Annotated in this window: 199 protein-coding genes, 4 tRNA genes, 1 pseudogene and 1 riboswitch (1 of these 205 running past the window's edge); of the genes and pseudogenes, 126 read left to right on the plus strand and 78 right to left on the minus strand. The window is 56.7% G+C overall.

Annotated features, from left to right (window positions below; genetic code table 11):
- Positions 1-8: 8 nt before the first annotated feature.
- Together CLV83_RS05100 and CLV83_RS05105 are read right to left on the minus strand one after the other, a co-directional pair.
- Complete coding sequence (locus CLV83_RS05100; RefSeq protein ID WP_132288415.1) at positions 9-554, minus strand: hydrolase; 546 nt, start codon at positions 552-554, stop codon at positions 9-11.
- A gap of 18 nt (positions 555-572) precedes the next feature.
- The gene (locus CLV83_RS05105) at positions 573-1,145 is read right to left on the minus strand and encodes a DUF2889 domain-containing protein (RefSeq protein WP_132288418.1); all 573 of its coding nucleotides are present in this window, start codon (positions 1,143-1,145) and stop codon (positions 573-575) included.
- 85 nt (positions 1,146-1,230) lie between these two features.
- On the opposite strand from CLV83_RS05105, the gene CLV83_RS05110 reads away from it, so the two are divergent.
- Positions 1,231-1,692: a GNAT family N-acetyltransferase gene (locus tag CLV83_RS05110; protein WP_132288421.1), complete on the plus strand. Its 462-nt coding sequence runs from the start codon at positions 1,231-1,233 to the stop codon at positions 1,690-1,692.
- Between the two features lie 2 nt (positions 1,693-1,694).
- On the opposite strand, the gene ppsR is transcribed toward CLV83_RS05110, so the two are convergent.
- The gene (ppsR, locus tag CLV83_RS05115) at positions 1,695-2,513 is read right to left on the minus strand and encodes a posphoenolpyruvate synthetase regulatory kinase/phosphorylase PpsR (RefSeq protein ID WP_132288424.1); all 819 of its coding nucleotides are present in this window, start codon (positions 2,511-2,513) and stop codon (positions 1,695-1,697) included.
- 254 nt (positions 2,514-2,767) lie between these two features.
- On the opposite strand from ppsR, the gene ppsA reads away from it, so the two are divergent.
- From ppsA to CLV83_RS05135, 4 genes are all read left to right on the plus strand, one after another.
- Positions 2,768-5,104: a phosphoenolpyruvate synthase gene (gene ppsA / locus CLV83_RS05120; protein ID WP_424399120.1), complete on the plus strand. Its 2,337-nt coding sequence runs from the start codon at positions 2,768-2,770 to the stop codon at positions 5,102-5,104.
- 124 nt (positions 5,105-5,228) lie between these two features.
- A complete protein-coding gene (locus CLV83_RS05125; protein ID WP_132288430.1) occupies positions 5,229-5,552 on the plus strand; it encodes a 2Fe-2S iron-sulfur cluster-binding protein in 324 nt (107 codons plus the stop codon).
- Entirely contained in the window at positions 5,549-6,775 is a 1,227-nt protein-coding gene (locus CLV83_RS05130; protein ID WP_132288433.1) for an NAD(P)/FAD-dependent oxidoreductase, read from the plus strand. The genes CLV83_RS05125 and CLV83_RS05130 overlap by 4 nt, the downstream gene beginning before the upstream one ends.
- Before the next feature lie 81 nt (positions 6,776-6,856).
- A complete protein-coding gene (locus tag CLV83_RS05135; RefSeq protein ID WP_132288436.1) occupies positions 6,857-7,687 on the plus strand; it encodes a CvfB family protein in 831 nt (276 codons plus the stop codon).
- 25 nt (positions 7,688-7,712) lie between these two features.
- Here CLV83_RS05135 and CLV83_RS05140 read toward each other — a convergent pair whose 3' ends face one another.
- The gene (locus CLV83_RS05140; RefSeq protein WP_243642280.1) at positions 7,713-8,762 is read right to left on the minus strand and encodes a serine hydrolase domain-containing protein; all 1,050 of its coding nucleotides are present in this window, start codon (positions 8,760-8,762) and stop codon (positions 7,713-7,715) included.
- Between the two features lie 202 nt (positions 8,763-8,964).
- On the opposite strand from CLV83_RS05140, the gene CLV83_RS05145 reads away from it, so the two are divergent.
- Entirely contained in the window at positions 8,965-9,471 is a 507-nt protein-coding gene (locus CLV83_RS05145; RefSeq protein ID WP_132288439.1) for a GNAT family N-acetyltransferase, read from the plus strand.
- 14 nt (positions 9,472-9,485) lie between these two features.
- Here the strand turns inward: CLV83_RS05145 and CLV83_RS05150 are convergent, their stop codons facing one another.
- Positions 9,486-10,427: a LysR family transcriptional regulator gene (locus CLV83_RS05150; RefSeq protein WP_132288442.1), complete on the minus strand. Its 942-nt coding sequence runs from the start codon at positions 10,425-10,427 to the stop codon at positions 9,486-9,488.
- A 98-nt stretch (positions 10,428-10,525) separates the two neighbouring features.
- On the opposite strand from CLV83_RS05150, the gene ydiJ reads away from it, so the two are divergent.
- The 6 genes from ydiJ to ribB all read left to right on the plus strand — a co-directional run bounded on the left by ydiJ (position 10,526) and on the right by ribB (position 20,797).
- The gene (gene ydiJ / locus CLV83_RS05155; RefSeq protein WP_132288445.1) at positions 10,526-13,579 is read left to right on the plus strand and encodes a D-2-hydroxyglutarate dehydrogenase YdiJ; all 3,054 of its coding nucleotides are present in this window, start codon (positions 10,526-10,528) and stop codon (positions 13,577-13,579) included.
- 138 nt (positions 13,580-13,717) lie between these two features.
- Positions 13,718-14,203 (plus strand): ribonuclease E activity regulator RraA, encoded by a 486-nt coding sequence (rraA, locus tag CLV83_RS05160; protein WP_132288448.1) that lies wholly within the window; start codon positions 13,718-13,720, stop codon positions 14,201-14,203.
- Between the two features lie 373 nt (positions 14,204-14,576).
- Positions 14,577-15,656: a porin gene (locus CLV83_RS05165; RefSeq protein ID WP_132288451.1), complete on the plus strand. Its 1,080-nt coding sequence runs from the start codon at positions 14,577-14,579 to the stop codon at positions 15,654-15,656.
- 270 nt (positions 15,657-15,926) lie between these two features.
- On the plus strand, positions 15,927-17,087 hold the full coding sequence (gene nosP / locus CLV83_RS05170; RefSeq protein WP_132288454.1) for a nitric oxide-sensing protein NosP: 1,161 nt from the start codon (positions 15,927-15,929) through the stop codon (positions 17,085-17,087).
- On the plus strand, positions 17,080-19,719 hold the full coding sequence (locus CLV83_RS05175; protein WP_132288457.1) for a hybrid sensor histidine kinase/response regulator: 2,640 nt from the start codon (positions 17,080-17,082) through the stop codon (positions 19,717-19,719). The genes nosP and CLV83_RS05175 overlap by 8 nt, the downstream gene beginning before the upstream one ends.
- A 120-nt stretch (positions 19,720-19,839) precedes the next feature.
- Positions 19,840-20,014: riboswitch (FMN riboswitch) on the plus strand.
- A 108-nt stretch (positions 20,015-20,122) separates the two neighbouring features.
- Positions 20,123-20,797 carry a 3,4-dihydroxy-2-butanone-4-phosphate synthase gene (ribB, locus tag CLV83_RS05180; RefSeq protein ID WP_132288460.1) on the plus strand — a complete coding sequence of 225 codons (675 nt, stop codon included), beginning with the start codon at positions 20,123-20,125 and terminating at the stop codon, positions 20,795-20,797.
- Between the two features lie 76 nt (positions 20,798-20,873).
- Here the strand turns inward: ribB and CLV83_RS05185 are convergent, their stop codons facing one another.
- Positions 20,874-21,542 carry a response regulator gene (locus CLV83_RS05185; RefSeq protein ID WP_132288462.1) on the minus strand — a complete coding sequence of 223 codons (669 nt, stop codon included), beginning with the start codon at positions 21,540-21,542 and terminating at the stop codon, positions 20,874-20,876.
- Between the two features lie 238 nt (positions 21,543-21,780).
- On the opposite strand from CLV83_RS05185, the gene CLV83_RS05190 reads away from it, so the two are divergent.
- The 3 genes from CLV83_RS05190 (at position 21,781) to CLV83_RS05200 (ending at position 23,564) form a co-directional block, all read left to right on the plus strand.
- Positions 21,781-22,125: a PilZ domain-containing protein gene (locus CLV83_RS05190; RefSeq protein WP_132288465.1), complete on the plus strand. Its 345-nt coding sequence runs from the start codon at positions 21,781-21,783 to the stop codon at positions 22,123-22,125.
- Between the two features lie 166 nt (positions 22,126-22,291).
- Positions 22,292-22,759: an aminoacyl-tRNA deacylase gene (locus CLV83_RS05195; protein ID WP_132288468.1), complete on the plus strand. Its 468-nt coding sequence runs from the start codon at positions 22,292-22,294 to the stop codon at positions 22,757-22,759.
- 280 nt (positions 22,760-23,039) lie between these two features.
- A complete protein-coding gene (locus CLV83_RS05200) occupies positions 23,040-23,564 on the plus strand; it encodes a disulfide bond formation protein B (RefSeq protein ID WP_165900244.1) in 525 nt (174 codons plus the stop codon).
- A gap of 9 nt (positions 23,565-23,573) precedes the next feature.
- Here the strand turns inward: CLV83_RS05200 and CLV83_RS05205 are convergent, their stop codons facing one another.
- A complete protein-coding gene (locus CLV83_RS05205; RefSeq protein ID WP_132288474.1) occupies positions 23,574-24,890 on the minus strand; it encodes a sigma-54-dependent Fis family transcriptional regulator in 1,317 nt (438 codons plus the stop codon).
- Between the two features lie 219 nt (positions 24,891-25,109).
- On the opposite strand from CLV83_RS05205, the gene CLV83_RS05210 reads away from it, so the two are divergent.
- Positions 25,110-26,522: an MFS transporter gene (locus CLV83_RS05210; RefSeq protein WP_132288477.1), complete on the plus strand. Its 1,413-nt coding sequence runs from the start codon at positions 25,110-25,112 to the stop codon at positions 26,520-26,522.
- Positions 26,523-26,544: 22 nt separating this feature from the next.
- Here CLV83_RS05210 and CLV83_RS05215 read toward each other — a convergent pair whose 3' ends face one another.
- From CLV83_RS05215 to CLV83_RS05230, 4 genes are read right to left on the minus strand one after another with little or no spacing between them, the layout of a single operon-like run.
- Positions 26,545-27,348 carry an ABC transporter permease gene (locus CLV83_RS05215; RefSeq protein ID WP_132288480.1) on the minus strand — a complete coding sequence of 268 codons (804 nt, stop codon included), beginning with the start codon at positions 27,346-27,348 and terminating at the stop codon, positions 26,545-26,547.
- Positions 27,345-28,085, minus strand: coding sequence for an ABC transporter ATP-binding protein (locus CLV83_RS05220; protein ID WP_132288483.1), 741 nt, complete (start codon positions 28,083-28,085; stop codon positions 27,345-27,347). Before CLV83_RS05220 ends, CLV83_RS05215 begins: the two co-directional genes overlap by 4 nt.
- Positions 28,086-28,109: 24 nt before the next feature.
- Entirely contained in the window at positions 28,110-29,084 is a 975-nt protein-coding gene (locus tag CLV83_RS05225; protein WP_132288486.1) for a YVTN family beta-propeller repeat protein, read from the minus strand.
- 52 nt (positions 29,085-29,136) lie between these two features.
- Positions 29,137-30,306, minus strand: coding sequence for an ABC transporter substrate-binding protein (locus CLV83_RS05230; RefSeq protein WP_132288488.1), 1,170 nt, complete (start codon positions 30,304-30,306; stop codon positions 29,137-29,139).
- A gap of 174 nt (positions 30,307-30,480) precedes the next feature.
- On the opposite strand from CLV83_RS05230, the gene CLV83_RS05235 reads away from it, so the two are divergent.
- From CLV83_RS05235 to CLV83_RS05245, 3 genes are read left to right on the plus strand one after another with little or no spacing between them, the layout of a single operon-like run.
- Positions 30,481-30,912: a cupredoxin domain-containing protein gene (locus CLV83_RS05235; RefSeq protein ID WP_132288491.1), complete on the plus strand. Its 432-nt coding sequence runs from the start codon at positions 30,481-30,483 to the stop codon at positions 30,910-30,912.
- 4 nt (positions 30,913-30,916) lie between these two features.
- Complete coding sequence (locus CLV83_RS05240; RefSeq protein ID WP_132288494.1) at positions 30,917-32,230, plus strand: sensor histidine kinase; 1,314 nt, start codon at positions 30,917-30,919, stop codon at positions 32,228-32,230.
- The gene (locus CLV83_RS05245; protein WP_132288497.1) at positions 32,227-32,862 is read left to right on the plus strand and encodes a response regulator; all 636 of its coding nucleotides are present in this window, start codon (positions 32,227-32,229) and stop codon (positions 32,860-32,862) included. Before CLV83_RS05240 ends, CLV83_RS05245 begins: the two co-directional genes overlap by 4 nt.
- 38 nt (positions 32,863-32,900) lie before the next feature.
- Here CLV83_RS05245 and CLV83_RS05250 read toward each other — a convergent pair whose 3' ends face one another.
- The 5 genes from CLV83_RS05250 to CLV83_RS05270 all read right to left on the minus strand — a co-directional run bounded on the left by CLV83_RS05250 (position 32,901) and on the right by CLV83_RS05270 (position 42,159).
- Positions 32,901-33,533 carry a pentapeptide repeat-containing protein gene (locus CLV83_RS05250; protein ID WP_132288500.1) on the minus strand — a complete coding sequence of 211 codons (633 nt, stop codon included), beginning with the start codon at positions 33,531-33,533 and terminating at the stop codon, positions 32,901-32,903.
- 93 nt (positions 33,534-33,626) lie between these two features.
- On the minus strand, positions 33,627-35,483 hold the full coding sequence (locus CLV83_RS05255) for a methanol/ethanol family PQQ-dependent dehydrogenase (protein WP_132288503.1): 1,857 nt from the start codon (positions 35,481-35,483) through the stop codon (positions 33,627-33,629).
- Positions 35,484-35,888: 405 nt separating this feature from the next.
- Complete coding sequence (locus CLV83_RS05260; protein ID WP_132288506.1) at positions 35,889-38,324, minus strand: TonB-dependent siderophore receptor; 2,436 nt, start codon at positions 38,322-38,324, stop codon at positions 35,889-35,891.
- A gap of 240 nt (positions 38,325-38,564) precedes the next feature.
- Positions 38,565-41,042: a TonB-dependent siderophore receptor gene (locus tag CLV83_RS05265; protein ID WP_207894734.1), complete on the minus strand. Its 2,478-nt coding sequence runs from the start codon at positions 41,040-41,042 to the stop codon at positions 38,565-38,567.
- A 97-nt stretch (positions 41,043-41,139) separates the two neighbouring features.
- Positions 41,140-42,159, minus strand: a complete 1,020-nt coding sequence (locus CLV83_RS05270; protein WP_132288509.1) for a FecR family protein — start codon at positions 42,157-42,159, stop codon at positions 41,140-41,142.
- Positions 42,160-42,424: 265 nt separating this feature from the next.
- On the opposite strand from CLV83_RS05270, the gene CLV83_RS05275 reads away from it, so the two are divergent.
- From CLV83_RS05275 to CLV83_RS05310, 9 genes are all read left to right on the plus strand, one after another.
- Complete coding sequence (locus CLV83_RS05275) at positions 42,425-42,919, plus strand: sigma-70 family RNA polymerase sigma factor (protein WP_132288512.1); 495 nt, start codon at positions 42,425-42,427, stop codon at positions 42,917-42,919.
- A 436-nt stretch (positions 42,920-43,355) separates the two neighbouring features.
- Positions 43,356-43,568, plus strand: coding sequence for a hypothetical protein (locus CLV83_RS05280; RefSeq protein ID WP_132288515.1), 213 nt, complete (start codon positions 43,356-43,358; stop codon positions 43,566-43,568).
- 126 nt (positions 43,569-43,694) lie between these two features.
- The gene (locus tag CLV83_RS05285) at positions 43,695-45,017 is read left to right on the plus strand and encodes a TolC family protein (protein ID WP_132288518.1); all 1,323 of its coding nucleotides are present in this window, start codon (positions 43,695-43,697) and stop codon (positions 45,015-45,017) included.
- Complete coding sequence (locus CLV83_RS05290; RefSeq protein ID WP_132288521.1) at positions 45,018-46,691, plus strand: efflux RND transporter periplasmic adaptor subunit; 1,674 nt, start codon at positions 45,018-45,020, stop codon at positions 46,689-46,691. It abuts the gene before it with no gap.
- A 9-nt stretch (positions 46,692-46,700) separates the two neighbouring features.
- The gene (locus CLV83_RS05295) at positions 46,701-49,883 is read left to right on the plus strand and encodes an efflux RND transporter permease subunit (RefSeq protein WP_132288524.1); all 3,183 of its coding nucleotides are present in this window, start codon (positions 46,701-46,703) and stop codon (positions 49,881-49,883) included.
- A gap of 43 nt (positions 49,884-49,926) precedes the next feature.
- The gene (locus CLV83_RS05300; RefSeq protein ID WP_132288527.1) at positions 49,927-50,274 is read left to right on the plus strand and encodes a copper resistance CopC family protein; all 348 of its coding nucleotides are present in this window, start codon (positions 49,927-49,929) and stop codon (positions 50,272-50,274) included.
- Positions 50,275-50,499: 225 nt separating this feature from the next.
- Entirely contained in the window at positions 50,500-51,459 is a 960-nt protein-coding gene (locus CLV83_RS05305; RefSeq protein WP_132288530.1) for an alpha/beta hydrolase, read from the plus strand.
- A gap of 150 nt (positions 51,460-51,609) precedes the next feature.
- Entirely contained in the window at positions 51,610-51,756 is a 147-nt protein-coding gene (locus CLV83_RS22570) for a hypothetical protein (protein WP_165900245.1), read from the plus strand.
- A gap of 423 nt (positions 51,757-52,179) precedes the next feature.
- Positions 52,180-53,109: a LysR family transcriptional regulator gene (locus CLV83_RS05310; protein WP_132288533.1), complete on the plus strand. Its 930-nt coding sequence runs from the start codon at positions 52,180-52,182 to the stop codon at positions 53,107-53,109.
- Between the two features lie 65 nt (positions 53,110-53,174).
- On the opposite strand, the gene CLV83_RS05315 is transcribed toward CLV83_RS05310, so the two are convergent.
- The 4 genes from CLV83_RS05315 to CLV83_RS05330 all read right to left on the minus strand — a co-directional run bounded on the left by CLV83_RS05315 (position 53,175) and on the right by CLV83_RS05330 (position 56,583).
- The gene (locus tag CLV83_RS05315) at positions 53,175-53,861 is read right to left on the minus strand and encodes a TorF family putative porin (protein WP_132288536.1); all 687 of its coding nucleotides are present in this window, start codon (positions 53,859-53,861) and stop codon (positions 53,175-53,177) included.
- Positions 53,862-54,119: 258 nt separating this feature from the next.
- Entirely contained in the window at positions 54,120-54,791 is a 672-nt protein-coding gene (locus tag CLV83_RS05320) for a DUF1028 domain-containing protein (protein WP_132288539.1), read from the minus strand.
- Positions 54,792-54,800: 9 nt separating this feature from the next.
- Positions 54,801-55,217 (minus strand): RidA family protein, encoded by a 417-nt coding sequence (locus CLV83_RS05325; protein WP_104001918.1) that lies wholly within the window; start codon positions 55,215-55,217, stop codon positions 54,801-54,803.
- Positions 55,218-55,308: 91 nt separating this feature from the next.
- Complete coding sequence (locus tag CLV83_RS05330; RefSeq protein WP_132288542.1) at positions 55,309-56,583, minus strand: flavin-containing monooxygenase; 1,275 nt, start codon at positions 56,581-56,583, stop codon at positions 55,309-55,311.
- 589 nt (positions 56,584-57,172) lie between these two features.
- Here CLV83_RS05330 and aspA point away from each other — a divergent pair.
- On the plus strand, positions 57,173-59,029 hold the full coding sequence (aspA, locus tag CLV83_RS05335; RefSeq protein WP_132288545.1) for an aspartate ammonia-lyase: 1,857 nt from the start codon (positions 57,173-57,175) through the stop codon (positions 59,027-59,029).
- A gap of 34 nt (positions 59,030-59,063) precedes the next feature.
- Positions 59,064-60,548 carry an aldehyde dehydrogenase gene (locus CLV83_RS05340; protein WP_132288548.1) on the plus strand — a complete coding sequence of 495 codons (1,485 nt, stop codon included), beginning with the start codon at positions 59,064-59,066 and terminating at the stop codon, positions 60,546-60,548.
- A gap of 407 nt (positions 60,549-60,955) precedes the next feature.
- On the opposite strand, the gene CLV83_RS05345 is transcribed toward CLV83_RS05340, so the two are convergent.
- Positions 60,956-61,561, minus strand: coding sequence for a transglycosylase SLT domain-containing protein (locus CLV83_RS05345; RefSeq protein ID WP_132288551.1), 606 nt, complete (start codon positions 61,559-61,561; stop codon positions 60,956-60,958).
- 644 nt (positions 61,562-62,205) lie between these two features.
- Here CLV83_RS05345 and CLV83_RS05350 point away from each other — a divergent pair.
- The 3 genes from CLV83_RS05350 (at position 62,206) to CLV83_RS05360 (ending at position 64,942) form a co-directional block, all read left to right on the plus strand.
- Entirely contained in the window at positions 62,206-63,039 is an 834-nt protein-coding gene (locus tag CLV83_RS05350; RefSeq protein ID WP_132288554.1) for an abortive infection family protein, read from the plus strand.
- Positions 63,040-63,197: 158 nt separating this feature from the next.
- The gene (locus tag CLV83_RS05355; protein WP_132288557.1) at positions 63,198-64,055 is read left to right on the plus strand and encodes a hypothetical protein; all 858 of its coding nucleotides are present in this window, start codon (positions 63,198-63,200) and stop codon (positions 64,053-64,055) included.
- A 98-nt stretch (positions 64,056-64,153) separates the two neighbouring features.
- Positions 64,154-64,942 (plus strand): hypothetical protein, encoded by a 789-nt coding sequence (locus CLV83_RS05360; protein ID WP_132288560.1) that lies wholly within the window; start codon positions 64,154-64,156, stop codon positions 64,940-64,942.
- 7 nt (positions 64,943-64,949) lie between these two features.
- Here CLV83_RS05360 and CLV83_RS05365 read toward each other — a convergent pair whose 3' ends face one another.
- From CLV83_RS05365 to argE, 6 genes and pseudogenes are all read right to left on the minus strand, one after another.
- A complete protein-coding gene (locus tag CLV83_RS05365) occupies positions 64,950-65,369 on the minus strand; it encodes a CcdB family protein (protein WP_243642281.1) in 420 nt (139 codons plus the stop codon).
- A 10-nt stretch (positions 65,370-65,379) separates the two neighbouring features.
- A pseudogene (locus CLV83_RS22750) lies at positions 65,380-65,496 on the minus strand (type II toxin-antitoxin system CcdA family antitoxin); the annotation flags it as partial.
- A gap of 196 nt (positions 65,497-65,692) precedes the next feature.
- On the minus strand, positions 65,693-65,923 hold the full coding sequence (locus tag CLV83_RS05375; RefSeq protein WP_132288563.1) for a hypothetical protein: 231 nt from the start codon (positions 65,921-65,923) through the stop codon (positions 65,693-65,695).
- Positions 65,924-66,210: 287 nt separating this feature from the next.
- Positions 66,211-67,605, minus strand: a complete 1,395-nt coding sequence (locus CLV83_RS05380; RefSeq protein WP_104001906.1) for an aminotransferase — start codon at positions 67,603-67,605, stop codon at positions 66,211-66,213.
- 222 nt (positions 67,606-67,827) lie between these two features.
- Positions 67,828-69,249 (minus strand): APC family permease, encoded by a 1,422-nt coding sequence (locus CLV83_RS05385; protein WP_132288566.1) that lies wholly within the window; start codon positions 69,247-69,249, stop codon positions 67,828-67,830.
- 123 nt (positions 69,250-69,372) lie between these two features.
- The gene (gene argE / locus CLV83_RS05390; protein ID WP_132288569.1) at positions 69,373-70,530 is read right to left on the minus strand and encodes an acetylornithine deacetylase; all 1,158 of its coding nucleotides are present in this window, start codon (positions 70,528-70,530) and stop codon (positions 69,373-69,375) included.
- Positions 70,531-71,029: 499 nt separating this feature from the next.
- On the opposite strand from argE, the gene CLV83_RS05395 reads away from it, so the two are divergent.
- The 3 genes from CLV83_RS05395 to CLV83_RS05405 all read left to right on the plus strand — a co-directional run bounded on the left by CLV83_RS05395 (position 71,030) and on the right by CLV83_RS05405 (position 73,268).
- A complete protein-coding gene (locus CLV83_RS05395) occupies positions 71,030-72,190 on the plus strand; it encodes an NAD(P)-dependent alcohol dehydrogenase (protein ID WP_132288572.1) in 1,161 nt (386 codons plus the stop codon).
- 112 nt (positions 72,191-72,302) lie between these two features.
- The gene (locus tag CLV83_RS05400) at positions 72,303-72,605 is read left to right on the plus strand and encodes a putative quinol monooxygenase (RefSeq protein ID WP_132288575.1); all 303 of its coding nucleotides are present in this window, start codon (positions 72,303-72,305) and stop codon (positions 72,603-72,605) included.
- 318 nt (positions 72,606-72,923) lie between these two features.
- Positions 72,924-73,268, plus strand: coding sequence for a hypothetical protein (locus tag CLV83_RS05405; RefSeq protein ID WP_132288578.1), 345 nt, complete (start codon positions 72,924-72,926; stop codon positions 73,266-73,268).
- A 70-nt stretch (positions 73,269-73,338) separates the two neighbouring features.
- Here CLV83_RS05405 and CLV83_RS05410 read toward each other — a convergent pair whose 3' ends face one another.
- Genes CLV83_RS05410 through CLV83_RS05425 form a run of 4 tightly spaced genes read right to left on the minus strand, consistent with a single transcriptional unit; the run spans position 73,339 to position 77,991 of the window.
- Positions 73,339-74,718: an ABC transporter ATP-binding protein gene (locus CLV83_RS05410; protein ID WP_132288581.1), complete on the minus strand. Its 1,380-nt coding sequence runs from the start codon at positions 74,716-74,718 to the stop codon at positions 73,339-73,341.
- Positions 74,715-75,524, minus strand: coding sequence for an ABC transporter permease (locus tag CLV83_RS05415; RefSeq protein WP_132288584.1), 810 nt, complete (start codon positions 75,522-75,524; stop codon positions 74,715-74,717). Before CLV83_RS05415 ends, CLV83_RS05410 begins: the two co-directional genes overlap by 4 nt.
- Positions 75,521-76,462, minus strand: a complete 942-nt coding sequence (locus CLV83_RS05420) for an ABC transporter permease (RefSeq protein ID WP_132288587.1) — start codon at positions 76,460-76,462, stop codon at positions 75,521-75,523. The genes CLV83_RS05415 and CLV83_RS05420 overlap by 4 nt, the downstream gene beginning before the upstream one ends.
- Complete coding sequence (locus CLV83_RS05425; protein WP_132288590.1) at positions 76,459-77,991, minus strand: ABC transporter substrate-binding protein; 1,533 nt, start codon at positions 77,989-77,991, stop codon at positions 76,459-76,461. Before CLV83_RS05425 ends, CLV83_RS05420 begins: the two co-directional genes overlap by 4 nt.
- A 304-nt stretch (positions 77,992-78,295) precedes the next feature.
- On the opposite strand from CLV83_RS05425, the gene pedF reads away from it, so the two are divergent.
- From pedF to CLV83_RS05460, 7 genes are all read left to right on the plus strand, one after another.
- Positions 78,296-78,736, plus strand: coding sequence for a cytochrome c-550 PedF (gene pedF / locus CLV83_RS05430; protein WP_132288593.1), 441 nt, complete (start codon positions 78,296-78,298; stop codon positions 78,734-78,736).
- Positions 78,726-79,652 (plus strand): substrate-binding periplasmic protein, encoded by a 927-nt coding sequence (locus CLV83_RS05435; protein ID WP_132288596.1) that lies wholly within the window; start codon positions 78,726-78,728, stop codon positions 79,650-79,652. The genes pedF and CLV83_RS05435 overlap by 11 nt, the downstream gene beginning before the upstream one ends.
- Positions 79,653-79,965: 313 nt before the next feature.
- Positions 79,966-80,223 (plus strand): hypothetical protein, encoded by a 258-nt coding sequence (locus CLV83_RS05440; protein ID WP_132288598.1) that lies wholly within the window; start codon positions 79,966-79,968, stop codon positions 80,221-80,223.
- Positions 80,224-80,386: 163 nt separating this feature from the next.
- Positions 80,387-81,340 (plus strand): ABC transporter substrate-binding protein, encoded by a 954-nt coding sequence (locus CLV83_RS05445; protein WP_132288601.1) that lies wholly within the window; start codon positions 80,387-80,389, stop codon positions 81,338-81,340.
- Positions 81,340-82,098 (plus strand): ABC transporter permease, encoded by a 759-nt coding sequence (locus CLV83_RS05450; RefSeq protein ID WP_207894736.1) that lies wholly within the window; start codon positions 81,340-81,342, stop codon positions 82,096-82,098. Before CLV83_RS05445 ends, CLV83_RS05450 begins: the two co-directional genes overlap by 1 nt.
- Positions 82,091-82,729 carry an ATP-binding cassette domain-containing protein gene (locus CLV83_RS05455; protein WP_132288604.1) on the plus strand — a complete coding sequence of 213 codons (639 nt, stop codon included), beginning with the start codon at positions 82,091-82,093 and terminating at the stop codon, positions 82,727-82,729. The genes CLV83_RS05450 and CLV83_RS05455 overlap by 8 nt, the downstream gene beginning before the upstream one ends.
- Before the next feature lie 94 nt (positions 82,730-82,823).
- Positions 82,824-84,602: a PQQ-dependent methanol/ethanol family dehydrogenase gene (locus tag CLV83_RS05460; RefSeq protein WP_132288607.1), complete on the plus strand. Its 1,779-nt coding sequence runs from the start codon at positions 82,824-82,826 to the stop codon at positions 84,600-84,602.
- A gap of 385 nt (positions 84,603-84,987) precedes the next feature.
- On the opposite strand, the gene CLV83_RS05465 is transcribed toward CLV83_RS05460, so the two are convergent.
- Together CLV83_RS05465 and CLV83_RS05470 are read right to left on the minus strand one after the other, a co-directional pair.
- A complete protein-coding gene (locus CLV83_RS05465) occupies positions 84,988-85,704 on the minus strand; it encodes a lytic transglycosylase domain-containing protein (protein WP_132288610.1) in 717 nt (238 codons plus the stop codon).
- A 55-nt stretch (positions 85,705-85,759) separates the two neighbouring features.
- The gene (locus CLV83_RS05470) at positions 85,760-86,077 is read right to left on the minus strand and encodes a DUF3301 domain-containing protein (protein WP_132288613.1); all 318 of its coding nucleotides are present in this window, start codon (positions 86,075-86,077) and stop codon (positions 85,760-85,762) included.
- A gap of 275 nt (positions 86,078-86,352) precedes the next feature.
- Between CLV83_RS05470 and CLV83_RS05475 the strand changes: the two genes are divergently transcribed.
- The 5 genes from CLV83_RS05475 to CLV83_RS05495 are packed head-to-tail and all read left to right on the plus strand — an operon-like array spanning position 86,353 to position 88,715.
- Positions 86,353-86,790 (plus strand): F0F1 ATP synthase subunit gamma, encoded by a 438-nt coding sequence (locus tag CLV83_RS05475; RefSeq protein ID WP_132288616.1) that lies wholly within the window; start codon positions 86,353-86,355, stop codon positions 86,788-86,790.
- Between the two features lie 31 nt (positions 86,791-86,821).
- Entirely contained in the window at positions 86,822-87,115 is a 294-nt protein-coding gene (locus CLV83_RS05480; protein WP_132288619.1) for a rhodanese-like domain-containing protein, read from the plus strand.
- Positions 87,116-87,132: 17 nt separating this feature from the next.
- Complete coding sequence (locus CLV83_RS05485; RefSeq protein ID WP_132288622.1) at positions 87,133-87,564, plus strand: ankyrin repeat domain-containing protein; 432 nt, start codon at positions 87,133-87,135, stop codon at positions 87,562-87,564.
- Between the two features lie 33 nt (positions 87,565-87,597).
- On the plus strand, positions 87,598-88,323 hold the full coding sequence (locus CLV83_RS05490; RefSeq protein WP_132288625.1) for a dinitrogenase iron-molybdenum cofactor biosynthesis protein: 726 nt from the start codon (positions 87,598-87,600) through the stop codon (positions 88,321-88,323).
- A gap of 56 nt (positions 88,324-88,379) precedes the next feature.
- The gene (locus tag CLV83_RS05495; protein ID WP_132288628.1) at positions 88,380-88,715 is read left to right on the plus strand and encodes a 4a-hydroxytetrahydrobiopterin dehydratase; all 336 of its coding nucleotides are present in this window, start codon (positions 88,380-88,382) and stop codon (positions 88,713-88,715) included.
- Between the two features lie 5 nt (positions 88,716-88,720).
- Here the strand turns inward: CLV83_RS05495 and CLV83_RS05500 are convergent, their stop codons facing one another.
- Positions 88,721-89,848: an alpha/beta hydrolase gene (locus tag CLV83_RS05500; protein ID WP_132288632.1), complete on the minus strand. Its 1,128-nt coding sequence runs from the start codon at positions 89,846-89,848 to the stop codon at positions 88,721-88,723.
- 98 nt (positions 89,849-89,946) lie between these two features.
- Positions 89,947-92,142, minus strand: a complete 2,196-nt coding sequence (locus tag CLV83_RS05505) for a TonB-dependent siderophore receptor (RefSeq protein ID WP_132288635.1) — start codon at positions 92,140-92,142, stop codon at positions 89,947-89,949.
- A 215-nt stretch (positions 92,143-92,357) separates the two neighbouring features.
- On the opposite strand from CLV83_RS05505, the gene CLV83_RS05510 reads away from it, so the two are divergent.
- Positions 92,358-93,374: a helix-turn-helix transcriptional regulator gene (locus CLV83_RS05510; protein WP_132288638.1), complete on the plus strand. Its 1,017-nt coding sequence runs from the start codon at positions 92,358-92,360 to the stop codon at positions 93,372-93,374.
- A 95-nt stretch (positions 93,375-93,469) separates the two neighbouring features.
- Here the strand turns inward: CLV83_RS05510 and luxS are convergent, their stop codons facing one another.
- Positions 93,470-93,982, minus strand: a complete 513-nt coding sequence (gene luxS, locus CLV83_RS05515; RefSeq protein WP_132288641.1) for an S-ribosylhomocysteine lyase — start codon at positions 93,980-93,982, stop codon at positions 93,470-93,472.
- A 461-nt stretch (positions 93,983-94,443) separates the two neighbouring features.
- Here luxS and exaC point away from each other — a divergent pair, with 461 nt between their 5' ends.
- The 7 genes from exaC (at position 94,444) to CLV83_RS05550 (ending at position 101,820) form a co-directional block, all read left to right on the plus strand.
- Positions 94,444-95,964 carry an acetaldehyde dehydrogenase ExaC gene (gene exaC / locus CLV83_RS05520; protein ID WP_132288644.1) on the plus strand — a complete coding sequence of 507 codons (1,521 nt, stop codon included), beginning with the start codon at positions 94,444-94,446 and terminating at the stop codon, positions 95,962-95,964.
- A gap of 667 nt (positions 95,965-96,631) precedes the next feature.
- Positions 96,632-96,703 (plus strand): pyrroloquinoline quinone precursor peptide PqqA, encoded by a 72-nt coding sequence (gene pqqA / locus CLV83_RS05525; RefSeq protein ID WP_003243383.1) that lies wholly within the window; start codon positions 96,632-96,634, stop codon positions 96,701-96,703.
- 85 nt (positions 96,704-96,788) lie between these two features.
- Positions 96,789-97,721: a pyrroloquinoline quinone biosynthesis protein PqqB gene (gene pqqB / locus CLV83_RS05530; protein WP_132288647.1), complete on the plus strand. Its 933-nt coding sequence runs from the start codon at positions 96,789-96,791 to the stop codon at positions 97,719-97,721.
- Positions 97,722-97,730: 9 nt separating this feature from the next.
- Positions 97,731-98,501, plus strand: a complete 771-nt coding sequence (pqqC, locus tag CLV83_RS05535; protein WP_207894738.1) for a pyrroloquinoline-quinone synthase PqqC — start codon at positions 97,731-97,733, stop codon at positions 98,499-98,501.
- Positions 98,498-98,794: a pyrroloquinoline quinone biosynthesis peptide chaperone PqqD gene (pqqD, locus tag CLV83_RS05540; RefSeq protein ID WP_104001876.1), complete on the plus strand. Its 297-nt coding sequence runs from the start codon at positions 98,498-98,500 to the stop codon at positions 98,792-98,794. Before pqqC ends, pqqD begins: the two co-directional genes overlap by 4 nt.
- Positions 98,766-99,986 (plus strand): pyrroloquinoline quinone biosynthesis protein PqqE, encoded by a 1,221-nt coding sequence (pqqE, locus tag CLV83_RS05545; RefSeq protein WP_243642282.1) that lies wholly within the window; start codon positions 98,766-98,768, stop codon positions 99,984-99,986. The genes pqqD and pqqE overlap by 29 nt, the downstream gene beginning before the upstream one ends.
- On the plus strand, positions 99,952-101,820 hold the full coding sequence (locus CLV83_RS05550) for a S9 family peptidase (RefSeq protein ID WP_132288653.1): 1,869 nt from the start codon (positions 99,952-99,954) through the stop codon (positions 101,818-101,820). The genes pqqE and CLV83_RS05550 overlap by 35 nt, the downstream gene beginning before the upstream one ends.
- A 76-nt stretch (positions 101,821-101,896) precedes the next feature.
- Here CLV83_RS05550 and CLV83_RS05555 read toward each other — a convergent pair whose 3' ends face one another.
- The gene (locus CLV83_RS05555; RefSeq protein ID WP_132288656.1) at positions 101,897-102,769 is read right to left on the minus strand and encodes a MurR/RpiR family transcriptional regulator; all 873 of its coding nucleotides are present in this window, start codon (positions 102,767-102,769) and stop codon (positions 101,897-101,899) included.
- Between the two features lie 249 nt (positions 102,770-103,018).
- Between CLV83_RS05555 and CLV83_RS05560 the strand changes: the two genes are divergently transcribed.
- From CLV83_RS05560 to sppA, 13 genes are all read left to right on the plus strand, one after another.
- The gene (locus tag CLV83_RS05560) at positions 103,019-104,089 is read left to right on the plus strand and encodes an ABC transporter substrate-binding protein (protein ID WP_132288659.1); all 1,071 of its coding nucleotides are present in this window, start codon (positions 103,019-103,021) and stop codon (positions 104,087-104,089) included.
- 54 nt (positions 104,090-104,143) lie between these two features.
- Positions 104,144-105,268, plus strand: a complete 1,125-nt coding sequence (locus tag CLV83_RS05565; protein ID WP_132288662.1) for an ABC transporter ATP-binding protein — start codon at positions 104,144-104,146, stop codon at positions 105,266-105,268.
- A complete protein-coding gene (locus CLV83_RS05570) occupies positions 105,255-106,142 on the plus strand; it encodes an ABC transporter permease (protein WP_132288665.1) in 888 nt (295 codons plus the stop codon). The genes CLV83_RS05565 and CLV83_RS05570 overlap by 14 nt, the downstream gene beginning before the upstream one ends.
- Positions 106,143-106,155: 13 nt before the next feature.
- Positions 106,156-106,977, plus strand: a complete 822-nt coding sequence (locus tag CLV83_RS05575; protein ID WP_132288668.1) for an ABC transporter permease — start codon at positions 106,156-106,158, stop codon at positions 106,975-106,977.
- Positions 106,978-106,995: 18 nt separating this feature from the next.
- A complete protein-coding gene (locus tag CLV83_RS05580; protein WP_132288671.1) occupies positions 106,996-108,123 on the plus strand; it encodes a DmpA family aminopeptidase in 1,128 nt (375 codons plus the stop codon).
- Between the two features lie 131 nt (positions 108,124-108,254).
- Positions 108,255-108,650 (plus strand): GFA family protein, encoded by a 396-nt coding sequence (locus CLV83_RS05585; protein ID WP_132288674.1) that lies wholly within the window; start codon positions 108,255-108,257, stop codon positions 108,648-108,650.
- 143 nt (positions 108,651-108,793) lie between these two features.
- The gene (gene ercA / locus CLV83_RS05590) at positions 108,794-109,957 is read left to right on the plus strand and encodes an alcohol dehydrogenase-like regulatory protein ErcA (protein ID WP_132288677.1); all 1,164 of its coding nucleotides are present in this window, start codon (positions 108,794-108,796) and stop codon (positions 109,955-109,957) included.
- Complete coding sequence (locus CLV83_RS05595) at positions 109,926-111,716, plus strand: hybrid sensor histidine kinase/response regulator (RefSeq protein ID WP_243642283.1); 1,791 nt, start codon at positions 109,926-109,928, stop codon at positions 111,714-111,716. The genes ercA and CLV83_RS05595 overlap by 32 nt, the downstream gene beginning before the upstream one ends.
- Before the next feature lie 194 nt (positions 111,717-111,910).
- The gene (locus CLV83_RS05600) at positions 111,911-113,221 is read left to right on the plus strand and encodes an NAD(P)/FAD-dependent oxidoreductase (protein WP_132288682.1); all 1,311 of its coding nucleotides are present in this window, start codon (positions 111,911-111,913) and stop codon (positions 113,219-113,221) included.
- A gap of 346 nt (positions 113,222-113,567) precedes the next feature.
- Positions 113,568-114,092 (plus strand): hypothetical protein, encoded by a 525-nt coding sequence (locus tag CLV83_RS05605; RefSeq protein ID WP_132288685.1) that lies wholly within the window; start codon positions 113,568-113,570, stop codon positions 114,090-114,092.
- Entirely contained in the window at positions 114,089-115,378 is a 1,290-nt protein-coding gene (locus CLV83_RS05610) for a (Fe-S)-binding protein (protein ID WP_132288688.1), read from the plus strand. Before CLV83_RS05605 ends, CLV83_RS05610 begins: the two co-directional genes overlap by 4 nt.
- 88 nt (positions 115,379-115,466) lie before the next feature.
- Positions 115,467-116,144, plus strand: a complete 678-nt coding sequence (locus CLV83_RS05615) for an HAD-IA family hydrolase (protein ID WP_132288691.1) — start codon at positions 115,467-115,469, stop codon at positions 116,142-116,144.
- A complete protein-coding gene (gene sppA / locus CLV83_RS05620) occupies positions 116,141-117,181 on the plus strand; it encodes a signal peptide peptidase SppA (protein WP_424399117.1) in 1,041 nt (346 codons plus the stop codon). The genes CLV83_RS05615 and sppA overlap by 4 nt, the downstream gene beginning before the upstream one ends.
- 508 nt (positions 117,182-117,689) lie before the next feature.
- Here sppA and CLV83_RS05625 read toward each other — a convergent pair.
- Positions 117,690-118,277 (minus strand): Maf family protein, encoded by a 588-nt coding sequence (locus CLV83_RS05625; protein ID WP_132288694.1) that lies wholly within the window; start codon positions 118,275-118,277, stop codon positions 117,690-117,692.
- A 119-nt stretch (positions 118,278-118,396) separates the two neighbouring features.
- On the opposite strand from CLV83_RS05625, the gene CLV83_RS05630 reads away from it, so the two are divergent.
- The 14 genes from CLV83_RS05630 (at position 118,397) to CLV83_RS05695 (ending at position 129,742) form a co-directional block, all read left to right on the plus strand.
- A complete protein-coding gene (locus CLV83_RS05630) occupies positions 118,397-118,924 on the plus strand; it encodes a YceD family protein (protein ID WP_132288697.1) in 528 nt (175 codons plus the stop codon).
- 18 nt (positions 118,925-118,942) lie between these two features.
- Positions 118,943-119,125, plus strand: a complete 183-nt coding sequence (gene rpmF, locus CLV83_RS05635; protein WP_132288700.1) for a 50S ribosomal protein L32 — start codon at positions 118,943-118,945, stop codon at positions 119,123-119,125.
- Between the two features lie 2 nt (positions 119,126-119,127).
- Entirely contained in the window at positions 119,128-120,159 is a 1,032-nt protein-coding gene (gene plsX, locus CLV83_RS05640) for a phosphate acyltransferase PlsX (protein ID WP_132288703.1), read from the plus strand.
- A 116-nt stretch (positions 120,160-120,275) separates the two neighbouring features.
- Positions 120,276-121,208, plus strand: a complete 933-nt coding sequence (gene fabD / locus CLV83_RS05645) for an ACP S-malonyltransferase (protein ID WP_132288706.1) — start codon at positions 120,276-120,278, stop codon at positions 121,206-121,208.
- A gap of 36 nt (positions 121,209-121,244) precedes the next feature.
- A complete protein-coding gene (gene fabG / locus CLV83_RS05650; RefSeq protein ID WP_132288709.1) occupies positions 121,245-121,988 on the plus strand; it encodes a 3-oxoacyl-ACP reductase FabG in 744 nt (247 codons plus the stop codon).
- A 202-nt stretch (positions 121,989-122,190) separates the two neighbouring features.
- Entirely contained in the window at positions 122,191-122,424 is a 234-nt protein-coding gene (acpP, locus tag CLV83_RS05655; protein WP_027854376.1) for an acyl carrier protein, read from the plus strand.
- Between the two features lie 94 nt (positions 122,425-122,518).
- Positions 122,519-123,757, plus strand: a complete 1,239-nt coding sequence (fabF, locus tag CLV83_RS05660; RefSeq protein ID WP_132288712.1) for a beta-ketoacyl-ACP synthase II — start codon at positions 122,519-122,521, stop codon at positions 123,755-123,757.
- Positions 123,758-123,824: 67 nt separating this feature from the next.
- Entirely contained in the window at positions 123,825-124,655 is an 831-nt protein-coding gene (pabC, locus tag CLV83_RS05665; protein WP_132288715.1) for an aminodeoxychorismate lyase, read from the plus strand.
- Complete coding sequence (gene mltG / locus CLV83_RS05670; protein ID WP_132288718.1) at positions 124,649-125,686, plus strand: endolytic transglycosylase MltG; 1,038 nt, start codon at positions 124,649-124,651, stop codon at positions 125,684-125,686. Before pabC ends, mltG begins: the two co-directional genes overlap by 7 nt.
- A complete protein-coding gene (gene tmk / locus CLV83_RS05675; protein ID WP_243642284.1) occupies positions 125,683-126,309 on the plus strand; it encodes a dTMP kinase in 627 nt (208 codons plus the stop codon). The genes mltG and tmk overlap by 4 nt, the downstream gene beginning before the upstream one ends.
- A complete protein-coding gene (locus CLV83_RS05680; RefSeq protein ID WP_132288724.1) occupies positions 126,306-127,304 on the plus strand; it encodes a DNA polymerase III subunit delta' in 999 nt (332 codons plus the stop codon). The genes tmk and CLV83_RS05680 overlap by 4 nt, the downstream gene beginning before the upstream one ends.
- A gap of 20 nt (positions 127,305-127,324) precedes the next feature.
- Positions 127,325-127,675 (plus strand): PilZ domain-containing protein, encoded by a 351-nt coding sequence (locus CLV83_RS05685; protein WP_104001850.1) that lies wholly within the window; start codon positions 127,325-127,327, stop codon positions 127,673-127,675.
- Positions 127,676-127,703: 28 nt separating this feature from the next.
- Positions 127,704-128,486 carry a TatD family hydrolase gene (locus CLV83_RS05690; RefSeq protein WP_132288727.1) on the plus strand — a complete coding sequence of 261 codons (783 nt, stop codon included), beginning with the start codon at positions 127,704-127,706 and terminating at the stop codon, positions 128,484-128,486.
- Positions 128,487-128,641: 155 nt separating this feature from the next.
- The gene (locus tag CLV83_RS05695) at positions 128,642-129,742 is read left to right on the plus strand and encodes a malate dehydrogenase (RefSeq protein WP_132288730.1); all 1,101 of its coding nucleotides are present in this window, start codon (positions 128,642-128,644) and stop codon (positions 129,740-129,742) included.
- A 61-nt stretch (positions 129,743-129,803) separates the two neighbouring features.
- Here the strand turns inward: CLV83_RS05695 and CLV83_RS05700 are convergent, their stop codons facing one another.
- From CLV83_RS05700 to CLV83_RS05725, 6 genes are all read right to left on the minus strand, one after another.
- Positions 129,804-130,385 (minus strand): chemotaxis protein CheW, encoded by a 582-nt coding sequence (locus CLV83_RS05700; RefSeq protein ID WP_132288733.1) that lies wholly within the window; start codon positions 130,383-130,385, stop codon positions 129,804-129,806.
- 112 nt (positions 130,386-130,497) lie between these two features.
- The gene (locus CLV83_RS05705; RefSeq protein WP_132288736.1) at positions 130,498-130,833 is read right to left on the minus strand and encodes a TusE/DsrC/DsvC family sulfur relay protein; all 336 of its coding nucleotides are present in this window, start codon (positions 130,831-130,833) and stop codon (positions 130,498-130,500) included.
- The gene (gene tusB, locus CLV83_RS05710) at positions 130,833-131,111 is read right to left on the minus strand and encodes a sulfurtransferase complex subunit TusB (protein WP_132288739.1); all 279 of its coding nucleotides are present in this window, start codon (positions 131,109-131,111) and stop codon (positions 130,833-130,835) included. The genes CLV83_RS05705 and tusB overlap by 1 nt, the downstream gene beginning before the upstream one ends.
- A gap of 2 nt (positions 131,112-131,113) precedes the next feature.
- Positions 131,114-131,476 carry a sulfurtransferase complex subunit TusC gene (gene tusC, locus CLV83_RS05715; protein ID WP_132288742.1) on the minus strand — a complete coding sequence of 121 codons (363 nt, stop codon included), beginning with the start codon at positions 131,474-131,476 and terminating at the stop codon, positions 131,114-131,116.
- The gene (gene tusD / locus CLV83_RS05720) at positions 131,473-131,871 is read right to left on the minus strand and encodes a sulfurtransferase complex subunit TusD (protein ID WP_132288745.1); all 399 of its coding nucleotides are present in this window, start codon (positions 131,869-131,871) and stop codon (positions 131,473-131,475) included. Before tusD ends, tusC begins: the two co-directional genes overlap by 4 nt.
- A 107-nt stretch (positions 131,872-131,978) precedes the next feature.
- Positions 131,979-132,659: a Bax inhibitor-1/YccA family protein gene (locus CLV83_RS05725; RefSeq protein WP_132288748.1), complete on the minus strand. Its 681-nt coding sequence runs from the start codon at positions 132,657-132,659 to the stop codon at positions 131,979-131,981.
- 144 nt (positions 132,660-132,803) lie between these two features.
- On the opposite strand from CLV83_RS05725, the gene CLV83_RS05730 reads away from it, so the two are divergent.
- From CLV83_RS05730 to mtnN, 3 genes are all read left to right on the plus strand, one after another.
- Positions 132,804-132,891 (plus strand) — tRNA-Ser (locus CLV83_RS05730).
- Positions 132,892-133,103: 212 nt separating this feature from the next.
- Positions 133,104-133,865 (plus strand): pseudouridine synthase, encoded by a 762-nt coding sequence (locus tag CLV83_RS05735; protein WP_132288751.1) that lies wholly within the window; start codon positions 133,104-133,106, stop codon positions 133,863-133,865.
- A 174-nt stretch (positions 133,866-134,039) separates the two neighbouring features.
- A complete protein-coding gene (gene mtnN, locus CLV83_RS05740; RefSeq protein ID WP_132288754.1) occupies positions 134,040-134,801 on the plus strand; it encodes a 5'-methylthioadenosine/S-adenosylhomocysteine nucleosidase in 762 nt (253 codons plus the stop codon).
- Between the two features lie 18 nt (positions 134,802-134,819).
- Here mtnN and CLV83_RS05745 read toward each other — a convergent pair whose 3' ends face one another.
- Positions 134,820-135,365: a TlpA family protein disulfide reductase gene (locus CLV83_RS05745; RefSeq protein ID WP_132288757.1), complete on the minus strand. Its 546-nt coding sequence runs from the start codon at positions 135,363-135,365 to the stop codon at positions 134,820-134,822.
- 131 nt (positions 135,366-135,496) lie between these two features.
- Here CLV83_RS05745 and CLV83_RS05750 point away from each other — a divergent pair, with 131 nt between their 5' ends.
- Both CLV83_RS05750 and CLV83_RS22575 read left to right on the plus strand, forming a co-directional pair.
- The gene (locus tag CLV83_RS05750) at positions 135,497-136,372 is read left to right on the plus strand and encodes an NAD(P)-dependent oxidoreductase (RefSeq protein WP_132288760.1); all 876 of its coding nucleotides are present in this window, start codon (positions 135,497-135,499) and stop codon (positions 136,370-136,372) included.
- Positions 136,373-136,505: 133 nt separating this feature from the next.
- A complete protein-coding gene (locus CLV83_RS22575) occupies positions 136,506-136,646 on the plus strand; it encodes a hypothetical protein (RefSeq protein WP_160115442.1) in 141 nt (46 codons plus the stop codon).
- Between the two features lie 98 nt (positions 136,647-136,744).
- Here CLV83_RS22575 and CLV83_RS05755 read toward each other — a convergent pair whose 3' ends face one another.
- Positions 136,745-137,665, minus strand: a complete 921-nt coding sequence (locus CLV83_RS05755) for a DMT family transporter (RefSeq protein ID WP_132288763.1) — start codon at positions 137,663-137,665, stop codon at positions 136,745-136,747.
- A 31-nt stretch (positions 137,666-137,696) separates the two neighbouring features.
- Positions 137,697-138,614: a DUF1853 family protein gene (locus tag CLV83_RS05760; protein ID WP_165900246.1), complete on the minus strand. Its 918-nt coding sequence runs from the start codon at positions 138,612-138,614 to the stop codon at positions 137,697-137,699.
- A 93-nt stretch (positions 138,615-138,707) separates the two neighbouring features.
- On the opposite strand from CLV83_RS05760, the gene CLV83_RS05765 reads away from it, so the two are divergent.
- The 7 genes from CLV83_RS05765 to CLV83_RS05795 all read left to right on the plus strand — a co-directional run bounded on the left by CLV83_RS05765 (position 138,708) and on the right by CLV83_RS05795 (position 142,770).
- Positions 138,708-139,040 carry an excinuclease ABC subunit C gene (locus tag CLV83_RS05765; RefSeq protein WP_243642285.1) on the plus strand — a complete coding sequence of 111 codons (333 nt, stop codon included), beginning with the start codon at positions 138,708-138,710 and terminating at the stop codon, positions 139,038-139,040.
- A 24-nt stretch (positions 139,041-139,064) separates the two neighbouring features.
- Complete coding sequence (uvrC, locus tag CLV83_RS05770; protein WP_132288769.1) at positions 139,065-140,939, plus strand: excinuclease ABC subunit UvrC; 1,875 nt, start codon at positions 139,065-139,067, stop codon at positions 140,937-140,939.
- A 30-nt stretch (positions 140,940-140,969) separates the two neighbouring features.
- Positions 140,970-141,518, plus strand: coding sequence for a CDP-diacylglycerol--glycerol-3-phosphate 3-phosphatidyltransferase (gene pgsA, locus CLV83_RS05775; RefSeq protein WP_132288772.1), 549 nt, complete (start codon positions 140,970-140,972; stop codon positions 141,516-141,518).
- Between the two features lie 122 nt (positions 141,519-141,640).
- Positions 141,641-141,716: transfer RNA gene (locus CLV83_RS05780), tRNA-Gly, on the plus strand.
- Between the two features lie 18 nt (positions 141,717-141,734).
- Positions 141,735-141,808: transfer RNA gene (locus CLV83_RS05785), tRNA-Cys, on the plus strand.
- Between the two features lie 243 nt (positions 141,809-142,051).
- A complete protein-coding gene (locus CLV83_RS05790; protein ID WP_132288775.1) occupies positions 142,052-142,243 on the plus strand; it encodes a hypothetical protein in 192 nt (63 codons plus the stop codon).
- A gap of 32 nt (positions 142,244-142,275) precedes the next feature.
- On the plus strand, positions 142,276-142,770 hold the full coding sequence (locus CLV83_RS05795) for a hypothetical protein (protein WP_132288778.1): 495 nt from the start codon (positions 142,276-142,278) through the stop codon (positions 142,768-142,770).
- 185 nt (positions 142,771-142,955) lie between these two features.
- On the opposite strand, the gene CLV83_RS05800 is transcribed toward CLV83_RS05795, so the two are convergent.
- From CLV83_RS05800 to CLV83_RS05810, 3 genes are all read right to left on the minus strand, one after another.
- Entirely contained in the window at positions 142,956-143,735 is a 780-nt protein-coding gene (locus CLV83_RS05800; RefSeq protein WP_132288781.1) for an SDR family oxidoreductase, read from the minus strand.
- Between the two features lie 84 nt (positions 143,736-143,819).
- On the minus strand, positions 143,820-144,107 hold the full coding sequence (locus CLV83_RS05805) for a DUF1330 domain-containing protein (protein WP_132288784.1): 288 nt from the start codon (positions 144,105-144,107) through the stop codon (positions 143,820-143,822).
- Positions 144,108-144,285: 178 nt separating this feature from the next.
- Complete coding sequence (locus tag CLV83_RS05810) at positions 144,286-145,293, minus strand: AraC family transcriptional regulator (protein WP_132288787.1); 1,008 nt, start codon at positions 145,291-145,293, stop codon at positions 144,286-144,288.
- 224 nt (positions 145,294-145,517) lie between these two features.
- On the opposite strand from CLV83_RS05810, the gene CLV83_RS05815 reads away from it, so the two are divergent.
- The 8 genes from CLV83_RS05815 (at position 145,518) to CLV83_RS05850 (ending at position 158,357) form a co-directional block, all read left to right on the plus strand.
- A complete protein-coding gene (locus CLV83_RS05815) occupies positions 145,518-146,702 on the plus strand; it encodes an acetyl-CoA C-acyltransferase family protein (protein ID WP_132288790.1) in 1,185 nt (394 codons plus the stop codon).
- Positions 146,703-146,913: 211 nt separating this feature from the next.
- Positions 146,914-149,055, plus strand: coding sequence for a fatty acid oxidation complex subunit alpha FadB (fadB, locus tag CLV83_RS05820; RefSeq protein WP_132288793.1), 2,142 nt, complete (start codon positions 146,914-146,916; stop codon positions 149,053-149,055).
- Between the two features lie 52 nt (positions 149,056-149,107).
- Entirely contained in the window at positions 149,108-150,886 is a 1,779-nt protein-coding gene (locus tag CLV83_RS05825; RefSeq protein WP_132288796.1) for an acyl-CoA dehydrogenase, read from the plus strand.
- A 152-nt stretch (positions 150,887-151,038) separates the two neighbouring features.
- A complete protein-coding gene (locus CLV83_RS05830; RefSeq protein WP_132288799.1) occupies positions 151,039-151,788 on the plus strand; it encodes an electron transfer flavoprotein subunit beta/FixA family protein in 750 nt (249 codons plus the stop codon).
- Between the two features lie 12 nt (positions 151,789-151,800).
- Entirely contained in the window at positions 151,801-152,730 is a 930-nt protein-coding gene (locus CLV83_RS05835) for an electron transfer flavoprotein subunit alpha/FixB family protein (RefSeq protein WP_132288802.1), read from the plus strand.
- Between the two features lie 134 nt (positions 152,731-152,864).
- Positions 152,865-154,511: an electron transfer flavoprotein-ubiquinone oxidoreductase gene (locus tag CLV83_RS05840; protein WP_132288805.1), complete on the plus strand. Its 1,647-nt coding sequence runs from the start codon at positions 152,865-152,867 to the stop codon at positions 154,509-154,511.
- A gap of 532 nt (positions 154,512-155,043) precedes the next feature.
- Positions 155,044-156,168 carry an AAA family ATPase gene (locus CLV83_RS05845; protein ID WP_132288808.1) on the plus strand — a complete coding sequence of 375 codons (1,125 nt, stop codon included), beginning with the start codon at positions 155,044-155,046 and terminating at the stop codon, positions 156,166-156,168.
- Positions 156,168-158,357: a S8 family peptidase gene (locus tag CLV83_RS05850; RefSeq protein ID WP_132288811.1), complete on the plus strand. Its 2,190-nt coding sequence runs from the start codon at positions 156,168-156,170 to the stop codon at positions 158,355-158,357. The genes CLV83_RS05845 and CLV83_RS05850 overlap by 1 nt, the downstream gene beginning before the upstream one ends.
- Before the next feature lie 235 nt (positions 158,358-158,592).
- Here the strand turns inward: CLV83_RS05850 and CLV83_RS05855 are convergent, their stop codons facing one another.
- From CLV83_RS05855 to CLV83_RS05870, 4 genes are all read right to left on the minus strand, one after another.
- Positions 158,593-159,750 (minus strand): L-lactate dehydrogenase, encoded by a 1,158-nt coding sequence (locus tag CLV83_RS05855; RefSeq protein ID WP_132288814.1) that lies wholly within the window; start codon positions 159,748-159,750, stop codon positions 158,593-158,595.
- A gap of 43 nt (positions 159,751-159,793) precedes the next feature.
- Positions 159,794-160,726 (minus strand): 2-hydroxyacid dehydrogenase, encoded by a 933-nt coding sequence (locus tag CLV83_RS05860; RefSeq protein WP_132288816.1) that lies wholly within the window; start codon positions 160,724-160,726, stop codon positions 159,794-159,796.
- A 50-nt stretch (positions 160,727-160,776) separates the two neighbouring features.
- Positions 160,777-162,153, minus strand: coding sequence for a GntP family permease (locus tag CLV83_RS05865; RefSeq protein ID WP_132288818.1), 1,377 nt, complete (start codon positions 162,151-162,153; stop codon positions 160,777-160,779).
- Between the two features lie 147 nt (positions 162,154-162,300).
- Positions 162,301-163,935, minus strand: coding sequence for a fatty acid--CoA ligase (locus tag CLV83_RS05870; RefSeq protein WP_132288820.1), 1,635 nt, complete (start codon positions 163,933-163,935; stop codon positions 162,301-162,303).
- 458 nt (positions 163,936-164,393) lie between these two features.
- Between CLV83_RS05870 and CLV83_RS05875 the strand changes: the two genes are divergently transcribed.
- Positions 164,394-165,869: a coniferyl aldehyde dehydrogenase gene (locus tag CLV83_RS05875; protein WP_132288823.1), complete on the plus strand. Its 1,476-nt coding sequence runs from the start codon at positions 164,394-164,396 to the stop codon at positions 165,867-165,869.
- A 153-nt stretch (positions 165,870-166,022) separates the two neighbouring features.
- A complete protein-coding gene (locus tag CLV83_RS05880) occupies positions 166,023-167,189 on the plus strand; it encodes a glycerol dehydrogenase (protein ID WP_243642286.1) in 1,167 nt (388 codons plus the stop codon).
- A gap of 326 nt (positions 167,190-167,515) precedes the next feature.
- Here CLV83_RS05880 and CLV83_RS05885 read toward each other — a convergent pair whose 3' ends face one another.
- The 7 genes from CLV83_RS05885 to CLV83_RS05915 all read right to left on the minus strand — a co-directional run bounded on the left by CLV83_RS05885 (position 167,516) and on the right by CLV83_RS05915 (position 176,506).
- Positions 167,516-168,307 carry an HpcH/HpaI aldolase family protein gene (locus tag CLV83_RS05885; RefSeq protein WP_132288826.1) on the minus strand — a complete coding sequence of 264 codons (792 nt, stop codon included), beginning with the start codon at positions 168,305-168,307 and terminating at the stop codon, positions 167,516-167,518.
- A 99-nt stretch (positions 168,308-168,406) separates the two neighbouring features.
- Entirely contained in the window at positions 168,407-170,269 is a 1,863-nt protein-coding gene (gene ilvD / locus CLV83_RS05890; protein ID WP_132288829.1) for a dihydroxy-acid dehydratase, read from the minus strand.
- 9 nt (positions 170,270-170,278) lie between these two features.
- Positions 170,279-171,070: a 2-keto-4-pentenoate hydratase gene (locus tag CLV83_RS05895; RefSeq protein ID WP_132288832.1), complete on the minus strand. Its 792-nt coding sequence runs from the start codon at positions 171,068-171,070 to the stop codon at positions 170,279-170,281.
- 37 nt (positions 171,071-171,107) lie between these two features.
- Positions 171,108-172,649 (minus strand): GMC family oxidoreductase N-terminal domain-containing protein, encoded by a 1,542-nt coding sequence (locus CLV83_RS05900; RefSeq protein ID WP_132288835.1) that lies wholly within the window; start codon positions 172,647-172,649, stop codon positions 171,108-171,110.
- A gap of 1 nt (position 172,650) precedes the next feature.
- Positions 172,651-173,217, minus strand: coding sequence for a gluconate 2-dehydrogenase subunit 3 family protein (locus CLV83_RS05905; protein WP_132288838.1), 567 nt, complete (start codon positions 173,215-173,217; stop codon positions 172,651-172,653).
- Between the two features lie 627 nt (positions 173,218-173,844).
- Complete coding sequence (locus tag CLV83_RS05910) at positions 173,845-175,221, minus strand: FAD-binding oxidoreductase (protein WP_132288841.1); 1,377 nt, start codon at positions 175,219-175,221, stop codon at positions 173,845-173,847.
- A 256-nt stretch (positions 175,222-175,477) separates the two neighbouring features.
- Positions 175,478-176,506 (minus strand): AraC family transcriptional regulator, encoded by a 1,029-nt coding sequence (locus CLV83_RS05915; protein ID WP_165900247.1) that lies wholly within the window; start codon positions 176,504-176,506, stop codon positions 175,478-175,480.
- Positions 176,507-176,945: 439 nt separating this feature from the next.
- On the opposite strand from CLV83_RS05915, the gene CLV83_RS05920 reads away from it, so the two are divergent.
- Both CLV83_RS05920 and CLV83_RS05925 read left to right on the plus strand, forming a co-directional pair.
- Positions 176,946-177,932 (plus strand): DUF1852 domain-containing protein, encoded by a 987-nt coding sequence (locus CLV83_RS05920; RefSeq protein WP_132288847.1) that lies wholly within the window; start codon positions 176,946-176,948, stop codon positions 177,930-177,932.
- 14 nt (positions 177,933-177,946) lie between these two features.
- Complete coding sequence (locus CLV83_RS05925) at positions 177,947-178,984, plus strand: methionine synthase (protein WP_132288850.1); 1,038 nt, start codon at positions 177,947-177,949, stop codon at positions 178,982-178,984.
- 97 nt (positions 178,985-179,081) lie between these two features.
- Here the strand turns inward: CLV83_RS05925 and qhpR are convergent, their stop codons facing one another.
- The 12 genes from qhpR to CLV83_RS05985 all read right to left on the minus strand — a co-directional run bounded on the left by qhpR (position 179,082) and on the right by CLV83_RS05985 (position 199,760).
- Positions 179,082-180,098 (minus strand): AraC-like transcriptional regulator QhpR, encoded by a 1,017-nt coding sequence (gene qhpR / locus CLV83_RS05930; RefSeq protein WP_132288853.1) that lies wholly within the window; start codon positions 180,096-180,098, stop codon positions 179,082-179,084.
- Positions 180,099-180,143: 45 nt separating this feature from the next.
- Positions 180,144-181,145, minus strand: coding sequence for a HupE/UreJ family protein (locus CLV83_RS05935; RefSeq protein WP_132288856.1), 1,002 nt, complete (start codon positions 181,143-181,145; stop codon positions 180,144-180,146).
- Positions 181,126-181,998, minus strand: coding sequence for a peptidyl-prolyl cis-trans isomerase (locus tag CLV83_RS05940; protein WP_132288859.1), 873 nt, complete (start codon positions 181,996-181,998; stop codon positions 181,126-181,128). Before CLV83_RS05940 ends, CLV83_RS05935 begins: the two co-directional genes overlap by 20 nt.
- Before the next feature lie 3 nt (positions 181,999-182,001).
- Complete coding sequence (locus CLV83_RS05945) at positions 182,002-183,876, minus strand: DUF3604 domain-containing protein (protein ID WP_243642287.1); 1,875 nt, start codon at positions 183,874-183,876, stop codon at positions 182,002-182,004.
- A gap of 88 nt (positions 183,877-183,964) precedes the next feature.
- Positions 183,965-185,776, minus strand: coding sequence for a DUF3604 domain-containing protein (locus CLV83_RS05950; RefSeq protein WP_132288862.1), 1,812 nt, complete (start codon positions 185,774-185,776; stop codon positions 183,965-183,967).
- 183 nt (positions 185,777-185,959) lie between these two features.
- On the minus strand, positions 185,960-189,469 hold the full coding sequence (locus tag CLV83_RS05955) for an indolepyruvate ferredoxin oxidoreductase family protein (RefSeq protein ID WP_132288865.1): 3,510 nt from the start codon (positions 189,467-189,469) through the stop codon (positions 185,960-185,962).
- Positions 189,470-189,530: 61 nt separating this feature from the next.
- Positions 189,531-190,388 (minus strand): universal stress protein, encoded by an 858-nt coding sequence (locus CLV83_RS05960; RefSeq protein ID WP_132288868.1) that lies wholly within the window; start codon positions 190,386-190,388, stop codon positions 189,531-189,533.
- The gene (locus CLV83_RS05965; RefSeq protein WP_132288871.1) at positions 190,381-192,816 is read right to left on the minus strand and encodes an efflux RND transporter permease subunit; all 2,436 of its coding nucleotides are present in this window, start codon (positions 192,814-192,816) and stop codon (positions 190,381-190,383) included. Before CLV83_RS05965 ends, CLV83_RS05960 begins: the two co-directional genes overlap by 8 nt.
- On the minus strand, positions 192,809-193,999 hold the full coding sequence (locus CLV83_RS05970; RefSeq protein WP_132288874.1) for a WD40/YVTN/BNR-like repeat-containing protein: 1,191 nt from the start codon (positions 193,997-193,999) through the stop codon (positions 192,809-192,811). Before CLV83_RS05970 ends, CLV83_RS05965 begins: the two co-directional genes overlap by 8 nt.
- Before the next feature lie 188 nt (positions 194,000-194,187).
- Positions 194,188-195,549 (minus strand): DUF1329 domain-containing protein, encoded by a 1,362-nt coding sequence (locus CLV83_RS05975; protein WP_132288877.1) that lies wholly within the window; start codon positions 195,547-195,549, stop codon positions 194,188-194,190.
- A 47-nt stretch (positions 195,550-195,596) separates the two neighbouring features.
- Complete coding sequence (locus CLV83_RS05980; protein WP_132288880.1) at positions 195,597-197,219, minus strand: DUF1302 domain-containing protein; 1,623 nt, start codon at positions 197,217-197,219, stop codon at positions 195,597-195,599.
- Between the two features lie 531 nt (positions 197,220-197,750).
- Positions 197,751-199,760, minus strand: coding sequence for an NADPH-dependent 2,4-dienoyl-CoA reductase (locus tag CLV83_RS05985; protein ID WP_132288883.1), 2,010 nt, complete (start codon positions 199,758-199,760; stop codon positions 197,751-197,753).
- Positions 199,761-199,923: 163 nt separating this feature from the next.
- Between CLV83_RS05985 and CLV83_RS05990 the strand changes: the two genes are divergently transcribed.
- From CLV83_RS05990 to CLV83_RS06050, 13 genes are all read left to right on the plus strand, one after another.
- Positions 199,924-200,529, plus strand: coding sequence for a TetR/AcrR family transcriptional regulator (locus CLV83_RS05990; RefSeq protein WP_132288886.1), 606 nt, complete (start codon positions 199,924-199,926; stop codon positions 200,527-200,529).
- A 488-nt stretch (positions 200,530-201,017) separates the two neighbouring features.
- Entirely contained in the window at positions 201,018-201,590 is a 573-nt protein-coding gene (locus CLV83_RS05995; RefSeq protein WP_132288889.1) for a DUF2889 domain-containing protein, read from the plus strand.
- The gene (locus CLV83_RS06000) at positions 201,587-202,333 is read left to right on the plus strand and encodes an enoyl-CoA hydratase-related protein (RefSeq protein ID WP_132288892.1); all 747 of its coding nucleotides are present in this window, start codon (positions 201,587-201,589) and stop codon (positions 202,331-202,333) included. Before CLV83_RS05995 ends, CLV83_RS06000 begins: the two co-directional genes overlap by 4 nt.
- A gap of 185 nt (positions 202,334-202,518) precedes the next feature.
- Positions 202,519-202,604, plus strand: a tRNA-Leu gene (locus CLV83_RS06005).
- Between the two features lie 685 nt (positions 202,605-203,289).
- Positions 203,290-204,075 (plus strand): substrate-binding periplasmic protein, encoded by a 786-nt coding sequence (locus CLV83_RS06010; protein WP_132288895.1) that lies wholly within the window; start codon positions 203,290-203,292, stop codon positions 204,073-204,075.
- On the plus strand, positions 204,072-210,533 hold the full coding sequence (locus CLV83_RS06015) for a response regulator (protein ID WP_132288898.1): 6,462 nt from the start codon (positions 204,072-204,074) through the stop codon (positions 210,531-210,533). Before CLV83_RS06010 ends, CLV83_RS06015 begins: the two co-directional genes overlap by 4 nt.
- 3 nt (positions 210,534-210,536) lie before the next feature.
- A complete protein-coding gene (locus CLV83_RS06020; RefSeq protein WP_132288901.1) occupies positions 210,537-210,935 on the plus strand; it encodes a response regulator in 399 nt (132 codons plus the stop codon).
- 27 nt (positions 210,936-210,962) lie between these two features.
- The gene (locus CLV83_RS06025; protein WP_132288904.1) at positions 210,963-212,072 is read left to right on the plus strand and encodes a response regulator; all 1,110 of its coding nucleotides are present in this window, start codon (positions 210,963-210,965) and stop codon (positions 212,070-212,072) included.
- Positions 212,073-212,136: 64 nt separating this feature from the next.
- A complete protein-coding gene (locus CLV83_RS06030) occupies positions 212,137-213,267 on the plus strand; it encodes a response regulator (RefSeq protein ID WP_132288907.1) in 1,131 nt (376 codons plus the stop codon).
- A gap of 269 nt (positions 213,268-213,536) precedes the next feature.
- Positions 213,537-214,205 carry a DNA-binding protein gene (locus tag CLV83_RS06035; RefSeq protein WP_132288910.1) on the plus strand — a complete coding sequence of 223 codons (669 nt, stop codon included), beginning with the start codon at positions 213,537-213,539 and terminating at the stop codon, positions 214,203-214,205.
- A 45-nt stretch (positions 214,206-214,250) separates the two neighbouring features.
- On the plus strand, positions 214,251-214,697 hold the full coding sequence (locus tag CLV83_RS06040) for a response regulator (protein ID WP_243642288.1): 447 nt from the start codon (positions 214,251-214,253) through the stop codon (positions 214,695-214,697).
- A gap of 63 nt (positions 214,698-214,760) precedes the next feature.
- Entirely contained in the window at positions 214,761-215,432 is a 672-nt protein-coding gene (locus CLV83_RS06045) for a response regulator (protein WP_132288915.1), read from the plus strand.
- A 60-nt stretch (positions 215,433-215,492) separates the two neighbouring features.
- Positions 215,493-215,780, plus strand: a complete 288-nt coding sequence (locus CLV83_RS06050; protein ID WP_132288918.1) for a hypothetical protein — start codon at positions 215,493-215,495, stop codon at positions 215,778-215,780.
- A gap of 9 nt (positions 215,781-215,789) precedes the next feature.
- Here the strand turns inward: CLV83_RS06050 and CLV83_RS06055 are convergent, their stop codons facing one another.
- Together CLV83_RS06055 and CLV83_RS06060 are read right to left on the minus strand one after the other, a co-directional pair.
- Positions 215,790-216,233 carry an NUDIX hydrolase gene (locus tag CLV83_RS06055; protein ID WP_132288921.1) on the minus strand — a complete coding sequence of 148 codons (444 nt, stop codon included), beginning with the start codon at positions 216,231-216,233 and terminating at the stop codon, positions 215,790-215,792.
- Positions 216,223-216,696 (minus strand): MerR family transcriptional regulator, encoded by a 474-nt coding sequence (locus CLV83_RS06060; protein WP_132288924.1) that lies wholly within the window; start codon positions 216,694-216,696, stop codon positions 216,223-216,225. The genes CLV83_RS06055 and CLV83_RS06060 overlap by 11 nt, the downstream gene beginning before the upstream one ends.
- A gap of 94 nt (positions 216,697-216,790) precedes the next feature.
- Here CLV83_RS06060 and CLV83_RS06065 point away from each other — a divergent pair, with 94 nt between their 5' ends.
- The 6 genes from CLV83_RS06065 to CLV83_RS06090 all read left to right on the plus strand — a co-directional run bounded on the left by CLV83_RS06065 (position 216,791) and on the right by CLV83_RS06090 (position 225,519).
- The gene (locus CLV83_RS06065) at positions 216,791-219,265 is read left to right on the plus strand and encodes a heavy metal translocating P-type ATPase (protein WP_132288927.1); all 2,475 of its coding nucleotides are present in this window, start codon (positions 216,791-216,793) and stop codon (positions 219,263-219,265) included.
- Between the two features lie 149 nt (positions 219,266-219,414).
- The gene (locus CLV83_RS06070; RefSeq protein ID WP_132288930.1) at positions 219,415-220,164 is read left to right on the plus strand and encodes an NYN domain-containing protein; all 750 of its coding nucleotides are present in this window, start codon (positions 219,415-219,417) and stop codon (positions 220,162-220,164) included.
- Between the two features lie 198 nt (positions 220,165-220,362).
- Positions 220,363-222,474, plus strand: a complete 2,112-nt coding sequence (locus CLV83_RS06075) for a TonB-dependent siderophore receptor (protein WP_165900248.1) — start codon at positions 220,363-220,365, stop codon at positions 222,472-222,474.
- Between the two features lie 376 nt (positions 222,475-222,850).
- The gene (locus tag CLV83_RS06080) at positions 222,851-224,152 is read left to right on the plus strand and encodes a tyrosine-type recombinase/integrase (protein WP_132288936.1); all 1,302 of its coding nucleotides are present in this window, start codon (positions 222,851-222,853) and stop codon (positions 224,150-224,152) included.
- A gap of 805 nt (positions 224,153-224,957) precedes the next feature.
- A complete protein-coding gene (locus CLV83_RS06085) occupies positions 224,958-225,182 on the plus strand; it encodes a type II toxin-antitoxin system prevent-host-death family antitoxin (protein WP_132288939.1) in 225 nt (74 codons plus the stop codon).
- The gene (locus tag CLV83_RS06090) at positions 225,175-225,519 is read left to right on the plus strand and encodes a type II toxin-antitoxin system RelE/ParE family toxin (protein ID WP_132288942.1); all 345 of its coding nucleotides are present in this window, start codon (positions 225,175-225,177) and stop codon (positions 225,517-225,519) included. The genes CLV83_RS06085 and CLV83_RS06090 overlap by 8 nt, the downstream gene beginning before the upstream one ends.
- A 99-nt stretch (positions 225,520-225,618) precedes the next feature.
- On the opposite strand, the gene CLV83_RS06095 is transcribed toward CLV83_RS06090, so the two are convergent.
- From CLV83_RS06095 to CLV83_RS06105, 3 genes are all read right to left on the minus strand, one after another.
- Positions 225,619-228,864 (minus strand): type I restriction endonuclease subunit R, encoded by a 3,246-nt coding sequence (locus tag CLV83_RS06095; RefSeq protein WP_132288945.1) that lies wholly within the window; start codon positions 228,862-228,864, stop codon positions 225,619-225,621.
- Positions 228,865-228,896: 32 nt separating this feature from the next.
- Entirely contained in the window at positions 228,897-229,847 is a 951-nt protein-coding gene (locus CLV83_RS06100) for a DUF5655 domain-containing protein (RefSeq protein WP_132288948.1), read from the minus strand.
- Between the two features lie 126 nt (positions 229,848-229,973).
- Positions 229,974-230,686 carry the 3' portion of a restriction endonuclease subunit S gene (locus CLV83_RS06105; protein WP_132288951.1) on the minus strand. The gene runs 646 nt beyond the window's last position, so only the last 713 of its 1,359 coding nucleotides appear in the window; the start codon falls outside the window, past its right edge; it ends in the stop codon at positions 229,974-229,976.

The following is a 230,686-nucleotide window of genomic DNA, read 5'->3' on the forward strand; positions in this document are numbered from 1 at the left end:
TTTTACTCTTAGCGCAGAAACTCGCGGCTGATCTGCCGAAAACGTTCGGTGCCCGCCTTGCGCAGCCATTCGAACGCAACCATCTCCCGGGTCACGATTTCGATACCATTATCTCTCAGACGCTCGAGCGCGGCGTTCTTGTCCTCGGCTTTGCGTGATCCTATGCAGTCACGTACCACAAACACCTGACGCCCTTCCTGCTCGAGTCGCATTGCGGTCTGCAGTACGCAGACATGCGCCTCCATGCCGATAATCACCACCTGTTCGCTGCGCAGGGACTGGAGTGCGTCTGCGCAGGCACTATCGTCACTGCAGGCGAACGCCAGCTTGGAAAAGGTCTGTTCACGGGGGATGCGGTGACGCAAAGGCTCAAGCGTTTCACCCAGACCCTGGGGATACTGTTCGCTGGCGAGCACCGGAATATGCAGGCGGTTGGCGATATCGGTAAGCCAGCAGGCGTTTTCCAGGATGGTTTCGTGCTCCTGGATCGCCGGTGCTAACTTTTCCTGAATATCCACGACCAGCAGGCAGCTGTTATTGGGTTGAATTAGCATCTCGAACCTCAGGTGATTTTAGTTATTTTTTTCGCCAGGTTGCGGATTGTAATACTGGGGCCAGTGCTCCTTCACTGCCGGGGAATATTCCGCCAGCGCGTGGCATCCGTTCAGTACTGGCGGCGGGGCGCTACCTGTTGATTCTTCCATGGCGGCTTCGCGCTCTTTATGTGTTGACTGAAAAGCCGTGGTCGCTAACGGGCCAAGCAGTTCCAGCAGATGAGTACAGCCTGAGGTGCCGCCGAAGAGCTCTTTGGTTTTGCGGGTAAAGCCAGGCGCAATCTGCAGCCCTTTAAGGAGCTTGTAGCGCTCAGCGATGGATGGGCAGATCCGCAGCGGGTGGTTGTCCATTACCGCTTCCGCGTCCAGGATATTCAGGTCCAGATCCACCGTGATGCGGATCGACATTTCATGCAGTGCCTCGCCTGCGGGCAGGATGCCGTTTTCGTGCTCATAGAGTTCCAAGTCGTGAGTCTTGGTGTCTATCATATGAGCTTCAATGTCCCATAGCCCATCGGCCCGTTTATAGCCGTGGCAGGTCACTCGCCGGGTATGCGACAGAGTCCTTGCGGTAGGCGTTGATAAAGGCATGGCTACTCCTGTTGTGCGGCGCAAAACGAGAATTATGCCAGAGACATGTCATTTTTTCAGATGTGAATAGAGGAAACTGAGACCGATGGCTGCAACTCAACCTGAATGGAAACTGCTGACTTTTTCCCGTTTCGATGCCTCGCTGCTGGTGCAGTGGCTGCAGCTGAGGCAGGCGGTATTCATCGTTGAGCAGAACTGTGCGTATCCCGATATTGACGGACGTGACGCTAAAGCGCTGCATCTACTCGGCTTTTCTGGAGACAGCCTGGTTGCGGGAGCTCGTCTTTTCGCGCCGGAAGGCGAAGAGGTGCGTGCGCAGATCGGGCGGGTGGTGGTTAGCGAAGATTCGCGTGGTAGTGGCTTAGGCAACACACTGATGCAGCAAGCGATCAATGCCTGTCTCGAGCGCTGGCCCGAAAACGGAATTAAAATCGGTGCCCAGGCACATCTCGAGCGGTTTTATACAGCGCTTGGGTTCAATACCATCAGCGCGGTGTATGACGAGGACGGTATTCCGCATATCGATATGGAATACCGCCCGGAGTGATCTCAGTTGACCCGCCGTATCAGATCCTTGGCGGCGATAATACGGGTGGAGATCTCCTCAATAGAAAAGTTGGTGGTGTTGATGAACGGCAGATCCTGCTGCTGGAACAGACGCTCCACCGTGCGTACCTCGAAGTCACACTGGTCCAGTGAGGAGTAGCGGCTGTTGGGTCGGCGTTCATGACGGATCGCGGCCAGCTGGAACGGGTCGATGGTCAGGCCGTAGAGCTTGTGCCGATACTTCTGCAGTACATCCGGCATCTTCGGATTTTCCAGATCTTCCTCTGTCAGCGGATAGTTCGCCGCACGTACACCAAACTGCAATGCCATATAGAGGCAGGTGGGTGTTTTGCCGCAGCGTGATACTCCCACCAGAATAATATCCGCCCGGTCATACTGCTGAGTACGGGCTCCATCATCATTATCCAGCGCAAAGTTCACGGAATCGATACGGTCCTTGTAACGATTCATCTCAATAATCGCGTGTGATTTACCCACTGTATAAGAGGAGTGGGTTTTCAGTTCGCGCTCTAGCGGTTTGAGAAAGGTGGAGAACACATCGATCTTGAAACCGTTGCTTTTGGCCAGCTCCGCGGAGACATCTTCATCGACGATAGTGTCGAGTACGATGGCCGGTTCGCCATCGGCTTCGCAGGCGGCGTTGATCTTTTCAACCGTGAGTCTTGCCTTCTCGACTGTGTCTATATAAGGCAGGGTGATTTTGTGAAAGCGGATCGCTTCAAACTGCGAAAGAAGGCTATGACCCAGAGTTTCGGCGGTGATGCCGGTGCCGTCGGAGATAAAGAAAGCGGTACGTTTCATGCTGGCTTCTTGCTGGTTTTGGGCTAAAAGTGACTCGAATTTATACTACCCGTTTTCGCACATAACGGGGATTTTGGACGCAGAATCGGCGAAGTTTTGTAGTGAAATTACATTTTGCCAAACCGGCGATTTTTGTTTTCAGGTGCAGTATCATCCAATCCTTCAAACACAATAACAAGAATTATTCAGGTTGACGTTCAATTTCAGGAGTAACGGCTTTGCAGCAATATGTACTGCGCCTGGACCAGTCAGGCATGGGAGATGTGGACAAGGTAGGCGGCAAGAATGCTTCCCTTGGTGAGATGATCAGCAACCTTGCTGATGCCGGCGTCAAGGTGCCCGGAGGGTTCGCCACTACCGCCCAGGCCTATCGTGATTTCCTCGATCACGGTGGACTGTCCGAAAAGATCAATGCGGCATTGGACGCACTGGATGCGGACGATACCCGCGCGCTTATCGAAACCGGCAGCCAGATCCGTGGCTGGATCATGGACGCTGAGTTTCAGCCGGAACTTGAAGACGCTATCAACACCGCTTATGCGGAGATGTCCGGTGATAACAGCAATATTTCCGTAGCGGTACGTTCTTCCGCTACCGCAGAAGACCTGCCCGATGCATCTTTCGCAGGTCAGCAGGAAACCTTCCTCAACATCCGCGGGCTGGACAACATCAAGCACGCTATCAAGGAAGTATTTGCCTCTCTTTATAATGACCGCGCTATTTCCTACCGCGTACACAAGGGCTTTGTTCACGCTGATGTCGCCCTGTCTGCAGGTATTCAGCAGATGGTACGCAGTGAAACTGGCGCTTCCGGCGTTATGTTTACGCTGGATACCGAATCCGGCTTTAACCACGTTGTGTTTATCACCGCGGCCTATGGTCTGGGTGAAACCGTGGTTCAGGGTGCCGTGAACCCGGACGAGTTCTACGTGTACAAACCGACCCTGGCTCAGGGAACTCCGGCGATTCTGCGCCGTACCCTGGGTTCCAAGGCGATCAAGATGGTTTACACCGATGACGGCAGTGCCGGCAAAGCGGTAGAGACTGTCGATGTACCGATGGCCGATCGCCAGAAGTTCTGTATCAATGACGCCGACGTCGAGCAGCTGGCACGTATCGCCGTAATCATCGAGAAACACTATGGCCGTCCGATGGATATCGAATGGGCCAAAGATGGCGATGACGGTGAACTTTACGTGGTTCAGGCACGTCCTGAAACCGTCCGCAGCCAGGGTAACGCCACCGTTATCGAACGCTACCTGCTGAAAGAGAAGGGCAAGATCCTGGTCGAAGGCCGTTCCATCGGTCACCGTATCGGCGCAGGCCCTGTTCGTATCGTCAGCGGCCTTGAAGCGATGCACGAAGTGCAGCCGGGTGACGTGCTGGTCACCGATATGACCGACCCGGACTGGGAACCGGTTATGAAGCGCGCTGCCGCTATCGTTACCAACCGTGGCGGTCGTACCTGCCACGCGGCGATTATCGCCCGTGAACTGGGTATCCCGGCGATCGTTGGTTGTGGCGATGCCACCGAACGTCTGCAGAACGGTCAGGTTGTGACTGTCTCTTGTGCCGAGGGTGATACCGGTCGTGCCTACGAAGGTCAGCTGGAGTTTGAACACCAGACCAACTCCGTAGAGCAGATGCCGTCGCTGCCGTTCCACGTCATGATGAACGTGGGTAACCCGGACCGCGCCTTCGATTTCCAGGCGCTGCCGAACGCAGGCGTCGGTCTTGCCCGCCTTGAGTTCATCATCAACCGTATGATCGGCGTGCACCCGAAAGCGCTGCTCAACTTTGATGATCAGCCACGTGACGTCAAGCAGATCATCGAGCGCCGCATCGCCGGTTACGCAAGCCCGGTAGACTTCTACGTCGATAAACTGGTTGAGGGTATTTCCACCCTGGCCGCTGCCTTCTATCCGAAGAAGGTGATCCTGCGTATGTCGGACTTCAAGTCCAACGAGTATGGCCACCTGATCGGCGGCGATCGCTACGAGCCGGGTGAAGAGAACCCAATGCTGGGCTTCCGCGGTGCTGCGCGTTACATCTCTGACGACTTCCGTGACTGCTTCGAACTCGAATGCCGTGCACTGAAACGCGTCCGTGACGAAATGCGCCTGACCAACGTTGAGATCATGGTGCCGTTCGTGCGTACGCCGGGCGAAGCCAAGCAGGTGGTTGATCTGCTGGAGAGCAATGGCCTCAAGCGTGGCGAGAACGGTCTGCGCCTGATCATGATGTGCGAGATTCCGTCCAACGCACTGCTGGCGGATCAGTTCCTGGAACACTTCGATGGTTTCTCCATCGGTTCCAACGACCTGACCCAGCTGACACTGGGCCTCGATCGTGACTCCGGCATCATCGCGCACCTGTTCGATGAGCGTAACGACGCAGTCAAACGACTGCTCGCCATGGCGATCGAAGCCTGCCGCAAGCAGGGCAAGTACGTGGGTATCTGCGGTCAGGGTCCTTCCGATCATCCGGATCTGGCCCGTTGGCTGATGGAACAGGGAATCTCCAGCGTATCGCTGAACCCGGATTCCGTGCTCGACACCTGGTTCTTCCTGGCGAACGAAACACCGGCCTGATCAGCGCAACCTGAAAGGCTGCCAGGGCTCAGGGTCCGAGCTGGACAAGCCCAAGCAGCCAACTATATGTTAAGGCGGTCACTCTAACGGGGGACCGCCTTATTTTTTGAGAATGGAGTCGTCAATGGTCAACCTGATCTTCGTGGAACCCAGTGGAGCAGAGCGGGAAGTCGCTGCGCCGGAAGGCTGGAGTCTGATGGAGGCGGCGTTTCAAAACGGTGTCGATGGGATAGAAGCGGAGTGCGGCGGGTCCTGCACCTGCGCCACCTGTCACGTCTATATCGATGAGAAATTTATTGATCGCCTCGAGCCCATGGGCAGCAATGAGGATGAGATGCTCGATTGCGCGGCGGCCGAGCGTCGTGACAACAGCCGGCTCTCCTGCCAGATAGAGATCAAGGCCGAGTTCGAAGGCATGGTTATTCAGACGCCGGATACCCAGATATGAGCGAAGCCGGCGTTGTTATCCTGGGTAACGGACATGCCGGCGTCAGCGTTGCCGAACAGCTGCGGCGCAAGAAGTATCAGAGTGCCGTTACCCTGATCGGTGCCGAGGCGGGCTTACCCTATCAACGTCCGCCACTGTCAAAGCAGTACCTGAAGGGCGAGTGGGACGAGGCCCGGCTGTTGCAGCGTAACGCCGAGTTTTACCGTAACAACGATATTCGTCTGATCGCTGCTGATCCTGTTATCTCCATCGATCCCTCCGCTCACCGCCTTGAACTCAAATCCGGCGCAACGCTCCCCTGGGACAAACTGGTGCTGGCCACCGGCAGCCGCCTGCAAAAGCTGGAGATTCCTGGCGCCGATGCTGAGGGTGTAGTTTACCTACAAAACCGTGAGCAGGCCGAAGCGTTGAAAAGCGCGATGCGCAGCGCCAGGCGTGCGGTTGTTATCGGCGGTGGGTATATCGGCCTGGAAGGCGCTGCCGCGCTTGCGCTGGCAGGTCTGGATGTCACCCTGGTGAATCGTTCTTCGGAGCTGTTGGCGCGCTCAGCAAGTTTGCCGGTTGCGCACTGGACTCAGCGTCGGCATGAGAATCAGGGAGTCGCTTTCAGGTTGGGCGAGCAGGTGGCTGAAATACGTACTGCCGATAACCGCGTCAGTGGCGTTCGACTGGCAAACGGCGAGGTTCTTGAGACAGATCTGGTACTGGTGGGTATAGGTGTGAAACCTGATACCGATCTTGCCGAAAGCATCGGGCTTGCATGCGCCGATGGCGTGCTGGTCGATCAGCAAGGCGTAACTTCGCACCCAGATATTCTCGCGGCGGGAGATTGCACCCGCTTTAACCATCCGCTGTGCGGCGAAGCGATCCATCTGGAATCGATCCAGAATGCGGTTGAACAGGGCAAACGGGTCGCCGCCACGCTGATGGGCGAAGAGGGTATTTACGACGCGGTGCCCTGGTTCTGGAGTGATCAATACGAGGCGAAACTGCAGATCGCCGGTATTGCCCAGGGCCATGATCTCGAGGTGATTCGTGGCGATGAACACGCGGAGCGTTTCTCGGTATTTTGTTACGCCCAGCGCAGACTGGTTGCGGTAGAGTCGATCAATGCGCCGGCTGACCATATGCTGGCACGCCAGTTATTGAAGGCGGGTGCCTCGCCGCTACCGGATGATGCTACCAATCCCGAATTTAACCTGCGTAGCGCCTTGCCTTCGTGATCCGCTGCCGGTAACGTCCGCGCATCGCTTTTCAACGCTCCCGGCATTTTAGCCGCGGGCCTAAGACCTCAGGACAAGATCGTGATCGAACTCGGACAACTCAACAGGCTCAAGGTTATTCGCGAAGTGGACTTCGGTGTCTATCTCGATGGCGGCGACGCCGGCGGTATCCTGTTGCCGAAAAAAGAGGTGCCGGAAAATACTCGCCTGGGCGACAGCCTGCAGGTGTTTGTTTACCTGGACTCTGACGATTACATGGTCGCATCAACGCGCAAGCCGCGGGCGATGGTAGGGCAGCTTGCCCGCCTGCGCGTCACCGACGTGAACAAGGTTGGTGCCTTTCTCGACTGGGGCATGCCGAAAGAGCTGTTCCTGCCCTTCGCCGAGCAGCTGCGACCTCTGACGGTGGGAGAGTGGTGCACGGTCTTCATCTATATCGATAACAGCGAACGTATTGCCGCCTCGGCCAAGACCGACCGCTTTATCGAAAAGAATCCGACCGATCTCAAGGTGGGTCAGCTGGTTGAGCTGCTGATCGCACGCCGTACCGACCTTGGTTACCCGGTGATTATCGATCACCGTTATGAAGGTCTGCTGCATCACCAGGATCTGTTCCGTGAGGTTAAACCGGGTCAGCGGATGAGCGGCTTTATCAAGCAGCTGCTGCCGGATGGCAAGATCGACGTAATGCTGGATAAACCGGGTTACGCCCGTGTCGACCCGCTGGCGCAGAAGGTCCTGGATTATCTAGAAGCCAATAACGGTCATTGTGCACTGGGTGACAAGAGTGACCCGGATGCTATCCGTGAAACCTTCGGTGTCAGCAAGAAAGCCTACAAGATGGCGATCGGTTCGCTGATGAAGGCGGGCCGTATCAAGCAGGACCCGGAAGGGATTCACCTGGTCGCTTGATAGGGCCAGCGTAAGGCTGGAACGGTCAGCTTTCCTGCTGGGCTTCGATACGGGGAATGATCTCGTCGCTGACGAAGCGATGCAGCGAACGCGCGTAACCCGAGCGGCCTGAAGGGTTGCTGGTGTCTGAGGTGATCACCACGGTCAGTTCGAGCTCAGGCACCACATAGAGCATCTGCCCACCGTAACCCCAGCCGTAATACGCCTGGTAGCCTCCCAGTTCACGCAGGAACCAGGCGTAGCCGTGTTCGTCGTCGGTGTAGATCGACTGCGTCCGCGGTTGCCAGCTTGCCGCGATCCACTCTTCTGGCAAAATCCTTTCCCCAGTTTCAGTCACGCCGCCGCGACGGTAGACCTCGCCAAACTCCAGCAGTGATGCCGGCGTCATGCTGACCTGGTTACCGCCCATGGGAATACCCTGGGGATCGGTGATCCAGCTACTGACGCGTGCGCCAGACCCGGCAAACCAGTCATTGAACTGGCGGTACGTGGAGTGGCCCGATCTATCCATGATGATCGCCGAGAGCATATGGGTATTGCCGGAGGAATAGAGCATCTCGCCGCCGGGTTCATCCACGAAGGGGCGTGACAGCGCATAACGAACCCAGTTAGCGGAGTTCACCCAGCGGCCGTAATTCTGCCCGCTGGTGCGTTCAAGCCCCGCCTGCATCGACAGCAGGTGGCCAACATTCAGTTGCTGCAGTCGAGGGTCGGGTTTGGTTGGCAGCTCGTTGGGTAACAGTTCCGAGACCGGTGTGTGCACCGACTCAATCAATCCCTGCTCGATTGCCACACCAACCATAGCGGACATCAGCAGCTTGGAGGCGGATTTGATATTGGCCGGGGCGTCCGGGTTACCGCCATGAAGACCCGTCGCCAGTATCAGTTCGTCCTTGTGAGCGATATGCAGAGTGCGCATCGCCGGGAACTGTTCGGCCTGTTGCAACAGTTGCTGCTCGTCCGACAGAGCGGCACTGGCGGCGGAAGCCTGCGCACATAGCAACGCGCCTGCCAGTATCACTGCTACACGCTGGCTCAAGGATTTGCTGTTACTGCTCTTTATCTGTCTATCCACTAACAAATGAAGACTCCTGTCAGTTGAGAGGTGGGTCGACTTGCTGTTATCCAAAACGCTTAGTTTTAGTGACAGTACCAATGTTGCGTTAGTTCTTGATCAGTTGATCTACGCAGTGATGGTTGTCACGGATTCTTCGGGATTTACCGCTTTTCCGTGCTGTGACTTAATACCCGTGATGATGTGATTCAGGGGCCAGGGTATGCAGATTTCCGATTGTAGTTTCGAGACTGAAGGCGAGCAGATTCTTGCGATTCTGAACGACGCCATCGTCAATTCAACGGCTCTCTATGATTATGAGCCGCGAACGCTGGATAACATGCGCGACTGGTTTGCGAGTAAAGCGGAAAACGCTTTCCCGGTGATCGGTGCCTTCGATGATGAAAGCGGGCGGTTGATGGGATTCGCCACTTACGGCAGTTTTCGTGGCTACGCCGCCAACCGGTTTACCCTGGAGCATTCGGTTTACATCGATAGCGATTGTCGGGGTCGTGGTGTGGCTTCGAGATTGCTGATGGAGCTGATCAAACATGCCGGACAGCAGGGGTATCACCTGATGGTTGGCGTGATCGATGCTGAGAATCTAAGCAGTATCGCATTGCATGAGAAGTTTGGATTCAGCCACGCGGGTACGCTCAGTCAGGCTGGATTCAAATTTGGCCGTTGGCTGGACCTGGCGTTTTATCAAAAAATCCTCACTCACCCCTGAGATTGATCGGCTGTTCAGCGACACACCTGCACGCCTGCCGGGAGCTTCATCTGCAAAAGCTGCTCACTGATGCTGGCCAGCAGCGCCGCGGCGGCTGGACTCAGCGCTCGACCGCGGCGGGTGATAATACAGATCTCCCGCTCCAGCTGCGGCTGCAGCAGCGGAATAAAGCGTAGCTGTTCAAAGGAATGGGTATCGGCGGCCAGCGCAGGCAGCACCGATACGCCCAGGTTCTGAGCGATTAGTGCAGCGAGCCCGGCGGGGTTGGTTGCCTCGATTTTGGCATCATCCAGTTTGATACTTAGCTGGCCGCTGGCGCTGAAACGCTCCAATTGGGCGCGAATCCCCGTATCACCGCTTAACAGCAGCAGTTCGTCGTTGGGTACCTGGGACCAGTCGAGCTGGATTGCGTTGGCCAAGCGGTGATGCCGGGTGACCACCAGACCATAACGGTCACGCAGTATCGGCTCATATTCCAGGTCCGGTTGCTGGGAATGGTTGCCGGCGATGGCAAAGTCGACTTCGTTGTTGAGCACTCGTTGTTCCAGGCTACCGGCGCTGTCATCACGGATATGCACGCGGATACCGGGATGAGTCTGGCGAAACAGCGGCAGGGCGGTTGGCAGTAGTCGGGTGACCACCGAGGGCGAGCCCGCCAGGCTGACGTGGCCCTCTTTCAACTCGGCGCGGGACTGGAGATCGGTCATCGCCGTATTAAAATCTGACAGCAGGCGTTCGGCCACCGGTAGAAAGCGCTCTCCCTCGGCGGTGAGCAGTACGCGGCGAGTCGTGCGGTCGAACAGCTTGAGTCCCGCCTGGTCCTCGAGCTGCTGAATCTGGGCGGTCAGAGTGGACTGGGTCAGGTGCAACCCCTCGGCGGCGCGGGTGAAGCTACCGTTGAGGGCGACCTCGACGAAAGCCTGCAGCTGGCGAATCGAGATATTATTCGTATTCATCGATTAATTAATAGAAATATATCGTTTGAATGATAAATGCGGATTTTGCATCATTAGCCCCATTCAATCCACGTCTTTAAAAGCTCACAGGATTAGCCATGATCCCACGCATTGCCGAAACCGATACGATTCAGGATTTGTACCTCGCATTTGTCGAGGCGCTGAAGGAGAGCGGCTTTGAGGGGGATCTGAACCCCGACTACGCCAACCGCGTGGTGCTTGCCACCGATAACAGCATCTACCAGATTTTACCCCAGGCGGTGCTCTATCCGCGTAACACGGATGACCTGGTGCGTATCGCCCAGCTGGCGGACAGCCCGCGCTTTAAAGAGGTGGTGCTGAGTGCCCGTGGCGGCGGTACCGGCACCAACGGTCAGTCGCTGACCGATGGCCTGGTGGTTGATGTTTCCAAGCATATGAACCGTATCCTGGAGATCAATCCGGAAGAGCGCTGGGTGCGAGTGCAGGCCGGTGTGGTCAAGGATCAGCTCAATGCGGCGCTGAAGCCCTACGGCCTGTTCTTCGCGCCGGAGCTGTCCACCAGTAACCGCGCCACTGTTGGCGGCATGATCAACACCGACGCCAGCGGTCAGGGCTCGGTGATGTACGGCAAGACCCGTGACCATGTGCTGGAACTGAAGAGCGTGTTCCTCGGCGGCGATCTCTGGACCTCCGGCCCCGTTGAAGAGGCCGAGCTCGACAAGATCAAGGCGCGTGAAGACCGCATCGGCGAGGTGCACCGTACCGTCGATGAGATTTTCGGCCGCTGCAAGGAACAGATCGACGCCACCTTCCCGAAACTGAACCGCTGCCTGACCGGTTACGACCTGGCGCATATCCGTGATGAACAGGGGCGTTTCAACCTGAACTCCGTGCTCTGTGGCGGTGAAGGCTCGCTGGCGTTTATCGCCGAAGCCAAACTAAACGTGCTGGCGATCCCCAAGTACTCCGCGCTGGTTAACCTCAAGTACGACAGCTTTGAATCCTCCCTGCGCGATGCCCAGGCGCTGATGCAGTGGGGCCCAACCTCTATCGAAACGGTCGACTCCAAGGTACTGAACCTGGCGATGGAAGATATCGTCTGGGATGCCGTCAGCAACTATTTCCCCGCCGTAGATGGTGAGCCGGAGATCCGCGGCATCAATCTGGTGGAATACACCGGCGATGACGAAGAAGCGCTGAAAAAAGATGTGGAAGCGCTCTGTGCCCACCTGGATAAGGTAAAGGGGCAGCCTGGCGTCAGCTTTGGCTACACCGTGGCCTATGGCGCTGGCGAGATCGGCAAGATCTGGGCGATGCGCAAGCGCTCAGTGGGTCTGCTGGGTAACGCCAAGGGGCAGAAACGGCCGATTCCGTTCGTCGAAGATACCGCGGTGCCGCCGGAAAACCTTGCCGACTACATCATGGAGTTTCGTGCGCTGCTGGACAGTCACGGCCTCAAGTACGGCATGTTCGGCCATGTGGACTGCGGCGTCCTGCACGTGCGCCCGGCCATCGATATGAAGGATGAGGCCCAGGAGGGGATGATCCGCGTTATCTCCGATGGCGTCGCTGCACTGACCAAAAAGTATAAGGGCCTGCTATGGGGCGAACACGGCAAGGGCGTGCGTTCCGAATACGCGCCGGAGTTCTTTGGCCCGCTCTATGCCGAACTGCAGAAGATTAAGGGCGTCTTTGATGGCCGTAACCAGCTTAACCCCGGCAAGATCGCCACGCCGGCGATCGATGGCGCCGAGCTGCTGAGTATCGATGGCGTTCAGACCCGCGGCCAGCTCGACCGTGAGATTCCGGTGATCGTGCGCGAACAGTATGACTCCGCCATGAACTGCAACGGCAACGGCGCCTGCTATAACTACGACCCGAACGACGCCATGTGTCCGTCATGGAAGGGCACCCGCGAACGTATCCACTCGCCGAAAGGACGCGCTTCGCTGATCCGTGAATGGCTGCGATTGATGTCGAAGCAGGGCGTTAACCCGGTGGCTGAGGCCAAAGAGACGGGCCGCGGCTCCGGGCTGCTCTCACTGCCGGTGAAGCTGCGCAATACGCTGCGCCGTAACAAGGGCGAGTACGACTTCTCCAACGAAGTTCACGAAGCGATGATGGGCTGCCTGGCATGTAAGTCCTGCGTGGGTCAGTGTCCGATCAAGGTGAATGTGCCGGATTTCCGCTCCCGCTTCCTTGAGCTGTACTACAGCCGCTATATGCGTCCGATGAAGGACTACCTGGTCGGTAGCCTGGAATTTATGATGCCGACGCTGTCGCGCTTCCCCGCGCCTTACAACTGGGCGATGACCAACCCGCTGATGCGCAGCGTCATGCGACGCATGGTTGGTATGGTCGACAGCCCGGTGATCTGCACCAACGATCTGCGCAAGGGGATGACCGAGCGTGGTATCGAGTGGGCGACACCGGATCTGATCGAATCCCTGAGCCCGGCGCAGCGTGACCGTGCTGTTGTGATCGTGCAGGACGCCTTCACCAGCTACTTCGAAACCCAGCTGGTGCTGGACCTGATCGACCTGCTGGGTCAGTTCGGTTACTACGTAATGGTCGCGCCGTTCATGCCAAACGGTAAGCCGCTGCACGTGCATGGCTTTATGAAGGCCTTCAACAAGGCGGCCAAGCGCAATGTGGAGATGCTGCGAATTCTCGAAGCCACCGGCGCGCCGCTGATCGGTATCGATCCCTCCATGACCCTGACCTACCGTCAGGAATACGCCGACGCGGTAGGCCGGGATCTGCCGAAAGTCTCGCTGGTACAGGAGTGGCTGGCCGGTGAACTGGGCAATATCCGCATGGAGCGTGATCTGCCGAGCGCAGAGTACAAGCTGATGGCGCACTGCACCGAGAAGACCTCCGCAGCGCCTTCGCTGAAGCAGTGGCAGCAGATCTTTGATGCCTTGGGGCAGAAGCTGACGATCCAGTCTTCCGGCTGCTGCGGCATGTCCGGCACCTTCGGTCATGAGACTGCCAACTATCAGCGTTCCAAGGATATCTACGACCTGAGCTGGCGTAACATCGTCAATAAGCCGGAGAACCGCGGTCAGCTGATGGCTACCGGTTACTCCTGCCGCTCCCAGGTGAAGCGTCTCGATGATCAGAGCCTGCCGCACCCGGTTCAGGTACTGCTTGGCCTGATTCGCCAGTAAGCCTTATGCCGCGCCCGCAAAGCCAAATTGGCAAAACGGCGCGGCAGCTCCCTTAACACTGGCCATGAGTGGTAGTGCAATTGCAAAAAAACTGGTCCAGTATTCAGCCATCTGATGAGCCAAACCAAGGAGTCTGCCGTGGAAGATCTACTACCCGAGCTGTGTGACCAGTTTCCCGACCTGGTCCGTGTTGTTGAACCGATGTTTGCAAACTTCGGCGGACGGGAAAATTTCGGTGGCGAGATCGTCACCATCAAAGCGTTTGAAGATAACTCCCTGGTGCGTGAGCAGGTCGCTCAGCCAGGCGCCGGCAAGGTGTTGGTGGTTGATGGCGGTGCTTCCATGCGTCGCGCCATGCTCGGCGATATGCTTGCCGAAAAGGCGGCCAGCAACGGCTGGGAAGGGATCATCATCTACGGCTGTATTCGTGATGTGAACGCTATCGGCGAAACCGATATCGGCGTGCAGGCGCTGGGTACCATTCCGCTGAAAACCGAGAAGAAGGGCGTCGGCGAGCTGAACATCCCGGTGACCTTCGGCGGTGTTACCTTTACGCCGGGTGAGTATGTTTACGCCGACAACAACGGCGTGCTGGTCTCTGCACAGAAGCTGGAACTGGCCTGATCGGTCCTTAGGCCCAAGCCCAGGCTTTGCTAAAGCGCCTTTCAAGGCGCTTTTTTCGTTCTTAGGTATCAGGTTTTACACCTCTCTCACAAGGCTTAAGTAGGGAGGCGGCCTATATCCCTGGGCCAGTGTCATAAAGAGGTAATACCCTCGGCCGGCCCGTTCAGACGATCCAGTACAACCGTATTAAACCGACGACAGTCATCGGCATTGCGTCGTTTACACCTCTTTCATCGCGGCTGAAAAGTAGCCGCGAAACAGCGCTCAGGTCGAATATTCCCGAGGCTCGCTGCCTTCAATAATCGATCCCCATCAGGCTCCGGCTTCAAACCTGTGACCTGAGTGTCATGACAAAAAATAAAAAGGGGATCACATGAAAAACAAGAATCTGACCCGCTCACTGCTGGCTTTGGCCGTCACCGCGGCCTCCGTATCGGCCCAGGCTGAGATTGTTCTCTACGACAAAGAAGGCACCACGTTCTCCGCAGACGGCCTGCTAAACGCTTTCTATACCCGTCAGGAGCAGGGCGACCAAGACGTTTCCCGTGTACGCATGGGCTTTCTGCCTAACTACATCGGTTTCAACGTCTCGAAAGAGCAGGGCGACCTGACGCTGGGCGCACGCTCCTCGTTCTGGGTAACCATCAACGATGTCAGCAATGACGATCTGAACGGTGACAGTGAAACCGACACCGGCATCGATGTGCGTCAGTTCTATGGCACCGTCGATGGCGACTGGGGTCAGGTGCTGTTCGGTAAGGATTTCGGTCTTTACGCCCGCAGTAACATTTTCAACGATGAGTTGCTGCTGGGTGTCGGTTTTGCGCCGCAGAACTCGGTGCGCACCACCTTCGGTAACATCACCACCGGTTACCCCTACGCCAACCCGAATACGCAGATCACCTATCGCACACCCACCGCCAATGGCTTCCAGCTCGCCGTAGGTATCCTGGATCCCAGCTATTCCAATGATCTGAGCCGCTACAGCGAAGAGCCGCGCTTTGAAGCGGAGCTGACCTACAACGCCGATTACAACGGTCTGAAGATCGGTGCCTGGTTGGGTGGCGCCATGGGTGAGACCACCACCGCTACCGATTCCGTCGATGCGCAGGGTCTGGCTTACGGCGTCCAGCTTGGCTACGGCGGCTTTAAGGTGACCGCTTCAGGCTTTGATCAGGAGGGTATCCCGACCACCTTTACATCCAACGTGCTCGATTCCGAGATCGATTCGGATGGCTATCTTGTACAGACCTCCTACACTTACAAAGCCGTTAGAGGCGTTCTCTCTTACGGCAATGTAGATGCGGGTGGCAGTGAGAGTGAACTTTCTGCCGGCGCTGTTTTCTACAATGTTACCGACAACCTGAAACTTGTCGGCGAATACAGTGTCTACGAACCTGAGGGCGGTGATGATATAGACACTTTAGCGTTAGGTGCCGTCCTCACCTGGTAAATCATCATCCTTCCAGCATGATGCTGGCCGCAAACCGGACCTCCCCCCTTCATCCGGTTTGCGGCTTTTATTTTTTCCTCTCCTGATTCAGCCTCTCTCTTTTCTCAAGCTCTCTCTGCTCAATAGTCGCGTCTATTCACTGAACGGCAATCCAATCGTTGTTATGTCGTTGTCCGCAAGCCATTCGGATCAGTACTCAAGTAGCATTAACCCCTTAAGGGTTGTGTGCCTACAATCAGAGTAAACAGCGACAGGCTTGAGAGTATTGCGATGAATGCCCCCATAATCAGGGAACCGGTGAGAACCGCCGTCTCCGATCTAAAAGATCCGGCAGCAGCTGCGGCTGAGTTATTTCAGCAGCTCAGTCACCCGGAGGTCGGCTTCGTTCTGTTTTTCTGCTCGGCCGAGTACGACCTGGAACTGCTCAGCGAAGCATTGGAATCCCATTTTGGCGATGTCAGTGTGGCTGGCTGCACTACAGCAGGGGAGGTCACTCCAGAAGGCTATGACCGCGGCAGCATTACGGCCATAGGTTTTGACCGCAACCTCTTTGCTATCGATGTGGAGCTGGTCGAATCACTTGAGCGTTTCTCGCTCGCCAACGCACAGGAACTAGTATCACGGCTGGTGAGTTCCTGCCGTGAGGCCAAGGTGGCGCCCATCAAGGGCCACAGCTTCGCGCTGACACTGCTTGATGGGCTCTCCAGTCAGGAAGAGATGGTGCTGATGACGCTGAACTCTGCGCTCGGCAGCATCCCGCTGTTCGGCGGCTCCGCCGGCGACGATATTCATCTGACCAATACCCATGTCTACTACCAGGGGCGTTTTCATACCCAGGCCGCCATCGTTATTTTGGTCAGCACACCACTGGACTTTGAGGTATTTACCACCCATCACCTGCGTCCACTGGCTGACAAGATGGTGGTTACCGCGTCCGATCCCAGTACGCGTACCGTATTTGAGTTGAACGCCTCACCGGCTGCCGAAGAGTATGCGGCGCTGGTCGGTAAGCGGGTAGAGGACCTGGATGTATCCACCTTTGCGCTGCGTCCACTGGCGGTGCGGATCGGGCAGGACTACTACGTGCGCTCTATTCAGCGGGTCAATCCGGACGGCAGCCTGACGTTCTACTGCGCGGTTGAGAACGGCATTGTATTGACCGCCATGAAGCCTGACTCTCTGCTGGAAGATCTCTCGGGCCACTTCGACCGCATCGAGGCGGAGATCGGCCAGCCATTGATTACTATCGGCTGTGACTGCTTTTTGCGCCGTATGGAGCTGGAACTCAACGGCGAAGAACAATCCATGTCCCGCTTTTTACAGGCCCACCGTGTGATCGGGTTTAACACCTACGGGGAACAGTATGACGGCATGCACATCAATCAGACCTTCACCGGCGTCGTTATCGGACAGCGCAACCGCAATGGCTGAAGCGAAGGCTGAGCAGCCGTCTGCAGAGCAGCTCTCTTGCGAAGAGCTCTCTCCCGAACAGCTGCGCGCCCGTGTTGCGGAACTGGAAGCAGAAAATGGCCGGCTGCAGCGTATTCGCGATGCCCTGATCGAAAGGGTGGAAGCCAGCAGTGGGCTGCGAGCAGAACCCTACGCGGCGTTTGAACACTCGGTCACCCTGGCCGAGCAGGTACGCGAACGCACCGAAGCGCTTAACGTCGCCCTGCATGATCTGAAGTATTCCAACCAGGCGTTGAAGCAGGCCAACGAAGAAGCCGCCACTGCACATCAACGACTTATCGACGCAATTGAAAGTATTTCCGACGCTTTTGCGCTGTTCGATGCGGACCGGAAACTGGTCCTGTTCAATAACCGCTTCCGTGAAATCTGGGCGCTGTGCGGCGTCAATATTCAGCGTGGCATTAGCATCGAGCGCTGCCTCGAATTGGGACTGGAGCGTAACCTGATTGTCGAAACCCAGGCCTGGCAGGGCGAAGATGCCAATATCTACCGCCTCTGTGACGGGCGCTGGCTGCAGATGAGCAGCCGTGAAACCGGCGATGGCGGTATGGTTGCGCTCTATACCGATATCACCGATCTGAAGGCGTCCGAGGCGGCCCAGCGCGAACAGGCGCTGGCGGTTAAATCGCGGTTGCTGCAGAGCACCGTCGATAACCTTTCGCAGGGCGTCGCCCTGATCAACGCCGAAGGCCGGGTGGAGATCTGGAACGACCTGTTCCTCGAGCTTACCCACCTTAAGCCTGAGCAGCTCGCGGATAGTCCTCGCTTCGAGCAGCTGATGAGCGCCTCAGATGTCACGCTGTTGACGCCAAGATCCCGGGATGAATCGGATCGGCCGTTAACCGACCTGACCCAGGAGCTCAGTGATGGCAGGGTCATCGAGATTCGCACCCATCCGCTGTCAGCCGGTGGCTACGTTAACACATACACCGATATCACCGATCACTCCCGCTACGCTGAGACCCTGCGGGAGAGCGAGCGCTGGATCCGTGTGATTACCGACCATGTGCCGGCGCTGATCGCTTATATCGGCGAGGGGATGCGTTACCAGTTCACCAACAAGGTGTATGACGAGTGGTACGGTTGGCCGCGCGGCTCGTTGATCGGCGAGACCATGAGCCGGGTTCACGGCGAGGTGCAGTATGAGCGCCTGGAGCCCTACGTAAAACGCGCCATGGAAGGTGAGAGCGTCACCTTCGAGATTGAAGAAGCCAACGCCCTGGGCGAAAACCGCTATCTGCTGAAAGCCTATGTGCCTAATCTGGGTGCCGATGGCAAGCCGGTGGGTTTTTTCGTGATGATCCGCGATATCACCGAGCGCCGCCGCACATCGCTGGCGCTGCAGCAGGCCTATGAGAACCTGGAGCAGCGTGTGCGTGAGCGCACCTCGGAGCTGACCGAGGTAAACCAGCAACTGCGGCTGGAGATCGGTGAGCGTAAAACCATCGAATCACGGTTGCGTGATGCCAAGCAGGAGGCGGAGCGGGCTAACCTGTCCAAGACCAAGTTCCTGGCAGCGGTCAGTCACGATCTACTGCAGCCACTCAATGCGGCGCGACTGTTTACCGGTGCCTTGCTGGAGCAGCCGATGCCGGAGCGTATCGGTGGGCTGATCGGCTCGGTCAGCAATTCGCTGGAGGATGTGGAGCGGCTACTCAGCACCCTGGTGGATATCTCCAAGCTTGACGCCGGTGTGATCAAGCCGGATGTGTCCGCCTTCCATATCAACGAACTGCTGGAGAACATCGCATCGGAATACACCCATATCGCGCAGAGTGAGGGGCTGAGTTTCCACGCGGTGAACTCCAAGGTTGTAGTGCAGAGTGACCCGGCACTGCTCGGCCGGATTCTGCGAAACCTGCTCTCCAACGCGGTGCGTTACACCGGCAGCGGCGGAGATATACTCCTTGGTTGCCGTCGCAGGGCCGAGGGGCTGGAGATCCAGGTCTGCGATACCGGCAGCGGGATACCGGCGGACCAGTTGGCTACCATCTTTCAGGAGTTCAAGCGCGGCAATAACGCCGGCCAGGACAAGGGCCTTGGCCTGGGGCTAGCCATCGTTGAAAAGATCGCCAGCATGCTCGGGCATCGGATCGATGTGCGCTCGAGTCCCGGCCGGGGCTCCGTTTTCTCGGTGCTGATTCCCTATGGCGAACTGGCGCCTCAGCATACGGTGCCGCAACTGAAGGTGAACGACTTCGGTGATCGTTTGCAGGGCGCCAGTATCTGGATGATCGATAACGATCAGTCGATCTGTGACGGTATGTCGACCCTCCTGGAAGGCTGGGGCTGCGAAATTGTCACCGCGCTGAGTCTTGAACAGCTGCGCGAGAAAGTCGCCGTCGGTTCGGCGCGGCTCGATCTGCTGATTGTTGATTACCACCTGGACGATGGTGTGAACGGTGTCGATCTGGTGCGCGAGATTATGCCGCAACGGCCGGATGAACCTCCCGTGCTGATGATCACCGCAAATTACAGCAACGAACTCAAACAGGAGATGCGTACGCTGGGTTATCACCTGATGCACAAACCGATCCGACCGCTGAAGCTGAAGACGATGTTGAGCCATCTGATCGATCCTCAAACTGCCTGAGTACCTCTCTCCGGCAAGGAAACGCTGCAGGGAACACTCAGTTCCTTGCAGCGTTGTGTTGTCAGCTTCCTGTCGCAGACCCTTTAGGGTAGGGTTAGAGCGCTTTTATTACATATCAGCTTAAATTCTCAGGGCGGGGCGAAATTCCCCACCGGCGGTATTTTTGTCTGCGCAGCCACTTTCCTGGCACCTTAAGCGCAACAAAACAGCCCGCGAGCGCCTGCCGAAGGCAGGGTCAGCAGATCCGGTGAGATGCCGGAGCCGACGGTTAAAGTCCGGATGGAAGAGATTTAGGTTCGCTTCGTGCGCCATCCTCGTATGGCGCCCACGCACGCCTGCTTGCCAGTCCCCATGTCTGGCTATTCCTTCACGCCCTGATTCTGGAATCAACACGGAGTTATCCATGAATCAGATCGAACCGATAAACATTCTCGACACCTTTGGTGACAGCACCACCCGCGTAGAACGCGCACTGGAATCTCTGCGTAATGGTCAGGGTGTCCTGCTCGTTGATGACGAAGACCGCGAAAATGAAGGTGACCTGATCTATTCCGCAGAGCATCTCACCAACCAGCAGATGGCGCTGCTGATCCGCGAATGCAGCGGTATCGTCTGCCTCTGTCTTACTGATGAGAAGATCAAACAGCTCGAACTGCCGATGATGGTGCAGGACAACACCAGCCGCCACGGTACCGGCTTTACGGTGACCATCGAAGCGAAGCAGGGAGTGACCACCGGTGTCTCCGCTGCCGACCGGGTTCAGACTATCAAAACCGCCATCGCGGCAGACTGTACACCCGATGATCTGGCCCGCCCCGGGCATGTGTTCCCGCTGCGTGCCCAGTCTGAGGGTGTGCTTGCGCGTCGCGGCCATACCGAAGGCACGGTCGACCTGATGCGCCTGGCAGGGCTGCTGAACCCGGCGGGTGTGCTCTGTGAAGTGACCAACGAGGACGGCACCATGGCTCGTCTCCCGGAGCTTGCTGCTTTTGCGCGCAAGCACCAGATGCCGCTGCTGAGTATCGAGGATATCGTCGCTTATATCACCGAAACGCAGCAGGTCCGCGAAGCAGTTTGATCCGGCGGGAAGAGATCTAAACCTTAAGGGCCGCTTGAAGCGGCCCTTTCTTTTTCGGCTAACTGAGCCCGCTGGGTTAGCGTCTCAGGTAATGGGCGAAGTCGATATCGCTGGCGGAGAGAATCGCCTGTACCCGGTTATGTACGCCGAGTTTACGCAGGATGGCTGACACGTGGGCCTTCACCGTGGTCTCTGCGATGCTGAGGTTATAGGCGATCTGCTTGTTGGATTCTCCCTGGGCCATGCGCTCCAGCACCAGTAGCTGGCGGCGGGTCAGCGAGTTGAGCATTTCCGGCGGGATCTGTGGTTCGCTCATGCGCCGCTGACGGCGGTTATCGCTGGAGGCGGAGCGAATGATATCCGAGGGCAGATAGACGTTGCCGTTGAGAATTTGCTGCAGCGCATCGGTCATTTGCGGCCGCGGTGAGGATTTCGAGATAAAGCCAACAGCGCCACAGGTGATCGCCTGGAGCACGATCTGTTTGTCATCCTCGGCGGAGACAATCACCACCGGAACCGTGGGAGCTTCATTGCGCAGGGAAATAAGGCCGTTGAGCCCGTGCATACCGGGCATATTCAGGTCGAGGAGCACCAGATCAAGATCATCGTCTTCGGTAGCCAGCTGCAGGGCGGTTTCCAGATCTTCGGTTTCGATTGTCTCAGATCCGGGAAAACCACTCTGGATTACATTGATGATGGCTTCACGAAACAGAGGGTGATCGTCGGCAATCAGAATTTTGTACACGTTGTTTCCCTCTTATCGTTTTTGTATAGGGAGTTGGGTGCTACGCAATTGCGCTTTCGCTATTTTAGTTACAACTATTACAGCCGTTAGCCGGCCACTAGGGAATTAAACCATCGTGGAATCGAACCAGTACTAAAGTACTGTTTTATACACCGGCCAGGATGTCGACGTAAACCCATTTACTGAATAAGGTTTCTGTCATAAACTGTTGAAATAACGAGTATATAAGGAGTGGGTGATGGACGCTGACAGACGTCTTTATCCGCGTGTGTTCACCGATCTGAGTGCGCAGGCGAATAAGGGCAGTGACAACTTTCCCGTTCAGGTAGTAAACCTCAGTATGACCGGCTTTCAGGTGGAGGGTGGTGGACAGCTGGCCGCGTTAACGGCAGAGGCCGGTAAACCCAGCGTGGAATTAAGCCTGAATTTCCAGCTGGCGGGCCAGGCGGTGAACAGTCTTTGTCGTGTGGTTTACAAGCGCCGCATGTCGGTGGATCGCGCCGCGTTGGGTCTTAAAATTATCAGTATCGACGACGAGGCGCGTTCGGCAATCGAGAGCTACGTTCACGCCAAGCTTGGATAGATTCGCGTATTCTCGCGTTTCGCTCCCATTCTGGTTTTCTTCACCCTCAAGAGCGGGCACGGAAGGGCACCAGCAACTACCCTTAGGGTGTAAAGAGCCAACTAAGGAGGCAGTATCTACCCCCTCTCGCAGGGAGCGCGGGGCACAAGGCTGCGAGGAGCGAAACATGTCTATCTCTACCACAATGCAAACCTACCTGGATCGGCAGAAGATTCCCTATCATCTGCGCCATCATCCCTATACCGAAACGGCGATGCGTTCTGCATTCGCAGCACGGGTTCCGGCCCATCGCGTGGCCAAGGGCGTGGTGTTGAAAGATGAAGAGGGTTTTGTGATGGCCGTGGTGCCGTCCGATCGTCAGGTGGACCTGAATGCGGTGAATCGTTCGTTGAACCGTCTCCTGGAACCGGCCGCCCAGCGGGATGTGAAAATCCTGTTCAGGGATTGCGAAGCCGGGGCCGTGCCTTCACTGGGACAGGCCTACAACATGAAGATCATCTGGGATGATGCGCTGGCGGAAGAGCAGGCCTGCTTTCTCGAAAGCGGCGATCACACCGAACTTCTTGAACTTGATCACCAAAGTTTCATCCAATTGATGGAACATCAGCCCCACGGGTTGATCAGTCGCCATTAGACAGATTTCCGGCCGGCAGACCGCCGCTGTTGGTCGGGCTCGATCTCAGGATTCTAAATTCTCTGTATTGAAGAGTAGGAGAACGCCACATCGACACTGGCGCTGGGTGGGTCAGTGTGAAATGTTGGGTGACCTTAATCGGCTTTTATTTATACGTAAGCGACGAAATGATATGTCGCATGATATTGGCGTCAGTTTTGACTACAGGGTTGAAGTTTATCCCTGTAGAGTAATAATCATTATCTTTCGGCCCGCAGTCCTTTGAATCTATAGGAAAATGATGCTCGACTTTCTCTCCGCTACATCTCGCAGCCGTGTCTTCTGGTTTTTAGTTTTGATCGCCTGCCTGCTCCTTGAAGGCACGGCGCTTTATTACCAGTATGTGCTGGATTACGGCCCCTGTGTGTTATGTGTTCACATCAGGGCATGGATCATGGGGCTGGGGATCGTTGCGTTGTTGATGCTGATTGTCGGCGGCCCGCTCGCGGTGCTGGGGCAGTTGGCCTCACTTGGCTTATCGGCCGGTCTGCTGTATTCCAGCTGGGTCACCCTGGGTGTGGAGCGCGGCACCGCCGGTGAGAGCTGCACCATGGACCCTAATTTCCCGAGCTGGCTGCCACTGCATGAATGGTCACCCACCATGTTCGAACCCTGGGAACCCTGCGGCTATACACCGATGATGGCGTTCAATATCTCCATGGCTGAAGCGCTGGTGGCGATCGGGGCGGCCTGGGTGTTGGTTTCTCTGGTGCTGTTATTGGCCAGTCTGCGCAAACCCAAGCAGAATAAGTCGCTGTTCCACTGATAGCCGCCCTTAATGGGGCTGAGTTAACACCACCAGTGTGCCGATAATCCGTGTGCCGTCGCGGATATCGAGCAGCTGGTGGGGCAGCAGCCATTCAGGCAGATGGTTCAGGGCAGGGTTGATCGCCAGATCCAGCGCCGCTACCCGTGTTTGCGGTGTGATCGCCAGCGGGGTATCCATTGCTGCCATAAGTTTCTGTGATACCTGGTTGGCGCGGATCAGCCGTCCCCGTCTATCAAAGGCCAGCAGTCCCTCCTTGGACCAGTCGCTAAAGGCCGCCTTGCTGCAGCGGATCACATCTTCGCGCTGTGAAAAATAGTGCTCGGCAAGATTGGCTTCCACCAGCCGTGCGGCGGTGATCACAAACTCCAGCGCTTCATGTTGATAGGTATCAGTTAGACCCGACAGGTCCACTGCGCCCAGAATCTGGCCGTCGTGCGGATCGCGGATGACATCGGCGGAACAGGTCCAGCGCTTGATGCCGGAGCAAAAGTGCTCGGCGCCGTAGAGCTGCACCGGTTCCTGTGCTGCGATGGCAGTGCCAATGGCGTTGGTACCCACGGCATACTCGCTCCATTGGCCGCCCTCAATCAGATTGACCCGGCCAGCCGCACTGTACACATCCTTATCGGCTTCAGCTTCCAGGATCAGCCCCTGGGCATCGCTGAGTACCATAATGCTGTCGGCGCGAAACAGGGCGTCGCGGGCATGTTTTAGGATCGGTTTGGCGGCGTCGAGCAGTTCGGTGTTTGACGCCTGACGATAGGCGAGTTCGTCCTCATCGCTGCCCGGGGCGTCCGCGCGGCTCGGGTCCAGGCCGGAGTCCTTACAGCGGATCCAGGATTGAGCCACCACCGGTCTTACCAGGTTGAGCGGCAACTGATGGTCAGCCATAAAGGCATCCCAGATATCGAGCAGCTGTTCATGCTGCTCGGGGTCGCTCAACAGCAATGAACGTTCTTTCATCTGCTGGGTGGCGGAGGCCGCCTGATCCCGGGTATAGAACTGGCCGTTACGTGAAAAGCCCGCAATGATGCCGGCCCTGGCTGCGCAGGGGCGACCCTTGTCGTCGCGTGATTCGATCAAATCTTCAGGAAGGCCTTCCAGCAGGTGCATCGGTGCCTCGCGGCCATTGGCGAAGCGAGAAGGGAGAATAATGCCGCTATCCATGTCGTAGAAAGCGGGGCGAAATCCGAGGGCACGGTTTTCCTCACTGACGCCACCGCGGCCGCGGAAAAGACGGTTCTGATTCTCTAGATCCGTGAGCGTCAGTATACGCCCTCCCTTGCGCCTGCTTTTTCCCGGCTGCCTGGGTTTGGCGTTCATGTTGTTTGCTCCTGCCCGGACCGAGCATGTTTATATGCTTGCCTGCCGGGGCTTGCTGGTGAGCCTATTCTTGCCTGCTATCTGTACCATTTCAGGCTGTCACTTTCGAGTATAGCTGCTAAGCGCCGTTTTTCGGGCGTTGGCGGCGATCGGGCTGAAAGTTGACGTAATACCCATTACACTTTGTGCCCGCTACCGGTTTTAAGGAAATTGCCATCCATGCGTCACTCGACATCCAATAGTCATCACAGGGATCTATACGACAGAGCATCGGTACGCTGGCTGACACTGCTCAGTGTCTGTGTCGCCACCTTCCTTATGCCGATGAGTCTCTCGTCCGTGAACGTGGCATTGCCGGTGATCGCCAGCGACCTTAAAGCGGACGCGGTGCTGGTCAGCTGGGTACCGACCATGAACCTGTTGGGCGCCGTGGCATTTCAGCTCCCCGCCGGGCGTATCGGCGATATTCTTGGGCGCAAAAAGATCTTTATGGGCGGCGCTCTGCTGTTTGCGGTGAGTTCGCTCAGCGTTGAGCTGATCAACGATATCCGCCCGCTGCTGGCAATTCGCCTGATTCAGGGCATCTCCGGCGCGATGATCTTTGGTACCGGCATGGCGATTGTCAGTAACGTGTTTGCCAACCATAACCGCGGTATGGCGCTGGGGATCACCTCGGCGGCCGTCTACCTGGGGCTCACCTGTGGTCCCTGGATCGGCGGTATCCTGACCGATGTCTGGGGCTGGCGTTCAGTGTTCCTGATTCCTCTGCCGCTGGCGACCTTGGCGCTGATCATGGTGGGCACCTTCGTTCATGAAACCGAGCGTAACCCCCATGAGCGTCTCGACTGGATCGGCAGCCTGATCTTTATGACCGCGACCTCATCGCTGTTTGTCGGTATCTCCTGGCTGCCTTCCTGGACCGGCGCCTTGCTGGCGTTGTTCGGCGCCGCAGCCATGGCGCTGTTCGTTTACCAGCAGGAGCGCTCCTCCTATCCGCTGATCCGCCTGCGGCATATGATCGGCAACAAGGTGTTTTTCCGCTCCATTCAGTCCAGTTTCCTGATGTACTCGGCGAACTACCCGCTGCAGTTCATGATGAGTCTCTACCTGCAATATATTCAGGGCCTGACACCCTCAGAGGCGGGTCAACTTATGTTGCTGCAGGCGGCGGTGATGGCCGTGGTCGCACCACTTTCCGGGCGGCTGTCCGACCGTCTCGAACCCCGTGTACCGGCGACTCTGGGCTGTGTTTTCTTCATGCTCGGGCTGGCAGCCCTGGCCACCGTGGATGAAACCACATCGCAGGGCTTTATTGCGGTGTTACTGCTGCTGATGGGGTTGGGAATGGGGCTGTTCACCTCGCCGAACAACAATGCGGCGCTCTCCGTAGTGAAGCCGGAGCGCCTCGGTGTGGGTTCTTCGATCCTGAATATTTCACGTGCCATGGGGAATATGCTCGGTATGGCGGTGGTCGTGCTGCTGTTTAATGTGATTATCGGCAATGCGCAGATAGAGCCAGACCAGTATCCGCTGCTGATGAGCGTGCTGCGCATCGCCTTTATCATCTGCGCCGGTTACGCCGCGCTGGCGGCGTTTACCTCCTGGCGTCGCGGCGCGGTACGTCCCGCCTGAGGGTTTCCGGCTTCAGCTCGGTTCAGGCTTTGGCCGGGGCGGCCCGAACGGTGCGCTCCGGGTTAAAGCTGATCACCGCCAGCGTGGCGAACACCAGCGTTGTGCCCAGGGTGATCGCCAGTGCCTGCAGGTTAAGCTGCTGATACAGCGCAAAACGCACCAGTTCCACCGCGTGGGTGAACGGGTTGTACTGACAGATCCAGTACAGCCATTCGCTGGACTCGCGCATCTTCCAGAGCGGATAGAGCGCCGATGAGAGGAAAAACATCGGGAAGATGACGAAGTTCATCACCCCGGCGAAGTTCTCCAGCTGCCGGATTCTTGCCGACAGGAACAGCCCGATTGAACCCAGCAGCAGCGCCACCAGCACCAGCGCCGGCAGGGCGGTAATCAACCCCAGCGCCGGAGGCTCGACTCCGGCTAGCCAGGCAATCGCCAGAAAGGCGTAGACCTGCACCAGCGAGATCAGGGCTATGGCGAGCAGCTTGCTGATCAGCAACCAGCTGCGCGGTACCGGGCTCATCAGCAACACTTTCATGCTCCCCATCTCCCGGTCGTACACCATCGACAGCGAACTCTGCATGCCGTTAAACAGCAGAATCATGCAGCAAAGCCCCGGTGCTATGTAGGTCTCATAGGTGATGTAGGTGGCGTAGGGCGGAATAATCGCCACCCCCAGCGCTGCCCGAAAGCCGGCGGCAAACACCACCAGCCAGAGTAACGGTCGCACCAGCGCACTGAGAAAACGGCTGCGCTGCTGGATAAAGCGCCAGAACTCCCGTTTCACCACGCCGGTGAAGGCATGCAGGTACACATTCAGATTCATGCGTGTGCCTCCTTGGCTGAAGTGAGACGATCAAACAGGGCATCCAGGGAGGTTTCATCACTCCGTTCGCAGACGTCGCGACCGATCCCCTCGGCCAGTACACGGCCACGGTGAAGGATGACCACCGGATCATCCAGCGAGATCTCCTCCAGCAGATGGGTTGCCCAAAGCACTGTCAGTCCGCGTTCCTGACACAGCTGGCGTACCGCTTTGTTGATCGCCTGTCGGGAAGCCACATCGAGCCCGGCGCTGGCCTCATCCAGCAGCAGAATATCGGGTCGATGCAGCAGGGCGCGGGCGATCTCAACGCGACGGCGATGACCGCCGTTCAGCGAACGCACCTTGTCTTTAGTTCGATCCGCTAACCCAAGCCATTCCAGCTCTTCAGCGGCGCGTCGACGGATCTCTCTCGTGGAGAGCCCATGCAGCGCGCCGTGATACTCCAGGTTCTGCATCACGGTCAGATCGAGATCGAGGGTGCTCTGCTGAAACACAACGCCGAGGCGGGCGAGCAGCGCGCGGGGATTGCGGTTGATCGAATCATCGCCCAGGCGAATCTCGCCCTGCTGCACCCGGTAGAGCCGTGTCAGCAACGCAAACAGGGTGGATTTGCCTGCCCCGTTAGGGCCGAGCAGGGCATTGAACTGTCCCTCCACCAAACCGATGCTGACGTTATCCAGCGCGACCCGTTGGCCGTACTGGTGGCTGACCCTGTCGATCTGCAGTGCGATAGTCATAAAAGCCTCAGTCAGCCGATGCCGTTAATCCGCAAGCGTCACGACGCCCCAGGGGTAGCGGCCCACCTTGATCGAGCGCTCCACCTTCATATCCGCCACGTTGATCACCGATACGTCGCCGCTGATGCCGTTGGTGGTCAGCAGATAGTCTTTCTCTGGGGTGAACTCCATATGCCAGACACGGCGGCCCACCAGCAGATAATCGAGGACCTCGTAGGTGTTCGCGTCCACTACCGCCACATGGTTGGCCGGGCCCAGCGCCACAAACGCATACTTGCCGTCAGGAGTCAGTTTCACCCCCACCGGCTGGATCTTATCCGGGTGAATGCCCTTGATCTCGAAATTGAGCTTCTGGATGATCTGGCGGCTCTCCACATCGATCACGGAAACGGTGCCGCCGATCTCGGAAGAGGCCCAGAGAAGTTTGCCATCCTCGCGGAATTCAACGTGGCGTGGGCGCTGATCGACCAGGGTGTTGTCCACCAGTTCATGGGTTTCGGTATCGATCCAGTGCAGCATATTGGTGGTTTCACTGGTATTCACCGCCCACTTGCCGTCAGGGCTTACCGCCATCCCTTCAGGTTCTACGCCCACCTCGATCTGGGCCAGCACCTCGTGGGATTCGGTATCCACCACGGTGACGATGGCGTCGTCCTCGTTGGAGATATACAGCTTGCGGTTATCCGGGTGCAGCGCGAACTGCTCCGGGTCGGCGCCGGAGGGCAGGTTTTCGATAATCTTGTGAGTCGCCAGATCCATCACCTGCACGGTGTCGGAGTCGCTGGCGCAGATATACAGCTTGGTATGATCCTTCGACAGCGCGATACCGCGGGGGCGCTCGCCCACATCGATGGTTTCAACCACTTCCCAAGTGTTCAGATCCAGCACCGACAGCGTGTCGTCCTTTTCGTTGGAGATATACGCCTTGGCGGCATGAACGGCAGGGGAAGCCAGCGCGGCGGCGATCATCAATGGGAGCAGTTTTGTTTTAATAGTCATGCTTATCTCCTTGGTTCGGTCCTTTTTTCTGTCCATCTTTGTATCGAAGAGGTTAGCGAGCGACACGACACTGGCTTTCAGGTTCGTCGAAGCCCAGGGTGTCGAGTTCGGTGCGCGGGTGCAGGAATCCCTCCTGAGGTGAGCTGGAAACCAGAGCGCGGGGATGGATCAGGGCGATGGGCTGGCGCAACTGGCCACTCCAGCCGCGGAAGTTGAGTTTGCGGCCCTTGAAGGCGGCCAGCTCGAAGTTGTCGGACAACAGATAGCCACGCACACCCTCGGAGCTGTTATCACCGGTGCGGGTTACCGCCTCGGCGATACTGCGGATTGCGGCCCAGCTGGCGTAATCCTTTTCATTCATCCAGCGCTCGGACTGCTTCTCAAAGCGACTCTGCAGCTGAGCGGCGCCCCAGGCTTCGATCATCTTGTGCCAACCGGTGGGCAGCAGACCCTGGGTGCCCACGACCGGGCGCGGCAGCCCTGTGTTGTAGGGCAGATACTCGCCAAAGTCGCCGCGCTCGTCGGCCACGACAACCACGTCATATTCCGTGCCGGAGGTGAAAGGCGGCAGCTCTTTCTGTGCGGTGCGGCGCAGGTCGGTATCAAAGCTCCAGGCTTTCTCGGCGACGATCTTGCCGCCAAAACGCTGGGCCGAACGCTTAATCGCCGCGGCGAAGGCCTGGTCGTCGTCAGTGGAGCCTTCCACCAGCATCCAGCGGTTCCAACGGCGCATGATCAACCATTGGGCCAGGGCATCGGCGAGCATGGCGCGGGAGGGGATGGTGTGCAGCAGGCCATCGATGCATTGATTGGAGCGCAGGGCATCGTCACGGCTACCGGCGTTGATCAGCAGGCTATCCGCAGGCAGGGAAGCTCGCAGTGATTTCAGGGTGTCACTATCGGTGTTGGCGACGAAAAAGCGGATACCGCGACCGTAAAGATCGAATGCCGAGGCTACCAGCTGTTGCGGGTCATCGCCCGCAATTTCATGCAGGTTGTAGTGCTGCTTAAGGAAGCGTCCGGTGGTATTGCTGTCAGCGATCGCCAGGCGAGCACCCTGCAGACCTGAATCCTTAGGTTCCGGGATTATATTGGACAGTACTGGGCCGAGGTCGATCTGTTGACCCACATAGGCGATCGAGATTTCCATTGGATCTGTGGCGGCCAGCGAGGAGCCAGCAACCAGGGCGCAGAAGGCTCCGGTGAGCAGTTTTTTCAGCATAGCTTTCGTTCTTTTTGTTATTGATGGCCCCAGAATAGGGGTGCGGCCGGGGCTTAGAAATATGCTGAAGGTCGCAATCAAATAGTACTCAAGTAGCATTTTGCGCAGACGCAGCAGCTATAGCATGGGAGCTGATACCGATAACAAGCTAAAAATAATAAACATGGAGTTCATATGTTCTCACTGAAGCGCGCCGTGCTGCCGCTGATGGCTGCCTCTCTTGTATCTGTCGGCGTTCAGGCTGCCGGAGACCTTACCACCCGTCCGCAGGAGCTGCCTGACCTGGTTCTAGGCGATGATGTCAGCGACTATTCGATGTCCCACAAGCGCTACGAGATGGAAACGGGCCAGGCTTACAGCCTGAAAATCATCTCCAGCGGTTACAAGGAATATGCGATCCAGGCCCCGGAGTTCTTTACTTCGATCTTCCTGCGCAAGGTTGAAGCGGGCGATATGGAGATCAAGGCTACCACCCTGACCGAACTTGAGTTTGAGGAGGCCTCGGAAGCGGAGATCTTCTTCGTGCCGATCAAACCGGGCACCTACGAGTTTTACTCCGAAGGGCTGGAAAACAAAGGCATGGTGGGCGAGTTCGTCGTCGAATAATCCTATGCGCTTCCGTCTGGTTCTGATTGTCGTCGCGGTCTATCTGGCCGTGACGCTGCTCTCTGTCGTCACCATCTCTTATCAAGCCCGCACCGATGTGGTCAGAGAGGTGGAATCGGCGCTGTCCCAAACCGCGCTGATGCTGGAGCAGCTGCCACCGGCACAGGCTCGGATCGAAAAATTGCGTGAGCTGGCACCCCGGCATGTGGAGATCCGGCCTGAGGGCGCCATGCCTTTACCGCAAGATGTGACTCATAACACGCCACTCTGGTTTAGCCACCTTATCCGCCTGAATGCCAAACCTGTCCCGGAACGAATCATCCAGACCGCGGAGGGTGGGTTGATTCGATTGATTCCCGATCCGCGCGACGAGATCGACGAGGTGTGGGATTCCATCGTTCAGCTTGCGGCTATCTTCGCGATCGCCTGTGTGCTGACGCTTCTGCTGCTGAATCTGGCACTTAAACATGCCAAGTCCCAGCTCAGAAGTTTGATACGGTCACTCGAATCTGAGGAAAGCCCGGATTTCAGCTTAAAACTCGCCCGTTATGACGAGCCGGAGGTTAAGCGGCTCGCATCTCATCTGACCCGCATCGGCAGCGAGCTTGAGGCGGAGCAGGCGGATAACCAGCGTTTGACCGATGCGTTGATGCAGTTGCAGGAAGAGGAGCGCTCGGCGCTGGCCAGAGAGCTGCACGATAATCTTGGCCAGTACATCACCGGGGTTCAGGCCACCGCTGCGCTGATTGAGGTGTGTTGCAGCGACCCGCAGAAGACGCTGGAAGCTGCGCAAAGAATCCAGCGGGACTGCAGCGAGATCCACGCCGGCTTTCGTCAATTGATCAACTCGCTGCACCCCGTCGTTTTGACCGAGCTGGGTTTGTCAGAGGCGCTTAGGTCATTGGTGCAGCGCTGGCAGGAGAGCACCTCAATCATCTGCAAACTCGCTGTAGATGATGAGCTTCCGTCTCTAAGTATCGATTCTGCAACGCATATTTATCGACTGACTCAGGAGGCGCTGACCAACTGCGCGCGTCATTCAGGCGCCAACAGAGTTAGTGTGCGTCTGAATGCATCGCGCAAACGCCTGAGCCTGGCGATTGTTGATAACGGCTCCGGGCTGGCGCCAGGAACCCGGTTTGGCATCGGTCTGAGATCTATTCATCAAAGGGCGCGTGCCCTCGGAGGAACAGTCAGCCTGGAGTCGACCCTCGACAAAGGCTTGAGTCTGGTAATCGATCTGCCTTGCGATGGTCTGCTTCAGAACCAGCTGAAGAGCCAACTTCAGAGTCAACGACAGGAGAACTTGAGCGCATGAAAATCCTCATCTGTGATGATCACGCGGTAGTGAGGCACGGTTATGTGGCGCTGCTGGAGGCGGTTCTGCCCGGCGTCGATATGATTCAGGCCGAGTCAGGTCGCGAGGCGTTTCGACACTGGCAACAGGAGGAGCCGGATCTCACTATTCTTGACATCCATCTTCCCGATATCAGCGGATTAGAGGTCGCGCGGCTGATCCTGGAGCGACAGCCTTCGGCAAGGATACTGGCATTCTCCATGTACGATGACACCGCCATGGTGAATCAGGTGCTGCAGCTGGGTGTGACCGGTTATATCACCAAAAGCAGTGCGCCTCAGGTATTGATCGATGCGGTCAGAGCAACCCTGAAAGGCAAACCCTATGTGGAGCATGAGTTAGCCACGCGCATCGCGTTCGGTCAGGAGGGGGGTGATCGCCGCCTGCGCGGCATGACCCAGCGCGAGCTCGAGGTGTTTACCATGATGGCACGGGGCCTGAACAGCCGGGAGATTGCCGCTCAGCTGAATATCAGCGCGAAAACCGTGGCTAACCATACGGCGCTGCTGAAGCAGAAACTCGGAATCAAATCCACGGCCGAACTTGTCCATCTGGCGTTTCAATCGGGGCTGGTTCCTCGCGCCCCGATCTAAGGCCTTTCTTTACCCTTAATAGGGGTTGCCCGTCAGCCTTACCAGTCGAACGGGCACCCCTTGCAACCATCCATCACCGTGTTCTGAAAGATCCCAAAGCGGATCCAGGCACCGCGCATATCAGCATCGATTAGCGAGGCGTTGTAGAGCTTCGCTTCCTGCAGATTGGCCTCACGTAGGTCGGAACCGTCGAGGCGCGCCTTGGGCAACCAGGTCATCTCCAGGTTGGCCGCGTAAAGGCTGGCGCCCATCAGGTTAGCGCCGGAGAAGCGGCTAAACTCCAGGTCCGCACCATCCATGCGCGCGTTCCTGAAGGAGCTGCCCTGGGCAAACATCGCCCAACCGCTGATGGCGGTGAGGTTGGCCCCGTCCGCTTTGGCGCCTCTAAGGCTCGCGCTTTCAAGGCTTGCGCGGACCAAAGTGGCGCCACTCAGATCGGCACCGCTCAGGTCTGCATCATTAAGGTTGGCATGGGTAAGGTTGGCATTTTGAAGATTGGCGCCGCTGAGTTTGATACCACGCAGATCCAGGCCTCTAAGGTCCCGGTTGTGCAGATCAGCGCCACGGCAGTCTGCTTGAGGGGCGGGCTCACAGGCCTGGGTTGATGCACTGAAGGCCAGGGCGGGTAGGGTCAGACCGATAGATAGAGTCACAGCAGCAAGTCGTTTCATGACGAGCTCCTCGTATTGATTCAATGGGGAAGGCGGGGACGAAAAGGGAGGCTTTCGGCCTCCCTTTCAGCGCGCTAAATCGTGATCGGGCTTTTAGTCGAAATCCGCCAGTTTAAAGGCCCAGAAGGAGCCCCCCTGAGGTACCGGCTTGGTCAGCACGGCCATATCACCACCCCAAAGCGGTACCGCGCCACCGTAGCCGGAGGCGACGCCGATGTACTGCTCGCCATCCATCTCCCAGGTGATCGGGGATGAGATAATCCCGGAGCCGGTCTGGAAGCTCCAGACCTCTTCGCCGGATTTGGCATCAAAGGCTTTCAGGTAACCATCGCCGGTGCCGGTAAACACCAGCCCGCCTTTGGTGGCGAGTACACCGGCCCAGAGCGGTAGCGGTTCTTTATGTTCCCAGGCCACGTCACCGGTCAGGGGGTCCATGGCGCGCAGTATACCGACGTGGTCGTCGTACATACGGCGGATACGGAAGCCCTGGCCGAGATAGGCGTTGCCCTTGCTGTAGGAGACGTTCTCGGTCCAGTACTCCTCCTTCCAGTGGTTGCCCGGTACGTAGAACAGGCCCGTATCCTGGCTATACGCCATGGGGTTCCAGTTCTTGCCGCCGAGGAAGGGCGGGGATACTTCGATGCTTTCGCCGCGCTCCTCACCGGGAGCCGGCTTGGGCGGGCGCTGGTTCTCATTTTCTACCGGACGGCCGCTATCCGGGTCGATATGGCTGGCCCAGGTGATGTTATCGACGAACGGGAAGGCGCGGATAAAATCGCCGTTTTCGCGGTTAACCACGTAGAAAAAGCCGTTACGGTCAGCGTGGGCGGTGGCTTTGACCGTTTCGCCCTCTTCATCGTATTCAAATAGCACCAGCTCGTTGTTGCCGGAGAAGTCCCAGGCGTCGTTCGGGGTGTGCTGGTAGAACCATTTCACCTCTCCGGTGCTGGGTTCTACCGCCACCTGACCGGAGGTGTAGAGGTTATCCCAGTTGCGCGGATCATCGCCTTCGGCGGTGCGTTCCCAGGTATTCCAGGGCGCGGGGTTACCGGCGCCAACGATAATGGTGTTGGTTTCCGCGTCGTAGCTGGCGCTCTGCCAGGGCGCGCCGCCGCCGTGACTCCAGGCTTCCACCTTGCCGGTTTCGCGGGCCGGATCATCCGGCCAGCTCGGCGCGTCGGGATCGCCGGTCGGGGTGCTCTCTTCGCCATTCAAACGGCCCATATGGCCCTCCACAAACGGGCGCATCCAGATCTCTTCACCGGTATCTGGATCACGGGCGAACAGCTTGCCGACCACACCGAACTCATCGCCGGAGCTGCCATGGATCAGCATCACCCGGCCGGTAGATTGATCCTTAACGATGGTGGGCGCACCGGTCATGGTGTAACCCTCTTCGTAATCGCCGAAGGTTTCGCGCCACACCACCTTGCCGGTGTCCTTGTTCAGGGCGACCATCTTCGCGTCCAGCGTACCGAAGAACACCTTATCGCCGTAAATAGCGGCACCACGGTTCACCACATCGCAGCAGGGGCGGATTCCGTCTGGCAGACGTGCGGTGTAAGACCAGATCTGCTTACCGGTTTTGGCATCGATGGCAAAGATACGGGAGTAAGAACCGGTCACATAGATAACGCCATCATGCACCAGGGCCTGGGATTCCTGACCACGCTGCTTTTCGTCGCCGAAGGAGTAGGTCCATGCCGGCACCAGGCGTTTGACGTTATCGGTATTGATCGCATCCATCGGGCTGTAGCGCTGCGCCTTGGGGCCGATGCCGTAGCCCAGCACATCGTCGGTCGTGGCCTGATCCTGCTGGATATCGTCCCAGGTAACCGGGGTGGAGGCGCTGGCGGGCAGGGCAGTCAGCCCCAGAGCTGCACCGAGTGCGGCGGCGCGCATCATGGCGGTGAGAGGCTTCAGTGTCAGGTTCGCTGTTTTTGTTCTCATTACGATAGCCTTTTCTGGTTGGGTAGGGGGCAGCGGTGAACTGCTCCTGTAGGGATCAACAAGTCCCATACATTCTTGCTATCGCGCGGGTGAACGCCGAGGGAGGTCGCCCCTGTTTTCCCGGGACCTGAGCTCGGGATGCGGGGGAAAAACACCTAATTCCAAAGCCTCCTGTTCCCGGGTCGTAGAGGGCTGGGTCTTAAGTATTAGGACGGCCACTGACTGATAAGTATTCGGTCTGAGGAAAAGGCGAGGCGCCTGGCTTGGTTCGAAGACTTAAGCCCGGTCGGTGGACGCTGAATATTTGTAACTCAAATCTAAGCAGTAATATTTCAGGACAACAAATTTGAAGAGACGAGTATCGGCGTAACTTGCCGATACTCGTTGGGCCGAGAGTGAAGCGCCTCAAAAGTCGTGTTTGAAGGATAGTGTGATGTTGCGAGGCTCACCCATGAACGGCCCATAGTTCGTACCCGAGCCGCCTAATGACGAGTAATACTCTTTATCGAAGATATTGTTGATGTTCAGTTGCAAGCGGGTTTGCGGATTCATCTGATACTTTGTCATCGCATCGAAGACCGCGTAGGACGGCTGCTCTATGCGATAGCCGGTACCGGTTTTGTAGATTTTGCTTTGCGCACGCATGCTGCCGCCAATACTGAAGCGATACAGATCTCCACCCAGTTGGTAAACCGATGAGAGTTTGAAAGAGTGGCGTGGCGTATTGTAGGAATAATAGGTTTCACCTTTGTTAGCTCCCTCGACATATTCCGATTCTGAGTAGGTATAGCCGGCCGATAGATTCCAGCGGTCGGTGATCTCGCCGGAAGCATCAATTTCAAATCCGCGGGTGCGAACACGCTCTGCGGCCTCGTAACAGCTTGAGAACGCCGGGTTACAGTAGTTGACGTTATCCAGACGGGTGGCGAGGTTGTCGCGATTGGTTTCAAACAGCGCAATGGAGCCATTAAACCGGCCATCCAGAGACTCAAACTTGAGGCCAATTTCTTTGTTGTTGCCCTCTTCGGGGGGCAGCAGTGAACCGCTGATATCGTAGTTCTGCTGAGGCTGGAATATCTCGGTATAGCTGGTGTAGGCGGTCAGCGTATCGCTGAGGTCGTAAGTGAGGCCGTAGTAAGGCAAGACATAGCCGTCCTCCTGATAGTCGCTCCAGCTGGCGAATGTGGTTTCCGATCCATAATCAAACCAACTCACCCGGGTACCCAGTACCAGATTGAGATCGTCCATCGGGTTGAGTTGCAGTGCGCTGTAAAGACCGTACTGTTTCTGGTCGTAGGTGGCGAGTATGGAGCCAACGTCGATATGCTGGCGTTCCGTTGAAGATGGGTCCCAGTTTTCCGGATCGATTGGAAGGCGTGTGCCGGAGCCGCCGAGATAGGAGAGTATCTCCTGGTCGTAGTTGGCGCCGATGACCAGTTTGTGTTCACGGCCAAACAGATCGAATGGACCGTTGGCATGAATATCGAGAGAGCGCGCCTTATGATCGTAGTCGTAGGCACGTACATCCTTCACCAGATCGCCACTGTAGCGCCAGGTGTAGGAAGCGAGCATCTCCGATTGCGCCTTGGAGTATCGCCCTGAAACCTTTAATTTCCACTCGTTGGCCAGTGCCTGCTCCAGATCGAGGTAGGCCGCATTCTCTTCCCTGTCGAGATACTCCCAGTCTGCCGCCAGGTTATCTTCGGGGCGTAAATCATAGAAAGAACCGTCGGTTTTGGTGGGAAAGCCACCCCAGGAGTAACCGTCATGGTGGGTTTTCTGATGACTGAGGCCCAGGCTGAGCAGTGTGCTTTCGGTCAGGTCTGCATCAAGTACCGCATAATAAAGATAGTTTTCACGCTCGCTATCCTCTTCAAAGTCATCGCCGCCCTGCACCGAAGAAACAAAGCGCCCACGCAGGGTTTCACTTTCATTTAACGCACCGGAGGTATCAAAGGTCAGGCGTCCATTACCGAAAACGGAAGCGCTGCCACTGATAGAGGTTTGGTTTTCAGCGGTGGGTCTCTTTCGTACCAGGTTTATGGAAGCAGAAGGGTCGCCAGCACCCTGGGTAAGGCCGGTCGCACCACGGACCACCTCGACCCGGTCATACATCGCCATCACATCATCGCCGATGATGTCACGGGCATAGTAATGTACGTGGCTCGAGACCCCGTCGTATTGAATATTATCGATAGTCGCGCCGCGCGAAATATACTCCCAGCGCGTTGCTCCAACCCGCGATACGTTGATACCTGTGGTGTCCTGGAGCGCTTCATCCACTGTCTGGTAATTCTGGTCCTCGATTTTCTGCTGGGTAATCACACTGACCGACTGCGGCGTCTCCCGAATAGACAGGTTCATTTTGGTCGCTGTTGATGTGGCGCCAGTGGTGTAGGAACCGGTGTTCTCGGTAACGCCGCGAGCAAAATCAGAGTCGCCCTCAACCTTGATAGTCGACAGGGATGCGCTGTCGCCGTTACCGGACGACACCGTGATACTTGAACCCTCGATGCTGTAGTTCATAGATGTTCCCTGCAGTAAGCGGGAGAGGGCGGAGTTCACTTCCATCCGTCCTTCAACCGCAGAGCTGGTAAGACCGGCGAGATCATTCGGGCTGTATAGCACTTGATAACCCGACTGCCGGCCAAAGGTGTTCAGCGCCTGGCTGAGGTTCTGTGCTGGAATATTGAATGTGGCCTCGGCGGCCTGCACCTGCATGGCGATTGGAGCGCTAAGCGCGGCAAGGAGTACGGCGCTGGCGGAGTAGCGGGGCAGGTGGAAGGCACGGGTTTTACGAATGGCCTGGTTTAGGCGGTTAAGTGCTGGCTGCGTTGGCATAGGGATTCCCGGATGCAATCGTTAACTGGAAATGGTTATCGTTACCAGTAAGACGATGGTGAGCTGAAATTCGGGAATCGATTTCTGAAAAAATTTCCGACTTGTTGAAGAGGCTTATGAAAATCCGGTCCGATAACTGCAAAACGTGAACGGACCGGTCGAAATCTTAGCAGTGGCAGTCAATCGGTAGGAGGGCCTTTGGTGAGACCCTTTGTCGATGAATATCTCGCAAGGGAGAGGCTAGAACTGATATTTCATCGTCAGCATCAGGTTTCTCGGTTCACCGTAGTAACCGCTCAGGAAAGTGCTTTCAATTGAGCTCATGTACTCTTCATCAAAGAGGTTGTTTACGTTAACGGTAGCAGAGAGATTTGGATTGAACTGGTATTTGCCCATGAGGTCGACGACAGTGTAACCGTCTTGCTCTGCCTCGAATACTACTCCGGGTACCTGCCAGGTCGTGGCTGAAAAGTAGATATCACTCTGCCAGTTTACGCCGCCACCAAGTGTCAGTTTGTTACCGAAATAAGCCGGGGTATAGGTAGTCCAGAGTTTCACCATGTTTTTCGGGGCGACGGAAGAGAGCCGCTCACCGTCCGAGTCTTGTATCAAACTATGGCTGTAGCTGGCTGATATATTCCATCGAGGAGTGATTTGACCATTTATCTCGATATCCAGTCCGCGCGTTGTCGCACCATCAACCGCTCTGTAAGCAGAGGTCGTTGTACCCTCAACAACGCCGCCGGATGCTTCAGCAAGGTTGTCCTGCTTAATTTCATAGAGTGCAATTGCGGTATTCACACGGCCATCAAACAGCTCACTTTTCAGTCCCACCTCATAGTTGTCGCCGGTTTCGGGCTCAAGGAGTTGTCCGCTCTCATCCTGATAGCTTTGTGGCTGGAAGATGCTGGTATAGCTGGCGTAAATCGAGTGCTGAGGAGTCAGGTCATAGACGATGCCCGCATAAGGTGTGACCACTCCGCTTTCGTTGTACTGTGAATATCGGTTTGAGCCTGTCCCCTCAACGTATTCAAGAGAGTAATCGTAGTCGTAATCGGAACTACGGGTCCCCAGGATCAACGCTAAGTTATCGGTAGGGTTCAAGTGTGTCGCCAGATAAACGCCTCGTTGGTGGATGACGGTATCCAGATCATATAACAGGCCAAACCCTGACAGGGGGCGCGGCGGGTTATTGCCCCATGTATAGAAGTTGACGTAGTTCCCCTCCACATCGGTGCCGTAGTCTGGTTCGTGGCTATTAGCGAATTGGGAGTAACTGTAACCGAACACCAGGTCATGCTGCTGGCCAAACGCACCGAAGCTGCCATTTAAGTGAAGGTCTAACCCGGTTTGAGTTTGATAGGTCGCGCCGGAGCCACCGTAGAGACGAATTCCATCGCCAGTCTCCTCGTTGAAGAATCCCCAGCCGGCGTAGGCACCGCTGAACTGCCTATCGAGGTCCATATAGTTTGCCGCCAAGGTAAAGCTCCAGTCCTCGTTCAGCTGTTGTTCAAGGGTTGCGAACGCGGTGTAGGTCTTTTTGTTATCGGATGACCATTTTGCGGCGTGGCTGGTTGAGCGTGAAAAGTCGGTTCGTGAACCGTCATCGTAGAATAGTGGGAAGCCAGAGCCAGTGGAGCCTCGCGGAGCGTCCTCCTGATAATCTACACCCAAAGTCAGGAGCGTTGAGTCGCTGAGATCGGCTTCGAGTACACCGTACAATACGGTTTTCTCTGTTTCATAGTAGTCAATGAAACTATCGCCTTGGCGATAAGCTCCCACCATGCGTCCACGCACCGTTCCTGCTTCATTTAAAGGGCCAGAGAGGTCAAGTTGCGAACCATAAAGATCCCAAGAGCCGGTTGTTCCGGTAATCGAGCCTTGAAATACCGAGGTGGGACGTTTACGCACCATATTAATGGTACCTGAAGGGTCGCCTGCGCCAGACATTAAGCCGTTGGCACCGCGCAAAACTTCGATGTGGTCATAGATTGCCATATCAGACAGCCCTTGAGGCGTCGCCTGAGTCGATGAAATTGAATAGGTGGGTATGCCGTCTATCGAGTAGGTATCTATCACGTAACCACGCGAATAGATGGTGTAGCGCTCTGAGCCAAGCTCTTGTACCGTTATTCCGGGTGTCTGCTCTAGCACATCTCTGATCGTTTCAAGGCCCTGATCCTCCATCCTTGCACGGGTGATAATGCTGACTGACTGCGGCGTTTCTTTCAGCGTCATCGGCAGTTTGGTGGCGGTCGTGGTTGGACCAGCCGTGGTATAGGAACCGGTGTTTTCAGTCAGATTGCTCGCAGCAACGCCTGTCACCGTGATCGCGGACAGGGATGCGCTGTCGCCGTTACCGGACGACACGGTGATACTTGACCCCTTGATGCTGTAGTTCAGCGATGTTCCCTGCAGTAAGCGGGAGAGGGCGGAGTTCACTTCCATCCTTCCTTCAACCGCAGAGCTGGTAAGACCGGCGAGATCATTCGGGCTGTATAGCACTTGATAACCCGACTGCTGACCAAAGGTGTTCAGCGCCTGGCTGAGGTTCTGTGCTGGAATATTGAATGTGGCCTCGGCGGCCTGCACCTGCATAGCGACGGGAGCGCTAAGCGCGGCGAGGAGTGCGGCGCTGGCGGAGTAGCGGGACAGGTGGAAGGCACGGGTTTTAAGAATGGCCTGGTTTAGGCGGTTCAGTGCTGGCTGCGTTGGCATAGGGATTCCCGGATGCAATCGTTAACTGGAAATGGTTATCGTTACCAGTAAGACGATGGCGAGTTGAAATTTGGGAATCGATTTGTGAAAAATATTTTTAGCGCAGGCTGATAACCAGCTGATCGTTGCCACGCTGGCTGATACGCACCGGCAATATCCGTGGCAGTGTGCGGACGAGCTCCTCAATATTGGCGGTGTTATAGATGCCGCCGACACGCAACTCGGCCACTTCCGGGCTCGCGAGGACGACCGGCTCCTCCAGGTAGCGGTTGATCAGTGGCAGGGCTTCGCGCAGAGAGAGGTCGTCCAGCACCAATTTGCCATCGACCCAGGAGAGGGCTTCCTCCACATCCACAGGGCTGACACGGGAGCGCAGATTGTCGTCCGTATAGACCAGTTGCATACCCGGCTCAAGGTTAACGCTGCCTGATTCAGGGTTGGTTTGCGGCTGCACCCTGACTGCGCCTTCCTGCAGGGTAACGCGCACCTCGCCATTATAGCTCCAGACATTGAACCGGGTGCCGGTGACGATGATATCCCGGTCACCGGCGTGGACGATAAACGGGTGCTCGGCGTCATGCTCAACGGTAAAAAACGCTTCACCGCGGCTCAGTGTTACGGAGCGCCGATCACGAAAATTGGCGAATGAGATTACCGAGTTGCGGTTGATCTCGACCTGGGAACCATCAGGCAGATCAGCGACCCGGAGCTCGTTATCGGTGCTATAGCGAGTGTAGGCGTTGGGCACGTAGCCCTGATTCCAACCAAAGATTCCACCAGCCAGCACAAGCAGACCTGCCGCCACCGCTGCCTGGGCAAAGCGAAAAGGTTTGTTGCGCATGAGCGCTCTGGGAAGAGGGCTGACTCTTGAAAGATCGGCTGACGAAGCCGCTGACGGAGCGAAGTCCGGAGGCAGTTGGTCTCCCAGCGCCGAGATCTCAAGCATCGCTTCGTACTCGGCTTTATGCTCTGGCGAGCTGTTGATCCAGCGCTGAAAGCTTGTCTGCTCGTCGCTGGTAAGGTCGCCGTCATCAACACGCATACACCAATACGCGGCCTGTTCAGCCAGCCGTTCCCGGGCTTCTGTATCGAGCGTGTTGGTGTCTGAATGGCTCATCAATAGCTGTCTTATCTGCGTATCTCAAGAAAGGGTAGCTGCGAAGATTGTCATCCCGTTAGTGGGATTTCAACTCTTTGGCAGTCGCCCAACCACGGATTATAACCAGTATCCTGCGAGCTCTTTAACAAAGATGCGAATTATTATAAGTTAGATTTAGAACAAAGTGTGCCCGCTCAGTAACAGCCTTTCTCGCTGACTGGGGAACGGATGGGGCACAGCGGAAGTTCGGCCTTGAGCTTTGGGTTCGGAGTATCAGCGGACGATGGAACACTATTATAACGAACTGGTTGGATACCTGACCTCGCGGCTGCGCGATCGGCAGCGGGCGGCGGATGTGGCGCACGATGCCTACGTGCGTGTACTGGAAAGCGGTAACCTGGCGGTGTTGGATAATCCCCGCGCCTTTCTCTATCGCACCGCCATCAATCTATCGATCGATCTGTATCGACGCGAGAAACGCTTACCGCTGGAGCCACTGGAGATCGTGGACACTGTCGATAGAAGTTCACTTAACGAGCCTGAACATCCTGTATCGCAGCTCTACCAGGAGCAGAAAACCCAGTTGATGCAGCGAGCGCTGAATGAACTCTCGGATAACTGCCGCGAGGCTTTTTTGCTGCGAAAACTGGAGAAACTGTCACACGCCCAGATCGCTGAGCGGATGCAGATCTCCACCAGCATGGTGCAGAAGCATATAGTAAACGCCATGAAACACTGCCGTATCCGCGTACAGGAGCTGGAAGCGGCTCAAAGTTAGGTTCACTGCTTACGCTCTGGCCGGTAGGCGGAACAGGTTTACGCGCGGACCAGCACGGGGCTTTTTCCATGGAAGAACAAAGGCCTACTGGTCAAAAGCGTAAAATCGTATTAGATTTAGTCCTCTCTTCGAGCGAGCGACCTGTTTACAGTCCATGAACCACCCAAAGCGCTTTTCCAAAACAGTCTGGCTTCTGGTTATCACTTTGATAACCCAGATGTTCACTGTTGCCGGCGCTAGCGCACATATGGGGCTGATGTCGTCGAAGGGTATGTCCTCTGGGAATCTGTCATCCGCCAGCATGCCTCACACGGGTTCGGCCCATGAGATGATAAAGCACCTTTCAGCGGGACAAGCTTCGACTGATCAAACCCTTACCGGCAGTGCGCACACAGTGGCCGGCGCCAATAGCGATCATGCAAACGGCTGTACCTCGATGAGCTCCGGTTCAGGTGAGGATTCGAACGCCTGGAATAGCTGTGTCGGGCAGGATGACTGCCAGCTGCAGCATTGCAGCGCCGCCCACGCCATCGCCAAGGTGTTTCCCGCTTCAATCTCCCCGGACCTTAACCAGTCCTGGCCGCGACTCTCACCGCGTCCGCTTCTGCTGCCTCTGCCTCCGCTGGGCCAACCTCCGAAAACCGCCTGATCCTCAGGCTGCAGCTAACTGCAGTCCAACCGATCTCCTTTTCGTTTTTTGAATTGGATTTACGAATTTTCGTAGGGCGGCCATTGCATTATCGATGTCCGGTCGCCCAGGCGTGAGGACAGTATCTTGTATCTCTTTAAATCTTCCGGAGCCTTGCTGTGCCTGATCGGCACCGGTGCTCTGGCTTATCTACCTGCCGTTCAGGCGGCGCCACTGACACTTGAAGACGCGGTAAACCGCGCTCTGGCGTCGGATACCTGGATCAAAACCAGCCAGTTTAACGAGTCATCGCAACGTTCCATGGGCGATGCTGCGGGTCGCTTACCGGACCCCAGGTTCAACCTGGCGCTGGCCAATATGCCCAGCGATACGCTGGACTTTAACCAGGAGCCGATGACGCAACTGGTGTTCGGCGTCTCCCAGATGATCCCCCGCGGCGATACGCTTGAGCTGAACTCCAGCAAGTTTGCCCAGCAGGCCGATATGCAGCCGCTACTGCGTGAAGAGCGCAAGGCGCGGGTGCGCATGGAAGTGAGCCAGCTTTGGCTGGACGCCTGGCAGGCGCAGCGCAGCATCGACCTTATCGATGACAACCGGGCGCTGTTTGAGCAGCTCGTCGATGTAACCACTTCCAGCTACGTCTCGGCTCTGGGACGCACCCGTCAGCAGGATCTGATCCGGGCGCAACTGGAACTGACCCAGCTCGAAAATCGCCTGTCACGTCTGCAGCAGCAGCGCGATATGGCCAGCGCAAAACTCTCTGAGTGGTTGCTCAACGTAGAGACTGACGATGCGGAGATTTCCGCTTCAACAGCCCTCGAATTCCCGACAGCTACGCCGCAGCTCGCCAGCAGCGAAACCGCTCTGGAGCAGATCACCAACGCCAGGCGGTTTATCGGCCACCCGTCCATTCAGCTGTTTGATCGCCAGATCGAACTGTCCCGCACTGATGTGGATCTGGCCGAGCAGAAGTACAAACCGCAGTGGGGCCTCTCCGCCAGCTATGGCTATCGCGGTGACGATGCCATGGGCTCGGATCGTGCCGATCTGATGAGCGTTGGCGTCAGTGTGGAGATGCCGCTGTTTTCGACCCGTAAGCAGGACAGTGAGGTGGACGCCGCCAGCTCCCGCGTCGAAGCGGTGCGTACCGAACGCCTGCTGAAACTGCGGCAACTGGTCTCCGCCTTCGACAACGCCAAGGCGGGCTATCTGAACGCCAGCGATCGCATCGCGCTGTATCAGCAGCAGCTGTTACCGCAGAGCCATGAGGCCGCCGAAGCGGCGCTGAATGCCTACACCTCTGATGATGGCGACTTTGCCGAGGTGGTGCGCGCGCGTATCAGCGAACTGGATAACCACCTGGCTCTGATTGAGCTTTCAGCACAGCAGCAGAAGCAGCTTGCGCAGATCAACTACCTGCTGACCAGCGTCGATAGCGAGGGACGATAAATGAGTAATGGAGCAAATAACGGCAAGGGAGCGATCAAGTCGCTCGCGCTGCTGGTGGCCGGTATCGCGGTGGGTGCGGGTGCTGTTTATCTAACGCAACCGGGCGGTGGTGAAACGGGCGCGTCCGCCAGTGGCGAGCCGGAACCGCTTTACTGGGTGGCACCGATGGATCCTAACTACCGGCGTGACCAGCCCGGCAAATCCCCCATGGGGATGGATCTTATTCCGGTCTATGCCGAAGACCAGAACAGCGGCCCGGACGAGGGTGCCGGCACTATCAGCATCGCGCCGGAAGTGGTCAACAACCTGGGCGTTCGTACCGGCGAAGTCGCCGAATCGAGCCTCAACTTTGAAGTCCGCACCGTCGGATATATTCAGTACAGCGAAGATCGCATCGTCCATATTCACCCCCGTGTCGAGGGCTGGATCGAAAAGCTCTACGTCAAAGCCGCCGGGGAACCTGTTAAGCAGGGTCAGCCACTCTACGATCTCTATTCACCGGAACTGGTCAACGCCCAGGAGGAGCTGCTGTTTGCACTGAGCCGGGGCGATTCCCGTTTGACCAACGCTGCCGAAGCGCGCCTGCGCTCACTGAACGTTTCCGATTCCGTGATCGGAACGCTGAAGCGTAATCGCCGTACGCTGCAGACCGTAACCTTCTACGCCCCCGCCGATGGCGTTATCGACGACTTCGCCGTGCGCGAAGGCTTCTACGTGAAGCCGGGCATGACGCTGATGTCGGTGGGCGCCCTGGATGAAGTCTGGGTTGAGGCGGAAGTGTTCGAGCGTCAGTCGAACCTGATCAAACAGGGGCTGCCGGTGGTGATGCGGCTTGATTACCTGCCCGGCCGTGAATGGGACGGAGAGGTGGATTATGTCTACCCGACCCTGGACCCGAACACCCGCACCCTGAGAGTACGCCTGCGCTTTGCCAACCCGGACCGGGAACTCAAACCCAATATGTTCGCGGAGGTCAGAATCCTCAATCAGAGCAGCGAACCGGTGCTCAGCGTTCCGCGTGAGGCGGTGATCCGCAGCGGCCAGCAGAATCGCGTTGTGCTGGCCCTGGGAGAAGGACGCTTCAAGTCGGTGGCGGTGAATACCGGTCGCAGCGATGGTTCGCGTATCGAGATACTCGATGGCCTCAGCGCCGGTGAGCAGGTGGTGACCTCCGCGCAGTTCCTGCTGGACTCTGAATCTAGCAAAACCTCCGACTTCAAGCGGATGCATCAGCCGGATGAGAGCGATACAGCCGAGCAACCGGCCGAAGTACCCACCAGTGTCTGGGCAGACGCCCAGATCAACAAGCTGATGCCGGACGATCTGAAGATCAACGTCGATCACGCGGCGATCCCGGAGTGGAACTGGCCGGAGATGAAGATGGACTTCAGCGTATCCGAATGGGTCGACCTGAGTACGCTTAATCCCGGTGACAAGGCGCAGATCGAGATCCGTAAGCTCGAAGAGGGCGGTTACCAGGTTAACGATATTTATGTCACCGAACCGGCGGCAGGTGCGCAGGGCGGGGAGATGAGTGGCTCCAGCTCGGATGATATGTCCGGTATGGATCACTCTTCTATGGATCATTCAGCGATGGAATCCGGGGCTGACCAGGGCGCTGATCAAACCATGGATCATAGCAATCACAACGCCAACCCGGCCGGCCAGCAGTAAGGAGGCGATATGATCGAATCGATAATTCGCTGGTCTGTCGGCAACAGGTTCTTTGTGTTGCTGGCTACGCTGGTGATCATAGGTTGGGGCTTGTTCTCGCTGAAGAACACTCCAGTGGATGCGATACCGGACCTCTCCGATGTGCAGGTGATCATCAAGACCAGCTACGCGGGGCAGGCGCCACAGGTGGTTGAGGATCAGGTGACCTATCCGCTGACCACGGCCATGCTGTCGGTGCCCGGTGCGGAAACGGTGCGCGGCTACTCCTTTTTCGGTGATTCCTACGTTTACGTGATCTTCAACGAGGATACCGATATCTATTGGGCGCGCAGCCGGGTGCTGGAATACCTCTCGCAGGTAGCGCCTTCACTGCCGGAAAATGCCCGTCCGCAGCTGGGCCCCGATGCTACCGGCGTTGGCTGGGTATACCTCTACGCCCTGCAGGATAAAACCGGCCAGCACGACATTAGCGAGCTGCGTTCACTGCAGGACTGGTTCCTGAAATACGAGCTGCAGACCGTTCCCGGTGTGTCTGAAGTGGCGCCCATCGGCGGTATGGTGAAGCAGTACCAGGTGCGCGTGAATCCCGAAAAACTGCGCGCGCTGGGTATGCCGCTCTCTAATGTTCAGAACGCCATTCGACGCGGTAACCAGGAGGTGGGCGCGTCGGTTATCGAGATGGCTGAAGCGGAGTACATGGTTCGTGCTACCGGCTATATCCAGGGCGTGGAAGACCTGGAAAATATCCCGCTGGGCGTGAATCAAAACGGTACGCCGCTGCTACTCAAGGATGTGGCCGAGATCGGCACAGGACCGCAGATGCGCCGTGGCGTCGCCGAGCTTAATGGCGAGGGCGAAGTGGTTGGCGGCGTCGTGGTGATGCGCTTTGGTGAAAATGCGCAGAAAACCATCGACGGCGTGAAGGCCAAGCTGGAAACGCTGAAAGCAGGTCTGCCGGAAGGCGTTGAGGTGGTGACCGTCTATGACCGTTCCGGCCTTATCGGCCGCGCGGTGGAAAATCTCTGGCACAAGCTGCTGGAGGAGTTCATTGTCGTTGCCCTTGTATGCGTGCTGTTCCTGTTTCATATCCGCTCTTCGCTGGTAGCGATCGTCAGTCTGCCGGTGGGTATTCTCGCCGCCTTTGGCGTCATGCACCTGCAGGGGATCAACGCCAACATCATGTCGCTGGGCGGTATCGCCATCGCTATCGGCGCGATGATCGATGGCGCCATCGTCATGATCGAGAACATGCACAAGCATATGGAACGCACAGCGCTGACCAAGGAAAATCGCTGGCAGGTGGTGGCGGAGTCCGCCTGTGAAGTGGGGCCGGCGCTGTTCTTCAGCCTGTTGATTATCACCATCAGCTTTGTGCCGGTGTTCACGCTGGAATCCCAGGAGGGACGGATGTTCTCTCCGCTGGCATTCACCAAGACCTACGCCATGGCGGCCGCGGCGGCGCTGGCGATTACCCTGGTGCCGGTGCTGATGGGTTACTTCATCCGAGGCAAGGTGCTGGCGGAGCACAAGAATCCGATCAACAAACTGCTCACCGCCATCTACATGCCGACGCTGAAAGCGGTGCTGCAGTATCCGAAAACCGTTCTGGTTGGCGCGGTGCTGGTGTTGGCGGCGGGCTTCTGGCCGCTGGACAAGATCGGCAGCGAGTTCATCCCCTCACTGGATGAGGGCGATCTGATGTATATGCCGACCACCTATCCCGGTATCTCCGTGGGGCAGGCGCGCCAGGTACTGCAACAGACCGACAAGCTGATCAGCACTATCCCAGAGGTGGAAACGGTATTCGGCAAGGTAGGGCGCGCGGAAACCGCCACCGACCCGGCGCCGATGACCATGATCGAGACCTTTATCCAGCTTAAACCCCGTTACGAATGGCGCGAAGGTGTCACCACCGACAGCCTGCGTCAGGAGCTGGATGCCCTGGTGAAGTATCCCGGCGTGACCAACGCCTGGGTGATGCCGATCAAGACCCGTATCGACATGCTGGCCACCGGTATCAAAACCCCGGTAGGCGTGAAGATCGCGGGTCCCGATCTGAATCAGATCCAGGCGATCGGCCAGCAGCTCGAAACCATTCTCAAGGATGTGCCGGGCACAGCGTCGGTGTACTCCGAGCGAGTGGCCGGAGGGCGTTACATCAAGGTGGATATCAATCGCCTGAATGCGGCGCGTTATGGCCTGAATATCGCCGATATCCAGCAGATCGTCGCCAGCGCCATCGGCGGAATGAACGTGGCCCAGACCATTGAAGGGTTGGAACGCTACCCGATCAACCTGCGCTATCCGCAGGATTACCGCGACTCACCGGAACAGCTCGCACTGCTGCCGATCGTTACTCCGGCGGGGCAGCGTATCGCCCTGGGCGATGTGGCGGATATCTACGTGGAAGAGGGGCCGCCAGGGATCAAGAGCGAGAACGCACGGCTGAACGGCTGGGCCTTTATCGATATCGAGGGTGTAGATCTGGGTTCCTACGTGGAGCAGGCCCGCGCAACGGTGGAAGAGCAGTTGGATCTTCCCGCCGGATATTCGGTGTCCTGGTCCGGCCAGTACGAATACATGCAAAGGGCGAAGGAAAAACTCACCTACGTGATTCCGCTGACCCTGGCGATCATTGTCGTGCTGCTGTTTATCAACTTCCGCAACTTCACCGAGGTGGCGATCATCATGGGCACACTGCCGCTGGCCATGGTGGGTAGCGTCTGGCTGATGTACTGGGAGAACTTCAACTTCTCCATCGCGGTGGGCGTGGGCTTTATCGCCCTGGCCGGTGTGGCGGTGGAGATAGGCGTGATCATGCTGGTGTACCTGAACCAGTCCTGGCGCGAGATGCTTGAGCGCTGCGCCGCCCAGCATGTGCTGCCGCGTGAGGAAACCCTGCGCCATGCGGTGCTACACGGGGCGGGTCTGCGTGTGCGCCCGGTGATGATGACCGCAGCGTCGATCATTATCGGCCTGCTGCCGATCCTTTACGGCACAGGCACCGGATCCGAAGTGATGAGCCGTATCGCCGCCCCGATGGTCGGCGGCATGGTTAGCGCCGTGATCCTGACGCTGCTGGTGCTGCCGGCAGTGTACTACCTGCGCCGCCTGCACTCCCTGAAACAGCTCTCCTTGAAAGAGATCTACGCCGAACCACCCCAGGCACCGGGGAATAACCCCGTTGCTTAATCAGCATTTAAAAATCCGAAAAACTGAAATGAGGAAAGACACCATGAAAACTTTGAAATCGATCATCGCTGCCGGCCTTATTGCCCTGTCTGCTCCGGCCTTCGCCCATACCGATATGATGGAATCCCATCCGATGGATGGCGCCATGATGATGGAGCCGGTCAAGAACGTTGAGATGACCTTCGGCATGGATGTGCGCCTGGTCAACGTGCGTGTGATCGACTCATCCAACAAGCCGGTAAGCATCGGCTTTTCACCGATGACCGAGCCGGCCAAAAACTTCAGCGTACCCATGCCGATGCTGAAGCCGGATACCTACAAGGTGGATTGGACCGCCATGGGTGAAGACGGCCACAAGATGACCGGTTCCTTCCAGTTTATGCAGCATTGATCAAACACCTGCATAAAGTCTGACCGAAAACGGCCGGCGATCTCCTCAGAGCGCCGGCCGTTTTGTTTCTGCCTTTTGCTACTTGAAAAGTCTTATTGATCCCATGGTCTTTCAAAAACTGATCTATGCTTCGAACAGCCTTTGGCTGAAGGACGCGCGGCACTCCTTACCAGACCTGAGCACGAGGAGCATGCGCATCAGAGGATAAAAAGACTGGAGGGAGTCATGCTTTTTGTTACCAACAGGGAGCCGAAGGGCTCGATCCGCACACGGGTTAACCGCAAGTTTGCATTCGATCTAAAGAAAAACGCACCTTCAAACTCGATCTACTGCTGCGAAAGAGTGGGGCCGGACGACTATATCGAGCTGGGTTCCAAGCTCTGGTTGAGTCGCCTGAAACAGAGCCGATCCAAACAGCTGCTTTTCTTTATCCATGGTTTCTCCAATATCCCGGAGCCGGATATCTTCCCGCGTGCGCTGTCGCTGCAGGCCCAGTTCGATGCGGTCGACCCCGAACTGGTGCAGGTGATACCGGTGATCTGGCCCTGCGATGACGACCCCGGCATCGTCAAGGACTACTGGGATGACCAGAAATCCGCCGATATGAGTGCCTTCTCCTTTGCCCGCGCGCTGCAGTTCTTTATGCGCTGGCGCGATGAAGAGCCGGAAGAGTTTCCCTGTATCAAGCGGATTAATGTGCTGGCGCACTCCATGGGTAACCGGGTACTGAGGCAGACGCTGGCGGCCTGGGATAAATATGATCTGGCGGACGGGGTGCCGCTGATCTTCAGAAACACCTTTCTGGTGGCGGCGGATATCGTTAATGAATCGCTGGAGCCGGAGTTTTCGGGCCGTCTGATCAGCCAGTCATCACGCAATGTATCGGTCTATTACGCCTCGGATGATCTCGCACTGCGGGCAAGCAAAGTCTCTAACCTGAAGAACAAGGTGGCATCACGCAGGCTGGGTCACTCCGGCCCCGAGGATATGGATAAAACCCAGTCCAACGTGTACGCCATCGACTGCGACAACTTTAACAACCGCTACGACCGCCCCAAGGGCCACAGCTATTTCATCGATGATGGGGAGGGAAATCCCGGCGTTGTGTTCCAGCATCTCGTTCAGTCACTGCAAACCGGACGTGTCTTTGTCGGTGTGAGCCGGGATCGGCGTCATATTCTCTAAGGCTGTTTTCTTCGGGATAGGCTCTGATGCGTTCTGCCAAAGCGCAGCGTCGTGAACGGTCATAGTCGCAGGCGAGCAGGACTGTTATGCTGACTTTAATGTAATGGATAGCTGCAATAGAGCTTAACCAAGAGAAGGAGCAACGCCACGATGTTTAATGGACTGGATGAGCTCGAAGATTTTGCCGAGCGCCTGGCACCCCCAACCAAGGAGGAGCTGGAAGCGGCCCGCAGCGAGAAGCTGGCTGAGGCCTATGAAGAAAACGAGGCACCCAGCGAGCTGGAAGTTCACGCCTGATTATTGGACTGCCTGTCGTTAAGACCTCACGAATAACACCCGAAAGCCCTGCTCATTGATCCGAGCGGGGCTTTTTTATGAGCATGCGCTTCGGCTCGCTGACTTCCGTTAAAAAGTTGGCCCAGGATTATGCTGGTTTTTGGGGAGTTGCGTGCATTGAAAGGGCGCATCGTCCACGCCTTAAAAGCGGGTTGATGTTGCTGCGCCAGAAGATTATCGCCTTTTACTTGATCGACCCAGACCATTCTCTGCTTTTAATAGGCACAAGGACTGAGTGGCAAAGATGCTGCATAAAAAAATCTGGTGCTAACATAAGATAGAATAGATTTTATTGTTTTATGGCACTGCCCGAGCGACATCAGATTTCACAGGGTACTGCACGGCGCAAGGCCAGAATTCTGCAGCTCCCTCAAAGGTAGCCCAATGAACTTTACGCTAAAGCAATTGAGATATTTTGTACTGGCCGGTGACCATAGCAGCGTCACCAAGGCAGCGGAGGAGATGTACGTCTCTCAGCCCTCCATCTCGTCGGCCATTCATCACCTTGAGACCGTCACCGGGCTGCAGCTGTTTATCCGACACCATGCCCAGGGTCTGACGCTGACGCCCCAGGGCCGTCAGTTTTATCGCAAGTCCAAGAACCTGCTCAAGCAGGCCGATGATCTGGCTCTGTTCGCCACCAGCCTTGGTAAGGATATCACCGGTAACCTGAATCTGGTGGGGTTTCCGACCTTTACCGCACTGATGATGCCGAGCATTCTCAAGCAGTTTATTACCCGTTACCCGGAGGTAAATGTTCATTGCGACGAGATGCACCAGCGCGATCTGATTCAGGGGTTGCTCAACAGCGATTATGAACTGGCGATCACCTACGATATGGAGCTACCCGACTCCGTCGAGTTTCTGCCGCTGTTGTCTCTGCCGCCCTATGCGGTGGTAAGCCAGGACCACCCGCTGGCAAACCGGAAAAAGGTCTCACTCAAGGAGTTGGCGGACCTTCCCATGGTGATGCTCGACTGGCCCATGAGCCGCGAATACTTCAGCTCGCTGTTCCTGAGTCAGAACCTCAAACCGAACTGCGCGCACAAGGCGCATTCACTGGGTATGGTCAGGGGTATGGTGGCCAACGGCTTTGGCTACTCGCTGTTCAATACCCCGGCGGTCAGCAACGTGGCCTTGGATGGTTCTGAATTTGTGTCGCTGGAGTTGGAAGATGAGCTGATGCCGCTGCAGATGGGGATCGCCCGACTTGCCCAGTCGCGTCTGACACCCGCAGGCAATGCGTTTGTAGAGATGTTGCAGAGCTATGCAGACCGGTTGCTCAGCGGCGATATAGAGGAGAAATCCTCCTGATCGGCGCTGCTACCCGATAGCCCGAAGAAAAAAGGGAGCCCGAGTCAGGCTCCCTGGAAGGGGGATTAGAAGGTGCGGGAAACGGTCAGCACGACGGTGTTATCGTTACGGAACAGACCGCTGTTGTATTCGTCCGCCTTGTCGATGCTGTTAAACAGGTAAGCGACCGACAGATCGACACCGGCATAGCTGCCGGACAGGCCGATGGAGTAATCCTCGTAGTCGTTGATATCGGCTTCGCCCCAGTAGTCACCGAAGCTGTGGCCTGCGTGCAGGTCCAGGCTAAGATCCATAGGCAGCGGCTGGCTGTAGCCGATAGCGATGTACTGACCGGATTCGCCGGTGTTGAAATAGTCGTCGGCATAGCCGTAGGTGAGGTAAGCGTTGCCGTAATAGAGGCTGAAGTTGATCTGGCCGTAGTCGCCATCAGCAGCGTCATAACCCGGGTAGGTGTACCAGGCCAGGTTCACATCGTAGCTCAGGTCATCGGTGATGCTGTTGCCGTACCCGACGTAGTAATCGATCTCCAGGTTGGCGTCGTCCCCGAAATCCACATTGCTGCCCCAGATGCCGGCGTAGATACCGTTATCGAAGGCAATATCCAGGCTTCCCTGGATCGCAGCATCACCCGCCGTCTGGGAGATACCGTTGAAGCGGTAGTCGTTGGTGAAACTGATGGTGCCAGAAGTTTCCGCGGCGTATACCTGAGTGACTGCCAGAGTGCTGACCAGACCAAACAGTACTTTTTTCATTTACTACATACTCCTGAAGTGCATTTTCTTTTTTAGGATTGTTGGGTGTTTCGCATGACCAGGGGGCGATTAAAACCGCGTGTCCCGAGGCAGCCAGGGTGCGCCTCGGGTACGCGGGGCCACTGAAGCCAGGTTCAGTGGCCGGGTGCTTCGTTGTTATTGGATGATCCTTGCCTTTGCTGACCTATAGGCGACTGTCCGCTGAGCGCAGGGTGCGGCGCTCGCTAAACCGACGTGTCGGGGCGGACACAAACAGGACTATTCGTCACCAGGTACGCCGTAGCTTTCGGCGTTGTCAGGGTCCTGGGCGCGGGTGATGTAGGCCTGCATCTGGGGCTGGTAGTTGTGCCAGACCATGCGTAGCTCGTTGATCGGGTCGATATGCCAGTCGACGCGCAGATCGACCACCGGCCACTGGGGTTCGGCGCACATCAGAATGCCTGCCGAATGCACCGGGCCCATTTCGCCACCGGCGGCGAGGCCCGCCTCCAGCGCCTGCAGCAGGCGTTCCGCCAGGTGACCGGTGCTGCTTTCAAACGCTTTCACCATGGCCGCTGGCACCTGTTCGTTCTGCAGCAGGTTGCCCATGGCGATACAGTTCTGACCCACCGCCGTTGCGTGCAGGCCCAGCGCTTTCTCGCCGCTGAAGGTGGCGCCTTCGCCTTTGTTATTCAGTACGCCCAGCTGACGCCAGCGCACATCGCTATCGGCTTCGCCGAGTGCCTCAAGCACCTGCTCGGGAGAGAGGCCTTCGCTCAGCAGCTTCAGACCCAGGGGCCCCAGGTCGGGGTTGGTTACGTTCTGGGTCAGCGCAACACCGGTGCCACTGCCGACAAAGGCGCAGCGGCTGGTGACGCAGATGCTGGAGGAGCTGATGGCACAGCCCAGCATGCCGGTCTCGGGACAAAAACCCGCCACGGAAAAAGTCATGCTTGCTCCTTATTCCTGATCGGGTATAACGGCGATGACATCGATCTCCATCAGCCATTCCGCCTGCGCAAGGCCGGCGACAACGAGCCCGGTAGAGATCGGGAACACTCCCTTCAGCCATTTGCCCACTTCACGGTATACCGGCTCACGGAAGCGCGGATCGGTGATGTAGGTAGTGGTCTTAACGATATGGGACATATCGGAACCCGCCTCTTCAAGCAGCTGCTTGACGTTCTTCATCGCCTGCTCGGCCTGAGCACGGGGGTCGCCAAGGCCCACCAGGTTCCCTTCAAAATCGGTACCGACCTGACCACGGACATAGACCGTATTGCCGGCTTTAACCGCCTGGCAGAGATCGTTGTCCAGCGTCTGGTTGGGGTAGGTTTCCTTGGTGTTGAACATGCGGATTCGTGTATGTGTGGGCATCGGCATCAGCTCCTGTAGCAAAGCGAAAAATGAGACAAGATAAAAACGAGAAATGGCGGCGGGTCAGTCCCGCCGCCAACACTTGCCGCGATCAGGCGTTACGCTGGTCCGCGTCCTGGTATTCCAGGTATTTACGCTGGGTCGCGATGTGATCGGCGATGTGCTTCGCATCGTGCCAGACGCCCCATATAAAGGTGGAACCACGGCGCGACAGCCAGGGCAGACCGATAAAGTAAACGCCGGGCTCGGTGGATACGCCGCGCTGATGCTGGGGCTTACCGTTGCTGTCGAAGGCGTTCACATCCAGCCAGCTGTAATCGATGCTGAAGCCGGTGGCCCAGATGATGGTGCTGATGCCGGCTTCCGCCAGGTCCAGTTCCAGAATGGGGTTGGTCATGCACTCAGGGTCCGGTAGCTTGCGGCGCGCTTCCGGCTCTTCCGGCAGGTCCAGGCCGTTACGCTCGATGTAGGCATCGGCCGCGTCCAGCAGGGAGAAGTAGTTGTCGTCACCGCGGGCGATATTCTCGACCAGGTTGGGTGCGAAGGTAGCAACACCCTCGTTGAAGTTCTCGGTCAGGCCGACCAGGTTGATGCCTTGTGCCGCCAGGGCACGGAAATCAACGGTGCCTTTGGAGCCGTGAGCGCCGGTCACGGCGATGGTGACGTGCTCGGTACCCGGCTTCATCGCTTCGGCATCCCACTCGCCCAGTACACCCAGCCACCAGACGAAATCGCGGTTGCGGTAAGAGCGGGGCGGACGGTCGTGAGCACCCACAGAAAGGTAGACCTTCTTGCCGGCGCGGTTCAGTTCATCGGCGATCTGCACGCCGGAAGAACCCGCACCCACTACCAGCACGCCACCTTCAGGCAGATCCTGCGGGTTGCGGTAGTTAGCCGAGTGCATCTGCGTGATCTGCTCGCTCTGCGGCGCGATCGGCGGAATAGCGGGCTTCTGGAACGGGCCGGTGGCCGCGACGATGCGGTTCGCCTGGATCACGCCTTCAGAGGTCTCTACGGTAAAGCCGGGGCGGTCGGTGTTACGGAAAACCTGTTTCACCTCAACACCGGTGCGGATCGGTGCTTCAAACTTCTCGGCGTACTCAACAAAGTAATCCGCTACCTTTTCCTTGGGCACGAAGTCGTCCGGACCGTAACCGCTGAATTCGAGACCCGGAAAACGGTCGTGCCAGGCGGGGCCGTTGGCGACGAGAGAATCCCAGCGGGCGGTGCGCCAACGCTCTGCAATGCGGTTTCTCTCCAGCACCAGGTGAGGTACACCCAGCTTGGTCAGGTGTTCACTCATGGCTACGCCGGCCTGACCAGCGCCTACAACCAGCGTATCGATCTCTGTTTTTGTAGCTGTCATCTCTGCATCCTGTATTGCTATTCGGGCCTTCAAGGAAAGGGCGGTTCAGTGATGCGGGCCCGACGCCAAAGGCTGGTCAAGGCTGCTTACTGAGTAGGGTTCAAGCCTAGGAGATCGCTTTGGATTGTTAAAATATTATTAATTTAACAACAGCATTAAAAAAACGAATTCAGCGGGCGCGGGCAACGAGAGTGCAAACGGCATGGCGATAATCAGCGGGTGGGCCAGGGACAGAATCGGCGTTCTGAGCGTTATCAGGCATAGGGAATGTTCGGTTAGAAGTGTTCAGCCTTGAGCGAAGCTGTTAGATGCTCAACCTGCGTCCTTTTAGGTCGAGTGTCTTATATGCGGTGATGCTTCTTATAAACGCGGCCGGTTATGAGTTGGGCCACCTTTAAGTATGCAGTGAAGCGTTAACATAAGTCCGAGAGTAGCTTTAGTAAAACCTATGCAGTTCGAAGATTTATAGTATTTTACAAATAATTGAGCAGTTTTTAGGCTGGGTCGCATTATCGATCAAGCCGTGTTCCGAGACTGAGTCCGCGGCTTGAAGCGGTCCGATCCGATCCCTCATCGCCCCGGAATAAAAATGAACGCCAATAACAAAAAAGCCATCAAGACCGTTCTGCAATGCGACTCCCTGCCTGATACCGAATTCAGCAACCTGCTGATGTTCTGCCGGCTGACCACGGTGCAACAGGGCGGGCGCTTCGATCTGGCCGCTCATCCCGATCAACTGGTGCTGCTGCTGGATGGCGAATGCCAGTACGACCTTGAGGGGCTGACCGTCGACTTCACGGCACCGGTGGCCTGTAGCGCACTGGAATCGCTGTATGGCTCTGTTGAAGCCAGGGGCACGCTGATCGCCAAGGGACCGGTACAGCTGCTCACCATTGAGCTGGCCCGTCTGCGCGCCTGGCTGGCACAGGCGGAACTGAACGGCACCCTGATGCTGCCGTTGATGAAGCTGGCCACCTCACGCAGTGAGGCGGTGGCCGAAGCCAAGCGGCCCGACAACCTGCGCCGTGAAAAGGATCTGCTGGGTGAGATGGATGTACCCCAGCAGGCGTATTACGGCGTGCAGACGCTGCGTGCGATGCATAACTTTGCCATCACCGATATTCAGCTGCGCCATTTCCCCAAACTGGTGATAGCACTCGCCATGGTGAAAAAGGCCGCGGCACGGGCCAACTGCAAGCTGGGCCTGCTCGATGATCGTCGCGCCAATGCGATCAGCGAAGCCTGCGACGAGATCATCGCCGGCAAATGGCACGATCACTTTATGGTGGACGTGATCCAGGGCGGCGCGGGTACCTCCACCAACATGAACGCCAACGAGGTGATCGCGAACCGGGCGCTGGAGCTGATGGGCTACGCCAAGGGCGACTATCACCAGCTGCACCCCAATAACCACGTGAACCTTTCGCAGTCCACCAACGATGTTTACCCCACGGCGATTCGCCTGGGCATCCTGCTGAGTCACGATGAATACGTGAAGGCGCTGTCCGGGCTCTGCTACGAGCTAAAACAGAAAGCGGTGGAGTTTTCCGATGTGGTGAAAATGGGCCGCACCCAGTTGCAGGACGCCGTGCCGATCACCCTGGGGCAGGAGTTCGACGCCTGGTACGTGACGCAGAAAGAGGATATAGAGGAAGCCAAGGATGTACTGGAGTACTTCCGCGAGATCAACCTGGGTGCCACCGCCATCGGCACCGGTATCAACAGTGACCCGGAATACTCCAGCCTCGCCATTGAGGAACTCTCCCATATCTCCGGCAAGGAGCTGGTGCGCGCCCGCAACCTGATCGAAGCCACCTCTGATATGGGAGCGTTCGTTACCTTCTCCAGCGTGCTGAAGCGCAATGCGGTGAAGCTCTCCAAGATGTGTAATGACCTGCGCCTGCTCTCCAGCGGGCCGCGGGCGGGGCTGCAGGAGATCAACCTGCCGCCGATGCAGCCCGGCAGCTCCATCATGCCCGGCAAGGTCAACCCGGTGATCCCGGAGATGGTGAACCAGGTGGCGTTCCAGATTATAGGCAACGATATCACCGTCACCCTGGCCGCCGAGGCCGGTCAGCTGCAGCTGAACGTGATGGAGCCGGTGCTGGCGTTTAACGTGCTGCAGTCGCTGCGGTTGCAGATTCGCGCCATCAACACGCTGTCCGCCAAATGTATTCGTGGCATCACCGCTAACCGGGAGCGTTGCCTGGACCTGGTAAACAACAGTATCGGCATTATCACCGCACTCAACCCCTATATTGGCTACGATAATGCCAGTCGTATCGCAAAACAGGCGGTGACCAACGGTGAGAGTGTGCGTGACCTGGTACTGGCGGAGGGGCTGCTCAGCGAAGCAGAGTTGAACGAAGTGCTCAGTATCGATGCGATGACGGCACCCCGACGTATGCGCAAACAGGCGCAAACCGAACTACTCACCAATAAGTAACGCCGTCTAACGCGGTAGCCAATGGAGGATAAAGATGACTGTACAGACCAAAGAGTACTGGCTCTCTAAACAACAGCAGATCGAGCTGAAGACTCAGGCTTTCATAGACGGCGCCTTTGTCAACGCCAGCAACTGCGATACCTACGACACCATCAACCCAGCCAGCGGCGAGCTGCTGGCCAAGACCGCCGCCTGCAGCAGTGCTGATGTGGACAGCGCGGTAGAATCTGCCCGCCGTGCGTTCAATTCCGGCGAATGGTCCGAAGCGGCTCCGGCCCACCGCAAGGCGGTGATCAAGAAGCTGGCCGCGCTGATCATGGAAAACCTGGAAGAGCTGGCGCTGCTGGAAAGCCTGAACGTAGGCAAGCCGGTGCAGGATACCCTGAACCTGGATATTCCCGGTTCCGCCGCCTGCTTCGAATGGTACGCCGAAGCGATCGACAAGCTCTACGGCGAAGTGGCTCCCACCGATGGCAACAACATCGCCACCATCACCCGCGAGCCGATCGGCGTTGTCGCCGCGATCATCCCCTGGAACTTCCCGCTGGATATCGCCGCCTGGAAACTGGCGCCGGCCCTGATCGCGGGTAACTCTGTAATCCTCAAGCCCGCCGAACAGTCACCGCTGACCGCGCTGCGTTTGGCTGAGCTGGCTAAAGAGGCGGGTCTGCCGGATGGCGTACTCAACGTGGTTACCGGCTACGGGGAAGTGGTGGGCAAGGCGCTGGGCCTGCATAACGACATCGACTGCCTGACCTTCACCGGCTCTACCGGCGTCGCCAAGCTGCTGATGGGCTACTCCGCTGAATCCAACATGAAGCCGGTATGGCCGGAAACCGGCGGCAAGAGCCCCAACCTGATCTTCGCCGACTGCAACCTGGATGCCGCAGTGGAACACGCCGCCATGGGTATCTTCTTTAACCAGGGCGAAGTCTGCTCCGCCAACTCCCGTATCCTGGTGGAGAGCAGCATCAAGGATCAGTTTATCGACAAGCTGATTACCAAGGCGCGCTCGATGAAGGTCGGCGATCCGCTGGAGCCCGATACCCAGGTGGGCGCGCTGATTGACAGCAACCATGCCCGCCGCGTACGCAGCTTTATCACAAAGGCCGAAGAGCAGGGCGGCAAGGTGCTGACCGGCGGTGTCGGCGATGAGTCCACCAACTACGTGGCGCCCACCATCGTCGACGGCGTTACCCCGGATATGACCATCGCCCGTGATGAGGTGTTCGGCCCGGTGGTCGCGGTGATTACCTTTGAAAGCGATGAAGAAGCGGTGGCGATCGCCAACGACTCGATCTACGGCCTGGCGGCATCGGTTTGGACCGAGAGCCTGAACCGCGCTCACCGCGTAGCGCGTAAACTCAAGGCCGGTACCGTATCGGTGAACACCATGGATGCGTTGGACTTCAGCACACCGTTCGGTGGCTACAAGCAGTCCGGCTTTGGCCGTGACCTGTCGCTGCATGCGCTGGATAAGTTCACCCAGCTGAAGACCACCTGGATCAAACTCGGTTGATGCTCCCTACAAGGGAGCTGAGGTAGACCAGCAACGAATACTGGGATTACCTTCATCCGCTTCCTTTTCGTGGCCGGTTTCGGCTGCTGCCGAGCAAAGGGGCTGTACGCCTTTCGTTACTAAGTAAGCCCCTTTGCAATCCCAAACCGCCCCGATGGCTTGGTCGGCTACGCCGACTACCCTGTGCTTCTTGTCTGAAAGAGCGGGACAGGAAACTCGCGCCTGCGGCGCTCAAACAGCCTGTCCCTTGTCTCTATTTCAGCCTGCGATGCTCGGCTGCGCCAAAGGGGATTGATTGCTGCGCTCAGGCATTCATGAAACATCGAGCCCTGTTATTAATAAGGCACGAGAAAGACATAGCTATTTTCCATTTCCTCTACCCCGTGCCATTTTACTGGCCCTGCCGGTTAAAACGGCCACCACCAGTGTGAGGTGCCCAGGCTATCCCGGCAGCCGCGTAGCTGTTCGCCATACGTGCGGGCGTTGCCATCAACCTTTCTGGCGACCCGGACCAACCATCCCTTGCTGTTGTAGCTTTTACGCTTCCAGCCGCCGTGACCTTCGTGATACGCCAGATACTGGTTGTAGGCGTCCCACTTGGAGATGCCCAGCGTCCGCTGGGATACGTTGGCATACCAGCCCATAAAGTCCACCGCGTCATCGTAGTCATCACGGTCCGCGCCCCAGTTACCGGTCGCATCCTTGTACCAATCCCAGGTGCCATCTTTTACCTGCGCATAGCCATAGGCGCTGGATACACGCCACCACATGGGGATACCGAGGAAGGTATCTCTTGGCGGGGCAGCATCATGCTTAAAGCTGGATTCCTGCCGCATAATCGCCAGCTGCACCTGGATCGGCAATCCCCATTTCTCTTCAACATCCTTGGATGCATCGAACCAGTCGGGCTTTTCACGAAAAATCCTGCAGGCATTTTCCACGTTGGAAGGCGGAGTCGTCGCACAGGACGCGAGCAGAAGGGATGAGGCCAGGAGTAACAAACTTTTACGCATACGCAGATCGGAAGCCAGGTTAAAAGGGTGGTGGGTTGAGCTCGCTTTAGGAAATAAAAACCAATCATCTCATACTTTTAGAGCTTTCGGCGGATTCACCTGGGCTGATCGCCGGATCACATAAGTTTTAACTGCTTCTCGGATACTAACGCGTATGTTGTGACCAGTTTCTGAAGCTGGCCAGTACCTTCCATTAGCGACTTAACATTAAGAAATGACTTGTATAACTTGTGCCTTTGCCCCAACCGTAGCAAACTGACTCCAACGTCAGACAGGCAGTAGACGTATTACCACAGCCGTAAACGATCCAAAGGGACTGATGATGGATACGTACAGCTCTCCCATAGCTAGTTCAGCGACTCGAAAACTTCCCGACAGAGAACAGCTTTGGCCTGTATTGGGCCTATCACTTTTCGCAGAAACGTCAGTATCCCTTAAGTCGGCTCTTAAAGCTCGCGAATACCCTATGGCGTTTCGCCCTAAGGATGTGCTCGAAAATTCCTCTATGAACTCAGTATTTTACAAATATCCGATAGGTTAAGTCAGGGAATTAATAGGCATACCATCTAATAATTATTATGGGGCCAACGGCCCCATTAACAGGCTGTTAGCTCGCAATCATCAATTTTTAGCTAAGAGGCAATATGAGAAAAGACATTCCTGCGCCTATAATCGCGGTTTTATCAGACAACTTATCTGCGCTCGAGACTCATGCAAGTCTCGATAACCTATTCTTATATGCTGATGCTCCAGGGGAGCCGCCTGAAGGTTCTAAGCCTGTTAAAGTTCAAGCGTGGCTAAGACGAATTAACAAAGAATCAGGCGAACCATTAAAAGTCCTTGGTAAGTTGATTGAAACGTATATGGAGTTACCAAAGCAAGAAGAGGAAGAGGTCTTCCTGTGGGGAACTAACGTTACAAATCATAAAAAGGAGTTCAAAGAAAAGCTTGAGTCAATTCTTGCGCAGTGCAATCTAACTTACATTAATGGTGGTATTGTATCTGATGGTAGTTCAGCTCCAAGTCGCTCCTTGTCTGACTTAATTAAAGGTAGAGACATTCCCTCAATTGAAGCTGAATTTACAAGAGCGCTAGCAAATGTAAACTCTGAACCTAGAGAATCAGTGTCAGCAGCTTGCAACATTTTGGAATCCATATTTAAGGTCTATATTGCTGATGAGCAATTAGCACAACCTCAAAAGCAAGATCTACAAAACGTTTGGAAAGTTGTGCGTGGTGATTTAGGTTTCGATCCTAAACTAGTTCAAGATGATGACTTAAAAAGAGTTTTATCAGGCATTCTGTCAATTGTTGACGGTATTGGAGCGTTTCGCACACATGCCAGTTCAGCGCACGGTGAGGGTCGAATTATGTATAAATTAAAACCTCGTCATGCTCGTTTGGCAATTCACTCTGCGCATACAATAGCGATGTTTGTGCTTGAAACTTGGGACGAAAAACGTAAGTCAGCGAGCTAACAAACAATTTAAGAGGGATTCCCAACGCTTGGCATTTTTGCTTCTACTTCAAGTTTAGTGTTTATGGCACAATGCGTTAGGTTTGGGTGGTAGCGTTGCTCACCCCTTAATTGGGCGTTAGAACAATAAAGTATCCAACATAAAATATGCAGGAAAATATGGAAGTAGAGGAAAGAATAGAACGTATTAGAAATGGGGCAGTAATTAAATGGCTGGAGGTCATGATTTGGTTTTGTTTATGCCTGTATCTTGGGGAAGGATTCTGGGGAGATCTGTACGATTTTATTGAACATATCGCCACAGAAAGAAGTGATTCATACAGGTACTTTACGAATATATTTGACAATAATCTTGAGGAAATGTTTTTCGCAATACTTAGCGCAATCTTTCCTATTCTTTACTTAAATATAAATGGCGTATTGCCAATAGCTGAAATTATCGCGAAGTTTGCTTCTATTGGAGAAGCAAAGAAATACGACTTCAACAGTGATTCTCTAAACTCCGAACAGTATCTTCAGTTACTAAGCGCAAAGAGTGAAAATATTGCTCTTGGAATGGAAAAGAAAGCGCGTATATATATGATCGTCGGAGTAACCTTTTCAGCCGCTGGCATTTTGGCTCTGATTCTTTCGTCAAGTTTAGGTGAAACAAAATTAGATATAACAGCCAGTTTGTTAGATACGTTACCAAAACTTGGTGCTTTTGCTTTTGTGCAGGCAATAGCATTTTTCTTTCTGAAACAATATCGTGTTTCTATGGAAGAATTTCGATACTATGAGGCTATTAAAAGGAAGCAAGAGGAGAATATTCTATTTTATAAAACAGCTGCCGAGCACGAATGGCAAGATATATTGAAATTGTCGATTGCAAATGGGTCTATGTTTTCGTCAGGATTCACACTTGATTCAGGAAAAACCACTCAAGTTTTAGAGACAGATAAGCTAGAAACAAGTGACTACAAAATGCTTGAAAAAATCATAGGTGGTATATTCGATAAAAATGCTGCTAACAAGTGATTGTAGTCGCCCGCAAGCGGGCTGGGACCTCCGCTGCTACGCAGCACCAGGCCCTAAATTAGGCGTGAAAGCGTAATAATGGCATAAAGAGTAATAGTATGAAAGATATAATCGATGCTGTTAGTTCTAGAATCAAAACACCATATTTTGGCTATGCTATTCTCGCATTTATTGCACTTAATTGGCGTGGGATATTTCTTTTGGTAGTGACAAATGGCACACCGAATGAACGACTCAACGCGTTTGATAGTATGACTAGCTATAATACGCTCGTAGTCTGTCCTTTACTTGTTGGTGCTTTAGTTGCTGCATCCTCACATTGGGTTCAGTATTTATTCGGTATCATTTCACGTAAACCTTCAGGATTGATCGATAATCTATATCTTGAGGCGGAACATAAGAAAACTATCCGCGAGGCAGAGCTTGAGCAATCTCGCTCAGATCTCTTCGCTGTTAAAGAGAAGGAACTCATCGAAAGGGCAAAGAGAGATGAAGAAGTAGCTGGTATTGAGGATGATGCTGCAAAAGAGCGGTTATCTGAACAAATCGAAAGCCTAAGAAGAGAGCGCGATCAGCTTTCGGCCCAACTCGAAAACCAATCTTCTCGGAAAATTCCAACTATAAATAACCTTTCAAGTGAAGCTATAGAAATAATTAAGTCAGCTTCCCAAGATAAAAGCGGGAAAATCTTGAAGCCGCGAACAATCGGGGAGAGAAGTATTCAGGTCGGCAGACGCGCATTTGGTTCAGAAAATCCAAGAGATTTTGCGAGATATGATGCTGCACTTGAAGAACTTATTAGCGGGGATCTCGTAAAAGGGCTAGGGGGAAAAGGCGAGGTTTTTGAGTTAACGCATAAAGGGTGGCAAGTAGCAGATTCGCTTTAAAAAAAAGTCATGAAATTGACCTCAATAAGCTACGCTTTTTTCGGCAATTTATAACGGCGTTAAATGCCGGTGATAGCCATGTCCAATGCCCCGACAATTTGGTCTCTGAAGTGCGATAGCGAGCCAACCGGTTTTTGAGGTGCTTTTCCGAAACAGAGGAAATTTGGGGCGTTAACAGTAGGAGTTCCTGGTCTGCAAAGCTGATTTCCGGCGTGATTCCTTGCATGGCTTCACTACCAAATGCGGAGCGTTTCCCTAAGGGGATGACGATGCGAGTTGCCAGTTCGCTCAGCAGGCTGCTTTGTATATAGACCAGGTAAGGAAGTGCGCTTTGCTGGTCTTGCTTGGGTTGGGGTATACATCGAACTGCGCCATCGAAACTCCCTGAATTCGTCGCCGAAGCATCCATGTTCTTCGACAAAATCATTGTAACTCTTTATAGCGGCGCGGTTTTCTTCAATCCATTGTTCTGCCTGACGTTTTGACAGTTCTGCCTTCAGCGCTCGTTCGAGGGTAGCAGACAGGTTAATGTTTAGTTCACGAGTTTTACGCAAAAGATCCCTATTGACCTAGAGGTTTGTCGCTTTTTTGGAGCATCTGCGTCGTAGAGTTCGGCCATTCGAGCCTCCAAGTGGCTATTTAATGGATGGCTTTAATCTATGCGCATGCCGATGCGCACTCAAGGATTTAACCAATAGCTGTTGTTGGGCGCACCTACGCTGGCGCTCCGGCACGCCGCAAAGCCAGGCGCTAAATCTTCTCTTCATGAATAAAGCTGTTCAGGCTGTCGTAATCCCAGGGTTCGCCATCCGGTCGTAAATGGCCGTGCTCGTTCAGCTTGTCCACCATCACCTTCACGTTATCGCCTTTCTTGCGCAGCCCCTGGACGAAGTGCAGGGCTTCATCGTGTTTGGCTGTCACTGCCGGGTCTTCGGGGGCGTCGCTCTTATGCTTCACTTGAACCTTGATTGATTTGCTCATGAAATATTCCCTGTGTTGAGCCCGTGTTGAGCCTGAGTTGGATCTTAGATGTTTTTAGCATGGATCATTGGCCGTGAAAGTGCACTGGTGAAAACCGGCGGGTTTGGGCTTGTTGGTTGCTTCCATGCGTTGAATCAACTCGACGAATTGCGGAGCAGGGCGCAGCGGGCGTTCGAACGAGCGGGGGATCGCAGCGGGGGACGACGTTCCCCCGAAAAGTTGATTAGCGGCAGACAAAAAAAGAGGAGCCCGAAGGCTCCTCGATAAGCGTCACTGACAGGGAGTGATTAGATGAAGCCTTCGGCTTTCAGATCTTCCATGGTGGCCTCGATGCTTTCACGCAGGGTGGCAACCAGGAAGTCGATGTGTTCTTTGGTCAGGGTCAGTGGCGGAGACAGTACGTTCATGTGTGCCAGCGGACGTACGATCAGGCCGCGAGCCTGACAGTGGTCGGCGATGCGGTTACCGACCTTGGCATCCGGGTTGATCAGTTCCTTGGTCTCTTTGTTCGCTACGTTCTCGATGCACATCATGAACTTGCGACCGCGCACATCACCAACGATGGGCAGGTCGATCAGGGTTTTCACCTGGTCTTCGAAGTACTGGCCCATATCCTTCACATGGCCGCAGAGGTTCTCGCGTTCCATGATCTCGATGTTCTTCACGCCGGCGGCACAGCTGACCGGGTGGCCGGAGTAGGTGAAGCCGTGGGTGAACAGGGCGCCGTCCGCCTGGGGCTTGCTGATGACGTCGTAGATCTCGTCAGACAGGATGGTCGCACCCAGCGGCAGGTAACCTGAGGTCAGGCCCTTGGCGCAGGTGATGATGTCCGGCACGATGCCGAACTCGGCTTCGGAGGCGAACATGTGGCCCAGACGACCGAAGGCGGTGACCACCTCGTCGGAGACGTAGAGCACGCCGTACTTGCGGCACACTTCCAGGGTCTTCTTGTGGTAGCCCTCGGGCGGCACGATTACGCCACCTGCACCCATGATCGGTTCGGCAAAGAACGCAGCCACGTTATCCGGGCCCAGTTCCAGGATCTTGTCTTCCAGCTCCTGCACTTTCTCGTTGCAGAACTCTTCCAGGCTCTGGCCGGCCGGACGACGGTAGGGGTTCGGGCAGGAGATGTGGGATACCAGCTGCTCTTCGATATCGAAGCCGATGTGATCGAACTTCACGCCGGTGATCGACATCGCCATGTAGGTGCTGCCGTGGTAGCCGTCGATGCGTGAAATGATCTTCTTCTTGCTCTTCTTACCCAGCTGGTTGAAGTAGAAGTGGATGATCCGTACGGCGGTATCGTTCGCCACGGAGCCACCGCAACCGTAGAACACGTGGTTCAGGTTGCCCGGCGCCAGCTCGGCCAGTTTGGCGGCAAGCTGCGCTGCAGGCACGGTGGTGTGGTGACCGAAGCAAGAGTAGTAGGGGATCTGACGGATCTGGTCTGCGATCGCCTGTGCCATCTCTTCACGGGCATAGCCGATGTTAACGCACCAAAGCCCACCGATGCCGTCCAGGTATTCGCGGCCTTCGCCATCTTTGACGTGTACGTTGTCACTGTCGGCAAGGACAAGCGAGCCTTCTTCTTTGAAGGTTGAAAAATCAGTCCAGGGATGGATGTAGTGGTCTCTGTCCTGCTGCCACACCTGCTGCATATCGGTTGTTTGCTTGTTGGGCATTTTCGAGAGTACTCCTGAATTTCGATTCCAGAACTTCTTATCCAGAATTTTTAATATTAGTTATTTGACCCCTACAACCTTATCCAGTGACGGGTTATTGATAAAATATTATTTTTTACTGATATAGATTAATAAAACTGATGCAGGCACGGCGCCCATAAAGAAGCCCCCGCAGTGTTAAGGCTGCGGGGGCTTTATGTTGTGCTGAGCCTGGTTAAAACGTTACTCGGCGTTTAGCGCCTTTTCGATCGGCTCGGCCTTGAACAGCGGCTTTTTCATAACGACTTTCACCCAGAAGATCGCAATCACCGAGACCACTGCCAGCACGATACCGGCGGCGCCAAAGATCTGGCCGCTCAGTTCCGGCGCCGGAGAGGCGTAGTAGATGGCGTAAACCATACCGGCGATACCGAAGATCTGCGGCAGCGGGTAGAACGGGGTTTTGTAAGGGCGCTTCAGGTCCGGGTAGCGCTTGCGCAGCACCATCACGTTGATATGGGTGATGATGTAGGCGATCAGCCAGGCGATAGCGGCAGAGATCAGCAGCAGGCCGATAGCATCCGGGTTGTCGCCCATAAAGATCATCGGCAGGCCGGTGATCGCGGCGACAAAGAGTACCGCTACCCAGGGAGTGTTGGTGCCGGGCAGGCACTTCTTCAGCTGCGGGAACGCCTGGCCATTCTGCGCCATGCCGTAAAGCATACGGGGGATGGCGGCCAGTGAGGTGTTCACGGTGCTGCAGGTGGCGGTGATCGCGGCCACAGCCAGGAAGATCAGCCCGGTATCGCCGAACACCGCTTTGGCAAAGTCATAATGCGGCAGCGGGGAAGAGGCGAGCTCGTCAGCCGGGATATAGAACAGTGCGCCCAGGCAGTAGATCGCAATGGTGACGAAGATAATGCTGACACCGATGATCATGGAGCGCGGAATATTACGCTCGGGGTTCTTGGCGTCTTCAACCAGCGGGCAGACGAACTCGGCGCCCACATAACCCCAGATAGCCAGCGCCACCAGTGAAATCACACCGGCACCCAGCGGGTTCCAGTCGGCGGTCAGTTCGATACCGGCCGGATGTGGGTTAGCAAAACCGCCTACGGCGCTCAGGCCAAGCAGGAGCAGAACCACCACCATGATGAACGCCAGCGCAGACTGCAGCTTGGCGAAGATATCGATGCCCATCAGGTTGAGCACGGTAAATACGCCGAGCAGGCCAAAGCCAAGGGTCATCGGCGGGAATACGCCCGGGTAGATCTTCTCGATGATGAAGTCGACCAGCAGTAGTTCAGCGGAGAGTGCGAACATGGCGACGACAACGTAGCCGGAGAATACCGCGAGGATAGCGGGGAAGTGACCGATGGACACCTCGGTGTAGCTGCTGAGGCTGCCGGCCCGGGGGATCATCAGCGACAGTTCAGAGAACGAGAACACGTAGGTAAGGGCGAGCAGGAAACCTATGGCGAGGGGGATGATAAAGCCGAGCCCGGCGATACCTGCACCCTGCAACATAAGGACCATTACACCCTGAGATACGACCAGGCCGACGGCAACCGCCAGCAATGAGCCTAGCCCGAGTATTTTGCTAAAACCTTTCTTGCTTTCCACCGTACAGGACGCGTCCGCCGTTAGCGTTTGGGATTCAGACATAGTTGTCTCCTGATTAGTTGTTCTAGTTTAACTTTCAGGTGAATGACAAACGCTTTGACCTGCGAGGGGATATAAGACGAGTTATATCCCGGTCGAAGACCGAAGCGTTTACCTTCCGGGTTGCTACGCCTTTAGCTGGCGTATGAGTCGATCCATAAAGAGCTCACAGCTTTGCAGTTGGCTCTTATGGATGAATTCGTCGGGCTTATGGCCCTGGTCCATGCTGCCGGGCCCGCAGACCACGGTGGGCACGCCCAGCACCTGGCTGAACAGGCCGCCTTCGGTGCCGAAGTTGATGCTGCCCCGTGTTTTTTCATCGGTCAGGCTTTGCACGAAGGAGACGACCTCTGCGTCATCGGCGGTGCTCAGGCCCGGATATTCGGTGGTGATATCGATGGCGATGTCGCAGCCGGCGTCGATCTGGCGCATCTCGCTAATAAGGCTGTCGGCATAGGCCTGGAACTCGGCCAGCATGGCGCGTGGATCGTCGCTGGCGATGTTTCTGATCTCGAACAGGAATGAGCACTGGTTGGGGACGATGTTCAGTGCTGTGCCGCCGTGCACGGTGCCGGTATGTACTGTGCTGTAGGGGATGTCGTAGCCGTTTTCGAACGGGCCCTGATCGCCCTTTTTATGGGCCAGTTTTTCCAGCCAGGTGATCAGCCGTGCCGCATAGTTAACGGCGTTAACGCCCCAGGGGGCCATGCCGGAATGGCACTCTTTACCTTTCACGGTTACCCGGGCGGCCAGCTTGCCCTTGTGTGCGGTAACCACCCGCATCAGCGTAGGTTCGCCGATAATGCAGATGCCGGGTTTGAGAGGGTGTTGCTTCAGTGTATCGATCATGCGGCGCACTCCCACGCAGCCGATCTCTTCGTCATAGGAGAACGCAAGGTGGATCGGCGTATGCAGGTCCTGTTTAACTATCTCGGGGACCGCCGCCAGCACCACCGCGATAAAGCCTTTCATATCGCTGGTGCCGCGGCCGTAGTAGCGACCCTCTTCTTCAGTCAGTTCGTAGGGGGCTTTCTGCCAGTTCTGGCCGGTGACCGGAACGGTATCGGTATGGCCGGATAGCATCACGCCCGGTTTATCTTTCGGACCGAGAGTGGCGTACAGGTTGGCTTTTTTCTCCTCTTGATCGTAGATCAGCTGGCTTTCGACGCCGTATTCATTAAGAAACGTCTGGATGTAGCCCATCAACGCAAGGTTGGAGTTCGCGCTGGTGGTATCAAAGCCAATCAGGTTCCGAAGAACCTCAAGAGTTAATGCATTCGCCATGTAACTTCCCGAACTGAGTCTGTTAGGTCGAAACTCAGCATAGGGTTGGGCGTAACATTGTTAAAATATTATTAATCTCTCTCCTGCATTTGAAAAACTTATATTAGACCTTTAGCTAACAGGTCTAGAAAGGCGTCGAAAACCGCCGATTACAACTCGCTGTAAGTGTTTAAGAGACAGGTGTGCAGCCCCTGTTTATGGGGCTTTATAGCCGCTGACGCTGAGCAGAATTTGCACTTCTGAACGCCGGGAAATGCTCTGGTGCTGAGTCGGGTGGTTCCCGGATCAACGTTTCCCTTTTGTCTCACGTTGGTTATTTGCGCCCGATCATTACTCGGCGGACCTTTGCAGGATCGTGCAACAAAGCGGCCGTAACGTGCTATGGCTGCTGGCTGCTCCTGGGGTAGCTTGGTTAAAGCGATAAGCCGAGCGTGTGGATTTTCTGCACATCGGAAGGATTTAACGCTTAACCGACTAATCTGACCAGGGAGGTTAGACCATGAGCGAAGATACCAATCAATCACGCAGAAAGGTGATCAAGGCGGCGGGTGCAGTTGGCGCGGGCATGCTTTTTTCCGGCCCCATGACCGCTTTCGCCAGCCAGACGGCCAGTGGTGGCAAGATCATGTCGCGCGGTTACGCGGCGTTCGATACATCGGGAGTACTGAAGCCCTGGACGTTCGAGCGGCGCCCGGTAGGCGACAACGATGTGCTTATTGATATCAAGTTTGCCAGCATCTGCCATTCCGATATCCACCAGGAGAAGGGCCACTGGGGGCCGCAGAGCTATCCGCAGGTGCCGGGGCACGAGATCGTCGGCATCGTTGCAGCTGTGGGTAGCAAGGTGACCACCTTCAAAGTAGGGGACCGGGCCGGCGTTGGCTGTATGGTCGGCGGCTGCAAAGAGTGCAGCACCGATGAGGAGCAGTACCTGCCGGACACTCTCTTCACCTATGGCAATCCTGACCCGCGCTCGCCCACCGGGATCACCCAGGGCGGCTACTCCAACAATATCGTGGTGGAAGAGCACTTTGCGGTGCATGTCCCGGAGAGTATCAGCTTTGAGCAGGCGGCACCGTTGCTCTGTGCCGGCATCACCACCTATTCGCCACTGATGCGCGCCGACCTTAAACCCGGCACCAAGGTAGGTGTGGCTGGTATCGGTGGTCTCGGCCATATGGCGGTGAAAATTGCGGCTTCCAAGGGGGCCGAGGTTTACGCCTTTACCACTTCAGCTTCCAAGGTGGATGACATCAAAAGCTTTGGCGCCAAAGAGGTGATCGTGGTGGACGATGAGCTGAAGGCGCTGAATAACTACCGCGGTCAGCTCGATTACATGATCGCCACCATTCCGTACCAGTTTAATGTGGGCGCCTACGCCAGCACCGTTAAGCCCTATGGCACCTTCACGCTGGTAGGCATGCCGATCGACTACGAGATCAACCTGAGCGCCATCAGCCTGGCTGCATCGCGGGTCAATTTTAATACCTCACTGATTGGCGGTATGAAGGAGACTCAGGAGGTGGTGGATTACTGCGCAAGCAATGATGTGCTGCCTAAGATCGAGCTGATAACCGCTGAACAGATTAACGAAGCCTGGGAAAACGTCGTGAACAAGCAGGCGCGTTACCGCTATGTGATCGATGCGGCGACCTTCTGATTCCTTTTGCTTTAAGCGCTGAACACTAACCAACCTAAAGGGCGAGTATTCGCCCTTTAGCCTTTATTACTGGCTGCGTCTGGCGGCCAGGAACTTAGACAAGGGTGAATTGATGCTTTCTATTACCGTAAAAGCCGAAGTGAAACCGGGCATGCACGAGACACTGCGAGAAGTGATCGATGTCTTTCAGAACCAGTATGGTGAATCTGAACCCGGTTGTGAGATGTACCGCTGCTATGTGGATGGCGATCAGCTGGTGTTCACGGAGCTCTGGCAGGATCAGGCGGCGCTGGATCAGCATATGCAGACGGAACATGCGATCAAATATGTGCCGGTTCTTAAGTCCTGTGTCGTTAATGGTGAGCTGCATGTACAGGCGATTGTCAGCGATGAGGTTCATCACTCCATCGTTTGATCGTGTCGCTTAGACCTTAGATCTTTGAGCATGGACCGGTCTATGCCACAGGGCACAGGCCGGAATGCTCCCGCGCCAGGCGAGGTTCCACTGCGCAATCCCTCATCTTGGGGATTTGAGGCTATAGTATTTTTAATAACACTGACTTCAAGAAAGTGATTTAACGAAAGCGTTCTCAGGAAAATATGCCAAGCGTTAAACCGCCGCTGCCTGCCTAAGCGCTAACCTGTTAAGCCATTCGGACCGCCGACCGAATCATATACGCCAGTCAGTCATGTCTATTCACATGTCTGCCGGGGTGAATCGAAGGAGGCCGACATGTCGATCCTTGCGCTACCTTATGCACCACAGGGAAATGCTCTGCTTGTGGTCGCTTTATCGGTTTTACTGACCATCTCTGTTTTTGCCAGTGTTGCCAGCGGCGCGCATATCCGTGCGAGCGAGAATGAGCGCGCCGACAGAACTCCGGCCCAGTTTTACCGCGTCATCCACGAAATACAGTCAACTATCGAGGCGAACAACCAGATTGCCGATCTCGAAGAGGCTTACTTTCAGGGTGAGAGTTACCAACCCACCTATTTCTCCGATACTAGTGTCAGAACCCGGGATTTAAGGGGCTTTGAGTTACAGAGAGAAATTTTAAGAATCCGGCTTAGCCTCTGATTGGGTTTGCGCCAACCAAAACGCCACTTCAACCAGCACAGGTGAAGTGGCGTTTTTCGTGGGCCAGGCCTTAGATCCTTACCACCCGGTCACAGCGCTTTTCGATCAGATGCGGGTCATGGCTGACCAGCATCACCGCGCAGTTGGTTTCGCGAGCGACATCCACCAGTAACTGGCTGACCGATTGGGCGGTGATAGGGTCCAGCCGCGATGTGGGTTCATCGGCGAACAGAAAGACCGGATCGAGCAGCAGGGCACGCAGCATGCAGAAGCGCTGCAGCTCACCTCCGGAGACCGAGTCGGCGCGCCGCTCCAGCAGCGCCTCTGCCAATCCGAGTCGCTTCATCAGCGGCGCTACCCGGCTTTTATCGATGCGGTGGCGTTTGATCGTATCGTTAAGCAGGGTACCTAGGCTCACCGCATGGGAGACTGCAGCGGTAGGATCCTGATACAGCTTCTGCCAGCGGTGTGTCGTTTCGCTGCAGTGGCGCTTGATCTTGCCGCCATAGCTCGGCTGAAGGCCCAACAGGGTGTCGCCCAGAGTACTTTTGCCGCAGCCGCTGTCACCGACCACGCCGATTACTTCACCGCGATGGATCTTGAATGAAAGATCCTTTGCCAGCGTCTGCTCGCCGCGGCCGATCGCCAGAGATTCGGTTTCCATTAATACCGAGGTTTCAGGGCGTGGCTGTCGCTCAGGTGTAGGCCAGCTTTGCGGGTCAGCGGCGATCAATTCACGGGTAAACGCCCGTTGCGGATTGTTGAGAATCTGCGAGGCGTCGCCATGTTCGATCAACTCGCCGGATTTGATCACCATCAGCCGGCCGCCGGTCTGCCGGGCCACGGCCACATCATGGGTGATGGTGACCAGCGCGCCGGTTTGCGATTGGGAGATCAGCTGTTCAACCACCTGATCACGGCGGTTTACATCCAGCCCCTTGGTGGGCTCGTCGGCCAGCAGCAGGGGGGCGCCGCCCGCCATGGCACAGGCGATAGCCACGCGCTGCGCCATACCGCCGGAGAGCTGATCGACGCGCTTGTGACGGCTTTCACCCAGCCCCTGAAGCTCCAGGGTGTAATCGGCGTTCTGCTGGGCAGCATCGTATGCGTCGCCGCGGACACGGTGGTAGGTTTCTGCGAGCTGCGCCTTGGCACTCATCAGAGGATTAAGCGCGTTCCAGGGTTCCTGCGGCAGCATACTGAGCCTGCGGCCCCAAAGTTCGCGCCGTGATTTAGCGCTCGCGGGGCTGTTGAACAGGCGAATCTCGCCTTCGGTTCTTAGCCCCTTGGGCAGGTTACCCATGATCGCTTGGGCCAGTAGGCTTTTCCCTGAGCCGGTCTGGCCAAGGATTGTCAGCTTTTCACCGGCGTTAAGCGTAAAACTGATCGGCTCCAGCAGGCAGGTATCGCCCACGAAAACCGCGAGTTTATCGACTGAAATTAGACTCATGACGCCTTTTTACCTCCAAGCAGGTGGCAGCTGAGAACCACCAGCGCCAGTGCGATCAGCGGTTGCGCCAGTAGCCAGGGCGCGTCGCTGTAATAGGGGAAGTGCTCCACGATCATCAGCCCCAGCTCTGCCAGTGGCGGCTGAATGCCGACATAGACAAAACCCAGCGACGCCATCATCAGGATCGCGCTGGCAGCGCCAAAGGAAGCAAGTGTCACCAGTTGCGGTGCGATAGCGGGCCAGTAATGACGACGGAACAGGTAGAGCGCGCCAAATCCCATCAGCCGCGATGACTGTACTTCGGGAGACCTGGCAATACGTTGCGTAATGGCACGGGTGACGCGGAAGTACTCGATCCATTGAATCAGTGAAATCGCCACGTACAGCATCCAGAACGAACCGGGCACAATAGCGGCAAAGATCAGCACCAGCACCAGACCCGGCAGGGCCAGGATCAGCGTGGTCACGCCGTCGAGCGTACGGTCGACCCAGCTAGGACCCGTAGCAGCGAGGATACCGAGGGTGACGCCGATAACAGCGGATGTGAGTACACAGAGTGCCGCCATGGAGAGTGAAAGCCGCAACGCATCCGCAAGGCGCACCCACATATCACGGCCGAAATGATCGGTACCGAACCAGCTATTGCCACCTGGCAGGCTGAGAATCTGGCTCAGATTCTGGCTGGCCGCATCCTGCGCGCTTAGTAGCGGCGTCGCGAAAGCGTAAACGCATAGCAAGAGAAGGAGTACCGCTCCGCATAGACGGGAGGTAGATATTTGCGAGGTGCATAGATAGCTCAGTTTCATGCCAGTTGCCCTCCGCGCGGATCAAGCCAGTAGCAGGCCAGATCGACCAGGGTGTTTAGCAGCACAAACAGGATGCCCATCATCAGCGCCGCGCCCTGAATCAGCGGAATGTCCCGCGCAAAGATGGCGTGTGCCAGTCCGTGGCCGATACCCGGCCAGGAGAACAGGGATTCGATCATGACGACGCCCTCGACAACGGTGATCAGCTGTACGCCGAAGAATGCGACCACCGGTACGGACATATTGCGTACGCCGTGGCGCAGAAACGCCTGCCAGGCCGATAGCCCCTTGGTCTGGGCAAACTCGTAAAACGGTGCGTTGAACACACGCTCAGCTTCGGTATGCACCACACGGTTGGCGATAGCGGCCAGGCTCAGCCCCAGCGTCAGCGCAGGCAGTACCAGATGTGCTGGGGTCCCGAAACCTGCCACCGGCAGCAGGTTGAGTTCCAGCGCGAACACCACGACCGCCAGCAGGCCGATAACGAACACCGGCAGGGCACGCATGCCGGTCGAAAGTGTCAGCAAAATGCGATTCAGCCAGCCGCCGTGATGGGCGCTGGCGAGTCCCAGAGGGATGGCGATCAGCGCGGCGAGCAGGATCCCCGCACCGGCCAGCAGCAGGGAGTGACCCAGCATATGCCAGAGCGATTCACTGACCGGCTGGCCACTGACCAGGGAGTTACCCAGGTTCCATTGCAACAGATCCCCGAGCCAGCTCCAGTAAGTGCTCCAGGCACCTTGATCGAGCCCCAACTCTTCACGCACCAGGGCAGCGGCATCGCTGTCCACCGCGTCCATGCCGTAACGACCGGCGGCGATTCGATACGCCATATCGCCAGGCAGGGCGCGCATCAATATAAAGGTGAGGGTGCCGACACCCCAGGAAACCGCCAGCAGTTGCAGCAGGCGTTTTAACAGTAGATCGCGAAGTCTCATTTCCAGCTCAGCTCGTTAAGAAAGTAACTGCGCTCGTAAGGATCAAAGCGGAAGCCGCTTAAGCGCTTGTTGATGGCGGTCTGCTGAACGTAAGAGGCGACCGGGATCAGCGGGCGTTCGTTATAGAGTGCGGCTGCAATCTTTTGCGCCTGTTCTTGGTAACGCGCGGTGTCGTTCTCACTGACCATTGCGTTGAGCGTTTCCGGTACCCAGGTGTTGGACCAGTTCAGACTGCCCCAGTCACCGCCTTTGTCGGAGCTGGCGAAGTCCTTCAGCAGGATGCCGAGCGGGTCTGCGATAATGCCGTAGTTACGGGCAATGAGGGCGACCTCCAGGGAATCATCGCTGTGACCGGAGGGGATGGCGCTGGAGTTGGTGACGTTAACGTTGAGTTTGACGCCGAGCTGCTTCCACTGGTCCTGAACCGCGGTGGCTACCGTGGTCAGCTCCGGGCGGTCAGCATAGGTGATCAGATCCAGCTCAAAGCGCTCTCCATCACGTTCCAGCCAGCCTTCGCTGTTTTTGTTCCAGCCCAGTTGGCTGAACATCCCGGCGGCTTTTTCCAGGTTGTAAGCTTCGCTTTGGCCGTCCAGGTACCAGTCGCTCATATAGGCGGGCAGCAGCTGATCGGTGGCCGCATCCGGCGCACGCAGAATAGCCGTCGCGATTCCCTGGCGGTTGATCGCCAGGCTCAGCGCCTGACGCGCCTCTTGATCTGCAATAAATCGATGCCCGGCATTGAGCTTGAGCGCCAGGGTACGGGGCAGGTCGGAGCGCACAATCTCCAGTGTCGGCAGACGTTTCAGCATCGGTACTGAAGCAGGATCGAGCCCGAAGACGATATCGGCCTGGCCGCTGCGCGCCTGCAGCACGCGAGCCTCGGCACGGTGGCCAGTAAGGTAACTGGCGTATTCGATCTGCGCTTTTTGGCCCCAGTAATCGTCAAAGCGCTCGACCACCAGTTTGTGCGGTACGGCGATCTCTTCCACCGAGAACGGCCCGGTACCGATCAGGGCGGTGACTTCACCAGCATCGTTATAGGCTGCGTCCGCCAGGATCGCCGTGGAGTAGTGGGCAAGGGCGGCGCCAAGCGGGCGGTAGGGGGCACTGAGTTTTATCTCAACCTGGTTGTCGCCATTGGCTGTGATTGAATTGATCGGTAATCCTCGCAGTGCGCTGGTTTTATTCAGGCCGCGATTGAGTTCATCGGCAACCTGCTGCGCGGTGAGCAGACTGGCGTCATGGAAGTGAACCTGGTCTCGCAGTGTCAGGCGCCACAGTTTGCCCCCATCCTCAATACTCCATTCACTGGCAAGCCCCGGCAGCAGGCCGCCCTGGCTATCCACGTTCAGCAGGGTTTCGAGCACCTGCATACGGGTAAACACAAAGCCTGAGCGGGTCGGATCGAGGCTTGAGAACTCGAACGCAGCCTGGATATTGACGGTATTTTGCTGGTTCGGCTCTGCAGTAACGGCGGCTGGAAGCAGCAGCATGCCGCCCAGCAATGCAGTTATTAGTTTGTTTTTCATGTGGTTGGGCACCTTTGGCGTAATCGTTAAGGCGCGCGATGTTATGGTATAACGTAATGTTAAATCAACCGATAAAAGATCCGTGAAAGCGGCCATCTAACCGCCGAATCTTCTCCCAATCGCTACCCGGAACTACTACTAAAGACCCCACCCAAACCTGCCAAGGTGTAATCCACGGATAGCGCCGCCTCGGCCATTATGTCTCCCAATACAGTGTTCTCGTGTGTACCCAACCTCGATGCACTCCTGGTGAAGACCGCCGACTTATAACAACAGTTTTTATAAAAATAACGGGTGAGAAATTATGGCTAAGCGACGTTCTATTCCTGCACTGACACTGACTGCGCTGTTTGCGCTCGGTGGCACTTCCCTGGCAATGGCTCACGGTGATGTAACGCCGCAGGGCGTGAATACCGAAGGGCTGCCGGCGCTGGGTGAAGAGTGGCCGGACACCAACCCCTACCGTGATACCGACGCGTTCGACCGTGCCGTTGAAATCGGCTCCTCCGCTTACAACCAGAACTGTGCCCGTTGCCACGGTCTGGAAGCGATCTCCGGCGGTATCGCCCCGGACCTGCGTCTGCTGGCACCGGATTTTGATGGTGATGACTGGTACAAGTACCGCGTGATTAATGGCGCCGTGCGTGACGGCAAGGTCTACATGCCCAAGATGGCCGATTACCTGAGCCAGGAGGCGCTCTGGGCAATCAAGAGCTACCTGGATGTTCGGCACAATGAGATGTAATAGGCTCTCTACCTTCCTCGCGTCCTGCCTGCTGCCCGTCGCTCTGACGCTGGGCGGCGGCCAGGCCCAGGCACGGGTTTACGACGATGTGGTCGACTCTGGGTTTGTCCGCATCGGCGTCTATCGCGACTTCCCTCCGTACTCCTTCATGCGCGACGGTGAGCCGGCCGGCATCGATGTGGACCTCGGCGAAAAGATCGCCGAAGAGCTGGGCGTCGAGATGCGTCTGCACTGGATGACTCCCGACGAAACCTTGGACGATGATCTGCGCAACAATGTCTGGAAAGGGCATTATCTCGATAAGGATGAAGACAACCCGCTGGCGATGAAAAATGTCGCCGACGTGATGATGCGGGTGCCTTACGATCGCGATTACTCCTACAAGCGCGATGAACTGGGACTGATCATCAACGATCTGGTCGTGATGATGTCTCCCTACCATCAGGAGCGCTGGCAGCTTGCCTTTGATAGCGAAAAGCTTGATTCGGTGCGCACCCTGGCCAAGTTCCAGTACCACCCGATCGGCGTTGAGGTGGACAGCCTGCCGGCGTTCTATCTCACCTCCGGCCTGCAGGGTCGCATGCGTGAAATGACGCATCATTACACCAACCCCAGGGTTGCTTTTGCGGCGATGAAACAGGGAGAGGTGTCTGCGGTGATGGGGATGCGCAGTGAGATCGACTGGTTGCTCAGCAAGGATGACACTGGCCGCTATCGCCTGGCGGAAAACGGTTTTCCTGACATGGGCAAACAGGCCTGGGACATAGGTATCGCCGTGGGCGAGGCGGACCGCGATCTTGGATATTCGGTCGAGGCGGTGTTCGATCGGATGATTCGGGACGGCAGCATGGCGGAACTGTTCGGCCAATACGGTGTTACCTACGAGAGCCCGAGTCTGTATATGAATACCCCCTGATAGCTCCTGTTGCTCCTGTTGTTCCTGTTATAGATGCCCGTACAACCCTCGTTGTTGTTACTCCTTGGCCCGGCTTGTCCGGGCTTTTTTACGCCCCTCCTTTCGGTCCTGGTTGTTTAACAGCCAGTACAGGCAGCGTTTGCCTGCGCTTTTCATCGGCCCGGTGCCAGCCGCTGTGACGTATTTGGTCAAGGGTTTGTCATTTAAAGTCAACGCAGGTTTGTGAAAGCGGCCTAGACTGCACTGTATCCGCTGTCCTTTGACGAAGATGGCGAATCAACGGCCTTAAAAAAATAATTACGCAGGCTTGGTTATGAAATCAGTTATTAAAAAATCAGCACCGGCTGTACAGGTCTCACTCCGTTCATCCTCTGCGCAAGGTTCACCGCATGAGCCGCCAGCGCACTCCCACTTCCGATGGTTCTTTCCGACACTTCGTTTAATGCTCGCGCTGGTGTTTGTGGCTGCGTTGGCCAAGGCTGAATGGATGAATACGGCCGATCAACAGCAGAGCGCGGCAGCGATTGCGGTTTCCGGTGAGGGTGTCGGCTGGTTCAATCTAGGATACTGATTGCTGGCAGTTGCCGGTCGGTTGTTGTCGATTTAGTCGACTGGGGCAAGTAAGACCAAAAGCCAGCACCTGAGAGACCTAAGCGGGTCGAAAGTAGTATGGGGTAGGCTGACGCATCGAATTAGCGTGGTAGACAACCAAAAAGTCTAACAAGAGTTGCCCCATGGCCACGCTGTTTCGCATCCTGATTCTGGTTGCCCTCTATCTTCCGGCCGCGCTCTACGCGGATGACGATCTACCCCGCGTAAAAGTCGGCATGTTGCAGTTCGGCACCGCCCACTGGGAGCTCGCCCATATCCAGAACGCCGGTCTGGACCGCAAGCATGGCTACCGGCTTGAATTGATGCCACTGGCCAACAGCTCAGCAGGCCGACTGGCGCTGACCGCAGGTAACGTGGACTGGATCGTTGCCGATTGGGTCTGGGCCGCAGAACGCACCCTTCAGGGAGCACCGCTCAGGTTTATCCCGTTCTCTACCCGTATCGGCGAGATCATCGTACCCAGCGACAGCAGTATTGCGTCAATTGCAGACCTGCGCGGCAAACGGATCGGTGTGGCCGGTGGTCCCCAGGGGAAAAGCTGGCAGTTGCTTGAAGCCGCTGCGGCAAAGCAGGGTATCGATCTTGCCGACTCGGCAGACATAAGTTTTGGTGCGCCGCCGCTACTCAGTCGTGAACTGGAAGCGGGCCGTCTCGATGCGTTGCTGACCTTCTGGCATTTCGCGGCACGGCTGGAGTCGAGCGGTCAGTTTAAGCGCGCGCTCAGTGCGGCATCTATTAGCCAGGCCTTAGGTCTCGACAGCCAGCTACCGATGCTGGGATACCTGGCAAGCGAAGAATGGATTACGGAAAATCAAGAACTTGCAGAAGGTTTTGCAAGTTCTATCTATGAGGCGAAGCATGACCTGCGTGCGGACCAGCCCTGGCAGGAGGTGCGCTCGCTGATGCGCGTTGATGATGAGGCAGCCTTCACTGCTCTGCGTCAGGGCTATCGTTCAGGGGAGCCGGAGTCTCACCTCAGCGAGGCGATGCTCGAGTCTGCCGAACGCGCCTGGCCGTTCCTGCGTCATCAGGACAAGCCGCTCCCTATGGTTCTGTTTTCCGGTGTTGCACCCTAATGGATAGCCGTCTGCGCGACTATCTGCTGGTGACCGCCGGGCTGCTGATGGTCTGGCAGGGGCTTGCGGTGTTTGTTGCCGATCCTATGCTGCCAGGGCCGCTGGCGGTGATTCAGGCGATCATTCACGAATGGCGCAGTGGTGCACTGCTGCATCATCTCGAGGTGACCTTCCGGCGTGTCGCCATCGCTTTTGTCTGCGCAATGATCCTGGGCGGTTTGCTCGGTTGGTTTATGGGGCGATCACAGCGCGCCAACCGTTTGCTTGATCCTCTGTTGGTCCTCTTTCTGAACCTGCCTGCGCTGGTGGTGATCATCCTGCTCTATGTATGGATGGGGCTGGTGGAGGCTGCTGCGGTGCTGGCGGTGATCGTCAACAAGGTGCCCAACGTTGCTGCGACGATCCGCGAGGGCGCACGAAGCCTTGACCCCCAGCTTGAGGAGATGGCCGAGGCGTACCGTTTCACCCGCTGGCAGCGCATCCGTGATCTATGGCTGCCTCAGCTGTTTCCCTACCTGATGGCCTCCATGCGCACAGGTCTCGCGCTGATCTGGAAAATTGTCCTGGTGGTTGAACTCCTGGGCCGCTCGGACGGCGTTGGCTTTCAGCTCCACCTGGCGTTTCAGCTGTTCGATGTGACCACCATCCTGGCGTACAGCTTCAGCTTTATCGCCATTGTGCAGCTGATCGAATGGGGGCTGTTACAGCCGTTGGAAAAGAGGGCGCGGCGCTGGCAGGGAGAGGTGCATCATGCTTGAGCTGGATCTCAAAGAGAAAGGCTATGACCAGCGCCTGCTGGGCGACCTGAATCTACAGATAGCTGCAGGGGACAGGCTGGCGCTGGTGGGTCCATCCGGCTGCGGCAAGACCACGCTGCTGAATATTATCGGCGGTCTCGATAGGGCGTTCAAAGGTCAGCGCAGACTTGCCGACCCCGAGCCGAAGATCGCTTATATGTTTCAGGAACCGCGGCTATTGCCCTGGCGCACGGTGGAGCAAAACCTGCGTATGGTGTGCTCAAGCCGGAATCAGGCGCTGGATCTGCTCGATGAGGTGGCGCTGCTGGAGGCGGCGTGCCGTTATCCGCGCGAGCTCTCTTTGGGCATGGCCAGACGGGTGGCACTCGCTCGGGCTCTGGCGCTGGAACCGGATCTGCTGCTACTCGACGAACCCCTGGTCTCCCTTGACCCCTCAACCGCCCTGAGGATGCTTCGGCTGGTCGAAACACTGCTCAAAAAGCGTCCGAAGATGGCGCTGGTACTGGTCTCCCACAACCCGGATGACGCAGTTCGGATCGGCGCTCAACTACTGGAGTTCGATACCGCCACCGGCGAGGTATTACTACCAAATAACGAGAAAAGTGCTTCGGCCGGTCAGTTGTTGGTTTAACGGCCGCCAACAAAAATAGACTCAGAATCGGGATCAGCTCCCGGTTGCGCGGGAAAACCCGAACCTAATAAGAATTATCCGCAAGGAGATCAAAATGAAACGAATCGGGCTCAGTACAGGCTTTGCAGTGACTGCCCTGGTTGCAGCGATGTCTACGGCCAGCGTTGCACAGGCCGGTGTCACCGACGAAGATATTTTGAACGACCAGATGACCACCGAAGACGTGGTTACCAACGGAATGGGGGTTCAGGGGCAGCGTTTCAGCCCTCTGACCAAACTGAATTCCGATAACGTCCAGGAGCTGCGCCCGGTATGGTCCTTCTCTTTCGGCGGTGAAAAACAGCGCGGACAGGAATCTCAGCCTTTGGTTAAGGATGGCGTCATGTACGTCACCGGTTCCTATTCACGCGTGTTCGCTGTTGATGTGAAGACCGGCGAAGAACTCTGGGAATACAACGCCCGTTTGCCGGACGGCATTATGCCGTGCTGTGACGTGATCAACCGTGGTGTTGCGCTGTATGGCGACCTGGTGATCTTCGGTACCCTGGATGCGAAGCTGGTGGCCCTGAACAAGGACACCGGCAAAACCGTCTGGAAAAAGACCGTAGCCGACTATCAGGAAGGTTACTCCCTGACCGCCGCGCCGATGATTGTAGCGGGCAAGGTGATCACCGGCGTTTCCGGCGGTGAGTTCGGTGTGGTCGGTAAGGTTGAAGCTTATGACGCCACCACCGGCGATATCGTCTGGACCCGTCCGACCGTTGAAGGTCACATGGGTTATGTCTACAAAGACGGTGAGAAAGTTGAAAGCGGTATCTCCGGCGTTGCTCCGGGTGAAACCTGGCCGGGCGATCTTTGGAAAACCGGCGGCGCTGCAACCTGGCTCGGCGGATACTACGATCCGGACACCGACAGCATCCTGATCGGTACCGGTAACCCGGCTCCGTGGAACTCCCACATGCGCCCGGGTGACAACCTGTTCTCCTCTTCACGCCTGGCAATCGACCCCGCCGACGGCAGCATCAAGTGGCACTTCCAGTCGACCCCGCATGACGGCTGGGACTTTGACGGTGTTAACGAACTGATCTCCTTCGATTACGAAGAGGGTGGTAAAACCGTAAAAGCAGCGGCCACCGCTGACCGTAACGGCTTCTTCTACGTCCTGAACCGTGAAAACGGCGACTTCATCCGTGGCTTCCCGTTCGTGGACAAGATCACCTGGGCCGAAGGCCTGGATGACAAAGGTCGCCCGATCCTGGTTGACTCCAGCCGTCCGGGTAACCCGGCAGGCGCCGAGAAGGGCGAAGTCGTTAAGAACGCGCCGTCCTTCCTCGGTGGCAAGAACTGGATGCCGATGGCCTACAGCCAGGAAACAGAGCTCTTCTATGTGCCGTCCAACGAATGGCAGATGGATATCTGGAACGAACCGATCAACTACAAGAAAGGCGCGGCTTACCTCGGCGCAGGCTTCACCATTGAGCCGATCAACGAGGACTACATCGGCGTGCTGCGTGCCATCGATCCGAAAACCGGCAAAGAAGCCTGGCGTTACGAGAACTACGCTCCGCTCTGGGGTGGTGTTCTGGCCACAGCGGGTAACCTGGTCTTCACCGGTAACCCGGAAGGCTACCTGATGGCGTTCGACGCCAAAACCGGTGACATGCTGTACAAGTTCAACACCGGCTCCGGCATCGTCGGCTCCCCGATCACCTGGGAGATGGATGGCGAACAGTACGTCTCCGTTGTCTCCGGCTGGGGTGGTGCGGTACCGCTTTGGGGCGGCAAGGTGGCCCAGCGCGTCAAGCACCTGAACCAGGGTGGTTCCGTCTGGACCTTCAAGCTGCCGGCTTCTGCAGAGATGGCCAGCCGTTAATATTCACACACAGTATCTAAAGGGCCTTCGGGCCCTTTTTCTTTTGTGGATTCCTAACAAAACTCCATAGATTTACGGGCACGTATATCCTGCTAAATGCAGCCAGCTTCCCCCTTCAGTGCAGCCGAGCATCGCAGACTGAAAGAGAAATAAGGGAAGGGCTGTTTGAGCCGTAGCCGACTGAATTTTTGAAAGAAAGCCTGTCCCGCTCTTTCAGTCGATAAGCACAGGGTAATCGGCGAAGCCGGTCAAGCCGTCGGGGCGGTTTGGGATCGTTAAGGCACTTGTCCGCAGGCGAAACCTGCGATTAAAAAGAAGGAATACTCATGGATCGTGTGAAGGTCTAGCTAACCCACTCACTATCCATTAGCGGAGGCGCTAGAAATTACTGCACCTGCGCATAGCGCTTCTGCAGAATGCCAACGCGCTCTACATACGCCTTCGTCTCCGCGTAGGGCGGTACGCCACCGTATTTGGCGACGGCGCCGGGGCCCGCGTTATAGGCCGCGGTGGCCAGGGTGGTGTCGCCCTTATAGCGATCAAGCAGCGCCGCCAGATAACGTACGCCGCCACGGATATTCTCCTGCTCGTTCAGAGCATCTTCGACACCCAGGTCTTTGGCCGTGCCGGGCATCAGCTGCATTAGACCCATGGCGCCCTTGTGAGAGAGGGCTTTTGGGTTAAACGCTGATTCCGCGTGAATTACGGCGCGGATGAGGGAAGCGTCTACACCAAAGGTTTCCGAGGCAGTGGCGACGGCGTTGCGGAAGGCTTCGCGGTTGAGCGGTGTGGAGTGCCAGTCGATAGTCGAGCCCGGTGCGCAGGCGTAACAGTCGAAGCGGAGCACGTCGTACTCGCGGATATGCAGTGGCCGTTCGTCGGTGAAGGCGAGGGTGCCATCAGGGCGGCGATACTTATAGATAGTCTCGTTACGATGACCGCCGGAGAGCCGTTTATTGGCTTCCTTGGGACTCAGGTTGGTGTATTCAACCCGACCATCGGGGTGCACGATGCGGCGGATGCCATCGGCGTCTGCCGCAGTTGGTAGCAGACTGAAACCGATCAATGCGGCAAGTGTCAGGGTGGGGAGACTCTTTTTCATACCCGGATATTAGTGGCTCTGAATTTAATTGACCAGATTATCTGAGGCAAACAGGCTACCCGATTCGATGGGGTGAAACATTGAACCCGGTCACCTTATGGCCCAGGGTGACGATCTCACCGGAGTAGCGCTCGTCACCGGTGGAGGTAAATTCGAAATGGTAGCGCCGCCAGACACGGATCTTGCCGTCATCGGCACGCTTGAGCCACAGCGCTCGCAGACCAACGCTCTCATCCAGCAGCTGCAGATCCATCTCCTTGCACTGTTTGCGGACCTCCCGCAGTGCGATCTCCCGGACCTTCTGGCCCTGCCACCAGATCAGGCAGATGCATCCGGTCAAAAACAGCCAGAACAGGTCTTTCAGCTCGAGCATTGCTCTTGTTCCCCAGCGAATAAGTCGTAGCGATTTTTCTACGTAAAGGCGGCGATGATAGACGATTCGAAAGCACCGTGCATTGGGCAGATACACCACAGCCAATACAACTTCGTTTGTAGGCTTTGTAACAGAACCGACTTCTTTGGCATCCCCGTCCCATTGCCCATGTATGGATAAGCTTATGATTTATATCAATTATCTTAAAACATTGATCTGTGGCAAATGTTTTGCTCCCTGCTTAGTGAAGCTACGAACACTCAGGAGGGAATGTTATGGCTCTTTTCATCGGTGCATACCTGCCGGATCGCCGGCTTGACGATACCCCGTTCAGCAAAGCCCTGACCCGCGTGGCGGCCGGCCTTGCCAAACTGCGACAGAACACGGTTCAGAGCAGTGCCCCCAACGTGGATCTGCATTTCCTTATGCCTGGCCAGTCTGAACTGCCAGGGTTTGAAGGGATGCGCTTTCACTCATACGACCCCGCTTCCCGCACGTTGCGTATCGAATCCTCGGTGCCAGGCCGGATGTTGGGTTCGACCCACGCCGAAGCCTTTGTTATCGCCGCAATGCAGGATGCTATCGATAACGCCAAGGAGTTCTTCACCAGTCAGAAAGCGGACTTCACCAGCGAGGAGTACTTCGAACTGGTCGACCGCCTGATCGGCGTGCCGATGGAAACCGTCAGCTACACCTCGGCCACTCTTAACTGATTCCCCAGCCCCGCCACAGAGGAGACCAGCTATGAGCAAGTTCAAGACGATCAGCGTCGGAGAACTCAAGCCGATGCTGCAGCAGAGCACCCCCATGGTGCTCGACTGCCGCGATGTGAAAGATTACCGCGCCGGCCATATCGACGACGCACTGCATCTGCACGAAGGGCTGCGCGAAAGCCTGCTGATGAAGGGCGACAAGGCCCGGCCCATGGTGATCTATTGCTACCACGGCCACGCCAGCGAGCATGTGGCGGAGATGTTCAGCGATTTCGGTTTCACCGATGTTTACAGTCTCAAGGACGGGTACGCTGCCTGGCAGTGAGCCCGGAGGAGTCCGCGATGACAGATGTGCAATGGCTCAAGGAAAACCGGCTCGAGAGCGCGACCGCGCTCAACAGAGACGGTGACAGTGCGCTGATACTGGCCGCCCGCCAGGGGCGCGCCGATATCGTCGGCCAGTTGATCGCCGAGGGGGTCGATATCTACACCCTGGACAGTTACGGCAACAACGCAGTCTGGGCCGCCTGTTACGCCGAATCGGAAGGCTGCGTGCGCGAACTTATCGCGGCTGGATGCGACCCCAACTATCGTAACCCCGCCGGCAATACCGCCATGGCCTACGCCGCTTCCAGCGGTAAGGATGGCCTGGTTCATCTGCTGCTGGAACTTGGCGCGGACCCCAACATCGCAAACGATGACGACATGACACCGCTGGATCTGGCCGCGAGCCTGACCAGCTTCAAACTGCTGCGCGCGGTCTGTGCCGCCTGAGGCCCGCCTGACGCCCACTTGAGGAGATAAGCGATGGAAGCTCTGGATCGTGAACTGGCGCTGCGTATAGCGTTGGCCAGCCGGGTGCTGCCCGGTGTCGAACTTGGCGAACTACTGGATATCCTGCATGAAAGGGTGGGCTCGCCGCTGGATGATGAAGCGTTAAAGAGGGTCACCGTTACCAACCTTAAAACCGGTATCGGCAGCCTTGACGGTGAAGAGGATGGCGAGGATATCGGTATCGGCCTTGAGAACATCAAGTTGGCGGTGCGCTATCTCTGGGGCGAAGAGGCGGATGAGAACCTTCCGGAGATTTTGCCCTATCGTGAGGGTGATCTGCCGGGATCGATCCGGGTGGCTGTCGCGTCCAACGCCGGCAACCTCCTCAACGGACATTTTGGCTCCTGCATTCGCTACCTGGTGTATCAGCTATCTGCTACCGATTATCGACTGGTTGATATCCGCTCGGCGGTGGATGCGGACAATGCCGCCGACAAGAACCAGTTCCGGGTGAACCTGATCCGCGATTGTCAGGTGCTGTTCGTGCAGACCATGGGTGGTCCTGCAGCTGCCAAGGTGATCCGGGCGGATATCTATCCGATCAAGGTGCCGGATGTGGTCGAGGCGCCGCAGAAACTGGTTGAGTTCCAGGGCGTTTTCGCGGCGCCGCCTCCCTGGTTCGCGAAGATTCTTGGGCTCGACGCAGAGGCGCGTAAACGCTTCCGCTCCGAGGAGCAGGTGCTCGAAGAGGAGGTCTGATTCCAGGCTTTCATCTACACTGACCTCCCTGAAAAGCCAAGATTGAGGAGGTCAGTATGTCTCTGGCAGAAAAGCAGTGTGTCCCTTGCCGCGGCGGCGTCGATCCCCTAGGACGTGAAGAAGCGCAGGAGATGCTGGTACAGGTACCTGATTGGACATTATCTGACGACGCGGGTCGCATCAGCCGGGCTTTCAGCTTTAAGAACTTCGCTGAGGCGCTGGCGTTCGTAAACCGTGTCGGAGAGATCTCCGAGAAGCAGGATCATCACCCGGAAATCAGTTTTGGCTGGGGCCATGTGGAGATCGAGATCTGGACCCACAAGATCGGCGGCCTGCATGAAAATGATTTCATACTGGCCGCCCGTATCGATGGCTTGCTAGGCCAGCCCTGAAGGACTTAATGCGCCATCTTACCCCTGGGTTCAATCGGCTGATCCGGATAGTACTGCTCCAGCAGCTCCTTGAATAAGGGTGTCTGATCACTCGCCGGCAGCCGTTGACTCAGGTAGGCCCATTGAAACTGAAGGTCGGCACGTTCCGGTTTTATCTCGGCGCCGAGCCTGTGGCTCAGCACCCTGTAACCGTCGATCACCTCCGGGCTGTTTGGCCCATTTGCAGTCAGGCCAATTCTGTAGCCCGAAAAGAGCCATGCCAGGCTCTGCTCCAGTGCCGGTAATACAACGCTAGAGTGGTCCGTTGCCGGGTAAAAGGTGCTCAGTACCCGGTCTGCATCGCCTGCGCTCAGGCTCTCACCCAGCGCCTGAATCAGGTCTCGGTGCAAAGACGACATTCCAAGGCCCGGAGTGAACGGATTGTCGCTGGCGGCGATAAACAGCGCACCGCGCTTTGTGTCCGCGTTATCACCTGGTGCCAAATCCGCTTCCAACTGGCGATAGTAATCCGGGTAGTCAAACCAGAGGCTGGGGTCGATAGCGACAAAGGCGTTGAAATCACGTTTTTCCCGGTAGGCTTCAAGAGTCATCAGGCCGCCGAAGGAGTGACCCGCCAGAATACTCAAATCAGAGGTTGAGTAATCCTTCTGGATCCGTGGCTTGAGTTCCTTGTCGATAAAATCGAGAAAGGCGGTGCCGCCACCGGTGCGCGCATAAGCGGGGGCGCCTTTCTCTCCGTTGGGCAGCAGCAGAGTGTGGGTTGGGGTGTAGTTGCGCATCCGGTCGCGGTTATCGAGCCCCACCAGAATCAGATCTGGCATGCTTGGCCAGATACCGTCGGTGAGTCCTTCAATCACTCCCAGCGTTTTCAGGTAGTGCTCCTGGCCATCAAACAGGTAGAGCACAGGGTATGCTTTGGCTGGATCATAATGCTTTGGCAGAAATACGCTGTAGGACTGTTCCTGGTCGAGCCGTTGCGAGTGAATAGTCCGCTCAATGCCGAGGGTGGCTGCTAGGGTGCCATCAGGGTTAGCCATTGGCGTAGTTTCAGGTTCGGCATAAGCACCTGTCGTACTAGCCAGGCATAGCAACAACGCGGAGCAACCCTGGCGCAGTATCCTGTTAAATCGCATTTTATTTCCTGGAAACGAGAACAGCGCTCCCGTAAGGAAGCGCTGTTACTGTGCAGAGCCAGCACTGAAGGGGATATGCACCAGCTCTGTTATTAAGTTTAGAAGTCGTAGCGCAAACCTGCGACAACGCTTCGCGATGGACCGTAGAAGTTGAACGTGGTCGGGCTGCCGACACGGGAGTAGTACTCGCGGTCAAACAGGTTGTTCACGTCCAGGGTGGCCTTCAGGTTCGGAGTGATCTGGTAACCCACCTTGGCGTCAAATACCGCGTAGCCCGGTGCTTCCAGTTTCACTCCGCGGCTGAGAGCGGCGAAATCGCTCATGCCGGTAACGCCGGCGCCCAGGGAAAGCCCAGCCAGATCGCCGTTGTAGAAGGTGTACTTGCTCCAGAGCGATGCCTGGTGAGTCGGCATCATGATGAAGCGGGAGTTGACGTCACCTTCCAGGGTATCGGTATCCATGTAGGTGTAACCGGCCATGACGTCCCAGCCCGGCATCAGCGTACCGCTCACTTCGATTTCACCGCCGGTGATGCGGGTCTCGCCTGAAGCTACGTATTCGCCGCTATTGGGAACCTCTTCAAAGGCGCGGTTCTTGTCGTACATCCTGAACAGAGTAAAGCGGGAGTTCACCAGACCACCGTAGTAGCTGCCCTTGATACCGATCTCATACTGTTCGCCTTCACGCGGATCGATCAGGTCACCGTTACTGCCAACTTCGGTCTGCGGCTTGAACACCTCGGAGTAGCTGGCGTAGAGCGAGTGGTTATCGCTGAGATCGTAGACCAGGCCTGCGTACGGAGTGATCTTGGCATCATGATCCTGATCATCTGTGGACTTCGCGCCGGTCGACAGGGTTGTCGTTGTGGACTCGCCCTCATACCAGCTCACGCGAGCGCCACCAATCAGCGCCAGGTCCTGAACCGGTCTCAGCGTCAGCTTGGAGTAGAGACCGGTTTCACTCTCTTCGCTCTCGTTGTTGGTACTGTAGTTTGTCTCCGGTTTCGCCACTGAAGAGGGATCGAAGTCGAATACGTTGATACTGGCGAGGCCGCGGAATCGCGCCTCTTTATAGGCGGTGTCGTAATGTTTGTAATCGCCGCCAACGACGAATTCACTGACATTACCGAAGGTTTCAAAAGGCTGGCTGTAGCTGGCATCAAAGGCAAAGGTGTCCTGCTCAAAATCCCTTGCCAGCCCTACCATGCTGGTGTTTCCGTCATCATCGATGCCACCACCGGTGTAGGCGTAGATAAAGTCAGAATCACGCTGGGATCCGCGCAGAGCGATGTGGCCATAGCCGCCGTTCGCAAAGCTGTGGCTAAGCTCCGCAAACAGGTCGGTCATCTCGCCTTCAAAGTCGTTCCAGTCCGCGCCGACGAAGGTGCTTTGGTCTATATCCAGCAGTGAGCCATCGGCATAAGAAGGCAGGCCATTTGAAGGAGTCAGGTCACGGGTTTGATGCAGCACACCCAGTGAGAGCAGGGTGTCATCGGACAGGTCGATATCCAGCGCCCCGTAAAGCGTCTGGTCTTCGCTGTCGTTGTAATCCACCTCACCGTTGCTCTGCGAGCTGTTGGCGACAAAACGACCGCGCACGCTGCCCGACTCATTCATCGCGCCGGAAAGATCCGCCTCCAGCATGCTGGTGTCCCAGCTGCCATAACGGCCGGTCAGGTGGCCCTGAAACTCTTCGGTGGGGCGCTTGCGCACCAGGTTGATGATGCCGCCCAGTTCGCTGGTGCTGTTAAACAGACCAGAGGGACCGCGCATAATCTCGACGCGGTCAAAAGCCGACAGGGAGGGAACAGTACCAAAGATACTCGACATGGGCGCCGGCAGTCCGTTGATATTGGATTCGTCGTACTCATAGCCACGGGCAAAGATTGAGGAGCGGCCGCTGTCGTTGGTCAGCGTTCTCAAGCCCGGGGTGTATTTCGCCGCATCATCCAGCGTTACAAACTGACGGTCGTCCAGGTAATCGCGGGTCAGTACCGTGATCGATTGCGGAATATCACGCAGGGATGCCGGGGTTTTGGTGCCCACCGTGGCAGCTTCGACGTTGTATCCCTCTGTCTGCTCTGACGCCTCCATGTCGTAGAGCTTGTTTCCCTCTACCGTCAGGGTCTCCAGGCGGATCGACTCGCTGGCGGCGCCAACTTCGGCTGCGAGCGCATTAAGCGGGAAGGGGGCGCAAAGACCTGCCAGCAAAACCAGCTTGGCTGTCTGTGCGCGGCGCGGTCTTAAACAACCGGTAGTACGGCGAAGCGCCGGGCGTTTAGTAACGTAATCCATAATCATCCTCGATGATGAAACGCCTCTGAAACAAGGCTACAACTATAAATACGACATATGGTGCAAATGATAACGAATTGCATTAAATGCGTTTAGGGAGCATTATTTCAGAACCCTGGCTCCTGATCCTTTGCGAAACACTCAGACTTTTTTGCGTTTCGCTCAAAGTGAAGCGGCCCAGGGAACCGGTCAGCGTTTTTTCTACAGGGATCTAAATGCAGTTCACTTCCGTCTCTTCAGAGCTCTCTTCACAAGACAGGTCGGCTTCCTGCCCGGGACTGAAGCACGGGGATCTGCTGAGCAATGCCTCCGCTCATGTGCAGAACTACCAGCTCTCGGCCAGGCGCAGCCATAAGAGCCCGATACTACTGGGTCATCTGGCGACCGAGCAGCTGCAACCCGGACTGCAGCTGCATATGGTGGATGCCACCATTGCTCAGCCTTTTGGCTTTGAGGCTGAGTTGGAACCCTGCTTGAAGGTGTCGATCGTACTCAGAGGGCAGACACGCCTCAGTTACGGCACCCGAAATCTTGATATGGGGCCGGGCTTTGGCCGCAGGGAAGGCCGGGGTGCTTCGGTGGCAAATGTTATTGCGCTGAATGAAAGGGAGGGTTTCTCCCAACAGGCTCGGGAAGGGGATATCCGCCGCTCGCTGACCCTTTCTCTATCGCCGGATTGGTTGGAACAGCAGGGGCTGAATTCTGAAGAGGTTATGCGATTTTCCGCTAGCCATCTTAAAACCCTGGAATGGCAGTTACCCGAGGCGATCCATCTGCTGGCGGATCAGCTGTTCGCTTATACCGCGCGGGATGCCGCCTCGAAACTGGTTAGAGAGGGCTTCGCCCTCAGTCTGGCCGGAGGCCTCGTCAGCCGCATCAATAGCTGTGGCTCAGAGATTACGCGTGGCGGCGCAGATTCTTCGCGCAGGGGGCAGAGACTTGTGGAGCTATTGGAGAGTGGCGAGGCGGATCTGTTATCGATGGCGCAGATTGGGGATCGCCTGGGGATGAGTGCGGCGACACTGCAACGTCATGCCCGTAATACGCTCGGCATGAGCCTTAACCGGTATCTGCGTACCCGGCGTCTGGAAAAAGCCTATCGGGCGCTGGCCTCACAGCAGATGAGCATCGCTGAAGCTGCATTACTGGCTGGGTATGGCCATGCGGCAAACTTTACCACCGCGTTCCGGCGCCAGTTTGGTATCTGTCCGACGGAGTTGAATGGGCATTGAGCGAGAAGCGATCGCTTTCGCGGAAGGAGTAGCGCCCTGGCCGCGATAAATCCGGTAGGGCGCTTAATAACCGATCAAGCCGATTTGGCGTTAACTCAGCTGTGTTCTTTCAGGAACTCTTCATCCAGATCCAGTTCGGCGTTGATATTGATATCGATGCCGCGGTCAAGAATGTTTTTCGCAATGCCCTTGGCTTCATCCAGAGAGTGCATGGTGTAGGTACCACACTGGTACTGGTTAAGTTCAGGGATGTCAGCTTCGGCCTGCACGTTGAGCACGTCTTCCATGGCGGCTTTCCAGGCGTCGGCCACGTCTTTCTCGCCTGGGGTGCCGATCAGGCTCATGTAGAAGCCGGTACGGCAGCCCATGGGGGAAATATCAATAATCTCGATGCTGTCGCTGTTCAGATGCGCGCGCATGAAACCGGCAAACAGGTGCTCCAGGGTGTGAATCCCTTTCTCGGAGAGGATCTCCTGGTTCGGCAGGCAGAAACGCAGATCGAACACGGTGATAGCGTCACCCTTGGGGGTGTTCATGGTCTTGGCGATACGCACAGCCGGTGCGTGCATGCGGGTGTGATCGACGGTAAAGCTGTCTAGGAGAGGCATAAATAATCCTTTCAGAGTCGATAGGGTAGAACTGACTAAACGGAAATTATATCGCTTATCCGAGCGTTTTGCTCGGAAAGCAAAAGCGATCCTGAAACAGGGCCACAGGTGGGGATTTGCCCTTTACGCCAGTATTGCGCTGGATCAAGCACAGAGCCGAAAGCGGACTCGCCAGAAACTACATGATACCTACTTCTAGGCCGCGCATTGCATGGGCTGAGAAGGCTAAGCACCGGTTTCTGGACGTTTTTTACAACTTTAAGGTGCTATTGACTTAATTTCGACTAGCCTTGATTTTGCTCCGGTCGGTCGAAAAAACCTAATACCAAAGTACCTGTTTTTCGACTCAAAGGGACGATACCGACACATAGATGGCAGACCTAAGATGCCAGTGTCGAATCACGGAAAGACTTCGCGTTTACTGCGGAGTCAGGGAAATAAAAACAAAGAGGCTTACGACAATGATCTACGCACAGCCCGGTACAGAAGGTTCAGTAGTAACTTTCCAGCAGCGTTACGGCAACTTTATCGGTGGCGAATGGGTTGCGCCGGTAAAAGGCCAGTACTTCACCAACATCACTCCTTGCACCGGCGAAGCGATCTGTGAAATTCCGCGCTCTACCGCCGAAGATATCGATCTTGCTCTCGATGCCGCTCACAAAGCGAAAGACGCCTGGGGCCGTACCTCCGTTCAAGAGCGTTCCCACGTTCTGCTTAAGATCGCTGACCGCATCGAAGCTAACCTTGAAAAACTGGCAGTCGCCGAAACCTGGGACAACGGTAAAGCCGTTCGTGAAACCCTGGCAGCAGACGTTCCCCTGTCCGCTGACCACTTCCGTTATTTCGCCGGCTGTATCCGTGCGCAGGAAGGCACCATCGGCGAAATCGATGAGCACACTGTTGCTTACCATTTCCACGAGCCGCTCGGCGTCGTTGGTCAGATCATCCCGTGGAACTTCCCGCTGTTGATGGCGGCCTGGAAGATTGCACCGGCTCTGGCTGCAGGTAACTGCATCGTGCTCAAGCCGGCCGAGCAGACTCCGGCGTCTATCCTGGTGCTGATGGAAGTGATCAGCGATCTGCTGCCGGCAGGTGTACTGAACGTGGTTAACGGTTACGGCGCTGAAGCCGGTCAGGCGCTGGCTACCAGCACCCGTATCGCCAAGATCGCCTTCACCGGTTCTACCCCGGTTGGTTCTCACATCCTCAAGTGCGCCGCCGAAAACATCATCCCGTCTACCGTAGAACTGGGCGGCAAGTCGCCAAACATCTACTTCGAAGACGTGATGGATCATGAAGACAGCTTCCTGAGCAAATGTGTTGAAGGTACCGTGCTGGCATTCTTCAACCAGGGCGAGGTCTGCACCTGCCCGTCACGTCTGCTGGTTCAGGAAAGCATCTACGAAAAATTCATCGGTCTCGTCATTGAGCGTATCGGTCAGATCAAGCGTGGCAACCCGCTGGACAGCGACACCATGGTTGGTGCTCAGGCATCTCAGGAACAGTACGAAAAAATCCTGGGTTACCTGGATATCGGCCGCGAAGAGGGCGCAGAGTGCCTGATCGGTGGTGCAGCAGAGCAGCTGGGCGACAAGCTCAACAGCGGCTTCTACATCCAGCCGACCCTGCTGAAAGGCAGCAACGATATGCGCGTCTTCCAGGAAGAGATCTTCGGCCCGGTAGTAGCAGTCACTACCTTCAAAGATGAAGCTGAAGCTCTGGCGATCGCCAACGACACCGAGTTCGGTCTGGGTGCGGGCGTATGGTCACGCGACATGAACCGCTCTTACCGCATGGGTCGTGGCATCCAGGCCGGTCGAGTCTGGACCAACTGCTACCACGCTTACCCGGCACATGCTGCCTTCGGTGGTTACAAGAAGTCTGGTGTCGGCCGTGAAACCCACAAGATGATGCTGGATCACTATCAGCAGACCAAGAACCTGCTGGTCAGCTACAGCACCGATCCGCTGGGCTTCTTCTAAAAGCCGCTAAAAATCTATCTGCGTTGCCGAGGACATCGTTAAAGACAGGCTCCAAATGCTCATTTAGTTCACTAAACTGCGCTTTTTCCCCTGACTTTGCTTTGCCTCGGCTGCCTCGATAACGATTTTAAACGGCTTTAAGAGGAATAACAGAACCTCTCTGTGCCCTGCAGTGCATCCTCAGGGTTCTGAAGGAGGCGAGTGACCGCCTCCTGAGGTTTGGGGCTTTACCCCCACGAAGTCTCCGCCCTGTTTGTTAGTTTGCAGGCACTCTTATCGGCTCCCTCGGGAGCCGATTTTTTATGCAGGGGATGTAGGATGCATGCCGCCGTGCCGATCGAATCCGGCACCGCAGTGAGCCAAAACCACGGAAGTTGATCGTAACGGGGTGGTCGCTCCTACTTTTGAAAAGCATCGTTAGGCGGCACGTACCCAAAGGGCATGACAACCTCGTGCCGATTGAAGCTCGCAGGGTGGTGATCCGTAGGCGGCGACGACGTCCAGTTTACGGTACAGGACGCCGGATGCAGATACGCTTGAACAGGCTTCAGCCTCTACGACCACCTACCTTTTCGGGGCGGAATTAGTTCCAAAGTACCATATTGACCGGTTCTCACTGCTCCTATGATCAGGGGTGTCGTTAAACAATAAAAACGAGGAAAACATTATGTGGACTAAACCTGCTTACACTGACCTGCGCATCGGCTTCGAAGTCACCATGTACTTCGCAAACCGCTAAGCGACTGATCAGAGATAAAGCTGCCGGCGCCCGCCGGTAGCCTTGCTTCAAGCCCCTAGAACCAGACTCAGGGCATACAATAATAATGAAAATACAGATTCTGGGTTCAGCTGCCGGCGGTGGCTTCCCGCAGTGGAACTGCAACTGCGACAACTGCACCGGCGTCAGAAACGGTACGTTGAACGCCAAACCCCGTACTCAATCCTCTATCGCGGTCTCCAGCAACGGCGTTGACTGGGTACTCTTTAATGCCTCCCCCGACATCAGAGCCCAGCTGGCGGACTTTGCACCGATGCAGCCGGCCCGTGCCAAGCGTGATACCGGTATCGGCGCCATCGTGCTGATGGACAGCCAGATCGACCATACTACCGGCCTGCTGATGCTGCGTGAGGGCTGCCCCCATGAAGTCTGGTGTACCGATATGGTGTACCAGGATCTGACCACCGGCTTCCCGGTGTTCAACATGCTGGAGCACTGGAATGGTGGTCTGAACCGCATGCAGATTCCGGTGGACGAAAGCGTCAATCGTTTTACCATCGACTGTGCACCGGGCCTGGAATTTATCGCCGTGCCCCTGCGTTCCAGCGCGCCCCCTTATTCGCCGCATCGCAACGATCCGCACCCCGGTGACAATATCGGCATGTTGATCCGTGATACCGGCAACGGAAAATCCCTGTTCTATGCTCCCGGCCTTGGCCGGATTGAATCGCACCTGCCGAACATCATGTCCGAAGCGGACTGCCTCCTGGTGGACGGCACGCTCTGGCGTGATGACGAAATGATCCACGCCGGTGTTGGTGACAAACTCGGTGTTCATATGGGACACCTGTCGCAGACCGGTGAAGGCTCAGACGAGGAGGGCATGATTGCTTTCCTCGATACCTTAGAAAAGCCGCGCAAGGTGCTGATTCATATAAATAATACCAACCCAATACTGATCGAGGACTCGCCGGAGCGTGCTGAACTGGCGCGCCACGATATCGAGGTTGCCTACGATGGTATGAGCATAGAGTTGTAGGAGACAGGCATGAATATGCAAGCAGCCAAGATCGATGCACCGCTGAGTCGCGAAGCGTTTGAAGAAGCTCTGCGCGCCAAGGGCGATCTGTACCATATCTATCATCCGTTCCATGTCGATATGTATGAGGGGCGTTCAACCCCCGAACAGATCCGCGGCTGGGTCGCCAACCGCTTTTATTACCAGATCAACATCCCGCTGAAGGATGCCGCGATCATGGCCAACTGTCCGGATCGTGAAGTGCGGCGCCATTGGGTGCAGCGTATTCTCGATCATGATGGCTACGATGGCGCGGTTGGTGGTATCGAGGCCTGGCTGCAACTTGGTGAGGCAGTGGGTCTGACCCGCGAAGAGATCCTGTCCCAGGAACACGTGTTGCCGGGTGTGCGTTTTGCCGTGGATGCCTACGTAAACTTTGCCCGCCGTGCAGGCTGGGAAGAGGCGGCGAGCTCATCGCTGACCGAGCTGTTTGCACCAACGATCCACCAGTCCCGCCTCGATACCTGGCCAACTCACTATCCCTGGATCAAGGAGGAGGGCTACAAGTACTTCCGCAATCGCCTGAGTGAAGCGCGCCGCGATGTGCAGCAGGGGATGGAGATCACCCTCGATTTCTACAAAACCCGCGAGCAGCAGGAGCGGATGCTGGAGATCCTTCAGTTCAAGCTCGACGTGCTCTGGAGCATGCTCGATGCGATGACAATGGCCTACGAGCTCGACCGTCCGCCTTATCACACAGTTACTCGTGACAGGGTCTATCACAAGGGGCTGTTCCGATGAGCAATCAACTAAATTCTGCAGTGAACGGATCAGGTCAGATTCCGGCGCTGGAGCGGATGTTCCGCTTCCAGTGGGAGCCCGCTCAGCAGGCTTACGTACTGCTTTACCCTGAAGGCATGGTGAAGCTGAACCAGAGCGCCGGTGAAATTCTCTCACTGGTGGATGGCGAGCGCTCCGTGGTCGATATCTGCGCGGCATTGATGGAGCGCTTCCCCGATGCCGGTGACCTGAGCGGCGATGTCCTGGAGTTTATGGAGGTGGCCCGTGAGCAACGCTGGATCCACTACCGCTAATCATCTGGCAAGAGAAGCACGCCCCCATGGTCAGCCCCTATGGCTGCTGGCCGAGCTGACCTATAAATGCCCTTTGCAGTGTCCGTACTGCAGCAATCCCCTGGATTTCGCTGGCGCGGGTGCGGAACTCAGCACTGAAGAGTGGATCGATGTGTTTCGTCAGGCCCGCGCCATGGGGGCTGCTCAGCTCGGCTTTTCCGGGGGAGAGCCCCTGGTACGCCGTGATCTGGAAACGCTGATTGCCGAAGCGCGTCAGCTTGGCTTTTACACCAACCTGATTACCTCAGGTATAGGTCTTACAGGGGAACGCATAGCGGCGTTTCGTGAGGCGGGGCTGGATCATATCCAGGTCAGCTTTCAGGCCGCCGATGAGGAGGTCAACAACCTGCTGGCGGGCTCCAAAAAGGCGTTCGAGCAGAAGCTGAAAATCGCCCGCGAGGTGAAAGCCCAGGGTTATCCCATGGTGCTGAACTTCGTCACGCATAAACACAATATCGATCGCATCGACCGGATTATCGAGCTCTGCGTTGAGCTGGAAGCGGACTATGTCGAACTGGCCACCTGCCAGTATTACGGCTGGGCCTACGAGAACCGTGAGGACCTGCTGCCGACCCGCGCCCAGCTTGAACGTGCCGAACGGATCACCAATGAGTACCGGGAAAAGCTTCAGGCCGAGGGCAATCCGGTCAAGCTGATCTTTGTTACCCCGGATTACTATGAAGAGCGCCCGAAGAAATGTATGAATGGCTGGGGCGAGATATTCCTCACCGTTACTCCGGACGGCACCGCCTTGCCCTGTCACAGCGCCCGCATGCTGCCGCTGGAATTCCCCAATGTGAAAAACTCGAGCATCGAGCAGATCTGGAACGAATCCACCGGCTTTAACTACTTCCGTGGCGACCACTGGATGAAGGAGCCCTGTCGTTCCTGCAGTGAAAAAGAGCAGGACCACGGCGGCTGCCGTTGTCAGGCATATATGATGACCGGTGATATGCACGCGGCGGATCCGGTGTGCGGCAAGTCGCCGGATCACGGCCTTATTCTGGAGGCGAGACAAGCGGCGGAAGCTGAGTATACTGAAAGTAACATCACCTTCAGGAACGAGCGCAACTCCAGGGAATTTGCGAAAGGCGCTCGAGGTCAGGTAGAGGATTCGCGTGTTTTTGCCCGATCAGGCAGCCCAACCGATTAGTGCGACCGACGCGGTCGCATCCTTTCATCAGTATTCATCACTGCGCATTTTTCGCGGCCGTACCTATGGGGTTCGTTACGACGCGGAAAAGGGGATCAACCAGCTCTGCAGGTTTGAAAACCATCATGCGGTGTCACTGCTGCCGGAACAGTTCAGCGTACGCAGCAAGGTGCATTCTTATGGCGGTGGTGCCTGGTGTCGAGGGCGGGATCAGGCGTTTTTCGTCAATGATTCGGATCAGCAGATTTGGGTGACCAGCCTCTCCGGTGCGATCGCACCGCGAAAACTGACCGCCTATAACCGCACGCGGATGGCGGATCTGCAATACGATGAGGCGCATCAACGCCTGATCTGTGTTTGCGAGACCAGCAGCGACCGGGGTAACGAACCCGTCAACTATCTGAGCGCAATCACGGAAGAGGGGCGGTTAACGGTATTAGCAGAGGGAGCCGACTTTTACAGCTCCCCAGCGCTGAGCCCGGATGGGGCGCAACTGGCGTGGATAGAGTGGAATCATCCCTATCAGCCTTGGGACCGGACCCGGTTGATGCTGGCCGATATTGAACCCAACGGGCGATTGGTACAGATACGGCAGGTATCAGATATCGATGCCGCCTGGGCGCAGCCGAAGTTCTCGCCATACGGCATTTTGCATGCGGTGGTCGATCGTGACGGCTGGTGGAGTATCGAGCAGCTTACCGGCGCAGGCTTTGTACCTTTGCAGGGCGAAACGCCCGCCCAAACCGAATTCACGACCGCCCCCTGGCAGTTTGGCCTGAGCACCTATGGGTGGGCGCCAGGTGGTGAACTGATCGCCATCGGTCAGAGTCGCGGTTATTCCCGGCTGTTTATTCATAAGGCAGGCCAGTGGCAACAGCTCTATATCGACCAGCCCGCCGCGCGACTGCATTCACTGGTATTGGAAGATAACCACTGCAGCTGCGCCGCCGAGTTTACTAATCGAATGCCTGCGGTTCTGCACCTCACCATCGACAGCCAGACCGCGACGGCGGCAAGCGCCACCCTGACCGGAGGCGAGACCCCGGATTACCCGGTGACAGCGCCGGAATCGCGCATCGCCGCCAGCAAGGCAGGGGATCAGATTCCCTATTTTCTCTACCGGCCCGCGCCGCTGGACTCCAAACCGCTGCCATTGATCATCTACAGCCATGGCGGGCCCACCGCGATGAGCGCGCCGAGTTTCCGGCCGGCGATACAGTTCTGGCTGCAGCGCGGCTTTATGATCGCCGATGTGAATTACCGCGGCAGCACGGGCTTCGGCCGTGATTTTCGCATGCAGTTGGCCGGGAGCTGGGGCAAAGCGGATGTGGAAGACGTAGAAACGGTGGCCGGAGCATTAGTCAGCGAGGGCGTTGCTGATTCAGGCGCGCTGTTTATCCGTGGCAACAGCGCCGGTGGCTATACGGTCCTGAGTGCGCTGGCGAACTCCGACCTGTTTAGCGCCGGCGCGAGTCTTTATGGCGTTTCCGATCCCCGTCGTCTTAACGACATCACCCATAAATTCGAGTCGCGTTATCTGCATTGGCTGATCGGTGATCCGGAGCTTGAATCCAGCCCCTATAACGAGCGTTCCCCGCTGCATAACGTCGATAAGATCAACGCACCGGTGATCTTCTTCCAGGGCGAGGAGGATCCGGTGGTGCTGCCGGAACAAACCCGCAGCATGGCGCAATCTCTGCGTAATCGTGCTATCCGCGTAGAGGAGTATTACTTTGCCGGCGAGGGCCACGGTTTTCGCAAAGCGAGTAACCAGGTTGAGGTGCTCGAGCGTGAGCTGTGCTTCTATCGCCGCCTGATCAATCAGGAGCGCTGAACCGGATCAAACAGACGTCCGAGAACACTGGTGGTCAGAGAACTGGCCAGAGCACTTACCAGAAGACAGGCCAGGATTAGAACAGATTCAGATGCTGGGCCAGTTGCAACCACTCCTTGGTTCGCCGCCCGCTGTCCTGGTTACGGTGCGCAACCTGGTCGCAGAGCATATTGGTGGTCAGCACCAGTCCCCAGGTGGACTCTAGAAACAGCCCTGTTTTCGACTTTGCGTGGATAATGTACGGCGTGTAATCCCGCGCCCAGTAGCAGAACTCGTCGGTAAGAATGACCAGTTTGATCCCCTTGGCGGCTGCGATCTCACACAGTTTTCGCCCTTCCTGGGCGTAGGGCACCACATCGATCAGTACCAGTACCTTGGGGTCGTCCTGCGTTTCCCGGTTATCGCTGATCCACTCGCCAAGCATGCTTTCATGGGCCGAAAGGTAACGCACCTCATGCCGCGCCAGTGACAGGCGGCGGCTGAAATCTTCCGCTATACCACGCACGGTTTGAAAGCCGGAAACATAGACCTGGCTCGCCGAGGCAACGCAATCCACCAGCCCCAACCAGGTGTCGGACTGGAACTGCTCAAAGAGATCGACCAGTGTCTGCAGGTCCTTGTTGAAGATCGGCTTGAGAGTTTCATCGCTCAGTGGTTCTTTGCCGGAACGCTCCTCGACCGCCAGCGTATCGTCCTGGAGAACCTCCTGTTTGAGTTCAACAATGCCCTTGTAGCCGGCGCGTTTCAGGAAGCGGCTTACGGTAATCGGGCTGACCAGTGCCTTTTCAGCAATGGAAGCTCCAGTTTCATAGGCGATGCGATCCAGGTTAAGCAGGATGTATTGGGCCACTCGCGCTTCTGACGCAGAGAGGCTCGGCAACAGGCCGTGAATGTTGTTCGCGGTGCGACTGGAGATGTAGTCACCGCTGGTTGAGAAGGTGCTGTCCAACTGTATGCCCTCAAAATGGTCATTATTTTTCTGTCATATAGCGCGGGCGTGAACCAATCCGCCCAGATTATGCACATTAATGGTGCGCAATGAGCAATTTTAACGGTTTATTAACCGCTTAAGTCTACCAGAATAGCCCTTCGATATTGTTACAGATATAACGAATACTGATATTGAATGATAGATACCAGTCGCCCTAGTGTTTATAGGAAATAGGTGGTTCAACACCCAGACCTGGAGGCGAAAAATATGAAGTCGGTTAATACCGCTGCGGCTGGTAACAGATGGATCAAGAAAACCCTGGCCCTGGCTTGCCTGGGCGTGACATGCGCCGGTGCTTCGGTATCTGCGCAGGCAGATGAGACCCTGAATCTTTACAACTGGGGCGACTATATCAACCCCGAGGTGCTTGAGCGTTTTACCGCCGAGACCGGCATCGAGGTGAACCTGGACACTTACTCCTCCAACGAGGAGATGCTCGCCAAGCTCCAGGTTGGCGCCACCGGATACGATATTGTTTTCCCGTCGGTCCATATGCAGGACATCATGGCGCAACTGGGACTGTTGGAAAAAACCGGCATCAACCAGTCGCCCGGTTTTGAGAACATCGATACCAGTCACCTGCTGGCTGAGTCTGATCCGGAAGGTGAGTACTGCCTGCCTTACGGCTGGGGCAGTGTAGGTATCGTCTATAACAAAACGCTGGTACCTGAGCTGAACTCCTGGAAAGAGTTTTTCGCGCTGCCGGACCAGGGCAAAAAGATCGTTATGCTCGACGATATGCGTGAAGATATCGGCCTTGCGCTGTTGCTTGATGGCAACAGCGTGAACTCGGTGGACCCTGATGAGCTCAAGGCAGCCCAGCAGTTCCTGCTCGACACCAAGCCCAAGGTGTCCGCCTTTACCTATGACAGCATCCCCATGGTTCAGTCCGGCGATATCGCCGCGGCGCAGTGGTACGTGGGTGCGATGATCTATGTGAAAGAGATGCCGGACACCCTTGCGTACGTGATCCCGGAAGAGGGCGCCACCATGTACCAGGAAAACATGTGTGTGCTTAAAACTGCACCGAACAAGGAGAACGCCAAGCGCTTCCTCGAGTTCTTCCTGCAGCCGGAGATCTCCGCACTGAACACCGTTCAACAGACCAACGGTTCCATGAACAAGGCGGCGATCGAGCTGCTGCCGGATGAAATTCGTAACGACGAAAATATTAATCCAAGCGAAGAAACCAAGGAAAAACTGCAGATATTCCGTGAGTTGGGCACAGGCACCCGCCTTTACGACCGCGTATGGACCAAGTTTCGTACCGCGTCCTGATCATCTGTAGACCACGCAGGCCGCCGCGCCTGCGTCTTTTTCCCGAGGTTTAGTATGGCTGTTTCAGATCCAACTCCGGATTTTCTAAAAATAAAAAACGCATTTCGCCATTTCGCGACGCCGGAAGGCGGTTCCGTACGCGCGCTGGATGGTATCAACCTGAATGTTGCGTCGAACGAGTTCATCACGCTGCTAGGGCCTTCCGGCTGCGGCAAGACCACCTTGCTGAACATTATCGCCGGGTTTGAGCGGCTCGACAGCGGCAGCATCCTGCTGGGAGGTAGCTCGCTGCTTGAATTGCCTGCGCACCAGCGCCCGGTTAACACCGTGTTCCAGTCCTATGCGCTGTTTCCGCACCTGAATATCGGCGATAACGTGGGCTACGGGCTGGATGTGGCCGGCGTGGCGAAAAAAGAGCGCAACCGCCGGGTGTCGGAATCGCTCGAGATGGTGGGGCTTAGCGGTGTTGAGAAGCGCCGGCCGTCGCAGCTTTCCGGCGGTCAGCAGCAACGAGTCGCCCTGGCGCGCGCGATCATCAACCGCCCCAAAATGCTGCTGCTGGACGAGCCGCTGTCCGCGCTCGACCGCAACCTGCGCTCGAAGATGCAGATCGAGTTGAAGAATCTCCAGTCCGAGCTGGGCATCTGCTTCCTCTTCGTTACCCACGATCAGGAAGAGGCGCTGACCATGTCGGATCGGATTGTTGTGCTTAATGGTGGCAAGATCGAACAGCGGGGTACGCCGGACGAGATCTATCATCGTCCCGCCAGCCGCTTCGTCACCGAGTTTATCGGTGAAAGCAACATCTTCTCAGGACGGGTGCTTGAATCAACGCCCGAGTTTAGTCGCATCGACCTGGGTGGCGCAGAGGTGATCTGTAACAACCCGACCCTGAGCGCAGGTGAACAGGTATCGCTGTTGATCCGGCCCGAGCATTTTCATCTCAAAGCTGCCGACGAGCCAAGCTCAAGCAGGGGTCTTAATGCCGTGCTTGAGCAGTCGGTCTTTATCGGGCGTGACCATCAGTTGCATTGCCGCATGGGTAACGGGCAGGAGGTCTCGGCACTGATTCGCAGCTCCTTTAAAGCGCTGCAGGCCGGACAACCGCTGACGCTGGAGTATGACCCGGCCGCCTGGCACGTGATTCCGGAAAGGGAGCGGGTCAATGAGGTCATTTAATGGTCAGCAGAAACAGCTGCTGGTACTGCTGACTCCGGCGACGCTGTTTCTCAGTGTGTTCTTCCTTGGGCCGCTGCTGATCATGGCGGTTTACAGTTTCCTTGAGCCGGGCCTGTATGGCGGTGTCGAGTGGAGCTTCTACCCCTGGAGTTACGGTCGGGTACTCGGTTGGGCAGATGGCTTCTACGAAGAGTTCGATATCGTTTATCTCGAAATCCTGCTGCGCTCTGCAGGGCTGGCGCTGGCAACCGTGGCGGTCACACTGCTGCTCTGCTATCCGGTAGCGTTCTGGATCAGCCGGATGCCATCGCGCTGGAAATCGTTCTGTATTTTTATGATTGCGCTGCCGTTCTTCTCCAGCATGATCATCCGGCTATACGCCTGGATTCTGATCCTGCGCGATTCCGGCTTCGCTAACCAGATTCTGCTCTCGCTGGGCATTATCGCTGAGCCGCTGGATCTGATGTATTCCGGTACCGCGGTGATTCTCGGCATGGTCTACATCTTTGTGCCGTTTATGTTCCTGCCGGTTTATTCAAGTGTGGAGAATCTCGATCCGAAGTTGATAAAAGCGTCCCAGGATCTTGGGGCGACGCCTTTCACTACCTTCCGCCGAGTGATTTTTCCGATGACGCTGCCCGGCGTTATTGCGGGATCGATTCTGGTCTTCATTCCTGCGCTGGGGAATTTCGTGGTGCCCTCCATGCTCGGCGGCGCCAAGGTCGTGATGATCGGCAACCTGGTCGAGCAGCAGTTCCTGGCTTCAAGGAACTGGCCGTTCGGCGCGACTCTGTCGATGGTTATGATTCTGTTCATGTTGCTGGTGGTTTCTTTTTACCTGCTCAAGGTAATGAAGAAACAGCGCGCTGCCTAAGGACCTAAAGTTGATGCGTAAACTTATAAATCACCTGATGTCAGGTTACGGCGCACTGTTCTTCATCTTTCTGTACGCGCCGGTCATTCTCGTTGTTGCCTACTCGTTCAACTCTAACCCGGTCAACGTGATGATCTGGAAAGAGTTCAGTTTCGACTGGTACATCAATCTCTTTGGCGGTGAAACGAACCTCAGTGACTCCAGCGCCTATGTGGAGTCCACCGACCAGTTGTTTTCGGCGTTGAAGGTCAGCCTCACCGTTGCCGCGTTCGCGACGGTTGTCTCCACCGTGCTGGGCACCAGTGTTGCTGTCGCCATCGCCCGTTATCGCTTCAGGCTGCAGGGCTTTTATCGCCTGCTGCTGATGGTGCCGATGGTGATGCCCGATATCGTCCTCGGCATTGCGCTGCTGATCTTTTTCGTTGGCGTGGGCATGAACCTGGGTGTGACATCGATCGTTATCGGTCACTGCACCTTCCTGACCAGCTACATTTTTATCGTGGTCAGTGCGCGACTTGCCGGTATGAACCCGATGATTGAGTCTGCCTCGGCTGACCTCGGCGCCAATGAATGGCAGACCTTTCGCCGCGTGACGCTGCCGTTGATCCTGCCCGGCGTGATTGGCGGGGCGCTGCTGAGCTTCATTATATCTATGGATGACCTGGTGATTACCTACTTTATCAGCGGTGTCGACTCGACCACGCTGCCGGTATTCATCATGAGCATGATCCGCCGTGGCATTAAGCCGGAGATTAACGCTATCGCCACGATGATGCTGATGGCGTCGGTGCTGATCGCGTCTGCCGGTATCTATTTCAAATCCCGTAAGGCCTGACAGTTAAGGTTAAATCTGATGACAAACAAACGTGCCCGTGACTTTGGTATTCCGTTTACCGGTAAAACCGGTCCGAACAATGCCATTACGGATGTAGCAGGTGTTGAGGTGGGTTACACCACATTGATCAGCGATAACCCAGCGTCTCCTGTCAGAACCGGCGTTACCGCGATTTTGCCCCGAGGTAAAAACAGAGAGCCGCAGCCGGTATGGGCGGGAACCTACGCCCTCAACGGCAACGGGGAGATGACCGGCACCCACTGGATTCAGGATGGCGGCTACTTCGCCGGCCCCGTGATGCTGACCAACAGCCACAGCGTTGGCATAGTGCATCACGCCGCGACCAAGTGGATGATCAACCATTACCGTGATCACTGGCGTGACAACCATCTCTGGGCGATGCCGGTAGTGGCGGAAACCTACGACGGCGTGATCAATGACATCAATGCCCAGCACGTTACCGAGGCGGATGCCCTGGCGGCGCTGGAGAACAGCCAAGGCGGCGCTATCGCCGAAGGTAACGTGGGCGGCGGCACTGGTATGATCGCCTACGAGTACAAGGGCGGCACCGGTACCTCATCGCGACTTATCGACGTAGATGGCAAGGTTTATACCGTCGCGGCGCTGGTGCAGGCCAATCACGGTATTAGACCCTGGTTTACCGTGCGCGGCGTGCCTGTGGGGCGGCTGATGGAAGTGGAGCGGGTTCATAGCAAGGAGCAGGGCTCGATTATCGTGGTGCTGGCCACTGACGCGCCGATGCTGCCGCATCAGCTCAAACGTATGGCCAAACGCGCGGCCATAGGCATAGGGCGCAACGGATCGCCGGGCGGCAATAACTCCGGCGATATCTTCCTTGCCTTCAGCACCGCCAATGAAAAGGCGTTGCCCCAACTTTCGGGGGCTCATTGCAGCATGGAATACCTGAATGACGAGGTATTCGATGACCTTTACATGGCGGCCGTCGATGCGGTCGATGAATCGGTGATCAATGCCATGGTGGCGGCTGAGGATACGCCAACGTTCAAACAGCCTGCCGGTCAGATCTGTAAGGCGGTGGACGCGGAGCAGCTGGCGAAGTTGGTCAGCTCTTTCTACGAGGCGGCCAGTAATGACGCCATCGCGCTGGCAGCGATCCAGGGATAGGAAACAGGGGAGAAGCGGTAACTCCCGTGAGGTTTTCAGGCGTGTGACTGGTCAGCATCGGCGTCACCAGCTTATATTGTGCGACGGGTTGGCTAGCCGGCCCTTCGACATATCTTCACGGGAGTTAAACCATGCAAGGAAGCTGTCTGTGCGGCACTGTTAAATATGAAGTCGCCCGTATCGACATGCCGCTGACGCACTGTAACTGTCAAACCTGCCGCAAAGCCCATGCGGCTGCGTTCAATACCACCGCTGGCGTCATGCGGGAGCACTTCCGCTGGACCGCCGGTGAGTCGGTATTGACCTCCTTTGAATCCTCTCCGGGCAAGCTGCGTCATTTCTGCTCACGCTGCGGGTCGCACCTGATGGCCGAGCGCAGCGGTAATCCCCATGTGGTGCTGCGTGTGGCTACTCTGGATGAAGACCCGGGTATGCGCCCGGTCCAGCATATCTGGACCTCTCATCGTGCCGAATGGCTCAGCTATGAGGGGCTTACGGAATACGAAGAGTGGCCGCCTGGCCGCTAAGGCTCTCCCAAGACAGCTACAGCTTGCCCCGTCTGTAGCTATCGCCAGGTTTTTTAATTGTCGACAAAAGAGGAAGTGCCTAACTTCGTAATTTGTCGCATACTGGCGCTCTGGAATGATAAAAATAAAGAGACCAAATCATCATGGCCCAGGAAATTTCCAGTCTGAGAAAGTTCGTCGCGCCTGAAATTATCTTTGGCAGCGGCGCCCGCAAGATGGTGAGCAACTACGCAAAAACCTTTGGTGCACAAAAGGTTTTGCTCGTCTCCGACCCCGGCGTTGTCAACGCGGGCTGGGTTGTTGAGATCGAACAGCTGTTACTGGAAGAGGGCCTCGACGTGGTCCGCTTCACCCAAGTATCACCCAACCCCCGCACCGAAGAAGTAATGCTTGGGGCTGAGGTTTATCTGGAACACGGCTGCGATGTGATCGTCGCTATCGGTGGCGGCAGCCCCATGGACTGCGCCAAGGCGATAGGCATCGTCAGTACCCATGGTACCGAGATCCGCGCCTTCGAAGGGATCGACCAGACCACCAACCCGATTCCGCCGCTTATATTTATTCCCACAACCGCCGGCACCTCGGCGGATGTATCCCAGTTCGCGATCATCTCCGATCAGCAGGATAGGGTGAAGTTCTCTATCGTCAGCAAATCGGTGGTGCCGGATGTATCCCTGATCGATCCCGATACCACCAGCACCATGTCGCCGTTCCTGACCGCCTGCACCGGGGTGGATGCCCTGGTTCATGCCATTGAGGCGTTTGTCTCCACCGGCAGTGGCGCGCTGACCGACATGAATGCGCTGGATGCGATCCGCCTGATCAACAGCCACCTGGCACTGCTGGTAGAGCAGCCGGAAGACAAGTACCTGCGCGAGCAGATCATGCTGGGCTCGATGAAGGCGGGGCTGGCGTTCTCCAACGCGATTCTTGGTGCGGTGCACGCCATGTCACATAGCCTCGGTGGATTTCTCGATCTACCGCACGGCCTGTGCAATGCCATGCTGGTCGAGCATGTGATCGACTACAACTACGGCTCCGCCGAGGATCGTTTTGCGGTGATCGCTCAGACCATGGGTATAGATACCCGCGGTCTGACCAGCCGTCAGATCCAGACACGATTAAGGAATCACGTTCAGGCGCTGAAGCGCGACGTGGGATTGCCGGATACCCTGGGTAAGTTTGGCGTTAATATGAGCGATATCCCGTATCTCAGCACCAACGCCATCAAGGACCCCTGTATCCTGACCAACCCGCGGCGCTCCAACAAGCGCGATGTCGAACTCGTTTATGAAGAAGCTCTATAACACGAACGCTAGCCAAAACGCCGATCGAGGCTCCGCCGCAAGCTCCGAGGAAAACCTCTCGGTAGACGGTCTGATCGGCCTTGGCGGCCATTCTGCCCGTAAAAGTTACTACCCGGCCTTGCAGCAGAAGGTTGTCGAGCTGGAGGCGGAGCGCAACCGCTACAAATGGCTGTTCGAAAACGCCTTTCACGGTATCTTTCAGGCCGATACCCGCGGCTGGATACAGAGCGCCAATGCCGCAATGGCGCGTATCTGCGCTACCGAGACCAGTGCAAGCCTGGAAGGGGGCGTCTACTTCGCCGCGCTGCTGCAGGGTGGCGAGGAAGAGTTTCAGCAGATCCGCAACCGCCTGCTGAGTGAAGGTCAGCTGTTCCTCTACGAAACCCGCATCAAACGCCTCGACGGCAGTCAGATTGACGTTTCCATGAACCTGCTGCTGCGCCCCCACGAAGAGGGCGAAATCATCGAGGGCTTCGTCGCCGATATCACCCGCCGCATGGAGATGCAAAACCGGGTACTGGCCGACAACGAAGCGCTGGAGCAGCGTGTGCAGGCGCGCACCGCCGAGCTGACCGATCTGAACACCCGTCTGATTGCCGAAATGGCGGAGAGGGAGGAAGCCCAGCGCGAGATGGCGCGGGCGCGGGATGCGGCGGAAAGCGCCAACCTGAGTAAAGACAAATACCTGGCGGCGGCCAGTCATGATCTGCTGCAACCGCTGAATGCGGCGCGCCTGCTGGTTTCCGCCCTGCGTGAGCGGGAGCTGCCGAGTTATGAAGGCGACCTGGTAGACCGGGTACATCTCGCGCTGTCCGGCGCCGAACACCTGCTCTCCGATCTGCTGGATATCTCCAAGCTGGATCAGAACGCGGTGCAGCCCGATATCCAGGCCTTCTCAGTGCAGCATCTGCTGTTCAATCTCGAGGCCGAGTTCCAGCCTATCGCTCAGGAAGCGGGCGTTTCGCTGAAGTTCCGCGCACCGGATCTGGCGGTGCAGTCCGATATGCGCCTGCTGTCACGGGTGTTGCGCAACCTGATCGGCAACGCTATCCGCTATACCGACAGCGGTGGTGTGCTGGTGGCATTGAGGAAGCGCGCCAACACGCTGAGAATTGAGGTATGGGACACCGGGCAGGGCATTCCCGAGGATAAGCGCCAGGATATCTTCAAGGAGTTTCAACAGCTCGGCCGACGCCCGGGACGCAGCGGTGGTGTTGGCCTGGGGCTGGCGATCGTCGACCGAATCGCCCGAGTGCTGGATCTGAGCATCCAGCTGGTTTCCGTTGAGGGACGCGGCTCGCGCTTCAGCTTTTCGGTTCCCCTCAGTGATCAGGCGATACCGCTGAGATCCTTCGATACACCTCTGCGAAGAGAGAGTGGTCTGGAAGGGGTCGAGGTGTTGGTGATCGATAACGAGCCGGAAGTCCTGGTGAGCATGAAAGCGTTGCTCGATGGCTGGGGGTGCGAGGTCGTGACCGCGGCAAGCGCGGAACAGGCGATTGCAGAAAACCGGCTTGCGCCGGAACTGATACTTGCCGATTATCACCTCGATGATGACGCAACCGGCACCGAAGCCGTGGCCGCGTTAAGGGACTACTTCAAGCAGGCGATACCGGCTGCCATTCTCACGGCGGATCGCAGCAGCGAAGTACGCAAACAACTGCGTGAGCTGGAGCTGCCGCTGCTTAATAAACCGATTAAGCCCAGCAAGCTGAGGGCATTGATCCAACATCTGAGCGGGCAGCATCAGGTTGCCTGAGCTCCGCCACTTTCAGGGCTTTTGCTACTTAAGCGGCATCGGGGCACTAAACACTTAACTCCAAGGTGCTAACGCCCTTGGCAGGGCACTGAGATACACTAGAAAAGGGAATCGGCTGATTACGCTCTGTCCCGGGCGTATCATTCATCCCGACAGCAAACGCATCCACCCGCTGTATAAGGACTCACCCGAGTATGAAGGAAAAATCCTACTACCAGCATGTCATTGTTGTAGGCGGAGGCGCCGGTGGCCTTGAGCTCGCCACGCGTCTGGGACGGCGCTACGGCCGTAAAGGATTGAAAGTCACCCTGGTGGACAGGGAAACCACCCACGTCTGGAAGCCGCTGCTGCATGAGGTTGCCACCGGGCGTCTGGACTCCAGTATTGATGAACTCAGTTATCGTGCACAGGGTCGCCAGGCCGGCTTCCATTTCCAGATAGGCGAACTGGAAGGCCTGGACCGCTCGCAGCGCTGCATCAAGCTGGCGCCTGTAGTGAATAGCGATGGCGAAGAACTGGTGCCAGCCCGAACCCTTTTCTACGACTACCTGGTGATCGCTGTGGGCAGTCGCACCAACGATTTCGGCATCTCCGGGGTCAGGGAAAACTGCTGTTTCCTCGATGATCGTAATCAGGCCGACAACTTCCATAACACCCTGCTGGAAGCCTGCCTCAGGCTCAGTACCCATGGCACCGATAATCAGCTGCGCATCTCTATTGTTGGCGCCGGTGCCACGGGTGTTGAGCTTTCCGCAGAGCTCTACAACGCCGCTCAGGAGCTGGTCTCCTACGGCCTCTCAAGCATCCAGCCGAGCAGCCTTAAGGTGACGCTTATCGAGGCCGCTCCCCGTATTCTCGGGGCGCTGCCTCCACGCATCTCCAGCGCGGCCAAAACAGAGCTGCGTAAACTGGGTGTGGATGTGCGCGAGAATACCCAGGTGGTGGAGGTTAATGACAAGGAATTGATCACCAGTGCAGGTGAGAGCATTCCGGCCCACCTGGTGGTCTGGGCCGCCGGCATCAAGGGACCCGAACTGCTGACGCAGCTGGATGGCCTGGAAACCAACCGCCGTAATCAGCTCGTTGTCGGCTCGGATCTACGCACCTCCCGCGATGAGCGGGTTTTTGCCCTGGGCGACTGCGCCGCCTGCGAACGCCGGGACGAGGAGGGCGGTCTTGTCCCTCCGCGCGCCCAGGCCGCGCACCAGATGGCCAGTCACCTGTTCAAGCACTTCGATCGCATCCTCAAGGGCGAGGATATCCCAGCGTACACCTACAAGGATTACGGCTCACTGGTCTCACTGAGTAAGTACACCACCGTGGGTAACCTGATGGGTAACCTCACCAAGGGCAGTATCATGGTGGAGGGAACGCTGGCGCGACTGGTTTACGTCTCGCTCTATCGTCTGCACCAGGTGGCGCTCTATGGCTATTTCAAGACCATGCTGGTCACTATAGTTGCGCGCATTAACAAGGTGATCAGGCCGCGCATGAAGCTGCACTGATCCAACCTTGACGGGCCGCGTCGCGAAGAGTCGGTCCAGATCAAATAGAAGCAGAAGGGTGAGGCTCGCAACCCTTCTGTTTATCCTGCCTTTCTTCTGATCCTTTTTCTCAGCATTTCCCCTGCTGCGTACGCGCCCACTGTACCGCTGCGAAGATAGATCTTCTGTGCTGGTTTGGTTCTTGCAAAATTCCCGTTGAATTCCGGCTTCGGGCTGGCGATGAAGGAGCGTCAGCCTGACCAGCGTCGCCTGCAAACGCAGTAGCTGCGCCGGCTCTAGCGACTTGAACTTGTGTAACCGCGCAGGTGTGAATCTGTGTGATTGTCGTATTTCTTACAGGAATCCTATGGATAACATCGCCCTGATCGACGGCCAGCAACGTTACTTTTCCGACAATCTTCCCGATGAGCTGGGCCTGATTCTTTACCAGGCATCGACAAAAGCAGACCCGCTGGAAAAGGAGCAACTGCTGTTAACCGCTCTGGAGCGCTGGCCTGAATCTCTCGACACCTATATTGCCCTGTACAAGCTCTATTTCCGCACCGCGCGTTACCAGGAGGCTGAACGCCAGGTCTGGCGAACGCTGAAAGCCTCTGCGCGTCTTGGCGGATTCCGCTGGAACTACCGTTTGCTTAAACCCGATACCGCACCCTGGCTTGAAGACCAGACCATCGCCCGTCTCTACCTTTTCAGCCTCAAGGCCCTGGGCGTTATTCGTTTACGCCGCGGACGAGTCATTCTCGCGCACCTGGTTTTAAGCAAACTGCTTGAGCTCGATGTTCACGACGAGATCGGTGGAGGTAATTTCCACGGTATCGCTGTCAGGTTTATCGAGGAGGAGATTGATACCGGTATGGAGGAGTTCGCATGAAAGCTCAACTCGACTGGACCGCCTACGAGAACGCGGGCCTTGGTGATGCCTACGCCGATATACCGAAAACCGGTGGGGATTACGCTAAAGCCGTAGCGGTCTGCATAAATAGCATGGTGTGCCTGCGGCCTATCGATCGCGGCGTAATGTGCCCGAGCTTCAGGGTCCATAACGAGGTGGCGTATTCTCCGGGAGGGCGCAGCCGGCTGATCAAGCGGATGCTCAATGGCGAGATTACCGAAGAGGAACAGGCAACCCTGGATCGCGCTATGGATGCCTGTGTCGCCTGCAAAGGCTGTAAGCGGGAGTGCGACACCAACCTGGATATGGCGACGATCCGCAGCGAATATGTAGCCCAGCGCTCCAAGGCTCCAACACTGCGACAGAAACTCTTCGCCGAACTGCCCGCATTGCTGCGCTATCCGCGCCTGGTTAATCTGGCCAATAGCGCGGTTAACGCCAGCCCCTGGCTTCAATCTGCATTAAAGCTGAATCCAAGCCATCCTCTGCCCAGAGTTCAACCCGCTCCTGTCCTTGAGCCGCATACGGCACCGGGTGTGGCCGGCGAGGTATTACTCTGGATCGATAGCTTTACCGCACACTTTGCGCCGCAAAGCGCAGTAGCTGCCCTACGAGTGCTTGAGGCGGCAGGCTTCAGGGTACACCTGCTGAAGCAGGAGCACTGTGGCGGGCGCAGCGCCTATTCGCAGGGGCTGATCGGCACCGCCCGGCATCAGGCCCAGGCATTGATCGATGCGCTTTGGCCCCATGTCGAGGAGGCTCGCTTAATTATCGGCCTCGAACCCTCAACCCTTCTGATGCTGCGCGATGAACTGTTAACTCTGGATTTGGGCGATAAAGCGAAGGCGGTCGCCGCTTCCGCACTGCTGTTTGAAGAGTTTCTCGCGCGTGAGATCTCCGCCAATCGCCTTAATCTGCCGCTTAGAGAGATATCCGGCGCCCCACCGGTGCGAGTTCACGGCCATTGCCACCAGAAGGCGGTGGGTGCGATGAAATCGATGCGCAAGGTGCTCAAAATTGTACCCGGTTTGGATTTCGACTTTATCGAAGCGTCCTGTTGCGGTGGCGCCGGCAGTTTCGGATTTGAATCGGAAAACGCCGAAGACTCACAAAAAATGGCCGAGCTGGCGCTGCTGCCGAAACTGGCTGAAGAGCCGAGAGCGGAGCTGATTGCCAACGGCTTTTCATGCCGCGAGCAGGTCGCTCGCCTGGGCGGGCCCACAGGTCTCCATATCGCCGAAATCCTCGCCCGGCATCTCACCTGAGCTGCAGAAGATCGCAAGCGGGGTTGTCTTTCTGCCCCGCGTTCCTATATACAGACTCCTCTGGTAACCGGTTTCCAAGGAGTTTTTTTTGTACAAACTTTTGATTTTCGATTGGGATGGAACTCTGATCGACTCCCAGGCGCGGATTATCGCCAGCATGCAGACGGCGGCCGAAGAGTTGGGGCATGAGCCTCTGGGGTCTGAAGCGGTCCGCAATATCATCGGCCTGGGGCTGCCCGAAGCGATCCGGGCATTGATTCCGAGCATCGAGGATCCCGCCATGGAGCAACTGCGGGAGCGTTATGCTCACCATTTCCTGGTGCAGAATGACACGCCCACCGAACTCTATCCGGGCGTGGAAAAGACTCTCCACCGACTCAAAGAGCAGGGTTACCGTCTTGCCGTCGCCACTGGTAAAAGCCGCCGGGGCCTGGATAGGGCGCTGGAACAGACCCGTCTTGGGCCTTTGTTTGAAATTACCCGTTGCGCGGATGAAACCCGCTCCAAGCCCGACCCTCTAATGCTGCACCAGATTCTGGCGGAAACCGGAACTCCGGCAAGCGACGCGATCATGGTCGGTGACACGGAGTACGATCTCGATATGGGGACTCGCGCTGGCGTCGGCACTGTAGCGGTAAGCTATGGCGCTCACCACCTGGATCGCTTGCGTGGCCATAAGCCGTTGACGGAGATCCATCATTTTCCTGAGCTGGAACTCTGGCTAGAGGAACTGACAGTAGCGATGAATCAGAGGACAGTATCGTGACGAAAAACGCCTGGGGTGAAGAGGGACAAAGCCCGGAATCTGAAGTGACAGACTCTGCGGAATCCACCAGCCCGGCCACGCGTGCCGAAAAGCGTAAGGAAACCAAGGAGTGGCGGTTGATCGAGAAAATGGTCAGCGGCCTGCATGTGGAGCATCGCCGCACCCGGCGCTGGGGTATCTTTTTCAAGCTGCTGACCTTTACTTATCTTTTTGCGCTGCTCGGTATCTACTTTTACGTGCAGAACCCGAATATCTCATCGGTCACGCCGGAAGATCATGTGGCGGTTGTGCGGGTTGACGGGCCTATCGCCGAAAGCGAGAAGGCCAATGCCGATACGTTGGTATGGTCTCTGCGCAAGGCGTTCGAAAACGAGCACAGCAAAGCGGTACTGCTGCGAATCAACAGCCCCGGCGGTAGCCCGGTTCAGTCCGGTTACGTCTATGACGAGATCAACCGGCTGAAAGAGCTGCATCCCGATAAGAAGGTATATGCGGTAATCAGCGATATCGGTGCATCCGGTGCGTACTATATCGCTGCCGCAGCCGACGATATCTACGCCGACAAGGCGAGTCTGGTAGGCTCTATCGGCGTGGTTTCCTCCAGTTTCGGCTTTGTAGACCTGATGGAAAAGCTCGGTGTGGAACGCCGTATGCTGACCGCCGGCGAACACAAGGGACTGCTTGATCCGTTTCAGCCACTGCAGAACTCCGAGCGGGAATTCTGGCAGGAGGTACTCGATACCACCCATCGCCAGTTTATCGAGCAGGTTGAAAAGGGCCGTGGTGATCGTCTGAAAGATGATCCAGACCTCTACTCTGGCCTCGTCTGGACCGGTGAGCAGGCGCTGGATCTTGGCCTGATCGATGGCCTCGGCAGCTCAAGCTATGTGGCGCGGGATGTGGTCGGTGTCGAGAAGATGGTGGATTACAGCGTTAAGCAGACCCCGCTGGAACAGATTGTCGACCGTCTGGGTGTCAGCATGGCCGGTCATCTGGCCAATGTGCTGGGTCTAAACGGCGCCGTGCAGCTGCGCTGATACGATCCAAACGAAGTGATAAAGAAGGAGGGCAGCTGGCCCTCCTTTTTATTACCTCCCTTAAATCATCTTCTCTGGAGGTGTTGATCGTTTAGTCGAGGCTATGTCTTTCTCGCGCCACGCAGGTAACGGGGCTCGAGAAAGGCATAGCGGCCTGAGCGTGGCGGCCCATCCCCTTTGGCGCAGCCGAGCATCGGAGGCTGAAAGAGAAACAAGGGAAAGGCTGTCTGAACCGCGTAGCGGTGCCTGATTATCCAAAAGAAAGCCTTTCCCGCTCTTTCAGACGAGAAGCGCAGGGAAGTCGGCGTAGCCGACCAAGCCTTAGGGGCGGTTTGGGATTGATAAGGTACTTGTCCGCACAAGTACCTTATCTCGCCAGCAGGCGAAACCGGCCTAAAAAGAAACATCGGTCGTTGGCCTCAATACTGGTTGATAGAGCCTCCCGCACTCCCTCATAGGGAACTGCACGAAACCCCTCTCATTGCAGGTGGATCTTTGCTGTCAGTGATCAACTCGCCAACACGTCAAAGCCCTTGTTCTCAAGCATCGCTATGAGCCGGATCAGCGGCAGCCCCACCAGAGCATTAGGGTCATCGCCGATCAGGCGTTCGAACAGTGCGATGCCGAGTCCTTCGGATTTAAAACTGCCGGCACAATCGTAGGGCTGCTCAGCGCGCAGGTAACCTTCTATCTGAGTATCGTTAAGCTCTCGGAACTGCACATCGAAGGGCACAACTTCGCACTGAAAGCGGCCATCCTTCGCGTCATAAAGGCAAAGACCGGTCAAAAACCGGACCCGTTTGCCCGATGCCTGGCGCAGTTGTTCTATGGCACGTTCATGGGTGTGTGGCTTCCCCATGACGTTTCCCTCTAGAGTTGCCAGCTGGTCCGAGCCTATAATAAGCGCCTCGGGATGGCGACTGGCTACCGCGCTGGCTTTTTCCTGCGCAAGTCGCGCAACCAGACTTTCCGGGTCTTCGCCGTGGCGGGGGCTTTCATCTATATCCGGAGAGTCACAGCTGAAATCCAGACCGAGTTTACTGAGCAGGGCGCGGCGATAAGCAGAGCCGGAAGCGAGAATAAGAGGGCGGGACATCAGAATCTCCTGAGTTTGGTCCAGTTTTTCGCAAACCGGCATGATACCGCCATTTTTCTCATTGAAAACGCCTGCTTTCCTTTGACACCCATCTACTAGATGCCTAGAATTGCGCGCTTATGTCGTACGGTCCATTACCGAAAAGAGTTGATCCACGCAAATTTGCCGAGCGTGAAGCGAAAATTGAAGGCGTTGCAGATGTATCCGCAATGCCACGATTGAACTCACTTCTCGCCGACGGGTCCGGAGAAATTCATATTTCTCTACAATTTGCACTGGATGAGCAGCGTTTAAGAACCGTCTCCGGAACGGCATCAGGCAAAGTCATGCAGACTTGCCAACGATGCTTGGAACCGGTGGGGGTAGATGTTGATGCCGAGGTCAATTTGGCCGTGGTTCTCAACGAAGAACAGGCGAAAAATCTGCCCCGGTATTACGATCCCTTGATCGTCGAGGCTGAGGATGTCGAGCTGCTGTCTCTGATCGAGGATGAATTGATACTCAGTCTTCCGCTGGTGTCTTACCACGAAGACTGCACGATTCAGACCTCCTTTGGTGAAGCTGGAGAAGCGGAACCAGAAGAGGAAAGTAAACCCAACCCATTTAGTGTATTGGCCGCGTTGAAAGGCAAGGCCGATAAGAGTTGAACTAGGAGCTACACAACCATGGCAGTACAGCAGAACAAAAAGTCTCGTTCACGCCGCGACATGCGTCGTTCTCACGATGCACTGGGCAACCCGACTCTGTCTGTAGAAGCGACTACCGGCGAAACTCATCGTCGTCACCACGTCAGCGCTGACGGTTTCTACCGCGGCCGTCAGGTGGTTGAAGCGAAGGGCGACGAGTAAGCTTGACCGCATCGTATTGCATCAGCGTCGATGCAATGGGCGGGGACTTCGGTCCCCGCGTTACCGTTTCGGCGGCCTGTGACGCACTCAAGCGTCATCCGCAGTTACGGATCATACTAGTCGGCAGAACCGACGATCTTACCCCCTACCTTAGCCGTTATCGCGGCAAACACCTCCAGCGTCTCGAGCTGTTTCATGCTCAGGATATTGTCTCCATGGAGGAAAAACCCTCTCTGGCGTTGCGTAACCGCCGTGACTCTTCCATGTGGAAAGCGCTTCAGCTCGTTGAAGAGGGGCGCGCCGATGCCTGTATCAGCGCCGGTAACACGGGAGCGCTGATGGCGATGGGGCGGCTGGTGCTGGGCATGCTGCCCGGTATCGAACGTCCTGCGATTACCGCTGCCATTCCTTCTCTTAAAGGCCACAGCTTTATGCTGGATCTCGGCGCCAACGTGGATACCAGTGCCGAGCAGTTGCTGCAGTTCGCCATCATGGGCTCTGTCATGGTCGAAACCATAGAGAACCGCCCGAATCCAAAGGTAGGGCTGCTCAATATCGGCTCTGAAGAGAACAAGGGCACTGAGCAGGTTCGCGAAGCCAGTAAGCTGATTCAGGAACATGGCGGTATCAACTTTATCGGCTATCTTGAGGGGGATGATCTGTTCTCCGGTCGATCCGATGTGGTGGTTTGTGACGGTTTCGCCGGCAATGTTGCGCTGAAAAGCTGTGAAGGTTTGTCGAAAATGCTGGTTCGCCAGGTGCAGGGCGGTTTCCGTCGCAATCTGTACCGCAGGTTGATCGCACTGCTCGCCACGCCCATTCTGCGCGACCTTAAGCGACAGCTTGATCCTGGCCGCCTGAACGGCGCCACTCTGCTGGGCCTTCGCAGCGTCGTCATCAAGAGCCACGGCGGTGCTAACCGGGTCTACTTTGGCCACGCCATCGATCAGGCGCTGGTGGAAGCGAGACTCAATGTGCCGGAGAAAATAAGTGACCTGGTGCAGCGTCAAACCCTCAGGGCACAGGGCCAGTAAGCGGATCGGTTCTAAAACCCGATAAATCCTGTAAACTACGCCACCCTTGAACCTGCGGGTAGAGAATAGAGTCTCTGTTCCAGGGTTTATGTAAATAGGTTAGGAAAGAGGACGCCATGTCGCAGTCGCTTGCTTTCGTTTTTCCGGGTCAGGGTTCTCAGCATCTCGGCATGCTGTCCGAACTGGCCTCTCAGCATCCGATTATTGAACAGACCTTCCAGGAGGCGTCCGACGCCCTGGGTAAGGATCTCTGGGCGCTGACCCAGACCGGTCCCGAAGAGGAACTCAACAGCACCGAGAATACTCAGCCTGCGCTGCTCACAGCCGGGGTTGCCCTGTGGCGCCTGTGGGAGCAGAAAGAGGGCGAAGCACCCTCCGTGATGGCTGGGCACAGTCTCGGTGAATACACAGCGCTGGTGTGCGCCGGCGCTATCGACTTTGCCGACGGCGTGAAGCTCGTTAACGCGCGCGGTCAGTATATGCAGGAAGCGGTTCCGGCTGGCACCGGCGGCATGGCTGCCATCCTCGGCCTCGATGACGACGCCGTGCGTGAAGCCTGTGCCAGCGCTGCAGAGGGCCAGATTGTCTCTGCCGTTAACTTCAACTGCCCGGGGCAGGTTGTTATCGCCGGCGAGAAAGCCGCCGTTGAACGCGCCATCGAAGCTTGCAAGGCTGCGGGTGCCAAGCGCGCTATCGCGCTGCCGGTCAGTGTGCCGTCTCACTGTGCCTTGATGAAGCCTGCAGCTGAGCGGATGGCAGAAGCTCTGGCCAGTATCGAACTGCGCATGCCGATCATCAAGGTGCTCCAGAACGTCACCGGCGAAGCTCCCAGCGATATTGATGAGCTAAAAGCCAACCTGCTTTCTCAGCTGTACAGCCCGGTTCTCTGGACTCCCAGCGTTCAGAACATGGTAACCTGCGGCGTTACCACAACTATCGAATGTGGCCCCGGCAAAGTACTGGCAGGGCTAAACAAAAAGATCGAGCGTTCCCTGAACGTTGCAGCGATCAACGATGCCGCAGGCCTGGAAAAGGCCCTGGGTCTGTAAGTACCGTTACGAAGGCAATTAGAAGGAAAGGGTTAAATGAGTATTGAAGGCAAGATTGCCCTGGTTACAGGCGCGACACGAGGCATAGGTAAGGCGATCGCCGAGAACCTGTCCTCTCAGGGCGCGGTTGTTATCGGCACAGCTACCAGCGAAGGTGGTGCATCTGCTATCAGTGAATATCTGGCGGCCGCCGGTAACAAGGGCAAGGGTTTGGTGCTCAACGTCTCTGACGCCGACTCTGTCGCTGAGGTACTGAAGTCGATTCAGGATGAGTTCGGTGTCGTCGAGATTCTCGTCAATAATGCCGGTATCACCCGCGATAACCTGATGATGCGCATGAAGGATGATGAGTGGGACTCCGTCCTGAACACCAACCTGACCTCCATCTACCGTCTCGCCAAGGGTTGTCTGCGCGGCATGACTAAAGCGCGCTGGGGCCGTATCGTTAGCGTCAGCTCCGTGGTAGCCTCCATGGGCAATGCTGGCCAGGCCAACTACGCGGCTGCCAAATCCGGTATGGAAGGCTTCAGCCGCGCGCTGGCCCGCGAAATCGGTGCACGTAACGTCACCGTAAACTGCGTAGCGCCTGGATTTATCGACACCGACATGACCTCTGGTCTGCCGGAAGAGCATAAGGCCAAGCTGCAGTCCCAGATCCCGATGAACCGCCTTGGCAAGCCCGAGGAGATCGCCTCTGTGGTGGGCTTCCTGTGCAGCGAAGGTGGTGCTTATGTCACCGGTGAGACCATCCAGGTCAACGGTGGGATGTACATGGGGTGACCAGCGTCAACGATGACGGGCGATTGATCGTACTTTGAAGGTATAGAAACAATTGTTTTTTCCGCCGATTTGAGGATAATTGGCCGTCAGCTTGACGAGAAAAAAATACAGCCGTCGCGCTTGCTAGGGCGTTACGGGTTTTACTAGAATTCCGTCACGCATCTTGGGATGTGATGGTGTTGAGAAGACAATAGGAAGAGATATGAGTAACATTGAAGAGCGCGTTAAGAAAATCATCGCTGAGCAGCTGGGCGTGAAAGAGGAAGAAGTCACCAAAGAAGCTTCCTTCGTTGAAGATCTGGGCGCCGACTCTCTGGACACTGTCGAGCTGGTTATGGCGCTGGAAGAGGAATTCGAAACTGAAATTCCTGACGAAGAAGCTGAGAAAATCACCACTGTTCAGCTGGCGATCGATTACATCAACGCACACCAGTAATCTGTCCCCAACGAATTGATCGAAAGGCCGCATCTATATACCCGTATAGTGCGGCTTTTCTTTTGTACAGCTTGTGCAGTGCTGGAGGAAAAGCATGTCTCGCAGAAGAGTGGTGGTGACCGGGTTAGGGTTGCTGACGCCGGTCGGTAACACTGTCAAAGCGACATGGGATAGTATTCTTGCTGGCAAGAGCGGCGCGGCAGATATCGAGCATTTCGATGTCAGCCAGTATGCGACCCGCTTTTCCGCGTCCGTAAAAGACTTTGATATCGAACCGTACATGAGCGCCAAAGAAGCGCGCAAAATGGATCTGTTCATTCAGTACGGTATGGTTGCTGGTATCCAGGCGGTGGAAGACGCCGGTCTGGAAGTGACCGAAGAAAACGCTCCCCGTATCGGTTGTGCCCTGGGTTCCGGGATCGGCGGTCTGCCGATGATCGAGAAAACTCATGACGTATTGAACAGCTCCGGCCCGCGCCGGGTTTCGCCGTTCTTCGTGCCGGGCAGCATCATCAATATGATTTCCGGTAATCTGGCGATCAAGTTCGGCTTCCGTGGCCCGAACATCGCGATTACCACCGCCTGTACCACCGGCACCCACAATATTGGTCACGCAATGCGCATGATCCAATATGGTGATGCTGACGTTATGATCGCTGGCGGTGCAGAGATGGCAACAACCCCGCTGGGTGTCGCCGGCTTCTCCGCTGCGCGCGCGCTGTCCACACGCAATGACAGCCCACAGACGGCAAGCCGCCCCTGGGATCGTGACCGTGACGGCTTTGTCCTGGGTGATGGCGCCGGCGTACTGGTACTCGAAGAGTACGAATCCGCCAAGGCACGTGGTGCTAAGATCTACTGCGAACTCTCCGGCTTTGGTATGAGTGACGATGCCTTCCATATGACGGCTCCGCCGGAAGATGGCTCGGGTGCAGCCCTGTCGATGGCTAATGCAGTGAAGGACTCGGGCCTTAACGCTGAGAGCATTCACTACATCAACGCTCACGGTACTTCTACACCGGCCGGTGATATTGCCGAGTCCAATGCTGCCAAGCGTGTACTGGGCAACGCAGCCGACCAGGTGAGAATGAGTTCAACCAAGTCGATGATCGGCCACCTTCTCGGTGCTGCCGGTGCAGTCGAAGCGGCTTTCTGTGTTCTCGCTATTCGCGACCAGGTAGCGCCACCGACCATCAACCTGGACAACCCCTCTGAAGGTTGTGACCTGAACTACGTAGCGCACACAGCACAGCAGTGCACCATCGATGCGGCCATGTCGAACTCCTTCGGCTTTGGCGGCACCAACGGTACGCTGATATTCAACAAGCTGTAATGCAGTACACAAGGGAGGCTGAGGCCTCCCTTTTACCTTCACCTCCTGCGTTCCACGCCCCGCATCCATGACTCCATATACGCTGATCAACGGAACTCCGGCACAGGGCATTGCAACCAATGACCGCGGGCTCGCTTACGGCCAGGGTGTATTTGAAACCCTGCTGATACGCAATAACCAAGTATGCTTCCTGGCCTGGCATATGGAGAGGCTGCTCGAGGGCTGCCATCGACTCGGTATTGCCTGCGATGGACTTCAGCAGCAGCTTGAAGCGGATCTCACTCAGCTCGAGCTGCCGGCAGCAGCTTCGCTTAAAATCCTGGTCACCTGCGGTGCAGGAGGGCGTGGCTATGCGGTGACCGAAAAGCTGGTTCCGACGCGGATTCTCACTCTGGGTCCGCTACCTCAGCGTGATCCGGATCCGGCGCAGGTTGGCGCAAAGCTGCGCTGGTGCCAGACGACTCTCGCCCGGCAGCCGCTGCTTGCCGGTCTCAAGCACCTGAATCGTCTGGAGCAGGTATTGGCGAGGGCTGAGTGGACCCGCAGCGATATTCATGAGGGCCTGACCTGTGACACTTCAGGACAGGTAATCGAAGGCACCATGAGCAACCTGTTTTTCAGGATCGGCGAACAATGGCATACGCCTTCGCTTGAGAATTGCGGTGTGGCAGGTATCCTCAGGCGCTGGGTGCTGGACAGGATTTCCGCACTTGCTGGCGAGGTGCAGATCGGCGGATATTTGCCCGCTGACGTAGAACGTGCCGATGAGTTGTTTGTGTGTAACAGCCTGATCGGTATTTGGCCGGTGGTCGAGCTCGCCGATCATCGGTATAAAGTTGGCGCGCTGAGCCGCCATTTGCAGTCACTGCTCGAAAAGGAGTACGACGCCCGATGCTGAAGCGTCTGTTTGCGGTTTTTGTTTTGTTAATCGTGCTCGCCGGTATCGCCGGCGGGGTAGCTTGGAAAGACTACCAGGGCTACCTCAATTCACCGGCCAATATTGCTGAAGATCAGATTTTCACCATCGAAAAAGGTCAGTATTTCAATTCTTTGGTTAAAGATCTCAATGCGCAGTCGATTATCGACAAACCGCTATACATGCGTGTGCTGTCGCGCCTGGAGCCGGAGCTGACAGCTATCAAGGCGGGTGAGTATCAGCTTGAACCGGGGATGACACCACGGCAGATTCTCGAGAAGTTCGCTGCGGGCGACACGCTCAGCTACCACTTCACTATTATCGAAGGGATGCGGTTTTCTGAACTGCGCCAGTCCCTGGCCGCAGAAGATAAGTTAAGCCATGAGCTCGCTGAGCTGAGCGACGAGCAGGTCGCCACTAAACTGGGACTGGATGTAAGCTCCCCGGAAGGGATGTTCCTGGCGGAAACCTATCAGTTTCAGCGGGGCATGAGCGATCTTGAACTCCTTAAACGTGCCCACGACCATCTAGAGAAACAGCTGAACCAGGCCTGGGCCGAGCGTCAGGATGACCTGCCGCTGCAGTCAGCCTATGAAGCGCTGATTCTGGCATCGATTATTGAGAAGGAAACAGGCGTTGCCGCTGAGCGCCCCCGCATCTCAGGTGTGTTTGTGCGCAGGCTTAACCGTGGCATGCGCCTGCAGACAGATCCTACGGTCATCTACGGTATGGGTGATCGATACAAAGGGCGCATAGGCCGTGCTGATTTGCGTCGGCCCACGCCTTACAACACCTACACCATCGACGGGCTGCCGCCGACGCCGATCGCCATGGTTGGCCCCGAAGCGATCAACGCCTCGGTTAACCCCGCCGAAGGCAGTGAGCTGTACTTCGTTGCCCGCGGCGACGGCAGTCATTATTTTTCTGATACCCTGTCGGAACACAACAAGGCGGTGGCCCGTTATCAGCTGAAACGGCGTGAAGATTACCGCTCCAGTCCCGGAAGCAATTGATGTCTGGTTATTTCATTACTCTTGAGGGCATAGAAGGGGTCGGTAAAACCACCAATCTCAACTATGTGCGAGAAAAACTCGAACAGCGCGGCATAGAAGTCGTCGTCACCCGGGAACCTGGCGGTACGCCTCTGGGCGAGCAGATCCGCGAACTGCTGCTGACACCCAGGGATGAGTCGATCGCTAATATGGCGGAACTGTTGATGGTGTTTGCCGCCCGTGCGCAACATCTGGAGTCTGTCATTGTACCGGCCTTGGAGCGGGGCGCCTGGGTGCTTTGTGACCGTTTCACTGACGCCACCTTCGCCTATCAGGGCGGTGGTCGTCAGCTTGATGCGGAACCCGTCGCACTACTGGAAAAGCTGGTTCAGGGCCGTTGCCGTCCGAACCTGACGCTGCTACTGGACCTGCCGGTTGAAACTGGCCTGGCCCGCGCACGCGCACGCGGCAAGCCGGATCGTATAGAGAGCGAAAAACATGCGTTCTTCGAACGTGTGCGCGCCGCTTATCTGGAGCAGGCTCGACAGCATCCCGAGCGGATTGCTGTTATCGATGCGGCGCCGGCCCTCGAAGAGGTTCAGCGTTCTATCGATATCGCGCTTGAGCGACTGGAGCAGGCATGAATCCGGCGGACGAACAGATCTACCCCTGGCTGCAGGAACAGTGGAACCACCTGACCCAGCAGCGTGATGCCGGACGCTTGCCACACGCGCTGCTGCTGAGTGGCCCTGCCGGTATCGGTAAGGCCGCCTTTGGTACCGCACTGGCGCACCTGTTGCTCTGTCACCAGCCGGAGAATGGCCGCCCCTGTGGCCACTGCCGTAGCTGCGAACTGATAGCCAGCGGCCATCATCCGGACCGACTGTTTCTCTCGCCGGAAGAGCCCGGCAAGCCGATCCGTGTCGATCAGGTACGCGAACTGACCACGGTGCTGCACAGCACGGCTCAGCAGGGCGGTTACCGCATCATGATCATGGAGCCAGCAGAGGCGATGAACGTCGCTGCGGCCAACGCGCTGCTGAAAACCCTGGAAGAGCCGGGTCAGGACACCTTGCTGATTCTGGTCTGTCACCAGCTTGGTCAGCTGATGCCCACCATCCGCAGCCGCTGTCAGCGCATAGAATTCCGCATGCCGACGGCTCAGGAGTCGACACCCTGGCTTGCGCAGAAGCTCGAGATGGATGAGACGGCGGCGGGCAAGCTGCTGGCCATTGCCCAGGGAGCCCCGCTGGCCGCTGTAGAAATGAAACAGGGCGATCTGCTGGAGCTACGGCGCACCTTTATGTCGGGTCTTGCCGACCTGATCAGGGATCGAACTGATGCCATCAGCCTGGCGCAGAAACTCCATAAAGAGGAGTTAGTGCACCTGCTTGATTGGTGGCTAAGTCTGCTTTCAGACCTGGTTCGACTACAATCAGGGGCACAAAACCCTGATCTCAATAATGTAGATATGACAAAAATGCTGTCTGCGGTTGCACAACGAGCAGACAGGGTTAGAATCTTCACATTGGTTGATCGCGTCCAGAGTGAGCGAAAAAGCCTCATGTTGCGCTATAACCCGAACCGGCAGTTGCTCCTCGAAAAGCTGATGTTCGATTGGAGAGCGCTGGTTCGCTAAGAGCAGGAGAGCAGCAATAGATGTCCATCGTGCCACGTATCAGTCACGGCATTCTTTCGCTGGTAATAGGGAACAAGGAAGAACTTCTCAAGGCCTACATGCCGTTCATTGCCAACGGCGGTCTTTTTATACCGACCACTCGGTCTTACCAGCTCGGTGAAGAGGTGTTCATGTTAATGACACTGATGGACGAAGCTGACAAGATTCCGGTGACCGGTCGTGTAGTCTGGGTAACACCCAAGGCTGCGCAGGGCGGTCGCACACCGGGGATCGGTATTCAGCTATCCAGCGAGGATTCTCAACTGGTCAACAAGGTTGAGACCTATCTGGCAGGCGCTCTGGGCAGTGGTCGTCGTACCAATACGCTCTGATTACACTATCTGATTTCTACGGTATCCCATGTTTATCGATTCCCACTGCCATCTGGACCGGCTGGATCTCGGCCGTCACGATGGCTCGCTGGCTAATCTGGTTAATGCCGCCGGTGAAGCCGGTGTCGAGGAGATGCTTTGCGTCGCCATCGACCTGAACCAGTTCGAAGAGATGTACGCCAAAGTCGAACCCTTCAATAACATCTACGCCTCTGCCGGGGTTCATCCCTGCCATGTTGATGAGTGCCCCTGGGATGAGCAGCGACTGCGTCAGGCTGCGGCCAACAAGCGCATCGTTGCCCTGGGGGAGACCGGTCTCGATTACTACTACAGCTCAGAGCTTGCCGAGCAACAGAAAGAGAGCTTTGCCGGCCATCTCAAGCTGGGCAGCGAGCTGGGCCTGCCGGTGATCGTGCATACCCGCGATGCACGCCAGGACACCCTGGATATCATCCGCGAACATGGCGATCCAAAAACAGCGGGTGTACTGCACTGCTTCACCGAATCACTGGAGATGGCTCAGGCGGCCCTGGAGATGAACTACTTAATCTCGTTCTCTGGCATTATCACCTTCAAGAGCGCAGAAGAGCTCCGTGAAGTGGTAAAAGCAGTGCCGATGGAGAAGATGCTGATTGAGACAGATTCTCCCTATCTCGCCCCGGTGCCTTATCGCGGCAAGCAGAACGAGCCGACCTACGTGCCCAAAGTGGCTGAATGCATCGCAGATCTGAAAGGCCTGCGTGTGGAAGAGGTCGCCGAAATCACCAAGAACAACTTCTACACCCTGTTCAGCAAAGCCCGCCAGGGCTGATTCCAGCCTCTTATAGCGCCGGTATCCGGGACACGATTCCCGGGCATCGGTGCTTGCGTCTGTCATCTTGTTTGCATTCAATGCAGTATTAGACGAAAGCCTAATGCTATAGCGTCTAATGTAATAACAACGATAAGCTGACAGAGGAAGTGCTCATGAGGAGACCGGTACGTATCGCCGTCACTGGCGCGGCAGGTGCCATCAGTAACAGTCTGCTGTTCAAGGTTGCAAGCGGAGAAATGCTGGGCAAGGATCAACCAGTGATTCTCCAGCTCATCGAAATGCCCGGCCGCATGGAGGCCCTCCGGGGGCTCGCCATGGAACTGGAAGACTGTGCTTACCCGTTACTGCATACCATCACGCTGCACGATAATGTCGAGGATGGTTTCAACAACGTCCATTACGCACTGCTGATCGGTGCGAAACCGCGCGGTGCAGGCATGGAACGCCGCGACCTGCTGGAATCCAATGCCGAGATCTTCACCCGCCAGGGAAAGGCGCTCAACGACTACGCCAACCGCGATGTGAAAGTGCTGGTGGTCGGCAATCCGGCCAATACCAATGCGCTGATCGCCAGCCGTAACGCGCCGAAACTCAGCCCTTCACAGTTCACCGCCTTGACCCGGCTGGACCATAACCGCGCCAAGGGAATTCTGGCCAACCACACCGGCGCCAATCCCCGTAATATTGGCCGTATCGTTATCTGGGGTAACCATTCGCCGTCCCAGTTCCCGGACCTGCATCATGCCACCGTACTTGATGAACCGGTGATGGGACAGATTGACCGCAACTGGTACGAAGAGGTGTTTATACCGAAGATCCAGAACCGCGGTGGCGAGATTATTGCCGCCCGAGGCCTCTCCAGCGCCGCATCAGCCGCCCAGGCGGTGATCGATCATATGCATGACTGGATTCTAGGCACAGAACCCGGCGAGATCGTTAGCATGGGCATTGTCAGTGACGGCAGCTACGGCGTTGAGAAGGGGATTATCTACTCCTTCCCGGTACGCTGTGACTACGGTCGCTACCAGATCGTGAAAGGGCTGGAGATCAGTGACTGGGCCGGTGAGCGGATGAAAGCCACCGAGGCTGAACTGATCGAAGAGCGCGATGCGGTTAAGCATCTGCTACCGGTGGAAACTGAGGAGTCTCATCAGAATCTGTCGATCTGTCTGCGCTCCGGTGTCACGCTCTATGCTGACGGCACAGGGCCGGATGCTTCATCCAAGTACCTGACCACCAATCGGGTGATGTAACGGGCATAAAAAAAGCTCCTGCAGTGGCAGGAGCTTTTTGGTATACGGAAAACCTGGAGGATCAGACAGTGGGCATCGCCGGCACTGCGACCGATTCCTCTTCCTCTGTCGGTGTGATCGAGAGCAGCATTTTGCTCAGATCCAGCAGGATGATCAGCATGTTGCTGTGGTAGCAGACACCCTGAACGAAGCGTTTGCTGGTTTCATCGCCTGATGCGTTGGGCGCTCGTTCAACATCCTTTTGCGGCAGGCTGAGCACCTCGTCAACGCTGTCGACCACAAGACCGATCACTTCTGACTCATTGAACTCTACAACGATCACACGCGTTTCTTCGTCGGGTTCAACCATCGGCAGATGGAACATCTGCCGGGTGTCGATTACCGTAACCACGTTACCGCGCAGGTTAATGATACCAAGCACAGAGGCGTCGGCCCCCGGAACAGGGGTGATAGCGCTAAAGCGGAGCACTTCCTTGACCTGCATGACATCGATACCATAAAGCTCGTTGTCGACGCGGAAGGTGGCCCACTGGTTGTATACGATCTCTTCCTTCTGCGAATTGCGTGAAGTCTGCTGTTCCTGTTTTTTCTGTTCCAGCGCCTTGAGCATCTGTAATTGATCTGCTTCGGCTTGTAGGCTCATATCGAGTACCCTGTCAGTCTTGTTAGTGCCCAAACGATCCAGCGGGATCGAAAACTGTAGTACAAAAGGGACAGCTCAGTATCACATAGAGCCGCCTTCCTTGAAAAGGCCGTTACAGGCAGTTATCCGGCTTCGGCAACCCTGCGAGCAGAGCGCCCAGCTTGGCGGGGCTGCCGGGAAAGAGCTTCATCAGGTAGATGCTCTTCCCCTTATCCTCGCCCAGTTCAAGCTTCACCGCCTTCACCAGCGGACGCATCGCCGGCGAATGCTCAAAGCGGCTGTAAAAATCGCGTAACAGGTAGAGTATCTCCCAATGCGCGTCGGTCAACTCTATCCCTTCCTGAGCCGCGAGATGCTCAGCTACGGCGGGCTGCCACTGGGACAGGTCTTCAAGGTAACCCTCGTCATCCAGGGCTATACTGGCACCGTCGATTTCAAGCTTTTCCATCAGAACCAGCTCACCACCTTGTCATGAGATACAGATAGCTCCACAAAGCCAGCATCGTCAACCTGCTGCTCCAGCGCAATTTCGAGGCCTCTTGCCTGTATATCGGGCGTTAGCGCAAAAAGTTTACCCTCGGCGGGCAATAAGTCGCGAAATGGGGGCTGTAACCAGTAGACGCCATCTTCAATCAATAACAGGCTGTCTTCGGGCGCCATCGCTTCAAGGCAGCTTTCTAAACAGGCTTTATTCGAAGGGGCCTGATTCAATGTATGCAGAATCATAGTCAAAAGCTCATTACGTGTGTGTGCTCTGCCATCAGACGGGCGATCGCTGCAGCGTCAACGCTCTCCACCGGTAGCGAAAGCTGTTCTTCGCTCAAACCGCGGTGAGATAAAGCGCTCTGATCCACACAGAGGCGATCGATATCGTACAACGGCAGTGATTGCTGAATAGCGTTCAGGTTTTTCTGGCCAATTCCCGCAGGCGACTGGTTTTTAAGTAGCTGGTACACCGCATCATCCATAAACAGGAGGGTGACCGGAGCCTCGAACACCGAGCAGGTGAGCGCCGCATCGAGAGCATCGCGGGCCGCGGAGCTGCCGTAGGGCGCACTGCGCATCAAAATCAGGATGCTGGTCTCACTCATGAACGTCCCCCGAAAGTGATGACCCGGTCGGAAACCAGGCACGCCTCGACCAGCTGACCAAGGCCGGATAGCTCGAACTCGGGGGCCAGATTGGCGTTATCCTTGGCATAGCGTTTCGCCTCGTGTTCATTCATAACGCCCCGTCGCACCGCGGCTGCGATACAGACGACCAAATCGAGCTGATGTTCCTTTGCCAGCGCCTGCCACTGGGCAGGGATATTGGCTTCATCCTGGGGCGGAGAGGCCAGGGCGGTGCCGTTATGTATGCCGTCGCGATAGAAAAATACGCGATGGATGCTATGACCGGAGGCAAGCAGCGCACGGGCAAAACGCAGCGCCGTTTCGGCTCCCTGGCTCTGTACCGGTGAGGCCTGCACGACTAGAGAAAAGATCATCGGCTACTCTTTGTGTTTCAACGCAAAAATCAGACATAAAAAAGCCCCGCTATCTTACCAGAGACAGCGGGGCTTTTTCTTTAGCAGCTATCGGTTGTCAGCAGCTATCAGTCGTCGCTGAACGCGCCAACCAGTGCGAGCAGGTGTACGAACAGGTTGTAGATGCTCAGGTACAGGCTGACAGTGGCCATGACGTAGTTGGTGTAGGTACCGTTCACGATGTTGCTGGTGTCGTAAAGGACGAAACCGGCCATCAGCATGACGACCGCCGCGGAGAACGCCAGCTGGATGCCGGAGATGTCTACGCCGAACATCGGCAGGATGAACAGTGCAATCATCGCAACGATCAGCACCATGCTGCCTGCAGCCAGGAAGCCGCCCATGAAGCTGAAGTCCTTACGGCTGGTCAGCGCGTAAGCGGACAGGCCCAGGAAGGTGACAGCAGTCATGCCCAGTGCGGTCATAACGATCTGGCCACCGTTGGACATCGCCAGGTACTGGTTAAGAATCGGGCCAAGGCCGAAACCGAGCAGGCCGGTAAAGGCAAAGGTCAGCGGCAGGGCAGCAGCGCTGTTCTGCTTTTTGTTAAGCACAAACAGCAGCACGAAGCTGAGGATTACGCTACCCAGGTAAGCGAAAAACGGAGGGTTAATCGCCATGGAAATGCCTGCGGTCACGGCGCTGAGAACCAGTGTCATCGACAGCAGCATGTAGGTGTTGCGGATCACCTTGTTGGTGTCGACCGCGGAACTGTGCGCCCGATGTGACAGGGGTTGAACGTTCGCCATAGTTATCCTCACTAAGTTTTAGATAAGTTAGTAATTAAAATTAGTAACTTGGTTACACGCCATAATGGTTTCTTTTACGGGATTTTCAAGTGTTTTGGACCGTTTGACATCGCAAAGATTCCACGTAAACTGCCTATCGACTGCGGAGGGATGGCTGAGCGGTTGAAAGCACCGGTCTTGAAAACCGACGAGTCGAGAGGCTCCCAGGGTTCGAATCCCTGTCCCTCCGCCACTTCCTGCCCCTCTGTATCGACCCTCACATCTGTTTTCACCCGACCGATAGGTCCGTATCCGTGGGCGATTGCGCCTTAACAGCACAAACCGTGCGGAAACTTTTTCGTCACCGGTGAAATACCTTCAGTATCGTGTAAACTACGCCCCCATTCGCGACTACCTGGCTGTCCAGGCAGTCAACCACCGGCCGTCAGATTAGCACGCAGCACCTTGAGCGACCTAAGCCCCGAACCCACCGCTGAACCCCGAATTCTTTACGAAGATGAATGGCTGATTGCCGTCGATAAACCCGCCGGTCTGCTGGTGCATCCGAGCTGGATCGCGCCTGCCAAAACGCCCCACCTGGTGGGTTGGCTGCGCGAGCGCTACCCGGATGAGAAGATCCACACGGTGCATCGGCTCGACCGGGCGACCTCCGGCATCATTCTCTTCGCCAGAAACAAAGAAACCGCACACAAGCTGCAAACGGCTTTTGCCGAACGAGAAGTAGATAAAACCTACCTCTGCGTCGCTCGTGGCTGGATCGAGGAGGCTGGCGAGATCGACTACGCACTGAGCCATATTCACGACCGTATCGCGGATGCCAAGGCCGATCCGGACAAACCTCCTCAGGATGCAATTACGACATACAAACCGCTTGCACGCGTCGAGTTGCCGATTCCGGTAGGCAAATACCCCGTTGCACGCTATTGTCTGGTCGAAGTTCGCCCCAAAACAGGGCGTAAGCATCAGATTCGCCGCCATATGAAACATATATTTCATCCTTTGGTAGGCGATACAAAGCATGGAGAAGGGCGGCACAACCGGCTGTTCCGTGAAGAACTGGGTTTGCATCGACTGCTACTGATGGCTACGGAACTGGAGATGAAACATCCGGAAACTGGTGAAATGCTGAAAATTCAGGCCCCTGTTGCAGATGACGTGGCACGTATTTTCGATAGTTTCGGCTGGCAGGGGCTTTACCCGAATTAAGTCAAAAGCTTGCTGGAATCCCTACTGGAATCAAAGTTGCTTATATTCGTTTCAGCAGGGCAGCGCTTACACAAACTATAAGCAAGATGGGGCCCCAAGGAAGGGGCATTTAAATAGGCGGTCGGTGCCAGGCACTACCACTACACAATTAAAGAGAACAGCGAATCTATTTTTATGACAACTCCCTCCGCACTAGCTGACCTGCTTAAGTCATCCAGTCCACTGCGGGTTGCCATCATTGGCGCAATGGATCAGGAGGTTGAACAACTGAAGGAGGCTTTAACCGGTCGTGAACACCAGGTTATTGCCGGCTTCGACTTCTACACCGGTCAGCTCCACGGTACCGATGTGGTACTGCTCAAGTCAGGCATCGGCAAGGTCAATGCGGCGATCGGCACTGCATTACTGCTGTATCAATTCCAGCCGACCTGCGTAATCAACACCGGTTCCGCCGGTGGTTTCGATGCAGAGCTGGAAGTCGGTGACGTGGTAATCTCCAAGGAAGTACGCCATCACGACGTGGATCTGACTATCTTCGGTTACGAGCACGGCCAGTTGCCAGGTATGCCGCCAGCCTTTGCACCGGACGCACTGTTGGTGGATTTTGCTGAGCAGTGTATCGGTAGTATGAAAGGGATGAAGACGGTCAACGGCCTGATCGCCACCGGCGATACCTTTATGGACAAGGCAGATCGTGTGGCCGCAACGCGAGAGCTGTTCCCGACCATGAAGGCCTGCGAGATGGAAGCGGCGGCGATTGCCCAGGCATGCCACCGTTTCGACACTCCGTTTATTATCATCCGCGCGCTGTCTGATATCGCCGGCAAGGAATCCAACATCTCCTTCAAGGAGTTCCTGGAAACCGCAGCCAGCCACTCAGCCGAGATGGTGATGGCGATTACCGACCGGATCAGTAGCTGGAAAGCCGACCACTGATCCCGGGCGAAGCTGCTATCAGGACGGTAGCAGCTCCTCAATCCGGTTCTGCCAGGCTTCACTGTCCCACTCCTCTTCGCCAGTGATCACCTCGATCAACTCGCCATCGGAAGAGAATAGGTAACTCATTGGCAGACCACGCAGCTTGAACTCCCTGAAGGTTCGACCTTCGGGGTCTAGCAGCAGGGTGAGCTCGAGAGGCTGCTCCAGCTTGTCGAGAAAACCCTGCACATCTTCCGGCTGTTCCCCGGCGCTGATCGCCACTACCGAGAACGGTTTCCCCTCGAACGCGCTTTGCAGGCGGTCCAGTGCCGGCATTTCACGCACGCAGGGAGGGCACCAGGTCGCCCAGAAATTCACCAGCACCACCTCTCCACGGTGTTGTGCAAAGCTGTGGCCGGAACCATCCAGGGCTGAGAACTCCAGTCCGTAAAGTTCAGGCGAATCCTCGGCCGAACTCTCTGCATGGGCGAGCTGCACCATCGGCAGGCTCATTAACATCAGCGTCGCGAACGATCTACCTATCCACTTGCCAACCTGCTTCCTCATTAGCACATTAACCATTCGCGGTACCTCCTCACACGCTGTACGCTAAAAACCGGTAATGGGATTATAACGATTTATCCTGCGGTGTTTTCCGCAGCCAAGCATCTAAAAACAATGAGCCTCTGGGCGAAAAATCCAAGGAGCGCGTAATGGCAAAGGTAGCATTTATCGGTCTGGGCACCATGGGATATCCGATGGCCGGGCATCTGGTTAAAGCGGGGCATGAGGTCTGCGTATACAACCGTACGCTGAGTAAAGCCGAAGCCTGGGTGGCCGAATACGGACACCGACTCGCGGAGACACCCTCCGCCGCCGCAGAAGGCGCCGAGTTCGTCATGACCTGTGTCGGTAACGATAACGACCTGGCGGAAGTGACGCTGGGTGATCAGGGAGTACTCAAAACCCTGGCCAAGGACTGCATTCTCATCGATCACACCACCGCCTCTGCGGCCATCGCCCGTGAGCTGGACGCCGCCTGCAAGGCGCAGGGCGCAGGCTTTCTGGATGCACCGGTCTCCGGTGGTCAAGCGGGGGCAGAGAATGGCGTGCTTGGCGTTATGGTCGGTGGCGATCAGGATACCTTTGCCCGTGGCGAACCGGTCATGCAGGCCTACGGCAAGGCGATCAAACACCTGGGCGAAGCCGGCAACGGTCAGCTTACCAAGATGGTTAACCAGATCTGCATCGCCGGGCTGGTGCAGGGGTTGGCCGAGGCTACCCACTTCCTTAAACAGTCCGGTTTGGATGGCGAGGCGGTGTTCGATGTCATCCAGCACGGTGCCGCAGGCTCCTGGCAGATGACCAACCGTCATCAGACCATGCTGAGCGATAAATTCGATTTTGGCTTTGCCGTGGACTGGATGCGCAAGGACCTGTCCCTGGTACTCGATGAAGCCCGTCGCAACGGCGCCCGTCTGCCGGTTACCGCGCTGGTGGACCAGTTTTACGCCGATGTTCAGACGATGGGAGGAGGCCGCTGGGATACGTCGAGCCTGCTGAAGCGGCTGGAGCCCGGTAACGACTGATTGATGCCGCAACGATGACAGAATAGTACGAGAGTCTATATGGCTTTCGTCGCTGCAATCGTTATAATGCGCAAAATTTCACCAGAGGGCGGCCCACCGCTCCTTAACCATCTCAGTGAGAGGTTCTCGTTCTATGCCTGACATCGATAAGTACACCCTGGTTTCCTTCGCACCGAGCCTGGCCATCGTTGCCGCCATGATCATCGGTACCTTCGTTGCGGTTCGCGCTCTGAAGAAAGTTATCGCGAAGGACGCTGCTAAAGCCGGCGAATAAGCGCCCGCTGTAAAGCACAGCCGAATTCGAGAGGGTCGCTTAAAGCGGCCCTTTTTTGTGGCCGTGTTTTACACCCGTCTTTTACTCCCCGTCTTTTACTACCGCCGTTTGCAGTGGGTGTCTTCCGACCGGCTGTCGGCCCGGGCCAGCAGCAACATACTCACCATCAGCATGGCGGAGGCGAGCAGGTAGCCGGGCTTCCAGTCGGTGATACCAAACAACAGCTCCGCGCAGAGCACCAACAGGGGCGGCACATAACCATAGGCTGCGACCATGCTTGGCGATAACCTCAGTGTCGCCACCTGCAAGATCCAGAAGGTCACCAGCGTCGTGAAGAGCGTGAGATAGGCGAGGGCACTGAGATCGCCAAGGCTCACTGTGGCGAAAAACTCACCGAGTTGCCCCAGCAGCAGATCCGGTAAACCGATCAGCACGCCGCCGGCAAGCAAACCGTAACAGGTGGTCCGGTACGGGTTGGCCGGGATCAATCCATGGTCGGTGGCGTAGCGGGAAAGATTGTTATAACCCGCCGAGAGTATGCAGCCGAACAGAAAAATAGACTCGCCAAAGCCCAGTTCGAAGCCGGAAAGCCCCGCGAAGTCGGCACGGCTGACAATCACCAACGCTGCCGTTGCCGCCAGTAGCAACGTACCCAGGCGTTTAAGCCTGGGTTTTTCTATGCCCACGGTTATCGCGATCAGGTAGGCAAATAGCGGCTGGGTTACAAACAGCGCGGCGAGTGATAACGGAGAGATAAACTGCAGCGCCTTGAACATAATGGAGAAGAACGCCGCCAGCAGCAGCCCGAGAATCGAGTAGATCATCCCGGCAGTGAAACCGGGCCAGCCACGCTCACGCATAAACACCAGCATGATGGCACCTGCGGTGAGGAACCTGAGGCTGACAAGGAAGTTGGTAGAAAGTGCTGGATCAAACAGCGCGGCCACGGGGAAAGAAGAGGCGACCAGAACGGTCCAGAGAAACAGCAGCAGATGCGCGCTGAGCGCCTTACCAACCATCAAACGCTGCTCCTAAATCGGCTACTGCTCTTCATCGGCTGCTGCCGGGCCAGTTGTCGGGGACGACGAAGCCTCGACTGCTCTCTATCCAACGGCCATTCACTCGCTCAAGCGCCACAACCAGATTGCCGCGATGCTGGTCGTGCAGGTGTCCGCGTAGCTCTTCAAGTGTAAACAGGGGATTACCCAAGTAGGATGGCGGTAACAGCCAGTCCGGCTTGCCCGGCAACATGAACCGCTCTCCCTTGTTGGAAAGTAGTTCCAGCTCCGACCAGGTCACCCACCAGCCGCGCAGATGCTCGGGATTCACCCCGGCCGGGGTGGGTGTCTTAGCCTGAAGGGGATGATAAAACAGCCAGCCTTTAACCCAGACCGCAGGAAGAGGTGACTCCTCAATACCCAGTTCCGTCAGCACTTCTTGAGCTTCCGGGCGCTGGCTCAACGGTAGCTGATGGCTCAGCATCCGCTGCCATTTGGTAGCCAGGCAGTCCTTACGTCGGGTGCCGATAAACCCCGCCAGATCGATAGGTTCGGCATCATCGACAGGGTCAAGCAGATAGAGTTTTAGGGCGACCTCAAGGTGTACCCAGCGGCTCCCCAGTTTGAGCAGAAAGTCCATTTCACCCAGGGTGACCTTATCTTTTTTAACCTGGATATTTCTATGAATATCAGAGATTTGGTCGTTGTTTTTAAGGTGGAAGTGTACAATATTCTCGAAGTGCTCCCCCAGCCGCCAGCGCGGCTCGTAACCGGCCAAATCGGCTGATGAGCCGATAGTGCCGGAGCCGAACCTGATCTCGTCGGGACAGCTAAACTCTGAGGGAGCCAGCATCAGTTCCGGAGAAGTGCGCAGCCACTCCAGCTCGGCCAGCACACAATCCTGATCTTCGCCTTTGCGAATGGCAGGGTTACGAAGGGTAGTGCTTTGAATGATAGGGTTGCGATTCACTTCTGCTTTAAGACTCCCTAGACTAATGCACGTGCCAACAGCACGTTTTACGGCACTTCCAGCAATACTTAGGATGACAGACAGAGGCGTCCAATGACAGCGATGACAAAACGCCAGGCACTTCGCCTGAAAACCGAGCAGCAGCAGAACAACCGCCAAAGTAAACGTCATCCACTGCTGTCGGAAACCGACATCAACAACATTCTGGTAAACGGCGCTCAGATCGCGTTTTCCAAGCTCAAGCGCGCCAAAACCTTCGATGCGCGGCTTTATTACTACGCCGAGATCGGTGTTTACCTGGAAGTATCGCTCTCCCGTGGTGCCGGTATCTCCGATTCCACCCGCGATCAACTGCGCGAGATCCATCAGGAAGCGACTCACCTGCACATGGATGCGAACAAAAAGTTCGCCTTGCAGCCGGAATAAGCAGGGGAAGGTTCGGTTTAATACGTGAGCAACAACCAGGAACATTCTAACCAAGGTCAAGCCAGCCCTGAGCAGCCCGGCGGTTTCGACAGCAAAGCGTTTCTCAGCCGTCTGACTACCCGGCCCGGGGTCTACCAGATGTATGCGGCGGATGACTCCATCCTTTATGTCGGTAAAGCGCGTAACCTGAAGAACCGCGTTTCCAGCTACTTTCGCGCCAGCGGGCTGACCACCAAGACCATCGCCCTGGTCAACCGCATCGCCCGTATCGAAGTCACCATCACCAACAGCGAAACCGAGGCACTGCTGCTTGAGCAGAACCTCATAAAGGAACAGCGTCCGCCCTATAACATCCTGCTGCGTGACGATAAGTCCTATCCCTATATTCTGATCACCGATAAAGAAACCTACCCGGCGGTGCGTTTCCATCGTGGCGCCAAAAAGGGTAAGGCGCGTTACTTCGGACCGTTTCCCAGCGGCGCTGCCGTGCGGGAAAGCCTTAACCTGATGCAGAAGGTGTTCCTGATCCGTCAGTGTGATGATAGCTTCTTTCGTAACCGTTCCCGCCCTTGTCTGCAGTACCAGATAAAACGCTGCAGCGGCCCCTGTGTCGATATGATCTCGCCCGAGGATTACCAGCGCGACGTGCGTCATGCCACCATGTTCCTTGAAGGCCGCAACCAGGCGGTAATGGACGAACTGGCGAAGCAGATGGATGACGCCGCGATGAACCTGGAGTTCGAAAAGGCGGCCGAGATTCGTGACCAGATCGGTCGCCTGCGCCAGGTACAGGAACAGCAGTATATCTCGGGTATGAGTGGCGATGCCGATGTGCTCGGTTGCGCCATCCAGGCCGGCGGCACGGTGGTACATGGTCTGTTTGTGCGCCAGGGCCGGGTGATCGGCAGCAAGGTTTACCATCCAAGGGTTTCGGTGGAAGAAGGCCCTGCCGATGTGCTGTCAGCCTTTATCGCGCAGTTCTATCTCGGCGCTGGTCGCGAGATCCCCGACAGCCTGATCCTCAGTTTTGAACTGGAGGATCACGACGCGCTTGAGGCAGCTCTCAGCGCCCAGCGTGGCCGCGCCGTCAATATCACTCACAAGGTGCGTGGCGAACGGGCAGGGTGGCAGCGTCTTGCGCAGACCAATGCCGAACAGCAGTTGGCCAGCCACCTGGCCAGCAAGCAGAGCATCCATGCCCGCTATCTCGCGCTGCAGGATCTGCTGGGACTGGACCACCTGCCGGAGCGGCTGGAGTGCTTCGATATCAGTCACAGCTCCGGTGAGGCTACCGTGGCTTCCTGCGTGGTGTTCGACCGTAACGGCCCGCTCAAATCCGATTACCGCACCTTTAATATCGAAGGGATCACCGGTGGTGACGATTACGCCGCCATGCACCAGGCACTGACCCGTCGCTATACCCGGCTGAAGAAAGGCGAGGGGAAACTGCCTGACCTTCTCGTGATCGATGGCGGTAAAGGGCAGGTAGCTCAGGCGATGGATGTTCTCGCCAGCCTGCAGGTCACCGAAGTGTTGGTAATCGGTATCGCCAAGGGGCCCACGCGAAAAGCGGGCTTCGAGGTGCTGGTCAGCGGCGAAACCGGCGAGGAACAGGTGCTGGAGAGCGATTCCCCCGCGCTGCATCTGCTACAGCATATCCGAGACGAGGCGCACCGATTCGCCATTACCGGCCACCGCGCTCGCCGCGGCAAGGCGCGCAAGCAATCCAAGCTGGAAGGTATCCCGGGTATCGGCCCGAAACGGCGCCGCGAGCTGCTGCGTCACTTCGGCAGCGTGCGGGATATAGAGGGCGCCAGTATTGAAGAAATCGCAAAAGTCTCTACCATTAGCCGAGCGCTGGCGGAGGAAATCTACGCCGCGCTCCATCCCGATCGTTAAGCGTCACAGCACAGGCTTCAGATCCTTCAGATGAAAATACCCAATATTCTTACCCTGCTGAGGATCGTCCTGATTCCGGTATTTGTACTCGTCTATTACCTGCCGTACGGCTGGGCGCCATTGGCATCGGCCCTGATCTTCGGCCTGGCCGCCATCACTGACTGGTTTGACGGCTACCTGGCGCGAAAACTCGATCAGTCTTCCCCCTTTGGAGCCTTCCTGGATCCCGTCGCCGATAAACTGATGGTGGCCGTGGCACTGGGCGTATTGATGGAAACCTTCGCCGAGCCGTGGATGACAGTGCCGGCTATTGTCATCATCGGCCGCGAGATTGTTATCTCTGCACTGCGCGAGTGGATGGCAGAGCTCGGCAAACGTGCCAGCGTTGCCGTGTCGATGATCGGCAAGATCAAAACCACGCTGCAGATGATCTCGATCCTGGTGTTGTTGGCCGTTCCGCCGCTGACAAATCTGTCCTGGATCGGAGTAGGGGCACTCTATGGCGCGGCACTGCTCACACTTTGGTCAATGTTTGTCTATCTCAAAGCCGCCTGGCCGTTCCTGAGCGAAGATATCTAGGTTAATCCCAGTTTTTTCGCTAAATGGTTAATTTTTAAGCAAAAATAATTATTAAAGTGTGTTGACAGCCCGATTCAGAGCTCTATAATACGCACCACTTGTTGAGGCACACGCCGCACAGCGCGGGAATAGCTCAGTTGGTAGAGCACGACCTTGCCAAGGTCGGGGTCGCGAGTTCGAGTCTCGTTTCCCGCTCCAACAAGTAAACAAAGAAAGGGCTGGATGGCAGAGTGGTCATGCAGCGGACTGCAACTCCGTGTACGCCGGTTCGATTCCGACTCCAGCCTCCATTCTTTGAACTCCTTATTTTTCCCCTCAGGAAATCAGCACTTAGAGAGACCATCTAAGTCGCTTCTGAAAATCCCATATACTTTCCCGATCATACAGCCTCTCGAGCCGTTATACGTTGTACAACCCGTGTTGTACAATTAGTGCACAAATCCCTATAATTCCTGTGTTGTTTATAGCTACAGAAGCTAACTAGTTTTCTGCAAGCAACAAATATATACCCACCCTCCATTAGGGAGTCAGCCATGAGTCGTGGATTCGATTTCGCCAAAAATAGTGAACAGCTGGCGCAGCGAGCTCGCTCATGTGGCGAAGAAAACGTCAGTCGGATTACTTCTGGCAAAGGCACTCGGGAAGAGCGGCTGGCACGCCTCGAAAAACGTCATCAAGATCTGAAAGCGGCTCTGGAACGCGAGGATGCAGTCATAACGCTCTAAACCTTGAGTAGAGGTTCGCGAATGGATTCCGCATGCCCACTGCTGTATATCTTCACCACGATTTCGAGCTAGGCTCTCGCAACGACAACGAGCTTTGCGACTATCGTTATCTAACCTATCAAGAACGCACTCTATTCCACGAATTCATAATCGATGTGGAGGATGGAGCTGAACTGCTAGGACGAAATAAAAGCTCTTGTACCAACAGCCAGGGCGACGAATTGCATAGCCGCCAGGCGAATTTCTACCGTTCGCATAGGCTATGGCATTACCATATCGGGCCCTATTCAAATAAAAATGCAGTAAAAAAGACGATTAGATCAACCAACCTGCAAGGTGCCAGATCAGCTGCTGTTATTCACTATCGGTGGTTTGGTCCGCTAGATACGAGCTCTATCGTTATTCTCGGATTTTCGAGAGACCACAATCCGTTTCCCGCCTTACAGGAGTCTGAAGACTTCAAAGGCCGGCTTGGCTTTATATTCAGATCTAAACTGAAGCGGCTATTTGATCCCGATGATGCTTAACTTGTCATGCGTATCCACGATCAACGTTTTCCCATCATTGACTGACACCTGAGTTCAGTCTTACGTCCGCTCCCGTACCGACATTGGATTGAGCCCCCACTACTTATCGAGCTTCCCCGGTAAATTGCTCACTTTCCAGTGAAAAAAAGCCCCAACCAACTGCCGTTAATCGGGACTTGTTCCTTCTACAGCGTTCCGGGATAAGCCCCACCATCCAGTAACAGATTTTGGCCGGTGATAAAGCCCGCCTGGCTGCCGCAGAGAAAAGCGCAGTAGGCGCCGAACTCAACCGGATCGCCAAAGCGTTCTGCCGGGCTGGCTTTCATCTGCTCTTCACGTACCTGCTCGGCGCTTACACCCAGTTTTTTCGCGTAGGAATCCAGCGTTGAGGTCAGGCGGTCGGTTTCGAAAGAACCCGGCAGCAGATTATTAATGGTTACGTTGTGGGCCGCGGTTTGTCGCGCGAGTCCGGCGACGAAACCGGTGAGGCCACTGCGGGCGCCATTGGAGAGGCCAAGTATAGGGATTGGCGCTTTCACCGCGGAAGAGGTGATATTGATGATGCGGCCGAAGTGACGCTCTTGCATGCCATCGATAACCGATTTCATCAGGAAGATCGGTGTCAGCATGTTGGCATCCAGGGCCGAATACCAGTCCTGTTCGTCCCACTCGCGAAAATCTCCCGGCGGCGGACCACCGGCGTTGGTGACGAGGATGTCGGGATGGGGGCAGGCGGAGAGCACATGATCGCGTCCTGCCTCGGTGGTGATATCGGCGGCCACGGCGGTGACGCTGACGCCGGTCAGACTGCGGATCTCTGCTGCGGCCTCATTCAGCGCATCGGCGCTGCGCGCGTTGATGACCAGGTCAACGCCTTCTTGGGCCAGCGCCAGGGCACAGGCTTTACCCAGTCCCTTGGAAGCACCACAGACGATCGCCTTTCGGCCTTTAAGATTAAGGTTCAAGGTAGGTTGTTCCTTTTCTTATTGTGTTCGAAAAGCGTCCACCAAGATCTTTGCCAGCGGACGCAGCGGGAGCGAGTTCTGTGCTCAGGTGCCTTCCACCGAAACCACACGGGCCGAGCTGCACTCATCGCGAATGGTTTTCAGCCCCTGGTAAGTGTCGCTGTAGTAGAAGCCTTCCAGGTTCTCCATGGACGGGAACTCAAACAAAACGATCCGACGCGGCTCCCATTCACCCTCGTAAACCTTGTGGGCGCCGCCACGGGATAGGTACTTACCACCGAACGATTCAACCACCGGCTTAACCTGGCTCATAAAGTCCTGGTAGCGCTGAAGGTCGTAGATATCTACATCGAAAATCGCATATGCACTCATTATTGTTTTCCTCTGCTGGGCATATCACTGTCTTCATATGGCGTGCGTATCCGGCACACCGAGTCCTGCCTCAGCGTAAGAAATTCCAGGGTGAGCAGTTTGACCGAAGATGAAACGGGGTTGATATCTTGTGACGCGAAAGCAGCTGCCTTCGAATAGAGAAGGGGCAAAAGCCTTTTTAAGACTCCTGCCGGTACAGGCTGGGGGAAACGCCGGTCCACTGCTTGAAGGCCCGGGTAAAGGCGGTGGGCTCAGAGAACCCAAGTTCGCGGGCGATCTGTGCGATGGTCAGTGTTGGCTGACTAAGATAGTGGATCGCGGCATCGCGCCGTACCGAATCCTTCAGCTCCTGAAAGCTGGTGCCCTCGCTACTCAGCTTGCGGCGCAGGTTGCGTGAGGTCATATGCGCTTCCTCCGCCACCTGTTCGATACCGGTCTGCGCCAAGTCCGGGGCCTGTTCCAGATAATTCAGCACCCGCCGCGTATACACCGGGTAGTAGGCCTGGCGTTTGAACCACTCCAGCGGCAGGGTACGCAGATAGCCGCCCAGCGTGCTGGTGGTCTGCACCACTGGTTCATCCAATAGCTTTTTGCTGAATGAAAAGCTGCAGATCGGCTGGTCGTATTCGACCCGGCCCGGAAACATCAGCCGGTGTTCTTCGCTGTGTTCGGGTTTGGGAAAGTCGAAGGTGACCTGTTCCAACGTGATTCTCTGGCCGATCAGCCAGCTGGGGAAGCGGTGCAGCAGCAACAGCAGAAACTCGCGCAGGGTGTGGTCCGGGTCGTTGTCCGCATCCGTCAGTTTCAGGGTGAGAGTGGCAAGTTCTCCCTCAACACTGAAATTCAGCTCAAAGGCATCGGCAATCAGGTTGTAGTACTGAGCAAAGCGATGATAGACCGAGCGCAGCTTGCGGCAGTGCACCAGGTGTTTGGCCATCAGCGCAAACACTCCCTGGCGCGATGGACGGCTGCCCATGCAGATCAGCTCATCGTCCGCGGCTTTCCATACCTCCTGGGTCAGTCGGCTCAGCTGCTCCGGGGTAATCCTCAACCCCGGTTGCTTCAACAACTGCTCGTTCAAACCGGCATTGTGCAACAGCTGCCGGGTATCCAGCCCCTTGCCCTCGGCGGCGGCGATCAGGGTGATCGCAAAGTGTATGGAGACGGAGTGCTGCTCGTTCTTCATGTCCGTTTTCGCTCAACCAAACCGGTGATTAACGCTTATACCGCGACCAATTATAGATTAAATGTCCGAATATGTTAGATATCGGGCTGTATCCGTCATTGTTGGAACCCACCCAGAACCGGAAACTAAGCCTAAACCGATGAACCCAGAATCCTGGGCTAACAATAATCACCCTGCGACCGGAAAGGTTCGGCACCGCAGGCAGGAAGAAAAGGGTGGGTCCCATGCAGAAACGTGAAGTAGTAGTCGTAAGTGGTGTTCGTACAGCGATCGGTGGTTACGGTGGCAGCCTGAAAGGTTTTGCGCCGCATACCCTGGCCAGCATGGTTGCCGACGAGGCGATCAAGCGCGCCGGCATCTCACCTGAGCAGATCGGCCACAGTGTATTCGGTCATGTGCTGCCGACAGAACCCCGCGACGCCTACCTGGCACGCGTTGCCGCCGTGAATGCGGGCGCTCCCGAAACCACTCCGGCCATGGCGGTTAACCGTCTTTGCGGTAGCGGTCTGCAGGCGATCCTGACCGCCGCGCAGCAGATCGAATTGGGTATCACCGATGCAGTTATCGCCGGTGGCGCCGAGTCCATGAGCCGCGCACCTTACCAGCTTCCGAATGCACGCTTCGGCCAGCGCATGGGCGATGGCGTCATGGTTGACCCGGTGGTCGGCGCGCTGCACTGCCCGTTCAACAACATCCATATGGGTGTCACCGCGGAAAACGTCGCCGAGAAGTACGGCATCACCCGCGAGCAGCAGGATGAATTGGCGACCCTGAGCCACAACCGCGCCCAGAACGCCATCGAGCAGGGCTACTTCAAGGACCAGATCCTGCCGATCGAAATCAAGGGACGCAAAGGCGCGACCCAGTTCGATACCGACGAGCACGTGCGCTTCAACTGCACCCAGGAAGATCTCGCCTCCCTGAAGCCGGTATTCAAGAAAGACGGCACCGTCACCGCCGGCAACGCCTCAGGCATGAACGACGCCGCCGCTGCCATCGTGATGATGGACCGCGAAGCCGCCGAAGCCCAGGGCGTTAAAGTGATGGCGCGCCTGGTGGATTACTCCGTAGTCGGCGTTGATCCGAAGATCATGGGTATCGGCCCGGTTCCGGCGATCACCGAAGTGCTGGAGCGCAACAACCTGGGCGTTACCGATATCGACGTTTACGAAGTCAACGAAGCCTTCGCGTCCCAGGCCCTGGCGGTGTGCCAGCAGCTGGACCTGCCGCGTGACCGCGTCAACCCCAACGGCAGCGGTATCTCCCTGGGTCACCCGATCGGCGCCACCGGTGTCGCGATCACTATCAAGGCGTTGTACGAGCTGGAGCGTGTAAACGGCCGTTACGCCATGGTCAGCCTCTGCATCGGCGGTGGTCAGGGTATCGCAGCGCTGTTTGAGCGCGCCTGATCAGCCCCTACCAAGAGAAACGCATTAGCAAGTTTGTACACCGGGAACCTCGTTTGATGCCCATTAGGCCAGGGACGGCTCTTTTTAAATGGCTCATTTTCCCGGCAATAACGATTTTGATTGTCTGCACACCAAGAGTTAGCTCCATCCGACTGCACTAACAGCAAGTGCGCCGAGTGTTCTACCGCAGGCATGACTGAGGAATAACAATATGTATAACGGTCAGGCTGTAACGCTTAAATCTATTGAAAATGGGCTGGTTGAGCTGGTTCTCAATGCACAGGGTGCGCCGGTCAACACCCTGAACTCCCTCGCCATGCGCGAGCTGGGCGAAGCGGTAGAGATCATCGCCGCAGACTCTTCCATCAAGGGTTCGGCCATCAAAGGCCTGCTGATCAGCAGCGCCAAGCCGGCCTTTATTGTCGGCGCTGATATCACCGAATTCATGAGCATGTTCGGGCTGCCCGATGCCGAGCTGGAGCAGCGCCTGGCAGAGAGCCACGCACTGTTCTCTCGTATCGAATCCCTGCCGTTCCCGACCCTGACCGCCGTTAACGGCATGGCCCTGGGTGGCGGTTTTGAACTGGCACTGAGCACCGATTTCCGTGTACTCACCAAGGATGCCCGCGTCGGCCTGCCGGAAGTGAACCTCGGGATCTACCCTGGCTGGGGCGGCACCGTACGCCTGAGCCGTATGATCGATACCGCCAGCGCCATGCAGTGGATGCTGACCGGCAAGCCGCAGAAAGCCGCTGTCGCACTGGAACTGGGTGTTGCTGATCGTCTGGCGGAAGAGGGCGAGCTGCGCACCGTAGCGCTCGAACTGCTGCAGGCAGCGGTGAATGGCGAAGTGGATTTCCACGCCAACCGCCAGCGTAAGCAGCAGCCGATTCAGAACAGCGCCGAAGTGAAGGCGATGGCCGCGGAGATGGCGAAGAAGCTGGATCCGAACTATCCGGCGCCGATTCAGATCCTGGAGATCGTCGCCACCCATGCGTCTCTGCCGTTCGACGAAGCACTGAAAGTTGAAACCGAGGGCTTCACCACTCTGGCAAAGTCCGACGCGGCGAAAAGCCTGATCGGCCTGTTCCTGAACGATCAGCTGCTGAAAAAGAAAGCGCGCAACTGGAGCAAGCAGGCAGCACCGGTTAAGCAGAGCGCCGTTCTGGGCGCCGGCATCATGGGGGGCGGCGTGGCTTATCAGTCCGCGTCCACTGGTACTCCGATTCTGATGAAGGATATCCGCGACGAAGCGCTGGAGCTGGGTATCAGCACTGCTTCCGGCCTGTTGGACAAGCAGATCGAGAAGGGCCGTCTCACCGAAGAAGCTAAACAGGCGGTGCTTGGCGGCATTCAGCCGACGCTGAGCTACGACGACTTCAGCAACGTGGATATCGTGGTGGAAGCGGTGGTGGAAAATCCGGCGATCAAAGCCAGCGTACTGGCGGAGGTGGAAAAAGCGGTGCCTGCGACCGCGGTTCTGGCTTCCAACACCTCGACCATTTCCATCAACCAGTTGGCCGAGAGTGTCTCCCGCCCCGAGCAGTTCTGCGGCATGCACTTTTTTAACCCGGTGCATCTGATGCCGCTGGTAGAGGTGATCCGCGGCAGCCAGACCAGCGATGAAACCATCGCCCGCACCGTGGCTTATGCCAGCGCCATGGGTAAAACGCCCATCGTGGTTAACGACTGCCCTGGCTTCCTCGTTAACCGCATCCTGTTCCCTTACTTCAACGCCTTTAACCGCCTGCTGCTGGACGGTGTCGACTTCGAGCGCATCGACCGCGTCATGGAAGGTTTCGGCTGGCCCATGGGCCCGGCTTACCTGGCAGACGTAGTCGGCATCGACACCCTGGTACACGCCGATCACGTGATGCAGGAAGGCTTCCCTGTACGCATGGGCCACGACGGCGATGTGATCGCGGCGGCACTGCTGGATGCAAAGCACCTGGGTCAGAAAAACGGCAAGGGCTTCTACGAGTACGGCAAAGATGAGAACGGCCGTCGCTTCAAGAAGGCCTCCGAGAAGGCGCAGCAGCTGATCGAAGATCGCCGCAGCGCCCAGCTGGAGCTGACCGATCAGCAGATCATCGACCGCATGATGATCCCCATGTGTCTGGAAGCCGCACTCTGCCTGGAAGACGGCATCGTCGAAACACCGGCCGAGGCGGACATGGGTCTGATTCTGGGCCTGGGCTTCCCGCGCTTCCGTGGCGGCGCACTGCGCTACATCGACACCCTGGGCCTGGAAGAGTTTGCCCGCCGTGCGGAAGAACACCAGTCACGCGGCGCGCTTTACCAGCTTACCGAAGGCTTCAAAGCACGTCTGGCCGAAGGCCGCTCTTACTACTGAAAACTGATGAACAAGAGCTCCAGCCAGAGCGCTGGAGCCGAGGAGAATAAGAATGAGCGATTATAAACACCCGCATCAGGACGCCGAGTTTGTACTGAACGAGCTGGTTGGCTTCGATGACCTGTGCGCCGCCAACGGCTTTGACGACATCAACTTTGAACTGGCCTCCGCCATCCTCACCGAAGCCGGCAAGCTGGGCTCCGAAGTCCTGGCGCCGCTGAACGTGATCGGCGATAACCAGGGCGTTAAGCTCACCGAGCGGGGCGTAGAAGAGACCGCGGGCTTCAAGGAAGCGTACCAGCAGTTCGCTGAGGGCGGCTGGAGCTCCCTGATCGCCGATGAAGAGTACGAAGGCCAGGGCCTGCCCAACGTGCTGTGCACCGCCGTTAACGAGATCTGGCAGTCCGCCAACATGGCCTTCGCGCTTTGCCCGCTGCTGACCCAGGGCGCGGTTGAAGCGATTGCGCACCACGGCAGCGAAGAGCTGAAGCAGACCTACCTGCCGAAGATGGTCTCCGGCGAATGGACCGGCACCATGAACCTGACCGAGCCGGATGCCGGTACCGATCTGGCTGCGATCAAGACCCGTGCGATCCCCAATGGCGATCACTACCTGATTACCGGGCAGAAGATCTTCATCACCTGGGGTGATCATCAGATGACCGACAACACCATTCACCTGGTGCTGGCCCGTCTGCCGGACGCACCGGCCGGTGTTAAAGGGATCTCCCTGTTCGTGGTGCCCAAGTTCCTGCTCGATGCCGAAGGCAACCCGGGCGTACGCAACGATGTGAAGTGCGTCTCCGTTGAGCACAAGCTCGGCATTCATGCCAGCCCCACCTGCGTCATGAGCTACGGCGATAAAGAGGGTGCTATCGGCTACCTGGTCGGCGAAGCCAACAAGGGCCTGGCGTACATGTTTACCATGATGAACTGCGCCCGTCAGGGAGTGGGTCTTCAGGGCGTCGCCATTGCCGAGCGCTCTTACCAGCAGGCGCTGGATTACGCTAAGGAGCGCCTGCAGGGCACCAACAAGGATGGCAGCCGTTTCGCCATCATCAAGTTCCCGGATGTGCGTCGCATGCTGATGCAGATGAAGTCCGCCACCGAAGCGATGCGTGCGCTGGCGTTCGTCGGCGCTGCAGAAGTGGACCGCGCCGGACGCGCCCAGGATGAGGCAGACCAGCGCCGTCACCAGGCTCGCCTGGAACTGCTGACCCCGATCGTCAAAGGCTGGATCACCGAGCTGTCCCAGGAGATCACCTACCTGGGCACCCAGGTCAACGGCGGCATGGGCTTTATCGAAGAAACCGGTTCCGCCCAGCACTACCGAGATGCTCGCATCCTCACCATCTACGAAGGCACCACCGGTATCCAGGCACTGGATCTGGTCGGCCGCAAAACCCTGCTCAACAAGGGCGAAGCCCTGGCAGAACTGCTGGCCGAGATCGAAGAGACCGTGGTTGCGCTGAGCAAGCATGAAGGCTTTGCAGAGCAGGGCGCAGCACTGCGTGAAGCACTGGAAGCAGGCAACAACGCGCGCAACTGGCTGCTCGAAAACGCTGCGCAAGATCCGGCCGCAGCCGGTGCTGTCAGCGTGCACTTCATGATGCTGTTCGGCTACCTATGCGGTGGCTGGCTGATGGGTCAGTCTGCACTGCGCGCTCAGACGCTGCTGGACGCAGGCGAGGGCGATCCGGAGTACCTGAAGGCGAAGCTGGTCACTGCCCAGTTCTTCTCCGAGCACCTGCTGCCGCGCACCAAGGCCAGCCTGGAAACCATCCTCAAGGGCAGCGCTAGCATCATGGCGCTGAGTGAAGACCAGTTCTGATCAGCACCTTAATAGAACGCACAGATTCGGATTCAAAAGGAATAAGAATCTAAAGGCACAAGCTGCCGGTGAATAGCCGGCAGCACCCAGAATAACAAGAGAACAAACACCCGCATGGAGCCATCCGCAAAGGGTGTTAAGAGAGGTTTAAGATGAAAGTACTCGTCGCTGTTAAGCGCGTCATCGACTACAACGTCAAGGTACGCGTTAAGCCGGACAACTCCGATGTGGACCTGGCTAACGTCAAGATGGCCCTGAACCCGTTCTGCGAAATCGCGGTAGAAGAAGCGGTTCGACTCAAGGAATCCGGCGCCGCCTCCGAGGTGGTTGTAGTGTCCATCGGCCCGAAGGCCTGCCAGGAACAGATCCGTACCGCACTGGCACTGGGCGCCGATCGCGGCATCCAGATCGAAACCGAAGAGCTGCCCGAATCACTCAATGTGGCCAAGCTGCTGGCCAAGGTGGTCGAAGAGGAACAGCCGGGCCTGGTTATCCTCGGTAAGCAGTCTATCGATGCCGACAACAACCAGACCGGCCAGATGCTCGGCGCACTGCTGAACCGGCCCCAGGGTACTTTCGCCTCTGAAGTTAAGATCGACGGCGACAGCGTTAACGTCACCCGCGAAGTAGATGGCGGTCTGCAGACCCTGAACCTGAAACTGCCAGCGATCGTCACCACCGATCTGCGTCTGAATGAACCGCGCTACGCCAAGCTGCCGGACATCATGAAAGCCAAGCGTAAGCCGCTTGATGTGAAAACCCCGGCAGACCTGGGCGTAGAGCTCAAGAACCACACCCGCCTGTTGAAAGTCTCCGCCCCGGCAGAGCGTCAGGCCGGTATCCGTGTCGCCAGCGTAGATGAGCTGATCGACAAACTGAAAAACGAAGCCAAAGTACTTTAAGGGGGCGATCAGATGGCTATTCTCATCATTGCAGAACATGACAACAGCACCCTGAAAAGTGCCACACTCAACACAGTAACCGCCGCCTGCCAGATGGGTGACGAGCTCCACCTGCTGGTCGCAGGCGAAGGCTGCGCCGCAGTAGCCGAAGCCGCCGCAAGCGTTGCCGGCGTCTCCAAGGTCCTATTGGCCGATAACGCCGCCTATGGGCGTCAGTTGGCAGAAAACCTCTCGCTGCTTATCGCAGAGCTCGGCAAGGACTACAGCCACGTAGTCGCTCCGGCCACCACCACCGGCAAAAACGTGATGCCCCGTGTGGCCGCACTGCTGGATGTGGGCCAGATCTCCGACATCATCGCCGTAGAAGCCGCCGATACCTTCCAGCGCCCAATCTACGCCGGTAACGCCATCGCTACCGTGCAGTCACTGGATTCGATCAAGGTGATCACCGTGCGCGGCACCGCCTTCGATGCAGCAGCAAGCACCGGCAGTAGCGCCAGTGTAGATAGCGTGAGCCCGGCTCACGATGCCGGCACCTCCGCCTTTGTCAGCGAAGAGATGGCGAAGTCCGACCGTCCTGAACTGACTGCGGCCAGCGTAGTAGTTTCCGGTGGCCGTGGCCTCGGTAACGGCGAGAACTTCGCACTGCTGGAATCCCTGGCCGATAAACTCGGCGGGGCGGTGGGCGCCTCCCGTGCTGCGGTAGACGCAGGCTTTGTACCCAACGATATGCAGGTGGGCCAGACCGGCAAGATCGTAGCGCCCGATATCTACTTCGCCGTCGGTATCTCCGGTGCAATCCAGCACCTGGCCGGTATGAAGGACTCCAAGGTGATCGTCGCGATCAACAAGGATGAAGAAGCGCCGATCTTCCAGGTGGCGGATTACAGCCTGGTGGCCGACCTGTTCGAGGCGGTGCCGGAGCTGGAATCCAAACTCTAAGCCGTAAACCCGAAAGACAGTCGTCGCAATCCTTTATGCCCTGTTCTTCCCCAGGTTCAGGGCATATTTTTTGACCCGAATTGATGACCTTATATCTATAAGAAAGGCGGCAGGGATATCGCCGGGAGGTTTTTATGCGTGATTCTATGGAGTTTGATGTCGTTATCGTGGGCGCCGGCCCGGCCGGGCTCTCTACCGCCTGCCGCCTGATGCAGCAGGCCCAGGAAGCGGAAAAAGAACTCACCGTCTGCGTCGTCGAGAAAGGCTCCGAGGTAGGCGCTCATATACTCTCCGGTGCGGTGTTCGAGACCCGCGCACTGGATGAGCTTTTTCCCAACTGGAAAGAGCTTGGTGCGCCGCTGAACACGGCGGTCACCGAAGATGAAGTCTACCTGCTCAAAGATGCCGAGAAGGGCACCCGCATCCCCAACGCCTTAGTGCCGAAGACGATGCACAACCAGGGCAACTACATCATCAGCCTGGGTAACCTCTGCCGCTGGCTGGCGGAGCAGGCTGAGTCCCTGGGCGTGGAAGTCTTCCCCGGCTTTGCCGCCTCCGAAATCCTCTACAACGAGGATGGCAGCGTGAAGGGCATCGCCACCGGTGATATGGGCGTCACCGCCGACGGAGAGCAGGGCGCGAACTACACGCCGGGCATGGAACTGCACGCCAAATACACCCTCTTCTCCGAAGGCTGTCGCGGCCATCTGGGCAAGGAGCTGATCGCCCGTTACAAGCTGGATAGCCAGTCCGACTGCCAGCATTACGGTTTAGGTATCAAAGAGTTATGGGATATTCCTGCGGAACAGCATCAGCCTGGCCTGGTGGTGCACGGCACCGGCTGGCCGCTGGATAAAGACACCAGTGGCGGCTTCTTCCTCTACCACACAGACAACAACCAGGTGGTGGTCGGGCAGATCGTCGACCTGAACTATGCAAACCCTTACCTGAGCCCCTTCGATGAGCTGCAGCGCCTGAAACATCACCCGGTGCTTGCGCGTCATCTGCAAGGGGGCAAACGTGTTTCTTACGGCGCACGTGCCATCGCAAAGGGCGGCTACAACTCCCTGCCGAAAATGACCTTCCCCGGTGGTCTTCTGGTGGGGTGCGATGCCGGCACGCTCAATTTCAGCAAGATCAAGGGCAGCCACACCGCGATGAAATCCGGCATGCTCGCCGCTGAAGCGATCTTCCAGGCGCTGGTGAACGGCGATGAGGGCGGTAATGAACTGGTCGCCTATACGGACCTGTTCGAGTCATCCTGGCTCTACGATGAGCTGTTCCGCTCACGTAACTTTGGCCCGGCGATGCATAAACTGGGTCACTGGCTCGGCGGTGCGTTCAACTACGTGGATCAGAACTGGTTCGGTGGCCGTATCCCGGTAACCCTGCGCGATAACCACCCGGACCATGAACAGCTGAAACCGGCCAGCAGCTACCAGCCGATTATCTACCCCAAGCCAGACGGCAAACTGAGCTTTGACAAGCTCTCATCGGTATTCCTCTCCAACACCAACCATGAAGAGGATCAGCCCTGTCACCTGCAACTGGAGAACGCCGATATACCGCTGCAGCAGAACCTGGTGAAGTTTGCAGAACCGGCCCAGCGTTACTGCCCGGCGGGCGTGTATGAAGTGATAGAGGAGGAAGAGGGCGAGCGATTCCAGATCAACGCCCAGAACTGCCTGCACTGCAAAACCTGCGATATCAAAGACCCGCCCCAGAACATCACCTGGGTCACGCCAGAAGGGATGGGCGGGCCCAACTACCCGAATATGTAAGCTTCTACCTTCGCCCCGGTATCAAATCCCTACTTTAGGGATAAGGGGCGAACCTCAGAAGGTCGGCGATCCCGTCGACCTTCGCGTTATGTACCAGCCGACCACTGCTGTTCCTCACCCACAGCTGCACCCACCCAGGTCGGGCTGGTACGCCATCTGCCGTACTACCTCATTTCATGCCTTCGCCGCCTGCGCGATTTATGTTGCATGAGGAGCGGATCGCTGCTGCGTTGCCGTTTAAAGTAATCAGACCGTTGGTCGGAGAATCACCGCATCTATGAAGGGGCTGATCTTCTTCAATGAGAAAGCGTTCGAGCAATAGGGTATCAGCACCAACGAGGCTAAAACGGAGTTCCCCCGGCAGCGGTAGCGACTACACGTAGCATGCTCAAGGCTTTCGAAGGTTCGCGCTTACAACGCTGGAAGGGACCACCTAAACGCGTCATTAACGGCATCACTTTGTGAATTATTTGTGCATATCAATTCACTATATGCCAGAATTAGTTCACTGTTTCACGCCTTGGATCTAAAAATGAAGTACTACACTGAAATCTCTAACATTGTTCGCGGCGCCCTAGCAAGTGATCGTAAGCATGTATCTCTATATATCCAACAACTCATTGAAAAGTTGAAGGTAGATGGTGAGCAACTCGCAGTTAAAGGCCTTAGCGAACAGCTAGAAGGAGGTGTGCAACCGGTTACGGCGAAAGGAGCTTCCGCAAACTCAATCTCTCAGAGGCCGGTACCGGTAGAGAAGGACAACCGTTTCTCTTTAGCGGACATAACCCACCCATTAATTACTGACTCTCAGATTTTTTTACCTGATGGTTCAAAGAAAGTAATCGACTCATTTTTAGGTTACATATATAAGAAAGAACGCCTCATTGAGCTAAATATACCCATTAATCCAACGCTACTTTTGCATGGTATGCCTGGTACAGGTAAAAGTAAGTTAGCTAATCATATAGCAGCAAAGCTAGATCTTCCGTTAGTTACGGCGCGTGCTGATGCTCTAATATCATCCTATTTAGGTTCAACATCAAAAAACATAAGGTCACTGATTGACTATGCGCAGTCTCAGCCATGTGTACTGTTTCTAGACGAGTTCGATGCCATAGCAAAAGCTAGAGATGATAAGAATGAGATTGGAGAACTAAAACGAGTTGTAGTTAGCTTACTTCAGAACATCGATTCTCTAACGGATACCATCGTTATAGCCGCAACCAACCATATACATCTTTTGGATCCTGCTATTGGTCGAAGGTTTCATTACAAATTAGAACTTACTCCACCATTAGAAAAAGAGAGATATGCAATTTTCAATTCTTTGCTTTCGAAATACGATTTTACTGAAGGAGACTTAAATTTATGCGTTCAAGTATCTGATGGTATGACTGGTGCAGAGATAGAAATGGCAACCTATGAATACTTGAGATACTCAATCATTAACGAACTACCCGCATCACGAATTGGTCTTGTGAGAACTATTTTGGTCTCGTTATATCCTTGGCTAAATTTCGAAAGTGATGAAGAGCGTAGCAAGAACATGCATAAGCTCAAAGAAATAAACGGAGAGCTTTTCACTGGAAAGCTTTTCTCCTTATTGTGGGATATATCACCTAGTTACGTCAGTCGGTTATTAAAGGATAATAAATAATGAGCACACCTAAAAACCCTATAAAACACGTCCAATTCTCAACCACTGACTACTTTAAGCCATCAGTTAATCCTGGTGGTTCGTCTACTCCATTGAAGCCTGTCACAAAAGAGTTTAGAAATGAGCTGCTTTCGTCTATTGATAGGGTATACCAGTCCCTAGAAGCTGGAGTGGAGACTAGTGGTGTAGATACATGCGCTGCGCTTGTTGAGTTAGAAAGCAATGCGACAGCAAAATCTCATAGGCCTAAGGCACTTTTTAACGAAAAAACATGCCCTTTTTTTGGCGATCAAGGATATGGGAAACTCTTGATTCAGGTAAATCCAAAAGGCCTTGAGGCATTACGAAAAAAAATCGAAACTGCTGAAAGTAAGAAAGCGATCAAAGCCTTATCGACTATTAAGAGCATTAGAAACTATAGTCCAAAACTCGATTATATTGGAGAAGACTTAACCCCAATTATTATTCGTTTGTTTCGTTATAATGATGATGAGATTAACCTGGCCATTGATCATAATTTTGAAAACCTGCTTGATAGAAATGATGCTAAGTGGGTAAAACACCTGTCAGAATCAGTCCGCCTCTATAAAGTATTCTCTTATTCAAAAACGTTGTTAGATATACTGCCGTCTGTGAGTTCAGTACAAAGCGCTATTCGTTCACAAAGTATTACAGTTAAACCAATGACCGATTCTACCGTCAGAGCTGAACGGGCAGAATTATCAGACCCTGAGGATGATAAGGCTTATCCTATAATTGGTGTCGTCGATAGCGGGGTCAGTGCCAATTGTCCGGCTATTCAGAATTGGATTGCGGGCTCTAAGTGCTATATTCCAGAAGCTTTAAGAGACTTCTCTCATGGTACTTTTGTGAGTGGTTTGCTATCAAACGCATTCCACTATAATCAAGATATTCGCTTTCCATCGTGTCAGTCAAAAGTTTTTAGTGTGGAAGTACTAGGCAATGGTATTGGCGATGTATTTGAAATTATTAATGCCATGTATGAAGTAGCCGAGGAGCAACCTGAAATTAAGATTTGGAACTTATCTTTAGGCTCGTCTTCGCCTGTATCTCTTGACGAAATATCCACAATGGCGTTAATGCTAGATGAGTTCCAAGATAAATATGATTGTTTATGTGTAGTCGCGGCAGGTAACTACACCGACTCTCTAAGAGAGTGGCCCCCTGTCTCTCAGCTAAATGATGGAGTATCGAGCCCTGCTGATTCTGTTCGCGCAATTACAGTTGGTGCCTTAGCTCATGTCGATGGACACGTGAGGAACGAGGAGCCTTCACCATTTAGCCGCAGAGGCCCGGTTTCAAACTATATACAGAAACCAGATTTAGTACACTTTGGCGGGAATATACTCTCATTAGGAGGTATGGCTATTCCATTAGGTGTAAACTCGGTCTGTCCACTCGGCAATAAACGTAATGATGTAGGCACTAGCTTTTCAACACCAGTCATTGCAACAATCGCAGCTAATATTTACCAACAACTAGGTGAAAGAGCCTCTCCAAACCTTGTTAAAGCTTTATTAATTCATAACGCAAATATGAATCATGGCCACACGCTTGATAGAGAGTACAAACACTATTTTGGATGGGGTTTACCTCGAGATATTGAAAGCATCCTCGAAGTAAATGATTATGAAACAACGCTCGCATTTCAAGGTCATGCTCAAAAAAGTTTTGAAGTCGAGAAACTACCCTTTCCTATACCCAGTTGCCTTCGAACCGAAGAAGGAAAAGTTAGAGCTGAGTTCTTTATAACGTTAGTTTATCAACCAAATTTAGATCCTAATAGAGCATTTGAATACTGCCAATTTGACGTAAACGTAGGTTTTGGTGAGTACAAGGACGGCAGTTTCTCATCAAAAATCCCACGCCAGCAAGAGGCGCATAATTATGAATCAGAACTTGTAAAAAATGGTGATAAATGGTCTCCAATCAAGGTCTATCAAAAGCGATTTCCTAACGGTATCAATATCGAACATTGGAAATTAAGGGTTTCCATTCTTGATCGTGAGGGAATCGAAGTAGAAGGAGTTCAAATTCCTTTCACAATATTACTTACGATTCGTGATATAGACAAAGAAAAGCCTGTTTACAACGAAATGGCCCAGTTAATGGATGCCTATAACTGGGAAGTCTCTGATCTATTGATCGAGCCGAGAATTGAAGTTTAGAATTTTTTAAAGATGGCTAGAGTAAGATAACGAAACCATGCAATTACACAGTAAGGGTTTTAAAAAACATAATTTGGGCGAATTTTTTGCTCCGCCTTTTAATAATTAAGAATCGCCAAAAATTTAAATTTAGTTCGCATGTTTTAGATAATAAATCAAGACCAGCTTATACTGAAAGGCCGGATCAATAAAAATCGATCCGGCCCTTGCTTTAACAGCTCCTCGCTAAACAACCTCAAACCGCCTCAATCAACTCCCCAGTAATCTCCTCTAACCGGTTCACGCCCATCAGCGCCATGGCGGTTCTGATCTCGCTCTGGAAGTTGTTAAGCAGATCATTCACTCCCTGTTCGCCGGCGCCGGCCATGGCGTAGATCCAGGGGCGGCCGATCAGAACGCCGCGGGCGCCCAGGGCGATCGCTTTGACCACATCGATGCCGTTGCGGATACCGCTATCGATATAGACTTCGGTTTGATCGCCCACGGCCTTGGCGATAGCGGGGAGCTTGGCGATGCTGGACGAGACTGAATCCAGCTGGCGGCCGCCGTGGTTGGAGACGATCACGCCATCGGCTCCGGCGGCTACCGCTGCCTGGGCATCTTCAACCTCCATTACGCCCTTGATGATCAGCTTGCCGGGCCAGATTGTTCTGAGCCATTCGATATCTTTCCAGGTGACGCTGGCGTCGAACTGGCTGTCGATAAAGGCTTTGTATTCGTTTAGATCATCGGGGTTGGGCACCACTTCACTGAGGTTGCCGATCACATGGGGTTTGCCCTTGATTGCAACATCCACAATCCAGCGCGGGCTGTAGAGCAGCTGCGCGGCCTTGGAGAGTTTGCTGCAGAGATTGGTACCCAGCATGCCGTTACGGAAGTCGCGCAGGCGTTTGCCGGGCACCGGCAGGTCTACGGTAAATACCAGGGTGTTTACGCCGGCTGCTTCGGCACGTTTCAGCAGCGACTGCACCACCTCGCGATCACGCAGCATATAGAGCTGAAACCAGATCGGCTTGCCGGTGGCCCGGATAATCTCCTCCACCGGGCAGATGCCAAGGGTAGAGCAGGTGAAGGGAATACTGTTGGCGTTGGCCGCACGCGCGCCCTGGGTTTCACCACGGCGGGCGAACATGCCCGCCATGCCCACCGGCGCCAGTGTCAGCGGCATCGCGGCCTCGAAGCCTGCGAGGGTGGTGGAGGTATCCACATCATCGACATTGCGCATCACCCGCTGCTTGAGGCGGTAGCGGTCGAAGCCGTTTACGTTATCCGCAAGGGTCTGTTCGGCATTGGCGCCACCGTCGATATAGTCGAACAGAAAGCGCGGCAGCCTGCGCCGGGCCAGTCGTCGGTAGTCATCCACCGTGACCGGGTTCACATTGAAAATACTCATGGGATCGACCTTTCAGTTACGCCGGTCTGTCACCGGCGCCAAATCAGTTGCAGCAATCCTGCGGCGCGCCTTGCTGGATAAACGCAGCGATGTTCACACAGACACGGCGCGCCATATCCGCGCGGCACTCCTGGGTGGCGCTGCCGATATGGGCCAGCAGGGTGACGTTATCGAAAGCGGTTAAGCCTGGGCTTACCTGTGGCTCAAACTCGTACACATCGAGACCTGCGCCGCCAAGATGGCCGCTCTCCAGCGCCTTGATCAACGCGGCTTCATCCACCAGCGGTCCGCGCCCGGCATTGATCAGCACCGCACCGGGTTTCATCTGGCTGAGCGCTTCGGCATCGATGATATGGCGGGTATTCGGGTTGAGGTCGCAGTTAAGGGAGACGATATCGGCTTCGGCCAGTAGCTGCTCCTTGGTCTCGCAGAAACGCGCACCGAGAGCGGCTTCCGCATCGGGGTTAGGGCTGCGGTTGGTGTAGATAATCTCCATACCAAACCCCTGGGCACGGCGGGCCAGCGCCTGACCGATGGCGCCCATACCGATAATACCGAGGGTTTTGCCATGCACGCGGATGCCGGTCTGACCCATGCCGGAAACCCAGTCATCGGCGCGCAGGTAACGCTCACTGGCGCTGAGTTTGCGGCAGGTGGCCAGCAGCAGTGCCATCGCCAGGTCTGCAGTATCTTCGGTAACCACCGGCGTATTGCTCACGGCGATACCCAGCTCGCGGGCGGCGGAGAGGTCCACATGATCCACGCCGATACCGATATTGGCGATCAGGCGCACCGACTTCGGCAGTTTGGCCAGCACCTCGCCCTTGATCGGGTCCAGCGGTGTCGTGACGATAATATCGCCTGCAGGGATAGTGTCGGCTGTCAGGTCCACGATCTGCACCTCGCCAAACTGGCCGAGGGCATCAACCATCGGCTGGGGTAGCGGACGGGTCACAAGAAGGGTTGGCTTACTCATATTGCTATCCTGTTTTTGTTATTTGATGAGTGATAACTGGGAGCCGCTGATCAGGCCGATGTGAGTACCAGAAGCCCGATAAGCGCCAGTGTCACCAGCACCGGGATCACCACGGTGATGATGCCGATATCCTTGTACGCCTCTTTGTGGGTGAGCCCGGTGATGGTCAGGGTAGCGATCACCGTGCCGCAGTGGGGCAGGGAGTCGAAGCCGCCGCTGGCCATGGTGGCGATACGGTGCAGCACCTCTGGGTTCAGGCCCATCTCGGTATAGGCGGGCGCCATGGTCTGCATGAATATCTGCAGGCCGCCGGATGCGGAGCCGGTGATCGCCGCCACCAGGCTGACCGACACAAAGGCCGACAGCAGCGGCGGCAGGTTGGATTCCAGCATCAGCGAGGTGAATTCAAGAAAGCCGCTGGTGTGGGTAACAATGCCACCAAAGCCGATCACCGCCGCGGTGTTGATCAGCGGCATGATCGAATCCTGGGCGCCATTGCCCATCACCTGCAGCGACTCACGGCGGATATGGCTGAACATCAGCGCCGCCAGAACAGAACCCGCGATCAGGGCGATGCTGGGCCAGACAATCGGCTGGGCGTTGGCAAACTCGATCAGCGTGCGTAGCAGAGACCCTTCATCCAGCGCACCGATATCGATCGACATGCTGATAACGCGGGGCAGAAGGATCAACCCGATCACCACAACCATCGGCAGCAGGGCGAGCTGCCAGGGTGGATATTCACTTTCATCCAGGGACGAGATGCGATCCGTTGAGCCCGGCACAAAGGCTTCGCCGTTGGCGATGGCCAGTTTGCGCTGCCGCTCCAGGTACCAGATCCCCAGGAAGAACATCGCCACACCGCCTACGGTGCCAACCCAGAACCCGGCGAACAGATCGCTGCCCAGCGCCACCGAGGAGATCACGTTATGAATCGACGGTGTGCCCGGCAAGGTGGTCAGCGTGAAGGTACCGGCGCCGAGCGCCAGGGCACCGCAGAACAACCGCTTGGGAATGTTAGCCTCCTGCAGCAACTTCAGCCCCAGCGGATAAAGCGCGAAGATCACCACAAAGGCGACAACCCCGCCGTAGGTCAGCAGGGCGCATGCCAGGGTGGTGATCCAGAGTGCGCGGTGCGCACCCAGGCGGTTGATCAACGCCGTGGCGATACTGGCGGCGGCGTGGCTGTCGCCCATCACCCGGCCGAAGATGGAACCGGCGGCAAACAGCAGGAAGAATTTGCCGGCAAAGGTAAATGCGCCAAGCGGGCCGAAGGCGTAATACTCAGAGAGGCTCGGGGCCAGGGGAAGGTCATTGGTCAGCACGACCAGCAGTGAGCAGATCAGCGATGACAGGATGATATTCACCCCGCGCAGCGCCAACAGGATCAGCAGCACAACGCCGCCTATCAGTCCGGCATATTCCATTTCTTATTATTCTCCGCAACGGGCACCCGACGTCTGAAACATCAAAGTTTCAGGGCCGGGCGAGGAATTGCTTTGCTTTACGCGGACCTCAGCGCCGCTTTTAGCCGTGCTGAAGAGGTCCGTTTTGTGGGGAGCGGGCGACCGGCTTCAGGCCAGCTGGGCGCGGATCCGCTTCTTGTCGATCTTGCCGACGCTGGTTTTGGGGATATCGTCCACCAGCTGAATCGCTTTGGGGATCGCCCATTTGTTGATGGTGCCGTCGTCGACAAAGGTCTGCAGATGCCGCTGAATGCTCTCGGCCTCCAGCTGCTCGCGGCGCGGCACGATCATGGCGAAGGGGCGCTCACCCCAGCGCTCGTCGGGCACACCGACCACGGTAACCGCGGCCACATCTTCGTGCTGGCTGATCAGGCGCTCTATCTCCAGGGAGGAGATCCACTCGCCGCCGGTTTTGATCACGTCCTTGATGCGATCCTTGATCTCGATGCAGCCATCCGGGTGGATACAGGCGATATCGCCGGTGTGCAGCCAGCCGCCTTGCCAGAGTTCGGCGCCTTTTTCCGGCTCGTTGAGGTAGCTTTGGGTCAGCCAGGGAGCACGCACCACCAGCTCGCCGGCGCTCTTGCCGTCGTTCGCCAGCACCTTGCCCTCCGGCGTCCAGATCTGGATATCGACCAGGTCAGATGGCAGGCCCGCGCGGGTGCGCAGGGCGATCTGCTCGTCCGCCGGCAGGGCGTAGCTGTTTTTGTCCATGCGGGTCATGGACATCAGCGGGCAGGTTTCCGACATGCCGTAGGCGCTGAACGGCTGAATGCCGCTTTCCAGCGCCTGTTTGGCCAGGCCCGGTGTCAGCGCGCTGCCGCCGATAATCACCTGCCAGCCGTTGAAGTCGGTATCCGCCGCCTCGCCAGACTGCATCACCATCTGCAGGATGGTCGGCACGCAGTGGGAGAAGGTCACGCCTTCCTCACGGATCTGGCGGGTCAGGTTGTTGGGCTCGTAGCGACCCGGATAAACCTGTTGTACGCCCATCATGGTCGCCGCGTAAGGGATGCCCCAGGCGTGCACATGGAACATCGGCGTAATCGGCATATAGACGCCCTCATGATCGAGCAGGGCGCTATCGCAGTTGCGGGATTGCAGGGTGTTCACCATGTTCAGCGTGTGCAGCACCAGCTGACGATGGGAGAAGAACACACCCTTGGGGTTGCCGGTTGTACCGGTCGTATAGAAGGTGGTTGCAATGGAGTTTTCATCGAAGTCCGGGAAGTCGTACGCAGTGTCGGCCTTGGCCAGCAGCGCCTCGTATTCACCCAGAGATTCGAAGGAGCAGGCGTTTTCGGGTTGATCGGTCAGCTGGATATAGCCTTTGACGGTTTCCAGCTGATCCTTGATGCCATCGATGATCGGCAGGAAATCATCATGCACCAGCACCAGGTCATCCTCGGCGTGGTTCATGGTGTAGAGAATCTGACCCGGCGACAGACGGATATTCACCGTGTGCAGCACGGCGCCGATCATCGGCACGGCAAAGAAACATTCAAGATAACGATGGCTGTCCCAGTCCATCACGGCCACCGTATCGCCGGGGCCGATACCCGCGGCTTTAAGCGCGTTGGCCAGGCGGCAGATACGCTCGTTGAACTGGGCATAACTGAACCGGTGCTCGCCCGATACGATCTGGTGCTCGGTTTCAAACCGCTGGTTGGACTGCAGCAGCTGTTTGATCAGCAGGGGGTAGTCGTAAGCGGAATCGGCCGATTGCAGGAGTCTAGTCGCCATGTGAATGTCTCTTTTTAGTTATTTTTACCGGACTTGAGGCCTCTCCCGCCGGGTACGCAGAACGCGGTGCTTAGCTGCACCCTCGCCTGCACAGACCGGGAAAAGAGCTCTTTCAGTGGTAGGAATAGTGCGAGAGGGGCATTCCGGCTGCTTGACATAAGCCGCACCGGCTTTGACAGTTCGCGACGTTCAACTCGTCTTAACTCTTCTTGAATCCCTCTACATTCAGCCCGGCTTTTTACTGAGAAGTAACGCGATAAAAGGGTGACTCATCGGGGATCTGTGGGCTTCGGCGCGACGTCTTTTGTCAAATCCAAATCGCTAAGTGTCAAGCTGGTGGGTGGGGGCTCTTTTAGGCTGTCAGTGTTTACTAGAAGCCGCTTTTTGGCTGTAGCACTCAGGCAGGCGCTCGCCGTTTCTGCTTGAACCCCGACAGATAAAATAAGATAGAGGTCACCATGACGAGTGCCGCACCGACTATTGCTCAGGATCAGAGTACCCAGGAGAAGAGTACCCAGGCGCAGATCAGCGAAGCGAAAAGCCGCATTGATCGCGTATTCGATAAACAACGCCGCGCCTCCCGCGAGCAGCCCTATCCGAGCTATCAGCAGCGTATCGATGCGCTCAACAAGATCGACAAGCTCCTGATGGAGAACATGGATGCGATCTGTGAAGCGGTCAACGCCGACTTCGGCAATCGCTGCCCGCAGGAAACCAAGCTGCTCGATATTTCGCAGATGACCAGTGCGGTGGCTTACCACAAGAAGCATCTCAAGAAGTGGATGAAGCCGGAGAAACGTCATGTGGGGCTTAACTTCCTCGGTGCGAAAAACCGAGTCATCCCACAGCCCAAGGGCGTGGTCGGTGTTGTCAGCCCCTGGAACTACCCGTTGGCGCTGGCGATCGGCCCGTCTATCGCGGCACTGGCAGCCGGTAACCGCGTTATCGTCAAGATGGCGGCCAACTCGCAGAACCTCTGCCGCCTGCTGGACAAGCTGGTATCGGCTGAATTCAGCGACGAGCAGTTCGCCGTTATTCCGGGCGTGCGTGCCAGCGAATTTACCGACCGTCCCTGGGATCACTTTGTCTTCACCGGCTCTCCGGCCACCGGTAAAACCGTAATGGAAACCGCGTCCAAGTACCTGACGCCGGTAACGCTTGAGCTGGGCGGCAAGTCACCGACCATCATCGCGCCGGACTACGATCTGCGCACCGCCGCCGAGCGTATTCTCTGGGGCAAGTGCATCAACAGCGGCCAGACCTGTACCGCACCGGATTACCTGTTCCTGCCGCGCGGCAAGGCGCAGGAGTTTATCGGCTACGCCCAGGCGGTGGTGAACGAGCGTTACGGCACTGCCGATTCCCGTGACTTTACCTCGATCATCGATGACCGCTCCTTCGAGCGCATCGTGCAGACCGTTGAAGATGCGACGCAGAAGGGCGCCAAGGCGGTACGTCTGGTTTCCAAGGGCGAGCCCAACGCCAGGGACCGCAAGTACCCGCCCACCGCGGTGCTGGATGTCAGCGAAGAGATGCTGATCATGCGTGACGAGATCTTCGGCCCGCTGCTGCCGATCAAGCTGTATGACAGCCTCGACGAGGTGATCAAGTACATCAACGCCGGTGAGCGCCCGCTGGGCCTCTACCTGTTCAGCAATAACAAGCAGACCCAGGATAAGGTGCTCTATAACACCCTGTCTGGCGGCGCCTGCATCAACGACACCCTGTTGCACGCAGCCCAGCACGATATGCCGTTTGGCGGCGTGGGCAACAGCGGCATGGGCCATTACCACGGCCGCGAAGGCTTCCTTGAGTTCTCCAAGATCCGCCCGGTTTTCCAGCAGGCGAAAAAGTCCGGCATCCTGATGCTGGCACCGCCTTACGGCGCCCGCTACGAGAAGCTGATGAAGCTGGTGTTCAAGTTCCGCCTCTAATCTGCCCTCTAAGGCCCTGGCAAATGTCAGGGCCTATTCCTTCCATTGATTGCTCCCGCGCCTGTTGTTATGGCCCTCAAACAGCCCACCGTCCGATGTTAGGCCGGTCGATTAGGCGCAGTAGAAAAGGCGCAGTAGAAACGGAGAATTTTCATGTCCGAACTTTTTATGTCCGAACAGCAAACCGCACAGGTATTTCGTACCACGCCGCGCTATGTTCAGGCCCCCGGCCTGATCGAGCGCAGTGCCGACTATCTGGCACCGCTTAAAGTTAAGCGCTGTGCCGTGCTCTGCACGCCGCGCAGCCAGAAAGGCGAGGGCGCACGCCTGCTCGCAGCCCTCGACAAGGCGGGCATCGACGCCAGCGTCACCACCTTTGGTGGCGAATGCTCTTTTCAGGAGATCGAAGCCCGCACCGCGGAACTGCGTGAGCAGGGCCAGCTGGATGCCCTGATCGCACTCGGTGGCGGTAAAACCCTGGATGCCGGCAAATGCATCGCCGAACGCCTGGAAGTGCCGGTGGTGATCATGCCGACGCTGGCTTCCAACGATGCGCCGTGCTCTGCACTGTCCGTGATCTACACTCCGGAAGGCGCCACCGAAACCTACGAGGTGTTCGCCCAGAACCCGGCGCTGGTGATGGTGGATACCGCGATCGTCGCCCAGGCTCCGGTGCGCTTTCTCGTCGCTGGCATGGGCGATGCCATGTCCACCTGGTACGAGGCACGCGCCTGTCATACCAATCCGGCGGGGATGTCACCCTACGGTGATCGCCCGACCCTGGCCGGTGTGGCGCTATCCCAAACCTGCGCCGATATCCTTTACGCCCACGGCGTGGATGCGCTGGAAGCGGTTAAAGCCGGTCAGCTCAATGCTGCGGTAGAACATGTGGTTGAGGCCAACACGCTGCTGAGCGGTGCAGGCTTTGAGTGCACCGGTGTCGCCGGCGCCCACGCCCTGGCCCAGGCGCTGACCCTGCTGCCAGAGGTGGACCACAACTACCTGCACGGTGAGATGGTGGCGATCGGCACCCTGACCCAGCTGATGTTGGAACAGGATCGGGCGGAAGCCCAGCGCTGTGCCCGTCTATTCGCCCAGGTCGGGCTGCCGATCAATTTCGCCCAGCTGAGAATGTCACTGAGCGATGAAGCGGCAGTTAATACTCTGATCGAAGCCACGCTGGCGTTCCCGTTTATCGCCAATATGGCGGTGGAAGTCACAGCAGACAGCCTGCGCCAGGCGTTTGCCGAGGTAGAGCGCCAGGGTAATGCCCTGATCGCAGAGATGGGCGATCAGCCTTATGGTGATCTGCACGGGTAAGGCCTTGGCACCATGAAGTCCCTGCACTGGCACCACCTGGCTGTTTAACAGCCAGTCTTTTACTCCTAGTTTAAGCTCCTATTCGGGGCCATCCGGCCCCATTTTTTTGTCTGACCTCTACCTTTTTCCTTCAGCCATCGCTCTGTTCACGAATCCACAGCTTGATTGGCAACGCCGATTTCCCTGAGCCAAAGGGTTTCATTGACTGGCTCAGCCGAACTTCAGATTTTGGAGCCTGCTATGCGACGAGGGTTTACAGCCGATAAAAAAGCCATGCTCTGAGAGTCATGGCTTTAGAGGTTGTGCAGTGACCGTCAGCGGATCGATCAGTATCCGCCACGAGCGGTCGGGGCGTTCTCTGCGTCATCGCCCTTGGCGGTGTGCAGGGCCTGGGTGACGCCGGCACGGATAAAGCTGATATCGGTGCCGATTGACGCGAAATCGAAGCCGTTCTTGATCGAGTTGGCTGCCATTTCGGCGTTGTAGCCAAACATGCCACTGGCCAGATTGTTGGTTTCGCAGGCCTTGAGTATATCGGCGATAGCGGAAACAAACGCCGGATCGGTAAAGCTGCCCGGCGCCAGACCCAGGCCGTAGCAGAGATCCATCGGGCCGACGAACAGACCATCCACGCCCTCAACGGCGGCGATCTCTTCCAGGTTGCGCAGACCCTCTTCGGTTTCGATCATCACCAGGCAGGCGACCTGGCCGTTGGCGGTGGCCAGGTAGTTCATACCCTCGAGCATGGCATCGCGCATCGGGCCGCAGGAGCGGGTGCCCATCGGCGGATAGCGGCAGGCAGACACGGCACGACGCGCATCTTCGGCGGTATTCACCATCGGTACAATCACGCCCTGGGCACCGGCATCCAGCGCCTTGCCGATCTGATCGGGCTGATTGGCCGCCACTCGCACCAGCGGGGTGGTATCAACGCCGGTGATCGCCGGCAGCAGGCGGGTCAGATCACTGTAGTCCATCAGGCCGTGCTGCAGATCGAAGCAGATCCAGTCCACATCCATACGGCTAAGCATCTCGGCCATATGGATATCGGGCAGGTTCGACCAGACACCGAGGCTGGCTTCCTTGGCGCGCCATTTCTTCAGTGCAAGATTAAGCATGGGATGTATTCTCCATGGGATGTACTCTCGGAAAATTAAGGATGGGGGAGAAGGTAGACAGGGCCGGCCACTGGGGTGAGACAGCCCTGGTAATGCGGCTTAACCGAAATACTTTTCGATCAGTTCACGGTTACGCACGCCGCCCTTGTCGGCGCTGCTCGCCAGCATGCCGTACGCCTTGAGCGCCAGGCTGACACGGCGCTGGCGCGGGCCTTCCGGTTTCCAGGCTTTCAGCCCCTTGGCTTCCATCTGCCCGCGACGCTCGTTGAGCTCTTCATCGGAGATCGCCACATCGATGCGGCGCGCCGGGATGTTCAGCTTGATGATGTCGCCATCCTGCACCAGGGCGATGTTGCCGCCGCTGGCCGCTTCCGGCGAGGTATGGCCGATGGAAAGGCCTGAGGTCGCGCCGGAGAAACGGCCGTCAGTGAGCAGGGCGCAGGATGTGGCCAGCCCCTTGGCCTTCAGCAGGCTGGTGGGCATCAGCATCTCCTGCATACCCGGTCCGCCCTTGGGCCCTTCGTAACGGATGATGACGCAGCTGCCCGGTTTGACTTCATCTGCGCTCAACGCAGCGAGAGCCGCATCCTGGTCATCGAATACCCGCGCCACGCCTTCAAACGCCAGCTGGTGCTCGGGCACGCTGGCGGTTTTAACGATGCAGCCATCTTCCGCCAGGTTACCAAACAGCACCGCCAGGCCACCTTCGGTACTGAAGGCGTTGTCCAGGCTGCGAATACAGCCGTTTTCACGGTCCGCATCGAGGCTGTCCCAGCGGCAGTCCTGGCTGAACGCCTCGGTGGTACGGATCCCGGCGGGGCCAGCGCGGAAGAAGGTGTGAACCTCTTCATCGTCGGTACGGCAGATATCCCACTTATCCAGCGCTTCGGCCAAAGTGGCGCTATGCACGGTGCTGACCTGGGTGCTCAGCAGCTTGGCGCGGTCCAGCTCACCGAGGATGCCAAACACGCCACCGGCGCGGTGCACATCTTCCATGTAGTAGTCCGCCGTTGCCGGAGAGACCTTGCACAGGTGCGGCACTTCGCGGGAGAGGCGGTCGATATCGGCCAGGGTGAAGTCGATCTCGCCCTCCTGGGCCGCCGCCAGCAGATGCAGAATGGTGTTGGTGGAGCCGCCCATGGCGATATCCATGGTCATTGCGTTATGGAAGGCGGCGCGGTTTGCGATATTGCGCGGCAGTACCGAGTCGTCGTTCTGTTCGTAGTGATGTTTGGTGATCTCAACGATGCGGCGGCTCGCCTGCAGGAACAGCTCACGACGATCCGCATGGGTCGCCAGCATGCTGCCGTTACCCGGCAGCGCCAGTCCCAACGCTTCGTTCAGGCAGTTCATGGAGTTAGCGGTAAACATGCCGGAGCAGGAACCGCAGGTGGGGCAGGCGTTCTGCTCCATCTCCAGCGCTTTTTCGGCCGGCATATCCTTTTTGAAGCCCGCCACATAGGCATCGATCGGATCGATACGCAGCACCTGCTCCGCCAGCTGTACGCGACCGGCTTCCATAGGCCCGCCGGAGACGAAGATGGTAGGGATATTCAGGCGCATCGCCGCCATCAGCATTCCCGGGGTGATCTTGTCGCAGTTGGAGATACAGATCAGGGCATCGGCGCAGTGGGCGTTAACCATGTACTCGACCGAGTCGGCGATGATTTCGCGTGAGGGCAGGCTGTAAAGCATGCCGTCGTGACCCTGGGCGATACCGTCATCCACCGCGATGGTGTTGAACTCCTTGGCGATGCCGCCGGCGTTCTCGATCTCGCGCGCCACCAGCTGGCCGATATCTTTGAGGTGCACATGGCCGGGTACGAACTGGGTGAATGAGTTGGCCACGGCGATGATCGGCTTGCCGAAATCACCATCGCATACGCCGGTGGCGCGCCAGAGTGCTCGGGCGCCTGCGGCCTGGCGTCCTTCGGTAGTGGTTTTGGAACGATAGTTAGACATGTTGGCCTCTCACTCAAAGCTCAGTTTTACGTCACCCAGTCCGTTGTCGAAACGGGCGCTCACCTTGTCGCCGGGATGAACCGGCAGGGCGCGGGTGCAGGAACCGGAAAAGATCACGTCGCCCGGTTCAAAGGCCACGCCAAACTCAGAGAGCTTGTTCACCAGCCAGGCTACCGCGGTAACCGGGTTGCCGAGCACGGCGGCAGAGTTTCCGGACTCGCGCACTTCATCGTTGATGATCAGTTCGGCGTTGATATTGCGCACGTCGATATCTTCGAGGCGCACCGGGTTACCGCCGAGGGCGACCTTGCCGATAGCGGCCAGGTCGGCGATGGTGTCGACCACGTTGATGCCGGGCTCCGGTGCGACGCGGAAGTCGACCACCTCGATGGAGGGCAGGATAAAGTCGGTCGCCTGAATCACTTCGGCGGCGTTAACATAGGGGCCTTCAAGACGCTTTTTGATCACGAAGGCGATCTCGACCTCCACCATCGGCATCGCAAAGTCATCCCGCTGCAGCGCGGCGCCTTCATTAACAAACATGTCATCGAGAATGGCGCTGTAGTCCGGCTCGGTGGCGCCGATCATCTCCTGCATCGCCTTGGAGGTGAGGCCGATCTTGTAACCCTTGATCCGGCGGCCCTCATCAACGAATTTCTGCACCACCTTCTCCTGGATGCGGTAGGAGTCTTCCATCTGCATCTCGGGATAGGCTTTGGTCAGCAGGCCGATCTGCTCCGTGCTTTTGAAGCAGGCGTGAATCTGTTCCGCGATCGCCTGGCGGGTTGTGTCATTCAGCATAAGAGGTTCCTTTTTATTCTATTTATCGGGGGAGCGATCAGGCGCCCTGGGCCAGCTTGTGCATCGCCCGGTCTGCCATCACCATGATTGGAATCATCGTGTGGGTGGAGGCGGTGGTCGGCATCACCGAACCGTCGACCACGTAGATGTTGTCCAGGTTGTGCAGCTTCAGGTTCTGGTCCACCACGCCCTGATCGGCGTTCACACCGATACGGCAGCTGCCCTGAACATGGGCAGAGGTGAGCGCCACCAGGCCAGGCTCCAGCGGGAAGTCATCAACGCGGGAGAGCTGATCGGGGCTGGTGATCGAGCCGAACACCGGGCTGTTGCAGTTGATCTCTTTGGCCCCGGCTTCAAACAGGAACCCGGCGGCGGTTTTAAAACCACGCTTGAAGCGCTGCTTCCACTCGGCGGTGAGGGCGTAATGGATCTTCGGCTTCACGCTGCCATCCGCTGCCCACTCCCAATCGAGTGAGCCGCTGGGCTGATCGGGCACCAGCAGGGCGGAGTAATGGGTGCTCGGGAACTGCTCCATCATCCGCTTATGATCCAGACCAATCTTGTTGGAGAACTGGGCGAAGACACCGGCCATGCCACCGACACCTTCCATGCGAAAGCCACCCAGACCATGTTCGGCGTGGTTGTCATCGAACTCACTCATGTAGATCGACTGGGGCGCACCTCGCCAGGAGGTCATTTTCTCGCTGTCCGGGAAGGTGGCGGAGAGGCCGATCTGCGGCTGCAGCGAGATATTCTTGCCGAGCTGAGGCAGGCCCTTGTCGAGCCCTGAGCGCTTGAGGATCGCCGGGGTATGCACGGTGCCCGCCGCCATGATGATGCGCTCGCAGTCGATCTCTACCGGATGACGAAAGCGACGCGTACCGCGCTCAACCACGCTGGCGTGGATGCGGTAGCGGTTACCGGAGATCGGTTCGATTCGGTCAACACGCACATCGGTGTAGATCCGCGCACCCAGATCGGAGGCCATCGGCAGGTAGGTGAGATTGGTGCCCTGTTTGGCGTCGTAGGCGCAGCCCTGGAAACAGTAACCGCTGCCGATACAACCCTTGCGGTTGGAGTTGAACACGCCCGCCTTATAACCAAGGCGGTTGGCGGTCTCCAGCAGCACCTTATTGTTGCGGTTGAGGATCTTCTCCTCCAGGCGATGTACGTTCAGGGTTTTGTAAACGCGCTCGTAGGAGGCCGCTAGGTTATCTTCGGTGAGTTCGTTAAGGCCGAACTTCTGCTGCCAGTGGTGCAGCACTTCCGCTTCGATGGGCGTGGCGTCGGCGGTGTTGATCACGGTGGAACCGCCAAAGGTGGAACCCTGCCAGACGTAGATCAGGCCATCGGTGGTCATCTGGCGACCGGCGCTGCGGTAGAGCGCCGGCATCATGTCCTCTTCACGCTGGTTGAAGTCCTTGGCCTGAAAGTAGCCACCTTCTTCCAGCACAACGGTATCCAGACCGGCAGACGCCATATGGTAGGCCGCCACACCGCCACCCGCGCCGGAGCCTACAACCACGGAGTGGGTCTTCAGCTTGAGCGGGGAAAATATCTCGTGACCTTGAATAATCATCTCAATCCCTCACCTGCGGATAGACCGGCTTGCCGCGCTTGACCAGCGGGCCGTCGTAGTTGAACTGCGGCCAGGCCTGCTCGTCGGTATAGAAATAAAACATGCTGATTCCGCGCAGGGCGGCGAACACCGCGGTGGCATCGCCACCGGCATCACGCAGGGTCAACAACAGGGATTCGCGCTGCTCCTGGGGCATGGCGCTAAACGGGCTATCGACGCCGATCAGACCCGGCGCCTGGTGCTCAAGGAACATCAGCGCGCCGCGCAGTCCCTGCAGCAGTTCGGTATCTTCCGGCTCCAGGTAGGTATCGATGCGGGCAGCCAGATCCACGTCCAGTGCACCCAGCGGGAAGGCGCCATCGCGCGGAATAAGGGTATCGGTCACCACGGAAAGGATGCGGTAGTCTTCAGCGTTCAGAAGCTTGAGGGCCGGCGCATCGCCAGTAGAAGTATCGGCGAAGGCGGCCGCACTGATCGCCGGTGCGGCTGCCACGGCTCCCAGCGCCAACAGCGAACGCTGCAGGAACAGCCGGCGCGTGGCCGACGGAAGTGTCGAGTTGTTACCCATCGTTCTTAGCCTTGTTTTAGTTATGGTCTAAGTAGCTGGATCGTTGAGACAGAAGGAGCTGTCGCGACGAGGTCGTTGCTCAAGTGGAGCCGCATCGCAGGCGCTGTCGACGCATCGGGCCTTTGAGCAATTTTCTGAATCACATGCTAGGTGGGCGCCGGTTGGCGATCTTGACAATAGGTGTCTTGGCATTGACACAAAACGACAGGGAAGAAAGGTAGGCCTCAGGAAGCCTTACCAATCCCGCCTGATGTTGTCGCAACCATTTAGACTTGTGTGTTTTTCGAGGCAGGTTTCGCCTGCTGGCGAGACAAGGGACTTGTGCGGACAAGTCCCTTATCAATCCCAAACCGCCCCTACGGCTTGGCCGGCTGCGCCGACTGCCCTGTGCTTCTCGTCTGAAAGAGCGGGACAGGAAACTCGCTCCTGCGTCGCTCAAACAGCCTGTCCCTTGTCTCTCTTTCAGCCTGCGATGCTCGGCCGCGCCAAAGGGGATGGAATAATGCTGCGCTCAGCTAGCGAACAGCGATCCCGCACATGTGTGCATTTGCATTGGCACAAAAAAGAGCAGCCGGAGCTGCTCTTCTGAAGGGGCCTTTATAACGGGGATGTATCGGAAGAAAACGCTTAGCAGTCGAATATCTTGCCCCGGTTAAGCAGGTTTTTCGGGTCCAGCGCCTGCTTGATGGTGCGCATCAGGGCGAGCTCTGCTTCCGAGCGGCTGTGATGCAGGTAGGGCTTTTTCTCGTGGCCAATGCAGTGCTCGGCGGAGATCGAGCCGCCCAGTGGCGCCAGGCCCCGGTAGACCGTTTCGTCCAGCTCGTGCTTCTCGTCGTAGGAGACCTTGCCGATAATCACGTGGAGGTTACCATCGCCCAGGTGCCCGAACACGATCATCCGGCTCTCGGGCCATCGGGCTAGCAGATCTGTCCGCAAGTTCTCCAGGTAGCCTTCCATCGCCGGGATCGGCAGGCTTATATCGAAGCCGTGTATCGGTGACAGGCTGAACAGCGCCTCGATGTCGTCGCGGATCGCCCAGATCTTGTCACGCTCGCTGACCGACTGGGTCAGGATGGCGTCGCTGATCAGCTCCTGCTCCAGGGCTTCGCCAAGCAGCTCTTCAAGGCGCGCCTGTTCCGCTTCATCGCTTTTGCCCTGGGTTTCCAGGATCACGTAAAACGGTGAGTTCGCGTCCAGCGGCGCCTTGTGACGTTCAAAGCTGGTCACCAGCGAGTAGAAGTCGTTCCACATCACTTCAAAGGAGCTGAGGCCACCACTCAGCCCGCCTTCGGCAAGGCTCAGCAGTTTGCTGAGATCACTGAAGCGCTCAACCGCCACCAGCGCCGTGGCTTCTCCACGCGGTTTGGGACGCAGGCGCAGCACCGCCCGCGTAACAATGCCAAGCGTGCCTTCGCTGCCGATAAACAGCTGGCGCAGGTCATAACCGGTGTTGTTTTTGATCACCTTCGACATGGATGAGATCACGGTACCGTCCGCCAGTACTGCCTCCAGGCCAAGCACGGAGTCCCGCGTCATACCGTAACGCAGCACCCGGTTACCGCCGGCGTTGGTGACGATATTACCGCCAATCGTCGCGCTGCCACGGGCACCCAGGTCCACTGGGTAGAACAGGTCGTCGGCTTCCGCGGCCTCTTGAATGCTCTGCAGGGTAACGCCGGCTTCGGTCGTGAGGGTGCGGTTCTGGGTGTCGATCTCAACGATATTACGCATCCGCTCCAGCGAAACGACGATATCCTCCTCAGAGGTGATGGCACCGCCCACCAGCCCGGTCATACCACCATGGGTGGTGACGGTCTGGTCATTCTGATGACAGAGCTTCATCACCGCAGACAGTTCGTCGGTATTGGCGGGACGGATAATCGCCTTCGCCTTGCACTGAGGAGCGTTCATCCAGCCATCCGGACGCTGGGATACATCTTCGCCGGTCAGGATGCCCTTGCTGCCGACAATCTCCGTCAGTGATTCAATCAGTTGTGTAGTCATTATTTCGATCCATTTCTATTTATTCTGCTGCCTTTAAGAGCTAGTGAGACGAATCACAGGCCGAAGACAGAATCTGCTGGACTCAGACTGAGAAAATAGAGAGCTGGGACCAAACCGGCTTGACCAACGGCGACAGCGATTCGGCATTTTGTGACTTATGTGGAAGAAGGGAACATGAAAGAAGATCGCGTGAAAGGAAGTAGCCTGAAAGAAGAGAGCGGGCAGGGTGCGAAGGCACGACTGCCCGTACAGTGGGTCAGTGCATCATGCGGGGAGCGTGATCGTTATGACGCCAGCGCTGCGGCGGCACACCCGACCAGCGCTTGAATGCCCGTGAAAAGGCGCTTAGCTCCGAGTAACCCAGGTTTAACGCCACATCGGTGATGGAGTGGTTCTGTTCCAGCGCTGTGCGGGCGATCTCGAAACGCACGTCGTCCAGCAGGGTACGAAACTCGGTGCCCTGCTGGCGCAGCTCACGTTGCAGGGTGCGCATGTTCATCCCGAGCATGGGGGCAATGGTGGTCAGCGTTGCTTCGCCAGTGGGGATCAGTTCGTAGATCAGTTTGGAGACCTTGTGCTGCAGCGGCTGCTCATGCCCCTGGGATTCCCGTTCAAGAAAGGCTTCCAGATAGTTTTTTACCTCATCGGAGGCGGGGCTGGGCTTCTGCTCGAGCAGACGTGCCGGGAACACCAGTGCATCGCGCTCCTGACCGAAGCAGAGCTTCGCTCGGGTGATGGCGCTGTACTCCTCGGGCTCGGCCAGGGCGGGGTGACGGAAGTGGATGGTGGTCTGGCTGGCAAACTCCGGCGAGAGCTCGCAAAGCACGTTGTAACCCAGCACCAGGCTCATCTCCAGCAGCTGTTCCTGGCTGATCGACGGATCGATCATGATATCCAGGCAGAAGTGCATCTCTTTGCCATGCGGCACCAGGTTCATGATGACGCCAGAAGCGTGGAAGTGGAAATACTTCTCGATGATCTCGAGACTACCGGCGACGGTGGAGCTTTGTGAGGCGAGCAACCCCAGAGGTCCAAAGGTTTTCAGCCCCTGGTATTTGGACATCTCCAGTCCAAAGAGAGGGTAGTCCGCCACATCGGCCGTATGGTTCAGGACGTGGGCGAGGCTGTCATAGGCGATCATCAGATCGGGGATACGAAGAACGGTACTCGACAGCCCTTCAGCGGCGAGCATTTCAACCGGGTTGATATGACGGCTCCGACATAGGGCCTGAAAGCCCATGAGCGCGCTGCTCTTAACCTTCGAGCTGGAGGTTACACTACCCATTTTTAGCACCATCTAATTTATTTTTATCTTTATGGCGCTCAGATTAATCCCGTGCCGCAAATTGTCAAATGGCGTCTAATCGCTACAAAATGGCACAAAACCTTTCACAATCAATACAGAAATAACGATTTGGCATCATTTTCAGCCAAATGTCTGTCATAAAATGTCAATCCAGTTTCGCATTCTGTCAAAGCGCTTGACCGGATTCGCGTAGCAACTCTGAGGACAGCAGTACGCTCTCCCGCGCGATAAAAACAGACATTCAGGGAGCGCAACCTTCACCGCTCAGTGACCTGATAATTAATATTTCTCACGTCATATTGAAATAACATTAATATCATTCATTTTAAATCGAGCGTATAAAGTCCCTCACAGATCGATTGCTCAGCCAAGCAGCAATCAAACCGAGTCTATCGAAGCAGTAGAGGGAGTAAGTGACATGAGCAGGGATTTTGCCTTCACGGTTAAGAAAACCCGTTTTGATGAGAACTACCAACCGTCAGACGACACACGCCTGACCACCAACTTCGCCAACCTGGCGCGTGGTGAGAGCCGCCAGGAGAACTTGCGCAATGCGTTGCAGATGATCGATAGCCGCTTTAATGCCCTGGCTAACTGGGACAACGCTGACGGCAAACGCTATTCCGTGGTTCTCGATATCGTCTCGGTAGACATCGATGTGGCCGGGGATGGACAGACATTTCCGACGCTGGAGATGTTAAAAACCGATATCGTTGATCATAAAACGGGCGAAACCATCAAGGGCGTTGTCGGTAACAACTTCTCATCCTACGTTCGTGATTATGACTTCAGCGTTCTTCTGCGGGATCACAACAAGGATCAGCCGAACTTTACGATCCCCGATGAATTTGGCGATCTGCACGGCAAGATTTTCAAACACTTTATTGAATCGGAAAGTTACAAAAACAGTTTCGATAAGCCGCCGGTGATCTGTTTGAGCGTTTCCGAAAACAAGACGTACGTACAGACCGACAACCAGCACCCGGTGCTAGGCAGTGAGTACCTGCCCAGCGAGTCCTCATTGACCGAGAGCTACTTTAAGAAAATGGGTCTGCAGGTGCGCTACTTCATGCCGCCAAACAGCGTCGCGCCGCTTGCTTTCTACTTCTTTGGGGATCTGCTCAACGATTACACCAATCTCGAGCTGATCAGCACGATCAGTACCATGGAGACGTTCCAGAAAATCTATCGCCCGGAAATTTACAACGCGAATGCGGCGGCAGGTAAGTGCTACAAGCCGAGCTTAAAACACTCGGACTACTCACTCACCCTGATTAACTACGATCGCGTAGAACGCAACCATCTGGCGGTTCAACAGGGCAGGTTTGCCAAAGAGCACTTCATCGAGCCTTACCAGCCGATTCTTCAGCAGTGGTCCGAAAACTACGCTTCATCACGCATCTGATCCGGGATTTGAACATGAAAACATTACTACCGACCTCAACCGCCGGCAGCCTGCCGAAACCTCTTTGGCTCGCAGAACCGGAGAAACTCTGGTCACCCTGGAAACTGGAAGCTGATGAGCTTGTAGCGGGTAAACAGGATGCTCTGCGCCTGGCCTTGATGGATCAGGACCGGGCTGGCATCGATATCGTCAGTGATGGCGAAACGACACGCCAGCACTTTGTAACCACGTTTATTGAACACCTGAGCGGAGTTGATTTCGAAAACCGCCGCACGGTGAAGATACGTGATCGTTATGACGCCAGCGTACCCGTGGTTAACGGCGCGATCGCGCGTCAAAAGCCGGTTTTCGTTGACGATGCCAGGTTCCTGCGCCAGCAGACCGACAAACCGATCAAGTGGGCGCTGCCTGGGCCGATGACAATGGTCGATACGCTCTACGATGCCCACTACAAATCCCGCGAAAAACTCGCCTGGGAATTTGCCAAAGTTCTGAACCAGGAGGCAAAAGAGCTGGAGGCCGCAGGCGTCGATATCATTCAGTTCGATGAGCCCGCGTTTAACGTCTTCTTCGATGAGGTAAATGACTGGGGTATTGCTGCGCTGGAGAAGGCCATCGAGGGGCTGAAGTGCGAAACGGCCGTACATATCTGTTATGGCTATGGGATAAAAGCCAATACCGACTGGAAAAAGACCCTCGGCTCGGAATGGCGGCAATACGAGGAGATCTTTCCAAAGCTGCAGCAGTCGTCTATCGATCTGATCTCACTGGAGTGCCACAACTCGCGTGTGCCCATGGATCTGATCGAACTGATCCGTGGCAAAAAAGTGATGGTCGGCGCCATCGATGTGGCCAATCATCAGATTGAGACGCCGGAAGAGGTCGCTGAGACGCTTCGGCGCGCGCTGAAATTTGTCGATGCCGATAAATTGTACCCGAGCACCAACTGCGGCATGGCACCGCTGCCCAACAGCGTAGCCCGGGGCAAGCTTGAAGCTTTGTCCAAGGGCGCTGCGATCCTCAGGGACGAACTCACCCGGGGTACATTTTAGTCCCGGGTTAATCTAGGCCCGTTGTGCAGGAGATCAGCGGCGGCTCAGCTTTTACCTGAGCCATGCCGCGCCTCCTTATCGCTATAGGAAAACGCCTCTAACCTGAGGTTGCCCGCCATTTCTGCGGTGATACGCCGCTCCAGCGTTTGAACGCCCGCGAGAACGCGCTAAGTTCCGAGTAGCCCAGTTGCAGAGCCACCTCGGTCAGAGGTTGTTCGGCGTTTCTCAGTGCATCCTGTGCCAGTTGGTAGCGCACCTCTTCCAGCAGGGTTCTGAAATCGGTACCGGTCAGCTTGAGCTGGCGCTGCAGACTGCGGGTATGCATGTTCATCAGCTTCGCTACCGCGTCGGCGGAGACTTCGCCCGTGGGAATCATTTCATGGATCAGCTTTATCACCTGCTGTTTCAGCGGCAACAGATGCTCCTGGGGGTTCTGCCGCAGAAAGGATTCAAAGTAGTGCCGCAGCCGCTCGGGTGCCGGTGAGGGCGGTAGCGGTAAAAACGAAGCAGGAAAGCTGACCGCGTTGACCCCGGCTCTGAATTTGGGCTCCAGCCCCAGCTCGCGGGTGTAGGCATCGATCGGTGCTGTGGGTGCATGACGAAAGCTGACACCGGTGAGGCTCATGCCGGGCGGCGCCAGGGTTTTAAGCACGCTGAAGATACGACCTATGCCCACCTCCATCAGCTGGGTCAGATCGATCTTGTCGGCCATTCTGACGTTGTAACTGAGCCGCGCCACACCGTTCTGTTCAGTCAGCTCCAGCTCCACCCCCTGGGCATGGTAGTGCACGTATTTACGCACCATCTCCAGGCTGTCGCGCAGCGTGTCGCACTGGCAGGCCATCAACCCCAGCGCTCCCAAAGCCTCTATGCCGTGACGCAGCGACAGCGTCAGCGCGAACAGCGGGTAGGGGGATTCTGCCGCGGCATGGTCCAGCACCCGCACAAAGCTGCGGTAGGGGATGCGCAGATCCTGCGACCGGGTCACCGCCGGGGTCAGGTTTTCCCGTGCCAGAATCTGCATCGGGTTGATCCTGTGTCGGCGGCAATGCTCGGTAAAACCGAGCAGTACGCTGCTGCGTGCTTCCAGCATCTGGTTGTTGTGGGTCGACATCTTCTCGTTACCTGTCGATTGCACCGCATCCCTGCGGCTGATAAATCAGAACCCGGCGATCCGCTCGATGGTCCAGAACGCCGCCATGGAACCTGTTCCGTAAAGTATCAACTGCTGGAATTTACCGTCTGGAAACGGACGCCAGTTCCGCAGCAGGAACAGCACAAGCATCACCGCACTGACAAACATCACCTGTCCAATCTCCACACCGATATTGAAGAACAGCAGGGCGGTGGTCAGCTCCGTCTGCGGCAGACCGATATCCTGCAGCACAGAGGCAAAACCGAAGCCGTGGATCAGGCCAAACAGCACCGAAACCCCGACTGGATAGCGCCAGGCCAATGTGTGCCTGCGATCGCGCATCACCTCTGCCGCCAGGAACAGAATACTCAGCGCGATCACCGCTTCGACCGGTGCGATCGGCAGCTGAATCACTCCCAGGGTGGTCATCACCAGCGTCAGCGAGTGCGACAGAGTAAAACCGGACAGGGTGATCAACGTGCGCTTGAACGTACCGGAGATCAGCAACAGGCAGAACAGGAACAGCAGGTGGTCCCAGCCGATCAGGATGTGTTCGACACCCAGTACCGTGTAGTCACTGATCACCTGAGCTGTGCTCTGCTCGGTGGGGATCTCCCAGCGGCTTTCACTGGGCGACAGCAGTGTCTGATAGCTGGCGCCGAAGCTAAAGCTGGCGCGGATCAGCGTGGTGATCGACGGGTTGAACTGCGGATAATGGATCTCCAGTGTCTGGCCCGCCAGTGAAGAGGCGCAGCTCAATTGAATCACCAGGCCGAAACGCTCATGAGTGCAGCTGTCCGGCAGGGTAATAAACGGGCGGTTACCCGATTCTACAGAGGGAGGCACCTGCAGTTTCAGCAGGTACTGATATGCGTCGAGGAGGTCCGTTTGAGAGCCTGGCTGGCTCAGCTCAGTGACCTGCACATAGAGCGGCCGCGCATCATGGGCCTGCGCGGTTGCAGCCAGCAGCAGCGTGGCGGGGATCAGCAGCAGGCAGCTAAGCAGCTTATAGACGGTATTCAACATCGTATTGCTCCACTATCTGCTGAATCGCCAGTTCCTGCTTTTGCTTCTCCTGGGAGAGGCGGAAATCCTGCTCCACGCGGCTTCTCACCTCGGCCAGCTCCGGCAGCCGTCCCGGTCGGTATTCGCTGAGCATCACCAGGTGCAGCCCGTGGTTGGAAACCACAGGCCCTTGCCATCGACCGCTGTCTGCCGTGAGTTCCGCCAACTGGGCGCGAAAGCCCTCGCCAAAGTGGCTGGCGATAAACTCAGGGGTACGCTCTACGTAGTTGCGGTTGTAGAGGAAACGATCACCAAAACCTGTGGCGGAGGAGAATCCGACCTGCTGCTCGTTCAGCTCTGTCAGCAGCTGCTGCGCGCGCTCCGGAGCGCTGTCACCGCTGGCATCTGGCTTAATGAACACATGGGTGAAGGTGTAGGAAGGCTCCTCGTAATAGTCCTGGGTATGGCTGTCGAAGTAGGCCTGTACCGCATCCGGCTCGACACTGACCACCTGTTCCGCCACGCCCTGGGCGATAAACTCCAGTTTCTGCACCGAACGGCGACGGATGATGTAGTCGTTCTCGGTCATACCCAGCGCCTCAGCCTGGCGGTAAAGCGCCTCTTCACGCACATAATCGTGGATCAACTGCTCGCGTTCAGACGCCGGCATATTGTCGAGGCGCTGGCTCGCATGCTCTGGCTCAAAGCGGGTTGAGCGGTACTGCATAAAGGTCAGCAGGGCATCCCGGTCAACCAGGATGGTGTGCGGGTCAGATGCTGCTTCCGGTGATTTAAGTTGGTCGTAGGCACCGAACAGCGCGGCGCCGATCAGGCTGAAGTGGACCAGAGGATCTCTGATCAGTTTGGTTATCATTACTCAGTTCTCCGCGCTGGGTGTGTACCAGATGGGCGAGGTGTAGGCGCGCTCCTGAATGGCGTCCGGCATATCGCTGTTTAGTTGGGTGTCGAAGTGTTTTTCGTCGTAAGCGGTCCAGCGCGGCGTCGGGATCTGCAGCACTCGGACGTAGTAGAAGGCACGCTCAGACGGATCGAACTCCGGGTCGCTCCAGACGCTGCTCAGCTCCGCCGAGCCGATGCTGTTGGTCCAGGTGGCGGCATCGCTATCAACGGTGCTGCCAACCGCGGGCAGCTTGCCGCTGGCATCAGCAACGCGGTTATCGCTCCAGGCGATGTCGAACACTTTTTCCTGCAGGCTGCCGTCGAGGTCGTGCCAGCCTTTGACGATCTGAACCCGGTCAAGGTTTGCGCCTTCAGGATCGCGGGAGGCCGCCACCATGAAGGAGGGAGCCTGCCCAGTCGGTGCCTGGGTCAGATCACCGCCCATCGGCACACCCTTGGCATAGCCGCGGCTGACATAATCCGGGTAATCCACTTCATTGGCGGTAAAATCCCAGCCGCCGAAAAAGCGCAGGCTGATGCGCGGGCCGCTGGTGGCGTAGGTTTCCTTGCGCTTGATCGCATCGAACAGGGCTTCGCGGGTGTTCTCCGTGGCCCAGACGGCGGCATAGCCGGAGGCAACCGATTCATCGATGGTCAGGCCATACACCTTTCCCTGTTTGCCGACCGTATAGCCGGCGATCTGGCCACGCTTTGCACTGGGCTCAAACAGACTGAACTTGCCCCAGAAGTTATTTTCTTCAACGGCGGATAGGCTGGTGTGGGCATCGGTACTGCCGATCATGCCGAACTTGAACGGGTTAACGCCCAGTTTGGCTTCCTGCTCCAGGCCGAGCTTAAGCGCCGAGCGGGCGTACTCGAACGGCAGCATAGCGTCGGTTTTAACGGCTGTTGCGGTGAGGTTGCCCTTATCCCATCTTTCAAATTCGGCAAACTCGTCATCCGGGGACAGCCTGGGATGGGTCTCGCCATCGCCCTTGATCTGGGTGACCTCTGCCACCGGCTCCCAGCGGCTGCGGGTTTCGGCATAGGCGCGGGTCAGCGGCTGGCCTTTGCGATCGGTTAGCGAGAACATCTGGCCGTTGCTGACGTTGCCGTTATGGGGAATCGCCAGCACCCGACCGCCGGTTTTCTCCTCGTACTCCTGCAGATAGTTCCAGAGATCTTCCGGGTCTTCACTGTCGAAGGCGGAAAAGGGGATCACCTGGCCGGCCTTGCTGGCGTCGTCGGCGAACATCACTACCCGATGCAGATTGTCGCCGCCGGGCATGGTGGTCCATTCGTAACCGATAAGCGCGGTGAATTTGCCGGGATCGTTGTATTGGTCCGCGGCGCGGGTAATCTCATCCCAGGCGGTACGTTCGACTGAGGCGTTGACCATGCTTTTGTGGTTTTTGGCGATATCGATGTTCATTTCGAGCAGCGCCTTGAGCTGCTCATCGGGCCCGCCATTAAGGAGTTCGGCCCAGCGCGCACCGACAGGGTCGCTGAGGATCTCCTCGTTGCCGGCGGATACCATCGGGATCAGACCAAGGTACTCGGCATGATCGGACACCATCAGGAAGTCCAGCGGGCGGTTCAGTTGCGCGATCATGCCATTATGCGCACGGATCTCCTCGCCACGGGCGAAGCGGTAGGCATCTGCCGGTGCCAAACCCTTGTTGCCCATCATGGCGGCATCGAAGGAGTAGGAGGTGTGCAGATGGGTATCGCCCCAGAACACCTGCTGCGGATAATCCTTGCCCGCCATCGGCGAATAGGAGGTCTCCTCCGCCTGGGCGACGGAAGAGAGCAGCGTGGCTGAGATGAGGACCGAGAGTGTTGTTTTTATCATTGGATTACTCGGTGATGATTTTTTGAGAGTAGAACCATGAGAGAGCAGCGGTCAGCCCGCTGCGCTTTTGTTTACCAACGGCTATTCCTCAGGGCGTGTACCAGATGGGTGAGGAGTAGGCGCGCTCCTGAATCGTGGCAGGAAAGTGAACCTCATCCTGGGAGCGTCCCAGCGCCACGGCGTCGAGCATAGTGTGGCGAGGTGTCGGGATCTGAAGCACCCGCAGGTAATAGAAGGCACGCTGACTGGCATCGAAATCCGGGTCCTGCCAGACGGTCACCAGCTCGGCATCGCCGATGCTGTTGCTGTAGTGGCCGGTCTCCAGGTTGACGGTGTTACCGACGGGCTGGGTATCAACGCCGCGGTCTTCGCGCTCATCGGAGAGCGCCACATTGAACACCTGCTCGTGGCTCTTGCCCTCGGCGTCCAGCCAGCCCTTAACCAACTGTACCCGGTCCAGGTTGGCGCCATCAGGATCCTTAACTGCCTGGATCAGGAAGGAGGGGGCCTTACCTTCCGGCGCGTTACTCAGATCGCCGCCCATGGCCACGCCCTTGCTGTAACCGACGCCCGCCAGATCGTTGTTGTCCGCATCCTCGGCGGCGAAGTCGAAGCCGCCAAACAAACGCACCTGCATACGCGGGCCGGTGGTGGCGTACACCTCCTTACGCTTGAACGCGGCGAAGATCTCTTCGCGGGTGTTCTGCTCAGCCCAGACCGCCACCATACCGGCTGCGGACATGCTCCAGCCATCTGCGTGCGGCGTGGTTTCCATATCCAGGTTTTCCGGGATGGAGTCGATACCGAACTTGCCCCAGAAGTTGGGCTCGGATGCGGTGGTCAGGCCGGTATGTGAGTCGGTAGAGCCGGCCATGCCGAACTTATAGGGGTTGGCGCCGACCTTGGCGTCGATCTCCAGGCCGCGCTTCAGGGCGCTACGGGCGTAGTTACTGACCTGATCCACCTCGGCGGCTTCATCGCCGGCACCGAAGTTCATCACATGCTCGAAGGTTTCGAAATCGGCGAAGGGATCTTCGGGGGATACGCTCGGATGGGTTTCGGAGTCGCCCTTAATCTGGGTGACCTCCGCCACCGGCTCCCAACGCATGCGGGTACGGGCGTAACTGGCGCTGATCGGGTGACCATCGCTGTCCACGTCGTTGAACATCAGGCCATTACTGATATTGGAGTTGTGCGGAATCGCCACGAAATCTGCACCGGTATCACTGGAGGTCTGATCGAGCCAGTTCCAGAAATCTTCGGGACGGTCACTGTCCGCCGAGGAGTAGGGCAGAAACTTCTCGGCAACCTCGCCGCCCTTGTCGGTGAAGACGATACGGTGCAGGTTGGCGCCGCCCGGCATGGAGGACCATTCCCAGCCGATAAAGGTGGTGAACTCGCCGGGTTTATTGTTCTCTTCCGCCGCCTTGATGATCTTGTCCCAGATCGGCTGCCGGATCGCCTTGGTCAGCAGGTCCTGGTAGGGCGCGCCTTTCACCAGGGCGCCAGCCGCATCGTAGTAAACGGACTTGGAGCCTTTCGTATCCCAGAGTTTGATCAGATTCTGGCCGTTCTCGGCATCGTCAAGCAGCGGGCTCTTATCACGCACCAGCTGCATCAGACCCATGTACTCGGCGTGATCCGCCACCACCAGGAAATCCAGCGGCCGGTTCAGCTGAACCCGGGTGCGGTTGTAGGGGTGTATCACCGGCAGGCCGCGGGCGAAACGGTAAGCGGTATCGGGATCTACCGACTCGTTACCCATGGCGAAGGCATCGCCGGAATAAGCGGTGTGCAGATGAGTATCGCCCCAGAACACCTGGGTTGGGTTTGCCATCGCGCTATGGGACGCAGCGCCCGCCAGGGCGGCTATGACTGATGCGAGCAGGGTTTTCTTCATTGAAACGAGCTCCCCTTTACGGGTTGATAGGCGCTCAAGGGCACCTGTTTTTATTTTGTTTTAGGGTAAGGAATCCCGGACAGCGGGATTTGACCGAATCTGCAATCCGCTTGACATAACACGACAGCAAATAGCGGTAGGCGCTGCCGGCCCTTTGATTGCAGAGTCCGGCTGCGCGGCCAATCAGGTCGCTTCGTAGAACAGTTCCTGCTTGTCGGAAGCGATCACCTCACGGGCGCTTTTGAAGTCCGCCAGCAGTACCTTGCGCTGACCCTCGGCCTGTTTGATAGCGGCTTCCTTGACGTGGCCATAGCCGCGGATACCACCAGGTAGCTCGGCAATTTTTACCGCCAGGTCGTAGTTAGAGGCGGTGATCTGCTCGAGCAGTTCAGTGAGGGTCTGGCGGTAATCGGCGATCATCTGACGCTCCTGACGGCGTTCGGCGGTGTAACCGAAAGGATCGAACGCGGTGCCACGCAGGCCTTTGAGCTTCGCCATCAGGCCGAACGCCTTCAGCACCCAGGGGCCGAACTCCTGCTTGCGCAGATGTCCGGTTTGCGGATCGCGACGATTGAGGATCGGCGGCGCCAGGTTGAAGCGCAGTTTGAAGTCACCCTCGAACTGCTGCTCCAGACGTTCCCTGAATTTGCCGTCGGTGTAGAGCCGCGCTACCTCATACTCATCCTTGTATGCCATCAGCTTGAAGAAGTTGCGCACCACCGCATCGGAGAGCTCGGTGCGGCCGGGCATCTTGCGCTGTTCATCCTTGCGCACCTGTTCCACCAGTTCGACATACTGCGCAGCGTAGGCGGCATTCTGGTAAGCGGTGAGGTGATCGATACGGCGCTGCAGCGCCTGCTCCGCGGTTTCCGCCACATCGGGCTTGCTGGCGTCCAGCTGTTTCGCGATCAGCGGCAGAATGCGGCTGATGTCGTGGGCCGCAACACGCCCCAGGCGGAAAGCGTTCTGGTTGAAGTCGATGGAGACCTTGTTGATCTCGATCGCCTTCAGGATCGCTTCCTCGCTTAGCGGCAGCCACCCTTTCTGGAAAGCAAAGCCGACCAGGAACATGTTGGCGGCGATGCTGTTGCCGGTGAGGGCGTTGGCGATCTTGGTGGCGTCGATGCTGCAGAGGTCGTCCTGCAGCGCTTTTTTCAACCCGGCCAGTAGCGGCTGGGTCGGCAGCTCGAAGTCACGCATCAGCTGCAGCACCGAGGTGGCCACGGGGTCACTGTTGACCACGCACTTGGTGCGGTTCGGGCGAATGGACCGCATGGAGCTTTCGCTGGCGGTGACCACCAGATCGCAGCCGATGATCAGGTCCGCATCGGCGGGGCCTATGGGCAGGCTGGTGATGTCGCTCTGGCTGTGACCGATGCGCAGATGGCTCTGCACGGCGCCGCCTTTCTGGGCGAAACCGGTCATGTCATAGATAGAGATCGACTTGTCTTCCAGGTGAGCGGCCATCCCCAGCACCGCGCCGATGGTCACCACGCCGGTGCCGCCGATGCCGTTGATCATCACCGTGTAGCAGCCGTCAAACTCCGGACGCACCGGTTGCGGGATGCCATCGAATAGCGACTCACCCAGGCTAGCGGTTTCGGCCTTGCGCAACTTACCGCCGAGTACGGTGACGAAAGAGGGGCAGAAGCCATCCACGCAGCGGTAATCCTTGTTGCAGTTGGACTGGTCGATGACGCGCTTGTTGCCGAAGTCGGTCTTGCGCGTCTGCAGGCTGACGCAGTTGGCCTGTACCGAGCAGTCGCCGCAGGCTTCGCACACCTGTTCGTTGATGAACATGCGCTTTTGGGGATCCGGGAACTGGCCACGTTTGCGGCGACGGCGCTTCTCGGCGGCACAGGTCTGATCATGGATCAGCACGGTCACACCCGGCACCTCGCGCAGCTCACGCTGGATGCGGTCCAGCTCGCGGCGGTGGTGGATCTCGGCGCCCTTGGCGAAGGCCGGCTGGTCGCGGTATTTATCCGGATCATCGGTGGTGATCACCACGCGCTTGGCGCCCAAGGCGGTGACCTGTTCGCTGATCTGCTGCGGTGTCAGCTGGCCTTCCGCCGGCTGCCCACCGGTCATCGCCACGGCATCGTTGTAGAGGATCTTGTAGGTGATATTGGTTTTCTGCACCGCGGCCGCGTGTACCGCGAGCAGGCCGGAGTGGGTGTAGGTGCCATCGCCCAGGTTCTGGAAGCGGTGCTGGGTATCGACAAAGTGGGACAAGCCCACCCAGTTGTGGCCTTCGCCGCCCATCTGGGTCGGAAAGCTGGTGTTGCGGTTCATAAACCCGGCCATGGCGTGGCAGCCGATACCGGCCATCGCCTGGGAGCCCTCGGGCACCTTGGTGGAGCTGTTGTGCGGGCAACCGGAGCAGAAATAGGGGATACGCACCAGTTGCGGGATGATAGCGCCACATCCGCCGGTGATGCTGGCAAGATACTCGTCACAGCTCTGGCGCGTAGCGTCATCCAGCATGCCGTTGGCCGCCAGTCGATCGCGCAGCAGCGCGACGATCTCATGGGGTGACATGCCACCGTAGGTTTTCTGGATCGGCTGGCCCTGCTCATCGCGCTTGCCGATCAGACGAGGGCGACGCGCATCCGGCCAGTTGAACAGCTGATCGGCGATCTGCGGCTCCATGACCGGCTGCTTCTCTTCGATCACCAGCAGCTCTTCATGCCCCTCGGCAAACCCCGCCAGACCCTGATCCTCCAGCGGCCAGATCATCGCCACCTTATACAGGCTGATGCCCAGTGCGCGGGCCTTCTCTTCATCGATCCCCATCAGCTGGAAGGCGCGCAGGATATCCTGGTACACCTTGCCGCTACTGACGATACCCAGCTTGCGCTGCGGCGCTTCCAGGGTGATGCGATCCAGTTTGTTCAAGCGGGCAAAGGCTTTCACCAGCGGAATGCGCGCGGAGTAAGCCATACGCTCGGCGGTGGCCGCCGGGCCAAGGCCGCCGGTGGGCGGTACGAAGTGCGCTTCGGGAGGGATCTCCAGCCCCTGCGGGTCCTTGGTCTGTGATTTTTCCGGGTCCAGCTCAACGGTGGCGGTACCCTCGATGGTTTCATTAACCACCTTCAGCGTGACCCAGGCGCCGGAATAACGCGACAGCGCCCAGCCGATCAGGCCGTAGTCGATCACCTCCTGCACCGTGGAGGGGTAGAGCACCGGGCTGCCGTGGGCGATCATTTCGGGCTCGGAGTAATGCGCGATGGTGGATGACTTGGCCACGTGGTCATCACCGGCGATCAGCAGTACGCCCCCCTTGAGAGAGGCACCGAAAAAGCTGCCATGCTTGATCGCATCGCCGGAGCGGAACACGCCGGGGCCCTTGCCGTACCAGATCGCAAAAACACCGTCATATTTTTTCTCGGCTTCCGCCTCGATCTGCTGGGTGCCCCAGACGGATGTGGCCGCCAGGTCTTCATTGACGCCGGGCTGAAACACGATGTCATGAGCGTCGAGCAGCTTCTTGTTGCGGCTCAGCTCCATGTCGTAGGTGCCGATGGGCGAGCCGCGATAACCGGTGATATAGCCCGCGGTGTTAAGACCCTGGGACAGGTCTCGCTGTTTCTGCAGCAGCGGCAGCCGAACCAGTGCCTGGTTGCCGGTCATGTAGACCGTACCGCGCTCTTTGGTGTACTTGTCGTCGAGAGAAACCTGTTTAAGCGTCATGGTCTGTACTCACTCGTTGGGTTCTTTTTATTCGGTTCCCGCCTTGGCGGCTTAGTCTCGTTCAGGCTGTTTCCGCTCTTTTTTCCGGTAAGGGCGGAATCACCAGCACATCGGTGCTGACACGTTCCAGGATCTGCTCGCCGGTATTGCCCAGCAGCACACCGCTCAGCCCAGCGCGGGCAACAGTGCCGAGCACCACAAGTCCCGCATTGAGTCGTTCGGCCTGTTGTGGAATCAGTACCTCCGCCGGCCCCTGGGCGATATGCACACGGCTGACCGGAACGTCGTAGCGGTGTGCCAGCGCGAGGCTGCTCTGGCGATACTCCTCGGCGAGATTGCCTGGAAAAAGAATCGGGTTCCCAGATTCATGAAGAGCATCCTGCATGGGTGCAGGCTCAGCGCTGAACAGGCAGAGCTCGGCGCTCAGTCGGTGGCTCATATCCTGCGCCAGATGCAGAATGCGGTGACTCAGCGCCTGGTGTTCGGCATCGGCCGGCTGTGCCTCGATCGCCGCCAGCACCGGTGCATCGGCGCTGTATTCGCTTTGCCTTACCATCAACACCGGGGTCTGGCTGGTGCGCAGGATCTTCCAGTCCAACGGCGTAAACAGGGAGTCGGTGAGGCTGGAGGCCTGGGGCTCCTTCAGCAGAAGACTGGTGTCGTGCTGATGCTGGGCTACCAGCACCGCACGCTGCAGGTTGGTTTCCGTGGTGCTTTCGAGGCAGGCCGTCAGGCCCTGCTCACGCAGTTTTCCCAGTTGCGCTTCGACCGATTCACGGCATCGCTCAGCCACCGGCCCTGCCGGCAACAGAGCGGTGATGCGGTCGCCGCCGGCCGCAATTCTGGCCGCCTTTTCCAGCGCGATCTGTGTCTTGGCGCCGGGATTGATCACCACCAGCAGGTTCTTGGACTCAGGCATGAGACACCTCGCGGACCTGCTGTTCACGCTGCTCGGTACTGGACTTGAGCGGCTGCTGTTCGGTCACCGGCGAGCGCTTGATCAGGAAGCTGGCCAGGGCCGGCAGGAACACCAGGGCGCCGATCATGTTCCAGACGAACATGAAGGTGAGCAGAATCCCCATATCGGCCTGGAACTTGATCGGTGACCAGTACCAGGTACCCACACCTATACCCAGGGTCAGACCGGTGAAGGCGACCGCTTTGCCGGTGGTCTTCAAAGTATTGAAGTAGGCCTGCTGCAGGCTCTGGCCCGCCTTCAGGTAGGTTTCCAGCTTGCTATAGATGTAGATGCCGTAGTCCACGCCGATACCGACACCCAGTGCAATAACCGGCAGGGTGGCAACCTTGACGCCGATACCGAGGCGCGCCATCAACGCCTGGCAAAGCAGGGAGGTCAACGCCAGCGGCAGCAGGATGCAGGCCACGGTGCGGATAGAGCGGAAGGTCAGCAGGCAGAGGAAACCCACCACCGAATACACCCAGATCAGCATCTCGTACTGGGCTTTCTCGATCACGATATTGGTGGCCGCTTCAATACCGGCGTTACCCGCCGCCAGTTTGATGGTGATGGCGGCGCTGTTGTACTGCGCGGCGAAGGCTTCGGTTTCCTGCACTACCGAGGCGAGGGTTTCCGCCTTGTGATCGTTCAGGTAGACAAACACCGGCATCAGGCTGCAATCGGCGTTGAAGCTGCCGCGCGGTGCGGTGATCGATGCCTGGTTCAGCAGCGCCTGGTTGCGGTTCAGCGCCATCCACTTGACGTTGCCCTCGTTGTAGCCGGTCATCGCCTGCTTCGCCACGTTCACCATGGAGTTGGCGGACTGCACGCCCGGCAGCTGCTGCAAACGCCACTGCAGCTGATCGACCACATCCAGGGTGTGGTAATCGGAGCACATATCCTTGGCGGTCTGCACCATGATCACGAAGATATCGGTGCTGGTGGAGTAGTTCTGGTTGATGAAGGCGTTATCCAGGTTGTAACGCGAGTCCGGGCGCAGCTCCGGCGCGCCGGCGTCCAGATCACCCACCTTCAGGCCCTGACTCTGGTACAGGCCCAGACCCACAAGGCCCAGCGCCAGAATGATCATTACCGCCGCACGGGGGCGCTGGGTAAAGCTGGAGAGCAGGTTCCAGATCGGGTGTTTACCGTGTTCCTCGATCTGCTGCTGTTTCTTCACCGAAGTGCGGCTGACGCCGGCGTAAGACATCAGGATCGGCAGCAAAATCAGGTTGGTGAGAATGATCACCGCCACGCCGATACTGGCCGCGACCGCCAGGTCCTGGATCACCGCAATATCGATCACCATCAGGGTGGCAAAACCGACGCCATCACTGATCAGCGCGATAATCCCCGGGATATACAGGGAACGGAACGCCAGACGCGCGGCCAGCTCTCTGCCGGAGCCACGGGCGCTCTCATGGGCGATGGCGTTGATGATCTGCACTCCGTGGCTGACACCGATGGCGAACACCAGGAAGGGCACCAGCATGGAGTAGGGGTCGAGACCGTAGCCCAGGGTTTTCAGCAGGCCCAGCTGCCAGATAACGGCGATCACCGAGCACATCAGCGGAATGATCGAGCTGCGCAGGCAGCGCGAGTAGAGGTAGAGCAGCACCAGGGTGATACCCAGCGCCATGGCAAAGAAGATCGCGACCTGGCTTGCGCCATCGATCAGATCGCCCACCACCTTGGCAAAGCCGGTGATATGGATCTTGATGCTGTCGTTTTCGTACTTGTCGCGGATCAGCTCTTCAAGCTGGCTGGAGAACTGCTGGTAGTCGATTGGCTCGCCGGTGTCCGGGTTGAAGTCCATCAGCGGGGCATAGATGATCGCCGACTTGAAGTCGTTGGCCACCAGGGAGCCGATACGGCCCGATTTGAGGATGTTGGTCTTAAGCTTTTCCAGCTCGGCCGCCGAGCCGTCATAGGTATCTGAAATGACCGGACCGCCGGTGAGACCGTCTTCTGTGACTTCCGACCAGCGTACGCCCGAGGCCCAGATCGACATCAGTTTGGCGCGATCAACACCGGGGATATAAAACACCTCGTCGTGGATCTTCTGCAGGGTTTCCTGAAAACCTTTATCGAAGATATCGCCCTGGGTGTTTTCCACCGAAATACGGATAGCGTTGCCGAGCCCCGCCATATCATCCTTGTGCTGGATGTAGTTGGCGATATAGGGGTGCGATGCGGGAATCATCTTATCGAAGCTGGCTTCCGGCTTGATACTGCTCGCCTGGTAAGCGAAAAACACCGTCGCCACCAGCATCAGCAGGATCACCAACGGACGGTGGTGGAAGAAGATACGTTCGATAATCGACTCGCTGCCAGACAGCCCGCCTTTTGGCGTCGGACGCCGGTCGGAAATCGGCTGATAGTTATTCATCTGCATTACCTCCGCTGACTGTCGCTGTTACATGAAAGGGTGCAGGAACGGCTGCATGAACGCCGTGAGCGCCTGCAATCAGCAACTCTTTCTTTTCGCTGACCAGAACCTTGCTTTGCGGTAGACGCGCCGGATCCCTGTCGGTACCGATCACCTGACCCTCGGCATCAAGATGCAGGGAAACGCCGGCCGCGCCCACCAGTACTGCCGAACCGTCCGCGAGCATGGCGCCGCTGAACAGCGTGGAATCGACACCGGTTTCGATGGTCTCCCAGGAATCGCCCCAGTCATCTGACTGGAAGGCGTTGCCGCGCAGACCAAAGGTGATAATGCGGCCCCGGTCGTTGCCGGTAATGCCGAAGAAAGAGCCATCGTAGGGGCTGTCGAGCAGTTCCCAGTGCTGCCCCCAATCAGCGGAGCGATACAGATTGCCCGCCTCGGCGGCGATATAGAGCTGATCGCCGATGCGGCTGATGGCGTTGAGGTGAAACAGGCTGGGGTTATCGAGACGATCGAACCAGGCGGACCAGGTTTCGCCGCCATCGGTGGTGTGCAGAATCAGGCCGAATGCGCCGATCACCAGGCCCTCGTTACGATCCTTGAACCAGAGATCCAGGAAGGGGCGGCTTGGCCCCTCATCGGCAAAGGCTGCGGCGTCTTCCGCCATGTAGGTGCGGTTTTCAAGCTCGAACTCCAGCTCTTCACGCTGCTGTTCATCAGCGTCGGCTTCGAGCTCATACTCCAGCTCGGCCAGGCGTGCCTCGGCGTGGCCCAGCATGAGCTTGTTGGCGCGCTCGCCATCCATCACCTTGCGCCAGTTGCGGCCACCGTCCTCGGTTTTGAGCACTACACCATCGTGGCCCACAGCCCAGCCAAAGCTGTCATCGACAAAGAAGGTGTTGGTCAGCGTGACGCGCACCGGCGCCGGCGCCTGTTGCCAGGTGTCGGCCTCGTCGGTGGAGATGAGGATATGGCCGCGCTCACCGACGGCGACCAGATTGCTGCCGGCTCGCTCGATATCCAGCAACATGCGGCTCGCGGCCAGGTCGGACTTCAGCGCAGGCTCTTCCAGTGCATCGCCGGCGATGACAGTGCCTGAAATGGCCAGGCCAATCAGCAGGCTCAGGCTGGATCTAGTTAGGCGGGTTTTGCACCCGTTTCGGGACTGAATCTGCGTGTTCATAGCCTTATTCTTCTTATCGGGAGTATGAAACTGGCTGTCGCTGTTGAGGGTCTTTCGAAGCTCAAACTTTTGACGCTCACACAAGCGGCCACCATTACGGCAACAGGCTGGCAGGAAAGCTGCTTTTGAAACCTGTTCTCGGAATGATGAAGAGGGGGCGTGCGCATCTGCGCCGCCCCCGGCATCCGTTAGCGACGCGCCATCTGACGCACCTGCTGCGGGGTGTAGAAGCTGTCGTCCTTGGTGGCGACGGTGGAGTAAGGAATGACGTCGTACTCCTGCATCGCATAGTCACCGGACTGCAGATCGTAGTTGGTGAGTGCGCGGGCGATGATATTGCCATCGGCATAGAGCGCTACCGGGTGGGAGTGGCCGTAGCGCCACAGCTCACCGCGACCGTCATACATGTCGGCCATCAGCGCGAACCAGGAGTCTTCGTCCAGGTAGAAACGGCGCTTGCCGTAGATGTGGCGGCTGTCTTCTCGCAGAGTGGCTTCAACCACCCAGACGCGGTGCTTCTCCCAGCGCTCCAGATCGGTGTTGGTATGCTCGGCCTGGGCGATCTCTTCCATCGGCATACCTTTGCTGTTCGCGGTCAGGAACTTGTAGGAGTTGTAGGGCACCAGCATCTCTTTCTTGCCGATCAGCTCCCAGTTGAAGCGTTCCGGTGAGCCGTTGAACATGAATGCCTGGTCATAGGTGGTCAGGCCGTTGGAGCCCGGATCCGGCGTATCGAACGCGATGGTCGGTGCACGGCGTACACGGCGCTGCCCAGGGATGTACTGCCAGGCCTGGCGCGGCTCTTCATTGGCGTTGACCGGGTCGCGTACCAGGGTGACTTCACCCTTGCGGCGGGTCGGCAGCGAGTACTCCAGCATCAGGTGGATGATGTTGCCGTTGAAGGTGTTGAGGTCACCCTCTTTGTAATAGTACGGATAGGTTTCGATCAGCTGACCGGCGGTAATGGTGCGCGAGCCGTTGGCGTAGATCGTGGCGCTCTCATAGGTCGCATCCTTACCTTCACCGTACCAGCGCAGGGTGTGGTTCCAGATCGCCTCTTTACCGTTCTGCGGGATCGGGAAGGGGATGCCGCCGTAGGCGCTAGTTACACCGTTTCCGTCGGGAGTCAGCTGTGCATTCAGCGCATTGCTGTAGGTGTTCTTGGCGATCCAGTCAGGAATCGGCGCGGTACGATGGGTCGGATAGACGTTCATCTTGAACGTCGGTTTCTTCTCGAACAGCGCCTTCTGGCCGTCGGACAGAAGATCGCCGTATTCCTTGTAGTTCTCGGCAGTTACCGTGTAGAGCGGCTTTTCATCGGCAAAAGGGTCGACCAGCTGACCGCCGGCGGTGTAACCGGCCGGAGCGCTGGTGAGACCACCGGTCCACTCCGGAATGTCGCTGCCGTTACCGGCGCGCTCGGCGCCGAAGGGGGTCAGTTCCTTACCCAGTTTGGCGGCTTCTTCCTCGGTGACAGCGGCCAGGACCGAGGTGGCATTCAGCGCGAAAAGGGCGATGCTGCTGGCGAGTACAGTGCGTTTCAAATTCATCTTTCGTCTCCTCGGGGCTGGCCCGATTTTTCTTATAGATCTATGACTTAGAATGTGTACTTGTAGTAAGCCGCGAAGTAGTCACGGTCGGCGTTCAAGTGGCCGAAGTTAAGTGCGCCACGCTCCTTGAGAACCTGGTCGGTATCGGTGAGATACCAGACGTAACTGGCACCAAACTTGTGGCTGCCGAGATAGGTGAAGTCCGTTTTCAGGCCGAACTGCTCTACGCCTTCGGCAAAGCTGAACTCCATGGAGGACCAGCCGTTGAAGTCGTTGCGGTAGGTACCGGTCACGTCCATATCCAGGCCGCCGATCAGGTTCAGATAGCTGGCCTTGAGGCTAAGCACGGTGCTGGCTGCGCCGCGGTCTTTTTTGAGGCTGTCGACACCACCGGGGTAGTCCACATCCAGAATGCGGTTGTAGGCGATTTCACCGGTGAAGGTGAGGGTGTCGGCCAGCGGGTTCTGCGGGAAGATATAGATCCCTGACAGCTGGGTCTGGATCGCCTCACCACGGGCGAAAGAGAAGCCCGGACCGGGGCCACCATTGGGGCCGTAGTTCACGCTGACCGGGACGCCATCGCGATAGGAGATCTCACCGCTGACATTCATATCGCCAAACACTGTGCCGAAGCTGATGCCGTAGAGGTCGATATCTTCAAAATGCTGCTGGGTCAGACCGGTCGGTGATGCAGGGGAGAGAAACTGCAGCGCCGGCGTGAAATCGTTGTAGTTGATGTAGTAGAAGCCAAATTCGGTGCTGTTCAGGTTTTCCGCCAGGTAGCGCAGGGCAATACCGTACTGACCTTTATCCGGCTCATCCCGCTCGATGGGAGTGCCAAACGGACCAAAGGGGTCACCGGGGGATTTCTGGCCAACGCCGTCAAGGACGTTGAAATAGGTGCCGGGGGCGTCGATGCGAGTCGCTTCCCAGTCGTACTGGTAATAAGCACCGATGGAGAAGAGGTCGGTGACCGCAAGCTCGCCATACACCTGGCCGATCGGCATGAAGATATCTTTCAGCGCGGTACCGGGTGCATTGGATTTGGTGGCATCCAGCGGGCCCATGGCGGTGGAGATACCGCCCTGGATAAACAGGCTTTCACCCCAGTTAACCACCTGTTCGCCGACACGCAGGCTCAGGTACTGATCGCCCAGATCGAAGCCGTGATACCAGAACAGATCCTGCAGCTCGATCTTGGATTTGTGCTCATCGATGCCGTCCTGCAGATAGGGGGCGTCGAATCTGTTATCGAAGGTGTAGCCGTAAAAATCGCCCGAGTAGGCCCTGTCATACCAACCGCGGGCACGCGCAAAAACGCCGCCATCACCGTAGTTGATATCCAGGTCGGAGCTGAAATTGACCTGGTTCTGGGTCATGTCGCCCTTATCAAAGTTACGGTTGCCATCATCGGTCAGAAAGCCGAGGCCACCGAAGCTTTCGATATTCGGATCACGGTTTTCACCACGCCACTGGGCGTTGTAACCCACCGTTGTATCCAGATCGACGGTGATACCGTTTTCCAGTTCGTAACTCAGTGCATGGGCCTGACCTGCGGTAAGCGCCAGCATCCCGGCAAAAGAGCCGGTCAGCGTTGCGCGCGAGATCATGCGGCTTAGTGTTTTGCGCTTGAATCTGCTTTGCGTTAGGACGGTTTGCGGGGTTCTCATCGTTGTTTCCTCGGATGTTGTTTTTATAAAGGAAGAGGTTTGAGAACAGGCTGGGTGAAGGAGGCCTGAGGTTTCACTACTAGCGATAAGAGGGCGCAGCACGATGGGGAAAAGCGTAGCGCCTTCTTGGTTGAAATCCGGGTGGGGACGCAGAGGTTCCCTGGAGTCGAAGTGGCAATCATCATCAGCGGTCACGTTTTATTATTTTTTTGTAAAACGTTTTGGCGGCAGTTAATCCCACTGGATTCCGGTACTGCGCCATCCCGTTTTGGCTGCGGATCACGGAGTTCAATTAAGCTCCGGATCTTTTGCGACTGAGGTTGACTCTACTGGCTCGCTGCCAGGGGGCGCTTGATAAAAGGCGAACCCGGCTTGACATTTTATGTAGCTGTAACGCCTGCCATGACCAATGTCTTAGGCGCAAAAAAGAACGGGGCAGGCGTGCGAAACCTGCCCCGTTGCCAGAGGCTTGGGGACTCATTGGAGAGCCTGCAAAAAGCGGCGGGAAAGCCGCGAAGCAAGAGGCTTTTCTTACATGCTCAGCGCCAGGCGAGTGCCCTGATCGATGGCGCGTTTGGCATCCAGTTCGGCCGCCTCATCGGCACCACCGATCAGATGACTCGGCTTCTGCAAGCCATCAAGAAGTTCACGCAGCGGCGTCTGCCCGGCGCAGATAATCACGTTGTCGACCGGCAGCAGCTGCGCCTCGCCATTCACGCTCAGATGCAGGCCCTGATCATCGATACGCTGGTAGTCGCAGCCAGAGAGCATATGCACGCCCTTGGCGAGCAACCCGGCCCGGTGCACCCAGCCGGAGGTTTTGCCAAGCCCTGCGCCAACACGGGATTGTTTGCGCTGCAGCAGCCACACATCCCGTGGCGAAGGTTCCACCTGCGGTTTTGTCAGGCCGCCACGCTGCTCGAACGTCATATCAACGCCCCAGGCGGCCATAAAGCTGGCGATATCCTGGCTCGGATCAGACTCACCGTGGGTGAGCTTTTCACTGATATCGAAACCTATGCCGCCGGCACCGATAACGGCCACTTTGCTGCCCACCTCGGCACCGTTCATCACATCGATATAACTGAGCACGCTGGGATGATCGATCCCTTCGATAGCCGGCATACGCGGTACGATACCGGTGGCGAGAATCACCTCGTCGAAGTCGCCGCTGTTGAGCTCATCAGCAGTGACGCGGGTGTTCAGCGCCAGCCGCACGCCGCTCAGTTCGATCTGACGGGAGAAATAGCGCAGCGTCTCGTAGAACTCGCCCTTGCCGGGAATCCGTTTGGCGATATTGAACTGGCCGCCGATCTCGCTTCGGCTATCGAACAGTGTCACATCGTGGCCGCGGCGCGCTGCTGTGGTCGCGAAGGCAAGACCCGCAGGGCCGGCGCCCACTACCGCAAGCTTCTTCTTGCTAACGGCAGGCGTCAGGACCAGCTCCGTTTCATGACAGGCGCGGGGATTGACCAGGCAGCTGGTGAGCTTGCCGTTGAAGATATGGTCCAGACAGGCCTGGTTGCAGCCGATGCAGGTGTTGATCTCGTCGGCGCGGGCTTCCTGAGCCTTGAGCACAAACTCGGGATCGGCCAGGAAAGGGCGCGCCATGGACACCATATCGGCATCGCCGCGGTTCAGTACCTCTTCGATCACTTCGGGGCTGTTGATACGGTTGGAGGTGATCACCGGCACGCTCAGCGCCTCGCGCACGCGGGCGGTAACCCAGGTGAACGCGGCCCTTGGTACTTTGGTGACGATGGTGGGTACCCGCGCTTCGTGCCAGCCGATACCGGTATTGATCAGTGTCGCACCGGCTTTTTCGATCTGCTGGCCCAGGGCGATAATCTCTTCCAGGTTGCTGCCACCCTCCACCAGGTCGAGCATCGACAGGCGATAGATGATGATGAAGTTTTCACCCACCCGTTCGCGGATACGGCGCACCACTTCGATGGCGAAGCGGGTACGGTTTTCGTACGCACCACCCCATTCATCGTCGCGCTTGTTGGTGCGGGTAACGATGAACTGGTTAATGAAATATCCCTCGGACCCCATCACCTCGACGCCGTCGTAGTTCGCCTCTTTTGCCAGAGCCGCGCAGCGCACAAAGTCCTCGATCTGCTGCTCGATCTCCTCGGCGGTGACCTCATGCGGAACCCGCGTATTGATCGGCGCCTGAATAGCGGAGGGCGCAACCAGTTTTTTGGTGTAGGAGTAACGGCCGGTGTGCAGGATCTGCATGCAGATCTTGCCACCCTCAGCATGCACCGCGTCGGTTACTAGGCGGTGGTGCTGCGCATCCTCGGCGCGGGTCATCGATGCCGCACCTTCCATGGTCAAGCCGGACTCATTGGGGGCGATACCACCAGTGACGATCAGGCCCACACCGCCGCGGGCACGCTCGGCATAGAAAGCGGCCATGCGCTCATAACCCTTGGGCATCTCTTCCAGGCCGGTATGCATCGACCCCATAAGCACGCGGTTTTTGAGTGTGGTGAAACCCAGGTCGAGCGGGGTCAGCATCTTGGGGTAGGTGGACATGGTTTACCTCTTTTTTATTGATCCACGCTGTATCGCTCAGCGCTTGATCGAAAACTAGACAGTGTCAAGTTAATGCGCAATTTTGACACCGTCAAGTTATTTTGGACGGCGTCCAGATTTGCAGTACACTGCGGCTATCAACCAGATAACGCCTTCGGATCTAATGACCTCCACAAACCAAGTAAAAACCGCCTACCATCACGGCGACCTGCGCAGCAGCCTGCTTCAGGCCGCCACCGACCTGATTGCCGAAGGGGGCGTCGATGCGCTCAGCATGCGCAAGCTGGCCGACCGGGTTGGGGTTTCGCGTACCGCGCCTTATCATCACTTCACCGATAAGCACGCCTTGCTTTCTGCGCTGGCGGAAGAGGGGTTCAAGTCCTACGAAAGGGCGGTGGAAGAAGCGCTGGCCGGCGCCACCAGCGAGGATGAGCTGTTGTTCCGCTTTGCCCGCTCCTACCTGGAATTTGCACAGGCCTACCCGGAAACCTACAACCTGATGTTCGGTCAGAGTGTCTGGAAGGCCGGCATACCCACCGAGCATCTGAAAACCGAGGCCTATCACTGTTTTCGCCGCTACGTGGAACACGTAACCGACTGGCAGCAGCAGGGGCTGCTTTCCGAGCAGGTCGAGCCGCTGCACTTCGCCCAGGTAAGCTGGAGCACTCTGCATGGCCTGGCGCGCCTGCTGCTTGATGGCATCTACATCGATCTGAAACATCTGGACGAGCTGATCAACCTCGCCGTCAAAATGTTCCGCAACGCTTAGGGAAGCTATGAACAAGTTCATGGCATCTCAGGCTTACAGGCTGGCTCACTATCAAGACGGACTTTTGCCGGCGTAGTGGTGCTACGGCAAAAAAGTCCAACGCAGAGAGTGGGCCAGCCTGCAAGCCCCGGAGGGCGCGGCATGAAGCACCCATCTACGGCGTTGAGCTTTTTGCCAAGGGCTACGGCCATTGGCGGCAAAGCTCGCCTTGTATCTGGGCACTTCATGCCACGCTGAGACGCTATAGACTTAATCATAGCTTCCCTAGACCCGTTATCACTTGGGCCAGTGATATTTCCTTACTGGCCCTCTCAATTTCTTATCAAGCCTTCTGCATCGAACCGCCACGATTGCCTCTCATTTCGCACAAACTAAAACTTGACACCGTTAAGATTGGTTTTTATTTTGACAGCGTCTAGTTTTCGGGCAGCAGTATCCCTGTGGGCGCAATCACCAGCCCAGAAGCCCGCGAGTAAAGAGGAATAACGATGTCTGAATCCGGTAAGCGCAAGCTGCTGCATACACGACAGGTGGTGTGTAGAGGCTATGAACTCAATAACGGCCTTTGGGAAATTGAAGGGCGGATGTCCGATGTAAAGTCTTTCCCGATGGAAAACCGCGACCGGGGCGGCCTGATCGAAGTGGGCGAGCCGCTGCACGATATCGGCCTGACACTGACCATCGACCGTACATTGAAGATTCACCATGCGAAGGCGGTCATCGATGCGGCGCCGTTCAACCAGTGCTCAGGCATTACCGGCGCCTTCAAGAGGCTTGAGGGGCTGCGCCTTGAGTCGGGCTTTACGCGCAAGGTGCGCGAAATCCTGGGAGGCGTAAAAGGCTGTACCCACCTGATCGAGCTGCTCGGCCCGATCTCGACCACCGCCTACCAGACCCTCTGGCAGACAGAGAACGGCTATAACAGCAACGATCCCTCCATCCTCCAGGGGTTGGCAGACAGCTGCCACACCCTGGCCCGCGATGGCGATGTAATGGCGCCGCTGCTACCCGAGGGTGACAACGTAACGACAGACAATAACAAACAGGAGTTTGGCGCATGAGCGAGCCAATACTAAAGGAAGTTCGCAGCGGCGTGCTTTACCTGACCCTTAACCGGGCGGATAAGAAAAACGCGCTTACCCAGTGGATGTACGAGGCGTTAACGCGAATGTTGGCCGATGCGGATACAAACCCTGAGATCAGAGCGATCCATATCACCGGCAGCGGCGACAGCTTCTGTGCCGGCAACGATATTGTCGACTTCCTCGAAGCGAGCCGGGCAGGGCAGACAGTGCCCCCTGGGCAGGCCTTCCTGCTGCAGCTTCATCGACAGCAGAAGCCAGTCGTCGCGGCGGTAAACGGCATGGCGATCGGCATCGGCGTCACTATGTTGCTGCATTGCGACCTGGTTTACGCGGCCAAAGGGATCAGCTTCAGGCTGCCGTTCGTTGATCTTGCCCTGGTGCCCGAAGGCGGCAGCAGCGCGTTGTTGCCGCAGATGCTGGGCCACCGCAAAGCGGCGGAGCTGTTGCTGGCCTGCGAGCCATTCAATTCCGACCAGGCGGAGCGTTACGGTATCGTCAACCGCGTCTTCCCGGTGGGAAGCCTGCTGGCCGAGAGCTCAGCACTGGCGGAGCGCCTCGCGCGCAAGCCTGCCGCCGCGATGTGTCAGGCAAAAGCGATGTTGAAACAGAATATCGATCAGCCGCTAGAGCAGGTGATCGTCTCGGAAATCCGTGAGTTTATGGCCCGCCTCAACGAGAGCGAAGCGCAGCAGATTCTGCAGAACTACCTGACGCGCTAGAGGCGGATCATTTCCCATTACGGGGCGGTTTCAAATATGGGTTGACTTCTCAGGCCAGATTCGGAGAATAGCGGCTCAAACCTTTGAGCTGAAAGGGAATATAGCCAGATTAAGGCGTGATCTTCCACGCTGCGATTCCGGAGATAGGCCCAAGCTTCAGCAGTCGATCTGGCATCGACCCATACGCCCCGATGGTGAAATTGGTAGACACAAGGGATTTAAAATCCCTCGGCCTTTGGCTGTACCGGTTCGATTCCGGTTCGGGGCACCATCCTCCCTTCCAGATTCTTTAGAAAACCTCGGTATCTATCGAAAAATTTTAACGAATTATGCGCTTAGTGCGTTTTTTCCAATCCGTCATATTTGCTCTTTCTGCATTATTTCGAATATTTCCGTCGTCACTACATCAGCCCATAGCTGTTTTAGAGACGGTTCTTGTCTGGCGCTGATGATTCGCTAAAGGAGCGCCTTTTTATCAGACGGCGTAAACGTGTTAAGGCCATAGTGACCCAAGACTTTCTGTCTGATGGTTCCGACGGCATCCTGCACTGACGACAAATTATCGCCGGCAAGGGTAAATACTCGGCTTGCTGGGTGGCACACCCCTTGGATGACTCTGACGTTTTCGATTGACCCTGCTGGGCCATAAATAACCTCCTGGATTTGTCCGATCCGCACAGCTAACGGGATATTGCCGTTCTACTCTTCCAGGAAGTCATCGACAAGCTGTTCAGGTGTCAGGCCTTCGTCATCCAGGTTCACGCCTCGCACGCAGACTTGCAGCTCCGCAGATCATTGCTGCACCATCCGCTCCATATCCAGCTCTCCTGCTGCACCCGCTTATTCGACTTTTGTCTATTCGAAAATCGGGAGCCTCGGTGATTTTGGTAGTCAATTTCCCCCAGAATTAAGCTATCTTAATCAGTCATCTAGGTGTCTTGATCAAGGTTCAGCGGATGGTAAAGGGAATTAAGCAGTTTGTGTTACCGGTTGTTCTTAGCTGTTGGTCATTTCTCGCAGCTGCGGAAACTGCTCCGATCATCAAGATCGCGATGCCGGAAGACTTCTATCCTTTCTACGCCGTAGAAAGGGACGGTACACCCACCGGGGCTTCCTACGAGATAGCCGCAGCGGTGCTTGAAAAGCTGGGCTATGCACCACAGGTGACCCAGTATTCCGATATGCGCGGCGCGCTGCAGTCGATGGCTTCTGGCAGCCAGGACCTGATGGTCAACCTCACTCCCACGCCGGATCGCGATAAGCTGGCCCTGTTTACCTCCACACCACACATCTACGAAACCCAGGATTTTATCGCACGGGCAGACAGCCCTATCGAATATAACGGTCGCCTGCTCAGCGTCGCCCAGTTCAAGATCGGCGTGAACTATGGCTGGACCTACGGCCCTGAGTTCGACGCGACCCATTACCTCACTAAAGCACCCGTGCTCGATTCCATGGCTCAGCTTAAAGGATTGTTATCGGGCACCTTCGATCTCGCTATCAACAACCAGCAGTATTTTCTCAGCAGCGCCGAAAAACTCGGCGTAAGCAACGCGTTCAAGGTGCTGACGCCCTCGGTTTACGTTCTTCCGGTTAACCTTGCCGTTTCCCGCAGAATGCAGGGAGCCGAAGCTTTCAGAGACCAGCTGGAGCGAGAGGTCGCAGAGTTTATCAGTACGCCTGAGTATCTCCTGATCCTGAGTAAATACGGCTTTAAGCCGCGAGCGGAGACTGCGCAATGATCAAACGCGTTATCAAGAGCAGTCTGCTACCGCTGTGTATTTTCGCCGTGCTGTTTGCTGTCCTGTCCCAAGAGGTGGTTGTCGCCACTGACGAGCCTGCACAGGAAGAGCAGGGGGCCACCAACCTGGCCCAGCTCACCGAATCGCTTCTGCTCGAGGATGAGATCCTGACAGGCGCGATGACCACCTACATCTACTCCGGGAACGAGGATTGGCTGGACAGGTACAGGAATGCGGTCACCCGATTTGACGACAGGCTCAGCGAGATACGCTCCCAGGCGCCGGAAGATGCCGATTCCCAGTTAGACCTGATCAATGCCTTTAACGAATCGCTGGTGGATCTGGAGTTACGCGCCGAAGCCTACATGGCAGTGGGCAACATAGAACAGGCCAAAGCGGTCCTTGAGTCGCCGGACTACCAGAGAAACAAACAGTCGCTGATCGATTCGATCAACCTGCTGAGCGATATAGTGGCCAAGCTCGACAATACGCAGATCGTCAGCGTGCTCTCGCAGGACCTCGCCAACGACAAGACGGTTAATTTGACCGCTGAGGAGAAAGCCTGGATCGAGGCTAATCCAAGCATCCTCGTGGGTAAGGAAGATAGCTGGCCACCCTTTAACTATATCGACCGCCAGGGTGACTACGTCGGCATCACCGTCGATTTTCTGAAACTGATCGAGCAAAAAACCGGCCTGCATTTCGAATATTCCGAGCCCGCCAGTTATAACGCGCTGCACACCCAGCTCGAGGAGGGGCAGATCGATCTGGTAGCCGCCGCCTATTTCTCAGCCGATCGCAGCCAATATGCGCTCCACACACCCAGCTACCTGGTGCTGAAGGAGTTTGTTTACGCCAAGGAAGCCTCCAACATCCGTAATCTCGAGGATCTGAACGGTAAAAGGCTGGTTATTCCGTCCGGCTACGCCACCATCGATATCGTTAAGGAGCGGATGCCCGAGATAGAGGTTATTGAGGCCGATTCAATACTCGATGCTATCGAAATGGTGCTGGCGAACCAGGCCGATGCGACCATGGATTCCCAGAGTGTTGTCGAGTATTTCCTGCGCGAAAACGCGCTGTCCGGTTTTACCTCCTTCCCCAGCAACTTCGGCAACAACCCGCTGCGGATGCTGGTGACCGGCGATAAACCTCTACTCCATAGCATCATCACCAAGGGCATAGCCGCCATCACCCAGGATGAGCGAATGGAGGTACTTGCTGCTTGGCTTGACCCCGAGGAGGAGCTAAACAGGACAGAGGTGCTGGCAGAACTGGACCTGACCTCGGAAGAGCGCAGCTGGTTGCTGGAACACCCGAGGATCAACTTCGGTTCTGATCCGGACTGGGCGCCTTTTGAGTTTATTGATTCAGAGGGTAACTACTCGGGTATCGTAGCCGACTACGTTAGCCTTATCGGTGACCAGCTGGGTATCAAACTTAACCTGGTACCCGGAGAGGTCTGGGCCGATGTGGTTGAAAAGGCCCAGCAGAGGGAAATCGATATCCTACCCGGTATGGCAGCGACAGAGAGTCGGCGAGAGTTTTTCAGCTTTACCGATTCCTACCTGCGCATCCCATCCGTGGTAATCAGTCACGAAGACAGTGCCGGTTCGTTTGTCGATATGGCGGCGTTAGCCGGGGCAACGCTTGGGGTGGTTGATGGCTATGCCAGCACCGAGTGGGCGAAAAACCGCTACCCCGATATCGACTTTGTCGAGGTTGCGTCACTGAAGGATGGCCTGTTGGCCGTGTCTGAAGGCGAGCTGGATGCGATGCTCGCCAACCAGTATTCGGCGCTTAACCTGGTCAGTGACTACGCGCTGTCTGACCTGCAGGTGGCGTTTCGCACAGACTACCAATACGAGCTCAGCATCGCCGTGCGCAAGGATTGGCCGCAGCTCGTCAGTATTCTTAACAAGTCGATCGATACCATTACGCCGGCGCAACGCGATGCGATCCGCAACCGCTGGCTCAATATCGACTTGGGCAACCAGACCTCACCCACCACCGGAATTCAGAACCAGCAACTCCCGGTGCTGCAGTTTGTCGCGATCACCATCGGCCTTGCCATCATTTTAATCGGCATCGTCTGGTACCTGGCGCGCAAAGCTGAGGGTTCTCTCTCGCTCTACCAATCCAGTCGCTTACGCCTGTTCGGCATACTCGCGCTGTCGTCGATACTGGTGGTTGTGCTCGGTCTGACCTGGCACTCGCTGGAACGGGAGGAGCAGGTCGCACGCCAGCGGGCGGGGCAGTCACTGAATACCATGCTTTCTGCCACCCAGGAAATGCTGCAGTTCTGGGTGAATGGCCGGCTTAGACTGATTACCCTGATCGCCAGGGAAGAGGGGCTCGAAACCCTGCTGGCTACCTGGAACCTGGAAGCGAAAGCAGGCAACTCCAGTAGTCAAAGTAACACCAGCAAGGGACTTCAAGCGCTGCTTGATCAACATAACCTCGGGGACAGTAACTGGAAGTTTTCCATGGTGCTCACCGACGGGACTCCAGTTTACCAGGCGGCTCCTTCGGTCCAACATCTGATGGAAATACTCGATAATCGCGTATTCCAGGGCGAGGTGGTCTTCATACCGCCGACCTTCAACCCTGTAAGCAAACAGATTGAGATCTATTTCGCCGCGCCGGTACTGGACTATGTCGGACGCCCTGTGGGCGCCGTTGTCGCCACCGCTGATCCTGCCCTTGTGTTCTCCGATATCCTCTCACGCGGTACAACAGGAAAAACAGGCGAAACCTATGCGGTCGACCCATCGGGCTTAATGTTGAGCGAGAGCCGCTTTACCGATGAACTGGTGGAGCAAGGTGTACTGCCCGAGGGAGGCAGAAGCGCCCTGGCGATCAAAGTATCCAACCCTCCGCAACGGGTAGCCTCCGTCAGTGCCCCCTTCGACAAATCCCTGCTGACGCCGGCAGCGCTCGGCATCAGCCGGGGAGAAAGCGGTAGTAACATCCAGGGCTTTGTTGATTACCGCAATGAAAGGGTACTCAGCGCCTGGCACTGGGTGCCGGAGCTGGGCATGGGCCTGATCACCGAAATCGATGAGTCCGAAGCGCTCGAAGCCCATATCATTTCGCGCAATACGCTTTACGGTCTGCTCGGTGTAACCCTGTTTCTGTCGTTGAGCCTGATGGGTATCAATACCTGGATCGGCGACCGCGCCACCCGCTCGCTGGTTCGCGCCCGTGATGAGCTTGAAGACAAGGTGGAAGAGCGCACCCTTGAACTCAGCAAGAGCAAGGATCAGTTCAAAAAGCTGCTCGAGTCCGCACCGGACCCCATGGTGGTTGCCAACGACGAAGGCGGCATTGTCATGGTCAATAAGCGTGCCGAAGAGCTCTTTGGCTACGCCTGGCGCGAGCTGTACGGTCAGCCCGTAGAGATGCTGGTCGCCGCCGAATTCCGCAAAGGCTACCGCGATTACTGCCACTTATCCGTCGCGTCTTCCGCGCGCCCAGGCCTCGCGGCAGGCAACGAACTGATCGCACTGACCAAGCAGGGCCAGAAGATACCGGTCGAAATCAGTCTGAGCCCCATAGAGTCCGAGGAGGGCACGCTGATCGCCACCTCGCTGCGGGATATTTCTGAACGCAGAAAAGCCGAAAAGGCCCTGGCAGAGTCACGCAAGCTGCTTAAATCTGTGCTCGATAACTCCCCCGCGATGATCTACATGAAGGACCCGGAAGGCCGCTACGTGCTGGTCAACAAGGTCTGGGAACAGGTCGCCCAGTGCCCAGACGGCTCTGCACTCGGCAAAACCGATTACGATATCCTTGCCAAGGATGTGGCAGATCGATTCAAGAAGACCGACCAGCAGGCGATCGAGCAGGGCGATACGGTGCAGCTTGAGGAAACTATCCGCAACCCGGATGGCAGTGTCAGCACCTACATGTCATTCAAGTTCCCAGTCTTTGATGCGGATGGCGAGCTGTTTGCCCTCGGAGGGATCTCCACCGATATCACCGAACTGGTCAGGGTCAGGGAACAGGCCAACGACGCCAACCGCGCGAAAAGCGAGTTCCTGGCGAACATGTCCCACGAGATCCGTACACCGATGAACGCCATCATCGGTATGAGTTACCTGGCGCTGCAGACCGAGCTCACGCCGCGCCAGGAGGACTACCTAAACAAGATCAACTCCGCGGCCAATGCACTGCTCGGCATCATCAACGACATCCTCGACTTCTCCAAGATCGAGGCGGGCAAACTCGAGCTTGAGAACATTCCGTTCAACCTGGACGAGACGATCAACAACCTCACCAGCCTGATGAACGTCAAGGTGCAGGAGAAGGGCCTTGAGCTGCTGATCGCCACCGAGGCCGATGTACCCCGAGGCCTTAATGGCGACCCTCTGCGACTGGGTCAGATATTGATAAACCTGGTCAATAACGCGGTTAAGTTCACCGATCAGGGTGAGATCGTTATCAAAATCGGCAACAAAACGCTGAGCGACGACAAAGTAATGCTGCAGTTTGCCGTCTCCGATAGCGGCATCGGCATGACCCCGGAGCAGGTCGGCAACCTGTTCCAGTCGTTCAGTCAGGCGGACGCCTCAACCACGCGCAAATACGGCGGCACCGGGCTTGGACTCAGCATCTGTAAGCAGCTGACACAGATGATGGGCGGTGATATCTGGGTTGAAAGTGTCGCCGGCGAGGGCAGCACCTTCCTGTTCACCGTCGAGATGGAGCTGAACCCCGATGCGGACACATTGAAGATCGAGCCCGATCCCGACCTGCGCGGTCTGCCGGTGCTGATCGTCGATGACAGCCCGGCAGCGCGTGAGATCATCAAGCAGGCGGCCGAATCTCTCACCTTTGACCCGGTGGTTGCTGCATCCGGCCCCGAGGCGCTGGAGCTGATCAGCAAGCACGACGAGCGTGGCTACCCGTTCAGCATCGTCTACCTGGACTGGAAGATGCCTCGCATGGACGGCATCGAGGTGAACCAGACGCTGCGCAAGCTGAATCTGAAGTCACCACCCAAGGTGATCATGACCACCTCCTATGACACCAACGAGATGCAGCGCAAGGTGGGCAGCAGCGTCGATGGTGTACTGGCTAAGCCGGTCTCCGCCTCGTCAATGCTGGATGCGGCGATGCTGGCCCTGGGGCGTGAAACAACCAACACCGGCACCGACAAGTCGGATGCCAGCGATGAGTCCATCGCCATATCGGTATCCGGCGCACGGATACTGCTGGTGGAAGATAACGAGATCAACCAGCAGGTCGCCACCGAGCTGCTTGAACGCGCCGGCATGACGGTCGATATCGCCGATAACGGCCAGATCGCGGTTGAGAAGATCAACGACCGGGACTATGACATCGTCCTGATGGACCTGCAGATGCCGGTGATGGACGGCTTTGAAGCTTCGAGCGCAATCAGAAAAGAGCAGCGCTTCGACGAACTACCCATCGTCGCCATGACAGCCAACGCTATGGCGGGCGATAAAGAACGTTGCCTCGCCGCAGGCATGCAGGATCATGTGGCCAAGCCGATCGAGCCGGCTGCGCTTTACCACGCGCTGGTGCGCTGGATAAAGTCGCGCGAAGGGCTGGGCAAGGTAGTCCAGGTCGCCCGCAAGGATACGCCTGCTCAGGAACTGCTGCGTCTGCCCGAGGTGGATGGACTGGATACGCAGATCGGGCTGGCCCGCCTGGGTGGGAACAGAAAGCTCTATCGCGATCTGATCCGTCGGTTTATAAAGGATCAGAAAGACGCCGCTGCGGAGATCCAGGCTGCGCTTGACGCTGAGGATTATGAGCTGGGCGAACGGCTGGCTCATACCACCAAGGGTGTGGCCGGCAATCTGGGCGCCACAGCCGTTCAGGAGGTAGCGCAGCAACTGGAGCACGCACTCAACAAACAGGATCTGTCAGAGGTAGAAACAACGCTGTCTAGCTTCACAGCGACCCTGAACACCCTGATGCAAGCGCTGCAGGCATTTGAAGAGTCGGTAGCCAAGTCAGAAGCCGAGGCGGACCAGCAGCAAGCCGACGGTAATCCGCCAAGCGCAGAGACTCTGGCGGTGTTAACCAATCTACATGTTCTGCTGGAAGATGATGATGGCGATGCCGAAGACTACTTTATCGATAATCAGCCTCTGCTCAAGCAGAGCCTGTCCACCGAACAGGTCGCTGAGCTTGCCGAGCATATCGAAAACTTCGATTTCGAAGCCGCCCTGCAGGTGATGGCCGCGATTCATGAGTCGCTGGAGCAGCAGAACGCCATGCCGGATCTCTCCGAGCTCCTGGCACTGCTGGAATCCGATGACGGTGAGGCGGCAGACCTTTTCGAAGAGTTGAGACCCAGCCTGCAAAACGCCCTGGATAAAGCGATCCTCGATGAGCTGGAAGAGGCGATCGAGAACTTTGATTTTGAACTGGCAGCCAAGGTTGTCCGTGACTCCTGTTTAAATGATTCCGAACCCCAAGGATGAGTTATGAGCGATAATGATCAAAAAACGGTGCTGCTGGTTGATGATGCGCCGGCCAACATCAAGGTACTGAACACCGCGTTAAAAGAAACGTACCGCACCAAGGTCGCCACCAGTGGCGAGAAGGCGCTGGAGATTGCGGCGCGTGATCCCAAGCCGGACCTGATCCTGCTCGACATCATGATGCCCGGCATGGATGGTTTTGAGGTGTGCGAAAAGCTGAAGGCAGATCCGGAAACCAAGGATATTCCGGTGATCTTCCTCAGTGGCAAGAACAACCCGGGGGACCGTTCCAGAGGCCTGGCACTTGGCGCCATCGATTTCCTGGAAAAGCCGATTGACGTCACCATGGTGTGTATCTGGGTGACCGAACACCTCAACAGCATTCAGCCGCAAGCCGACTAATTGCCGCAACCGACAGGGGAAGGGTTAATGAATGATAAAAAAACCATCCTGATCGTTGATGACACCCCAGCCAACGTTTCGCTGATGAACAGCATATTGAAGGACCGGTACAAGACCAAGATCGCTACCAACGGCGAAAAGGCGCTCAAACTTGCGCAGTCCGATACACCACCCGATCTGATCCTGCTGGATATCATGATGCCCGACATGGACGGCTACGAGGTGTGTGAAACGCTGAAAGCCGATCAGCAGACCGCTGACATTCCGGTGGTGTTCTTGACCGCGAAAGTCAGCGTCGAGGATGAGACCAGGGGCCTGTCGCTGGGTGCCGTGGACTACATCACCAAACCGATCAGCCCGCCTATCGTGCTGGAGCGCGTCAAAAACCACCTGATGCTGAAAGACGCACGGGATCTGCTCAAGCATCAAAACCAGATTCTTGAAGAAAAGGTTCAGGACCGCACCAAGAAGCTTGGCGAGCTACAGGATGTGGCCATGGAGGCGATGGGCGCACTGGCTGAATCCAGAGACCCCGAAACCGGCAACCATATCCGCAGAACCCAGCTTTACGTCAAACTGATGGCAGAGAAGCTCAGCGACCACCCACGCTTTAAAGACTTCCTGACCCCCGAGCATATAACCCTGCTGTTCAAAGCCGCCCCCCTGCATGATATCGGCAAGGTGGGTGTCCCCGATGCGATCCTGCTCAAACCGGGTAAGCTCACCGATGACGAGTTTGAAATAATGAAGCTGCATACGGTCTACGGCCGAGATGCCCTGGTAGCCGCCGAGAAGAAACTATCCGAGCCCAGCGATTTCCTGACCATTGCCAAGGAGATCGCTTACTCCCACCAGGAAAAATGGGATGGCTCAGGTTATCCGGAAGGGCTGGCAGGCGAAGATATCCCGCTATCTGCCCGGCTCATGGCGATCGCCGATGTCTACGATGCACTGATCAGCCGTCGCGTTTACAAACCGCCGTTTCCTCACGAGAAGGCGGTCGCGATTATGACTGAAGGTCGTGGCTCGCATTTTGACCCGGATATGCTCGATGCATTTCTTGAAATATCGGAGGAGTGCAGGTCCGTAGCAGAGACCTACGCCGATTCAGAAGAAGATGTGCTAAAGCACCTGTAAATGCCTTTGAAGAACGTTAAACACTTTAAAACCAGCAAGTGTCACGCAGTCTCAGGAGTAAAATATGGAACCAGGCAAAACCGTCCTGATCGTTGATGACACTGCTACCAACGTTTCACTGTTAAACGCGATTCTCAAGCCCCAGTTTAAAACCAAGATAGCCACCTCCGGTGCGAAGGCACTGTCGCTGGCACGCGCCAAGCCGGGCCCTGATCTGATCCTGCTTGATATCATGATGCCGGAGATCGATGGCTATGAGGTCTGCAAGACACTCAAAAGCAGCGCAGCTACGCGTGACATACCGATCATCTTCGTTACCGCCCTGGGCGAAGTGAAAGATGAAACCAAGGGCTTGAATCTGGGTGCGGTGGACTACATCACCAAGCCATTCAGCCCTCCGGTGGTGCTCGCTCGAGTGCGCACTCATCTTGACCTGAGCGACACCCGCAAAAAGTTATCGGACTCACTGCAGAAAACCCTGCTCGGTAGCGTGCGGATTCTGACCGACCTTCTCGCGGTCTCCAATCCCGAGGCGTTTTCCCGCGCACTCAGACTTAAAAGTATCGTCCACGACCTGGCAGGGCGCCTGGGCACGAAAGACGCCTGGAAGTATGAAGTTGCGGCCAGCCTGAGTCAGCTCGGCTGCATGTTTTTGCCGCCTGAACTGATGTACAAAATCAACAACCACCTTGCGCTGTCTGAGAGCGAACTGGCGCTATATCGCACCTACCCACAACGAAGCTGTGAGCTGCTATCCAACATCCCGCACCTGGAAGAAAGCGCTGAAATAATCCGCCGGCTCAAACTTTTTGAAAGCGTGGAGCTGTTTGATTTCCATGGCGACAAGGTTGTCGGTAACGCCTTGCTGCAAGGCGCCATCTACTTTGACGAACAACTTGGCCAGGGGCAGGAACCGGATGAGATTATCGAATCGATGCGGCCACACTTTCCTGCTCCGATGATGAACTCGCTACAGCAGATCAATGCCGAAGCCAAAGATGACGCACCGGCTGAGGTTGCGCTGAGAGATCTGGGGGAGGGGATGGTACTCGCTGAGGATCTCATATCAGACACAGGGTCCGTGATCGTTCCCAAGGGTGCCACACTGACGGACACCATTGTGCGCAAGCTGAAGTCGGGCTGGAGCGAGCGGCTGCATGATCTGATCAAGATCCGCCAAACAATGAAGGACTAAGTGCTCAGGCAGCCAGGCCGAATTACCCGGTGCTAGCTCTCTATCTCTAACCCAGCTCTCTCGAACCTCCGCGGTGATCTCCGCCGCTGCCATTTCCTTTTACCGCAAAGGCTAAGCACCCCTGAAGGTCTGAAACCCAGGGTCTGCCGAGGATTAACCGGCGAAAGCGATGTATAAGATCAAAATTCAACCAGATAAGGGTTGGAAGTGTCGCTAAAACTGCTAATATCGCTGCTTAGTACATATCATTTAATACGTATGGTGTATTTATGACACAGACGGGCGGCACAAGAGAAAAGGTCTTCGCGGCTGCCGATATTCTGCTGGAACAGGGCATCCGCCCCACTCAGCAGGCGGTGCGCGAGCAGATCGGGAGCGGCAGTCTAACCACCATAAACAAGGCACTCAATGACTGGTGGAAAACCCTGGGGGAGCGGATCACGCGCCAGCAACAGCACCCCGAACTGCCAGAGCCGGTTCTGAACGTCGCCAACCAGCTTTGGGACCGAGCCCTGGCTTACGCCGAAAACCGCTTTGAAGAGCAGCGCCAGCAACTCATGCAGCGCGAATCGGAGCTACGCGGCGAGATTGAGCGCACCGAACACGGCGGGCACCAGGCGCTCAAGGAACTACAGTCGCAGAACGGACGCCTGCTGGAGCGCTGCGAGAACCTCGCCAATGAGAAGCATGAACTCGAACATAAGCTACTTAAGGCCGATGAGCAGACTTATCGGCTCACGCAGCAGCTCGATCAGTTCAAATCCAAGCTCAAGCAGAGCGAGCAGATGCATGGTGACGGACAGGGTGGCGAGGCACTGATCGAAGCGCGGGTACGCCTCAGCATTCAGGACGAGGAGCTGGCTCGTCTGCGTAACCGCAACGACGAGCTTAATCGCGAGAACGCCATGCTTCGACAGCAGCTTAACAAGCCGGCCTAAAGCTTATTTTCGACTTTAAGTATCACACATATCGGGTTGATTATTATGGAACATCAGATCGATATACGCAGTGAAAAGGAAGAGATCGCCGCCGTCATTAAGTTGGCCGAAAGCGGTGACGTCATTACCTGCCAGCGGGAGTCTCAGTTCGAGATCTGCAAGCACGCACTGATCGAGGCGCGCCTTATCGGCATCACCATTCAGCTTCTCGACGATGACGGTTATGTGATCCGCCAGACCTCCAGCAAAAAGCGCTCTCAGGTTCAGGGGCCGATGTTCAATGACCGCCAACTGGCCGTGATCAAGGCACTGGAAAAGGTGTTGAGCCACTGCAAGAAGGAGGGGGTTTCACTGATCGGCTACAGCGATGAGCTGGTAGCCCTGCCGACAAGCATTGCCGGCACCGACCTGGCATCGGCCTACGCCGTCGATGTTTACACCTCTGGCTGCTACCAGGGTGCCGAGGGTATTGATTCGCTCATCACTCAGTGACTAGAATCCAGTTCAGGCAGTCCGGGACGACAGCCTTAACGCTCAACCGCAGAAGAGAGCACGATGAGCAACCCAATCCGCGTACTTCTGGTAGATGACCACTCGATTGTACGCTTCGGCTATCAGCAGCTGCTGACCCGATCAGACGATATCGAGGTGATCGCCGAGGCTGAAAACTGCGCCGACGCGTTGCGCGCCTACCGTAAATTGACCCCTGATGTTGTCATACTCGATCTTTCCATGCCGATGGACAGCGACTCGGAAGAGATCCAGTCCACCGCAGGGGGCCTGGAAGCTATCCGCCGTATTCGCAGTTACGACAACAACGCACGCATTCTCGTGGTGAGCGGACTGGACTCAAACCCCTATCCGCAACGCGCCGCACAGGCTGGCGTTCAGGGTTATGTGACCAAACGGAACGCCTCGGCAGAGCTGCGTCAGGCGGTTTTCAATATCGCCAAAGGTGAAACGTTTTACTCGAAGTCAATCTCACATCTTATTGATTGTGAAGAAGAAGCTTACGAAGATAATCAGCTATCTCAACTAACAGCCCGAGAGCTGGAGATCTTCTCGATGATCGCCGAGGGCCACTCGGTCAACAGCATCGCCGATGTAATGCATCTGAGCTCAAAAACCGTTCATGCGCATCGTTCCAACCTCATGCGCAAACTGAACATCTCGTCTTCCGCAGAGATTATCCATATCGCCATGCGTGCCGGCATCCTGCAGACCTGATGCGCCAAACCGCTTTTCGCGCGTATACTGGACATGTATTCCTTACCGCGGAGAGCGCCCATGGCCGAGCCACATCTTGCTCAACATGATCAGGTCAATGACTCCCTCTCTCTCTGGCACCTGATAGAGATTGGCGATCGCGTGCGGATCGAGGCAAGCCTGATGTCGGTGGAAGGGGACCTGCAACTGCGCGCAGACCGTTATTACGAAGTGATCGGCAAGTCAGCCGTCGATGCACCCCATCATAGCCTTTACGTACAATCCGATATCACCGGTGAAGTAATCGAACTGTTCCCGGGATTCGTGGCCGACTATCAGCGTGCGCAAGAGCCGGCACACCATGCCTAAATCCTGAACCTAGATAAGCGCGGCGGCCTGGTGAGCAATACGCTCCACGTCGGCGCTTAACATCAAGTTCTCCTGAGCGAGACGGTCAAGGCGGACCCAGCGGGCCTCCAACGCATCATCGCCTGCCACCGGCTCCCCATCGATCCAGTCACAGGTGATCGCTACCAGCACATGGTGCGACTTGAGAGCGCCGTGCTCATCCCGATCAAACACATCCACGGCATTGAACACCTGCACTGGCCGTGCGGTCACCGCAGTCTCTTCGTGCAGTTCACGCTGGACCGCATCCATCAGCGGCTCACCGGGCTCGATCTTACCGCCAGGAAATCCCCAGAGCCCCGCATCAGGTGGGTTGGCGCGGCGCACCAGCAAGACCTCGCCCTCACGAATCACCACTGCAATCACCGCCACAACCGGACGAGACGCCCCAGCTAACGTTGTATCAATGCTCATTTTTCCCCTTAGCCGGATCTTCAGTCCCGATGATCGCGGTCGATGTAAGGCTATGCTCATGGCCACACTTGGAATGATCGCTGAGCACCTGGATAACCCGGCAGTCTGACACCGTTTCCATCTCGCAGTGCTCCAGCATCCGCTCGAGCTCATCTTTAAGCAGGTTCAACTGTTCAATGCGCTGCTTAACCGCGTTGAGCTGATTACGAGCGATTTCGTCTACCGCCGCGCAGGACTGCTCCGGATGGTCAGCCAACTGCAGCAGTTCACGCACAGCATCCAGCGAAAAACCCAACGAACGTGAATGAAAGATAAACGCCAGCCGGTCCGCCGCCGAATCAGGATAAACCCGCTGATTGCCTTCGCTACGCCCGGGTTCCGGCAGTAGACCGATCTTCTCGTAGTAGCGAATGGTCGGCACCTTAACGCCTGTCGTCTTTGAAAGCTGGCCGATAGAAAGCATAAAAACCTCTTGAACCTCTAGTCGCTATAGATCTTAGGCTTAAGGGTAGTAGAGCTCAACAGGCGTGATTCACCTGACCCAAAGGAGGCCTTTCATGAGCGATAAGAGCGCTTGCCCGGTTGATCGCAGCTGGCAGATTAAGGGCATGGACTGTGGCGGCTGCGCTGCCAAGGTGCGCGGTGCCGTTGAGCGCCTGCCCGGTGTCAGCGAGGTGCAGGTATCGATGATGACCGAAATCCTGCGCCTGAAGCTGGACGAATCGCAAACCACCGCTGAGAGAATAGAAATCGCCATCGACCGACTTGGCTACGGCGTTCAGGCGATTGATGCACCAGCGAGCGCGCCTGGAGAGAGGCACAGCTGTGGCTGTTCACACAGCGACTCAGCCAGCTACAGCACGGCCAACAGTGAGACGCCTGTCGCGGCAACAGCAGCGGACAGTCTCTCTCAAAAGGTCAGTTGGAAAGTCAGCGGCATGGACTGCGGTAGCTGTGCCGGCAAGATCCGCGGCGCGCTGGAAAAGCTCTCCGGTGTCAGCGATATTCAGGTCTCGACTATGTCGGAAACGCTGAACCTGCGGCTTGAGCAGGGCGGCACTACCACTGCTCAGAGTATCGAAAGCACGGTATCCGGCCTGGGCTTTAGCCTGGTACGCAACGACTCTCAGAGTTCAGTCAGCGAATCCTCCGAAGCAGAGTCCAAGCGTCAACGCTGGATCGCCAGCACTCAGGCGCGCTTGATTATGGTTACCGGCCTGCTGCTGATAGCCGCCTGGATCACACGCCTGGCTGCCGGTGAGGAAACCGCGCGATGGGTGTTCGGTGTTGCCTGTCTTTCCGGTCTGGTCCCGGTCGCCCGCCAGGCGTTTGCCGCTCTGCGCTCCGGCATGCCATTCACCATCGAGATGCTGATGACCATCGCCGCGGGCGGCGCACTGATCATCGGTGCCACGGCCGAAGCCGCGCTGGTGGTATTCCTGTTCGCCGTGGGCGAAGCGCTGGAAGGTGTCGCTGCCAACCGCGCCCGGGCCGGTATCCATGCACTTGGACGCCTGCTACCAAAAGCCGCACGCCTGGAAACGGCCGATGGCGTGCGTGACATCGATGTAGATAAGCTCGCAATCGGCCAGATTGTTCAGGTACGTCCCGGCGACCGCATTCCCACCGATGGTGAGATTACCGAAGGCTTTTCCGGCGTCGATGAAAGCCCTGTGACCGGCGAGTCGATGCCGGTAGCCAAGGGGCCGGGCGACGGCGTATTTGCTGCCTCGATCAATACCGAGGCGACACTGCGCGTAAAAGTCACCAAACCTGCCGGTGAAAACACCATCGCGCGGATTATCCGCATGGTCGAAGAAGCCGAATCCAGTCGCGCGCCAACGGAGCGCTTTATCGATCGTTTCAGTCGCTATTACATGCCCGCCATCGTTGGTCTGGCGGCACTGGTCGCCGTGATTCCGCCGCTGTTTTTCGGCGGACTCTGGGATACCTGGATCTATCGCGCCCTGGCGCTGCTGCTGATCGGCTGCCCCTGCGCGCTGGTGATCTCGGTGCCCGCATCTATCGCATCGGCGCTGTACGCCGGCACCCGCAGCGGCCTGCTGATGAAGGGCGGATCGGTGATAGAAGCCGCCGCAACCATTCGTCAGATCGCCTTTGATAAGACCGGCACGCTTACGCTGGGCCGCCCGCAGCTGACGGACCTCAAACCGGTCGATATTTCAGAGCCAGAACTGCTGAAACTGGCAGCCGCCGTGGAGATGGAGTCCAGCCACCCGCTGGCGGTGGCACTGGTGACCCAAGCAACAGAGCAGGGGCTCGATATTCCATCGATTCAGAACGCCCGCGTTATCGCCGGCAAGGGCGTTTCCGCAGAGATCGAAAACCGTCGCATCTACCTGGGCTCACCACAATACGCCCGGGATATGGGTATTTTGCAGCCAGAGACAGAGGCGAGCATCGAAGCCCTGGAAGAAGCGGGTAAAACCGTCGTGGTGCTATTCGACGATACCCGCTTACTTGGGATTCTTGCGCTGCGTGACGAACCACGCCCGGACGCTATCCAGGCGATCCGTAATCTTAAGGCGCTGGGGATCACCCCGATGATGCTCACCGGCGATAACCCGCGCACGGCCGCTGCGATCGCTGGACTGCTCGATGTGGATTTTCGCGCCGGGCTAATGCCGGAGGATAAGGTCAAGGCGGTGCAGGAGATGGCTTCCCGCGGCCCGACCATGATGGTCGGCGACGGTATCAATGACGCACCGGCACTGGCTTCGGCCCACGTCGGCATCGCCATGGGCGGCGGCACCGATGTGGCGATGGAAACCGCCGATGGCGCACTGCTGCGCAATTACGTCGATGACGTCACCGCCAAGATACGCCTGGCGCGCGCTACCATGGCCAATATACGCCAGAACCTGCTGATCGCCCTGGGGCTCAAAGGCCTGTTTTTGATTACCACTATTTTCGGTGTCACCGGCCTCTGGCTGGCGGTGATGGCGGATACCGGCGCCACGGTGCTGGTCACGCTGAATGCTCTGAGGTTGCTCGGTTTTCGGCATAAATAGACGGAACGTCGGCAACGGTTCGCTCAACCAGCTAGACTCCAGAAGCGACCTTAACATGCGCTCTTGAACAAGAAATATCGAACAAGAGACTCAAGGACCGGCGCCAGGTAATGGAAAGAAGCTATGGATAGAAACTATGGATAGAAGAAATGGATAGAAGAGAAAGGGACAGCAACCAGACGCTGGCCGTACTGATCGATGCCGACAACGCCAATCCACGCATCGTCGATGGCCTGTTGAATGAGGTCGCGAAGCTGGGTGTCGCCAGCGTCAAGCGGATCTACGGTGACTGGACCACGCCAAACCTGGGCTCCTGGAAGGCGGTTCTGCTGGAGCACTCGATTCAACCCATTCAGCAGTTCCGTTACACCACCGGCAAGAACGCCACCGATAGCGCGATGATTATCGATGCCATGGACCTGCTCTATACCGGCCCGTTCAGCGGCTTCTGCCTGGTCTCCAGCGACAGCGACTTCACCCGACTGGCGGCGCGCATAAGAGAAGCGGGGAAGGTGGTCTATGGTTTTGGTGAGATGAAAACGCCGAAACCGTTCGTCGCCGCCTGCGACCGCTTCATCTACACCGAAATTTTCACCAGCGACAGCGCAGAAAGCACTTCATCGGCACCCGATGGACCAGCGCTAAAGCAGAGCGCCAAGCAGCTGCGCGGTAACACCAAACTCCTGCAGATGATCCGCACCGGCATCGACACCTGTTCAGATGACAGCGACTGGGCCAACCTTGGGGCCGTCGGCAGCTATCTCAGCAAGGCGCTGCCAGACTTTGACCCGCGCAACTACGGCTATCAGAAACTCACCGAACTGATCGACGCCATCGGGCTGTTCGACATTAAACGGGAAGAGAAGGGCGTAATGATCAAAGACGCCAGAAAAGCCTGACAAACTCCCGATTTCCGCATTCCACTGTCCTGGACTCCGCTGCATTAAACGCCCGTTGAGCAAGCCGCTCAAGGCCGTGCCTCCCTAGATGCAATAATATCAAATGACATTGATTTGCATTATCGTTCGTTATATTTTCGGTACAGCATGACTGCAAAGCCAGTCATTTTTTGCATCCGTAAGAACAGGGAGAGTTCAATGAGAGCCTATAAACATCAGGCCCTGGCGCTGGCTATCGCAGCGATAGCTAGTTCTGGCGCGCGCGCCGAATCGGCGACACAAGAAACCGAAGCCCCGGATAATACGGGCGCTGAATCGGAATTCACGCTACTCGGCCCTCTGGTTGTTTATGGCGAACCGGAAAAGACCAAGTCTGCCACCAAGCTTGGCCTGTCGATCTATGAGACACCGCAGACCGTATCGGTCATCTCCAGAGACCAGATGGATGATTTCTCACTCCGAAACGCCGAAGATGTTTTGCGCTACACGCCCGGCGTTACGGTGGAAAGGGTGGAAACTGATCGCACTTACTACACCGCCCGCGGCTTCGATATCGTCAACTTCCAGTATGACGGCGTCGGCGTACCGTTTTCCTATGGCCTCAATCAGGGCCACGATGACAGCTTTATCTACGAGCAGGTTGAAGTGGTAAAAGGCGCCACCGGTTTGATTACCGGCCTCGCCAACCCATCAGCCACCATTAACTTTGTGCGCAAGCGTCCCACCGATGAAACCCAGGCACACTTTGCAGCATCCGCCGGCAGCTGGGATTACGGGCGGGTAGAAGCCGATGTTTCCGGCCAGCTGATCGAAGACAGATTGAAAGGGCGCTTGGTTGTCGCCAGGAAGGCCGGTGATTCCTATATGGATCGGTACTCCCGGGACACTAACGTCTTCTATGGTGTACTCACCGCCGACCTTACCGACTTCAGCCGACTGACCATCGGACACAGCATTAACGATGGCCACAGCGACGGCACGATCTCCGGCGGCTTGCCGCTGTTTTACGCCGATGGCGGCGTGACCAGCTTTGATAGATCCACCAACACGGCCACTGACTGGGCCTACCAGGACGTCAAACAGACGCGCTCGTTTGTCGAATACGAGCACGACCTGAATGACCGCTGGATGGCAAAACTGATCTACACCCATGCAGTGCAGGATAAGGACTGGGATACCTTCTACACCACCGGAGCGCCTGATCGGACCACGGGGCTTGGCCTTAGCGCTGATGCAAGCCGCTACAAAGCCCAGGATAAACAGAACATCTTCGATATGTATGTCACCGGCACCTTCGATGCCTGGGGGCAGGAACATGAGCTGGTGGTCGGCGCCAATTACGCCGATATCGACCTGACAGCGAGCTCGCGTTACGCAAGCGCCTGGCATTACGACCCGCTGGGAAGCGACTGGGCCGAAGGCAACACGCCGCGGCCAGAGTTCGATCTGTTCGACCCGGCCACACAAACCACCGATATCGAGCAGGACCAGACCTCGTACTACATCTCAACCCGCCTCAGGGCGACCGATAAACTCGCCGTATTGCTGGGCGCGCGCACCATCGACAGCGAGCAGAGCGGTATCAGCTATGGCGCCGATCAGGATGCGTCAGTTGACGAGACCGTGCCTTACGCGGGCCTGACCTATGAAGCGCTACCGGGCACCATGCTTTACGGAAGCTACAGCAAGGTGTTCCAGCCGCAGACCTGGGTCGATTCGTCACTGCATCCGCTGGGCGCCGTGGAGGGCGATAGCTGGGAGGTCGGTATCAAGCAGGAACTGTTCGACTCAGGCCTGGTGCTGACGCTGGCACACTTTGGCTCACACCAGGATAACTTCGGCGAATGGGAATCGGTCGACCCAGCCAGCGGCCTCAATATTTATCGTGGGGTCGAATACGACAGCAAGGGCTTTGAAATCGAACTGGCAGGGCAGGTGACCGATAACCTGAGCCTAAGCGCCGGTTTTACCGCGCTACAGATCGACGATGTGGATGGCCATGAAACCCGCACCTATATACCGACGCGCCAGTTTAAATTAGCCACTTCCTATCGCATCCCGAGCATGGAAAACCTGCGTATCGGCGGCGGTGTACGCTGGCAGAATGAAATCTACTATAACGGTGTCGAGGTTCAGGACAGCTACGCGCTGGTGGATCTGTTCGCCAAGCACCAGCTCACCGATAACGTCTCGCTGGCGTTAAACATCAACAACCTCACCAATGAGGAGTACTTTGAGAGCCCGCAGTGGGGGCAGGTGCTCTATGGCGAACCTCGCCGCGTGCTGGGCACTCTTACCTTGAAATACTGAGAGCGTAATCCCCAAAGTCTTCGGAAAGGCTGAGCATTTTTAACCCCTGGTCCGCGTATCGCCTGATACGCGGATCTATGCCTCCAGACCCAAACACCTTCCCGGTTTCGCTTGAGCAAAGCAGGGCAGCTAAATTTCTCCCGTCGGCGGCTCGATTAACTCAACCGGCAAACCGAATAATCCGCAGCGAAATGCGCGCAAATCTGCGAACGAACCTGACAGCTCAAACGACGATAAAGCGTATCGACAGCCGGGTTGTCAGACCACTGAAAATCCCACAAAAACCGATCTCGATGCCGATAATGCTATTTATCGGCATTATGCGGTAAACTATTGTTTTAGCGATATTTTAGCCTTCGAAATCAACGGTATTCCGATGCTCAACCTGCCTCCTGCCATGCCATTGTTTGATGCTGCCGCGCACCTTGAAGACGGCAATCCAACAGTGAACCAGCACCTCGCCACACTGACGCTACGCCTGGTGCCCGATGCCACCCTGGTGTATGAGTTGGCTACCGACTGGTTACTGGAGCAGCGAACTAACGAGAACAACTACAAGACCTACCGTAGTGAACTCACCACCTTTCTGTACTGGGCGTTTGAGGTCGAACAGATCTCCGTGGCGGACATCACGCGCCGTATTCTTACACGTTACATAGACTACTGCGGCACACCGCCCAAGGAACTGATCGCCTACCGCAATGTTGCGCAATTTATACTCAACAAGGACACCGATGAGCGGGTTCCGAATCCGCTCTGGCGACCCTTTCTGGGCAAAAAACTGGAAGGAGTGGAGCAGCCTTACCGCATCACCGACAAGGCCCTGAAGACAAAACTGGCGATCCTTTCGGCATTCTTCAACTACCTGATTTATGAAGAATATACTGAAAGAAACCCCGCTATGATGTTGATGAAAAACGGAAGATTCAAAAGCGCCTCACAAAATCTCGTTATGCATGAGGACGACGAGGAGATCCGTGCCTTCACGGAGCTGCAGTGGTCCTACGTAATCGCCAGCGCCGAAAAGCTCGCCCGCAGCGACCCTGAGCAGCATGAACGCACGCTATTCCTGATCAGCCTGATGTACGGCTGCTATCTGCGCATCTCAGAGGCCGCAGCAAAACCCGGATTTTCACCGGTTATGGGACAGTTCCGCCGTGACAGCAAAACCGGCGTCTGGGGCTTTCATATCCCACGGAGTAAAGGCGGTAAAAAGCGCACCGTGGCGGTCTCTAACGCACTGATCAAGGCGCTGAAGCGTTATCGCCGCCATCTGGGGCTCAATCCTTTGCCAGCACCCAACGAAAGCACGCCGCTGTTCGTGCGCCACCGTGCCGCTGGCCGAGGTCGAGATGCAGGCCTGCTAAACGCGAACCTGGGTATCCGGCAGCTACGCGAAGAGATTGATCAGGTGATCGAGTCAGCCGCCCAGCTTGCAGCGAAGGACGGCTTCGATCAGGACGCACGTGAAATGCGCCAGATGACTCCACACAGCATTCGCCACACCGGCATATCCCACGACATCAACCTCAACAAACGACCGCTGTCACACGTGCAGGCCGACGCCGGCCACGACAGCATCGACACCACATCACAGTACCTGCACACCTCAAGGGTAGAGCGTCACGAATCTGCCGCAGGCAAACCGATAGACCATCTTGCCGACTCCTATGACTGACTTACTAACCAGGTAGCAAGGCAGCCTCGGTTGATCCATTTAGAGCCAAAATCAGGCCAAAACAGCACCAAGGTTGGTGAGCGCTTGTTGATCCGTACCGCCCCATATAGCGAACTATGTAGATTCGTATAATGTATATTATGTTAAATATGATATTTGAGAACGGCCTATTGAGACTGGCGTTTGTTATTTCACACTAAGGATCGGATCTCATCCTGCTTCACGGCTGTCTAGGCTCGCCTGCTCCAGGCTTACCAAGCCTAACTTAAGCGTCATCAGCGCGTGTCTGCCCGAAGCTCTGCTCTCACGTTAGATGAGATTGCTTCCGCTATAAAACGGTGCGGAGAGTTGCGAAGAATTGTTTTTAGCGGGTTAAGTGCCACGTTATGCAACCTGGCACACATGCCAAACTGGCTCTCGTGTTGAAGTCCGCAGCATCAGCCCATCTGAAGCTAAACCCTGACCATTCCGTATTGGACAATACCCAGTATGTATCGTGGCGAAATTATATAGCCCTCAGGCGCTAGAACCCTTTTTACTAATCTGGATAAGTCTGATGACCGTGCGGAGAGCTTCGAAGATTTGAGCTTCACTGGCTGAGCGTCGTTCTTTTCAAGCTGGCGAGATCTATAACCGGCAAATGTCATTACAGAGATTTCTAGCTGCTCGACTAGCAGCGCCGTTCTGAAGCCTGGTTCCCAGTTTGAAATCGCTATCGACCTGATTAACCGTATATCTCCAATAATGACCCTCACAAACCGTCGGTCTATAATCGGACTATATTCAGGCTAATCAGGTCGTCTTTATGAACACGCGGACAGTCTCTTACCTAAAAGCAAACGCCAACAAACTCTCGCTGGATTCGCCTCTGCATATCACCCAAAACGGCAAAGAGATATATGTCGTTCAGGATGCGGAAACGTTCCGAGAACAACAGGAAACCATCGCACTTCTCAAGCTGATTAATCTTTCTGAGCGCAGCCTCAACCAACAAGGCGAAATCGGCTTGGATGAGGCTTTTGATGTCTGAAAATTATCTGGTTGTAGCGACACCAGTTTTCAAACTCACGCTGAACAAGCTCAGAGCTTTTTTAAAGCGTAAGCACGGTGATACTCTCGCGGCACGCACCTGCGACTCAATCAAGCAGCGCCTTGCTGACCTGTCCAGCAACCCCTATCTTGCTCCGGTCAGTGATCGACTGTCCGCACTGGGCTTTACCGACTATCGACAATTTCAGATCGACGATCACAACCTGGTGTTTTATCGCGTGGATGCTCAAGCGCGCAAGGTGATTCTGGTGATAGCAATGGATAGCCGACAAAGCATCGAGCAACTGCTCTTCGACACGATCATCTCAATGGAGTGATACCAGACCGGGATACCACTTCCATTTGCCGAGGCTGGCCCACCGTGATTAGCAACGTTCAACTTCAACAAAAGCCATTAGTAATTTGATATTCAAGCGTTATTTTTTACTAAGCAGAATATCAAACACAACCCGCGCAAATCCCTGAGCTACCTGCGGATTGCTCAGAATCTGCAGCATCTGATTCTGGTGCGCTTCTGAGCTTCCCATCACCGCATCATCGACAGCCTGGGGGAAATCACCGAGAAACGCCTGATCAGGTGTGTTGTTCCTGAGCTGGTGCATTACCCTTTCATTCTCCCCTACTTTGTCCGCTACCGTTCGGGCGTAGTTGAGCATGTCATCGTCGGTCAGGTTGTCGGTGATAAACAGCTCATTCAGCCGTTTGAGAATGGTGGAGAGGAATTCCTCTTTCTTGTCCTTGGCCTTGGCGGAGCCCATCTCACTCCCAGGTTCCAGGCCGTATTCACCCTGCCCGTCTTTGAGCTTCAGATCCTGCTGCCTGATCTTGGAAAGACGATAATGGCTGAGCATCACATTGCTGAGGTCAACGTCATCTTCACCTTCGATTTTCTCGCGCAGCATCGGGCGTAAGTGTCGTGCGAAGAGACTGAGTTTCTCCAACTCCTTGTCGTCGTAATCGACAATCTGGGACATAAACTCGTAGAAGCGCACAAAGGTGCCGAGGTCTTTCTTGAAGATCTCCAGTGCGTCTTTGGCCTGCTTGCACTCCTTGAGGCTGTTTTCGGCGTTGGCGATCAGCACCGCATCGCCCGCAGCCTTGCAGCGCTCGAACATCTCTTTGGCAGTTTTATAGGCATCGACTGCAAATTCATAGCGTTTCTGCCAGCGCTCCATGGCGGGCTTGCAGATGTTGCTGATCGCCGCGTTGCTTTTATTGGGCACAAAGAACGCCGTGGTGAACTGCTCAACCTCGGTCCAGGTGAATATGCCCTGAGCCTTGAGCTTCTCGAACAGGTCGTAGACCTTATTGGGGTCAGAAACGTCGGTCAGCTCCGCCGTCTGGTAATACGGCTGGAAAGCATCGAGAATCTCCTGCGGCTCGTTGAAGAAATCCAGCACAAAGGTGCCGGATTCCGCTTTACCCGGGTAGGTGCGGTTCAGCCGTGAGAGTGTCTGTACGCACTCAACACCAGCGAGCTTCTTATCGACATACATGGCGCAGAGTTTGGGCTGATCAAACCCGGTCTGGAACTTGTTGGCCACCAGCATCACCTGGTAATCATCGGTATCGAACGCCTTGCGCATATCGCGACCTTTAAGGTCGGGGTTCATGTTGCTCTCGGTGAATTTCTCTCCCAGCAGCTTCGTGACGTTCGGATCGTTATCGTTGAACTCGACTTCGCCGGAGAACGCCACCATGGCGTGAATCTTCGCGTACTTGTTATCAGCGACGTACTTATCGAACGCTTTCTTGTAACGTACCGCCTCCTTGCGTGAGCTGGTCACGACCATCGCCTTGGCCTGACCGCCCAAAAGCCCCATCACATTTTCTCTGAAGTGCTCAACAATCACCTGCACCTTCTGGGCGATGTTGTAGTCATGCAGGCGCACCCACTGGTTCAGCTTCACCTTGGCTTTCTTGGCATCAACCTCTTCATCCTGCTCGCGTACTTTCTGGGCAAGGTTATAGGCCACCTTGTAGCTGGTGTAGTTCTTCAGCACATCGAGGATAAAGCCTTCCTCAATCGCCTGGCGCATGCTGTAGACATGCCAGGCCTCGGGCTTGTTGCTGCTGGATGCGGGGCTGTCGGGATCGGGACAGCGGCCAAAGAGCTCCAGGGTTTTCGGTTTGGGCGTGGCGGTAAAGGCAAAGAAGCTCAGGTTCTGATTGCCTTTACGGGCGGCCAGCGTCGCATCCAGCAGATCCTCAGAGGTCAGCTCCTCCTGGTCCTCATCAGGCTCCAGCATCAGTACTTCTTTCAGCTGGCGAGCGGTGGAGCCCGATTGCGAGGAGTGCGCCTCATCGGCGATCACCGCGTAATTGCGCTCTTTCAGGCTGACGCTGTTCTCGATCGCCTTCAGCACAAAGGGGAAGGTCTGAATGGTGACGATAATAATCGGCTGGGCGCTCTCCAGCGCAGCAGCGAGCTTCTCCGACTTGGAGCCATCGCCCTCTTTGTTGTTGATGCGCCCAACCACGCCATCGGCATGTTCAAACTGGTAGATCGTGTCCTGCAACTGATCATCCAGCACCGTACGGTCGGTGACGACAATCACCGAGTTAAAGCGCTTGTTGCCATTGGCCTCATAGAGAGACGCCAGTTGATGCGCCGTCCAGGCGATGGAGTTGGACTTGCCAGAGCCCGCGCTGTGCTGAATCAGATACTTGTGGCCAGGCCCTTTCTCCCGGGCATCACCGACCAGCTTGGTGACCACATCCCACTGATGATAACGGGGGAATATCAGCGTCTCTTTCTTGGTTTTCTTGCCCTGCCAGTCCTCTTTCTCTTCGATCTGAAGGTGAACAAAGCGAGCCATAATGCGCAGGATATTGTCGGGGGCCAGCACCTCTTGCCAGAGATAGGCGGTGGCGTATTCATCCACATTCTCGGGCACATCGTTGCCGGCGCCGCCCTCCTTCGTGCCCTTGTTAAACGGCAGGAAGAAGGTGTTATCGCCCTCCAGCCGCGTTGCCATATACACCTCGTACTGACTCACGGCAAAGTGCACCAGCGCACCGCGCTTAAAGGTCAGCAGCGGCTCCGGCTTGTTGGTGGCCGGGTCTTTCGGTAAACGGGTCTTTTTGTACTGCTTGATCGCCCGTTCCACCGCCTGCTTGAACTCAGACTTCAACTCCAGCGTTGCGATCGGCAGACCGTTCAGAAACAGCACCAGGTCGATTCGCCAGGCCTTGGCCTGTTTGCCGGTCAGTGCCAGATGCTCGGCACTTGCGTAGGGGCTGTAGACCAGCTCCGGCACTACGCGCAGGCGGTTCTGTTTATAGCGGGCCAGCGTATCGGGGTTCAGATCATGATCGGGTTTGAATTGGCAAAGGCGGAAACGGGTGCCACGGTCTTTTAGCTCATGGCGCAGCACGCCGAGCGTGCCGAAGGTACGCATCTCTTTATTGGCAGCGTTTGGGTCGACTTTACTGAGCTGGCTGGTCACCCGATCCAGAAAGGCTTTTTCGGGATCGTTGGGATAGAGCTTACAGTACTTCTGCCACTGCTCGGGCTGGGTGTCCTGCACAAAACCGAGAAGGTCGGGCTCGTAGAGCGCCCGTTCGCGGTTATAGCCACCAGGTTCACCCAGTAACCAACCGTTGGCCAGCATCTCTTGAATGATATCGTTCTGAAAGTCGACTTCTTTTGCGCTACTCATTGGGTAAGTGTCCCTACTCCGCGTCTATTCCGTTAATTAGCCTGATAGCTCTTTTGGATCAGTGCAAAGGTTTTTTCCAAATCGACGTCACTGCGCACGTTCAGCTCCAGGTTGCCCGTACCCCAATGGCCGATCGCAGTCACATCACGGCTGTAGCCCTCCTGCAGTTCGATCTCAGCGGGATTGAGCTTGAGATAAAGCTGCAAGCGCGGGTCCTTGTGCCCGGGCATCACCACAATACTGAGGAAGTTCTTGATGCGCTTGAACGCGGCATATAGCTTAAGATCCTTGCGCTGCACCTCATCGCCCAGGCCGCTGGCATACTCGCACACCTGGTTGTAGAGGCTTAGCAGCTCGGCGGAGGATTCAGCCAGGCGCTCTTCATGGGTTTTATCAGTGGGCTTGTTTTTGTTCGCGCTGGCGGATGTTTTGGCACCATCGAGCGGCGTCGTATGCGACTTGGTAGACGCTGCATCGGCGGTCTGTACATTCACCAGTTCCAGCAGCAACAGATCCTTGCCAAAGTAGCGGTAACGCATCAGCTCAATATTACGATTGATCTGCTGCACCGCATGTTCATCGAAGCGGTTGAAGTCAGCAGCGATACAGATCAGCCGTGTACCGTTCCACTCAATCGCTTCCGTCAGATCCTTATCCAGCTGCTTCATCACCAGCAACTGAAACTCCGCCTGGTGATCCAGCAACCAGTCAAGATAGAACAACCCCTGATTGATCACATTCTCGTTGCTGTTCCGCTTGTACTCGATAATCACCGGGCAGTTGTTTTCATCCAGCCCCAGCGAATCGATGCGCCCCTTATGGGTCTTGCCCGTGCTGTACTCGCTGGCAAGGAAGCGAACGCCAAGAAAAGTCTCCATCTGGCTTTCGATCTGGTTTTGCAGATCCTTCTCCAGCAGTGCGCTGCTGCCTGCCAGTTCGGTGGCTGTGTCGGCACCGATGGAAAAGAGTTTGATATCGCTCATACTGCGGCTTCCTTGCTGGCTTGGGGTTATTCAGGCTTCCAGTTGCGCGCATCCAAGACGCACAGGTATGTGCTAATACCGCGAGCGCATGGATGCGCAGGAGCGGTTCTTGCCGAGCAATACCGACTAAGCAGCATCCGTATCACCGACTTTGAAGTTACGGACGTCTATCTTGCCTGTGACGGCGGCGGAAATTAGAGCTGTACGGCGCTCTTGAAGTAATTCAATTTGCTTCACGGAGAACTCTTGAACACGATCTAATTTGTCCAATTGTTCCCTCAGGTGATCCAGGATAGCTATCCGTTCGTCCTTGGGCGGTATGACAAGGGGCGTTTCTTTTATATTTGACGAAGATATAGAGGCCAAATTCGTGCTCTGCTTGGCAACTGTGTAGAAATAAAATTTTGCGTATTCTGAACGTGTATTAATCGTAAGCCATTCGGGTTCGATATCCCTTGGACGTATAGCAAAGACATGATTCTGGTGTATACAGGGTGATATCTCCCCCCGCCAAATAGCGCCCCTGCCCAGCTTGTCGTTATCTCCACCCTCGTTCATTAGGACGTCACCTGTCTTTAAAAGGTAGCGATCCAAATCACTAGGCTCAATCTTTAAATTGTGGACGTCATCGAGTTTGAGATAGCCATCTTGAACATTTGCTACACGCAACATGGGTACTTCGATAGCAACCTTATCACTTAAGTCTTTCCCTTTTGGGATACCCGACTGTAACGTCGCCGTATGTTTAAGGCGCCTCACAGTCCAATGCTCAGGCACTTCCCCCAACCACTCCACACCTGAATCTTTCATCGGCGCATCGGGGTTGAGGCCCTTGGTGA

The organism is Marinobacterium mangrovicola (genome assembly GCF_004339595.1).
Classification (GTDB): Bacteria; Pseudomonadota; Gammaproteobacteria; order Pseudomonadales; family Balneatricaceae; genus Marinobacterium_D; species Marinobacterium_D mangrovicola.

Excerpts from the sequence above, each read along its gene's own strand:
- CLV83_RS05750 (WP_132288760.1), top strand. The coding sequence starts at position 135,497 with ATGGCAAAGGTAGCATTTATCGGTCTGGGCACCATGGGATATCCGATG.
- CLV83_RS06025 (WP_132288904.1), top strand. The coding sequence starts at position 210,963 with ATGAATGATAAAAAAACCATCCTGATCGTTGATGACACCCCAGCCAAC.
- luxS (WP_132288641.1), bottom strand. The coding sequence starts at position 93,982 with ATGCCTCTCCTAGACAGCTTTACCGTCGATCACACCCGCATGCACGCA.
- CLV83_RS05565 (WP_132288662.1), top strand. The coding sequence starts at position 104,144 with ATGGCTGTTTCAGATCCAACTCCGGATTTTCTAAAAATAAAAAACGCA.
- ilvD (WP_132288829.1), bottom strand. The coding sequence starts at position 170,269 with ATGTCTAACTATCGTTCCAAAACCACTACCGAAGGACGCCAGGCCGCA.
- CLV83_RS05200 (WP_165900244.1), top strand. The coding sequence starts at position 23,040 with ATGCTCGACTTTCTCTCCGCTACATCTCGCAGCCGTGTCTTCTGGTTT.
- CLV83_RS05845 (WP_132288808.1), top strand. The coding sequence starts at position 155,044 with ATGAAGTACTACACTGAAATCTCTAACATTGTTCGCGGCGCCCTAGCA.
- CLV83_RS06095 (WP_132288945.1), bottom strand. The coding sequence starts at position 228,864 with ATGAGTAGCGCAAAAGAAGTCGACTTTCAGAACGATATCATTCAAGAG.
- pqqB (WP_132288647.1), top strand. The coding sequence starts at position 96,789 with ATGAAAATACAGATTCTGGGTTCAGCTGCCGGCGGTGGCTTCCCGCAG.
- qhpR (WP_132288853.1), bottom strand. The coding sequence starts at position 180,098 with ATGTCGACCCACAACAACCAGATGCTGGAAGCACGCAGCAGCGTACTG.
- CLV83_RS05950 (WP_132288862.1), bottom strand. The coding sequence starts at position 185,776 with ATGAAGAAAACCCTGCTCGCATCAGTCATAGCCGCCCTGGCGGGCGCT.
- CLV83_RS05605 (WP_132288685.1), top strand. The coding sequence starts at position 113,568 with ATGGATAACATCGCCCTGATCGACGGCCAGCAACGTTACTTTTCCGAC.
- CLV83_RS05425 (WP_132288590.1), bottom strand. The coding sequence starts at position 77,991 with ATGAAAAACAAACTAATAACTGCATTGCTGGGCGGCATGCTGCTGCTT.
- CLV83_RS05510 (WP_132288638.1), top strand. The coding sequence starts at position 92,358 with ATGCAGTTCACTTCCGTCTCTTCAGAGCTCTCTTCACAAGACAGGTCG.
- tusD (WP_132288745.1), bottom strand. The coding sequence starts at position 131,871 with ATGATCTTTTCTCTAGTCGTGCAGGCCTCACCGGTACAGAGCCAGGGA.
- CLV83_RS05700 (WP_132288733.1), bottom strand. The coding sequence starts at position 130,385 with ATGAGCCTACAAGCCGAAGCAGATCAATTACAGATGCTCAAGGCGCTG.
- CLV83_RS05405 (WP_132288578.1), top strand. The coding sequence starts at position 72,924 with ATGTCGATCCTTGCGCTACCTTATGCACCACAGGGAAATGCTCTGCTT.
- fabF (WP_132288712.1), top strand. The coding sequence starts at position 122,519 with ATGTCTCGCAGAAGAGTGGTGGTGACCGGGTTAGGGTTGCTGACGCCG.
- CLV83_RS05990 (WP_132288886.1), top strand. The coding sequence starts at position 199,924 with ATGACCTCCACAAACCAAGTAAAAACCGCCTACCATCACGGCGACCTG.
- fabG (WP_132288709.1), top strand. The coding sequence starts at position 121,245 with ATGAGTATTGAAGGCAAGATTGCCCTGGTTACAGGCGCGACACGAGGC.
- CLV83_RS05280 (WP_132288515.1), top strand. The coding sequence starts at position 43,356 with ATGAGCTCCGGTTCAGGTGAGGATTCGAACGCCTGGAATAGCTGTGTC.
- CLV83_RS06090 (WP_132288942.1), top strand. The coding sequence starts at position 225,175 with ATGTCTGAAAATTATCTGGTTGTAGCGACACCAGTTTTCAAACTCACG.
- fadB (WP_132288793.1), top strand. The coding sequence starts at position 146,914 with ATGTATAACGGTCAGGCTGTAACGCTTAAATCTATTGAAAATGGGCTG.
- CLV83_RS05310 (WP_132288533.1), top strand. The coding sequence starts at position 52,180 with ATGAACTTTACGCTAAAGCAATTGAGATATTTTGTACTGGCCGGTGAC.
- CLV83_RS05290 (WP_132288521.1), top strand. The coding sequence starts at position 45,018 with ATGAGTAATGGAGCAAATAACGGCAAGGGAGCGATCAAGTCGCTCGCG.
- CLV83_RS05575 (WP_132288668.1), top strand. The coding sequence starts at position 106,156 with ATGCGTAAACTTATAAATCACCTGATGTCAGGTTACGGCGCACTGTTC.
- CLV83_RS05445 (WP_132288601.1), top strand. The coding sequence starts at position 80,387 with ATGGCCACGCTGTTTCGCATCCTGATTCTGGTTGCCCTCTATCTTCCG.
- CLV83_RS05935 (WP_132288856.1), bottom strand. The coding sequence starts at position 181,145 with ATGTTGAATACCGTCTATAAGCTGCTTAGCTGCCTGCTGCTGATCCCC.
- CLV83_RS05680 (WP_132288724.1), top strand. The coding sequence starts at position 126,306 with ATGAATCCGGCGGACGAACAGATCTACCCCTGGCTGCAGGAACAGTGG.
- CLV83_RS06065 (WP_132288927.1), top strand. The coding sequence starts at position 216,791 with ATGAGCGATAAGAGCGCTTGCCCGGTTGATCGCAGCTGGCAGATTAAG.
- CLV83_RS05190 (WP_132288465.1), top strand. The coding sequence starts at position 21,781 with ATGGACGCTGACAGACGTCTTTATCCGCGTGTGTTCACCGATCTGAGT.
- CLV83_RS05925 (WP_132288850.1), top strand. The coding sequence starts at position 177,947 with ATGAAAACATTACTACCGACCTCAACCGCCGGCAGCCTGCCGAAACCT.
- CLV83_RS05685 (WP_104001850.1), top strand. The coding sequence starts at position 127,325 with ATGTCCATCGTGCCACGTATCAGTCACGGCATTCTTTCGCTGGTAATA.
- CLV83_RS05500 (WP_132288632.1), bottom strand. The coding sequence starts at position 89,848 with ATGCGATTTAACAGGATACTGCGCCAGGGTTGCTCCGCGTTGTTGCTA.
- CLV83_RS05970 (WP_132288874.1), bottom strand. The coding sequence starts at position 193,999 with ATGAACACGCAGATTCAGTCCCGAAACGGGTGCAAAACCCGCCTAACT.
- mtnN (WP_132288754.1), top strand. The coding sequence starts at position 134,040 with ATGACAACTCCCTCCGCACTAGCTGACCTGCTTAAGTCATCCAGTCCA.
- CLV83_RS05340 (WP_132288548.1), top strand. The coding sequence starts at position 59,064 with ATGACTGTACAGACCAAAGAGTACTGGCTCTCTAAACAACAGCAGATC.
- CLV83_RS06010 (WP_132288895.1), top strand. The coding sequence starts at position 203,290 with ATGGTAAAGGGAATTAAGCAGTTTGTGTTACCGGTTGTTCTTAGCTGT.
- CLV83_RS06035 (WP_132288910.1), top strand. The coding sequence starts at position 213,537 with ATGACACAGACGGGCGGCACAAGAGAAAAGGTCTTCGCGGCTGCCGAT.
- CLV83_RS06030 (WP_132288907.1), top strand. The coding sequence starts at position 212,137 with ATGGAACCAGGCAAAACCGTCCTGATCGTTGATGACACTGCTACCAAC.
- CLV83_RS05305 (WP_132288530.1), top strand. The coding sequence starts at position 50,500 with ATGCTTTTTGTTACCAACAGGGAGCCGAAGGGCTCGATCCGCACACGG.
- CLV83_RS05260 (WP_132288506.1), bottom strand. The coding sequence starts at position 38,324 with ATGCCAACGCAGCCAGCACTTAACCGCCTAAACCAGGCCATTCGTAAA.
- CLV83_RS05975 (WP_132288877.1), bottom strand. The coding sequence starts at position 195,549 with ATGAATTTGAAACGCACTGTACTCGCCAGCAGCATCGCCCTTTTCGCG.
- CLV83_RS05470 (WP_132288613.1), bottom strand. The coding sequence starts at position 86,077 with ATGCTCGAGCTGAAAGACCTGTTCTGGCTGTTTTTGACCGGATGCATC.
- CLV83_RS05300 (WP_132288527.1), top strand. The coding sequence starts at position 49,927 with ATGAAAACTTTGAAATCGATCATCGCTGCCGGCCTTATTGCCCTGTCT.
- CLV83_RS05505 (WP_132288635.1), bottom strand. The coding sequence starts at position 92,142 with ATGGATTACGTTACTAAACGCCCGGCGCTTCGCCGTACTACCGGTTGT.
- CLV83_RS05795 (WP_132288778.1), top strand. The coding sequence starts at position 142,276 with ATGCCCACTGCTGTATATCTTCACCACGATTTCGAGCTAGGCTCTCGC.
- CLV83_RS05630 (WP_132288697.1), top strand. The coding sequence starts at position 118,397 with ATGTCGTACGGTCCATTACCGAAAAGAGTTGATCCACGCAAATTTGCC.
- CLV83_RS05905 (WP_132288838.1), bottom strand. The coding sequence starts at position 173,217 with ATGGGTAACAACTCGACACTTCCGTCGGCCACGCGCCGGCTGTTCCTG.
- CLV83_RS05270 (WP_132288509.1), bottom strand. The coding sequence starts at position 42,159 with ATGAGCCATTCAGACACCAACACGCTCGATACAGAAGCCCGGGAACGG.
- CLV83_RS05625 (WP_132288694.1), bottom strand. The coding sequence starts at position 118,277 with ATGTCCCGCCCTCTTATTCTCGCTTCCGGCTCTGCTTATCGCCGCGCC.
- CLV83_RS05870 (WP_132288820.1), bottom strand. The coding sequence starts at position 163,935 with ATGGCGACTAGACTCCTGCAATCGGCCGATTCCGCTTACGACTACCCC.
- CLV83_RS05365 (WP_243642281.1), bottom strand. The coding sequence starts at position 65,369 with ATGATTTTGTCGAAGAACATGGATGCTTCGGCGACGAATTCAGGGAGT.
- CLV83_RS05465 (WP_132288610.1), bottom strand. The coding sequence starts at position 85,704 with ATGAAAAAGAGTCTCCCCACCCTGACACTTGCCGCATTGATCGGTTTC.
- CLV83_RS06100 (WP_132288948.1), bottom strand. The coding sequence starts at position 229,847 with ATGAGCGATATCAAACTCTTTTCCATCGGTGCCGACACAGCCACCGAA.
- CLV83_RS06040 (WP_243642288.1), top strand. The coding sequence starts at position 214,251 with ATGGAACATCAGATCGATATACGCAGTGAAAAGGAAGAGATCGCCGCC.
- fabD (WP_132288706.1), top strand. The coding sequence starts at position 120,276 with ATGTCGCAGTCGCTTGCTTTCGTTTTTCCGGGTCAGGGTTCTCAGCAT.
- CLV83_RS05100 (WP_132288415.1), bottom strand. The coding sequence starts at position 554 with ATGCTAATTCAACCCAATAACAGCTGCCTGCTGGTCGTGGATATTCAG.
- CLV83_RS05220 (WP_132288483.1), bottom strand. The coding sequence starts at position 28,085 with ATGACTATCGCACTGCAGATCGACAGGGTCAGCCACCAGTACGGCCAA.
- CLV83_RS05455 (WP_132288604.1), top strand. The coding sequence starts at position 82,091 with ATGCTTGAGCTGGATCTCAAAGAGAAAGGCTATGACCAGCGCCTGCTG.
- CLV83_RS05490 (WP_132288625.1), top strand. The coding sequence starts at position 87,598 with ATGGAAGCTCTGGATCGTGAACTGGCGCTGCGTATAGCGTTGGCCAGC.
- CLV83_RS05410 (WP_132288581.1), bottom strand. The coding sequence starts at position 74,718 with ATGAGTCTAATTTCAGTCGATAAACTCGCGGTTTTCGTGGGCGATACC.
- CLV83_RS05895 (WP_132288832.1), bottom strand. The coding sequence starts at position 171,070 with ATGCTGAATGACACAACCCGCCAGGCGATCGCGGAACAGATTCACGCC.
- pabC (WP_132288715.1), top strand. The coding sequence starts at position 123,825 with ATGACTCCATATACGCTGATCAACGGAACTCCGGCACAGGGCATTGCA.
- tusB (WP_132288739.1), bottom strand. The coding sequence starts at position 131,111 with ATGATTCTGCATACATTGAATCAGGCCCCTTCGAATAAAGCCTGTTTA.
- aspA (WP_132288545.1), top strand. The coding sequence starts at position 57,173 with ATGAACGCCAATAACAAAAAAGCCATCAAGACCGTTCTGCAATGCGAC.
- CLV83_RS05580 (WP_132288671.1), top strand. The coding sequence starts at position 106,996 with ATGACAAACAAACGTGCCCGTGACTTTGGTATTCCGTTTACCGGTAAA.
- CLV83_RS05835 (WP_132288802.1), top strand. The coding sequence starts at position 151,801 with ATGGCTATTCTCATCATTGCAGAACATGACAACAGCACCCTGAAAAGT.
- pgsA (WP_132288772.1), top strand. The coding sequence starts at position 140,970 with ATGAAAATACCCAATATTCTTACCCTGCTGAGGATCGTCCTGATTCCG.
- CLV83_RS05205 (WP_132288474.1), bottom strand. The coding sequence starts at position 24,890 with ATGAACGCCAAACCCAGGCAGCCGGGAAAAAGCAGGCGCAAGGGAGGG.
- ercA (WP_132288677.1), top strand. The coding sequence starts at position 108,794 with ATGGCCCAGGAAATTTCCAGTCTGAGAAAGTTCGTCGCGCCTGAAATT.
- mltG (WP_132288718.1), top strand. The coding sequence starts at position 124,649 with ATGCTGAAGCGTCTGTTTGCGGTTTTTGTTTTGTTAATCGTGCTCGCC.
- CLV83_RS05195 (WP_132288468.1), top strand. The coding sequence starts at position 22,292 with ATGTCTATCTCTACCACAATGCAAACCTACCTGGATCGGCAGAAGATT.
- CLV83_RS05850 (WP_132288811.1), top strand. The coding sequence starts at position 156,168 with ATGAGCACACCTAAAAACCCTATAAAACACGTCCAATTCTCAACCACT.
- CLV83_RS05790 (WP_132288775.1), top strand. The coding sequence starts at position 142,052 with ATGAGTCGTGGATTCGATTTCGCCAAAAATAGTGAACAGCTGGCGCAG.
- CLV83_RS05360 (WP_132288560.1), top strand. The coding sequence starts at position 64,154 with ATGAAAGATATAATCGATGCTGTTAGTTCTAGAATCAAAACACCATAT.
- CLV83_RS05560 (WP_132288659.1), top strand. The coding sequence starts at position 103,019 with ATGAAGTCGGTTAATACCGCTGCGGCTGGTAACAGATGGATCAAGAAA.
- CLV83_RS05910 (WP_132288841.1), bottom strand. The coding sequence starts at position 175,221 with ATGACTACACAACTGATTGAATCACTGACGGAGATTGTCGGCAGCAAG.
- CLV83_RS06060 (WP_132288924.1), bottom strand. The coding sequence starts at position 216,696 with ATGCTTTCTATCGGCCAGCTTTCAAAGACGACAGGCGTTAAGGTGCCG.
- CLV83_RS05960 (WP_132288868.1), bottom strand. The coding sequence starts at position 190,388 with ATGCCTGAGTCCAAGAACCTGCTGGTGGTGATCAATCCCGGCGCCAAG.
- CLV83_RS05955 (WP_132288865.1), bottom strand. The coding sequence starts at position 189,469 with ATGACGCTTAAACAGGTTTCTCTCGACGACAAGTACACCAAAGAGCGC.
- rpmF (WP_132288700.1), top strand. The coding sequence starts at position 118,943 with ATGGCAGTACAGCAGAACAAAAAGTCTCGTTCACGCCGCGACATGCGT.
- CLV83_RS05940 (WP_132288859.1), bottom strand. The coding sequence starts at position 181,998 with ATGATAACCAAACTGATCAGAGATCCTCTGGTCCACTTCAGCCTGATC.
- CLV83_RS05380 (WP_104001906.1), bottom strand. The coding sequence starts at position 67,605 with ATGCCCAACAAGCAAACAACCGATATGCAGCAGGTGTGGCAGCAGGAC.
- CLV83_RS06080 (WP_132288936.1), top strand. The coding sequence starts at position 222,851 with ATGCTCAACCTGCCTCCTGCCATGCCATTGTTTGATGCTGCCGCGCAC.
- pqqC (WP_207894738.1), top strand. The coding sequence starts at position 97,731 with ATGAATATGCAAGCAGCCAAGATCGATGCACCGCTGAGTCGCGAAGCG.
- CLV83_RS05145 (WP_132288439.1), top strand. The coding sequence starts at position 8,965 with ATGCAGATTTCCGATTGTAGTTTCGAGACTGAAGGCGAGCAGATTCTT.
- CLV83_RS05875 (WP_132288823.1), top strand. The coding sequence starts at position 164,394 with ATGACGAGTGCCGCACCGACTATTGCTCAGGATCAGAGTACCCAGGAG.
- CLV83_RS06020 (WP_132288901.1), top strand. The coding sequence starts at position 210,537 with ATGAGCGATAATGATCAAAAAACGGTGCTGCTGGTTGATGATGCGCCG.
- CLV83_RS05570 (WP_132288665.1), top strand. The coding sequence starts at position 105,255 with ATGAGGTCATTTAATGGTCAGCAGAAACAGCTGCTGGTACTGCTGACT.
- CLV83_RS05745 (WP_132288757.1), bottom strand. The coding sequence starts at position 135,365 with ATGGTTAATGTGCTAATGAGGAAGCAGGTTGGCAAGTGGATAGGTAGA.
- CLV83_RS22570 (WP_165900245.1), top strand. The coding sequence starts at position 51,610 with ATGTTTAATGGACTGGATGAGCTCGAAGATTTTGCCGAGCGCCTGGCA.
- CLV83_RS06075 (WP_165900248.1), top strand. The coding sequence starts at position 220,363 with ATGAGAGCCTATAAACATCAGGCCCTGGCGCTGGCTATCGCAGCGATA.
- CLV83_RS05595 (WP_243642283.1), top strand. The coding sequence starts at position 109,926 with ATGTCGAACTCGTTTATGAAGAAGCTCTATAACACGAACGCTAGCCAA.
- CLV83_RS05705 (WP_132288736.1), bottom strand. The coding sequence starts at position 130,833 with ATGGAAAAGCTTGAAATCGACGGTGCCAGTATAGCCCTGGATGACGAG.
- CLV83_RS06045 (WP_132288915.1), top strand. The coding sequence starts at position 214,761 with ATGAGCAACCCAATCCGCGTACTTCTGGTAGATGACCACTCGATTGTA.
- CLV83_RS05865 (WP_132288818.1), bottom strand. The coding sequence starts at position 162,153 with ATGGAATATGCCGGACTGATAGGCGGCGTTGTGCTGCTGATCCTGTTG.
- CLV83_RS05600 (WP_132288682.1), top strand. The coding sequence starts at position 111,911 with ATGAAGGAAAAATCCTACTACCAGCATGTCATTGTTGTAGGCGGAGGC.
- CLV83_RS05415 (WP_132288584.1), bottom strand. The coding sequence starts at position 75,524 with ATGAAACTGAGCTATCTATGCACCTCGCAAATATCTACCTCCCGTCTA.
- CLV83_RS05265 (WP_207894734.1), bottom strand. The coding sequence starts at position 41,042 with ATGCCAACGCAGCCAGCACTGAACCGCCTAAACCAGGCCATTCTTAAA.
- CLV83_RS05210 (WP_132288477.1), top strand. The coding sequence starts at position 25,110 with ATGCGTCACTCGACATCCAATAGTCATCACAGGGATCTATACGACAGA.
- CLV83_RS05915 (WP_165900247.1), bottom strand. The coding sequence starts at position 176,506 with ATGGGTAGTGTAACCTCCAGCTCGAAGGTTAAGAGCAGCGCGCTCATG.
- CLV83_RS05400 (WP_132288575.1), top strand. The coding sequence starts at position 72,303 with ATGCTTTCTATTACCGTAAAAGCCGAAGTGAAACCGGGCATGCACGAG.
- exaC (WP_132288644.1), top strand. The coding sequence starts at position 94,444 with ATGATCTACGCACAGCCCGGTACAGAAGGTTCAGTAGTAACTTTCCAG.
- CLV83_RS05320 (WP_132288539.1), bottom strand. The coding sequence starts at position 54,791 with ATGACTTTTTCCGTGGCGGGTTTTTGTCCCGAGACCGGCATGCTGGGC.
- CLV83_RS05130 (WP_132288433.1), top strand. The coding sequence starts at position 5,549 with ATGAGCGAAGCCGGCGTTGTTATCCTGGGTAACGGACATGCCGGCGTC.
- CLV83_RS05805 (WP_132288784.1), bottom strand. The coding sequence starts at position 144,107 with ATGAGTGCATATGCGATTTTCGATGTAGATATCTACGACCTTCAGCGC.
- CLV83_RS05840 (WP_132288805.1), top strand. The coding sequence starts at position 152,865 with ATGCGTGATTCTATGGAGTTTGATGTCGTTATCGTGGGCGCCGGCCCG.
- CLV83_RS05105 (WP_132288418.1), bottom strand. The coding sequence starts at position 1,145 with ATGCCTTTATCAACGCCTACCGCAAGGACTCTGTCGCATACCCGGCGA.
- CLV83_RS05830 (WP_132288799.1), top strand. The coding sequence starts at position 151,039 with ATGAAAGTACTCGTCGCTGTTAAGCGCGTCATCGACTACAACGTCAAG.
- CLV83_RS05345 (WP_132288551.1), bottom strand. The coding sequence starts at position 61,561 with ATGCGTAAAAGTTTGTTACTCCTGGCCTCATCCCTTCTGCTCGCGTCC.
- CLV83_RS05325 (WP_104001918.1), bottom strand. The coding sequence starts at position 55,217 with ATGCCCACACATACACGAATCCGCATGTTCAACACCAAGGAAACCTAC.
- CLV83_RS05125 (WP_132288430.1), top strand. The coding sequence starts at position 5,229 with ATGGTCAACCTGATCTTCGTGGAACCCAGTGGAGCAGAGCGGGAAGTC.
- CLV83_RS05395 (WP_132288572.1), top strand. The coding sequence starts at position 71,030 with ATGAGCGAAGATACCAATCAATCACGCAGAAAGGTGATCAAGGCGGCG.
- CLV83_RS05610 (WP_132288688.1), top strand. The coding sequence starts at position 114,089 with ATGAAAGCTCAACTCGACTGGACCGCCTACGAGAACGCGGGCCTTGGT.
- pedF (WP_132288593.1), top strand. The coding sequence starts at position 78,296 with ATGGCTAAGCGACGTTCTATTCCTGCACTGACACTGACTGCGCTGTTT.
- CLV83_RS05825 (WP_132288796.1), top strand. The coding sequence starts at position 149,108 with ATGAGCGATTATAAACACCCGCATCAGGACGCCGAGTTTGTACTGAAC.
- CLV83_RS05965 (WP_132288871.1), bottom strand. The coding sequence starts at position 192,816 with ATGAATAACTATCAGCCGATTTCCGACCGGCGTCCGACGCCAAAAGGC.
- CLV83_RS05585 (WP_132288674.1), top strand. The coding sequence starts at position 108,255 with ATGCAAGGAAGCTGTCTGTGCGGCACTGTTAAATATGAAGTCGCCCGT.
- CLV83_RS05330 (WP_132288542.1), bottom strand. The coding sequence starts at position 56,583 with ATGACAGCTACAAAAACAGAGATCGATACGCTGGTTGTAGGCGCTGGT.
- CLV83_RS22575 (WP_160115442.1), top strand. The coding sequence starts at position 136,506 with ATGCCTGACATCGATAAGTACACCCTGGTTTCCTTCGCACCGAGCCTG.
- nosP (WP_132288454.1), top strand. The coding sequence starts at position 15,927 with ATGAATGCCCCCATAATCAGGGAACCGGTGAGAACCGCCGTCTCCGAT.
- CLV83_RS05755 (WP_132288763.1), bottom strand. The coding sequence starts at position 137,665 with ATGGTTGGTAAGGCGCTCAGCGCGCATCTGCTGCTGTTTCTCTGGACC.
- CLV83_RS05995 (WP_132288889.1), top strand. The coding sequence starts at position 201,018 with ATGTCTGAATCCGGTAAGCGCAAGCTGCTGCATACACGACAGGTGGTG.
- CLV83_RS06055 (WP_132288921.1), bottom strand. The coding sequence starts at position 216,233 with ATGAGCATTGATACAACGTTAGCTGGGGCGTCTCGTCCGGTTGTGGCG.
- CLV83_RS05815 (WP_132288790.1), top strand. The coding sequence starts at position 145,518 with ATGCAGAAACGTGAAGTAGTAGTCGTAAGTGGTGTTCGTACAGCGATC.
- CLV83_RS06015 (WP_132288898.1), top strand. The coding sequence starts at position 204,072 with ATGATCAAACGCGTTATCAAGAGCAGTCTGCTACCGCTGTGTATTTTC.
- CLV83_RS05230 (WP_132288488.1), bottom strand. The coding sequence starts at position 30,306 with ATGCTGAAAAAACTGCTCACCGGAGCCTTCTGCGCCCTGGTTGCTGGC.
- CLV83_RS05235 (WP_132288491.1), top strand. The coding sequence starts at position 30,481 with ATGTTCTCACTGAAGCGCGCCGTGCTGCCGCTGATGGCTGCCTCTCTT.
- CLV83_RS05475 (WP_132288616.1), top strand. The coding sequence starts at position 86,353 with ATGGCTCTTTTCATCGGTGCATACCTGCCGGATCGCCGGCTTGACGAT.
- CLV83_RS05695 (WP_132288730.1), top strand. The coding sequence starts at position 128,642 with ATGAGGAGACCGGTACGTATCGCCGTCACTGGCGCGGCAGGTGCCATC.
- CLV83_RS05460 (WP_132288607.1), top strand. The coding sequence starts at position 82,824 with ATGAAACGAATCGGGCTCAGTACAGGCTTTGCAGTGACTGCCCTGGTT.
- CLV83_RS05885 (WP_132288826.1), bottom strand. The coding sequence starts at position 168,307 with ATGCTTAATCTTGCACTGAAGAAATGGCGCGCCAAGGAAGCCAGCCTC.
- CLV83_RS05900 (WP_132288835.1), bottom strand. The coding sequence starts at position 172,649 with ATGATTATTCAAGGTCACGAGATATTTTCCCCGCTCAAGCTGAAGACC.
- CLV83_RS05250 (WP_132288500.1), bottom strand. The coding sequence starts at position 33,533 with ATGAAACGACTTGCTGCTGTGACTCTATCTATCGGTCTGACCCTACCC.
- CLV83_RS05690 (WP_132288727.1), top strand. The coding sequence starts at position 127,704 with ATGTTTATCGATTCCCACTGCCATCTGGACCGGCTGGATCTCGGCCGT.
- CLV83_RS05855 (WP_132288814.1), bottom strand. The coding sequence starts at position 159,750 with ATGAGTATTTTCAATGTGAACCCGGTCACGGTGGATGACTACCGACGA.
- CLV83_RS06070 (WP_132288930.1), top strand. The coding sequence starts at position 219,415 with ATGGATAGAAGAGAAAGGGACAGCAACCAGACGCTGGCCGTACTGATC.
- CLV83_RS05765 (WP_243642285.1), top strand. The coding sequence starts at position 138,708 with ATGACAGCGATGACAAAACGCCAGGCACTTCGCCTGAAAACCGAGCAG.
- CLV83_RS06085 (WP_132288939.1), top strand. The coding sequence starts at position 224,958 with ATGAACACGCGGACAGTCTCTTACCTAAAAGCAAACGCCAACAAACTC.
- CLV83_RS05985 (WP_132288883.1), bottom strand. The coding sequence starts at position 199,760 with ATGTCCACCTACCCCAAGATGCTGACCCCGCTCGACCTGGGTTTCACC.
- CLV83_RS05880 (WP_243642286.1), top strand. The coding sequence starts at position 166,023 with ATGTCCGAACTTTTTATGTCCGAACAGCAAACCGCACAGGTATTTCGT.
- CLV83_RS05440 (WP_132288598.1), top strand. The coding sequence starts at position 79,966 with ATGAAATCAGTTATTAAAAAATCAGCACCGGCTGTACAGGTCTCACTC.
- pqqD (WP_104001876.1), top strand. The coding sequence starts at position 98,498 with ATGAGCAATCAACTAAATTCTGCAGTGAACGGATCAGGTCAGATTCCG.
- CLV83_RS06050 (WP_132288918.1), top strand. The coding sequence starts at position 215,493 with ATGGCCGAGCCACATCTTGCTCAACATGATCAGGTCAATGACTCCCTC.
- CLV83_RS05420 (WP_132288587.1), bottom strand. The coding sequence starts at position 76,462 with ATGAGACTTCGCGATCTACTGTTAAAACGCCTGCTGCAACTGCTGGCG.
- acpP (WP_027854376.1), top strand. The coding sequence starts at position 122,191 with ATGAGTAACATTGAAGAGCGCGTTAAGAAAATCATCGCTGAGCAGCTG.
- CLV83_RS05110 (WP_132288421.1), top strand. The coding sequence starts at position 1,231 with ATGGCTGCAACTCAACCTGAATGGAAACTGCTGACTTTTTCCCGTTTC.
- CLV83_RS05275 (WP_132288512.1), top strand. The coding sequence starts at position 42,425 with ATGGAACACTATTATAACGAACTGGTTGGATACCTGACCTCGCGGCTG.
- CLV83_RS05355 (WP_132288557.1), top strand. The coding sequence starts at position 63,198 with ATGGAAGTAGAGGAAAGAATAGAACGTATTAGAAATGGGGCAGTAATT.
- CLV83_RS05255 (WP_132288503.1), bottom strand. The coding sequence starts at position 35,483 with ATGAGAACAAAAACAGCGAACCTGACACTGAAGCCTCTCACCGCCATG.
- CLV83_RS05860 (WP_132288816.1), bottom strand. The coding sequence starts at position 160,726 with ATGAGTAAGCCAACCCTTCTTGTGACCCGTCCGCTACCCCAGCCGATG.
- tusC (WP_132288742.1), bottom strand. The coding sequence starts at position 131,476 with ATGAGTGAGACCAGCATCCTGATTTTGATGCGCAGTGCGCCCTACGGC.
- CLV83_RS05485 (WP_132288622.1), top strand. The coding sequence starts at position 87,133 with ATGACAGATGTGCAATGGCTCAAGGAAAACCGGCTCGAGAGCGCGACC.
- CLV83_RS05385 (WP_132288566.1), bottom strand. The coding sequence starts at position 69,249 with ATGTCTGAATCCCAAACGCTAACGGCGGACGCGTCCTGTACGGTGGAA.
- CLV83_RS05450 (WP_207894736.1), top strand. The coding sequence starts at position 81,340 with ATGGATAGCCGTCTGCGCGACTATCTGCTGGTGACCGCCGGGCTGCTG.
- CLV83_RS05350 (WP_132288554.1), top strand. The coding sequence starts at position 62,206 with ATGAGAAAAGACATTCCTGCGCCTATAATCGCGGTTTTATCAGACAAC.
- CLV83_RS05980 (WP_132288880.1), bottom strand. The coding sequence starts at position 197,219 with ATGAGAACCCCGCAAACCGTCCTAACGCAAAGCAGATTCAAGCGCAAA.
- ydiJ (WP_132288445.1), top strand. The coding sequence starts at position 10,526 with ATGATCCCACGCATTGCCGAAACCGATACGATTCAGGATTTGTACCTC.
- CLV83_RS05315 (WP_132288536.1), bottom strand. The coding sequence starts at position 53,861 with ATGAAAAAAGTACTGTTTGGTCTGGTCAGCACTCTGGCAGTCACTCAG.
- CLV83_RS05225 (WP_132288486.1), bottom strand. The coding sequence starts at position 29,084 with ATGACTATTAAAACAAAACTGCTCCCATTGATGATCGCCGCCGCGCTG.
- CLV83_RS05480 (WP_132288619.1), top strand. The coding sequence starts at position 86,822 with ATGAGCAAGTTCAAGACGATCAGCGTCGGAGAACTCAAGCCGATGCTG.
- CLV83_RS05725 (WP_132288748.1), bottom strand. The coding sequence starts at position 132,659 with ATGGCGAACGTTCAACCCCTGTCACATCGGGCGCACAGTTCCGCGGTC.
- CLV83_RS05810 (WP_132288787.1), bottom strand. The coding sequence starts at position 145,293 with ATGAAGAACGAGCAGCACTCCGTCTCCATACACTTTGCGATCACCCTG.
- CLV83_RS05295 (WP_132288524.1), top strand. The coding sequence starts at position 46,701 with ATGATCGAATCGATAATTCGCTGGTCTGTCGGCAACAGGTTCTTTGTG.
- CLV83_RS05920 (WP_132288847.1), top strand. The coding sequence starts at position 176,946 with ATGAGCAGGGATTTTGCCTTCACGGTTAAGAAAACCCGTTTTGATGAG.
- CLV83_RS05175 (WP_132288457.1), top strand. The coding sequence starts at position 17,080 with ATGGCTGAAGCGAAGGCTGAGCAGCCGTCTGCAGAGCAGCTCTCTTGC.
- CLV83_RS05215 (WP_132288480.1), bottom strand. The coding sequence starts at position 27,348 with ATGAATCTGAATGTGTACCTGCATGCCTTCACCGGCGTGGTGAAACGG.
- ppsR (WP_132288424.1), bottom strand. The coding sequence starts at position 2,513 with ATGAAACGTACCGCTTTCTTTATCTCCGACGGCACCGGCATCACCGCC.
- CLV83_RS05240 (WP_132288494.1), top strand. The coding sequence starts at position 30,917 with ATGCGCTTCCGTCTGGTTCTGATTGTCGTCGCGGTCTATCTGGCCGTG.
- ribB (WP_132288460.1), top strand. The coding sequence starts at position 20,123 with ATGAATCAGATCGAACCGATAAACATTCTCGACACCTTTGGTGACAGC.
- ppsA (WP_424399120.1), top strand. The coding sequence starts at position 2,768 with ATGGGAGATGTGGACAAGGTAGGCGGCAAGAATGCTTCCCTTGGTGAG.
- CLV83_RS05150 (WP_132288442.1), bottom strand. The coding sequence starts at position 10,427 with ATGAATACGAATAATATCTCGATTCGCCAGCTGCAGGCTTTCGTCGAG.
- CLV83_RS05245 (WP_132288497.1), top strand. The coding sequence starts at position 32,227 with ATGAAAATCCTCATCTGTGATGATCACGCGGTAGTGAGGCACGGTTAT.
- argE (WP_132288569.1), bottom strand. The coding sequence starts at position 70,530 with ATGGCGAATGCATTAACTCTTGAGGTTCTTCGGAACCTGATTGGCTTT.
- CLV83_RS05165 (WP_132288451.1), top strand. The coding sequence starts at position 14,577 with ATGAAAAACAAGAATCTGACCCGCTCACTGCTGGCTTTGGCCGTCACC.
- CLV83_RS05435 (WP_132288596.1), top strand. The coding sequence starts at position 78,726 with ATGAGATGTAATAGGCTCTCTACCTTCCTCGCGTCCTGCCTGCTGCCC.
- CLV83_RS05945 (WP_243642287.1), bottom strand. The coding sequence starts at position 183,876 with ATGATAAAAACAACACTCTCGGTCCTCATCTCAGCCACGCTGCTCTCT.
- CLV83_RS06000 (WP_132288892.1), top strand. The coding sequence starts at position 201,587 with ATGAGCGAGCCAATACTAAAGGAAGTTCGCAGCGGCGTGCTTTACCTG.
- CLV83_RS05375 (WP_132288563.1), bottom strand. The coding sequence starts at position 65,923 with ATGAGCAAATCAATCAAGGTTCAAGTGAAGCATAAGAGCGACGCCCCC.
- CLV83_RS05495 (WP_132288628.1), top strand. The coding sequence starts at position 88,380 with ATGTCTCTGGCAGAAAAGCAGTGTGTCCCTTGCCGCGGCGGCGTCGAT.